General features: G+C 72.8%; 188 protein-coding genes and 2 pseudogenes (1 of these 190 only partly in view). 107 read left to right on the top strand and 83 right to left on the bottom strand.

Annotated elements, in window-relative coordinates; all coding sequences use genetic code 11:
- Positions 1-497 carry the end of an SMP-30/gluconolactonase/LRE family protein gene (locus tag ACF1A1_RS18430; RefSeq protein ID WP_392000983.1) on the top strand. 511 nt of this gene lie to the left of the window's left edge, so only the last 497 of its 1,008 coding nucleotides appear in the window; the start codon falls outside the window, past its left edge; its stop codon occupies positions 495-497.
- Between the two features lie 58 nt (positions 498-555).
- Complete coding sequence (locus ACF1A1_RS18425) at positions 556-1,005, top strand: nuclear transport factor 2 family protein (RefSeq protein ID WP_392000982.1); 450 nt, start codon at positions 556-558, stop codon at positions 1,003-1,005.
- A 195-nt stretch (positions 1,006-1,200) separates the two neighbouring features.
- On the opposite strand, the gene ACF1A1_RS18420 is transcribed toward ACF1A1_RS18425, so the two are convergent.
- Complete coding sequence (locus ACF1A1_RS18420; RefSeq protein ID WP_392000981.1) at positions 1,201-2,079, bottom strand: helix-turn-helix transcriptional regulator; 879 nt, start codon at positions 2,077-2,079, stop codon at positions 1,201-1,203.
- 375 nt (positions 2,080-2,454) lie between these two features.
- On the opposite strand from ACF1A1_RS18420, the gene ACF1A1_RS18415 reads away from it, so the two are divergent.
- From ACF1A1_RS18415 to ACF1A1_RS18400, 4 genes are read left to right on the top strand one after another with little or no spacing between them, the layout of a single operon-like run.
- Complete coding sequence (locus ACF1A1_RS18415; protein ID WP_392000979.1) at positions 2,455-2,808, top strand: transposase; 354 nt, start codon at positions 2,455-2,457, stop codon at positions 2,806-2,808.
- A gap of 32 nt (positions 2,809-2,840) precedes the next feature.
- Positions 2,841-4,142 carry a 4-carboxymuconolactone decarboxylase gene (pcaC, locus tag ACF1A1_RS18410; protein WP_392000977.1) on the top strand — a complete coding sequence of 434 codons (1,302 nt, stop codon included), beginning with the start codon at positions 2,841-2,843 and terminating at the stop codon, positions 4,140-4,142.
- Positions 4,143-4,182: 40 nt separating this feature from the next.
- The gene (locus tag ACF1A1_RS18405; RefSeq protein ID WP_392001143.1) at positions 4,183-4,818 is read left to right on the top strand and encodes an MBL fold metallo-hydrolase; all 636 of its coding nucleotides are present in this window, start codon (positions 4,183-4,185) and stop codon (positions 4,816-4,818) included.
- A gap of 38 nt (positions 4,819-4,856) precedes the next feature.
- On the top strand, positions 4,857-5,636 hold the full coding sequence (locus ACF1A1_RS18400) for an exodeoxyribonuclease III (RefSeq protein WP_392000975.1): 780 nt from the start codon (positions 4,857-4,859) through the stop codon (positions 5,634-5,636).
- Between the two features lie 360 nt (positions 5,637-5,996).
- On the opposite strand, the gene fdxA is transcribed toward ACF1A1_RS18400, so the two are convergent.
- From fdxA to ACF1A1_RS18385, 3 genes are read right to left on the bottom strand one after another with little or no spacing between them, the layout of a single operon-like run.
- Positions 5,997-6,320, bottom strand: coding sequence for a ferredoxin (gene fdxA / locus ACF1A1_RS18395; protein WP_392000974.1), 324 nt, complete (start codon positions 6,318-6,320; stop codon positions 5,997-5,999).
- Complete coding sequence (locus ACF1A1_RS18390; RefSeq protein WP_392000972.1) at positions 6,317-7,375, bottom strand: 2-oxoacid:ferredoxin oxidoreductase subunit beta; 1,059 nt, start codon at positions 7,373-7,375, stop codon at positions 6,317-6,319. The genes fdxA and ACF1A1_RS18390 overlap by 4 nt, the downstream gene beginning before the upstream one ends.
- Positions 7,365-9,224 carry a 2-oxoacid:acceptor oxidoreductase subunit alpha gene (locus ACF1A1_RS18385; protein ID WP_392000971.1) on the bottom strand — a complete coding sequence of 620 codons (1,860 nt, stop codon included), beginning with the start codon at positions 9,222-9,224 and terminating at the stop codon, positions 7,365-7,367. The genes ACF1A1_RS18390 and ACF1A1_RS18385 overlap by 11 nt, the downstream gene beginning before the upstream one ends.
- A 421-nt stretch (positions 9,225-9,645) precedes the next feature.
- On the opposite strand from ACF1A1_RS18385, the gene ACF1A1_RS18380 reads away from it, so the two are divergent.
- From ACF1A1_RS18380 to ACF1A1_RS18370, 3 genes are all read left to right on the top strand, one after another.
- Positions 9,646-10,194, top strand: coding sequence for a TetR/AcrR family transcriptional regulator (locus tag ACF1A1_RS18380; protein ID WP_392000969.1), 549 nt, complete (start codon positions 9,646-9,648; stop codon positions 10,192-10,194).
- 272 nt (positions 10,195-10,466) lie between these two features.
- Complete coding sequence (locus ACF1A1_RS18375) at positions 10,467-12,212, top strand: MFS transporter (protein ID WP_392000968.1); 1,746 nt, start codon at positions 10,467-10,469, stop codon at positions 12,210-12,212.
- A gap of 219 nt (positions 12,213-12,431) precedes the next feature.
- A complete protein-coding gene (locus ACF1A1_RS18370) occupies positions 12,432-13,679 on the top strand; it encodes a hypothetical protein (protein WP_392000967.1) in 1,248 nt (415 codons plus the stop codon).
- A gap of 240 nt (positions 13,680-13,919) precedes the next feature.
- On the opposite strand, the gene ACF1A1_RS18365 is transcribed toward ACF1A1_RS18370, so the two are convergent.
- The 7 genes from ACF1A1_RS18365 to ACF1A1_RS18335 all read right to left on the bottom strand — a co-directional run bounded on the left by ACF1A1_RS18365 (position 13,920) and on the right by ACF1A1_RS18335 (position 35,312).
- Positions 13,920-14,618: a TetR/AcrR family transcriptional regulator gene (locus ACF1A1_RS18365; RefSeq protein WP_392000965.1), complete on the bottom strand. Its 699-nt coding sequence runs from the start codon at positions 14,616-14,618 to the stop codon at positions 13,920-13,922.
- A 241-nt stretch (positions 14,619-14,859) separates the two neighbouring features.
- Entirely contained in the window at positions 14,860-16,956 is a 2,097-nt protein-coding gene (locus ACF1A1_RS18360; RefSeq protein ID WP_392000963.1) for an NAD(P)/FAD-dependent oxidoreductase, read from the bottom strand.
- Between the two features lie 486 nt (positions 16,957-17,442).
- A complete protein-coding gene (locus ACF1A1_RS18355; protein ID WP_392000962.1) occupies positions 17,443-19,110 on the bottom strand; it encodes an NAD(P)/FAD-dependent oxidoreductase in 1,668 nt (555 codons plus the stop codon).
- A 30-nt stretch (positions 19,111-19,140) separates the two neighbouring features.
- Positions 19,141-24,510, bottom strand: coding sequence for a type I polyketide synthase (locus tag ACF1A1_RS18350; protein ID WP_392000960.1), 5,370 nt, complete (start codon positions 24,508-24,510; stop codon positions 19,141-19,143).
- Positions 24,510-33,278 carry a beta-ketoacyl synthase N-terminal-like domain-containing protein gene (locus ACF1A1_RS18345; protein WP_392000959.1) on the bottom strand — a complete coding sequence of 2,923 codons (8,769 nt, stop codon included), beginning with the start codon at positions 33,276-33,278 and terminating at the stop codon, positions 24,510-24,512. The genes ACF1A1_RS18350 and ACF1A1_RS18345 overlap by 1 nt, the downstream gene beginning before the upstream one ends.
- 329 nt (positions 33,279-33,607) lie before the next feature.
- Positions 33,608-34,966, bottom strand: coding sequence for an NAD(P)/FAD-dependent oxidoreductase (locus ACF1A1_RS18340; protein ID WP_392000958.1), 1,359 nt, complete (start codon positions 34,964-34,966; stop codon positions 33,608-33,610).
- Positions 34,967-35,042: 76 nt separating this feature from the next.
- Complete coding sequence (locus ACF1A1_RS18335) at positions 35,043-35,312, bottom strand: acyl carrier protein (protein ID WP_392000956.1); 270 nt, start codon at positions 35,310-35,312, stop codon at positions 35,043-35,045.
- Between the two features lie 159 nt (positions 35,313-35,471).
- On the opposite strand from ACF1A1_RS18335, the gene ACF1A1_RS18330 reads away from it, so the two are divergent.
- Positions 35,472-36,254: a 4'-phosphopantetheinyl transferase family protein gene (locus ACF1A1_RS18330; protein WP_392000955.1), complete on the top strand. Its 783-nt coding sequence runs from the start codon at positions 35,472-35,474 to the stop codon at positions 36,252-36,254.
- A gap of 26 nt (positions 36,255-36,280) precedes the next feature.
- Positions 36,281-36,994, top strand: a complete 714-nt coding sequence (locus ACF1A1_RS18325) for a thioesterase II family protein (protein ID WP_392000953.1) — start codon at positions 36,281-36,283, stop codon at positions 36,992-36,994.
- Positions 36,995-37,080: 86 nt separating this feature from the next.
- Here ACF1A1_RS18325 and ACF1A1_RS18320 read toward each other — a convergent pair whose 3' ends face one another.
- The 5 genes from ACF1A1_RS18320 to ACF1A1_RS18300 form a co-directional block, all read right to left on the bottom strand.
- Complete coding sequence (locus ACF1A1_RS18320) at positions 37,081-37,611, bottom strand: flavin reductase family protein (protein WP_392000951.1); 531 nt, start codon at positions 37,609-37,611, stop codon at positions 37,081-37,083.
- A gap of 82 nt (positions 37,612-37,693) precedes the next feature.
- On the bottom strand, positions 37,694-39,166 hold the full coding sequence (locus ACF1A1_RS18315; protein ID WP_392000950.1) for an amino acid adenylation domain-containing protein: 1,473 nt from the start codon (positions 39,164-39,166) through the stop codon (positions 37,694-37,696).
- A complete protein-coding gene (locus ACF1A1_RS18310) occupies positions 39,163-40,302 on the bottom strand; it encodes an acyl-CoA dehydrogenase family protein (protein WP_392000949.1) in 1,140 nt (379 codons plus the stop codon). Before ACF1A1_RS18310 ends, ACF1A1_RS18315 begins: the two co-directional genes overlap by 4 nt.
- Positions 40,303-40,392: 90 nt before the next feature.
- Positions 40,393-41,796, bottom strand: a complete 1,404-nt coding sequence (locus tag ACF1A1_RS18305) for a citrate/2-methylcitrate synthase (RefSeq protein ID WP_392000947.1) — start codon at positions 41,794-41,796, stop codon at positions 40,393-40,395.
- A gap of 168 nt (positions 41,797-41,964) precedes the next feature.
- The gene (locus tag ACF1A1_RS18300) at positions 41,965-43,296 is read right to left on the bottom strand and encodes a cation:proton antiporter (RefSeq protein ID WP_392000946.1); all 1,332 of its coding nucleotides are present in this window, start codon (positions 43,294-43,296) and stop codon (positions 41,965-41,967) included.
- A gap of 273 nt (positions 43,297-43,569) precedes the next feature.
- On the opposite strand from ACF1A1_RS18300, the gene ccrA (ACF1A1_RS18295) reads away from it, so the two are divergent.
- The 5 genes from ccrA (ACF1A1_RS18295) to ACF1A1_RS18275 all read left to right on the top strand — a co-directional run bounded on the left by ccrA (ACF1A1_RS18295) (position 43,570) and on the right by ACF1A1_RS18275 (position 48,456).
- Positions 43,570-44,934: a crotonyl-CoA carboxylase/reductase gene (ccrA, locus tag ACF1A1_RS18295; protein ID WP_392000944.1), complete on the top strand. Its 1,365-nt coding sequence runs from the start codon at positions 43,570-43,572 to the stop codon at positions 44,932-44,934.
- Positions 44,931-46,652 (top strand): 3-hydroxyacyl-CoA dehydrogenase family protein, encoded by a 1,722-nt coding sequence (locus ACF1A1_RS18290; protein WP_392000943.1) that lies wholly within the window; start codon positions 44,931-44,933, stop codon positions 46,650-46,652. Before ccrA (ACF1A1_RS18295) ends, ACF1A1_RS18290 begins: the two co-directional genes overlap by 4 nt.
- Before the next feature lie 106 nt (positions 46,653-46,758).
- On the top strand, positions 46,759-46,968 hold the full coding sequence (locus ACF1A1_RS18285) for a hypothetical protein (protein ID WP_392000941.1): 210 nt from the start codon (positions 46,759-46,761) through the stop codon (positions 46,966-46,968).
- The gene (locus ACF1A1_RS18280; RefSeq protein ID WP_392000940.1) at positions 46,965-48,278 is read left to right on the top strand and encodes a glutamate-5-semialdehyde dehydrogenase; all 1,314 of its coding nucleotides are present in this window, start codon (positions 46,965-46,967) and stop codon (positions 48,276-48,278) included. The genes ACF1A1_RS18285 and ACF1A1_RS18280 overlap by 4 nt, the downstream gene beginning before the upstream one ends.
- Positions 48,279-48,294: 16 nt before the next feature.
- Positions 48,295-48,456: a hypothetical protein gene (locus tag ACF1A1_RS18275; protein WP_392000939.1), complete on the top strand. Its 162-nt coding sequence runs from the start codon at positions 48,295-48,297 to the stop codon at positions 48,454-48,456.
- Positions 48,457-48,591: 135 nt separating this feature from the next.
- On the opposite strand, the gene proB is transcribed toward ACF1A1_RS18275, so the two are convergent.
- The 3 genes from proB to ACF1A1_RS18260 are packed head-to-tail and all read right to left on the bottom strand — an operon-like array spanning position 48,592 to position 51,358.
- Entirely contained in the window at positions 48,592-49,809 is a 1,218-nt protein-coding gene (proB, locus tag ACF1A1_RS18270) for a glutamate 5-kinase (RefSeq protein WP_392000938.1), read from the bottom strand.
- Positions 49,806-50,804 carry an alpha/beta fold hydrolase gene (locus ACF1A1_RS18265; protein ID WP_392000936.1) on the bottom strand — a complete coding sequence of 333 codons (999 nt, stop codon included), beginning with the start codon at positions 50,802-50,804 and terminating at the stop codon, positions 49,806-49,808. The genes proB and ACF1A1_RS18265 overlap by 4 nt, the downstream gene beginning before the upstream one ends.
- Complete coding sequence (locus tag ACF1A1_RS18260) at positions 50,801-51,358, bottom strand: WhiB family transcriptional regulator (RefSeq protein WP_392000934.1); 558 nt, start codon at positions 51,356-51,358, stop codon at positions 50,801-50,803. Before ACF1A1_RS18260 ends, ACF1A1_RS18265 begins: the two co-directional genes overlap by 4 nt.
- Positions 51,359-51,919: 561 nt before the next feature.
- On the opposite strand from ACF1A1_RS18260, the gene ACF1A1_RS18255 reads away from it, so the two are divergent.
- The gene (locus ACF1A1_RS18255; RefSeq protein WP_392000933.1) at positions 51,920-52,981 is read left to right on the top strand and encodes a type III polyketide synthase; all 1,062 of its coding nucleotides are present in this window, start codon (positions 51,920-51,922) and stop codon (positions 52,979-52,981) included.
- Positions 52,982-53,345: 364 nt separating this feature from the next.
- Here the strand turns inward: ACF1A1_RS18255 and ACF1A1_RS18250 are convergent, their stop codons facing one another.
- Both ACF1A1_RS18250 and ACF1A1_RS18245 read right to left on the bottom strand, forming a co-directional pair.
- Complete coding sequence (locus ACF1A1_RS18250) at positions 53,346-54,068, bottom strand: TetR family transcriptional regulator (protein ID WP_392000932.1); 723 nt, start codon at positions 54,066-54,068, stop codon at positions 53,346-53,348.
- 237 nt (positions 54,069-54,305) lie between these two features.
- A complete protein-coding gene (locus tag ACF1A1_RS18245) occupies positions 54,306-54,914 on the bottom strand; it encodes a hypothetical protein (protein WP_392000930.1) in 609 nt (202 codons plus the stop codon).
- A 155-nt stretch (positions 54,915-55,069) separates the two neighbouring features.
- Here ACF1A1_RS18245 and ACF1A1_RS18240 point away from each other — a divergent pair, with 155 nt between their 5' ends.
- The 3 genes from ACF1A1_RS18240 to ACF1A1_RS18230 all read left to right on the top strand — a co-directional run bounded on the left by ACF1A1_RS18240 (position 55,070) and on the right by ACF1A1_RS18230 (position 58,292).
- Complete coding sequence (locus ACF1A1_RS18240; RefSeq protein ID WP_392000928.1) at positions 55,070-56,125, top strand: 3-oxoacyl-ACP synthase III family protein; 1,056 nt, start codon at positions 55,070-55,072, stop codon at positions 56,123-56,125.
- 326 nt (positions 56,126-56,451) lie between these two features.
- A complete protein-coding gene (locus ACF1A1_RS18235; protein WP_392000926.1) occupies positions 56,452-58,035 on the top strand; it encodes an acyl-CoA carboxylase subunit beta in 1,584 nt (527 codons plus the stop codon).
- 23 nt (positions 58,036-58,058) lie between these two features.
- Positions 58,059-58,292, top strand: coding sequence for an acyl-CoA carboxylase epsilon subunit (locus ACF1A1_RS18230; RefSeq protein ID WP_392000924.1), 234 nt, complete (start codon positions 58,059-58,061; stop codon positions 58,290-58,292).
- Positions 58,293-58,516: 224 nt separating this feature from the next.
- On the opposite strand, the gene ACF1A1_RS18225 is transcribed toward ACF1A1_RS18230, so the two are convergent.
- On the bottom strand, positions 58,517-60,166 hold the full coding sequence (locus ACF1A1_RS18225; protein WP_392000922.1) for an FAD-dependent oxidoreductase: 1,650 nt from the start codon (positions 60,164-60,166) through the stop codon (positions 58,517-58,519).
- A 1-nt stretch (position 60,167) separates the two neighbouring features.
- On the opposite strand from ACF1A1_RS18225, the gene ACF1A1_RS18220 reads away from it, so the two are divergent.
- Positions 60,168-60,641, top strand: coding sequence for a hypothetical protein (locus tag ACF1A1_RS18220; RefSeq protein ID WP_392000920.1), 474 nt, complete (start codon positions 60,168-60,170; stop codon positions 60,639-60,641).
- Here ACF1A1_RS18220 and ACF1A1_RS18215 read toward each other — a convergent pair.
- The 3 genes from ACF1A1_RS18215 to ACF1A1_RS18205 all read right to left on the bottom strand — a co-directional run bounded on the left by ACF1A1_RS18215 (position 60,618) and on the right by ACF1A1_RS18205 (position 61,880).
- A complete protein-coding gene (locus tag ACF1A1_RS18215; RefSeq protein WP_392000919.1) occupies positions 60,618-61,328 on the bottom strand; it encodes a hypothetical protein in 711 nt (236 codons plus the stop codon). The genes ACF1A1_RS18220 and ACF1A1_RS18215 overlap by 24 nt on opposite strands.
- Before the next feature lie 5 nt (positions 61,329-61,333).
- Positions 61,334-61,471, bottom strand: coding sequence for a hypothetical protein (locus tag ACF1A1_RS18210; RefSeq protein ID WP_392000918.1), 138 nt, complete (start codon positions 61,469-61,471; stop codon positions 61,334-61,336).
- Positions 61,472-61,721: 250 nt separating this feature from the next.
- Positions 61,722-61,880, bottom strand: a complete 159-nt coding sequence (locus ACF1A1_RS18205; RefSeq protein ID WP_392000916.1) for a hypothetical protein — start codon at positions 61,878-61,880, stop codon at positions 61,722-61,724.
- A gap of 465 nt (positions 61,881-62,345) precedes the next feature.
- Here ACF1A1_RS18205 and ACF1A1_RS18200 point away from each other — a divergent pair, with 465 nt between their 5' ends.
- On the top strand, positions 62,346-62,786 hold the full coding sequence (locus ACF1A1_RS18200) for a DUF6278 family protein (RefSeq protein ID WP_392000915.1): 441 nt from the start codon (positions 62,346-62,348) through the stop codon (positions 62,784-62,786).
- Positions 62,787-63,207: 421 nt separating this feature from the next.
- Here ACF1A1_RS18200 and ACF1A1_RS18195 read toward each other — a convergent pair whose 3' ends face one another.
- Positions 63,208-63,969, bottom strand: a complete 762-nt coding sequence (locus ACF1A1_RS18195; RefSeq protein WP_392000914.1) for a hypothetical protein — start codon at positions 63,967-63,969, stop codon at positions 63,208-63,210.
- Between the two features lie 153 nt (positions 63,970-64,122).
- Here ACF1A1_RS18195 and ggt point away from each other — a divergent pair, with 153 nt between their 5' ends.
- The gene (ggt, locus tag ACF1A1_RS18190; protein WP_392000913.1) at positions 64,123-65,922 is read left to right on the top strand and encodes a gamma-glutamyltransferase; all 1,800 of its coding nucleotides are present in this window, start codon (positions 64,123-64,125) and stop codon (positions 65,920-65,922) included.
- Here the strand turns inward: ggt and ACF1A1_RS18185 are convergent.
- Together ACF1A1_RS18185 and map are read right to left on the bottom strand one after the other, a co-directional pair.
- Positions 65,917-68,466, bottom strand: a complete 2,550-nt coding sequence (locus ACF1A1_RS18185; protein WP_392000912.1) for an ATP-dependent Clp protease ATP-binding subunit — start codon at positions 68,464-68,466, stop codon at positions 65,917-65,919. The genes ggt and ACF1A1_RS18185 overlap by 6 nt on opposite strands.
- 181 nt (positions 68,467-68,647) lie before the next feature.
- Complete coding sequence (map, locus tag ACF1A1_RS18180) at positions 68,648-69,442, bottom strand: type I methionyl aminopeptidase (RefSeq protein WP_392000911.1); 795 nt, start codon at positions 69,440-69,442, stop codon at positions 68,648-68,650.
- Between the two features lie 32 nt (positions 69,443-69,474).
- On the opposite strand from map, the gene ACF1A1_RS18175 reads away from it, so the two are divergent.
- The 9 genes from ACF1A1_RS18175 (at position 69,475) to ACF1A1_RS18135 (ending at position 80,650) form a co-directional block, all read left to right on the top strand.
- Complete coding sequence (locus tag ACF1A1_RS18175; protein WP_392000909.1) at positions 69,475-69,726, top strand: helix-turn-helix domain-containing protein; 252 nt, start codon at positions 69,475-69,477, stop codon at positions 69,724-69,726.
- Positions 69,727-69,895: 169 nt separating this feature from the next.
- On the top strand, positions 69,896-71,434 hold the full coding sequence (locus ACF1A1_RS18170) for a hypothetical protein (RefSeq protein ID WP_392000907.1): 1,539 nt from the start codon (positions 69,896-69,898) through the stop codon (positions 71,432-71,434).
- Between the two features lie 183 nt (positions 71,435-71,617).
- Entirely contained in the window at positions 71,618-72,460 is an 843-nt protein-coding gene (locus ACF1A1_RS18165) for a nitrilase-related carbon-nitrogen hydrolase (RefSeq protein WP_392000905.1), read from the top strand.
- Positions 72,457-73,743: an aspartate aminotransferase family protein gene (locus ACF1A1_RS18160; RefSeq protein ID WP_392000904.1), complete on the top strand. Its 1,287-nt coding sequence runs from the start codon at positions 72,457-72,459 to the stop codon at positions 73,741-73,743. The genes ACF1A1_RS18165 and ACF1A1_RS18160 overlap by 4 nt, the downstream gene beginning before the upstream one ends.
- Before the next feature lie 92 nt (positions 73,744-73,835).
- On the top strand, positions 73,836-75,419 hold the full coding sequence (locus tag ACF1A1_RS18155) for a PucR family transcriptional regulator (protein WP_392000903.1): 1,584 nt from the start codon (positions 73,836-73,838) through the stop codon (positions 75,417-75,419).
- A gap of 181 nt (positions 75,420-75,600) precedes the next feature.
- Positions 75,601-76,443 carry a nitrilase-related carbon-nitrogen hydrolase gene (locus ACF1A1_RS18150; protein WP_392000901.1) on the top strand — a complete coding sequence of 281 codons (843 nt, stop codon included), beginning with the start codon at positions 75,601-75,603 and terminating at the stop codon, positions 76,441-76,443.
- A gap of 124 nt (positions 76,444-76,567) precedes the next feature.
- Positions 76,568-77,971 (top strand): dihydropyrimidinase, encoded by a 1,404-nt coding sequence (gene hydA / locus ACF1A1_RS18145; RefSeq protein WP_392000900.1) that lies wholly within the window; start codon positions 76,568-76,570, stop codon positions 77,969-77,971.
- 10 nt (positions 77,972-77,981) lie between these two features.
- Positions 77,982-79,001, top strand: coding sequence for a TIGR03842 family LLM class F420-dependent oxidoreductase (locus ACF1A1_RS18140; RefSeq protein ID WP_392000898.1), 1,020 nt, complete (start codon positions 77,982-77,984; stop codon positions 78,999-79,001).
- A 122-nt stretch (positions 79,002-79,123) separates the two neighbouring features.
- The gene (locus tag ACF1A1_RS18135) at positions 79,124-80,650 is read left to right on the top strand and encodes an NCS1 family nucleobase:cation symporter-1 (protein ID WP_392000896.1); all 1,527 of its coding nucleotides are present in this window, start codon (positions 79,124-79,126) and stop codon (positions 80,648-80,650) included.
- 100 nt (positions 80,651-80,750) lie between these two features.
- Here the strand turns inward: ACF1A1_RS18135 and ACF1A1_RS18130 are convergent, their stop codons facing one another.
- Entirely contained in the window at positions 80,751-81,416 is a 666-nt protein-coding gene (locus ACF1A1_RS18130; RefSeq protein WP_392000895.1) for a hypothetical protein, read from the bottom strand.
- A gap of 161 nt (positions 81,417-81,577) precedes the next feature.
- A complete protein-coding gene (locus tag ACF1A1_RS18125) occupies positions 81,578-81,712 on the bottom strand; it encodes a hypothetical protein (RefSeq protein WP_392000893.1) in 135 nt (44 codons plus the stop codon).
- 457 nt (positions 81,713-82,169) lie between these two features.
- Between ACF1A1_RS18125 and ACF1A1_RS18120 the strand changes: the two genes are divergently transcribed.
- The 6 genes and pseudogenes from ACF1A1_RS18120 (at position 82,170) to ACF1A1_RS18095 (ending at position 88,462) form a co-directional block, all read left to right on the top strand.
- The gene (locus tag ACF1A1_RS18120; RefSeq protein WP_392000891.1) at positions 82,170-83,999 is read left to right on the top strand and encodes a gamma-glutamyltransferase family protein; all 1,830 of its coding nucleotides are present in this window, start codon (positions 82,170-82,172) and stop codon (positions 83,997-83,999) included.
- Between the two features lie 247 nt (positions 84,000-84,246).
- Complete coding sequence (locus ACF1A1_RS18115) at positions 84,247-85,095, top strand: inositol monophosphatase family protein (protein WP_392000889.1); 849 nt, start codon at positions 84,247-84,249, stop codon at positions 85,093-85,095.
- Between the two features lie 381 nt (positions 85,096-85,476).
- Positions 85,477-86,889, top strand: a complete 1,413-nt coding sequence (locus tag ACF1A1_RS18110; protein WP_392001142.1) for a phytoene desaturase family protein — start codon at positions 85,477-85,479, stop codon at positions 86,887-86,889.
- A gap of 57 nt (positions 86,890-86,946) precedes the next feature.
- The gene (locus ACF1A1_RS18105; RefSeq protein ID WP_392000887.1) at positions 86,947-87,456 is read left to right on the top strand and encodes an O-acetyl-ADP-ribose deacetylase; all 510 of its coding nucleotides are present in this window, start codon (positions 86,947-86,949) and stop codon (positions 87,454-87,456) included.
- Between the two features lie 276 nt (positions 87,457-87,732).
- Positions 87,733-88,014: pseudogene (locus ACF1A1_RS18100) on the top strand (ATP-dependent helicase); the annotation flags it as partial.
- A 46-nt stretch (positions 88,015-88,060) separates the two neighbouring features.
- Positions 88,061-88,462 carry a CBS domain-containing protein gene (locus ACF1A1_RS18095; RefSeq protein ID WP_392000885.1) on the top strand — a complete coding sequence of 134 codons (402 nt, stop codon included), beginning with the start codon at positions 88,061-88,063 and terminating at the stop codon, positions 88,460-88,462.
- A gap of 163 nt (positions 88,463-88,625) precedes the next feature.
- Here ACF1A1_RS18095 and ACF1A1_RS18090 read toward each other — a convergent pair whose 3' ends face one another.
- The gene (locus ACF1A1_RS18090) at positions 88,626-88,985 is read right to left on the bottom strand and encodes a hypothetical protein (RefSeq protein WP_392000884.1); all 360 of its coding nucleotides are present in this window, start codon (positions 88,983-88,985) and stop codon (positions 88,626-88,628) included.
- Between the two features lie 1,309 nt (positions 88,986-90,294).
- Here ACF1A1_RS18090 and ACF1A1_RS18085 point away from each other — a divergent pair.
- Positions 90,295-90,633: a MerR family transcriptional regulator gene (locus tag ACF1A1_RS18085; RefSeq protein ID WP_392000883.1), complete on the top strand. Its 339-nt coding sequence runs from the start codon at positions 90,295-90,297 to the stop codon at positions 90,631-90,633.
- A gap of 315 nt (positions 90,634-90,948) precedes the next feature.
- On the opposite strand, the gene ACF1A1_RS18080 is transcribed toward ACF1A1_RS18085, so the two are convergent.
- Entirely contained in the window at positions 90,949-91,731 is a 783-nt protein-coding gene (locus tag ACF1A1_RS18080) for a hemolysin III family protein (RefSeq protein WP_392000882.1), read from the bottom strand.
- A 475-nt stretch (positions 91,732-92,206) separates the two neighbouring features.
- On the opposite strand from ACF1A1_RS18080, the gene ACF1A1_RS18075 reads away from it, so the two are divergent.
- The 7 genes and pseudogenes from ACF1A1_RS18075 to chvE all read left to right on the top strand — a co-directional run bounded on the left by ACF1A1_RS18075 (position 92,207) and on the right by chvE (position 106,355).
- A complete protein-coding gene (locus ACF1A1_RS18075; RefSeq protein WP_392000880.1) occupies positions 92,207-93,892 on the top strand; it encodes a ribonuclease J in 1,686 nt (561 codons plus the stop codon).
- Between the two features lie 91 nt (positions 93,893-93,983).
- A pseudogene (locus tag ACF1A1_RS18070) lies at positions 93,984-94,115 on the top strand (O-acetyl-ADP-ribose deacetylase); the annotation flags it as partial.
- A 253-nt stretch (positions 94,116-94,368) separates the two neighbouring features.
- Positions 94,369-98,502: a molybdopterin-dependent oxidoreductase gene (locus ACF1A1_RS18065; RefSeq protein WP_392001141.1), complete on the top strand. Its 4,134-nt coding sequence runs from the start codon at positions 94,369-94,371 to the stop codon at positions 98,500-98,502.
- 171 nt (positions 98,503-98,673) lie between these two features.
- Entirely contained in the window at positions 98,674-102,636 is a 3,963-nt protein-coding gene (locus ACF1A1_RS18060) for a glycoside hydrolase family 2 TIM barrel-domain containing protein (protein ID WP_392000879.1), read from the top strand.
- Positions 102,637-102,768: 132 nt separating this feature from the next.
- Positions 102,769-104,181: a dihydrolipoyl dehydrogenase gene (gene lpdA / locus ACF1A1_RS18055; protein WP_392000878.1), complete on the top strand. Its 1,413-nt coding sequence runs from the start codon at positions 102,769-102,771 to the stop codon at positions 104,179-104,181.
- A gap of 101 nt (positions 104,182-104,282) precedes the next feature.
- On the top strand, positions 104,283-104,756 hold the full coding sequence (locus ACF1A1_RS18050; RefSeq protein ID WP_392000877.1) for a hypothetical protein: 474 nt from the start codon (positions 104,283-104,285) through the stop codon (positions 104,754-104,756).
- A gap of 510 nt (positions 104,757-105,266) precedes the next feature.
- Positions 105,267-106,355 carry a multiple monosaccharide ABC transporter substrate-binding protein gene (gene chvE, locus ACF1A1_RS18045; RefSeq protein WP_392000876.1) on the top strand — a complete coding sequence of 363 codons (1,089 nt, stop codon included), beginning with the start codon at positions 105,267-105,269 and terminating at the stop codon, positions 106,353-106,355.
- Between the two features lie 292 nt (positions 106,356-106,647).
- Here the strand turns inward: chvE and ACF1A1_RS18040 are convergent, their stop codons facing one another.
- Complete coding sequence (locus ACF1A1_RS18040) at positions 106,648-107,796, bottom strand: MFS transporter (RefSeq protein WP_392001139.1); 1,149 nt, start codon at positions 107,794-107,796, stop codon at positions 106,648-106,650.
- A gap of 25 nt (positions 107,797-107,821) precedes the next feature.
- Positions 107,822-108,181 carry an ArsR/SmtB family transcription factor gene (locus ACF1A1_RS18035; protein ID WP_392000874.1) on the bottom strand — a complete coding sequence of 120 codons (360 nt, stop codon included), beginning with the start codon at positions 108,179-108,181 and terminating at the stop codon, positions 107,822-107,824.
- Between the two features lie 35 nt (positions 108,182-108,216).
- Between ACF1A1_RS18035 and ACF1A1_RS18030 the strand changes: the two genes are divergently transcribed.
- The 3 genes from ACF1A1_RS18030 to ACF1A1_RS18020 all read left to right on the top strand — a co-directional run bounded on the left by ACF1A1_RS18030 (position 108,217) and on the right by ACF1A1_RS18020 (position 112,476).
- Positions 108,217-110,349 carry a heavy metal translocating P-type ATPase gene (locus ACF1A1_RS18030; RefSeq protein WP_392000873.1) on the top strand — a complete coding sequence of 711 codons (2,133 nt, stop codon included), beginning with the start codon at positions 108,217-108,219 and terminating at the stop codon, positions 110,347-110,349.
- Between the two features lie 79 nt (positions 110,350-110,428).
- Positions 110,429-111,955, top strand: coding sequence for an AlkA N-terminal domain-containing protein (locus tag ACF1A1_RS18025; RefSeq protein ID WP_392000872.1), 1,527 nt, complete (start codon positions 110,429-110,431; stop codon positions 111,953-111,955).
- Positions 111,956-111,963: 8 nt separating this feature from the next.
- A complete protein-coding gene (locus ACF1A1_RS18020) occupies positions 111,964-112,476 on the top strand; it encodes a methylated-DNA--[protein]-cysteine S-methyltransferase (RefSeq protein WP_392000870.1) in 513 nt (170 codons plus the stop codon).
- Positions 112,477-112,546: 70 nt separating this feature from the next.
- Here ACF1A1_RS18020 and ACF1A1_RS18015 read toward each other — a convergent pair whose 3' ends face one another.
- Entirely contained in the window at positions 112,547-113,287 is a 741-nt protein-coding gene (locus ACF1A1_RS18015; protein WP_392000868.1) for an NAD-dependent deacetylase, read from the bottom strand.
- Positions 113,288-113,365: 78 nt separating this feature from the next.
- On the opposite strand from ACF1A1_RS18015, the gene ACF1A1_RS18010 reads away from it, so the two are divergent.
- On the top strand, positions 113,366-113,566 hold the full coding sequence (locus ACF1A1_RS18010) for a type II toxin-antitoxin system VapB family antitoxin (protein ID WP_392000867.1): 201 nt from the start codon (positions 113,366-113,368) through the stop codon (positions 113,564-113,566).
- Between the two features lie 37 nt (positions 113,567-113,603).
- On the opposite strand, the gene ACF1A1_RS18005 is transcribed toward ACF1A1_RS18010, so the two are convergent.
- Positions 113,604-114,101, bottom strand: a complete 498-nt coding sequence (locus ACF1A1_RS18005) for an NUDIX domain-containing protein (protein ID WP_392000865.1) — start codon at positions 114,099-114,101, stop codon at positions 113,604-113,606.
- A 76-nt stretch (positions 114,102-114,177) separates the two neighbouring features.
- The gene (locus ACF1A1_RS18000) at positions 114,178-115,254 is read right to left on the bottom strand and encodes an ADP-ribosylglycohydrolase family protein (protein ID WP_392000864.1); all 1,077 of its coding nucleotides are present in this window, start codon (positions 115,252-115,254) and stop codon (positions 114,178-114,180) included.
- A gap of 211 nt (positions 115,255-115,465) precedes the next feature.
- Here ACF1A1_RS18000 and ACF1A1_RS17995 point away from each other — a divergent pair, with 211 nt between their 5' ends.
- Positions 115,466-116,584: a glycerate kinase gene (locus ACF1A1_RS17995; protein WP_392001137.1), complete on the top strand. Its 1,119-nt coding sequence runs from the start codon at positions 115,466-115,468 to the stop codon at positions 116,582-116,584.
- A gap of 343 nt (positions 116,585-116,927) precedes the next feature.
- On the opposite strand, the gene pssA is transcribed toward ACF1A1_RS17995, so the two are convergent.
- The 12 genes from pssA to ACF1A1_RS17935 form a co-directional block, all read right to left on the bottom strand.
- Positions 116,928-117,746, bottom strand: coding sequence for a CDP-diacylglycerol--serine O-phosphatidyltransferase (gene pssA / locus ACF1A1_RS17990; protein ID WP_392001135.1), 819 nt, complete (start codon positions 117,744-117,746; stop codon positions 116,928-116,930).
- Positions 117,747-117,768: 22 nt separating this feature from the next.
- Positions 117,769-118,425: a phosphatidylserine decarboxylase gene (locus ACF1A1_RS17985; RefSeq protein WP_392000862.1), complete on the bottom strand. Its 657-nt coding sequence runs from the start codon at positions 118,423-118,425 to the stop codon at positions 117,769-117,771.
- Positions 118,426-118,595: 170 nt separating this feature from the next.
- On the bottom strand, positions 118,596-119,801 hold the full coding sequence (locus ACF1A1_RS17980; RefSeq protein WP_392000861.1) for an acyl-CoA dehydrogenase family protein: 1,206 nt from the start codon (positions 119,799-119,801) through the stop codon (positions 118,596-118,598).
- A 2-nt stretch (positions 119,802-119,803) separates the two neighbouring features.
- Positions 119,804-120,316: a MaoC family dehydratase gene (locus tag ACF1A1_RS17975; RefSeq protein WP_392001133.1), complete on the bottom strand. Its 513-nt coding sequence runs from the start codon at positions 120,314-120,316 to the stop codon at positions 119,804-119,806.
- A gap of 5 nt (positions 120,317-120,321) precedes the next feature.
- The gene (locus tag ACF1A1_RS17970) at positions 120,322-121,284 is read right to left on the bottom strand and encodes an HpcH/HpaI aldolase/citrate lyase family protein (RefSeq protein ID WP_392000860.1); all 963 of its coding nucleotides are present in this window, start codon (positions 121,282-121,284) and stop codon (positions 120,322-120,324) included.
- Complete coding sequence (locus tag ACF1A1_RS17965; RefSeq protein WP_392000858.1) at positions 121,281-123,308, bottom strand: protein meaA; 2,028 nt, start codon at positions 123,306-123,308, stop codon at positions 121,281-121,283. Before ACF1A1_RS17965 ends, ACF1A1_RS17970 begins: the two co-directional genes overlap by 4 nt.
- Before the next feature lie 8 nt (positions 123,309-123,316).
- Entirely contained in the window at positions 123,317-124,654 is a 1,338-nt protein-coding gene (gene ccrA / locus ACF1A1_RS17960; RefSeq protein WP_392001131.1) for a crotonyl-CoA carboxylase/reductase, read from the bottom strand.
- A gap of 430 nt (positions 124,655-125,084) precedes the next feature.
- On the bottom strand, positions 125,085-125,900 hold the full coding sequence (locus ACF1A1_RS17955; RefSeq protein ID WP_392000856.1) for a TetR family transcriptional regulator: 816 nt from the start codon (positions 125,898-125,900) through the stop codon (positions 125,085-125,087).
- Between the two features lie 136 nt (positions 125,901-126,036).
- On the bottom strand, positions 126,037-127,842 hold the full coding sequence (locus tag ACF1A1_RS17950) for a 3-hydroxyacyl-CoA dehydrogenase family protein (protein WP_392000855.1): 1,806 nt from the start codon (positions 127,840-127,842) through the stop codon (positions 126,037-126,039).
- Between the two features lie 378 nt (positions 127,843-128,220).
- Entirely contained in the window at positions 128,221-128,535 is a 315-nt protein-coding gene (locus tag ACF1A1_RS17945) for a hypothetical protein (RefSeq protein ID WP_392000854.1), read from the bottom strand.
- 95 nt (positions 128,536-128,630) lie between these two features.
- On the bottom strand, positions 128,631-129,107 hold the full coding sequence (locus ACF1A1_RS17940) for a hypothetical protein (protein ID WP_392000852.1): 477 nt from the start codon (positions 129,105-129,107) through the stop codon (positions 128,631-128,633).
- Positions 129,104-129,673, bottom strand: coding sequence for a sigma factor-like helix-turn-helix DNA-binding protein (locus ACF1A1_RS17935; RefSeq protein ID WP_392000850.1), 570 nt, complete (start codon positions 129,671-129,673; stop codon positions 129,104-129,106). The genes ACF1A1_RS17940 and ACF1A1_RS17935 overlap by 4 nt, the downstream gene beginning before the upstream one ends.
- Positions 129,674-130,264: 591 nt before the next feature.
- Here ACF1A1_RS17935 and ACF1A1_RS17930 point away from each other — a divergent pair.
- Positions 130,265-130,840, top strand: a complete 576-nt coding sequence (locus ACF1A1_RS17930) for an adenylosuccinate lyase (protein ID WP_392000849.1) — start codon at positions 130,265-130,267, stop codon at positions 130,838-130,840.
- A 157-nt stretch (positions 130,841-130,997) separates the two neighbouring features.
- Here the strand turns inward: ACF1A1_RS17930 and ACF1A1_RS17925 are convergent, their stop codons facing one another.
- The 4 genes from ACF1A1_RS17925 to ACF1A1_RS17910 form a co-directional block, all read right to left on the bottom strand.
- On the bottom strand, positions 130,998-131,498 hold the full coding sequence (locus tag ACF1A1_RS17925) for a GNAT family N-acetyltransferase (RefSeq protein ID WP_392001129.1): 501 nt from the start codon (positions 131,496-131,498) through the stop codon (positions 130,998-131,000).
- A gap of 53 nt (positions 131,499-131,551) precedes the next feature.
- Positions 131,552-131,950 (bottom strand): RidA family protein, encoded by a 399-nt coding sequence (locus ACF1A1_RS17920; protein WP_392000848.1) that lies wholly within the window; start codon positions 131,948-131,950, stop codon positions 131,552-131,554.
- Between the two features lie 61 nt (positions 131,951-132,011).
- The gene (locus ACF1A1_RS17915; RefSeq protein ID WP_392000847.1) at positions 132,012-133,589 is read right to left on the bottom strand and encodes an alpha/beta hydrolase; all 1,578 of its coding nucleotides are present in this window, start codon (positions 133,587-133,589) and stop codon (positions 132,012-132,014) included.
- A gap of 133 nt (positions 133,590-133,722) precedes the next feature.
- Positions 133,723-134,766 (bottom strand): Rv2578c family radical SAM protein, encoded by a 1,044-nt coding sequence (locus ACF1A1_RS17910; RefSeq protein ID WP_392000846.1) that lies wholly within the window; start codon positions 134,764-134,766, stop codon positions 133,723-133,725.
- Positions 134,767-134,981: 215 nt separating this feature from the next.
- Here ACF1A1_RS17910 and ACF1A1_RS17905 point away from each other — a divergent pair, with 215 nt between their 5' ends.
- From ACF1A1_RS17905 to ACF1A1_RS17890, 4 genes are all read left to right on the top strand, one after another.
- Complete coding sequence (locus tag ACF1A1_RS17905; protein WP_392001128.1) at positions 134,982-135,425, top strand: SRPBCC family protein; 444 nt, start codon at positions 134,982-134,984, stop codon at positions 135,423-135,425.
- A gap of 287 nt (positions 135,426-135,712) precedes the next feature.
- Complete coding sequence (locus tag ACF1A1_RS17900; protein WP_392000844.1) at positions 135,713-136,246, top strand: hypothetical protein; 534 nt, start codon at positions 135,713-135,715, stop codon at positions 136,244-136,246.
- A 607-nt stretch (positions 136,247-136,853) separates the two neighbouring features.
- Positions 136,854-139,331 (top strand): SpoIIE family protein phosphatase, encoded by a 2,478-nt coding sequence (locus tag ACF1A1_RS17895; protein WP_392000842.1) that lies wholly within the window; start codon positions 136,854-136,856, stop codon positions 139,329-139,331.
- A gap of 139 nt (positions 139,332-139,470) precedes the next feature.
- Entirely contained in the window at positions 139,471-140,196 is a 726-nt protein-coding gene (locus tag ACF1A1_RS17890; protein ID WP_392000841.1) for a class I SAM-dependent methyltransferase, read from the top strand.
- A 95-nt stretch (positions 140,197-140,291) separates the two neighbouring features.
- Here ACF1A1_RS17890 and ACF1A1_RS17885 read toward each other — a convergent pair whose 3' ends face one another.
- On the bottom strand, positions 140,292-142,652 hold the full coding sequence (locus tag ACF1A1_RS17885; protein ID WP_392000840.1) for a hypothetical protein: 2,361 nt from the start codon (positions 142,650-142,652) through the stop codon (positions 140,292-140,294).
- A 3-nt stretch (positions 142,653-142,655) separates the two neighbouring features.
- Positions 142,656-143,588 carry a hypothetical protein gene (locus ACF1A1_RS17880; RefSeq protein WP_392000839.1) on the bottom strand — a complete coding sequence of 311 codons (933 nt, stop codon included), beginning with the start codon at positions 143,586-143,588 and terminating at the stop codon, positions 142,656-142,658.
- A 254-nt stretch (positions 143,589-143,842) separates the two neighbouring features.
- Between ACF1A1_RS17880 and ACF1A1_RS17875 the strand changes: the two genes are divergently transcribed.
- The 7 genes from ACF1A1_RS17875 (at position 143,843) to ACF1A1_RS17845 (ending at position 149,801) form a co-directional block, all read left to right on the top strand.
- Entirely contained in the window at positions 143,843-144,016 is a 174-nt protein-coding gene (locus tag ACF1A1_RS17875; RefSeq protein WP_392000838.1) for a hypothetical protein, read from the top strand.
- 441 nt (positions 144,017-144,457) lie between these two features.
- The gene (locus tag ACF1A1_RS17870; protein ID WP_392000836.1) at positions 144,458-145,291 is read left to right on the top strand and encodes a M55 family metallopeptidase; all 834 of its coding nucleotides are present in this window, start codon (positions 144,458-144,460) and stop codon (positions 145,289-145,291) included.
- Entirely contained in the window at positions 145,284-146,588 is a 1,305-nt protein-coding gene (locus ACF1A1_RS17865) for a M20/M25/M40 family metallo-hydrolase (protein WP_392000835.1), read from the top strand. Before ACF1A1_RS17870 ends, ACF1A1_RS17865 begins: the two co-directional genes overlap by 8 nt.
- Positions 146,589-146,631: 43 nt before the next feature.
- Positions 146,632-146,976: a hypothetical protein gene (locus tag ACF1A1_RS17860; protein ID WP_392001156.1), complete on the top strand. Its 345-nt coding sequence runs from the start codon at positions 146,632-146,634 to the stop codon at positions 146,974-146,976.
- Positions 146,973-147,896, top strand: a complete 924-nt coding sequence (locus ACF1A1_RS17855) for an LD-carboxypeptidase (RefSeq protein ID WP_392000833.1) — start codon at positions 146,973-146,975, stop codon at positions 147,894-147,896. The genes ACF1A1_RS17860 and ACF1A1_RS17855 overlap by 4 nt, the downstream gene beginning before the upstream one ends.
- A 330-nt stretch (positions 147,897-148,226) precedes the next feature.
- Positions 148,227-148,787 (top strand): GNAT family N-acetyltransferase, encoded by a 561-nt coding sequence (locus ACF1A1_RS17850; RefSeq protein WP_392000831.1) that lies wholly within the window; start codon positions 148,227-148,229, stop codon positions 148,785-148,787.
- A 114-nt stretch (positions 148,788-148,901) separates the two neighbouring features.
- Positions 148,902-149,801: an arginase family protein gene (locus ACF1A1_RS17845; RefSeq protein WP_392000830.1), complete on the top strand. Its 900-nt coding sequence runs from the start codon at positions 148,902-148,904 to the stop codon at positions 149,799-149,801.
- A 12-nt stretch (positions 149,802-149,813) separates the two neighbouring features.
- Here the strand turns inward: ACF1A1_RS17845 and ACF1A1_RS17840 are convergent, their stop codons facing one another.
- Both ACF1A1_RS17840 and ACF1A1_RS17835 read right to left on the bottom strand, forming a co-directional pair.
- On the bottom strand, positions 149,814-150,164 hold the full coding sequence (locus tag ACF1A1_RS17840; RefSeq protein ID WP_392000829.1) for a VOC family protein: 351 nt from the start codon (positions 150,162-150,164) through the stop codon (positions 149,814-149,816).
- A 177-nt stretch (positions 150,165-150,341) separates the two neighbouring features.
- On the bottom strand, positions 150,342-150,902 hold the full coding sequence (locus ACF1A1_RS17835; protein WP_392000828.1) for a hemerythrin domain-containing protein: 561 nt from the start codon (positions 150,900-150,902) through the stop codon (positions 150,342-150,344).
- A gap of 133 nt (positions 150,903-151,035) precedes the next feature.
- On the opposite strand from ACF1A1_RS17835, the gene ACF1A1_RS17830 reads away from it, so the two are divergent.
- Positions 151,036-151,530 carry a phage holin family protein gene (locus ACF1A1_RS17830; protein ID WP_392000827.1) on the top strand — a complete coding sequence of 165 codons (495 nt, stop codon included), beginning with the start codon at positions 151,036-151,038 and terminating at the stop codon, positions 151,528-151,530.
- Between the two features lie 54 nt (positions 151,531-151,584).
- The gene (locus ACF1A1_RS17825; RefSeq protein ID WP_392001126.1) at positions 151,585-152,589 is read left to right on the top strand and encodes an SDR family oxidoreductase; all 1,005 of its coding nucleotides are present in this window, start codon (positions 151,585-151,587) and stop codon (positions 152,587-152,589) included.
- A 226-nt stretch (positions 152,590-152,815) separates the two neighbouring features.
- Here ACF1A1_RS17825 and ACF1A1_RS17820 read toward each other — a convergent pair whose 3' ends face one another.
- A complete protein-coding gene (locus ACF1A1_RS17820; RefSeq protein ID WP_392000825.1) occupies positions 152,816-153,769 on the bottom strand; it encodes an LLM class F420-dependent oxidoreductase in 954 nt (317 codons plus the stop codon).
- 187 nt (positions 153,770-153,956) lie between these two features.
- Between ACF1A1_RS17820 and ACF1A1_RS17815 the strand changes: the two genes are divergently transcribed.
- The 13 genes from ACF1A1_RS17815 (at position 153,957) to ACF1A1_RS17755 (ending at position 163,948) form a co-directional block, all read left to right on the top strand.
- The gene (locus ACF1A1_RS17815; RefSeq protein WP_392000824.1) at positions 153,957-155,654 is read left to right on the top strand and encodes an FAD-dependent oxidoreductase; all 1,698 of its coding nucleotides are present in this window, start codon (positions 153,957-153,959) and stop codon (positions 155,652-155,654) included.
- A gap of 4 nt (positions 155,655-155,658) precedes the next feature.
- Positions 155,659-157,506: a transketolase gene (locus tag ACF1A1_RS17810; RefSeq protein WP_392000822.1), complete on the top strand. Its 1,848-nt coding sequence runs from the start codon at positions 155,659-155,661 to the stop codon at positions 157,504-157,506.
- Positions 157,503-158,444, top strand: a complete 942-nt coding sequence (gene ligD / locus ACF1A1_RS17805) for a non-homologous end-joining DNA ligase (RefSeq protein WP_392000821.1) — start codon at positions 157,503-157,505, stop codon at positions 158,442-158,444. The genes ACF1A1_RS17810 and ligD overlap by 4 nt, the downstream gene beginning before the upstream one ends.
- A gap of 104 nt (positions 158,445-158,548) precedes the next feature.
- Positions 158,549-158,899, top strand: coding sequence for a gas vesicle protein (locus ACF1A1_RS17800; protein WP_392000819.1), 351 nt, complete (start codon positions 158,549-158,551; stop codon positions 158,897-158,899).
- A gap of 63 nt (positions 158,900-158,962) precedes the next feature.
- The gene (locus ACF1A1_RS17795; RefSeq protein ID WP_392000817.1) at positions 158,963-159,385 is read left to right on the top strand and encodes a gas vesicle structural protein GvpA; all 423 of its coding nucleotides are present in this window, start codon (positions 158,963-158,965) and stop codon (positions 159,383-159,385) included.
- The gene (locus ACF1A1_RS17790; protein ID WP_392000816.1) at positions 159,382-160,137 is read left to right on the top strand and encodes a GvpL/GvpF family gas vesicle protein; all 756 of its coding nucleotides are present in this window, start codon (positions 159,382-159,384) and stop codon (positions 160,135-160,137) included. Before ACF1A1_RS17795 ends, ACF1A1_RS17790 begins: the two co-directional genes overlap by 4 nt.
- A gap of 31 nt (positions 160,138-160,168) precedes the next feature.
- The gene (locus ACF1A1_RS17785; protein ID WP_392000814.1) at positions 160,169-160,432 is read left to right on the top strand and encodes a gas vesicle protein GvpG; all 264 of its coding nucleotides are present in this window, start codon (positions 160,169-160,171) and stop codon (positions 160,430-160,432) included.
- Positions 160,429-161,100, top strand: a complete 672-nt coding sequence (locus ACF1A1_RS17780) for a DNA primase (RefSeq protein WP_392000813.1) — start codon at positions 160,429-160,431, stop codon at positions 161,098-161,100. Before ACF1A1_RS17785 ends, ACF1A1_RS17780 begins: the two co-directional genes overlap by 4 nt.
- Complete coding sequence (locus ACF1A1_RS17775) at positions 161,097-162,269, top strand: SRPBCC family protein (protein WP_392000812.1); 1,173 nt, start codon at positions 161,097-161,099, stop codon at positions 162,267-162,269. Before ACF1A1_RS17780 ends, ACF1A1_RS17775 begins: the two co-directional genes overlap by 4 nt.
- Positions 162,266-162,607: a gas vesicle protein gene (locus ACF1A1_RS17770; RefSeq protein WP_392000810.1), complete on the top strand. Its 342-nt coding sequence runs from the start codon at positions 162,266-162,268 to the stop codon at positions 162,605-162,607. Before ACF1A1_RS17775 ends, ACF1A1_RS17770 begins: the two co-directional genes overlap by 4 nt.
- Positions 162,604-163,473 (top strand): GvpL/GvpF family gas vesicle protein, encoded by an 870-nt coding sequence (locus ACF1A1_RS17765; RefSeq protein WP_392000808.1) that lies wholly within the window; start codon positions 162,604-162,606, stop codon positions 163,471-163,473. The genes ACF1A1_RS17770 and ACF1A1_RS17765 overlap by 4 nt, the downstream gene beginning before the upstream one ends.
- Positions 163,470-163,658, top strand: a complete 189-nt coding sequence (locus tag ACF1A1_RS17760; protein ID WP_365459446.1) for a gas vesicle protein — start codon at positions 163,470-163,472, stop codon at positions 163,656-163,658. The genes ACF1A1_RS17765 and ACF1A1_RS17760 overlap by 4 nt, the downstream gene beginning before the upstream one ends.
- Positions 163,655-163,948, top strand: a complete 294-nt coding sequence (locus tag ACF1A1_RS17755) for a gas vesicle protein K (protein WP_384659406.1) — start codon at positions 163,655-163,657, stop codon at positions 163,946-163,948. Before ACF1A1_RS17760 ends, ACF1A1_RS17755 begins: the two co-directional genes overlap by 4 nt.
- Positions 163,949-163,990: 42 nt before the next feature.
- On the opposite strand, the gene ACF1A1_RS17750 is transcribed toward ACF1A1_RS17755, so the two are convergent.
- The 4 genes from ACF1A1_RS17750 to ACF1A1_RS17735 all read right to left on the bottom strand — a co-directional run bounded on the left by ACF1A1_RS17750 (position 163,991) and on the right by ACF1A1_RS17735 (position 168,084).
- A complete protein-coding gene (locus ACF1A1_RS17750) occupies positions 163,991-164,161 on the bottom strand; it encodes a hydrophobic protein (protein WP_189932343.1) in 171 nt (56 codons plus the stop codon).
- Positions 164,162-164,203: 42 nt separating this feature from the next.
- Positions 164,204-165,025 (bottom strand): class I SAM-dependent methyltransferase, encoded by an 822-nt coding sequence (locus tag ACF1A1_RS17745; protein WP_392000807.1) that lies wholly within the window; start codon positions 165,023-165,025, stop codon positions 164,204-164,206.
- 562 nt (positions 165,026-165,587) lie between these two features.
- Complete coding sequence (locus tag ACF1A1_RS17740; protein ID WP_392000806.1) at positions 165,588-166,358, bottom strand: carbonic anhydrase; 771 nt, start codon at positions 166,356-166,358, stop codon at positions 165,588-165,590.
- A gap of 238 nt (positions 166,359-166,596) precedes the next feature.
- Entirely contained in the window at positions 166,597-168,084 is a 1,488-nt protein-coding gene (locus ACF1A1_RS17735) for a bifunctional phosphatase PAP2/diacylglycerol kinase family protein (RefSeq protein WP_392000804.1), read from the bottom strand.
- Positions 168,085-168,152: 68 nt separating this feature from the next.
- On the opposite strand from ACF1A1_RS17735, the gene ACF1A1_RS17730 reads away from it, so the two are divergent.
- On the top strand, positions 168,153-168,809 hold the full coding sequence (locus tag ACF1A1_RS17730) for a histidine phosphatase family protein (RefSeq protein WP_392000803.1): 657 nt from the start codon (positions 168,153-168,155) through the stop codon (positions 168,807-168,809).
- 550 nt (positions 168,810-169,359) lie between these two features.
- Positions 169,360-170,979, top strand: coding sequence for an ABC-F family ATP-binding cassette domain-containing protein (locus ACF1A1_RS17725; RefSeq protein WP_392000802.1), 1,620 nt, complete (start codon positions 169,360-169,362; stop codon positions 170,977-170,979).
- A 60-nt stretch (positions 170,980-171,039) separates the two neighbouring features.
- Here ACF1A1_RS17725 and ACF1A1_RS17720 read toward each other — a convergent pair whose 3' ends face one another.
- Positions 171,040-172,146, bottom strand: a complete 1,107-nt coding sequence (locus ACF1A1_RS17720; protein WP_392000800.1) for a Vms1/Ankzf1 family peptidyl-tRNA hydrolase — start codon at positions 172,144-172,146, stop codon at positions 171,040-171,042.
- A gap of 58 nt (positions 172,147-172,204) precedes the next feature.
- Here ACF1A1_RS17720 and ACF1A1_RS17715 point away from each other — a divergent pair, with 58 nt between their 5' ends.
- Positions 172,205-172,543 carry a DUF6158 family protein gene (locus ACF1A1_RS17715; protein ID WP_392000799.1) on the top strand — a complete coding sequence of 113 codons (339 nt, stop codon included), beginning with the start codon at positions 172,205-172,207 and terminating at the stop codon, positions 172,541-172,543.
- A 279-nt stretch (positions 172,544-172,822) separates the two neighbouring features.
- Here the strand turns inward: ACF1A1_RS17715 and ACF1A1_RS17710 are convergent, their stop codons facing one another.
- Complete coding sequence (locus ACF1A1_RS17710; protein WP_392000797.1) at positions 172,823-173,365, bottom strand: type 1 glutamine amidotransferase domain-containing protein; 543 nt, start codon at positions 173,363-173,365, stop codon at positions 172,823-172,825.
- A gap of 324 nt (positions 173,366-173,689) precedes the next feature.
- Here ACF1A1_RS17710 and ACF1A1_RS17705 point away from each other — a divergent pair, with 324 nt between their 5' ends.
- On the top strand, positions 173,690-174,049 hold the full coding sequence (locus ACF1A1_RS17705; RefSeq protein ID WP_392000795.1) for a hypothetical protein: 360 nt from the start codon (positions 173,690-173,692) through the stop codon (positions 174,047-174,049).
- On the opposite strand, the gene ACF1A1_RS17700 is transcribed toward ACF1A1_RS17705, so the two are convergent.
- Complete coding sequence (locus ACF1A1_RS17700; RefSeq protein ID WP_392000793.1) at positions 174,033-174,413, bottom strand: DUF2795 domain-containing protein; 381 nt, start codon at positions 174,411-174,413, stop codon at positions 174,033-174,035. The two genes, ACF1A1_RS17705 and ACF1A1_RS17700, sit on opposite strands and share 17 nt — an antisense overlap.
- A 98-nt stretch (positions 174,414-174,511) precedes the next feature.
- Positions 174,512-176,311 (bottom strand): thiamine pyrophosphate-requiring protein, encoded by a 1,800-nt coding sequence (locus tag ACF1A1_RS17695; RefSeq protein ID WP_392000792.1) that lies wholly within the window; start codon positions 176,309-176,311, stop codon positions 174,512-174,514.
- 269 nt (positions 176,312-176,580) lie between these two features.
- Here ACF1A1_RS17695 and ACF1A1_RS17690 point away from each other — a divergent pair, with 269 nt between their 5' ends.
- The 4 genes from ACF1A1_RS17690 to ACF1A1_RS17675 all read left to right on the top strand — a co-directional run bounded on the left by ACF1A1_RS17690 (position 176,581) and on the right by ACF1A1_RS17675 (position 181,232).
- A complete protein-coding gene (locus ACF1A1_RS17690) occupies positions 176,581-177,375 on the top strand; it encodes an RNA polymerase sigma factor SigF (RefSeq protein ID WP_392000790.1) in 795 nt (264 codons plus the stop codon).
- A 201-nt stretch (positions 177,376-177,576) separates the two neighbouring features.
- Positions 177,577-178,680 (top strand): hypothetical protein, encoded by a 1,104-nt coding sequence (locus tag ACF1A1_RS17685; protein WP_392000788.1) that lies wholly within the window; start codon positions 177,577-177,579, stop codon positions 178,678-178,680.
- Between the two features lie 246 nt (positions 178,681-178,926).
- A complete protein-coding gene (locus ACF1A1_RS17680) occupies positions 178,927-180,174 on the top strand; it encodes an aminotransferase class I/II-fold pyridoxal phosphate-dependent enzyme (protein WP_392000786.1) in 1,248 nt (415 codons plus the stop codon).
- Entirely contained in the window at positions 180,171-181,232 is a 1,062-nt protein-coding gene (locus ACF1A1_RS17675) for an MBL fold metallo-hydrolase (RefSeq protein ID WP_392000784.1), read from the top strand. Before ACF1A1_RS17680 ends, ACF1A1_RS17675 begins: the two co-directional genes overlap by 4 nt.
- Positions 181,233-181,246: 14 nt before the next feature.
- On the opposite strand, the gene ACF1A1_RS17670 is transcribed toward ACF1A1_RS17675, so the two are convergent.
- Positions 181,247-181,879: a DedA family protein gene (locus tag ACF1A1_RS17670; RefSeq protein ID WP_392000783.1), complete on the bottom strand. Its 633-nt coding sequence runs from the start codon at positions 181,877-181,879 to the stop codon at positions 181,247-181,249.
- Positions 181,876-182,649 carry an MBL fold metallo-hydrolase gene (locus ACF1A1_RS17665; RefSeq protein WP_392000781.1) on the bottom strand — a complete coding sequence of 258 codons (774 nt, stop codon included), beginning with the start codon at positions 182,647-182,649 and terminating at the stop codon, positions 181,876-181,878. The genes ACF1A1_RS17670 and ACF1A1_RS17665 overlap by 4 nt, the downstream gene beginning before the upstream one ends.
- Before the next feature lie 84 nt (positions 182,650-182,733).
- Between ACF1A1_RS17665 and ACF1A1_RS17660 the strand changes: the two genes are divergently transcribed.
- The 6 genes from ACF1A1_RS17660 (at position 182,734) to dnaK (ending at position 191,621) form a co-directional block, all read left to right on the top strand.
- Positions 182,734-183,135 carry a hypothetical protein gene (locus ACF1A1_RS17660; protein ID WP_392000780.1) on the top strand — a complete coding sequence of 134 codons (402 nt, stop codon included), beginning with the start codon at positions 182,734-182,736 and terminating at the stop codon, positions 183,133-183,135.
- Between the two features lie 222 nt (positions 183,136-183,357).
- Positions 183,358-185,457, top strand: coding sequence for a phage holin family protein (locus tag ACF1A1_RS17655; protein WP_392000779.1), 2,100 nt, complete (start codon positions 183,358-183,360; stop codon positions 185,455-185,457).
- A gap of 129 nt (positions 185,458-185,586) precedes the next feature.
- Positions 185,587-186,648, top strand: coding sequence for an ATP-binding protein (locus tag ACF1A1_RS17650; protein ID WP_392000778.1), 1,062 nt, complete (start codon positions 185,587-185,589; stop codon positions 186,646-186,648).
- A gap of 56 nt (positions 186,649-186,704) precedes the next feature.
- Positions 186,705-188,441, top strand: a complete 1,737-nt coding sequence (locus tag ACF1A1_RS17645) for a hypothetical protein (protein WP_392001125.1) — start codon at positions 186,705-186,707, stop codon at positions 188,439-188,441.
- A 155-nt stretch (positions 188,442-188,596) separates the two neighbouring features.
- Positions 188,597-189,025 carry an OsmC family protein gene (locus ACF1A1_RS17640; RefSeq protein ID WP_392000777.1) on the top strand — a complete coding sequence of 143 codons (429 nt, stop codon included), beginning with the start codon at positions 188,597-188,599 and terminating at the stop codon, positions 189,023-189,025.
- 688 nt (positions 189,026-189,713) lie between these two features.
- A complete protein-coding gene (gene dnaK / locus ACF1A1_RS17635) occupies positions 189,714-191,621 on the top strand; it encodes a molecular chaperone DnaK (protein WP_392000775.1) in 1,908 nt (635 codons plus the stop codon).
- 233 nt (positions 191,622-191,854) lie between these two features.
- Here dnaK and ACF1A1_RS17630 read toward each other — a convergent pair whose 3' ends face one another.
- Together ACF1A1_RS17630 and ACF1A1_RS17625 are read right to left on the bottom strand one after the other, a co-directional pair.
- Complete coding sequence (locus ACF1A1_RS17630; protein WP_392000773.1) at positions 191,855-192,673, bottom strand: SAM-dependent methyltransferase; 819 nt, start codon at positions 192,671-192,673, stop codon at positions 191,855-191,857.
- 173 nt (positions 192,674-192,846) lie between these two features.
- Positions 192,847-193,710: a helix-turn-helix domain-containing protein gene (locus ACF1A1_RS17625; protein ID WP_392000772.1), complete on the bottom strand. Its 864-nt coding sequence runs from the start codon at positions 193,708-193,710 to the stop codon at positions 192,847-192,849.
- 376 nt (positions 193,711-194,086) lie between these two features.
- On the opposite strand from ACF1A1_RS17625, the gene ACF1A1_RS17620 reads away from it, so the two are divergent.
- The gene (locus ACF1A1_RS17620) at positions 194,087-194,512 is read left to right on the top strand and encodes a hypothetical protein (RefSeq protein WP_392000771.1); all 426 of its coding nucleotides are present in this window, start codon (positions 194,087-194,089) and stop codon (positions 194,510-194,512) included.
- Positions 194,513-194,537: 25 nt separating this feature from the next.
- On the opposite strand, the gene ACF1A1_RS17615 is transcribed toward ACF1A1_RS17620, so the two are convergent.
- Complete coding sequence (locus ACF1A1_RS17615; protein ID WP_392000769.1) at positions 194,538-195,404, bottom strand: helix-turn-helix domain-containing protein; 867 nt, start codon at positions 195,402-195,404, stop codon at positions 194,538-194,540.
- Between the two features lie 167 nt (positions 195,405-195,571).
- On the opposite strand from ACF1A1_RS17615, the gene ACF1A1_RS17610 reads away from it, so the two are divergent.
- Both ACF1A1_RS17610 and ACF1A1_RS17605 read left to right on the top strand, forming a co-directional pair.
- Positions 195,572-195,877 (top strand): 4a-hydroxytetrahydrobiopterin dehydratase, encoded by a 306-nt coding sequence (locus ACF1A1_RS17610; protein WP_392000768.1) that lies wholly within the window; start codon positions 195,572-195,574, stop codon positions 195,875-195,877.
- Between the two features lie 45 nt (positions 195,878-195,922).
- The gene (locus ACF1A1_RS17605) at positions 195,923-196,684 is read left to right on the top strand and encodes a class I SAM-dependent methyltransferase (RefSeq protein ID WP_392000767.1); all 762 of its coding nucleotides are present in this window, start codon (positions 195,923-195,925) and stop codon (positions 196,682-196,684) included.
- Here ACF1A1_RS17605 and ACF1A1_RS17600 read toward each other — a convergent pair.
- Positions 196,635-197,132 carry a hypothetical protein gene (locus tag ACF1A1_RS17600; RefSeq protein WP_392000766.1) on the bottom strand — a complete coding sequence of 166 codons (498 nt, stop codon included), beginning with the start codon at positions 197,130-197,132 and terminating at the stop codon, positions 196,635-196,637. The genes ACF1A1_RS17605 and ACF1A1_RS17600 overlap by 50 nt on opposite strands.
- Entirely contained in the window at positions 197,129-197,608 is a 480-nt protein-coding gene (locus ACF1A1_RS17595) for a hypothetical protein (protein ID WP_392000764.1), read from the bottom strand. Before ACF1A1_RS17595 ends, ACF1A1_RS17600 begins: the two co-directional genes overlap by 4 nt.
- Before the next feature lie 39 nt (positions 197,609-197,647).
- On the opposite strand from ACF1A1_RS17595, the gene ACF1A1_RS17590 reads away from it, so the two are divergent.
- Positions 197,648-198,616 carry a helix-turn-helix transcriptional regulator gene (locus ACF1A1_RS17590; protein ID WP_392000763.1) on the top strand — a complete coding sequence of 323 codons (969 nt, stop codon included), beginning with the start codon at positions 197,648-197,650 and terminating at the stop codon, positions 198,614-198,616.
- Between the two features lie 39 nt (positions 198,617-198,655).
- The gene (locus tag ACF1A1_RS17585; protein WP_392000762.1) at positions 198,656-200,563 is read left to right on the top strand and encodes a rhamnogalacturonan lyase; all 1,908 of its coding nucleotides are present in this window, start codon (positions 198,656-198,658) and stop codon (positions 200,561-200,563) included.
- 77 nt (positions 200,564-200,640) lie between these two features.
- Here the strand turns inward: ACF1A1_RS17585 and ACF1A1_RS17580 are convergent, their stop codons facing one another.
- Together ACF1A1_RS17580 and ACF1A1_RS17575 are read right to left on the bottom strand one after the other, a co-directional pair.
- Positions 200,641-203,316: a cellulose binding domain-containing protein gene (locus ACF1A1_RS17580; protein WP_392000760.1), complete on the bottom strand. Its 2,676-nt coding sequence runs from the start codon at positions 203,314-203,316 to the stop codon at positions 200,641-200,643.
- A gap of 152 nt (positions 203,317-203,468) precedes the next feature.
- The gene (locus tag ACF1A1_RS17575) at positions 203,469-206,384 is read right to left on the bottom strand and encodes a glycoside hydrolase family 48 protein (RefSeq protein ID WP_392000758.1); all 2,916 of its coding nucleotides are present in this window, start codon (positions 206,382-206,384) and stop codon (positions 203,469-203,471) included.
- Between the two features lie 264 nt (positions 206,385-206,648).
- Here ACF1A1_RS17575 and ACF1A1_RS17570 point away from each other — a divergent pair, with 264 nt between their 5' ends.
- The 4 genes from ACF1A1_RS17570 (at position 206,649) to ACF1A1_RS17555 (ending at position 212,311) form a co-directional block, all read left to right on the top strand.
- The gene (locus ACF1A1_RS17570; RefSeq protein ID WP_392000757.1) at positions 206,649-208,145 is read left to right on the top strand and encodes a cellulase family glycosylhydrolase; all 1,497 of its coding nucleotides are present in this window, start codon (positions 206,649-206,651) and stop codon (positions 208,143-208,145) included.
- A 171-nt stretch (positions 208,146-208,316) separates the two neighbouring features.
- Complete coding sequence (locus ACF1A1_RS17565) at positions 208,317-210,035, top strand: glycoside hydrolase family 6 protein (RefSeq protein WP_392000756.1); 1,719 nt, start codon at positions 208,317-208,319, stop codon at positions 210,033-210,035.
- A 618-nt stretch (positions 210,036-210,653) separates the two neighbouring features.
- Positions 210,654-211,475, top strand: a complete 822-nt coding sequence (locus tag ACF1A1_RS17560) for a class I SAM-dependent methyltransferase (protein ID WP_392001123.1) — start codon at positions 210,654-210,656, stop codon at positions 211,473-211,475.
- A gap of 89 nt (positions 211,476-211,564) precedes the next feature.
- Entirely contained in the window at positions 211,565-212,311 is a 747-nt protein-coding gene (locus ACF1A1_RS17555) for an SDR family oxidoreductase (RefSeq protein WP_392000754.1), read from the top strand.
- A gap of 56 nt (positions 212,312-212,367) precedes the next feature.
- On the opposite strand, the gene ACF1A1_RS17550 is transcribed toward ACF1A1_RS17555, so the two are convergent.
- The 3 genes from ACF1A1_RS17550 to ACF1A1_RS17540 all read right to left on the bottom strand — a co-directional run bounded on the left by ACF1A1_RS17550 (position 212,368) and on the right by ACF1A1_RS17540 (position 216,751).
- Entirely contained in the window at positions 212,368-213,204 is an 837-nt protein-coding gene (locus tag ACF1A1_RS17550) for an aldo/keto reductase (protein ID WP_392000752.1), read from the bottom strand.
- A 174-nt stretch (positions 213,205-213,378) separates the two neighbouring features.
- Entirely contained in the window at positions 213,379-215,205 is a 1,827-nt protein-coding gene (locus ACF1A1_RS17545) for an AMP-dependent synthetase/ligase (RefSeq protein ID WP_392000751.1), read from the bottom strand.
- A 625-nt stretch (positions 215,206-215,830) separates the two neighbouring features.
- On the bottom strand, positions 215,831-216,751 hold the full coding sequence (locus ACF1A1_RS17540; protein WP_392000749.1) for a LysR substrate-binding domain-containing protein: 921 nt from the start codon (positions 216,749-216,751) through the stop codon (positions 215,831-215,833).
- Between the two features lie 201 nt (positions 216,752-216,952).
- Between ACF1A1_RS17540 and ACF1A1_RS17535 the strand changes: the two genes are divergently transcribed.
- Complete coding sequence (locus ACF1A1_RS17535; protein ID WP_392001122.1) at positions 216,953-217,969, top strand: bile acid:sodium symporter family protein; 1,017 nt, start codon at positions 216,953-216,955, stop codon at positions 217,967-217,969.
- A gap of 181 nt (positions 217,970-218,150) precedes the next feature.
- Positions 218,151-218,690 carry an isochorismatase family protein gene (locus tag ACF1A1_RS17530; protein WP_392000747.1) on the top strand — a complete coding sequence of 180 codons (540 nt, stop codon included), beginning with the start codon at positions 218,151-218,153 and terminating at the stop codon, positions 218,688-218,690.
- A 72-nt stretch (positions 218,691-218,762) separates the two neighbouring features.
- Here ACF1A1_RS17530 and fdhD read toward each other — a convergent pair whose 3' ends face one another.
- From fdhD to ACF1A1_RS17505, 5 genes are read right to left on the bottom strand one after another with little or no spacing between them, the layout of a single operon-like run.
- Complete coding sequence (fdhD, locus tag ACF1A1_RS17525; protein ID WP_392000746.1) at positions 218,763-219,611, bottom strand: formate dehydrogenase accessory sulfurtransferase FdhD; 849 nt, start codon at positions 219,609-219,611, stop codon at positions 218,763-218,765.
- A 7-nt stretch (positions 219,612-219,618) separates the two neighbouring features.
- On the bottom strand, positions 219,619-220,479 hold the full coding sequence (locus ACF1A1_RS17520) for a 2Fe-2S iron-sulfur cluster-binding protein (protein ID WP_392000745.1): 861 nt from the start codon (positions 220,477-220,479) through the stop codon (positions 219,619-219,621).
- Positions 220,476-222,293, bottom strand: coding sequence for an NADH-ubiquinone oxidoreductase-F iron-sulfur binding region domain-containing protein (locus tag ACF1A1_RS17515; RefSeq protein ID WP_392000744.1), 1,818 nt, complete (start codon positions 222,291-222,293; stop codon positions 220,476-220,478). The genes ACF1A1_RS17520 and ACF1A1_RS17515 overlap by 4 nt, the downstream gene beginning before the upstream one ends.
- Positions 222,294-222,297: 4 nt before the next feature.
- Positions 222,298-224,226, bottom strand: a complete 1,929-nt coding sequence (locus ACF1A1_RS17510; protein ID WP_392000742.1) for a molybdopterin oxidoreductase family protein — start codon at positions 224,224-224,226, stop codon at positions 222,298-222,300.
- On the bottom strand, positions 224,223-225,194 hold the full coding sequence (locus ACF1A1_RS17505) for a 2-dehydropantoate 2-reductase (protein ID WP_392000741.1): 972 nt from the start codon (positions 225,192-225,194) through the stop codon (positions 224,223-224,225). The genes ACF1A1_RS17510 and ACF1A1_RS17505 overlap by 4 nt, the downstream gene beginning before the upstream one ends.
- A 566-nt stretch (positions 225,195-225,760) precedes the next feature.
- On the opposite strand from ACF1A1_RS17505, the gene ACF1A1_RS17500 reads away from it, so the two are divergent.
- The 4 genes from ACF1A1_RS17500 (at position 225,761) to ACF1A1_RS17485 (ending at position 229,171) form a co-directional block, all read left to right on the top strand.
- Positions 225,761-227,107 carry an OFA family MFS transporter gene (locus ACF1A1_RS17500; protein ID WP_392000739.1) on the top strand — a complete coding sequence of 449 codons (1,347 nt, stop codon included), beginning with the start codon at positions 225,761-225,763 and terminating at the stop codon, positions 227,105-227,107.
- Positions 227,067-227,210, top strand: coding sequence for a hypothetical protein (locus ACF1A1_RS17495; RefSeq protein ID WP_392000738.1), 144 nt, complete (start codon positions 227,067-227,069; stop codon positions 227,208-227,210). Before ACF1A1_RS17500 ends, ACF1A1_RS17495 begins: the two co-directional genes overlap by 41 nt.
- A 183-nt stretch (positions 227,211-227,393) precedes the next feature.
- Positions 227,394-228,341, top strand: coding sequence for a beta-ketoacyl-ACP synthase III (locus tag ACF1A1_RS17490; protein WP_392000737.1), 948 nt, complete (start codon positions 227,394-227,396; stop codon positions 228,339-228,341).
- Between the two features lie 152 nt (positions 228,342-228,493).
- Positions 228,494-229,171 carry a GntR family transcriptional regulator gene (locus ACF1A1_RS17485; protein WP_392000736.1) on the top strand — a complete coding sequence of 226 codons (678 nt, stop codon included), beginning with the start codon at positions 228,494-228,496 and terminating at the stop codon, positions 229,169-229,171.
- Positions 229,172-229,311 lie beyond the last annotated feature (140 nt).

Here is a 229,311-nt window from a genome sequence, read left to right as displayed (position 1 = left end):
GGGCCGTGCCCGCCTCCGGGGGCCGGGCGACCGCCTGGCTGACCGACCCGGCCCTGGCCTTCGACCCGGATGCCACCCTCAAGCTGGGCGTGAACGGCCTGCGTTTCCACAACGGCGCCGTCTGGTTCACCATCTTCAACAAGGGGATGCTGTCGAAGATCCCGGTCACCGCCGGCGGCACCCCCGGCCGGATCCACACCGTGACCAGGGCCCTCGCCAACGTCGACGACTTCAGCTTCCTCAACGAGCACTCCGATGTGGTGTTCGCCGCACAGAACGACCCGGCAGACAAGATCACCGTGGTCTACCCCAACGGCACCACCAAGACCGCACTGACTACTGCGAACGGACTCGCCTCGCCCACCTCCACAGCGGTGAGCGGGAACCGGCTGTACATCACCAACGCCGGCCTCAACGCGCCCCACGACGCGAAACTCCAGCGCGCAACCATCAACCTCGGACGCCTGCTCACGCCCCAGACCCCCGGGCACTGCTGATCCGCAACCACCTGCATGCCAAGGCATCCCAACCCCTACGAATCAAGGAGCGAACGACATGATCTCCCGTGAAGACCGCCGCGAGGCCGAACACCAGATCGCCCGCCTGATCTACACCTACTGTCACCGGCTCGACGGCGCCGACCTCGAAGGCGCGGCGTCGCTGTTCGAGAACGCGAGGTGGCAGCTCTCCCCGGAAATCGTCTGTCACGGTAAGGCCGAGCATCTTGCCGCCCTGGAAGAGCCCATCATCGTGTATGGCGACAAACTGGGCACCCGCCACATGGTCGGCAACCTCATCACCGATGTCGCCGACGACGGTCTGACCGCGCGCAGCATGTCCTATGTGGTCAGCTTTCAGGTCGCAGAGGGCTTCCCCCTCCAGCCCATCTACCAGGGCCGCTACGAGGACACCTTCGCCCAGACCGACGGCGAATGGCACTTCGTCTCCAGGACAGTTCACAGCGACGGCATCGGAGATATGAGCCACCACCACAAGAGCGCCTGAAGCGATGCACCCACAGCCCACGGACTGATGCGGGTACGCGGGCGCCGTCATTTCCCAGGCTGAGAGCGCGATTCCCGGCGCCCGTTCCAGCGTGAAGGCCCAGGTCCAAGACCTGGGCCTTGGCGTGGTGTGCGGTGATCAGTCATCGCGTGCCGGATTGCCGACCGGCGCGCGTGGAGGTAGCCGGAGCCGGCCTCAGCGCTCGCCCTCGGTTGGCGCGGCGGCCTGGTCCTGGTCCTGGGTGGCTGCCCAGCTGGCCAGGAGCTGCAGGGCGTCCGCGGCCGGTGTGCCGGGATCGGCGCTGTAGACGGTGATGGACAACCCGTTCTCACCGGGCAGGTCCAGCATCTCGTGGACCAGCTCCAGTTCGCCCACCGCCGGATGCCGGAACCGCTTCGTTCCGTCGGTGTAGACGTGCACGTCGTGGGCGCCCCACATGGTGCGGAAGGCGTCACTGCGGGTGGACAGCTCACCGATCAGGTTCGACAGCTCACGGTCGTAGGGGTGCTTGGCGACCTCGACCCGCAGCACACCCACAGCCCCCCGGGCCACACGCTCCCAGTCGGCATAGAACCGGGTGGCCCGGGGGTCCAGGAAGGCGAACCGGCAGGTGTTGACCGGCTCCACCTCGAACACCTCGCAGTGCAGGGCGCGAGCAAGCGGATTGGCCGCCAGGATGTCCATGCGGTTGTTGCGCAGGTACGCCGGCTGGTCGTGCAGGCCCTCGATGAGGCGCAGCACGCTCGGCCGCACGACCGCCTTCTTCTGGCGGCGCCGGATGCCGGCCGGGCCAGTGTTGGCCGCGCGCGCCAGCGCGTACAGGTGATCGCGCTCGATGTCGTTGAGGCGCAGGGCCCGGGCGAGTGCGTCCAGGACGCTGTCGGAGACACCGCCGAGGTTGCCGCGCTCCAGGCGCGTGTAGTACTCGACGCTGACTCCGGCGAGCGTCGCGACCTCGCCGCGGCGCAGCCCGGGCACCCGGCGCTGCCCGTACACCGGCAGGCCCGCCCGCTCAGGCGTGATCTTGTCGCGGCGGGATCTGAGGAATGCGCTGACTTCGGCCCGGTTGTCCATGAATCCAGCGTAGGAAGACGAGGCGGCTGGTGGGGGTCCCTGTCAGTACCCCTCCCGGCAGGGACTCCCCCAACCGGGCCGACCGACGTCTTGTCGAGTGCCCCACTCTGCGGGTTCCGGCTGTCGCCGCACCGCAGTAATGGGCGAAGACACATCGCATCGTCCGGGAAGGATCACCATGCCGACGAAGCCGCGTGCAGCAGAAGGGGCCGTCCAGCGACAGGAGAGTCAGGGCAGGGCCGTCGTGGTCGGCGCCGCGCTCGCCGGCCTGATGACCGGCCTGGAAAACAGGTCACGACGCTGGAGCGCGCGGCCTCCTTCCACCGCACCGGAGCCGCGGTCGGAGGAGTCAGCGAACGGCTGCTGGAGGGAGTCGTGCCCACGCTGGCAGAAGAGGCTGGCAGAAGAGTTCGCCTGCCCGGTTTCGAAGGCCGCCTTGCTCTGTGCGAGTGGCGAGCTCGGGGGCCGCCGTGCGTCAGTCCCATCGAGTACTCCTCAGGCCGCCGGACCTCGCGTCGGCTCAACCACGGCGGCGACCGGCAGGCGAACGCCGCCCTGCACCGCATCGTGTTCACCCGGCTGCGCCACGACCCGCGCACCCAGGCGTACGACGAACGCCACACCCAGGAGGGCAAGACCCGACGTGAGATCATCCGATGCCTCGAGCGATATGCCGCCCGCGAGGTCTTCAACCTGGTCAGGACGGTGTCTACCAACCCCCTGTTATAGGGGCGTCCGTGATACGTGAGAGGGTCTGAGGCGTGAGTGAGACACCGTCGAACACCCTGCAATACCGCTTTGACGGGCCAGAAGAGGCTCCCGTCCTGATCCTGGGTCCCTCCCTGGGTACCACATGGCACATGTGGGACCGCCAGGTCCCCGAGCTCGCCCAGCAGTGGCGGATCTTCCGCTTCGACCTGCCCGGCCACGGCGGTGCACCCGCCCATCCGGCGGGCTCCGTCGCCGACCTCGCCACCCGGCTGCTCGCCACGCTCGACGCGCTCGGCGTGCAGCGCTTCGGCTACGCGGGCTGCGCGTTCGGCGGCGCGGTCGGTGTCGAACTGGCCCTGCGCCACCCCGAGCGCGTGGCCTCCCTCGCGCTGATCGCGGCCTCGCCGCGTTTCGGCACGGCGGACGAGTTCCGGCAGAGAGGCGTGATCGTCCGCACCAACGGCCTCGATCCCATCGCCCGCACCTCGCCCGACCGCTGGTTCACCAGCGGCTTCGCGGCGGCGCAGCCCGCGATCACCGACTGGGCCGTGCAGATGGTGCGCACCACCGACCCCGGCTGCTACATCGCGGCCTGCGAGGCGCTCGCCGCGTTCGACGTGCGCGCCGAACTCGGCCGCGTCGGCGTGCCGACCCTGGTCCTCGTCGGCTCGGACGACCAGGTGACCGGTCCCGCCGAGGCGCGGACACTGGTCGCCGGCATCCCGGACGCCCGCCTCGCCGTCGTCCCCGGGGCCTCCCACCTGGTCCCGGTGGAGCAGCCCGCCGCCGTCACCGACCTGCTGGTCCGGCACTTCTCCACCGCCTGGCAGCCCGCCTACGACCACAGCACGGGCCAGACCGCCGTCCCCGGCGTCGCCCTCAAGCCCGTCCTGGCGGCGCCCCCGCAGTCCGTGCCCATCGCCGAGATCGCGCCCGCCGCCCCGGTCGTCCCGCCGCAGGTCATGGGACGCCCCGACCCGTACGACGCCGGGCTGAAGGTGCGCCGCGAGGTGCTCGGCGACGCCCATGTGGACCGGGCCCTGGCGCAGGCCGACGACTTCTCGGGCGACTTCCAGGAGTTCATCACCCGTTACGCCTGGGGCGAGATCTGGGACCGCCCCGGCCTCGACCGGCGCTCGCGGTCCTGCGTGACGCTCACCGCGCTGGTCGCCGGCGGCCACCTGGAGGAGCTCGCCTTCCACACGCGCGCCGCCCTGCGCAACGGCCTCACCCCGGACGAGATCAAGGAGGTGCTGCTCCAGGCGGCGGTCTACTGCGGCGTACCGGCGGCGAACAGCGCCTTCCGGGTGGCGCAGCAGGTCATCCGCGAGGAGACGACTCCCACCGAATGAGCCCGGTTGGCGGCGGGGGCAGGATGGGGCCATGACGGTCATGAAGCTCACGAAGAAGTCGCACGCCTGTGTCCGCCTGGAGAAGGACGGGCGCACGCTCGTCCTCGACCCTGGCGGATTCACCGAGGAGGACGCCGCGCTCGGCGCGGACGCCCTCCTCGTCACGCACGAGCACCCCGACCACTTCGACGAGGCCCGGCTGCGGGCGGCCATGGAGGCCAACCCGGCCGCCGAGATCTGGACCCTCAAGTCCGTCGCCGAGAAGATCGCGGCCGCCTTCCCGGGCCGCGTCCACACCGTCGGCCACGGCGACACCTTCACCGCCGCCGGTTTCGACGTCCAGGTCCACGGCGAGCTGCACGCCGTGATCCACCCCGACCTCCCGCGCATCACCAACGTCGGCTACCTCATCGACGGCGGCCGCGTCTTCCACCCCGGCGACGCCCTCACCGTCCCCGACCACCCGGTGCAGACCCTGCTGGCCCCCGTCCAGGCCCCGTGGAGCAAGATCGCCGAGGTCATCGAGTACGTGCGCGAGGTCGAACCCCAGCGGGTCTACGACATCCACGACGCCCTCCTCACCGACCTCGCCCGCCCCATCTACGACACGCACCTCGGCAACCTGGGCGGGGCGCAGCACGGCCGGCTGGCGTCGGGAGCCTCCGCGGAGGTCTGACGGAAGCGTTGTCAGAGGGGCCGGGTAGGTTGTGAGGCATGCGCATCGCGACCTGGAACGTGAACTCGATCACCGCCCGCCTGCCGAGGCTTCTGGCCTGGCTGGAGAGCAGTGGCACCGACGTGCTCTGCCTCCAGGAGGCCAAGGTCGCCGAGGAGCAGTTCCCGTTCGACCAGCTGCGTGAGCTGGGCTACGAGGCGGCGGTCCACGCGACCGGCCGGTGGAACGGCGTGGCGGTGCTCTCCCGCGTCGGCATCGAGGACGTGGTCAAGGGCCTGCCCGGCGATCCCGGCTACGAGGGCGCCACCGAGCCGCGCGCGATCTCCGCGACCTGCGGCCCGGTCCGCGTCTGGTCGGTGTACGTGCCGAACGGCCGCGAGGTGGACCACCCGCACTACGCCTACAAGCTCCAGTGGTTCGAGGCCTTGCAGGCCGCCGTCGCCGGAGACGCGGCGGGCAGCCGCCCCTTCGCCGTGATGGGCGACTACAACGTGGCGCCGACGGACGACGACGTCTACGACGCGGCCGCCTTCGAGGGCTCCACCCACGTCACGCCCGCCGAGCGCGCCGCCCTCGCCTCCCTGCGCGGGGCCGGCCTGTCCGATGTGGTCCCGCGCCCCCTGAAGTACGAGCACCCCTTCACCTACTGGGACTACCGCCAGCTCTGCTTCCCCAAGAACCGCGGCATGCGCATCGACCTGGTCTACGGCAACGCGCCGTTCGCCAAGGCCGTGAAGGACTCCTACGTCGACCGCGAGGAGCGCAAGGGCAAGGGCGCCTCGGACCACGCCCCGGTCGTCGTCGACCTGGACGTGTAGCCCCGCCTCCCCGCCTGCGCACGTCCGGCAGCGGACTCTTGGTGTCCGGCTCCGGACCCGGACACCGGGCTCCCGCTCCCGGCCTTCTGGCCCCGGCCCCGGCCCCGGTTCTGGGTTTCCGCACCGGCTCGGGGCTTCCGGGTCCCGGCTCCCGCCCCCTGGGCTCCGGCTCGGTTCCGGGATGCCGGGTGGGGCGGGCCCGGGTGCCCGCCCCACGCTTCCGGCTGCGGGCTCCCGCCCCCGGGCTCCGGGCTGCCGGACCCAGGCGCCCCCGGCGCCCACCGCCGGGCGGGCGTCCTCCGACGCCCACTCCCGGCTCACCCGCCCCTGGGCTCCCACCCCCAGGCGCCCACCCCCACCTCAGGACGGCGCCGGCACCGGCAGGTCGGTGACGACCGGGTGGTCGTGGTCTACGGGGCCCACCCCGGCCGCGCCCCCGGGCGTGCCCAGGTCGGCGAAGAACTCCGTGTCCGCCCGGCCGAAGGCCGTCCAGTCCTCCGGCAGGTCGTCCTCGAAGAAGATCGCCTCGACGGGGCACACGGGCTCGCAGGCACCGCAGTCCACGCACTCGTCGGGGTTGATGTACATCTTGCGGGCGCCCTCGTAGATGCAGTCGACGGGGCATTCGTCGACACACGCCTTGTCCTTGAGGTCGACGCAGGGCTGTGCGATGACGTAGGTCATGACCGACCCTCCACGGTCCAGGTGTCCCCGCCGGTGAGCAGGGCGGCCAGGTCGCCCTTGCCGCGCTGTTCGATCGCGGTGTCCAGTTGCTCGGCCATCTGGGTGTCGTAGACGGGCCGTTCGACGGAGCGGAAGACGCCGATCGGGGTGTTGTGCAGGGTGTCGGGGTCGGCCAGCCGGGACAGGGCGAAGGCGGTGGTGGGGGACGGGGAGTGCGCGTCGTGGACGAGCACCTCGGCCTCGTTCTCCGCGGTCACGGTGACGACTTTCAGGTCGCCGGTGGTCGTGTCCCGTACGACGCCCTTGGACAGGTCGCTTCCGAAGCGGATGGGCCGTCCGTGTTCCAGCCGGATCACCGCTTCCTCGGCCGTCTGCTTGTCCTTGAGTGCCTCGAAGGCGCCGTCGTTGAAGATGTTGCAGTTCTGGTAGATCTCGATCAGTGCCGTGCCCGGGTGGGCGGCGGCCTGGCGCAGTACCTCCGTCAGGTGCTTGCGGTCGGAGTCGATCGTGCGCGCCACGAAGGACGCCTCGGCGCCGATGGCGAGGGAGACGGGGTTGAAGGGGGCGTCCAGTGAGCCCATGGGCGTGGACTTGGTGATCTTGCCGACCTCGGAGGTGGGGGAGTACTGGCCCTTGGTGAGGCCGTAGATGCGGTTGTTGAACAGCAGGATCTTCAGGTTCACGTTGCGGCGCAGGGCGTGGATGAGGTGGTTGCCGCCGATGGACAGCGCGTCGCCGTCCCCGGTCACCACCCACACGCTCAGGTCGCGCCGGGAGGCGGCCAGGCCCGTGGCGATGGCGGGTGCCCGGCCGTGGATGGAGTGCATGCCGTAGGTGTTCATGTAGTACGGGAAGCGCGAGGAGCAGCCGATGCCGGAGACGAAGACGATGTTCTCCCTGGCCAGGCCCAGCTCCGGCATGAATCCCTGGACGGCCGCCAGGATCGCGTAGTCACCGCAGCCGGGGCACCAGCGCACTTCCTGGTCGGACTTGAAGTCCTTCATGGACTGCCTGGCCTCGGCCTTGGGCACGAGGGTGAGTGCCTCAGTGGGCATGGAGGGCCTCCTTGAGAGCCTGCGCGAGCTGTTCCGCCTTGAACGGCATGCCGTTGACCTGGGTGTACGACTCCGCGGCGACCGCGTACTTCGCCCGGACGAGACCGGCCAGCTGGCCGAGGTTCATCTCGGGGACGACCACCCGGTCGAAACGTCCGAGGACCTCTCCGAGGTTGTGCGGGAAGGGGTTGAGGTGGCGCAGATGGGCCTGCGCGATCGACTCCCCGGCCGCGCGCAGCCGTCGTACGGCGGCGGTGACGGGTCCGTAGGTCGATCCCCAGCCCAGCACCAGCGTCCGCGCGCCGTCGGGGTCGTCGACCTCGACGTCCGCAACGTCGATGCCGTCGATCTTGGCCTGGCGGGTGCGCACCATGAACTCGTGGTTGGCGGGGTCGTAGGAGATGTCGCCGGTGCCGTCCTGCTTCTCGATGCCGCCGATGCGGTGCTCCAGGCCCGGTGTGCCCGGGACCGCCCAGGGCCGGGCCAGGGTCCGCGGGTCGCGCTGGTACGGCCGGAAGACCTCGGTGCCGTCGTCGAGCACGTGGTTCGGGCCCTGCGCGAACCGCACGCGCAGGTCCGGGAGTTCGTCGAGGTGCGGGATGCGCCAGGGCTCGGAGCCGTTGGCGAGGTAGCCGTCGGACAGCAGGAACACCGGGGTGCGGTAGGCGAGCGCGATGCGGGCGGCCTCCAGGGCGGCGTCGAAGCAGTCGGCCGGGGTCCTCGCCGCGATCACGGGGACCGGGGCCTCGCCGTTGCGGCCGTACATGACCTGCAACAGGTCGGCCTGCTCGGTCTTGGTCGGCAGCCCGGTCGACGGGCCGCCGCGCTGGATGTCGACCACCAGCAGGGGCAGTTCGAGCGATACCGCGAGGCCGATGGTCTCCTGTTTGATGGTGACGCCCGGTCCCGACGTCGTCGTCACGGCGAGCGACCCGCCGAACGCGGCACCGAGGGCCGCGCACACCGCGGCGATCTCGTCCTCGGCCTGGAAGGTCCGCACACCGAAGTTCTTGTGCCTGCTCAGCTCGTGCAGGATGTCCGAGGCCGGAGTGATCGGGTACGAGCCCAGGAACAGCGGCAGATCCGCCTGGTGGGCGGCGGTGACCAGGCCGTAGGCCAGGGCGAGGTTCCCGGAGATGTTCCGGTAGGTGCCGGCCGGGAAGGCCTGCGCCGCCGGGGCCACCTCGTAGGAAACGGCGAAGTCCTCGGTAGTCTCGCCGAAGTTCCAGCCGGCGCGGAAGGCGGCGATGTTGGCGGCCGCGATGTCCGGCCTCTTCGCGAACTTCGACGTCAGGAACCTCTCGGTGCCCTCCGTCGGCCGGTGGTACATCCAGCTCAACAGGCCCAGCGCGAACATGTTCTTGCTGCGCTCGGCCTCCCTGCGGCTGAGGTCGAAATCCTTCAGCGCCTCGACCGTGAGAGTGGTCAGCGGCACGGCGTGCACCCGGTAGCCGTCGAGCGAGCCGTCCTCCAGCGGTGAGCCGGTGTAGCCGGCCTTCCGTACGGCGCGGTCGGTGAACTCGTCGGTGTTGACGATGACCTCGCCACCGCGCGGCACGTCGGCGAGGTTGGCCCTCAGGGCCGCCGGGTTCATCGCGACGAGCACGTCCGGGGCGTCGCCCGGGGTGAGGATGTCGTGGTCGGCGAAGTGCAGCTGGAACGAGGAGACGCCGGGCAGGGTCCCGGCGGGGGCGCGGATCTCGGCGGGGAAGTTCGGCAGGGTCGCCACGTCGTTGCCGAACGACGCCGTCTCCGACGTGAACAGGTCTCCCGTCAACTGCATGCCGTCGCCGGAGTCGCCCGAGAAGCGAATGACGACCCGGCCGAGCTGCTCTGTCTGATACGTCATCGGCAAGTGCCTCTCCTGGGGGCGGGATGCGCGTGCGCGGTCGCGGCTGCGCGGTCGTCACTGGTACGGAGGTGGGGCGCCCGTGGTGAGCGTAGGGGGATCCCGAGATGATTTCAATGGGTGTTGAATTGTCTGGGCGGGGTCACCCGTCGGCTCGTTCGGCTCCCCGGTGCGGCGTGTCGCGCACCTTGCCTCAGCGGTAAAAAGCCTGCTGACGGCGGTGGTTCGGGGCCCCGGTGGTGCGTCAAAGCTTTGACCCGAGAAGTCACTGACCGTAGACTTCACGCCAAGGTGAATTTCTGTCGGAAGGGTCGCGGCGCACAGCTCCGCGCCGCGGATTCCCTGCCGATGCCGGGCGCGAGCGCGTCCTGCGGGGGACTCGGGAACGAGAGGAAGTTCCGCTGTGGCAGAAGCTAGAGGCATGTCCGACACCCGCCAGACCATCATGCGGTCCGCGGCGGGTCTCTTCGCCGAACTGGGCTACCGCAACACCTCCATTCGCGCCATCGCCGCCGACGCGGGCTGCGATCCGGCGCTCGTTCCGCACTACTTCGCCTCCAAGGAGGCCCTCTACGCCGCGGTCGTCGCGGACACCGTGCGCCCCGCCGAAGTGCTGCGGGAGGCGCTGCAGCGGCGTGACGCCGAGGCGGCCGAGTGGCTGCTGCGCCATGCCGTCGCGGACTGGGACGACCCCGTCCAGGGGCGGCGCATCCTCGGCGTGCTGCGCTCGGTGCTCGACCTGCCCGTCGCACGGGAGCGGATGAGCCGTGCCCTGCTGCCCGACGGCGTGGAAGGCGCCGGGGGCGACGAGATGCGGATCTGGCTGATCAGCAGCCTGTTCATCGGTGTCATGACCTCCCGTCACATGGGCCTGCTCGAACCCGAGCTGGCGAAGGACGGCGGTGACCGGATGATCGCCGCGCTCGTGCCGGCGGTGGCCGCGCTGCTGGGGGCGCGGACGGGCGACTGACCGGGTGACCCGCGGGCGTGGGCGCGTCTTCGTGCGCGTCCGTCGCCCGTTCGTCCGTTCGTCATCGCACCCGGCGGGGCCGGGCGCGGTGACCCTTCCGCCTGCCTTGCCGCAGGTCAACTTCCCGCTCTTCGTGTGCCCTTGGGTGGAGTGCCGCTGTCCGGAACCAGGGCACCGCGGCTTGCGGCAAAGAATTCAGTACTCGTAGACTTCATTGGAGAATGAAATAGCCGGAGGGTGCTGTCGCATGGCAGTCGACCCAAGGAGGAAACATGGATTCGATCGACGTGGGCGCGAAGGCGACTGCCCCGCCCGGCACTTCGGCCGGTCCGGCTGCGGCCCACACCGCTCGCTGGCTGGTCCTCGCGGTCACGCTGTCCGCGATCTTCATGCAGATGCTGGACACGACCATCACGATGGTGGCCCTGCCCTCGCTGCAGAGCGACCTCGGCGCCACGTTCGCCGAGATCCAACTGGTCGTCGCCGTCTACTCGCTGGCGTTCGCCTGCACCCTCGTGACCGGCGGCCGGCTCGGTGACATCTACGGCCGGCGCAGGATCTTCCTGATCGGCATGCTGGGCTTCACCATCGCCTCCGCGCTGTGCGGTGCGGCGCCCTCCTCGACCTTCCTGATCGTGTCGCGGGTGCTCCAGGGCATGTGCTCGGGCCTGATGTTCCCGCAGGTGCTGTCGATCATCCAGGTCACGTTCTCGACGAAGGAACGCCCCAAGGCGCTGGCCATGTACGGCGCTTCGATCGGCCTGGGCACCGTGCTCGGGCCGGTGCTGGGCGGCTGGCTCATCGAGCTGGACATCCTGGGCATGGACTGGCGGTCCATCTTCTACGTCAACCTGCCCGTCGGGTTCATCGCGCTGCTGCTCGGCGCGGCGAAGATCCCCGAGTCCTCCGCGCCCGGCGCGCGGCGGCTCGACGTCACCGGTGCGGCGATCCTCACCGTGGGCCTGTTCAGCCTGATCCTGCCGCTGGTGATCGGCCGCGAGCACGACTGGCCGGGCTGGAGCCTCGTCCTGCTGGTGCTCAGCCCGCTGGTGCTGGCCGAGTTCTTCGTCTACGAGAACAAACTGTCCAGGCTCGCCGACCGGTCGCCGCTGGTGCCGACCGGGCTGTTCCGGGAGCGGTCGTTCACCGTCGGACTCATCATCAGCGTGGTGTTCTTCGCGGGCATCCCGTCCTTCTTCATGACGTTCTTCATGAGCCTGCAGATCGGCTTCGGCTACACCCCGATCTCCGCCGGTGCCGTCAGCCTCGGCTTCGCCGTGCTCATCGCGATCGGGTCCGCGCGGTCGGCGGCGGTGGTGCGCAAACTCGGCACCAAGACGCTCGCGCTGGGTACGGGACTGCTGCTGGTCGGCATGGCGGGGGTGATCGGCACGCTGCACTGGGCGGGCTCCGACCTGCACGGCTACCAGCTCGTCCCGGCGCTGATGGTGGCGGGGCTCGGCGGCGGGTTCTTCCTCGCGCCGTGCACCGGGATCATCCTCGCCGGCATCCGCTCGCGCGAGGCCGGTTCGGCGTCCGGGATGCTCGCCACCGTCCAGCAGGTGGGCATCGCGATCGGCATCGCCGTCGCGGGCATCCTCTTCTACGGGCTGCTCGGCTCCAACGCCGACGGGGCCAGCGCGTCGGCGCTGCCCGCGCTGCGCTCCGACCTGGCGGCCGCCGGGCTGGCCGAGCAGCAGCAGGCGCAGATCACCAAGGGGTTCCAGACCTGCTTCCACGACAGGATGAACCAGAAGGACCTCACCGAGACGCCGGAGAGCTGTGCGCGCATCGAGAAGGAGCTCGCGGGCAGTCCGATGCCGGCCGAGGTGAAGGAGCAGGTGCGGACCGCGGTGCTCGACCGGGCGGTGCCCGAGGCGCGCAAGGCCAACTTCTCCGACAGCTTCGAGCAGGTCGTGTACTGGCAGATCGGCTGCTTCGGCCTGTCCTGCCTGCTGGTCCTGGCCCTGCCGAGGGTCCGCCCGGAGGACGTCCAGGACGTGCCGGGTGGGGCGTGATCACCGGCACGCATGCCGCCGGCGGCTGAGCCGGTGACCACTGCCGGGGTGCCTCGTCGGCGGGGCACTCCGGCACCGTTCGCTGCCGGAGGCGGGCAGTGTGGGCCGGTCCGCTGCGGTTCGTGGCGCGGCGGCCGTCCCCGCCTCCCGCCTTCTCCCGGTACCGGCCCGTCCCCGCCAACCGCCGTGCCCGGCACGGTGAAAGGACATCGCTGCCCCGTGTTTCCCGTTCTGGTGCTCGGCGCGGTCTCGGCGCTCGTGTACGCGGCCGCGGCTGTGGCGCAGCGCGGTGCGGCCGAACGCGCCGCCCTGCCCGGTGGCCCCGGGTACCGGCGTTCCGGCGTGTGGTGGGCCGCCGTACTGCTGAACGCGCTGGGTGCGCTGCTGCACACGGCGGCCCTGCGTGACGGTTCCCTGGTCGCCGTGCAGATGCTGGGTGTGCTGACGCTGGCCGCGGCGCCGCTGATGTCCGCGGCTGTGCTGCGACGGCCGATGAGTGGGGCGCAGTGGCGCGGGACCGCGCTGACCGTGGCCGGGGTGGCGGGGCTGCTGGTGCTGACCCGCTCGACCGGCTCGGGGCGCGCTCCGGAGCCGGTTCAGCTGCTGGGGGCGGTCCTGCTGACCGCGGGCACGCTGGGCGTCACGACGCTGGCGGCCATCGCGGCCCGGCGGACGACGGCCCGCAGCCTGTGGTACGCGGCGGCGGCCGGCGTCGCCTTCGCGGCCGCGTCGGCGCTGGCCCAGGCGGCCGTACGGGAACTCGCCGGCGACGGCGGGGGCACGCCCCTGTCTGCCCTCCTCACCCTGGCCGGCGTCGCCTGCCTCGCACCGACCGGCCTCGCCCTGTGCCAACTCGGCTACCGCGGCGGCCTGGAGGCCCCCCTCGCCACGGTCACCCTCGTCAACCCGCTGTTCGCCGCGGTCATCGGCGCGGTCCTCGGCGACCGCTACCCCGTGGACCCGGGCACCGCGCTCGCGGGCCTGGTCGCCGCACTGGCCGCCGGGCGCGGCGTACTCGACCTGGCGCGGGCCGAGGGGCGGGAGAGGGACAGGGAGGAGGAGCGGGAGCGGGACAGGGACAGGGAGAGGGAGAGGGAGGGACGAGGGGCCGAGGCGCGGACGGCGGGGAGCCGGGAGGCCGAGGCGCACGAAGACGAGGGGTGGGAGACGGCCGGGCGCGGAGCCGACGGGTGGGAGGCCGCGGGGCACGCAGCCGCGGGACAGGCAGACCAGCGGTGGGCGGAGGGCGGTGGGGGAGAGGCGGGTGCGAGGCGGTCCCACGGTGTGCTGCGGCGGGCGCGGGGCGGCGGACGACGGCGCGGGAACTCCGGGGCCGGCGGCGCCCTGCCACGTGCGGACTCCGGGGCGGCGGGTGCCGTGCCCCGGCAGTACGGGGGTCCGCGGGCCCGGGAGGCTCCCGGGGCGGAGGACGCCTCACGGCCGACGGGTGCTCCCCGGGGCGGGTGACGGCGTTCGTCGGTTCGGGGCGGCCCCGGGGCGAGGGGACGCTCGTGGTCGCCCCATCGGCGCGGGCGTTCCGGGGACCGGCGTGCGGAAACCGGGCGTTGCGGGGCGGGTTGCGCTCCGCAGTCGTGCGCGCTCCCGGGGCGGGCGAGACCTCCGGCGTTCCGGCGCCGTACCCTCCCGGTCTCCCTGTCTCCGTCCTTGTCCCTGGCCCTGTCGCTCTTCCTGCCCCTGCCTCTACACCTACCCCTGCCCCTGCGCCGCGCGCTCGAAGTGGACCTCGAGGGACGGTGTGAGCCAGTCCATGAGTTCTTCGAAGTCGAGGGAGGCCAGGGGTTCGACGACGAGGACGTAGCGGAGCATGACCAGGCCGGCGAGCTGGGCGGAGACCAGGGAGGCGAACGCCGGGGTGCGGTCGTGGTGTTCGGGGACGATGCGGCGCAGGCAGGCGGCGAAGGCGTCCTCGATGTCCCTGCGGAACGTCTGGGTGACCGCCTCGTCCGAGAGGCCCGTGCGGTAGACCGCGACCAGAGCCGGGCGGGTCGTGCCGTCCTCCCAGAAGGAGAGGAAGGTGCGGGCGACCCATGCGCCGGGGCTCTTCGCCACGCGGTCCGGGTCGTCCTCCTCCGCGAGGGAGTCGAAGAGGGCGGACACGTCGACGCGGGAGGAGACCGCGTCCCGGAACACCCCCTCCTTGTTGCTGAAGAAGTGATGGATGAGCGCGGGGTCCACCTGGGCCTCGCGGGCGATCGCGCGCATGGTCGTGCCCGAGTAGCCCCTGGCGGCGAAGAGTTCCAGCGCGGCGCTCAGGATCTGGTCCCTGGTGTCGCTCTGCCCCGGCCGCCGCCCGCCGCCGTGGGACTGCCGCCGCCCGCGCCCGCCGGCCCTCCGACTCCGGGTGCCGGCGTCCAGCGGGTCGGGGATCCCGCCTTCGGTACTCATGGGCCCCCTCCGACCTCGAATTCACGGTGCGTGGAAATCAACGCTATCAGCATCCCACATGCGACGACTGCCCGGTAGGGAGCATTCCGGTGCCGGCGCGCGGGTGTCCGGAAGCGTGCTGGGGCGGCTGGCCGGATCCCGCCCGCCGGTACGTGCGACGGGGCCGCCGCCCGCGCGCTCATGACTGAGCGTACGGACGGCGGCCCCCCGGCCCGTGGAACCCCTCAGCGGGTCACGGGCCTCACCGCTCCGTGCTCGGCAGCACCGTGGCCCCCGGCGTGAGCACCCGTCGCACCATGTGCGGCGCCCTGCGCTTCGCCCACAGCAGGACCTTGACGCGTTTCAGTGGCGTGAAGTTGTAGTACCGGTCGGTCGGGTCGCCGAAGCCGAACAGCGGGGGCACGAACGCGGCGCTCCGCAATTGGCCGAAGATCCGCTCCGCCGCGGCGCCCGGGGCCAGCCGCTGATCCGCGACCTGACGCAGCAGCCGGTCCGTGTCGTCGAAGAGGGCGACGAAACCGGCGTAGACGGGGAACCACATCCCGGCACCCCGGTTCCTGCCCAACTCCCTCCACCGGTCCGGCCGGTCACCGGTGGCCAGCGCGTCGTTGCGGGCCCGCTTGAGCGAGAGGGCGGCGAACATCGAGTGCAGCAGCCACACCCGGCAGAAGGCGTTCCACAGCCGGAAGTCGGTCGTCGCCGTCAGCGCGGTGCGCAGCAGCCGCTCCCCGTGCTCGATCAGGCCCGCCTGGAACGTCTCCAGCGGCCGGAACCGCGCCGCAGACCAGTCGCCGTCGCGTGCCGCCGCGATGATGTGCGCGGCGGCCTCGTGGACCAGCTCGGCGGTCAGGGTGACGTCCCGGGAGAGCGTGAAGTCGCAGCGTACGGCGGACCGGTCGAGGACGACGAACCCGTCGCCGACCGCCGCGTTGGCCGCGTACTGCCACGACTCCGCGCCGGTCCACGGCCGTACGGCGCTCGCCTTCTCGAACTGCCAGGCCAGGTCTGGGAACTGGCTCACCAACTGCTCGAAGTCCTCCTCCGGTGACGCCGAGCGCTGCGGCCACCGCTTGGCGTCCAGGCTCACCGCCACGCTGGTCAGCGCGGTGTCGGAGGTGCGGTCCTCGCCGAACGGGACCAGCTGGATCCACCCGCCCGGGAAGACCACCTGGGTGGTGCCGCCCGTCCACGGCGTGCCGCCCTCGCCGGGGTCCACGCGCTGCTCCAGGGGGCGTACGCCCCTCAGGTGCGCGGTGAGGACCCGGGTGGAGTGGCGCAGCGGGCGCAGCGCCGGGTCCGGGCCGAGGCGGTCCAGCAGGGGGGCGTCGGGGCCGGACATGTCGACCACGAACGCGGCGCCGACCGCGCCGCCGTCGGCCAACTCGACGGTGAAGTCGCCCGCCTCGCCGGTCACTTCGGTGACGGCGGGACGGCCGGGGGCCGTCTTCGCCCCGTAGCGGACGGCCAGGCCGTGCACCCAGGCGTCCACGTCCGGGCGGTACAGGTGCGACTCGCCGTGCTCGCTCGGCACGTTGAACTGCACGACCTGGTGCGGCCGGACGCGGGCGCCCGGGCGGGCGTACACGAAGCCGATGCTCCGCTTCACCCCGGACGTCGTGCGCACCTCCGCCGGCAGTTGCCCGAAGTGCCCGAGCGTGGACAGCTCCGGCACGCCGTAGCGGCGCGCGAGGAGTTCGAAGACCTCCGCGGTGTACGGGACCGTGGTCTCACCGGCGGGGACCTCGGCGTCGTGCGGCGAGTCCACGAGGACGGTGTCGACGCCGGCCCGGGCGAGCACCGCGGCGAGCATCCCGCCACCGAGGTGCGCACCGAGCACGGCGACGGTGTGGCGGGACACGTTCCGCGCGGGCCGGGACGCCGGGGCGGGCGCCTGCCGGGCCGTCCCTCCGGTCAGCGGTGCTGCCATCGAGCGTTCTCCTCCTGTGAGTTCGGCTACGGGGCCGGAAGCCGCCGGCTCGGTCTTCTCGGTCTGCTCGGTCTGCTCGGTCTGCTCGGCCGGTTCGGCCGGTTCGGCCGGTTCGGGTGGTTCGGGTGGCAAGGCGGACTCGGCGGCCCCGACGGCTTCGGCGCCGTCGAACCAGACCGGGCGCTGCACCGCGGCCCGCGCGGGGGACCGGGGGGCCGCCGGGACTGCCGCGGCCGCCGGGTCGTCGGGCGTGGTGCGTGCCGGCCTTCGGCCGGATGCGTCCGCGCCGCCCTCCCGCGCGGCCGCGGCCGGCGGAGCCGCCGAGGGCGTCGAGGGCGCCGAGACGCCCGCCGCGTCGGCTGCGACCGCGGCGGCGGGACCGTGCGTCGCCGGGGCTGCGGAGGCGGGCATCGCGTGGACCGTTGCGGTGGCCGCCGCCGGGGGCACAGAGGCGGCCCCGGCCGGCTGGGCTCCCGAGGGCGCCGAGACGCCCGCCGCGTCGGCTGCGACCGCGGCGGCGGGAGCATGCGTCGCCGGGGCCGTGGAGCGGTGCGTCGCCGAGGTCGCGGTGGCGGGCGCCGCCGGTGCCCCGGCGGTGGGGGCCGGGGCCGTTCTGCCTCCGGCCGGTGGCGTCCGGGCCGGGGCCGGGGCGGGCCCGTCCCCGGTCGGTGGCCGGGCCGGGGTTGTCGGGGTCGTGGTGGTCGGGTGCGTGACCCGGGGGGTGGCTTCCCGGGCCGTGGCGGGGTGTTGGAGTGGGGTGTCCCCGGGGCGGTCCGCTTCCGTCGCTCGCCGGTCCCGTACGTCTTTCGGGGTCGCCGCTCGTTTCGGGGGCGCCGGTCGGCGGGTGCGGGCGTTCGGTGTCGGTGGTGTGTCGTCCTTGGGCATCGGGGGCCCTCCTCACCCGTTGCGGTGCAGGCGGGAGCGGAGGAAGCCCGCGAGGGCGCCGGCGACCACGGGGCCGGTGTCGGGGGCGGCGGAGCCGTGGCGGGCCCAGTGCATGGTGCGGAGCATGCGGGGCGGGTTCGGGTTGTAGAAGCGGTTCGCCGGGTCGTGCAGCCCGAACGGCGGGGGCGCGTAACTGTCGTTCTGGAGCAGGTCGAACAGCTCGCCCGTGGCCCGGTCCGCGGTCACCAGCCCCGACTCGACGTCCCGGCACACCGCCCACGCGGACTCGGCGACCTTGTGGAAGCCGTCGCTCGCGGGGAAGAGGGCGCCCGGGTGCGGCTGGGCCTCCAGCTCCCGCCAGATCATGTGGTCCTTGGTGCGCTGGAAGCGGACCAGGGCGTCCTGGGCGTTGAGCGTGCCGAGCACCGTGCCCAGCGCCCACATGCGAAACGTCGCGTTCCACATGCCGTAGTCGCGGAAGGAGGTGAAGGAGGAGGCCACCACGTCGTCGTGGGCACGGACCAGGCCCTGCTGCAACGTCTCCACGTGCGCGAACCGCTCCGCCGAGAAGTCGTCGTCCTTCGCCGCCTCGATCAGCCGCCAGGCCAGCGAGTTCACCACGTCCGTGGTGTTGGTCAGGCCGCGCGAGTACAGCGCGTCCACGAAGCCCGCCGCGTGCGAGGTCAGGCAGTAGCGGTCGCCGACGACCCTGCTGGAGGAGTACTGGAGGCGGCCCGTGGAGACCCACGGCCGGGCCGCCTTCGCGTCCTTGAACTGCGGCGCGACCGCCGGGAACCGCTCCAGGAACTCGGCGAACTCCCGCTCCGGCGCGACGTCCGTCCTGGGGTGCTTGCGCGGGTCCAGCGTGAGACCCACGCTGCACAGCCGGTTGGTGGCGTTGCGGTGGTTGTCGAAGGGGATGACCCACACCCAGCCGCCGTCGAAGACGTGGTGCAGGGTCCCCTGGTGCCAGGGGCTGGGGTTGTCGTGCCTGCGGCCGGCCGGGCAGTCGTCGTACGGCCGCACCCCGATCATGTGGGTGAAGAGGGTCCGCGAGTGGGTGCGCTGCTGCGGCACCTCGTCGCGCAGCCCGAACTTCCGCGCCAGCGGCGAGTTGTGGCCGCCCGCGTCCACGACGTACCGGGCGCGGATGTCGGGCCCCTTCTCCACGGCCAGCGTCACCCCCGAGCCGTCGATGTCGACGTCCGTCACCCGGGTGTTCAGCCGCGGCGTCGCGCCGTAGCGCAGCGCCACGTTGAACATGTAGGCGTCGACGTCCTGGCGGAACATGTGGGACTCGGTGGACAGCGCCACCGGGATCACGAACTGGTTGATCTCCCGCGGGTCCTGGGCCTGGCCCTCGCGGTGGTAGACGAAGCCGAAGTTGCGCTTCTGCCCCGAGTTCGAGGACACCTTCGACCGCATCGTCGAGAAGTGGCTGAGGTGCGCGATCTCCGGCACGCCGTACCGCGCCGCCAGGACGCGCAGCATGACCGAGGTGTACGGGATCGTCGACTCGCCCACCGCGAAGCGCGGGTGGGTCCCCGCGTCGATCAGGACGGTCTTCACGCCGTTGCGGGCCAGGACGGCCGCCAGGAGGGAACCGGCGATGCCGGCGCCGAGGACGGCGACGTCGTGGTCCGCCGAACCGGGCGGGCCGGACACGGGCTTCTGCTGCATGATGCTCGTTCCTCCAGTGGTCGAGGCGGATCAGTGGTGCGCGGCGGGCGCCTGGGCGGACGGGTACTTCTCCTCGAACAGCTCCAGGAGGAAGGAGTCCCAGTGGATGCCCGGGCAGGCGAAGAAGTCCCGGCTGTTGATCTCCAGGCGCAGGTCGTCCCGGCAGCGGCTGATCAGCTCCATCACCATGAGGCTGTCCAGGCCCAGGTCGGCCAGCCGGGTGTCCTCGGTGAGGGGCTCCAGGTCCATCCGCAGGATCGCGGAGAGCTGCGCGCGCACGTACTCGCTCAGCTCGGCCAGCCGCTCCTCACGGCTCAGAGCCGTCAACTTGGCCGCCAGCACGCCGGGTTCGGTGTCGTCGGCCGCTCCGGGTGCCGGGGCGGGGCGGATCTCGCGCAGGACCGGGCGCTCCCGGCGGGCCTCCATCAGGTCCCGGAACAGCGTCCAGTCCGCCGAGCACACCGTGCGGTGCGCGGCGTCGTCGGCGATCGCCTCGCCGAGCAGTTCCAGCGCGTGCTCGGGGTTGAGCTGGTGCAGCCCGATGGAGCGCAGGAAGGCCATCACGTCGTCGTCCGCGAGGCCGGAGCGGGCACCCCACGGCCCCCAGCTCACCGTGGTCGCGGCCAGGCCGTGCAGGCGGCGCCAGTGCGCGAAGGAGTCCAGGAAGGCGTTGGCCGCCGCGTAGCCCGCCAGGTGCTGCGAGCCCCACACCGAGGCGATCGAGGAGAAGGACACGAACAGGTCCAGGTCCTCGCCGGCGGTGGCGCTGTGCAGGGCCCAGGTGCCCTCCGCCTTGGGGTGCAGGCAGCGGTCGTACGTCCGCGGATCGGCCTCCCGCAGGAACTGCGGCTCGGACAGGCCGGCCGCGTGCACCACCCCGCGCAACGGGCGCCCGGCGAGAGCGAGGTGCTCGGCCAGTGAGCGCACCGCCGCCTCGTCGGCCACGTCGAGCGCCACCACCCGTACGTCCGCGCCCTGTTCCTCGATGCGGCGGACGCCCGCGATCCGCGCCGCGGTCGGCTCGTCGTGGCCGGCGTCGTCCCAGTGGGCGCGGTCGGGCAGGCCCCGACGGCCCGCCAGCACCACCGTGCCCGCGCCGGACCGGGCGAGCCACTCGCCGACCAGCAGGCCGAGACTGCCCAGACCGCCGGTGACGAGATAGCTGCCGAGGTCGCTGAGCCGGGGCGCCGCACGCTCCTCGGCGGACGCCGGCACGGCCACCAGCCGGGGCACCAGGATCCGGCCGCCGCGCCGGGCGCTGAGGTCCTCCACGGTCTCGGTCGCGGGCAGCGCGGCGATCTGCGCCGCCTCGTCGGCCGACCCGGCCGGGTCCAGGTCGAGCAGACCGCCCCACAGCTCCGGGTGCTCCAGCGCGGCCACCTTGCCCAGACCCCACAGCGGGCCCGCCGCCAGGCAGAGTTCACGCTGCTCCGGGCCGGTCCACTGGGCGCCCCGGGTCACCGTCCACACCCGGGTCGCGGCCTCCTCGGCCGCCAACCGCCTCAGCAGCGCCAGGAAGACGTACTCCCCGTGCGTACGCGCCCGCCGTACCGCCTCGGCGTCGCAGGATTCCACGGGCAGGTCGAGACCGCTGAGCAGCAGCACGTGGTCGTGGGCGGCCGCGCCGGTCACCGCCTCCACCGACGCCGGGGCCGACGTCACCTGCGCGCCCCGCAGGGTGAGGTGCCGGGCGGTCTCCGCGGCGACGGACGCCCCGCCGATCAGCAGCACCCGCTGCCCGGACAGGTCGCGCTCCTGGAACCCGGCCGGGTCGACGGGCCGCCACGCCTCCTCCCAGACGGTCTCCTCGCGGAGCGTGCGCGGCACGTCCGCCGCCGGCTGGGCCGAGGCGCGCAGCCGTACGTCCCGCATCGCGATGAGGACACTGCCGTCGGCGCCCAGGATCTCCAGCCCGCCGCGCAGCCCGCCGTCCTCCCCGGCCGGGTCCAGCCAGCCGTGGATGTAGCGGCGGGTGCCCGCCGGGACCGGCGCGGGCGTGGGCCTGGCGCCCGGCTCCGGGGCGTGTTCGGCCTGGCGCAGCAGGCCCAGCGTCAGGTCGAGCAGGGCGCCGCGCGGCAGCCGCTCGGCGCCCTGGTTGACCTCCGCGAGGACCTCGCCGCGGCCCCGGTAGACCTCGTTGAGCACGGGCTCCGCCCAGTCGGGCACGGTGACGGCGGCGGGGTCGACCGGGGCGCAGCGGGCGCGCACGGCGTCCAGGTCGCCGCCGGCGTCCGACGGCGGCCGGCGCACCAGGACACCGCGGGCGTGCAGTCGCCAGCTGCCGCTCTCGGCGGACTCCACGCCCTGCCGGGAGAAGCACAGGAACAGCGAGCGGCCCTCGTCGTCCTGCGGCAGCACGTACACGCGGATCCGCGCCGGCCGGTGCTCCGGGTCGACCGGCAGCGGCTCGCCCACCACGAAGCGGTCGACGAGCCGCGGCTGCGCGCCGGGCAGCTTGGCCGCGCCGGCCAGCGCCCAGTTGCAGAAGCCGCCCGCCGACACCTGCCGCAGTCCGCCGGGCCCCCGCTGCACGAACACCTCCGGCAGATCGTCCAGCGAGGGCGAGAAGGTGGGTGGCCCGGACAGCAGGTGCCCCTCGAAGAGCGCGCCCGGGGCGTCGTCGGCCGGCAGCGAGGACGGGCCACCCGTCTGCCGGTCGTCGTTGAACCAGTACCGCTCGCGCTGCCACGGATAGCTCGGCAGCGCCGTCCGGCGCGGTTGTTCCGCCGCGTGCACGGCGTTCCAGTCGACCGGCACACCCCGGTGGTGCAGGGCGCCCAGGGCCTGCCCGACGACGTGCGCGTCGTCGTGGCCGCGGCGCAGCGACGGGATCCAGGCGACGCCGTCCTCGGGCAGGCAGCGGGCGCCCAGCCCGAGCAGCACCGGCGCCGGGCCCAGCTCCAGGAACGTACGGCAGCCCGTCTCGTACAGGGCGGTCACACCGGCGTGGAACCGCACCGGAGCGAGGACGTGCTCCGGCCAGTACGCCGGGCGCAGCTGCTCGGGGCCCCACTCGCGGCCCGTGACGTTGGAGATGACCGGGTACTTCGGCCGATGGAACGTCAGGGACTCGGTGACGGCGCGGAACTCGTCGACCATCGGGGCCATCAGCGGGGAGTGGAAGGCGTGCGAGACGGACAGCCGGCGGTGCTTGACGCCCCGCCCGGCGAGCAGCGCGACGACCTTGTCGACCTCCTGCCACGGGCCGGACAGCACCACGTCCGTCGGCCCGTTCACGGCGGCGATCGCGGTGCCCGGCAGCGGACCCGCCTCGGCGAGCGCCGCGCGGACGGACTCCTCGTCGCAGACGACGGTCTCCATCACACCGCCCTCGGGCAGCGCCTCCATCAGCCGGGCCCGGGCCGTGACGAGGCGGGCCGCGTCCCCGAGGGAGTGGACCCCGGCCACGCAGGCGGCGGTGATCTCGCCCAGGCTGTGTCCGATCAGCGCCGCGGGCCTGACGCCCCACGCCTCCCACATGCGGGCCAGCGCGTACTCCACGGCGAACAGCGCGGGCTGCGTGAACCCGGTGCGGTCGATCCGCCCGCCGTCCCCGGCGCCCGCGAGGACCGGGCCGAGCGGCTCGGCCAGATGGGCGTCGAGGGCGGCCACGCACTCGGCGAGCGCCTGCGCGAACACCGGCTCCGCCTCGGCGAGCCGCGCCGCCATCCCCGCGTACTGCGCGCCCTGCCCGGTGAACAGCCAGCCCACCCGGCGGGCCCGGGCGCCCGCCGGCGCGTGCGCGGTGACCTGCTCGGCCCGCTCACCCGCCGCGAACGCGGCCAGCCCGGTGGCCAGTCCAGGCCCGTCGCCGGTGACGGACAGCCCGTGCCGCATCCGGGCCCGGCCGATGTGCGTCGAGTAGCAGATGTCCGACAGGGTGCGCGGATCGGCGTCCCGTACGGCCTCCTCGTACGCCGTGGCCATGGCGCGCAGCGCCTGCGGGGTGTTGGCGCTCAGCGTCAGCAGGCCCACCTCGCGCGGTGTGCCCGCCCGGGGCGCGGGCTGCGGCGCCTCGGCGATCACGGTGTGCGCGTTGGTCCCGCTCGCGCCGAAGCTGCTCACCCCGGCGATCCGCGGCCCGGCCGGCCAGCCGCTCTCCTCCGTGGTCACCTTCAGGTTCAGGCTGTCCCAGGGAACCTGCGGATTGGGGTCGTCGAGATGCAGATGCCTCGGCAGGGAGCCCTTCTGCAGGGCCAGGACGACCTTCAGCATGCCCGCCGCGCCCGCGGCCGGCTCCAGATGGCCGATGTTGGTCTTCACGGAGCCCACCAGCAGCGGCCGGTTCTCCGGCCGGCCCGGGCTCGTCACGGCGTTCAGCGCGGTCAGCTCGATCGGGTCGCCCAGCTGGGTGCCCGTGCCGTGCGCCTCGACGTACGACAGCTCGGCGGGCGAGACCCCGGCGTCCTTCAGAGCGGAGCCGATGACGTTCTGCTGGGCCGTCGGGTTGGGCACGGTCAGGCCGCTGCTGCGCCCGTCGTGCTCGGTGGCCACCCCGCGCACCACCGCCAGGACGCGGTCCCCGGCGGCCTCCGCGTCGGCGAGCCGCTTCAGCACGAACACCGCGCCGCCCTCACCGCGGGCGTACCCGTCCGCCGACGCGTCGAAGGTCTTGCACCGCCCGTCCGGCGACAGCGCCCGCAACTTGCTGACCAGCACGAAGCCGTACGGGGACAGCATCAGGTTGACCCCGCCGACCAGTGCCATGTCGCAGGCCCGCGACCGCAGGGACAGCACCGCCTGCTCCAGCGCCACCAGCGACGACGAGCACGCCGTGTCGATCACCATGCTGGGGCCCTGGAAACCGAAGGTGTACGACACCCGTCCGGCCAGGAAGCTCGGCTCGCCGATCAGCTGGTAGGCGTCGACGTCCGCCATCGAGCCCTTCTGCTGCCGCATGCGCACGTAGTCGCTCGTACTGGCCCCGAGGAACACGCCGACCCGGCTGCCCTCCAGCTCGGTGGGCGGCAGGCAGGCGTTCTCCATGGCCTCCCAGGCGAGTTCGAGGACGAGGCGCTGCTGCGGGTCCATGCCCGCCGCCTCGCGCGGCGAGATGCCGAACACGGTCGGGTCGAAGGCGTCCACCGGGCCGTCGAGGAAGTGCCCCGCCAGTGTGTACGCGGTGCCCGGGTGGTCGGGGTCGGGGTGGTAGAAGCCCTCGACCGGGTGACGTTCCTCCGGGAACCGGCCGGTCGAGTCGTGGCCGTCGGCCAGGGACTGCCAGAACTCCTCGGGGTCGGCGCCGCCCGGCAGCCGGCAGGAGAGTCCGATCACCGCGAGCGGCTGTGGCCGCTGCAGTTCCTCGACCCGGGCCCGCAGGGTGCGGATGGCGCCGAGCGAGTCCTTCAGCCGGTCGCGCAGGACGTCCTGGCTCGGCTGCTCGACGTGGCTCTTGGTCATCAGCTCTCCTCAAAACCGAAGTTCTGCGCGTCGGAGATCTCCGCCTCCAACTGCCGCAGCAGTTCGTCGTCGTCCAGTTCGTCCAGTTCGTGCAGTGCGCCGAGCGCGTGGGCCGCCGGTCCGTCCGGGCCGGCCTGCGGCGCGGACTCCTCCGGCGCCTGCACCGGGAAGCCGAGGCGCTCCAGCAGATGCGTGGTCAGGGCCAGGGCCGTGGGGTGTTCGAAGGCGACCGTCGAGGACAGCTCCACGTCCAGCGCCCGCACCAGCCTCAGGCGCAGCGTCAGCGACATCACCGAGTCCAGGCCGAGGTCGAAGAAGCCCTGCTCGGCGCGGAGTTCGTCCTCCGGCAGCCCCAGCACGGCGGCGACCTGCGAGCACACCCAGTCCAGCGTCCGGTCGCGGCGGCGGCCCGGGTCGAGGTCCTCCAGCGAGGCCACGAACCCGGCCCCGTCGACCTGCCGCGCCGAGCCCAGTACGGCCGCGAACAGCCGCCGGTGCGGGGCGTCGCCGAGGGCCGTGCGGAACAGCCCCCAGTCGATGTCGGCGACCGCCGTGTGCACGCAGTCGTCCCAGGCCAGCCGGTCCAGCGCGGCCACCAGGTCCTGCTCGGTGAGCGGGGCGATACCGCTCGACTTCAGCAGTAAAATCGTCCGTTCGTCGAGCAGTTCGCCGCCCGCGAGCGGCATCAGCTCCAGATGGGCCACGGGCAGTCCGCCCGCCCGGCGCCGCGCCGCGAGCGCGCGCAGCGCCCAGTCCGACGGCGCGGTCGCCCCGGTGACGGCACCGCCCCAGGTGCCGGGCACCGAACCCAGCAGCACGAACAGCCCCAGCGGGTCCTTCGCGGTGAGCCGGTGCAGCAGCTCGGCGGTCCCGGCCCGGTGCAGCTCGGCGTGGGGCACCGCCTCGGTGGTCTCCTCCAGCGGGACGGCCGCACCCGGCGCGTCCGCGCACACCACCACCGCGATCCCGGCGTCACCGCGCAACTCCTCGACCAGGCGGGCGAGCGCGTCGCGGGAGCCGTGCGTGGAATCCGTCCGCACCTCGATCCCTTCGGCGCGCCAGGCCGGGAGCCGGTCGGAGGCCGTCGGCGACCCGCCGCGGGTGTCCACCAGGGCGATTCGCCGGGCGCCCGCGCCGGCCAGCCACTCCACCACCGCGGGTGCCAGCGGCCCGTCCGCGCCGGTCACCACATGCCACCGGTCGGCGGACAGCGTCCTTCGGGCGGGCCGCGCGGGCGCCTCGGCGCGCACCAGCGCACCGGTCCAGGCCGCCGCGTGCTCGATCCGCACGTGCTCGTCGCCGGGCGCGCCCAGCAGCCGCGCCACCAGGGTGCGCAGTTCCTCCGCGCTGCCGTGCGTGAGGTCGAGGTGGCCGCCCCAGGCGTCCGGGCGGGTCATGGCGAGCGTACGGCCCAGCCCGGCGTGGCCGCCCTGCGCGCCGTCCGGGTAGCCCGCGTGGCCGCTGGGCAGCAGGGCGTTCCGGGTGACCAGCCACAGCCTCGGCACGCTGCCCTCCGCGTCGGCCAGGGCCGCGGTCAGCGCCACCGTCGCGTGCCAGCCCTCCGGCCGCGAGTCCAGGTCCTCCAGCGGCCACAGGTCGCACAGCGCGCTGGTCGGCTCGTTGGCGTGGACGGCGAGCAGCGTGCTCCAGGCGTCGCGGTCGGCGGGGTCCACGACCAGGTCGTGCGGCCCGCCGGCGGCACCGGCCGCCGTCGACCGCACCCGGCGCACCTCGCAGCCCGCCGCGCGCAGCCCCTCGGCCACCGCGCCGGCCAGGTGCTCGGTGTCGCCGCACACCAGCCAGCGCCGCGCGGGCGGGACCGCACCGTCGCGTTCGGGCGCCCGGCCGCCGGCCGGCTGCCACACCATCCGGTACAGCAGGCCCTCCAGCCGGTCCGCCTCGGCGCGGGCCGCCTGCGGCGCCTCGACGGGGGCCGGCCGCAGCCCGGTCAGTTCCACGACGGGCCGCCCCGCCGGGTCCAGCACGACGACGTCCGCCTCCGGCAGTCCGTCGCCGCAGGAGCGCACCGGGCCGCGCCGGACGCGTACGGCGCCGTCGACCGCCGCCCTGACCCGGACCGCCCCGATCGCCGTGAGCCGGGCCGGCGCTCCCGCGAGGGCGCTCCCTTCGGCCGTCAGGCGCAGGGCCAGACGCAGGAGCTGGTCGGGCAGCCGGTGCCGGGACGCGGCGTCCGGCAGCCGGACGGTCGCCTCGACCATGCCCCGGCCACTGCCCGCCGACTCCACGGACAGGGAGGAGAACTCCTCGGCCAGGGCGGCGCGGAGGGGCTCGTCGTCGGCCAAGTGGTCCGCGGGAGGGGCCGTTCGAAGGCCGCGGGCCGTCGGTGACCGGTCGTACCCCTGCCGGGGCGCGGGCGCGAGACCGTCCGCCAGATCCGCCGTCAGCGCCGGTTCGGCCGGTGCCTCCTCGCCCGTCGCCCGCACCACAAGGGTGCCCTGCCGGGTGTCCACCAGCGCCTGGAGCTCCGCCCGGCCGTCGCCGTCCGTGCCGGGCGGTGTGCCGAGCCGTACGTCACGCAGGGCGGGCGCGGCCGAGCCCGTGGCGGCGGCAGCGGCCAGCGCGGCCTCCAGCAGCGCCGGCGCCGACACCGTCGTACGGGATCCGTCGCCCGTGGTCTGCCAGGGGCTGCGGGTGCCGTCCACCGACACCGGCAGCAGCGCCGTCCAGGGGGCGTTCGCCGGGCGTACCGGCGCGCCCACCAGGCCCGCCCGGCCGGCCGGACGGTCCGCCGGGGTCTGCGGCAGCCAGTGCTCCTTGCGCTGCCACGGGTACGGCGGCAGGTCCACCACCCGGCGGCCCGGGCCCGCAAACGCGGCCCAGTCGACCGGCACCCCGTGCGCGTGCAGCGCGCCGAGCGTGGCCAGCAGCGCGCCCACCTCGTCCTCGTCGCGGATCAGCGACGGCAGCACGGGCGGACGCCCGGCGCCGGCCGCCGCCAGGGACTCCTCGGTGCCCGAGACCAGCAGGGGGTGCGGGGACACCTCCACGAACACGCGGTCCCCGGCGTCCTCGACCGCGCCCACCGCGTCCTGGAAGAGGACGGTGTCCCGCAGGTTGCGACCCCAGTAGGCGGCCGTCAGCTCCGTGCCGGGCAGCTCGCCGCCCGCCACCGACGAGTAGAACGGGATACGGGTCCCGGACGGCACCAGGTGCCCGAGCCCGGCGACCAGCCGCTCCCGCAGCGGGTCCATCAGCGGCGAGTGCGGGGCGACCGGCACCTTCACCCGGCGCACGAACACGTTCGCCTCGTCGAGCTCCTCGGTCAGCTCCTCCAGGGCGTCCACGTCACCGGCGACCACCGTGGTGCGCGGGCCGTTGACCGTGGCGATGCCCAGCGTGTCCTCGTACAGCACCAGGTAGGGCGCCAGTTCCTCGCGGCAGAGTCCCACGACGACCGAGCCGCCGGTGCCGACCAGCGTGTCCAGCAGCCGGGAGCGCAGGCAGAGGATCTCCGTGGCCTGCGCCAGCGTCAGCGCACCGGCCGCCCAGGCCGCCGCCACCTCGCCCATGCTGTGCCCGACCACCGCGGCGGGCTCGACGCCCCAGCTGCGCCACAGCGCGACCAGGCCGACCTGCACCGCGAAGATCAGCTCCTGCGGGATGCCCTCGTCGAACGGGCGGCTGTCCGGCTCGCCGCGCAGCGACGCCAGCGGCGACCAGCCGATCCACTTGCGCATCTCGTCCTCGCAGGCGCGCACCGCGTCCCGGAAGACCGGCTCGGTCTCCAGCAGCGCGCGGCCCATGCCGGCCCACTGCGAGCCGAAGCCGGAGAAGACGAAGACGCAGCCGCGGACCGTGTCGGCGGTGCCGGTCAGCACACCCGGGTGCTCCTCGCCGCGCGCCAGGGCCCGCAGGGCCGAACGGACGGCCACCACGTCCCGGCCGACGGCCACGGCCCGGTGCTCCAGGTGACTGCGGCGCGCCCCGGCGGTACGGGCCAGGTCGGCGAGGTCCCGCGGGCCCGCCGTCTCCAGCAGGTCCAGGTACTGGCGGGCGGCGGCGGGCAGTGCCGAGTCGTGGGCGGCGGACAGGGGGAGGGCGAAACGCGCGGGGGGTTCCCCCGACGCCGGGGCGTCGTGGCCGGGCGGTTCGGCGACCAGGACGTGGGCGTTGGTGCCCGTGAAGCCGAAGGAGCTGACGCCCGCGATCCGGCGGCGGTCCGGCTCCGGCCAGCCGGCCGCGCCCGAGGCGATCTCCAACCCCAGCCGCTCCCAGGGAACCTGGGGGGTCGGCCGGGTGGTGACGCCGACGTGCGGGGCGATCCGCCCGTGGTACACCGACAGCACCGCCTTGATCAGCCCGGCCATGCCGGCGGACGCCTCCAGGTGCCCGATGTTCGGCTTCGCCGAACCGACCACCAGGGGCGCGCCGTCGGTGCCCGCCGGGCGGAACGCCGCGGCCAGCGCGCGCAGTTCGATCGGGTCGCCGAGCGGGGTGCCGGTGCCGTGCGCCTCGGCGTACCCGACCTCACGGCCCGTCAGGCCCGCCTGAGCGAGGGCCTGTTCGATCAGGGCCCGCTGGGCGGTGCCGTTGGGCACGGTCAGCCCGCTGCTGGCGCCGTCCTGGTTCACCGCGCTGCCCGGCAGCACGGCGTACACCCGGTCGCCGTCGGCCAGGGCGGCCGAGAGCCGCTTCAGTACGACGGCCCCCGAGCCCTCGCCGCGCAGATAGCCGTCGGCCGTCTCGTCGAAGGTGCGGCAGTGGCCCGAGGGGGAGAGGGCGCCGCCGGCCGACACCGAGACCGGGATCACCGGGGAGAGGATCACGTTGACACCACCGGCCACCGCCAGGTCGCTCTCGCCGGAGCGCAGGCTCTGGAGGGCGAGGTGCACGGCGGTCAGCGAGGAGGAGCAGGCGGTGTCCACGGCCATGCTGGGACCGGTCAGCCCCAGGAAGTACGACAGCCGCCCGGCCGCGCCCGCGAAGGAGTTGCCGGTCCCGTAGTACAGGTCGACCTCCTCCAGACGGGTGCCGACGTGCTGGGAGTGGTCGTTGCTGTTCATCCCGACGAACACGCCGGTGGCCGAGCCGCGCAGCTTCTCCCGGGTCGCGCCGGCGTCCTCCAGTGCCTCGTAGGCCACCTCGAGGAAGAGCCGGTGCTGCGGGTCGAGGCTGCGCGCCTCACGCGGGGAGACCCGGAAGAAGGCGGCGTCGAAGCCGCGTACGTCGTCGAGGTAGCCGCCGCGCAAAGAGGTCATGGTGCCGGGCGTCCACGCCCCGTCCGACAGGAAGGCCCTGCCGTCCCACCGGTCGGCCGGCACGTCCCGGATGACCTCACGGCCCTCCAGCAGCAGCTGCCAGTAGGCGCCGACGGAGGGGCCGCCGGGGAAGCGACAGCTCATGCCGACGACGGCGATCGGGTCGTCGGCGGGGCCGGGGGCGGGGGCGGGCACGACCGCGGTGGGCTCGACGGGCGCCGGTGCCGCTTCCGGCCGCTCCTCCCCGTCCCGGGCGGCGGCCTGCCGCTGCTGCGCCAACGGCAGCAGGTGGTCCACCAGTTCGTCCAGGCAGGGCCGCTCGAACGGCGTGGACAGGGGGATGTCCAGGCCGAGTTCGAGACCGAGCCGGTCCACGAACTCCACGATGGTCAGCGAGTCCAGGCCCAGGTCGGCGAACCCGCGCCGGGGCGGCACACGGCGGCCCGGGTCCTGGCCGAGGACCGAGGCGAGCACCTCGGAGGCGCGCCGCATCAGCGAGCGGCGCAGCCGGTCGGCGGAGCCCGGTGACGACGGGCCGTGCGCACCGCCGCCCACGGCACCGTCCGTCGGCCCGTCCCGCTCCGCGCCGCGGGCGTCCGCGTCCGCCGCCGCCCCGCTCCGCCTCCCGGCGGGGTCGGCGGCGGACGGGTCGGCCTGCCGGGCGGCCGTGTCGGGGGTCGGGGCCGAGCCCGGCAGGCCGCCGGCGGAGAAGGGGAGATCCGCCGGTGTCGTGAGGCCGCCCGGGAGCGGCCCGTCGGGGGAGTCGCCGGTGAGGTCCACCTGGCGTGCGGGACCCGCCGGGTTGCCGTCGGGGTCGAGCAGCTGGAAGGCGAGCCGGGCGGGCCGGACGGCGCTGTCCGGCACCGCGCCGGGCGCGTACTGGGTGCCCGGTGTGACCTCGGGCAGCCAGAACGACTCGTGCTGCCAGGGGTGCCGGGGCAGTTCGGTGAGCCGGCCCGGCAGCAGGTCGTCCCAGCGCACGTCGGCGCCCGCGCAGTGCAGTTCGGCGAGCGAGACGAGCAGCGTGGCGGGCCCGTCCGCGTCCCGGCGCAGGGAGCCGACCGCGACGCCCTGCCGGCGCAGCGAGGTCAGCCCGTCGTTCAGCGGCCGCACCAGCGTGGGGTGCGGGCCGATCTCGACGAAGTCCGCGCCCCGGTCGGTGAGCAGGCCCGCGACGGCCGGCCAGAACCGCACCGGCCGCAGCACGTTGGCCGCCCAGTAGCCGGCGTCCAGCACGGCGGGCGGGTCGTCCGGGAACACCGTGGAGACGAAGGCCGCCGGACGCGGACTCGGCGCCAGCCCGGCGAGCTCCGCGCGCAGCCGGTCGGCGTACGGCCGCATGGCGGGGCTGTGGAAGGCGTGGTCGCCGGGGACGAAGCGGGTCGGCACCGCGCGCTCGCGCAGCAGTTCGGCGAGGGCCGTGAGGTCCTCCTCGGACCCGGCGAGGACGGTGGCGGAGGGCCCGTTGACCGTGGCCACGGTGATCGCCCGGCCGGTGCCGGCCACCGTCCGGACCGCCTCCTCCTCGGGCAGCGTCACCGCCAGCATCCGCCCGGTCCCCGCCGAGGCGGCCATGATCCGCCCGCGCAGCACGGCCAGTCGCAGCGCGGTGGGCTGGTCCAGGGCGCCGGTGAAGCACGCGGCGGACAGCTCGCCGAGGCTGTGCCCGACCACGTCGGTCGGGGTCACCCCGCGGGCCCGCCAGACCTCGGCGAGCGCCAACTGCAATGCCACGACCGCGGGTTGCGCCAGTTCGGTGGCGGACAGGTCGCCCGAGCCCAGCAGGTCGCGCAGCGGGGGCAGCCCGGCCGCGCGCAGCACCTCGTCGCTGCGCTCCAGCGAGGCCGCGGCGACCGGATCGCGGTCCCACAGGTCCAGGCCCATGCCCGGCCACTGCGAGCCCTGCCCGGAGAAGACGAACACGGTCCGGTGCCGGCGGCGCGGCTCGGCGGTGCCGGTGACCGTGCGCCCGTCGGGCTCGCCCTCGGCGAGGGCGGCCAGCGAGGCGCGCAGTTCCCCGGCGCCGGCGCCGATGACCGTGGCACGCGCCTCGTGGTGGGTGCGCCGTACCGCCGCGGTGTGCAGGACGTCGGCCAGCGGGCGTTCGCCGTCGAGGCCGCCGCCGTCGAGGGTGCCGGCCAGGTCGCGGGCGCGCTCGCGCAGGGCGGTGTCGGTCGAGCCGGACAGCAGCAGCACCCGGGGGCCGTCCTGCGGCGGGGCCTCGTCGGCGGGGCCGGGCGGCGCCGCCGACAGCAGGACGTGCGCGTTGGTGCCGCTCAGGCCGAAGGCGCTGACCCCGAACAGGGTGTCCCGGTCCGCCTCGACGGGCACGGCCTCGTCGGAGATGCTCAGCGGGCCGTCCTGCCAGGCGATGGCGGGGTTGGGGGTGCCCAGGTGCAACTGCGGTGGAATCACGCCGTGTTGGGCGGTCAGTACGGTCTTGATGAGCGCGGCGACGCCGGCGGCGGCGTCGGTGTGGCCGAAGTTGGCCTTGTGGGAGCCGATGTGCAGCGGGCGCCCGTCCGGCCGTCCGGGGCCGAACACCTGCTGGAGGGCGTACGCCTCGATCGGGTCGCCCAGCGGGGTGCCGGTGCCGTGCGTCTCGACGAAGGCGACCTGCTCGGGGCCGGCGCCGGCCCGGTGGAGCGCGTCGCGCAGCAGGGCCTCCTGGGCGGAGGCGCTGGGCACGGTCAGCCCGGCGCTGCGGCCGTCGTGGTTGAAGGCGCTCGCGCGGATCACGGCGAGCACCCGGTCGCCGTCGGCGAGCGCGTCGTCCAGCCGCTTCAGGACGACGACGCCGCAGCCCTCGCCGCGCACGATGCCGTCGGCGGCCGCCGAGAACGGCTTGCAGCGGCCGGTCGGCGACAGCGCCTGCACCTTGCTCATGAAGATGGACAGTTCGGGGCTGGCCAGAACGTTGACGCCGCCGGCCAGCGCGGTGTCGGCCTCGCCGCCGGCCAGGCTGCGGCAGGCCAGGTGCACGGCGACCAGCGAGGAGGAGCACGCGGTGTTGACGCCGAGCGCGGGACCGTGCAGGCCCAGGGTGTAGGCGACGCGCCCGGCGGCGAAGCTGAACTCCTTGCCGCTCGCGTAGTACGGGTCGATCGCCTTCACGCCGCGGGTCTTGGAGTGCAGGACGGTGTAGTCCATGCCGAGCAGACCGAAGAAGACGCCGGTCCGCGATCCCGAGAGCCGCGGCCGGGTCTGGCCGGCGTGCTCCAGGGCCTCCCAGGAGACCTCCAGCAGCAGCCGCTGCTGCGGGTCCATCTCGCGGGCCTCGCGGAAGGAGATGCCGAAGAAGTCCGCGTCGAACCGGTCGAGGCCGGGCAGTACGCCGGCCCAGCGGCAGTAGCCGGTGCCGGGTGCCGAGCCGTCCTCGCTGATGTACTCGGGGCCCCAGCGTTCCGGTGGGATCTCGCCGATGACGTCGACGCCGTCGCGCAGGACGCGCCAGAACGACCCGGGGTCGACCACGCCACCGGGGTAACGGCACCCGATGCCGACGACGGCGATGGCCGGGTCGTTGCTGCTGGCGCTGCGGGCGGGCATGGATCCCCCTTGGTGAGTACGTGAGGAGCACGACGGGCGGGTGCGCGGGTGAACCGACCCGGGCGGCGCCGAGGGGCGTCCGCGCCGCCCGGGACGGGCGGCCGGGGACCCGGCAGGGACCCGGGGTCCCCGGCGCACGGGGTGGCGGTCCGGGCCTGGCGGTCCGGGACCTGGCCGCGGTGGGACGGGGCGGTGGGACGTGGCCGCGGTGGGTTGGAGCGGCCGACGCGAACCCGGCCGCTGTGGAACGGGGCGGCCGACGCGAACCCGGCCGCGGTGGGACGGAGCGGCCAGGCTGGAACCCGGCCGCGGTGGCATGGAGCGGCGGGCTAGAACTTGGCCGCCGCCGACGGGGCCTTGAGCGTGCCCAGGTACTTGTGCCAGAGGTGGTTCGGGTCGCTCTCCACCGCCTCGACGATCTCCCGCATCTTCGCCAGCGCCGCGGGCTCGCCGTCGTACACGTCGCCCTGGAGCATCTTCAGGACGTCCAGGCGGTAGCGCGGGTCCTGGACGAACGCCGTGAAGAGGATGTTCAGGCGGTAGTAGATCGAGATGAACTCGTACCAGTTGTTCACCGCGCCGCGCAGCGTCTTGACGTACGTCTCGAAGCGTTCCCTGCGGAAGTCGCCGGCCTCGTGGGCGGCGATGATGTCCGCGGACGCGATCCGGGCGCTGTTCAGGGCGACGCTGACGCCGCTGGAGAAGATCGGGTCGACGAACCGGGCGGCGTCGCCGATCATCACCAGCGAGTCGTCGGCGATCTTGGTGAGCGCGTAGCTGTAGTCGCCCTCCGCCTTGAAGGGCCGGACCCGGCGGGCGTTCTTCAGCGCGTCCTGGAGCGCCGGGCGGCTGCCGATGGTGTCCCAGAAGAAGGTCTCCAGGTCGTTCTTGGCGGCCTTGAAGCGGGTCTTCTGGGTCACCACGCCGATCGACGTGATCGTGTCGGTGATCGGGATCTGCCAGACCCAGGTGTCCTCGAGCGGCAGGAAGTGGATGAAGATGTAGTCGGCCTGCTCCTTGTTGACGGCGAGGGCCTTGCGGTCGAAGTCGTCGAACCAGGTGTGCACCGCGTACTGGTTGAAGACCGGGTCCGGCTCCTTGACCTTGAGCTGGCTGCCCATCATGGTGCGGCGGCCGCTGGCGTCGACGACCATGCGGACCGGGACGCCGATCTGCTGGTTGCCGACCTTCGCCTGGATGACGGGCCGGTCCCGGTCGGAGAAGTCGACGCGGTTGACCCGGATGCCGTGGTAGACCTTCGCGCCCAGGCTCTCGGCGTGCTGGAGCAGGATCTGGTCGAACTTGCCGCGGTCCACGTGGAAGGTGTGGTCGCGGTCGACGCCGGCCTGGTCGCGCTCGCTGAAGAGGACCTCGGCGGCGCGGAAGTCGTGGTCGAGGCCCGTGAAGCCCATGTGGTCGATGTCCCGGTCCTCCGCGGAGGTCCAGGCGGCGCCGTACTTCTTGGGGAAGCCCGCGGCCTCGACCTTCTCCATGGCGCCGGTCTCCAGCAGCACCGGGGTGGTGGCCGGCACGAGGGACTCGCCGACGTGCTCGCGCGGAAAGGTCTCCGACTCGAACACCGCCACGGACAGGCCCGCCTTGGCGAGGTAGGAGGCGGCCGTGGAACCGGCCGGGCCGCCGCCGATGATGCCGATGTCGTAGTCGTAGTTCTCGGATGCCTCAGACAACGTGGTCTCCTGTGTCGGGGTGTGGTGGTGGCGGTGCGCGGACCGCCCGGCGGTCGGCAGCCGGGCGCCGGCGCGGTCAGCTGACGGGGGCGCGCAGGCTCAGCAGCAGGTCGGTGATGCTGTTGAGGTTCTGGAAGTTGGTCCCGGTCAGCTCGGTCGGCGGGACGTTGGTGCCCAGCTCGTCCCGGATGTGGGTGAGCAGCTGGGCGGTGTTGATCGAGGTGAGGATCCCCCACTCGAGCAGGGGCGTGTCCGGCTCGATGCGCTGCGCGTCCGGGTCGGACAGCAGGCGTTCCTGGATGAACTCGGTGAGCTGGTCGAGCAGGTCTTCGCGGTCACTGGCCACGGCGTACCTCCGTGAGACGCGTTGAGGGAGGGAGCCGGCAGGAAGCCCGGCGCTCGTGTATTTCAACGCACGATGATGTCATTGCCCGATGAACTCTACTAGTGTTGAATTACTCGTCAAGGGGCCAACGCAAGGCAGTCGCCGAAGGGTTGGAAGACCATGAGCGAAGTGCGGCGCGGTCCGCCGCGTGGGGAAGTGCACGTCTGGGCGGTGCGCGAGCCGGAAACCGAGGCGGCCCTGGAGCGCTGCCTGGAGGTGCTGACACCGCGGGAACGGGACCGCTGGCGGCACCTCGTCCCCTCCGAGCGCGCGCTGTACGCCGCCGCGCACGCGGCCCTGCGGGCCGTGACCGCCGCCTGCCGCGGGCTCCCGCCCGGCGACGTCGCCTTCCGGCGCGGCACGTTCGGCAAGCCCTACGTCGCCGGCGACCCCGGCCTGCGGGTCAGCCTGTCCCACACGCGGGGCCTGGCCCTGGTCGCGGTGAGCCGGGACGGCCCGACCGGCGTCGACGTGGAACGCCTGGTCCCGCTCCGGGACCCGTCCGCGCTGCGCCGCCAGGTGCTGTCCGCCTGGGAGGCCGAACGCTGGCCTCCCGGACGCGAAGGCCCCCTGCACGAGGGCCTGTTCACCCACTGGACCTGCAAGGAGGCCGTCCTCAAGGCCCTGGGCACGGGCCTGGCCGGCGACCTGACGGCGGTACGGGTGACACCGGGCGCACGCCGCGACGGCCCCGTACCGGTCCACCACGCCCCGGGCTCCGCCCGCCGCCGCTGGCGGCTCCGGCTCGTCGACGTGGGCCCGGAGTTCCGCGCCGCCGTGGCGGTCGCGGGAGGCGGAGACGTCGTCCGGCTACGGCGCCTGGAGCCGGGGGAACGGCCCGGACCGGCCGGCGCGCGGGCCGGGCCGGGGGCGTGCCCCGTGAACCGTCCGCGGCCCACCTGACCCCTCACCCCAAGGAGAGTCCCGCCATGCAGACCGGCTCCGCGCCCCTCACCCTCCTCTGCGTCCCCCACGCCGCCGGCTCCGCGCGGGCCTTCACCGGCCTGGGCAGGGCGCTGACGCCCGGAACGCACACCGTCGCCCTGGAACTGCCGGGACACGGCACGCGGATGCGGGAGCCCGTGCGGGACGACTTCGCGGCGGTGCTGGCGGACCTCATCCGCAGCAGCGGAGCGCACACCGCGGGGCCGTACGTGCTCCTCGGGCACAGCATGGGCGCGGCCTTCGCCTACGAACTGGCCCGCTACTGGAGCGCGCTGGGACGGCCACCCGCCGCGGTGGTCGTCACCGGGCGCAACGGGCCCACCGCACGCGCCCTCCTGCCCGACATCCACGGGCTCGCGGACGAGGCCTTCCTGGCCGCCGTACGACGGCTCGGCGGCACCCCGCCGCAGCTCTTCGAGCACCCCGAGCTGGTCGCCCTGTTCACCCCGGTGCTGCGCGCCGACTTCACCCTCTCGGAGACGTACACCGCGCTGCCCGGAGCGCCGCTCGGCTGCCCGCTGTGGGTGAGCGCGGGCACCGACGACCCGATGGTGGACGACGCCGGCCTGCGCGACTGGGAGAACCACGCCGCCGGCGACGTCACCGTCGAGTGGCTGCCCGGCGGCCACTTCCTCCTCGACGACGCGGCGTTCCACGCGTACGTGACGGGCGTCCTCAAGAGCGTCACGGTGGTGTGAACGGGCGTACACCACCGCCGTACCGGACGACGCCGCAGGCCTTCCCCCCAACCGCTGGGGAAGGCCTGCGGCGTGTGCGGCGGCGCTCAGGCCGCCGGATGCTCGCGCACCTCCGAGAACCGGGCCCGCCAGTACGCCAGCGGCGTCCTGCTCGGGCTGACGTCGCCGTGGACCAGGCGGCCCACCAGGATCTGGTGGTCGCCCGCGAGATGGCTGCTGGTCAGGACGCACTCGGCGTGCGCGACGGTGGCCTCCAGGAGGGGCGAGCCGGTGCGCTTGCCGGGGCTCCAGAGGACGTCGGAGAAGCGTTCAGGGACCGGTGAGGCGAAGGTGCGGGCGGTCTCCGCCATGCCGGAGGACAGGAAGTTCACGGCGAAGGCGGCGCTCTCGTGGATGGCCTCCAGGGTGGCGCTGGGATGCTTGACGCAGACCAGCAGCAGCGGCGGCGACGCGGAGACGCTGCACACCGCGCTGCACGTGAGCCCGCGCGGCTCCCCGTCGGCCGTCACGCTGGTGACGACGCTCACCCCCGTGGGCAGCGAACCCATGACGGAGCGGAAGGTCGGCAGGTCCACCTGGTCCAGCAGGGCTTCGGCGTTCTGGTGTCGGTCGGACATCACGGGATCCTCGGGTGAGAGGCCGAGCAGGGCCAGGGAGTGTCGGACGAAGAGGGCGGCCGGGACCGCGGACACGGCGGCGTCACCGGGTGCCCGCGGCGATGCGCTCGACGAGCGCCTGACGGTCCGTCTTGCCGTTGGCGGTCAGGGGGAGTTCGGAGACGGTGTGCACCGCGTCGACCACCATGTACAGCGGCAGCCGGTCCGCGCAGTCCCGCTTCAGGTCCAGCAGCCCGGGGCCCTTGGGTCCCTCCGGCACCACCACCGCGTGGATCCTGGCGTCCAGACCGGCGCCCACCACCACGCAGGCGGCGGCCGAGACCTCGGGATGGGCGGACACCACGGCCTCGATGTCACCGAGTTCGATGCGGTGCCCGCGCACCTTGACCATGTGGTCGCGCCGGCCGACGTACTCCAGCATCCCGTCCGGCCCCGTCCGGCCGATGTCCCCGGTGAAGTACGCCCCCCGCTGCGGCTCGCGGCCCCAGTAGCCGAGCATCACCGTCGGCCCGCTCACCACGATCTCGCCCTCGCGTGCCCGCGGCGGGTGCAGCCGGATCCGGTCGCCGGAGGCGGGCGCGCCGATCGGCAGCGGACGGGTGCTGCCCAGATCACGGTCGGTGACCTCGTAACTCGTGCACACGTTGGTCTCGGTCGGCCCGTACCAGTTGAACATCCGCACGTCGGGCCAGGCCTTGCGCAGCTCGTGCACCTGCTGCACCGGGAACGGCTCCCCGGCGAAGACGCACACCCGCAGCGCCTTCGGCGGGTCGCCCGCCAGCAGGTCGCCGCGCTGCATCATCAGGACCAGCGCGGACGGCACCGAGTACCAGACGCTGATCCGCTCGCGGTGCATCAGCGCGGCCAGCTGCGGCGGGTCGTAGGCGAGCCCCTCGGGGATCAGGACCACGGACGCGCCGGCCAGGAAGGCGGCGTACAGGTCGAAGACGGACAGGTCGAAGTTGAACGGCGCGTGGTTGGACAGCCGGTCCCCGGCCGTCACCCCCACCTCGGCGGCGGCCCAGGTGACGAAGGACAGGGCGTTGCGGTGGCTGATGCAGACGCCCTTGGGCTCGCCGGTGGAGCCGGAGGTGTAGAGGATGTACGCCGGGTCGTCCGGAGCGTTCTCGTGCACCGGCGGCGCGTCGGACGCGGGCGCCTCCTCGCGTACGTCGGCGAAGGCGGCCAGCGGCACGTCCTCCTCCCAGCCGGACTGCCCGGCCCGCCGGATGCCGTCGGCGTCGGCCACCACCAGCGCCGGGGCGCAGCCGGCCGCGATGCGGCGGACGCGGGCGGCGGGGTTGTTGGCGCTGACCGGCACGTAGACGGCGCCGACGCGCAGGGCGCCCTGCATCAGGGCGACGGCGTCCGCGGTCTTGTGGGTCCACAGCACGACCCGGTCGCCCGGGCGCACGCCGCGCCGGTGCAGGGCGGCGGCATAGCGGTCGGCGAGTTCGTCCAGCTCCCGGTAGCTGAACACGCCCTGGACCGAGCGGACGGCCGGCGCGTCCGGGGCGCGCCGCGCGGAGTCGATGACGAGCCGGTGGAGCCTCACAGTCCCATCTCCTTCACTATCAGTTCACGCTGGATGTCCGAGGTCCCGGAGAAGATCGTGCTGGGCACGGCGTCGCGCAGGGCCGCCTCGATGCCGTCCTCGCGCAGATAGCCGCGCCCGCCGAAGACGCGTACGGCGTCGGTGGCCGAGGCCAGCACGCCCTCGGAGACGGCGAGCTTCGACAGGGCGATCTCGAGCACGGACGGCTCGCCCCGGTCCATCGACCAGCAGGCGCGGTACAGCAGCAGCCGGGCGCTCTCCAGGCGCAGTTTGATGTCGGCGATACGGTGCGAGACCGCCTGGAACTCGCTGATCCGCCGCCCGAACTGGCGCCGGGAGCGGGCGTGCCGCACGCACTGCTCCAGCAGCCGGTCGAGCAGGCCGACGTAGAGGGCGAACAGGCAGGCGCGCTCCCAGCCCATGGAGTGCTGGAAGATCGCGGCGCCGCCGCCGACGGCGCCCAGCACCTGCTCCTCGGGGACGAAGCAGTCCTCGAAGGTGACCGACCCGGCCGGGACGGAGAGCATGCCCATCTTCTCGTGGGGCGGGCCCACCACGACCCCCTCCGCGCCCCGGTCGACGACGAAGCCGGTGACGCCGAGGAAGCCCGCCCTGGGGTTGACGGTCGCGTACGTCACGAACACGTCGGAGACGGGGCCGTTGGTGACGAAGCTCTTCGTGCCGTCGAGCAGCCAGCCGCCGTCCACCCGGGTCGCCGTCGTCGTCAGCGCCGAGGAGTCGGAACCGGCCTCGGGCTCGGTCATCGCGTTGCCCGCGATCAGCCGGCCCGCGGCCAGGCCGGGCAGCAGCCGACGGCGGACGGCCGCCGAGCCGAACGCGGCGATCGGCATGGCGCAGGCGAAGGTGTGCGCCGCGGCGGCGAACACCAGCCCGGTGTCGGGGCAGCCGCGGCCCACCGCCTCCACCACGCGCGCCGTGTCCAGGGCGCCCAGACCCCCGCCGCCGTACTCCTCGGGCAGACAGGCGCCGAGCATGCCGAGGTCGCCGAGCGCCAGCCAGTCCTTGCGGCCGAAGAAGCCGTGGCCGGCACCGGGCGGGTCCGGGAAGGCCAGCTTCGTCGCGTCCAACACCTGGTCGTAGCGGGCAAGTTGCTTGTCGGTCCAGCCGAACTCCACGTGTGCTCCTGGGGTACGGGGAGGGGCGCCCTCCCGGGTCGGGCGGTGCGCGGGACGGACGGGGGCGCCCTCCCGCGTCACCTCAACTGGTCAGTGCTGCTCGGGCACATGGCGCAGGTTGCGCGGGCCGACGTAGCGCAGCCGGGGGTGGATGCGGCCCTGCTGGGCGCGCTGCTCCTCGACGTGGGCCAGCCAGCCCGCCACCCGGGCCGCCGCGAACATGGGGACGAACAGGTCGGAGGGCATGCCGAGCATGTGGTAGATCGCGGCCGCGTAGCAGTCCACGGTCAGATAGGGGCGCGGGCCCTTGGAGGGGTGCGCGGCGGCGCGCACGGCGTCCAGCACCTGGAGCACGTGGTCGCTGCCGGGTCCGCCCCGGAAGCGCCGGGCCGCCTCGCGCAGCGGCCGCACCCGCGGGTCCTCCTCGGCGTACGGCACCGGGCGGTGCGGTGCGGCGTCGGCGCGCCCGCGCAGGTAGGCGGCGGCGGTCTGCGGGTTGGTGTCGCCGCTGGCCAGGTCGATCACCTGGTGGGCGGCGCCGCCGTGCAGCGGGCCGGTGAAGGTGGCGAGGGCGACGGTGACGGTCGCGAAGGTGTCGGCGCCGGTGCCGGCCGCGACCCGGGCGGCGAACGCGGAGGCGTTGCAGCCGTGTTCGGCCTGGAGGATCAGGCACAGGTCGACCAGCCGGACCCGCTGCGGGTCGCGGGGCAGGTCGAGCATGTGGAGGATGTTCTCGGCGTGCGTGAGGTCCGGGCGCGGCTCGGGCAGCGGACGGCCGGCGCGGGCCGCCTGCTGGGTGGCGAAGATGGCCGGGACACGGGCGATCAGCCTCTCCCGCAGATCGAGGTGGGCCGCCGGGTCGGCGCCCGCCTCCGCGGCGACGGCGAGCGCAGAGACGGCGGTGCGCAGCACGGAGGACGGTGAACTGGCCGCGTTCGCCCTGAGGTTGGCGGTCACCATCGGGGGCAGGTCCCGGGCCGCGGCGAGCCGGGACCGGAACGCGGCCAGTTCCTCCGCGTCGGGCAGCCAGCCGCGCAGCAGCAGGTGGACGACCTCCTCGTAGGTCGTCCGGCCGATCAGCTCCTCGATGGGGTACCCCCGGTAGGAGAGCCGGCCGCGCGCATGGTCCACCTCGGAGATGCCCGTCTCGCCGACCACCACCTCGGAGACGTCGTCGGCCGCCCGAGCCGCGGCGACGACGGGCGCGGGCGGGGCGGGAACGAGCGCGGAGACGTCGTCGGGGGCCTGTGGCCCGGAGAGTTCGGCGAGGCGTTCGTCGAAGAACGCGCGCAGCTGGCCCACGGACTCGATGCGCTCGATGAGGCGGTCGTCGAGCGTGGTGCCCAGCTCGTGTTCGAGGTGGACCTGGAGTTCCACGGCTGTCAGGTCGTCCCAGCTGTCCACGGCGCGTAGCTGCAACTCGTCGCCGATGAACTCCGACGGCATGTCGAAGACTCGGGACAGTGTGCTGATGACGGGGTGCACCTGGGCCATCTCCTTGTCTGTACGTGGCGGCTCGCCGGCGTCCGGTGCGCTCCCGCGTCCCGGAAGGGGGGCGCGGGCGGTGCCCGGGACGCGGCTGCGCCGTGTGGGGGCGACCGGCCGCGGACGGGCCGCGGGCATTCGGACGGCGTTCCGTGCCCCGGCACGCCGTCCGGCAGGTCAGCCGGCCAGATCGGGTGTCTGGTCCGGGGCCTTCGCGGTGATGCGGATCACGGGCTTGTTCTGCCGGGCCGGTGCGACCAGGTCCATGCGCGCCCGGGGAAAGAGGGAGGGCAGCAGCGGCCCCGTCATCGCGGTGGTGATCAGTGCCATGAGCACCATCACGGTGAACAGGGTGTCGTCCAGCACGCCGAGACTCAGCCCGACGCCCAGGATGATCAGCTCGGTCAGACCGCGGGTGTTCATCAGCACCCCGACGCCGGTCGACTCCCGCCAGCTCAGCCCGAACGACCTGGCCGGCAGTCCGGCGCCGAACAGCTTGCCGACGATGGCGGCGGCGAGGACCAGCCCCAGCTCCGCCCAGCCCGTGGGGGAGACGGCGGCGATGTCCACCGAGAGCCCGGTGACGATGAAGTAGACCGGCAGCATCAGCTCCCCGGCGTGCTGGAGCGGGCGCAGCATCCGCTCCTCCAGCATCCGCGCCGGCTTGCGCGGCATCACCAGGCCGAAGGCGAAGGCGCCGAAGATCGGGTGGATGCCGATCTTCGAGGTGGTGTACGCGGAGAGCAGCAGGCCCGCGGTCACCAGGGCCGCCAGACAGGCGCCCGAACCCTTCTTCGCCACCCGGACGACGGCCCGGGCGAGCAGCGGGCGGACCACGCCGACCATCACGGCCCCGTACCCCGCGGACATCCACAGCGTGTCGGTGAAGCCCGACGGGCCGGACGCGGTGACGATCGCGACCACCCCGGCCAGCAGGCACCAGGCCAGCACGTCGCCGAACGCGGCACTGGTCAGCGCGAGTGCCCCGATCCTCGTCCGGCTGAGGTTGTTGTCCTTGAGGATGCGGGCGAGCACCGGGAACGCGGTGATCGACATGCTGACGCCGAGGTAGAGCACGAACGAGAACAGGGGGACCTTCTCCCCGTTCACCACCGAGTGGTTGTCGTACAGCAGCAGGGCCACGCCCATGCCCAGGGCCAGCGGGGCGAGGATGCTGCCCGCGGTCACCCCGACGACCGAGCGCTTGTTGCGTCCCATGCTGGCCCCGTCGAGCTCCCAGCCGACGGTGAACATGAAGAGCAGCAGGCCGATCTGGGCGACCATCGACAGCAACGGCCGCACCTCGTCCGGGAAGAGGCGTTGTGTCAGGTCCCCGGGCAGGAGGCCGAGCAGGCTGGGCCCGAGCAGGATGCCCGCGGTGATCTCGCCGATGACCGCGGGCTGCCGTACCCGGCGGGCGAGCCGGGCGAGGAGCGTGCCCGCGACGAGGATCACGGCGATCCCCGCGAAGGCGGTGGCCTGTAAGGACTCGAGCTGATGCGCTGTCACGGCATCTCCTTGAGCGTTGAGCGTTGAATAAATTCACCGAACAAAGAACTCAACCGGTGATGAGTTTTGCATGCGGATCGACGCGCGAACAAGGGGCGTCGGTCAAGAGGTCCGCGTGTCGGTGCGGGGCGGCGGAGTGGCCGGCGCGGGGCGGCGGGGCGCCGGTGGGGGGTTGTCGGGCGTCCGGGCGCATGGAAAACTCACTCATCGTTGAGTTCACTGAGTGTTGAGTTCTTCGCTCGGGACAGGACCCGCGGAAGGTGGTGCCCGACCATGCACGAACTGGTGGAGGCGATCGAGTCCCCGGACTCGGTGCCGGCCGATCTGGCGGCCCTGGGGGTGCCCGACTCCCACCGGGCCGCCGTCCTGCACAGGGCGGACGCCGCGATGTTCGACGGCGTACCGCTGCGCGAGCGGCGGCCCGCCGACTCGCTGCACGTCCAGCGCGTGCCCACGCCCGAACCCGGCCCCGGCGAGGTGCTGGTGGCGGTGATGGCGAGCGCGGTGAACTACAACACCGTCTGGAGCGCCCTGTTCGCGCCGGTGTCCACCTTCGCCCTGCTCGACCGCTACGCCCGGCTCGGCGGTCTCGCCGCCCGGCACGGCCTGCCCTATCACGTCATCGGCTCCGACCTCGCCGGCGTCGTCGTCCAGTGCGGCCCCGGGGTACGCCGTTGGCGGACCGGCGACCGTGTCGTCGCGCACTGCGTGTCGGTCGAGCTGGAGGACGCGGAGGGACACGGCGACCCCATGCTCGACCCCGAGCAGCGCATCTGGGGCTACGAGACCAACTTCGGCGGACTCGCCGAACTGGCCCTGGTCAAGGCCACCCAGCTGCTGCCCAAGGCGGCGCACCTCACCTGGGAGGAGGCCGCGGCGCCCGGCCTCGTCAACTCCACCGCCTACCGCCAGCTGGTCACCCGCAACGGCGCGGGGATGAAGCAGGGTGACAACGTCCTGATCTGGGGCGCCGTCGGCGGCCTCGGCTCGTACGCCACCCAGCTCGCCCTGGCCGGCGGCGCCACCCCGGTCTGCGTCGTCTCCTCACCCGAGAAGGCCGCACTCGCCCGCTCCCTGGGCGCCGAGCTGATCATCGACCGCGCCGAGGAGGACTACCGCTTCTGGCGGGACCCGCACACCCAGGACCCGGGGGAGTGGCGCCGGTTCGGCTCCCGCATCCGGGAGCTGACCGGCGGCGAGGACGTCGACATCGTCTTCGAGCACCCGGGCCGCGAGACCTTCGGCGCCTCGGTGTACGTGACGAGGAAGGGCGGCACGATCGTCACCTGCGCCTCCACCGCCGGATACGTCCACGAGTACGACAACCGCTACCTCTGGATGTCCCTGAAGCGCATCGTCGGCTCGCACTGCGCCAACTACCGCGAGGCCTGGGAGGCCAACCGGCTGGTCGCCAAGGGCCGCATCCACCCCACCCTGTCGCGCACCTACCCGCTCGACGAGGTGGCCGCGGCGGTGGACTCCCTCCACCGCAACGCGCACCACGGCAAGGTGGGGGTGCTGTGCCTGGCACCGACGGAGGGACTGGGGGTCACGGACCCGGAGCTGAGGGAACGCCACGAGCCTGCCATCAACCGCTTCCGCAGCGCGGCGGTCTCGCTGAGCGGGGTGGCGGCGTGAACGGGCAGCAGGCGCGTTCCCGGGCGGCCGGACCGGCGCCCGTCCTGGGCGTCGTCGGACTCGGCACCATCGGCGGCGTGCTCGCCCGGCGGGCCGCGCTCGCCGGGTACGACGTCGTCGTCCGCGACCCGCGGCCCGACGCCCGGGCCCGCCTGGACGCCCTGGGCGAAGGGACCGGACGGCTCCGACTGGCCCACGGCTGGGACGGGTTCGAGGCCGCCGGCGTCGTCGTGGAGGCCGTGCCCGAGCGGCGCCAGGCGAAGGCCGAGGTGCTGCGCGCCCTCGACCGGGTCTGCCCGCCCGCCACCGTGCTGGCCACCAGCGCCACCGCCCTCGCGCTCACCGACCTCGCGGCGGCCTCCGGACGCCCGGGCCGGGTCGTCGGCCTCCATCTGCCCCTGCCCACCGCCGAGATCGCGGAGATCGGCCGTACGGTCGTCGCCGACGCCCCGGCCGTCGACCGCGTCGGCGACCTCGCACGCGACCTCGGCCTCACCCCGGTCACCGTCGGCGACCGGGCCGGACTGATCTCCGCCTCCCTCCTCTTCGGCCTCCTCAACCAGGCCGTCGCCCTGTACGACCAGGGCGCCGTGGGCCGCGACGACCTCGACGCGGCCCTGCGCCACGGCTGCGGACTCCCCCTCGGCCCACTCGAACTCCTCGACCTGATCGGCACGGACACCGCCTGCGACATCCTCGACGCCCTCGCCGTACGCCTGGCCGACCCGACGCTCGAACCGGCCCGCCGCCTGCGCCACATGGCCCTCGCCGGCCTCCTCGGCCGCAAGAGCGGCCGCGGGTTCCACGACTACGGCGACCGGCCCGCCACGGCACCCGCCACGGCCGACACCACCACCGGCGCGGCACCAGGGGTGCGCCGGGCCGGCATCGTCGGCACCGGCACGATGGCCGCCGGCATCGCGGAGGTGCTCGCCCGCAACGGCATCCCCACCCTCCTCGTGGGCCGCGGCGACGAACGCGCCAAGGCCGCCTGGGAGGCGGTCGCCACCTCGACGGGACGCGCCGTGCGGCGCGGCAGGATGACCGAGGCCGAGCAGGCGGCGCTCCTGGACCGGCTGGAGCCGGCCGGCGACCTCGACCGGCTCGCCGGCCGCGACCTCGTCGTCGAGGCCGTCGCGGAGGATCTCGACGTCAAGAAGACGCTCTTCGCCCGGCTCGGCGCGGTCTGCGCACCCGGCGCGCTGCTCGCCACCACCACCTCCAGCCTGCCGGTCATCGAGTGCGGGCTGGCCTCCGGCCGGCCGGCCGACGTGATCGGCCTGCACTTCTTCAACCCCGCCCCGCGGATGCGGCTGGTCGAGGTGATCCCCTCACTGGAGACCGCACCCCACCATGTCGTCGCCGCACGGGAGTTGTGCCGGCGGATCGGCAAGCACCCGGTGCGCTGCCTGGACCGGCCGGGCTTCGTCGTCAACGCGCTGCTCTTCCCGTACCTCAACGGCGCGGTACGGCTCGCCGAGAGCCACTACGCGAGCACGGACACGATCGACGAGGTCATGAAGCGCGGCTGCGGTTTCCCGCTCGGCCCCTTCGAACTCCTCGACGTCATCGGCCTCGACGTCTCCCTCAGCATCCAGCGGGTCCTGCACACCGCCGACCACCGCCCCGCCATGGCACCGGCTCCGCTCCTGGACCACCTCGTGGCGGCGGGGCGCGTGGGACGCAAGGCGGGGGCGGGATTCCGGGTGTACGGCTGAGAGCGGGGCGTGGGCCGTCCACCTGCCCGACCACGGCCCACGCCCACCCCACCACCGATCCGGCCCGCCCTCTCACCGCCGGCCCCACCCAGGAAGGAAGACCCGCGTGAACCCCGACACCGCCAGAAGCTCCACCCCCACCACCCCCACCGCCCTCCCCGCATCCCCCTCCGCCTCCCGTGACAGGGCCGCCGAAGCCCTCGCGCGGTCGATGTTGAGGGAACTGGTCGGCGACGGCCTGTGCGCCGGGCCCCCGCGAGCCGCGGAACCCGACGCCGCCACCCGGCCCGCCGGGCGGGAGGCGAGTGGACGATGACGACCGTGCCGAGCGCGGCAGCGGCCGCCCTGCCCACCACCGAAGGCACCGTACGAGCCGCCGCCGAGGCCGCCCGCCGCGCCGCGCGCCGCCTCGCCGCGACGACCGGCGCCGAGCGCGACGCCGCCCTGCGCCTGATCGCCCGCCGCCTGACCGAGGACGCCACCGGCATCCTGGCCGCCAACGCCGAGGACCTGGCCGCCGCCCGCGCGGCCGGCAAGGACGACACGGTCCTGGACCGGCTCACCCTCACCCGCCCCCGCCTCGACGCCCTCGCGGCCACGGTGCACGCCCTGGCCGCCGAACCCGACCCGGTCGGCCGGATCGCAGACGGCTCGGTGATGCCCAACGGCCTGGAAGTACGGCGGCTCCGGGTCCCCCTCGGCGTGGTCGGCATGATCTACGAAGGACGCCCCAACGTCACCGTCGACGCCGCCGCGCTCTGCCTGAAGAGCGCCAACGCGGCCCTGCTGCGCGGCTCCTCGACCGCCCGCCACACCAACGCCGCCCTGGTCGCCACCCTCCGCGCGGCCCTCGCCGGCACCGCGCTCCCGGTGGACGCGGTGCGCCTGGTCCCCGGCACCACCCATGCCGCCGTACGCGAACTCATGTCCCTGCGCGGCCTGGTGGACGTCCTTGTCCCGCGCGGCGGCCACGACCTCATCCAGGCGACGGTCCGCGACTCCGCCGTCCCCGTCATCGAGACCGGCGTCGGCAACTGCCACGTCTACGTCGACGAGCACGCCGACCTCGACAAGGCCCTCGCCGTCCTCCTCGACGCCAAGACCCAGCGCCCGTCGGTGTGCAACGCCGCCGAGTCGCTGCTGGTCCACGCGGCCGTCGCCGCCGCCTTCCTGCCCCGCGCGCTGGCGGCCCTCGCCGACCGCGGTGTCCGGGTGCACGGCGACGAGCGGGTGCGGGCCCACCACCCGGCGGTCGAGCCGGCCACCGAGGAGGACTGGGGGCGCGAGTACCTCGCCCTGGAGCTGTCGGCGGCCGTCGTGGACTCCCTGGACGAGGCGGTCGACCACATCCGCCGCCACGGCACGGGCCACACCGAGGCCGTCGTCACCGACTCGCAGACCGCGGTACGCCGTTTCGTGGCGTCCCTGGACACTGCGGTCGTCGCCGTCAACGCGTCCACGCGGTTCGCGGACGGCGGCGAGATCGGCCTCGGCACCGAACTCGGCATCTCCACCCAGAAACTGCACGCGCGCGGCCCGATGGGACTGGCCGCGTTGACGACCACCACCCATGTGCTCGTGGGCGACGGTCACATCCGGGGCGCAGCCGCCGTCCCGGAGTCGTGAACAGGAGGGACAGGCCATGTACGTGCGCATCATCACCGAGACGCAGCCGACGGGTCTGCTGCTGTACGCGGACGACTCGCTCGAGCGCCGCCGGCAGCCCACCCCGCCACCCCGGCTGGGCCTCGCCGGCGTCGAGGACGACCCGGCCGAGCCCCACATCGTGCGCGGGATCGACTGAACGGCCGTACACAGCACGCCGTTCACCCACCACGGATCACGGCGCCGGGGCGGTGCCCACCCCTCGGGGGAGGCACCGCCCCGGCGCACTCACGCGACCTGACAGTGTGTCACCGTGACTGCCGGGTCCGCCCCTTCACCGAGGGCCCGCACTCCCCGCCCGTGCCGGGCCCGGCACCGCGTGCGCCGGGAGGATCCGGATCCGCACCCCGGAAGGCGACGGCGCCACCGGAGGTCCGGCGGGACGCGCCGGACCCTCCACCGCCACGACATCGTCCCGTCGGACGACTTCCCGCGGCGCCCGCCCCCGCAGCCCCGGCAGCTCCCGGGCGTCCACGACGGCCAGCCCGCGGGCGACCACGCGCCCGGTCTCGTCGAGCAGTTCGACGGGGTCTCCGGGCGCGAAGTGGCCCTCGACCCCGGTCACCTCGTGCGCCAGCAGCGGTCGGTTGTCCCGGACGACGGCCCGGACCGCGTCCGGGGTGAGCCGTACCGCCCCGCGCGGGGTGCTGGCGTGCTCCAGCCACAGCAGGTGCTCGGCGGCCCGCTCCCCGGTGCGGTGGAACAGGGTGCCGGTCGCACGGCCGGCCAGCGCGTCGGCGGCGTGCCGGGCGGCCGTCAGGACGACGGGGACACCGGCGTCGGTGGCGATCCGGGCCGCCTCCACCTTGGTCACCATGCCGCCGGTGCCGACCCCCGCGGCGCCCGCGCTGCCGAGCCGGACGTCCCGCAGGTCGTGCGGGCCGCGCACCTCGGCCAGCCGGCGCGCGCCGGGGCGCCGGGGGTCGCCGTCGTACAGGCCGTCCACGTCCGACAGCAGAACCAGCAGGTCGGCGTGGACCAGGTGGGCGACGAGCGCGGCGAGGCGGTCGTTGTCGCCGAAGCGGATCTCCGCGGTGGCGACGGCGTCGTTCTCGTTGACGACCGGCACCGCGCCCATGGCCAGCACCTGGGTGAGCGCCCGGTGGGCGTTGCGGTACTGGGTGCGGCGGCCGACGTCGTCGGCGGTGAGCAGCACCTGGCCGACCCGCAGCCCGTACCGGGCGAACGAGGCGGTGTAGCGGGCCACCAGCAGTCCCTGCCCGACGCAGGCGGCGGCCTGCTGACGGGCCAGGTCGTGCGGCCGCCCGGCGAGGCCCAGGGGGGCCAGGCCCGCGGCGATGGCGCCCGAGGAGACCAGGACGATCTCGGTGCCGGCCGCACGGGAGCGCGCGACCACGTCCACCAGGGCGTCGACCCGGTCGGAGTCCAGCCCGCCGACGGCCGTGGTGAGGGAGGAGGACCCCACCTTCACCACGATCCGGCGCGCCGTCAGCACGTCCTCGCGCAGGGAGCCTGCGGGCCGCCCGGTCACCGCAGTGCCGCCAGCGGACGGCCACGGTCCGGGCGCGGACCGGCGGACGCCGGGCCCATCTCGCGCAGCAGCGCGTGCACGGTCTCCACGACCAGGACGGGCCGCTCGTACGGCAGGTCGTGACCCTGGTCCGGCACCAGGTGCAGGGCGGCGCCCGGGATGTCGAGGGCGAGCCGCCGCGCCTGGTCGGGCGGGGTCCAGCGGTCCCGGGTGCCGACCAGGATCCGGGTGGGCACCCGGGCCAGCGCGCCCAGGCGTCCGGCGCAGTCGTGGGTGGTCAGGGCGGCGAGGAACTCGGCGATGGTCAGGGCGGGGATGTCCCGCAGCGCCCGCGTGTCGGCGCGGACGGTCTCGGCCTGCCCGTGGCCGCCGAGGAGCGCCCGCCACAGGGGAGCCGTGGTCGGATGGGTCAGGGGGCCGGTGAGCAGCCGGTGCACGGCGCGCGCGGACCACGGCGAGCGCAGCAGCGCGCCGGCCGTCCGCCGTCCGGCCCACACCCGCCGGCGGCCGCCGGCGTCGGGCACGGCCGGGGCCATGCCGACGTCGTCCAGACAGGTCGACAGGAGTGCCACGGCCGTCACCCGGGGGCCGAACAGCTCCGGGTGACCGGCCGCCAGCTGCTGGATCGCCATGCCGCCCATGGAGTGCCCGACCAGCACGACCGGTCCGTCGTACGCCGCTGTCGTCTCGTCGAGGACGCGGGCGAGGTCGTCGCCCAGCAGCGCGGTGTCGAGGCGGGCCGTGCCGCGCGTGGAGCGGCCGTGGCCGCGCTGGTCGTAGGCGACCGTGCGCAGCGGCGGGAAGCCGGGGCGCGGCCGGGTCAGCGCGTCGATGTGCGGCCGCCAGTCCCGCGCGCTCACGGTCCAGCCGTGCGACAGCAGCACGGTCGCCCCGGCGTCGAGCGGGCCCTGGACGCGTACGGCGAGTTCGGCGCCGTCGGCGGTGCGGACGGTGTGGGGCGCGCGAGGGGCTCGGGTCGGCAGCGGGGCGGTCATGACGGCCGGCCGGACTGGACGGCGGCGCTCCGCGCGCGGCGCCCCCGCGGACGCGGTGGCCGTTCCGTGCGGGGCAGCCGTTCCCGGGTGCAGATGAAGGCGGACTCGGCCGCCAGCCAGGCCTGTTGGACCTGGTCGAAGGTGAGGCCGAGCGCTCCGGCGATGCGCCGCGGCTCCCAGCCGTGCCGGCGCAGGAACCAGACGTAGGCCGGGCGTTCCCGCGGGTGCGGGCGGATGTGCCGGCCGTCGCCCGCCAGGAAGGCGGCCAGGTCGTCGTCGACGGTGTGCAGCGTGGCGGCGACGCGGAGCAGCTCGCGCCGCTCCCGGACGTTCAGGCCGCCCCAGATGCCGGTGCTCTCCTCGAGTCGCAGCGCCTCGCGCAGGCAGTCGTGGGCGACCGGACAGCGGGCGCACACCCGCTTGGCGGCGGCCTCCGGGTCGCGGTCGCCCGCCTTGCCGGCGGTCGGGAAGAAGGTCTCGGGGTCGGTGTTCCGGCAGGCCGCGCGTTCCACCCAGGGGTCGGTGCCCGGGCGCTGTGGTGCCGTTGCGTACATGGCGGTCGGCCCTTTCTCGACGGGAGGCGGCCGGTCCAGAGGCACCACAGTAAAGTCAACGTCGGATGATTTCAATGAGTGTTGAGTTTTTGGTGGGCGAGGGCGCGGGCGGGGCGATTGTGGCCCTCACGTGTCCGTTTACTGTTCAAACAGTGGATTCCACAAGCGTTGAGTTCACCCTTGATGGAGCCAACTCCGATGTCGTACCGTCGCTTTCGTGAGCAACCGCCGGGCCCCGCAGGGCACCCGGAGGGCCGACACGCCTGCACCGGTCGGTATGGCCGGTGGCCTGCGGAGTGCACCGGACGGCGGGTGGTAGCGCGTCCATTGCTCTTGATCTTCCCGCACCACCGAGCTCGACGTTCGTCGCAGTGCGCCGCCATGGCGCTCCCACGGGGGGAGCACGACCGCACACGGGGGTGTTCGGTGTGCATCGACTTCCAAGGAGAGAGCCGCACGTGGCCCCGGCATGCCCGCACACCGGGGCCGGGCGACGGCCGCCGCCCCCTCGGGCGCGGGTCCATGACAGTCCGTCAGCGTCGTAGAGTCCTTGGAGGCATCATGCCCGTCGTCAGCGCACCCGTGGTCGCTCTGCCACGGCACCAGGTCACCACCGACGAACTGCTCGAGCGGATCGCCGAGTTGTATCCCGACCACCCGCGACTGGTGCACCTGAGGCGCTTCATCCGGGCCACCACCGTGCGTACGCGGTGGTACACGCGGCCGTTGGCCGAGCAGTTCCGCACGGACCGCTCCCTGGCCGAGCGGACGCGCGAACATCTGCGGGACTCGCTCGAACTGGCCGAGAGGGCCGCGCGAGGGGCGCTTCTGGAGGCCGGGCTCGGTCCCGGCCGGATCGACGCCGTCGTGGTGGTCAGCGCCACCGGGCACAGCATGCCGGGGCTGGACGTCCTGCTCATGGAGAGGCTGGGGCTGCGTCCCTCGGTACGGCGCATACCCGTGACCCAACTCGGATGCTGCGGAGGGGTGTTCGGCCTGTCCACGGCCGCGGAGCTGGTCGCCGCGCGCCCCGGGTCCACCGTGCTCGTGGTGTGCGCGGACGTCTTCAGCCACTACCTGCACCGCGACGACACCGGCCTGGACGGAATGATCTTCAAGGGGATCATCGGGGACGCGGCGGGCGCGTGCGTGGTCCGCACCCGGGCGCGGGGCCCGCATCTGGAACTCGTGGACTCCTGGGAGTGCGTGCACCCCGGCAGCAGGGACATCGTGGGATCGATCACCGACAGCGACGGGTTCCACGGATTCAACTCCCTGCGGCTGCTGGGGGCGATCGGCGAGGTCATGCCCGAGCTGAAGGACTGGCTGCACCGCACCAGGTCCGCCGGCGCGGACGCCGCGCCGGACTTCATCGTCTCCCACACCGGGAGCCCCAAGGTGCTCGACGCCATCGTCGAGGGCCTCGGCACCGACCCCGAGCTGTTCGGCCTGGCCCGCGACTCGCTGCGCGAGGTGGGAAACCTCGGCTCGGTCTCGGTGCTGGAGGTGCTGGAGCGGACGTTCATGAAGCCGCCCCGCGACGGCGCGCGGGGCCTCACGGTCGCCGTCGGCCCGGGCGTCTCCGCGATGGCGCTGAAGGGGGTGTGGCACAGCGGCGACTGACGCGGGGCGGGGTGAGGCGCCGCGCGGTGCGGGGGTCGCCCGCGGTGCGGGGTCGCCCGCGGTGCGAGGTCGCCCGCGGTGCGGGCGGAGGGCGTGCGGGGTGCCCGGCGTGCGGGCGCCCGGTGTGCGGAGGGAGGGTGGCGCGCTGGGGTGATGAGGGGTGCCCGGCGCGCGGCGTGGGGCGCCGGGTGTGCGGGACGACGCCGGGCGTGCAGGGTCGGGGGCGCTGAGGCCCTCCGATCCCTCGCCGGCTGCGGCTTCCTCCCCGACCGCCGATTACCCCGCAGACCGTCGATTGCCCGCCGATCGCCGATTGCCCGCAGACCGCCGATTGCCCGTCGGCTGCCGGTCCGCTCGGCCGGTGTCAGTCCGACGGGTTGCCGCGCCCGCGCGGTTCGAGTGAGGGGGACAGGCGCATCTCCAGCGCCGGTACCACCCAGGCGATGAACTCGTCGAAAGGCATCGACGCCAGCGGCTGGATCTGGAGGACGTAGCGCATGAGTGCCAGTCCGGCGAGGTGTCCCGAGGCCAGGGCGGCGCGCGTCCCCGCGTCGGGGCGGTCCTTGTAACCGGACGCGTGTGCCCAGGCTTTGGTGCTCGCCTCGATGCGTTCCCTGAGGATGTCCGAGGTGGCGCTGTCGGCGAGGCCCGCCCGGTAGATGGCGGTCATCGCGTAGCGCGTTCCCTCGTTCTCCCAGAAGGAGAAGTACGTCTGGGCGATCCAGGTCGCCTCCGTCGCCTCGGCCTCGACGTCCGGCATGTTGTCGAAGCTCGCCGAGACGCTGAACGAGGAGTTGACGGCGGCGTCGAAGACGCCCTCCTTGTTGCCGAAGAAATGGTGGACGAGGGCGGGGTCCACCCCCGCGTCCTCGGCGATCGCCCGGATGGTGGTCCGGGCGTATCCGCGGTCGGCGAACAGGTGGAGCGCCGATTCGAGGATCTGCTCCCGGGTGCCGCTGTCCCCGGGCCGCCTGCCGCTGCGCGCGCGTTTGGGGCGGGTGCCCTTGGTCGTGGTCGAGGCGGTCCGCCCGGTGGAACCGGACTTTCGGGGCGCACTCGTCGAGTTGTCTGTGTGCCTGGAGGTCATGAGATCACTGCACTTCGCGGGGGGTACGAGCGATTAATTCACCGCATAGTGAAAACATCCTACCAGGCACCCCGGAGGGCGTCCATCCACAGGTGACACCCCGAAATCACCTCTGCGTGTCCGACCGTTGGCCGGTACGCAGGGTTCCCGGAGCCGGAGCCGGAGCCGGAGCCGGAGTCCCGGACCGGTGGCGGTGTGGTCGTGTGGTCGTGCGGCCGCATGCCCCCCGCGTCGAGGTCACTCGGTGGTGTCCGGACTCAGCAGAGTCTGCCGCAGTCCCGGGGTGATCCGCTCGATCAGGGTCTCGAGGTCCAGTGCGCTCACCGCCCTGACTCCCAGCAGGTGGCGGACGATGGCGACGCCGACGAGCTGTCCGCCGAACAGCGCGGTGTGCGCGTCGGTGTCCTCGACGGCCGGCTCGTGGTCGACCGTCGCGTTGAGGGTTTCGGTGATGCGGGCACGCAGGACCTCGGAGGCCTCCTTGTCGGACAGGCCGATCCGGTAGAGCTCGACCAGGGGTGACTCCTCCTCCTCGCCGGGCTCCCACAGCGGCAGGTAGACGCGTGCCAGCCGGGCGGGGAGGTCCTCGTCGGTGCCCTCGGCGAGCGCCGGGCGCAGCAGTCCGGCCACCTTGACGGTCCGTTCGACGAGGGCACCGAAGACCGCGGCCTTGTCGGGCAGCAGTTCGCGGGCGTACGCGAAGTCCAGGCCGGACTCCCCGACGATGTCCGCGAAGCCGGTCTGCCGGTAGCCGTACCGGGTGAACAGGGTGCGTCCCGCGGAGACGAGTGTCTGGGTGTCCTCGAGCCGTGCTTCCGCCGCGTCCGCTGCGCTGGTGACGGTCATGGTGGGCAACTCCCGTGGGTGTGCGGCGTTCGGTGCCGCGCCGCGCCAGTAGTTCGCCGTCAAGTGAAGTCTCTCGCTGTTGAATTAGTCAAGCGGCTCTGGAATGATTTCAACATACGATGAGTTATTCGACGCGCGGCGCCCCAGGAGGAATCGTGCAGTCCATCGGCATCACGGGAGTGGGCTCGTACCTGCCCGAGGCCATCATCAGCAACGCGGAGATCGGGCACGGAGCCGGCGTGACCGACGAGTGGATCGTCCGCAAGACCGGCATACGCGAACGACGCCGGGCGGCGCTCCACGAGGCCACCTCGGACCTGGCCGCCGTCGCCGCCGAGCGCGCCCTGCGGCGGGCCGGCCTGACGGCGGACCAACTGGCCTACGTCGTCGTGGCCACGTCCACCCCCGACCACCCGCAGCCCGCCACGGCGGCCCTCGTGCAGGACCGCATCGGCGCCCGCGGGGCCGCCGCCTTCGACGTCAACGCGGTCTGCAGCGGCTTCGTGTACGCGCTGAAGACCGTGGAGAAGCTCCTGCTCTCCGCCGCGCCCGGCGAACCCCGGCACGGCCTGGTCATCGGCGCCGACCTGTACTCCCGCATCCTCGACTACTCGGACCGGCGCACTGCGGCGCTCTTCGGGGACGGCGCCGGAGCGGTGGTGCTCGGACCGGTCGCCCCCGGGCGCGGGCTGCGCCGCGTCTCGCTGGTCTCGCACGGCGACGCGCACCGCCTGATCCGGGTGGAGGCGGGCGGCAGCCGCCGACCGGCCTCGGCGAGCACGGTGACCGAGGGCGGGCACTTCTTCCGGATGGACGGGCGGGGCGTGCGCGCCTTCGTCCAGCGGACCCTGCCGGTCGAGATCGAACGCCTGCTGACCCGGGCCGCCGTACCCCACGATGCCGTACGGCACTTCGTCCCGCACCAGGCCAACGGCGCGATGCTCGCCGAACTCTGGCCCGACCTCGGCCTGCCCCGCGCGGCCCTCCACCTCACCCTGGAGCGCTACGCCAACACCGGTGCCGCCTCGGTCCCCGTCACGCTCGCCGACATGGACCGCACCGGCGCGGTGGCCCCTGGCGACCTGGTCGTCCTGGCCGCGTTCGGCGGCGGCATGAGCCTCGGCACGGCCCTCCTCGACTGGACCCTGACCCCGGTCACCGCCGACACCCCCACTCCGGCCGGCGAGCTGCTCTCGCCCCTGACATGGTGACCGCGAGCCACCGGACCGGGGACCGGGAGCCCCCGGCGACTGGTGCGGACCGGGGGAGGGCCGGTGCGGACCGGGGGAGGGCTCCGGGGCTGCGCGCGACGTCCGCTCCGACGCCGGGCGGGGACGGCGACCCGGCAGCGGGCGGGAATGCCGCTCCGCCTTGGCCTGAGGGTGGAGCTCCGCCCCTGCCCGGGGATGGAGCTCCGCCCCTGCCCGGGGATGCCGCTCCACCCTCGCCTGAGGATGCTGTTCCGCCCCTGCCCGGGAACGCGGCTCCGCCCCCGCCCGGGAACGCGGCTCCGCCCCCGCCCGGCGATGTCCCTCCCGTGACACGCGGCCCCGCGCCCCGTGAGGAGCCCGTGCCCGACGTTCGTGGTCGGGTCCTCGCCTTGCGGGCGCTGCGGGCGCGGATCGAGGAGGGGGACGCGCGGGCCACCGCCGCTCAGCGGAGCAAGGGGAAGCTGACGGCGCGGGAGCGGATCGCGTTGCTGCTGGACGAGGGGTCGTTCCAGGAGGCGGAGGCGCTGCGGCGGCACCGGGCGGCCGGGTTCGGGCTGGAGGACCGGCGGCCGTACACCGACGGGGTGATCACCGGGTGGGGCACGGTCCACGGCCGCACCGTGTTCGTCTACGCCCACGACTTCCGCGTCTTCGGCGGCGCCCTCGGCGAGGCCCACGCGGAGAAGATCCACCGCGTCATGGACCGCGCCCTCAGCGCCGGCGCGCCCCTCGTCTCGCTCAACGACGGCGCCGGCGCCCGTATCCAGGAGGGCGTCACCGCCCTCGCCGGCTACGGCGGCATCTTCACCCGCAACTCCCGCTCCTCCGGAGTCGTCCCGCAGATCAGCGTGATGCTCGGCCCGTGCGCGGGTGGCGCCGCCTACAGTCCGGCCCTGACGGACTTCGTCTTCATGGTCCGCGAGACCTCGCAGATGTTCATCACCGGCCCCGACGTCGTCCACGCCGTCACCGGCGAGCGGGTCTCCCTCGGCGCCCTCGGCGGAGCCGACGTGCACGCCGAGGTGTCCGGCGTCGCGCACTTCGCCTACGACGACGAGGAGACCTGCCTGGAGGAGGTCCGCTACCTGCTGTCGCTGCTCCCGCAGAACAACCGGGAGCCGGCGCCCGCCGTACTGCCGGAGGACCCGGTGGACCGGCGCTGCGAGGCCCTGCTGAACCTGGTCCCCGCCGACGGCAACCGCCCGTACGACATGCGCCGCGTGGTCGAGGAGATCGTGGACGACGGGGAGGTCCTCGAGGTCCACGAGCGCTGGGCGGCCAACGTGATCTGCGCGCTCGCCCGGATCGGCGGGCAGGTGGTGGGCCTCGTGGCCAACCAGCCGCTCGTGCAGGCGGGCGTACTCGACATCGACGCCAGCGAGAAGGCGGCGCGCTTCGTGCAGATGTGCGACGCGTTCAACATCCCGCTGGTCACCCTCGTCGACGTGCCCGGCTTCCTGCCCGGCGTCGGCCAGGAGCACAACGGCATCATCCGGCGCGGCGCGAAGCTGCTGTACGCGTACTGCAACGCGACCGTCCCGCGCATCTCCGTCATCCTGCGCAAGGCCTACGGCGGCGCCTACATCGTCATGGACTCCCGTTCCGTGGGCGCCGACCTCACCTACGCCTGGCCCACCAACGAGATCGCGGTGATGGGCGCGGAGGGCGCCGCGAACGTGATCTTCCGGCGGCGCATCCGGGACGCGGACGATCCCGACGCCATGCGCCGGCAACTGGTCAAGGAGTACAGGGCCGAGCTGATGCACCCGTACCACGCGGCCGAACGCGGCCTGGTCGACGACGTGATCGACCCGGCCGACACCCGTCGGGTCCTCGCGGAGTCCCTGCGCGTGCTGCGCACCAAGCACGCCGACATCGCCGCGCGCAAGCACGGCAACCCACCCCAGTGACATCGAAGATGAGGGAGCGTCATATGTCCGCCCGTGCAGCCGTCGAGGAGCGTCCGCTGGTCCGGGTCGTCCGGGGCGGAGAACTCCCCGCGGAGCAACTCGCCGCCCTGACCGCCGTGCTGCTGTCCCGGGCCGCTGCGGCCACGGCGACGCAGGGGGAGCAGCAGCCGCAGCCGCGGCCGGTGACGGTCGTACCGCTGTGGGAGCGCCCCGGTGCCCGCACCGCGTACCGCTCGCCGCTCAGCTGGCGCGACTGAGCGGCCCGGTCCCCGGGGCCGCGGCGGTCTCGGCGCGCGTTCGGCCAGGAGGCCGGGGATCCCGCGAGACGCGGCCTCGGCCTCCTGCTCGTCGAGGACCGTGCCGCCGTACGGACGCCACCCCGCCCCGAACCCGCGAACGGACGGAGACGAACCGTTCCACGACCAGGGGGCCCGCCATTCGGACGGGCCCCCGGCAGACCGTTCCGCAACCCCTGTCCCCTTCAGGGGCGTTCGGCCTCCGCCGACGTCACCTCGCCGGCTTCGGCGCCCCCGGCCTCCTCGGCTCGCATCGTCTCCCCGGCCCGCCCGGCCGTGTCGCCGGGCACCCCGTCCCCGCCGGGCGCCGCGCTCTCCTCGCGCCGTGGCGCCGGCCCCTCCACCCCGCACCACTGGTGCAGCGCCTGCCGTACGCGGTTCTCGTGGCCCTCGGGATTCTCCGCGCCGTCCGTCCACGCCGCGTAACCGTCCGGGCGGATCAGCAGAGCAGTCAGACCCGTCAGACGGGGCGGTACGGCGTCCACGCGGACCGGGCTGACCCGGGAGCCCCAGGCCTCGGTCAGCTGGGCGGCCCGGCCGTCCGCGGAGAGGTCCAGCAGCAGGAAGCGTCCGTCGCGCATCAGTTCGTACAGGCGCACCGGGGCCGCCCCCGGCCGCTGCACCGTCAGGTCCGGCACCCGCTGCCCCACCCTGAGGGCACGCCCCCCGCCGCGGCGCGCGTAGTCGGAACGCAGCCCCGAGAGCGCCTCGCTCGCGAAGCGGCGGATCCGGCGTCGGCCGAGCAGCCCCGCCAGGGCCACACGGCGTACGGCGGTGAGCGCGGGGGACGGGGTCGTCGCGAGCCGGGTGGCGCGATCCGTCGCGCGCAGGACGCGTTCGGCCTGGGGGCGTCGCTCGGCCTGGTACGAGTCGAGCAGCCCCGGCGGTGCCCAGCCCTGCACCTCCGCCGCGAGCTTCCAGCCCAGGTTGACGGCGTCCTGGATGCCGAGGTTCAGCCCCTGACCGCCGAGCGGCGAGTGCAGATGCGCCGCGTCGCCGGCCAGCAGCACCCGCCCGGCGCGGTAGTGGTCGGCGAGCCGCTGGTGGATCTTGAACCGGGCCAGCCAGCCGGGATCGTACGGCTCGGGGTCGAAGCCCAGCGACAGCGTCATCAGCTCGCTCAGTTCCTCCAGGGTCACCGGGTCCCGCGTCCACGGCCGGTCCCGGCGCGCCACCGCGACCCGGTACAGGCCGCCCCCGTACGGCACGGTGACCACGACCCCGCCGTTCCCGGACCGCACCAGCACGTCGTCGACGGGCGGTGTCCTGCGCAGCCGTACGTCGGCGAGGACCGGCGCGATGTCGTATGTACGGCCGCGGAAGGAGATCCCGGCGAGTTCGCGCACCGTGCTGTGCGCGCCGTCGCAGCCGACGACGTAGTCGGCGCTCTCCTCCCACTCCCCGGCGCCGGTGCGGACGTGGAGGGTGACGCCGGAGCCGTCCTGTTCCAGGCCGACCACCTCGGCGTCCCGCTCGATGGTCACCCCGAGGTCCAGGGCGTGCCGCTGGAGGACCTCCTCGGTGCGGCTCTGCGGGATGACGTGCAGGGCGGGGAAGCGGGTGTCGAGCTCGGTGAAGTCGACGACCGCGCCGGGCGCGGGCCGCAGCCGGCCGACCGGGCGGCCCCGCGCCGCCAGCGCGTCGGCGTGGCCGCGCAGGTCGAGGACCTCCATCGTCCTGCTGTACAGCCCCATCGCGCGGGACTGCGCGGAGGCGGTCGGCCGGCGTTCGAGCACCGTGCACGAGACTCCGGCGGCGGCCAGCTCGCAGGCCAGGGCGAGGCCGGTGGGGCCGGCCCCGACGACGATGACGGAATGGTCGGGGGCGGTGGTCACGGTGTTCCTCCTTGGACGTCGGGCAGGGCAGGGACGGGCGCGGGCGGTCCGGCGGGCCGAACAGGGCGGGGCCGAGCAGGAGCGGGCCGAGCAGGAGTGGGCCGAGCAGGAGTGGGCCGTGCACGAGGCCGTCGAGGTCGAGCGGGCCCAGCAGGGCTGGGCTGAGCAGGGCTGGGCCGAGCAGGGCCGGGCCGAGGAGGAATGGGCCGAGGAGGAATGGGCCCCGCACGAGCGGGCGGAAGTCGAGCGGGCCGAACAGGAGTGGGCCGAAAAGGAGTCGGCCCCGCACCAGCGGGCCGAAGACGAGTGGGTCCGCACGAGCCCGCCGGGCGGCAGCCGCCCCGCCGCGCCCCGCCGGACCACGACGAACGTGACGACCGGCGGACCGGAGGCGTCGCGGGCGGCGTGCCCGGGATGGAAAGGGCCTTCGTCGACGTCGCCGGGCGGCAGGTCATCGGCCGGCGCCGGCCAGTGAGGCGAGGGCCGTGAGCGGGTCCCGGGCCGGCCCGGGACCGCAGGGGTGCAGGGTGTGTCCGAGTCCTTCGAGCACATGGACGCGGACCGTGAGCGGGCGCGGCCCGACGAGGTGGCGGGCCGACCAGTCGGCGTACACGCCCGGGTCGAGGACGGCGGGCGGCGCGCTCACCTCGGTGACGTAGCCGAGCAGGTCGCCCGCGCCGTAGACCAGGTCGACGGAGCCCACCCGGGAGGCGATGAACGTGTCCTCCTCGACGACGGTGCCCACGAGCAGCACCACCCGCTCGGCCCGGACGGGCGTCCCGGCGGCGAGCAGCCGCAGCAGGGCCTGTCCGCCGAGCGAGAAGCCGATCAGGGTGAGCGGGACCGTCATGAGATGCCCGTTCCCTTCGAGGAGTTGGACGAGCCGGTCGGCCCGCGCCCGCTGGTCCTCCTCGGTCATCGGGCGGTTGGCGTCCCGGGCCGGCATGTCGCACTCCAGGACCTGCGCACCGGTGCCGACCAGACGGTGGGTCAGCTCGCGGAGCAGCCGGTCGTCGCGGCCGTCACCGCCGAGTACGGAGACGGTTTCGGGCCCCGCGAGCAGCACGGTGGCGTTCGCGGGGCCCGCCGGAAAGGAGCGCCGGGCGCGGTACGCCGTACCGCCCGGGTCGGTGCGCCACTTGAGGCGCTGGTGCACGGTCACGCGGTTCACCTGCGGCGGACGGCCCCGGCGAAGTCGCCGACGCGCCGGTGGAAGAGCGCGATCCGTGGCGCGGGCTTCTCCCGGAGCAGTCGCGCGAGTCCGGTGCCGGGGCGCACGGCGGTGGTGGTGCCGCTGATGCTCATGGCGACCTCGTCTCCTTGCGGGATCTCTCCTCGATCGCGCCCTCCCGGTCCGCCGTGGGGCGGACCGGGAGGGAGGCGGCCGTACGCGGACGGGGGACGGTCGCGTACGGCGGCCCCTTCACGGCCCGTCCCTCAGCGGACCGCGAAGCTCGTGCACGGCGGGAGCCGGGTGCGGGGCGGGCGGGTCCGCGGGCGGCAACGGCACACCCGCGGGTCACGCGCCGGCCTCCCGGCGGGGCTCCCGCGTGCCTCAGACCTCGACCTCGATGACCGTGGCCTCGGTGATCCTGGTGGTTTCCACCAGGGTCTCCACGGGGGCGGTGGCCGAGGCGGCGCCGACCGCACTCAGGGTCACGCCGTCCTGGCCCGGCTCCAGATGGATACGGATGACCTTCTTCTCCTCGGGCATGGTGTGTTCCCTTTCGTCTCATCGCGGGGCGGCGCCTTGCACACCGCCTGGGCGGGGGCCCACTCACGTCGTCGGGAGCGGAGCCGGTGGGCGCCCGCCCGTGGTCACCGGACGGGCCGCGCCGTGCGCGACGCGCGCGGGGTGAGCGTCAGGCGTACGGTGCGCCGCCGGCGCTCGCGTCAGCAGCGGCCGGCGCGCTGCTTGGTGCCGGCCGACGTCGGCCGCCTGCCGGGTACGGGAGCACACGACCTCCCGTCAGGAGGAGGCCCGGCACGCCCCCGTCGGCGACTCCCGGCACACACCGGCCTCCTGGCCACTGAAGTCAACGTGCGTTGAACTCACTGCGTGATGAACTCTACGGGCCGTGAATAACCTTGGCAAGGCTCCGGCGCGCCCGGGCCGGCGATCGGTACGCGGCCCGCGCGCCTGTGGTGCGCACGGCGGTACGAATGTCAGGCTGGACCCATGGAGATCCCCTTCCTGGACAAGTGGCGCAAGAGGCGTGGCTCCGCCGACGGTGTCGCGGTGTTCCCCGAGGGAGGCGACGGCCCGGCGGGCTACGCCGAACTCCTCGCGGAATGCGAGCTGCTGCGCTCCCTGGCGCAGCGGGAGGGGGTCCCGCTCGACGACACCGCCGCCTCGCTGGAGGCGCTCGACCAACTGGTGCCGCGCTGGCGCGACGACGAGGAACTGCTGCCCTGGCTGGGCAACGACGCGGGTCTGTATCTCGGCACCGTCGTCGTGCGCACCGTGCCCGGCGCCGCCTGGCGCATCCTGTCCGACGGCCGCCCGGTGGTCCGGCTGGCCTCGGGCCGCGAGATCGACGTCGTCTCCGACGGCCAGGCCTGGGCCGCCAGCGGAGTCCCCGAGCTGTCGCAGGTGTACGCCGAGGTCGCGGAGTTCTGAAGCCCCGGTTCGGCCCGCGTCCCCACCCGTGTCCGGCTCGCTGTCCCGACCAACTGTTCCGACCAGCTGTTCCGACCTGCGTTCCGACCGGTGCCCCGGCCCGCGGCTCAGGTACGGCTCATGCCCGAGGAGCGCTGCCCGGCCGCTGTGTTGGCAGGGGACCGCGGCCCCGGCGGGAACCCGCCCACGATGACCCCCGAGCGGACGTCGACTACGATGTGCCGTTCGTCCGGGTCGTGGAGACGGCAGTTCGCAGAGCCCCACCCGCCCGGCCGCGGCCGGAGATCACTGCTCGCGCGGCGGAATGGACCTGTACCACGGGTCGTTCGCCGGTGAGGAGAAGGTCAGCCGTGCGCCGGACGGGTTGTGCTCGCGGCGGAGCGCGTCGCCCGTGCCGGCGGCCGGTCCGGCCGCGGTGGCCTCAGGACGCGCGGTGCGAGGTCCGGGAGGCGGGCGCCTGCGCCGGCGGCGGCGCCTGGGCCGCCCGCGTCACGTCGGCGACCAGCTCCACCACGTCGGGGCCGTACGCCTGCGAGTTGACGACCTTCAGCAGCAGCACGAAGGAGTTGCTTCCGTACTTGCGGGAGAGCCGCTCGTGGTGGCGGGCGAGATAGCGGGTGGCGGCCTGGTTGGTGATCGCGCGCTGTCCGCAGAACAGGAACACGGGCCGGCTCTGCCGGGGCTCGCCCACCGTGAGCCGGGCCAGCAGGACGTACTCGGTGACGCCCGCGTCCATGCGGTAGCGCTCGCCACCGACCTGGAACGCGCCCCGGTCGGGTCCCGGTTCGGGATCGACGTTGACGCGCACTCCGGGCAGCATCGCCGCCATGTGGGCCGTCATACGCCGGTTGGAGCCCGGGCCGCCCACGCAGAACTCGGTGCGCTCACCGAAGCCCTGGTGGACCGCGTCCTGCGTGACCACCTGGATACGGGCGCCGCACTCCTTGATGAGCGCGGACAACTCCAGCAGCGCGAACACGTCGAAGCGGTGAACCGCCGGTTCCGCGGTGGCCGGGTCGCGGTTGACGACGAGGAGGGACTCCGAGTTCTCCGGCAGGCCGAAGAAGGCCTGCTTGCGCCGCAGCCTGCGCTTCCACAGATAGGTGCGGGTCACCCAGCCGAGCGCGGCACTGATACCGGCCGCGACCACGCCCAGGACGATGTTGCGCACGTCGTCGTTCATGGGCGCGCATGCTAGCGGTCGAACACGGCCGGGACGTACCCGTGTTCGACGTGTGGCAGTCGTATGACAGTGCACGACAGTGCCCGTAAGGGGGCTGTCGGGGCCCTCGCGATGTGGTTACGCTGCGCGGACGGTCCCGGACTGGAGGTATGGATGCGTCGCCCTGTCGCGCGGAAACTGTCGGTCCTGGCGGTATCGGCCGCCGTGGTCTCGGTGGGGGCCGCGGCGCCACCCGCCCCCGCGAGCACGGCCGTCGAGAAGGTCCCCGTCGCCGTCGGTCACGGCGGTGCCGTCGCCAGCGTCGACGCGGACGCCTCCGCGGCCGGCATCGAGGTACTGAGGAAGGGCGGCAACGCGGTCGACGCGGCCGTCGCCACCGCCGCCGCCCTCGGCGTCACCGAGCCCTACTCCTCCGGCATCGGCGGCGGCGGCTACTTCGTCTACTACGACGCCAAGTCCCGTACGGTGCGGACGATCGACGGCCGCGAGACCGCCCCGCTGACCGCCGACACCGACCTCTTCCTCGAGAACGGCAAGCCCCTCGCCTTCGCCGACGCCGTCAGCAGCGGCCTCGGCGTCGGCACCCCTGGCACGCCCGCCACCTGGGCGACGGCGCTCGACAAGTGGGGCAGCAGGAAGCTCGGCACGGTCCTCAAGCCCGCCGAGCGCCTCGCCCGCGACGGCTTCACCGTCGACGCCACCTTCCGCAGCCAGACCGCCGCGAACGAGACCCGCTTCCGCTACTTCCCGGACACCGCCGAGCTGTTCCTGCCCGGCGGCCGGCTCCCCGTGGTCGGCTCCACCTTCAAGAACCCGGATCTCGCCCGCACCTACGCGGAGCTGGGGAAGAAGGGCGTCGGCGCGCTCTACCGCGGGGCCATCGGCGACGACGTCGTCGACACGGTCAACGACCCGCCCGTGGACCCGGCCTCGGGCTGGAACGCCCGCCCCGGCAAGCTGTCGGAGAAGGACCTCGCGGCCTACCGCGCCAAGCTCCAGGCGCCCACCAGGACGTCGTACCGCGGCCTCGGCGTCTACTCCATCGCGCCCTCCTCCTCCGGCGGCACCACCGTCGGTGAGGCGCTCAACATCCTGGAGCGCACGGACCTTTCGAAGGCGAGCGAGGTGCAGTACCTGCACCGCTTCATCGAGGCCAGCCGCATCGCGTTCGCCGACCGCGGGCGCTGGGTCGGCGACCCCGCCTTCGAGGACGTACCGACGAAGGAACTGCTGTCGCAGAAGTACGCCGACTCGCGGGCCTGCCTGATCAAGGACGACGCGGTGCTCACCAGCCCGGTGGCACCCGGCGACCCGCGCGACCCGGCGGCCTGCGACCCGGGCGGCACGGCGGCGCCCACGACGTACGAGGGCGAGAACACCACGCATCTGACGGTGGCCGACAAGTGGGGGAACGTCGTCTCCTACACGCTCACCATCGAGCAGACCGGCGGCAGCGGCATCACCGTCCCCGGGCGCGGCTTCCTGCTCAACAACGAGCTGACGGACTTCTCCTTCGCCCCCGCCAACCCGGCCGTCCACGACCCGAACCTGCCGGGCCCCGGCAAGCGGCCCCGGTCGTCGATCTCGCCGACGATCGTCCTCGACCGGCACGACAAGCCGGTGGTGGCGCTCGGTTCGCCCGGCGGTGCGACCATCATCACCACCGTGCTCCAGACCCTCACCGAGTTCCTCGACCGGGGCCTGCCGCTCGTCGACGCCATCGCCGCGCCGCGCGCCAGCCAGCGCAACGCCGCACAGACCGAACTCGAACCGGGCCTGTACGGCAGCGAGGTGGCGCGGCGGCTCGAGGCCATCGGGCACTCGTTCAGGCTGAACCCCGAGATCGGCGCGGCCACCGGCGTGCAGCGGCTGCCGGACGGCAGGTGGCTCGCGGCCGCCGAGACCGTACGGCGGGGCGGCGGATCGGCGCAGGTGGTGTACCCGGCCTCATAGCTCGGGGGCGGGGACGGGCGGCCGCGTGCGGAACGCGAGCCGCCCGTCCTCCACGTCCACCGTCACCCGGTCGCCCTCCTTCACCCGGCCGTCGAGCAGGAGCCGCGACATCCGGTTGTCGACCTCGCGCTGGATGGTGCGGCGCAGCGGACGGGCGCCGTACTCGGGCTCGTAGCCGCGCTCGGCGAGCCAGTCGACGGCCGCGCCGGTGAACTCGACCGCGATGCCCTGGGAGTGCACCAGGCGGCGGGTCTTCTCCAGCAACAGGTCGGTGATCTGCCGCAGTTGCTCACCGGTGAGCTGGCGGAAGACGACGATCTCGTCGATGCGGTTGAGGAACTCCGGCCGGAAGTGCTCGCGCAGCGGCCGCAGGATCTGCTCGCGCCGCGCCTCCTCGTCGGCCTCGGCCCCGCCCGGACCGAAGCCGATGCCGGCACCGCGCCGGGTGATCGCCTCCGAGCCCAGGTTGCTGGTCATCACGATGACCGTGTTGGTGAAGTCGACCGTGCGGCCCTGCGCGTCGGTCAGCCGCCCGTCGTCGAGCACCTGGAGCAGGATGTTGAAGACGTCCGGGTGCGCCTTCTCCACCTCGTCGAGCAGGAGCAGCGAGTACGGGTGCCGGCGCACCACCTCGGTGAGCTGGCCGGCCTCCTCGTGGCCGACGTAACCGGGCGGGGCGCCGATCAGGCGGCTGACGGTGTGCCGCTCCTGGTACTCGCTCATGTCGAGGCGGACCATCCGCTCCTCGCTGCCGAACAGCGCCTCGGCGAGCGCCCGGGCCAGTTCCGTCTTGCCGACGCCGGTCGGGCCGAGGAAGAGGAAGCTGCCGATCGGCCGGTCGGGGCTCGCCAGTCCGGCGCGGGAGCGCAGCACCGCGTCCGCGACGACCCGCACGGCCTCGTCCTGGCCGACGACCCGCTCGTGCAGATGCTCCTCCAGGCCGAGCAGCCGGTCCTTCTCCTCCTGGGTGAGGCTCGCGACGGGGATGCCGGTCTGCCGGGACACCACCTCCGCGATGGCCTCGGCGGTGACCTCCAGATGCTGTCCCTCGTCGGCCTCGTCGCCGCCCGCCGCGGCCGCGATCCGTTCCCTCAGCTCGACGATGCGGTCCCGCAGCTGGGTGGCCTGCTCGTACTGCTCGTCCGCGACCGCCTGGTCCTTGTCGCGGGCGAGCTGCTCGACCTCGCGCTCCATGGCCCGTACGTCCGTGCCCTTGGTGCGGGCGCCGAGGCGCACCCGGGCGCCGGCCTGGTCGATCAGGTCGATGGCCTTGTCCGGCAGCCGCCGGTCGGTGAGATACCGGTCGGACAGCTCCACGGCCGCCACCAGCGCCTCGTCGGTGTAGCGGACCTGGTGGTGGGCCTCGTAGCGGTCGCGCAGCCCGCGCAGGATCTCGAGCGCGTCCGCGACGGACGGCTCGGGCACCAGGATCGGCTGGAACCGGCGCGCCAGCGCCGCGTCCTTCTCGATCCGCCGGAACTCCTCCAGCGTCGTCGCGCCCACGATGTGCAGCTCGCCGCGGGCCAGTGGCGGCTTGAGGATGTTGCCCGCGTCCATCGACCCGCCCTCGCCGCCTCCGCCGGCGCCGACGACGGTGTGCAGCTCGTCGATGAAGACGATCAGCCGGTCGGAGTTCGTGCGGATCTCGTCGACGATGTTGTTCAGGCGTTCCTCGAAGTCGCCCCGGTAGCGGGTGCCGGCCACCACGCCGGTCAGGTCCAGCGCGACGACCCGCCGCCCGGAGAGGATGTCCGGGACGTCGCCGTCCGCGATGCGCTGCGCGAGCCCCTCCACGATGGCGGTCTTGCCGACGCCCGCGTCACCGATCAGTACCGGGTTGTTCTTGCCGCGCCGGGAGAGCACCTCGATGGTCTGCTCGATCTCGTCGTCGCGGCCGATCACCGGGTCGATCCGGCCCTGGCCGGCCAGGGCGGTCAGATCGCGGCCGTACTTGTCCAGCGTGGGCGTGGCGGCGGGCCAGGGCCGCTCCGGGCGCGCCTGCGTGTGCGTGGCGTCCGGGGCTTCGGCCGGGCCGCCCGCGGGCGCGAAACGGGCCGCGTTGAGGATGTGGCCCGCCGCGGAGTCCGGGTTCGCCGCGAGGGCGCTCAGCACGTGCTCCGGGCCGATGTAGCCGGCGCCCCGCGAACGGGCCAGCTCGTGGGCGTCCAGCAGGGCCCGCTTGGCGGCCGGCGTGAGGGACAGCGAGGTGGGCGGCGGCGCCTCGCCCGGCGGGTGCTGGGCCGGGCCCGAGCGCTCGTCGATCTCCGTCGCGAGGGAGTCGGGGTCCGCGCCGGCCCGGCTGAGCAGACTGCGGGTCGGCTCCGCCGCGAGGGCCGCGCGCAGCAGGTGCTCGGTGTCCAGGTCACGGCTGCCGTGCTCGGCGGCGTACTGGGCCGCGCCGCGCACCAGGTCCCGGGCCGGCTGGCTGAGGAGCTGGCCGATGTTGATCTGGCGGGGGCCGGGGCGGGGCCCGCCGAAGAAGCGGGCCAGGAATTCACCGAAGGGGTCGTTGTAACCCTCCGGGCTGGTGAAGCCGCTGGTCATGGCGTTCCGTTCCATCGACTGCACTGCCGGTGCGGACGGGTGCCCATGCCGTGCGGCGCTACACCTGGGAGGTGGGTGCGGGCACCGTGACCACCTTGTCACGTTCGTGGGGGAGCGGCATGTTGTGGTGGTTTTGTGTTCATTCGGGGGTGCGGGTGGTGGGTGGTTGCTCGCGCGGTCCTCAGCGTCCCCGAGACCCGTCGCCCCCACGCCTCTCCGTCAGGATCCGCGGTCCGCTGTCCGTGATCGCCACCGTGTGTTCCGCGTGGGCCGCCCGGGAGCCGTCGTTCGTCCTGAGGGTCCAGCCGTCGGGGGCGGCGTGGTAGTCGTCCCCGCCGCCGGCGATCAGCATCGGCTCGATCGCCAGGACCATGCCGTGGCGCAGGGGGAGACCCCGGCCGGGGCGGCCCTCGTTGGGGACCCCGGGGTCCTCGTGCATGCGGCGGCCCACGCCGTGGCCGCCGAAGCCCTCCGGGATGCCGTAGCCGGCCGCCCGGCAGACCGTGCCGACGGCGTGGGCGATGTCGCCGACGCGGTTGCCCACGACGGCCGCCTCGATACCGGCCGCGAGGGCGCGCTCGGCGGTCTCGATCAGGCGGAGGTCCGCCGGGCGCGGCCTGCCCACGGTGAAGCTGATCGCGGAGTCGCCGACCCAGCCGTCCAGCTGCGCGCCGCAGTCGATCGAGACCAGGTCGCCGTCGCGCAGCCGGTAGCGGGTGGGGATGCCGTGCACGATCGCGTCGTTCACGGACGCGCAGATCACCGCCGGGAAGGCGGTCGGGGCGAAGGAGGGGCGGTAGCCGAGGAAGGGCGAGGTCGCGCCCGCCGCGCGCAGGACGCCGTGCGCCAGCTCGTCCAGCTCCAGCAGGGAAACCCCCACGTCGGCGGCGTCCCGGACGGCCGTGAGGGCCCGGGCGACCACCTGGCCGGCCTCGTACATGGCGTCGATCGATGTGTCCGTCTTCAGTTCCACCATGCCAATTACTATACCGGTATTAGAATGACGGCATGGTGCGCACCCCGTTGACCCCCGAAGAACGCGAACGCGGCGAGCGGCTCGGCAGACTGCTCCGCGAGGCCCGTGGCGGCCGGAGCATGACCGAGGTCGCGGCGAGCGCGGGCATCTCCGCCGAGACCCTCCGCAAGATCGAGACCGGCCGGGCCCCGACCCCCGCCTTCTTCACGGTCGCCGCCCTCGCCCGGGCCCTCGAGCTGTCCATGGATGAACTGGCGGGGCGGTGCGCGCCGGCCGGTGTGTAGGTGCGGGGTGCGGGGCGCCGGGGGTGGCGGAGCCGGGGGCCCGGCGCTCAGTGCGGAAGATCGCGTGATGAGCCCGTCGCGTCCCCTTTGAAAAGTCCCCGTAGCCCCGCTGTAACACGACTGGTGTTTTCTACGAACCGGAGTGTTCCGGTCGGGCGGGAGTTGGGCGATGACTCTGGATCAACTCCCGGCCCAGGTGCGGGAGTTCGCGAACTACCTGGACGGTCTTCTGGCGCGCCTCGACCAGGGCTCCGGCTGGTGCGCGGTGTTCTGGCAGCGCGACCCGGACGGTATGCAGGCCTGCCTCGACGGGCGTGAGGTGCCGCCCTGGGACGTGGTGGAGGCACTGCTCCAGGACTTCGCCGCCGAGTACGGCACCCCGGTCGCCGCCCGGGAGGCGGAACGGGTCCGGCCCCTGCACCTCGCCGCCCTCGTCGCCCACGACGACCGGCCCGGTGGCCGCGACGCCCTCGGGGACCGCCTCGACGTGATGCTCCGCGAACAGCGCTACGCCCTCGAGCGCCAGGCCGAACTGGGCCGGCTGCTCGCCGCCGCGACCTCCCGGGAGGAGGCCGACGCCCTCCGCGTCGACCTCGCCTGGGCCCACGACGACCACGAGCGGGCCACCGCCCGGTGCGCCGAACTCCGCTACCGCATAGCGGAGTCGGACCGGCGGGCGGGAAGCGGACAGGTGCGGGAGACCCAGGCGATCCGGCGGGCCGACGGCGCCCACGCGAGCGCCACGGCGTCCGTGTACGACGACGTCCCGACGGCCCCGTACGACGACGTCGCCGCCCCCGCCGACACCGGCCCCCGGTCCCCGTACGCGCCGCGACGCCCCCGACCCGCGTACACCCCGGAACCCGGCCCCCGAGGCGGGTACTCCCCGGAGCCGGACACCCCCACCGGACCCGCCGCCGCACCGCACACCGGCCCCGCACCCGAGCCGGCCCCCGGCGCCCCCGCCCCCAAACAGCGCAAACGCCGTCGGGGCGGCGCCCGCTTCGCCGGCATGACCGAGGAGGAGACCGCCGCCCCCGTCGTCGTACCGCCCGCCGCCCAGCCCGTGCCGCCCGCGGCCGCGCCCACCACGCGCCGCACCCTGCGCGGTGCCCGCTTCGCGGGGGTCGCCGACGCCGTGGAGGCACGGCCGCAGCAGCGGGCCGAACCGTCGGACGGGGCCGCGCGGCAGGAGACCGCCGAGGCGGTGGCGCGACTGGTGCGGCTGCGCGGCGAGGGGCGCAGCGGCGAGGCGCACGCGCTGCTCGCGGAACTCGCGTACCTGCCCGCCGCCCGCCTCCCGCTGCTCGCCGCCGAACTCCAGCGCGCGGGGCTCACCGCCGACTGGACCACCCTGCTCTGGGAGGCCGCCTCGCTGCCCGCCGACCGGCTCGTCCCCACCGCGGACGCGCTGGCCGAGGCGGGGCGCACGGCCGACGGGGAGCAGATCCTGCGACAGGGCGTCGTGCGGCCGGCCGACGAGATCGGGGAGGCCGTCCGCGCGCTGGTGGCGCAGGGCCGCCACCGCGAGGTCCGGGCGCTGCTCGACGCCTACGTACGGGCCCGCGCCCCCGAGGAGGCGGCCCGCAGCGCCGCGACTGACCCGCGGACCCTCGCCCCGCTGCTGCTGGAGGCCGCCCGGGGAGTGTCGGACGAGCGCCACCGGGACCTGGCGCACGCCCTGCGGGTCGCCGGCCTCACCGGCTGAGCCGTACGCCGCCGGGTACGCCCGTACGCCCGCGACTCACCCACTGGAGTGTGAAACGCGATCGACTCCGCGGGTTGACGACGATGGTCTTGGCAAGCCCGTCCCGGAGGCTTACGTTCGTCCCTCTACGGCCGTCGTCTACAGGCGTAGAGGCTCTGACGTTTCCCGTCGAAGGAGCAGCTCATGGCCAACGTCGTACGTGCCGCTCTGGTCCAGGCCACCTGGACCGGCGACACCGAGTCCATGGTGGCGAAACACGAGGAGCACGCCCGTGCGGCCGCCCGGCAGGGCGCGAAGATCATCGGGTTCCAGGAGGTCTTCAACGCCCCCTACTTCTGCCAGGTCCAGGAGCCGGAGCACTACCGCTGGGCCGAGCCGGTCCCCGACGGGCCGACCGTGCGCCGTATGCGGGAGCTCGCGCGCGAGACGGGCATGGTGGTCGTCGTCCCGGTCTTCGAGATCGAGCAGTCCGGCTTCTACTACAACACCGCGGCCGTGATCGACGCCGACGGCACCTACCTCGGCAAGTACCGCAAGCACCACATCCCGCAGGTCAAGGGCTTCTGGGAGAAGTACTACTTCAAGCCCGGCAACCTCGGCTGGCCGGTCTTCGACACGGCCGTCGGCAAGGTCGGCGTCTACATCTGCTACGACCGCCACTTCCCCGAGGGCTGGCGGCAGCTCGGCCTGAACGGGGCCCAGCTCGTCTACAACCCCTCCGCCACCCACCGCGGCCTCTCCTCCCACCTGTGGCAGCTGGAGCAGCCGGCCGCCGCCGTCGCCAACGAGTACTTCGTCGCCGCGATCAACCGGGTCGGCGTCGAGGAGTACGGGGACAACGACTTCTACGGGACGTCGTACTTCGTCGACCCGCGCGGACAGTTCGTCGGCGGGGTCGCCAGCGACAAGGACGAGGAACTCCTCGTCCGCGACCTCGACTTCGACCTGGTCGAACAGGTACGGCAGACGTGGGCCTTCTACCGCGACCGCCGGCCCGACGCCTACGAAGGGCTGGTGCAGCCGTGAGCAGCGAACTCCACGCCCGCCACCGGAACGTCCTGCCGGACTGGCTCGCCCTCTACTACGACAACCCGCTGGAGATCACCCACGGCGAGGGCCGCCACGTCTGGGACGCCGAGGGCAACAAGTACCTCGACTTCTTCGGCGGCATCCTCACCACGATGACCGCGCACGCGCTGCCCGAGGTGACCAAGGCGGTGAGCGAGCAGGCCGGACGCATCCTCCACTCCTCCACGCTCTACCTCAACCGGCCCATGGTCGAACTCGCCGAGCGGGTCGCCCACGTCAGCGGCATCCCCGACGCCCGCGTCTTCTTCACCACCTCCGGCACCGAGGCCAACGACACGGCTCTGCTGCTCGCGACCGCCCACCGGCGCAGCAACACCGTCCTGGCGATGCGCAACAGCTACCACGGCCGCTCCTTCAGCGCCGTCGGCATCACCGGCAACCGCGGCTGGTCCCCGACCTCCCTGTCCCCGCTGCAGACCCTGTACGTCCACGGCGGCGTGCGCACCCGCGGCCCGTACGCCTCGCTCGGCGACGCCGAGTTCATCGCGGCCTGCGTCGAGGACCTCAAGGACCTCCTCGGCCACACCAGGCCGCCCGCGGCGCTCATCGCCGAGCCGATCCAGGGCGTCGGCGGCTTCACCTCCCCGCCCGACGGACTGTATGCGGCATTCCGTGAGGTGCTGAACGCCTACGGGATCCTGTGGATCGCCGACGAGGTGCAGACCGGCTGGGGCCGCACCGGCGACCACTTCTGGGGCTGGCAGGCGCACGGCGACAACGGCCCGCCGGACATCGTCACCTTCGCCAAGGGCATCGGCAACGGCATGTCCATCGGCGGTGTCATCGCCCGCGCCGAGATCATGAACTGCCTGGACGCCAACAGCATCTCGACCTTCGGCGGCACCCAGATCACCATGGCGGCCGGCCTCGCCAACCTCGCCTACCTGCTGGAACACGACCTCCAGGGCAACGCCCGGCGGGTCGGCGGACTGCTCATCGAGCGGCTGCGGGCCGTCGCCGCCCAGGACCCCGGCGTACGCGAGGTGCGCGGGCGCGGACTGATGATCGGCCTCGAACTCACCCGGCCCGGCACCGACGAGGCCGACCCGGACCGGGCCGCCGCCGTCCTGGAGGCCGCCCGCGCGGACGGCCTGCTGATCGGCAAGGGCGGCGGCCACAGCACCAGCGCCCTGCGCATCGCACCGCCGCTGTCCCTCACCGTCGCGGAGGCCGAGGAGGGCGCCGCGATCCTCGAGAGCGCACTGAGGAGCACCCAGTAGCGACCGGCGGCCGGGCGGGGCGAGCGAGCCGGAGCTCACCGGCCGGCGGCGCCCCGGAGGAGAACCGGGCCACGAAAAAAGGGAACGACGCCATGACCACCACCTGGGAGTACCGGGGGCCCGCGGAGCCCCTCGAACCCGCCCTGTCGGTCCGCCAGGTCCTGTCGCTGGAACGCGTCCTGGCCGGGGAGCCCGAGGTGGTGGCCGGCGCGGCCCAGCTCGACCGGCCCGTCCGCTGGGTGCACGTCGCCGAGGCCGCCGACGTCGGGGTGATGCTCAGCGGCGGCGAGATGGTGCTCACCACCGGCGTACTGCTCGCCGGCGACGAGGGCAAGCAGGCCGAGTACATCCAGTCCCTGTACCGCGCGGAGGCCGCCGCCGTCGTCCTGGGCCTCGGCCGGGCCTTCCCCGCGCCGCCGGACGTGATGCGGCGGGCGGCCGAGCGGTGCGGGCTGCCCATGGTGGTCCTGCACCGGCCGTTCCCCTTCGCCGAACTGACCGAGGAGGTCCAGTCCCGGCTCGTCCGGCGGAAGTTCGCCGCCGTCAGCCTCTCGGAGGCGGTACGGACCGCGCTCACCGGGCTCATCACCGCCGGCGCCCCCCTGCAGCGGCTGCTCGACGAGGTCGCCCACCACACCGGCTGCCCGGTCGTCGTCACCAACCTCGCCCACCGGGTGCTGGCGACGGCGGGGGAGCGGTCGGCGGTCGACGACGTGCTGCGCGACTGGGAACGCATCGCCCGCCAGGCCGGCGGCAGCGAGGGCGACGGCTGGATCCGCGCCGAGCTGGGCGGACGCGGCGAACGCTGGGGGCAGATCATGCTGTGCGGCTACCGCGGCGACACCGCGGGCGGGCGACTGCTCGCCGACCGGGCCGCCGAGGCCCTCGTCCTGCACCGCATGCTCGGCGGCACCGCCGCCCACTCCTGGGAGGAGCAGTCCGCGCAGGGCCTGCTCACCGACCTGGTCTCCGGGGTCGTACCGGCCCGGCAGCTGCTGCCCCGCGCACGGGCCGCCGGACTGCCGGTCAACCGGCGCACCTTCGTCCCGCTCGTCGTCCGCGACACCGAGGCCGCCCCACTCGACCGTCTGCTCCGCCTGCTGGGTCTGCCCGGCCTGGTCGCCGAACTCGCCGACGGGGCCACCGCCGTCCTGCTCAGCCTCGCCCGCGACCAGAACGCCGAGGCGCTCACCGCGCACTTCGCGGCCCGGCTGCGCACCGAGTCCGGCCAGACCCCCACCGTGGTCGCCGCGGCCGGCCCACGGACCGCCTGGGACGACGTGCCCGCCGGACTGCGCGAGGCGCAGCACGTCGCCGACGCCGTCGCCGACTCCTCGGCCGCCCTCGACCTCCCGGCCGTCGTCCGCCTCAAGGACGTCCACCTGCGCGGCCTGATCCGGCTGCTGAGGGACGACCCGCACGTGCAGTCCTTCGCCGAACGGGAGCTGGACGGACTGCTGTGCGCGGCCGGCGACGACCTGCTCGCCGTCCTGCGCACCTACCTCGCCACCGGCCGCAACAAGTCCCGCACCGCCCAGCTCCACCACGTCTCCCGGCCCGCGCTCTACCGCCGGCTGGAGGCGATACAGACACGGCTCGGGGTGGACCTCGACGACTTCGAACAGGCTGCCTCGGTCCACATCGCGCTCCTCGCGCACGACGCGCAACAAGGCTGACCCCGCACACGGTGCAACAGCGGTGAAACAAGGGACGACCTGCGAAAACGGTGGTGAAACATGGGCCCACGACCACGTGACAGCGTGGCACGCCACACGCCCCCGGACGTGACACCGTGCCACTCAAACCGGCCCGGCGGGCTTCCTAGGCTCCTCGCACACCGAGCGACCGGAGGTCCCGATGAGCAGAGTGATCCGTGCCGCCGTCTTCCAGACCGCGTGGACCGGCGACAAGGAGTCGATGATCCAGGTACACGAGCGGGCGGTGCGCGACGCGGCCGCCCAGGGCGCAAACGTCATGTGCTTCCAGGAACTGTTCTACGGACCGTACTTCTGCCAGGTCCAGGACCCGGCCTTCTACGAGTACGCCGAGCAGATCCCCGACGGGCCCATCGTCCAGCGCTTCCAGGCGCTCGCCCGGGAGCTGGGCATCGTCCTCGTCCTGCCGATGTACGAGGAGGAGCAGCCCGGCGTCCTCTACAACACCGCGGCCGTGATCGACGCCGACGGCTCGTACCTCGGCAAGTACCGCAAGCACCACATCCCGCAGGTCAAGGGCTTCTGGGAGAAGTTCTACTTCCGCCCCGGCAACCTCGGCTGGCCCGTCTTCGACACCGCCGTCGGCAGGATCGGCGTCTACATCTGCTACGACCGCCACTTCCCCGAGGGCTGGCGTGCCCTGGGCCTGGCGGGCGCCGAGATCGTCTTCAACCCGTCGGCGACCTCACGCGGCCTGTCCGCCTACCTCTGGCAGCTGGAGCAGCCGGCGGCGGCCGTCGCCAACGAGTACTTCGTCGGCGCGATCAACCGGGTCGGCGTCGAGGAACTGGGCGACAACGACTTCTACGGCACCTCGTACTTCGTGGACCCGGAGGCCCAGTTCGTCGGCGAGGTGGCCGGCGACAAGGAGACCGAACTCGTCGTCCGCGACCTCGACATGGCCAAGCTGCGCGAGGTCCGCGACCGCTGGCAGTTCTACCGCGACCGCCGTCCGGACGCGTACGAACCGCTGACGGCTCCGTAGCCCGGACGGTGCCCGCGCCCCGCGAGGGGCGCGGGGCAGTGCCCCCACGCGGCTGCGCCGCGGGGCGCGACCAACCTCAGACAACCCGCACCTGTTCACCTACGACCCAGCGGAGTGTCCACGCATGAGCAGCCGTACCGTCATCCGCGGTGGCCTCGTCATCACCGCGTCCGACGAGATCCACGCCGACGTCCTGGTCGAGGACGGCCGGATCGCCGCCCTCGCCGCCTCCGGCACCCCGGCCGCCGCGGCCTTCACGGCCGAGCGGACCATCGACGCGACCGGGAAGTACGTGATCCCGGGCGGCGTCGACGCCCACACCCACATGGAGCTGCCGTTCGGCGGCACCTTCGCCTCCGACACCTTCGAGACCGGCACCCGGGCCGCCGCCTGGGGCGGTACGACCACCATCGTCGACTTCGCCGTGCAGAGCGTCGGGCACACCCTGCGCGAGGGCCTGGACGCCTGGCACGCCAAGGCCGAGGGCAACTGCGCCGTCGACTACGCCTTCCACATGATCGTCTCCGATGTGAACCAGGAGACGCTCAAGGAGATGGACCTGCTGGTCGAGGAGGGCGTCACCTCCTTCAAGCAGTTCATGGCCTACCCCGGCGTGTTCTACAGCGACGACGGCCAGATCCTGCGCGCCATGCAGCGCTCCGCCGAGAACGGCGGCCTGATCATGATGCACGCCGAGAACGGCATCGCGATCGACGTGCTGGTGGAGCAGGCGCTGGCCCGCGGGGAGACGGATCCCCGGTACCACGGCGAGGTCCGCAAGGCGCTGCTGGAGGCCGAGGCCACCCACCGCGCCATCAGGCTGGCGCAGGTCGCCGGCGCGCCCCTGTACGTCGTGCACGTCTCGGCGACGGAGGCGGTCGCCGAGCTGGCCAGGGCCCGCGACGAGGGGCTGAACGTCTTCGGCGAGACCTGCCCGCAGTACCTGTTCCTGTCCACCGACAACCTCGCCGAGCCCGACTTCGAGGGCGCCAAGTACGTGTGCTCGACGCCGCTGCGGCCGAAGGAGCACCAGGCCAAGCTGTGGCAGGGCCTGCGCACGAACGACCTCCAGGTCGTCTCCACCGACCACTGCCCCTTCTGCTTCGTCGGCCAGAAGGAACTCGGCCGCGGCGACTTCTCCAAGATCCCCAACGGTCTGCCGGGCGTCGAGAACCGCATGGACCTGCTCCACCAGGCCGTCGTCGACGGGCACATCTCGCGCCGCCGCTGGATCGAGATCGCCTGCGCCACCCCGGCCCGCATGTTCGGCATGTACCCGAAGAAGGGCACCATCGCCCCAGGTGCCGACGCGGACGTCGTCATCTACGACCCGCACGCCCAGCAGACCCTCTCCGCCGAGACCCACCACATGAACGTCGACTACTCGGCGTACGAGGGCAGACGGATCACCGGCCGCGTCGAGACGGTCCTGTCCCGCGGCGAACCCGTCATCACCGAGCGGGAGTACACCGGTCGCGCCGGCCACGGCGCCTACACCCCGCGCTCCACCTGTCAGTACCTCACCTAGGGAGTGCGCCATGGACTTCGGACTCGTCCTGCAGACCGACCCGCCGGCCTCGCGGGTCATCAGCCTCATGAAGCGCGCCGAGCGCAACGGCTTCACCCACGGCTGGACCTTCGACTCCGCCGTGCTCTGGCAGGAGCCGTTCGTGATCTACAGCCAGATCCTGGCCAACACGCAGAAGCTCACAGTGGGCCCGATGGTGACGAACCCGGGCACCCGCACCTGGGAGGTCACCGCCTCCACCTTCGCCACCCTCAACGACATGTTCGGCAACCGCACGGTGTGCGGCATCGGCCGCGGCGACTCCGCGATGCGCGTCGCGGGCCGCAAACCCAACACCCTCGCCCGCATCAGCGAGGCCATGAAGGTCATCCGCGCCCTCGGCCGCGGCGACGAGGCCGACCTCGGCGGGACGGTGATCAGGTTCCCGTGGATCCGGCCGGGCGCCGAACTCCCCGTCTGGATGGCCGCCTACGGGCCGAAGGCGCTGAAGATGACCGGCGAGGAGGCCGACGGCTTCATCCTCCAGCTCGCCGACCTCTACCTCACCGAGTACATGGTCAAGGCCGTGAAGGAGGCCGCGGTCGCCGCCGGCCGTGACCCGTCCGAGGTGAAGGTCTGCGTGGCCGCCCCCGCCTACGTCACCGACGACGACTCGCCCGAGGCCCTGGCCCACGCGCGGGAGCAGTGCCGCTGGTTCGGCGGGATGGTCGGCAACCACGTCGCCGACCTCGTCTCCAAGTACGGCGAGCACTCCGCCGCCGTACCCGACGAACTCACCGACTACATCAAGGCGCGCGAGGGCTACGACTACTCCCACCACGGGCGCAGCGGCAACCCGGACACGCAGTTCGTGCCCGACGAGATCGTCGACCGGTTCTGCGTCATCGGGCCGGCCGACAAGCACGTCGAGAAGCTGAACGCCCTGCGTGAGCTGGGCGTCGACCAGTTCGCCGTCTACGACATGCACGACGCGCAGGAGAAGGTCATCGACGCGTACGGCGCGCAGGTGATCCCGGCCGTCAACGGCTGACCCGCGACCCCGCTTCACCTCCCCACCCCCCACTCCTGTTCTCCCCTCCCCGCAGTCCCCGGGGAGGGGGCCGGAGCCCGCACGGCCTTTCCGGATCCGCCCCTCGTTTGATTGGCCTGCCCATGACCGACACCGCTCCCACGGCCATACCGCCGACGTCCCAAGTCACCCTCGCCGACGGCCGGGTGGAGATCGCTCCTGGTTCGCCGCAGCCCAGCGGCCCCTACGCCAACGAGGACCTGCTGCCGGTCCCCGTCGAGAAGCGCACCTGGACCACGTACAACTTCTCCGCGCTGTGGGTCGGCATGGCCCACAACACGGCGTCGTGGACGCTGGCCTCCGGTCTGATCGCCGTCGGCATGGACTGGAAGCAGGCGGTGCTCACCATCGCGCTGGCCAATGTGATCGTGCTGGTCCCGATGCTCCTCACCGGCCACGCGGGACCGAAGTACGGCATCCCCTTCCCGGTCTTCGCCCGCGCCTCCTTCGGGATCCGGGGCGCCAACCTGCCCGCCGTCGTACGGGCGTTGGTGGCGTGCGGCTGGTTCGGCATCCAGACCTGGATCGGCGGCGAGGCGATCTACTTCCTCGCCGGGAAGCTGATCGGCGACGGCTGGACCGACGCCGGCAAGGTCGGCGGGTACGCCTGGACGATGTGGCTGTCGTTCGCGATCTTCTGGGCGATCCAGGTCGCGATCATCTACCGGGGCATGGAGACGATCCGCCGCTTCGAGAACTGGGCGGCGCCCTTCGTGCTCGTCGGCGCGTTCGTGATGCTGTGGTGGATGAGCGGCAAGGCGGGCGGCTTCGGCCCGCTGTTCGACCAGCCGTCCAAGCTCGGCTGGGGCGCGGACTTCTGGAAGCTGTTCGCCCCCGCCCTCATGGGCATGATCGGTTTCTGGTCCACGCTGTCCCTGAACATCCCGGACTTCACCCGGTACGGCAGGAGCCAGAAGGCGCAGACCTGGGGCCAGGCGCTCGGCCTGCCCACGACCATGACGCTGTTCGCGTTCCTCTCCGTCATGGTCACCTCGGGCTCGCAGGCGGTGTACGGGGAGGCGATCTGGGACCCGGTGCAGCTGGCCGCCAGGACGGACAACGTAGCGGGCCTTCTCTTCGCGCTGGTCACGGTCCTGGTGGCGACGCTCTCCGTCAACGTCGCGGCCAACCTGGTCTCCCCGGCCTTCGACTTCTCCAACATCGCGCCCCGGAGGATCAGTTTCCGCGCCGGCGCGCTCGCCACCTGCGTCCTCGGCGTGCTCATCTTCCCGTGGAAGCTGTACTCCGACCCGCAGGGCTACATCTTCACCTGGCTCGGTCTGGTCGGCGGTCTGCTCGGCACGGTCGCCGGCATCCTCATCGCCGACTACTGGATCCTGCGCCGCGCCACGCTCGACCTGACCGACCTGTACCGCACCGGCGGCCGCTACTGGTACGACGCCGGCTGGAACTGGCGGGCCGTCGTCGCCTTCGTCGCCGGCGGTGTCCTGGCCGTCGGCGGCGCGAGCTTCAAGCCGCTGATCGACGGCCGGGCCATCCCGGCGCTGGCGCCGCTGGCCGACTACGGCTGGGCGGTGGGCCTCGGCACCTCAATGGTGCTCTATCTGACGCTGATGCGGCTCAGGGGGCGCGACAAGGCCACTGTGTGACCTGGAAGGACGGCGGGGCGGCCGGAGGGACAACCCTCCGGCCGCCCCGCCGTCGGCTTCGCCCTTCGCTGTCTCCTCGTCAGGAAGGCTCCCTCCGCGCTCAGTTCGCCGAGGCCTTCAGCGCGGCGACCGCTTCCTTCGCCGCCTTGATCGCGCCCTTGTTGATCTCGTCCGTGCTGGGCGCCTTCTTCGTCTCGAAGTCGCTGCCGTTGTAGGTGATGACCACCAGCGCGTTGGAGACCCGGGCGATCACCACGCCCTCACGGGTCTGCTGCTTGTCCTCGGTGGTGAGGTTGACCACGGAGTAGCCCTCGTCCCCGAGTCCCGGGACCGCCCCGCCGCCGCTTCTCTCCCCGGTCCGCGCCTTGTACGAACTCCGCGCCGCGTCGTCCGAGTCCGTGAGTTCGAAGGAGACGTCGAGCCAGCGGTACTCGTAGCCCTTGAGCGCGTTCCAGGAGCAGGTGCGGCGCAGCGTGGGGTCCGTCGACGGGATCTCCTTGCCCGCCGTCCTGGCGCCCGGCACCAGCGAGGAGACCGTCTTCGTGGCCACGCTCGTGCAGGGTGCGGGGGCGGCGGCGAACGTCTTCGGCGCGGCGGTGGTGGAGGGGGCGGTCGACGACCGGGACTGGGTCTTCGGCGTGTCCTTGGCCGCGGCGTCCTGCGAGGAGGTGAGCGGCCCGGACGTCAGCGCCCAGCCCGCGCAGGCGAGTACGGCCACCGGGGACAGACGCGCGGTGAGGGTGAGCGGCAGTGGGAGAGAGCGCACGGCGCACTTTCGTGGGGACGGTGCGGACGGGGTCCACGATGCGGACGGGGACGCCAGTTTCACACGACTGCCTGTGGGGCCGAAAGGGTGAACTCGCTCCGTGGCGGCGCGGTGACAGGGGCGGAGGTGGGAGCAGGTCCCTTTCCGTGCTTTTCGCGGGTTTACCGGGCGCAGGGCCGTCCGTCCACGGCCTCGCCGACGCCGACGCCGACGCCGACGCCGACGCCGACGCCGACGCCGCCGACGCCGAGGCCGGAGCCGTACCTCCCCGCGGTCGTGCCCGTCCTCCGGATCACCGACCCGGACGGCGGCCGGTCATCCGCCCGCCCGCCGCCTCGCCACCATGCGGGCCGCCGCGTCGTGGACCAGTCGCGCGTCGAGTTCGAACATCGCCACCAGGGCGACGGTGTCGCCGTGGATCTCACGGGAAGGTCTCCTCCGGCTGCGGCGCGGGATCGCCGGCCGCCGGGAACAGGGCACCACTGAACGGCCCGTCGGTGACGAGCGGGATGTGCCGGGGACCGGCCGGTTCGCGCCCCGACGTCATCGCCTGCGGCGCCGGGGCGGACTGCCTCCCGGGATGGATAGCCTGCTGGTGACCGGCCGAACCGGAGCCATGGCCCGAACTCCCCGGCTTCTCCCGGCTTCTCCCGGCTTCTCCCGGCTTCTCCCCGGGGTCGACCCCGGGCGGGATCCCGGGTGCCGGCCGGCCGGACGACCCGGCACGAACAGTTGCGAACAGTGAGGTGAGAGGTGCAGTTCACCACCCGACCCACCCTCCAGGGCACCTTCGGCATGGTGTCCTCCACCCACTGGCTGGCCTCCCAGTCGGCCATGGCCGTCCTCGAGGACGGCGGCAACGCCTACGACGCCGCCGTCGCCGGCGCGTTCGTGCTGCACGTGGTCGAACCCCACCTCAACGGACCCGCCGGTGAGGTCCCGATCCTGCTCGCCCCGGCGGGCGACGAGGTGCGCGTCCTGTGCGGGCAGGGCGTCGCCCCGGCCGGGGCGACCGTCGCCCACTACCGGGGGCTCGGCCTGGACCTCGTACCCGGCACCGGTCCGCTCGCCGCCGCCGTCCCCGGCGCCTTCGACGCCTGGATGCTCCTGCTGCGCGACCACGGCACCAAACCCCTCGCCGACGTCCTCAAGTACGCCATCGGCTACGCCGAGCACGGCCACGCGCCCGTGGAGAACGTCGGCGCGACCGTCGAGACGGTACGGGAGCTGTTCGAGACGGAGTGGACCTCGTCGGCGCAGGTCTACCTGCCGGACGGCACGGCGCCCCGCCCCGGCCGGCTGCTGCGCAACCCCGCCCTCGCCGCCACCTGGAAGCGGCTGCTCGCGGAGACCGCGGGCGCGGGGGACCGGGAGGCGCGGATCGAGGCCGCGCGGGAGGTGTGGCGGGCCGGGTTCATCGCCGAGGCACTCGTCCGGCAGGCCCGCCGTCCCACCCTGGACAGCAGCGGCGCACACCACACCGGCACCCTCACCGCCGCCGACCTCGCCGGCTGGTCCGCGACCTACGAGACGCCGGCGACGTACGACTGGAACGGCTGGACCCTGTGCAAGGCCGGCCCCTGGAGCCAGGGCCCGGTCCTCCTCCAGCAGCTCGCCCTGCTCCCGCCCGAGCTGCCCGCCCACGGCTCCGCCGACTACGTCCACCTGCTGATCGAGGGCTGCAAGCTCGCCATGGCCGACCGGGAGGCCTGGTACGGGGACGCGGCCGAGGTCCCCCTCGGGGACCTGCTGTCGGCCGAGTACAACGCCGGCCGGCGTCGGCTGATCGGGGACAAGGCGTCGTACGAACTGCGGCCGGGCAGCCCCGGCGGGCGCGTTCCCCGGCTGGCCGCGCACGCGCGCGTGGTGGCCACGGACGAGCCCGGCTTCAGCCCGATGGGCGTCGGCGAGCCGACGGTCGCCAAGGCGCCGACCTCACCGGTGCCGGGGGAGCCCGACACCACCGCCGACGGGGTCACACGCGGCGACACCTGCCACCTCGACGTCGTCGACCGCTGGGGCAACATGGTCGCGGCCACGCCCAGCGGCGGCTGGCTCCAGTCCAACCCGGTCGTGCCCGAGCTGGGTTTCCCGCTCGGCACCCGGCTCCAGATGACCTGGCTGGAGGAGGGCCTGCCCAACGCGCTGACGCCCGGCCGCCGCCCCCGCACCACCCTCACACCGTCGATCGCCCTGCGCGACGGCGTCCCGGTGCTGGCGTTCGGTACGCCCGGCGGCGACCAGCAGGACCAGTGGCAACTGCACTTCTTCCTGGCCGTCGCCCTCCGCGCGCGCGTGCGCGGCGGACTCGACCTCCAGGGCGCCGTCGACGCCCCGAACTGGCACAACGACGCCTTCCCCGGGTCCTTCTACCCGCGCGGCATGCGACCGGGCAGCGTGACCGTCGAGTCCCGCATGCCCGCCGACGTCGTCGACGACCTGCGCCACCGCGGCCACGACGTGACCGTCGGCGCCCCCTGGTCCGAGGGACGACTGTGCGCGGTCGCCCGCGACCCGGGGACCGGCATCCTGTCGGCGGCGGCGAACCCGCGGGGCATGCAGGGGTATGCGGTGGGGCGGTGAGGCGGTCGGAGGCGGTGGTGAGGCGGAGGCAGAGGCGGGGTGACCGTGGGTGACTCGGGTGGGGCGAGGTGAGTGGTGCGGGGTGGGACGAGGTGAGTGGGGTGGTGGGGCGGGGTGAGTCGTCGGGTCCGAGGCGGGTGTGAGGGAACCAGGGCCCGCGGTCCGCCGCCCCCGCTGTTCATCCCGATTCCACCCCCGATGCACCGGTGGGGCAGGGATTGTCAGTGGGGCGTGCTCTCATGGAGGCATGATCGAAGACATGGAAACCATCGACGAGTTTCTCGCCCGTCACTCGGCCGACGTGGAGGAGGCGGTCCGCAAGGCCGCCGCGGCCGAGATCATGCCCCGCTTCCGCCAGCTCGCCGCGCACGAGGTCGACCAGAAGAGCGGACCCCACGACCTGGTGACGGACGCCGACCGCAATGCCGAGCTGTACCTCACCGGCGCCCTCGGCGCCCTGCTGCCCGGCTCGGTCGTCGTCGGCGAGGAGGCGGTGCACGCCAATCCGGTGACGTACGAGGCGATAAAGGGGGACACCCCGGTCTGGATCGTCGACCCGGTCGACGGAACACGGCAGTTCGTGCACGGCGACGACGGCTTCTGCACCCTGGTCGCGCTCGCCCGGCACGGCGCCGTGCTCGCCTCCTGGACGTATGCGCCGGCCCGTGACCAGCTCGCCACGGCCGTGCGCGGCGCAGGCGCCTTCCTGGACGGCGAGCGGTTGTTCGCCGGGGCCCCGACACCCGGCCGCGACCTGACGGTGGCCACCTCCCACCCCGACTACACCACCGACGAACAGAAGCAGGCCCTGCTCGGCCTGTGGACGGACGGCGTCGCACCGCGCGCCTGCGGATCGGCAGGCCTGGAGTACCTGGCCGTCGCCCGGGGCGAGCTGGACGCCACGGCCTTCTCCTGGGAAGCCGCCTGGGACCACGCGGCCGGCCTGCTGCTGGTCGAGGAGGCCGGCGGCGCCCACCTCACCCTCACCGGCGAACCGTTCCGGCTCACCGGCGGCAACAGCCTGCCGTTCACGGCGGCCCGGGACGCGGCGACGGCCCGGCGGGTGGCGGGCCTGCTGTCGGGGACACGACCCTGACGGCACCGGCCACTGCGACTCCCGGCCCGGCCGGCACCGACGTCACCGGCACCGCAGTCTCCGGTGCTGACGGCCTTGCCGACACCGGCACCGCAGTCTTCGGCCCTGTCGGCCCTGTCGGCCCTGTCGGCACCGGCAGTGCCAGCCCGGCCCTCACGGCCCTACCGGCACCGGCACGGACAAGTCCCCGGCTCCGGTGGCTCCGGCGGCCCCGACACCCCCGCCACTGCGAGCCGCTCGGCCTGAAGTGACCGATGTTCCGGGCGCGTTGTGGTTTTCGGCCCCTCCCCGGGCCTTGGCCCCCGCGCCGCAGGCGCTGTCGGACCCCCGGCATATCCTGATCCCGGAGGCCACCGGCTGACGAAGGGGTCCGAAGTGCCGATGCTTGACGTGGTCGTGGTGGGAGCGGGGCCGAACGGCCTGACCGCTGCCGTGGAGCTGGCCCGGCGCGGCTTCTCCGTGGCCCTCTTCGAGGCGCGGGACACCGTGGGCGGGGGAGCCCGCACCGAGGAACTCACCCTCCCCGGCTTCCGCCACGACCCCTGTTCCGCCGCGCACCCCCTGGGCATCAACTCGCCCGCGTTCCGCGCCCTCCCCCTGGAGCGCTACGGACTGGAGTGGCTGCACTCCGACCTGGCCATGGCACACCCCTTCCTCGACGGCAGCGCCGCCGTGCTGTCCCGCTCGGTCGCCGAGACGGCCGCCTCGTTCGGACCGCGCGACGCGGGCGCCTACCGCAGGCTCGTCGAGCCGTTCCTGCCCAGGTGGGACACCCTGGCCCGGGACTTCATGTCCCTGCCGCTGACCTCGCTGCCCCGCGACCCGGTGACCCTGGCCCGCTTCGGCCTCGCCGGCCTGCCCCCGTCCACCTGGCTCACCCGCCGCTTCCACGACGAACCCGCCAAGACCCTCTTCGCCGGACTCGTCGCCCACGTCATGGCCCCCCTGGGCGGCTTCGCCACCGGCGCCATCGGCCTGGTCTTCGCCCTCGCCGCGCACGCCCGCGGCTGGCCGGTGGCCCGCGGCGGCTCCCAGGCCATCTCCGACGCCCTCGCCGCCTACCTGAAGGACCTCGGCGGCGCCATCCACACCGACTACGAGGTCAAGCGCCTCGACGACCTGCCCCCGGCGCGCGCCTACGTCTTCGACACCTCGCCCACCGCCCTCGCCCGCATCGCCGGCCTCGGCCGTTTCTACGAGCGCTACCGGTACGGCGCCGGCGTCTTCAAGATCGACTACGCGCTCGACGGGCCTGTCCCCTGGACCGCGGAGGAGGCGCGCATCGCCACCACGGTCCAGATCGGCGCGGACAGCGCGGAGATCGGCGCCGCCCTGCGCGCCGCCTCCCGGGAGGGCCGCGCACCCGAGCGACCCTTCATGATCACGGTGCAGCCGGGCGTCGTCGACGCCACCCGCGCCCCGGCCGGCCGGCACGTCTTCTGGGCGTACGGTCACGTCCCCAACGGCTGGACCGGCGACCTCACGGACGTCATGGAACGCCAGCTGGAGCGCTTCGCCCCGGGCTTCCGCGACCGCGTCCTCGCCCGCGCGATCGCCGGCCCCGCCGAACTCGCCGCCCGCAACGCCAACTACGTCGGCGGTGACATCGGCTCCGGCGCGGCCTCCGGCCTCCAGCTGATGCTGCGCCCCCGGCTCTCCCTGTTCCCGTACTCGACCCCGCACCCGGCCGTCTTCATCTGCTCCTCGGCCACCCCGCCGGGCCCGGGTGTCCACGGCATGTCCGGCCACAACGCGGCCAAGGCAGTCTGGCGCCGACTGCGACAGCAGACGTAACCCCCGGCCACCCGGCCCACGGCTACGCGGTCGCGCCCGACAGAGAGGCAGTCCGACTTGACCACCATCACCCTCGTCCGGGGCGACATCACCGACCAGTCCGTGGACGCCGTCGTCAACGCAGCCAACTCCTCGCTGCTCGGCGGCGGAGGCGTCGACGGAGCCATCCACCGCCGCGGCGGCCCCGCCATCCTCGCGGAGTGCCGCAAGCTCCGCGCCTCCCACTACGGCCGGGGCCTGCCCGCCGGCCGGGCGGTCGCCACCACCGCCGGCGCCCTGGACGCGCGCTGGGTGATCCACACTGTCGGTCCGCGCTTCAGCCACGAGGAGGACCGGTCGGAGCAGCTCGCGTCCTGCTACCGGGAGTCGCTGCGGGTCGCGGACGAGCTGGGCGCTCGAACGGTCGCCTTTCCGGCGGTCTCCGCGGGCATCTACGGATGGCCGATGGAGGACGCGGCGCGGATCGCTGTGGAGACGGTGCGGGCGGCGAAGACGTCGGTCGGGGAGGTCAGGTTCGTGCTCTTTGACGAACGGGCATACGAGGCGTTCGCCCGGCAGGTCCGTTGAGCAACGGTCGTGGCCCGTCCACCCAGCTCGCCTGGGGTCCCCTTGCAGCTGTGCCGACGTGCCGGCGCCGAGCGGGAGGTGCCGGCACGTCGGTCCAATCTTCTTGACGTTCTCTACCAGCAGTCGATCCCACCACGCGCTCCCCAGAGCCTTCCTTACTCCCCGGGCTCCCTGAGACGAGCCCCAGGGAAGGGCGCGGGGCGCCCCGGCGTCCGCGCTTGTGAAGGGGTGCAGCAGACCGGCGGTTCCTTCCGAGCCTTCTCCACGAGTCGGCAGGGCGGCGTCGTCACCCTGGTCACCCCGAACCAGCGCCGCGGTATGACCCGCCTCCTGGCAGCGGCCGGCATTGTCCCGCAGACCACCCAGGTCCGCACGGGCGAAGAGGCCCTGCACCGCATCACCGGCGCCCAGGCCCCGACCGGCATCCCGGTCGTCATCACCGCACCGGTGGTCGAACGCCCCAAGAAGCGCAGCGCCACCTCACGCGGCCGACGCCGCCCCGCCTCGGCGACCCGCCGCGCGCCCGTACGGCAGTCCACCGCCGGTGCGGCGGCATAGAACCTTCGTGATCAGGAAGCAGAACCGTCTCCGCGGAAGGCACCCTTTGACGCTGGTCCAGATGCAGTTCCGCCCGGCGAGCGCCCACCCCGTGCACGGCACGGTGGCCGACACCATGGACGCGGCCGGACCGCAGGTCTGGGAGGACATGACCGTGGAGGTGGCACTGTGCATCATGGCCGCCGCCCGTACGGAGCATCTGGTCGTCTGCGACGAGGACGGCCTGTGCGTCGGCCTGGTCACCCGAGCCCGGCTCACCTCCGTCCGGGACAGTTCCGGATACACAGACAGGATCCGCCTGCGTGACATCACCGACGGCAGCGGGCCCTTCGCCTTGCCGCTGACCACGAGGGACGAAGCCGAGCGTGCGCTGCGCTGCCGCCGGATCGGGGCCCTGCCCGTGGCCGACGAACACGGCAACGCTCCGGGCGTCCTCGCCTCCCGCTGAACCGCTTCACGGCGGTCGGCCCCGTCTCTCCTTCTCCTGACCGACGCGACAGGCGCCAGCTGACACCAGAACAGCAGTGAGGGCCCTACCGGCGCGCGCCGGTAGGGCCCTCACTGCGTGCCGTGCCGCTCTCGGCGCGGCGGTGGGTCAGTGGGTCAGTGGGTCAGTGGTCGAAGTAGCTGAAGTCGCCCACGGTCCAGGCACTGACGTCCTCGATCGCAACGCGGTACATCCCGCCCGTCTCCGGGATCCCCACGGTGCCCTGCAGGATCCGCGCGACATGGAAGTGCAGATGCGTGGGCGGCCCGTCCTCCCTCGCGGGGGTGTCGAAGACGGCGGAGAACTCGCTCAGGTCGGCGGAGTCCGTCAGCACCTCCGACACCCTCTGCCTCCACATGGCTTCTGGAGCCAGCCGCCCGGTGATGACAGCACCACCGGTGACCACGGTCAGGGACATCTGATTGCTCTGCCCGGACTCCACAAGGGCGGCTATGTCAACGATCAGCTCGTCAGGCTTCGGCATGAGATCGGATTCTATGCACCGGCCCGTCCGGGCGGCCCGGGTGGTAGCACTACCGGGTAAGACGGGGGCACACGGCTTCCCCGGTGCCGCAATACAGGTCAGGGGTGCGCATGCGCGGCGCCTGCGAGCCAGGGGCGTGGACGGCGACCTCGATGGTGGACCGGTGGGCCGTCAGTTCCAGTGTCCGGGTACCCCCGCCGTGGCGCTCCGCCGGGCTGTGGTCGGCTGCCGCGGTTCCTCAAGGAAGGCTCGTGCGGTATCGCGTGTGTCGGCAACGGCCATGAGGGCAGGGACAGTTGTGGCGTAGACGGACATCGTGTTCATCAGGCTCACCCTGGTCTCTGGAACGCCCATGCCCGGCCCCCGCCTGCCCGGCCCCTGTGCCCCGCCCGCCACCCCGACAACCCGCCGTAGCCACGGTGCCTGCCGGAGGAGACCGAGGGCCACAGTCGCCGCGCCGCGCCGGCCGGCGGCGTCACGGGAAGCTCAGCGGGCGGCTCTGGGTCTCACCCGTGCGCCGGACCTGCGCTGCGGACGGTCCCGCGCCTTCGCAGACCGGCCCAGGGGGATACCTCATCGCCGAGTGCACCAAATCTGTGTCCGCTGAAGTAGACATTCGTTGCTCTCGCAGTTATGGTTTCTCATGTAGTCGAGATCGAGCGAGGCCCGGCAGACACGAACTGCCGGGTAGTTGTACCCGTATGACGGTCCGGTGGTGGAGTGTCGAAGCCAGGTTTGTTGCACGACGGCGACGGGACTGACGACCGGACCGGGTGGCTCGCAGTGATGAGGGGCCGCCGTGAGGAGGACCGCGGTTGACGCGGTTGTGCAGTACCAGCAGTGCTGTATCGAGCGGTTCCCTCGGTGAAGGCGTCGGGCTGCGGACGCGCGTGCCGGGGAGTTCGGCAGAGGGGTTCCTCGCCAGAGCAGGCGCAGAACGGGCGACGGGACCGGCTGCCGGAGAGTGGCGCTGTGTGAGGCCACCAGCAGTTCGCGGTGTCAGCAGTACAAGCAGTTACGCAGTTCCCGTTTGGCAAGTGATTGGTTCAGAGGGAAGAACGGAGGAGTCGAGCGCCATCAGGATCGCCCGGGCGGAAGACGCGAAGTCCCGGGTGCCGCAGGACATCGATAGGTAGGTGGTCTCCGGTCACGCATCCGCGATCCCCGCACCCCCGTCGGAGTATGGGGCGGCTGTGCGGAAACAGAAGGCCGGCGCAGCACTAGGGCCGGCAGATGGTGTTGCAGTTCCTTCGGGGCCTTGGTGCCGTACGGCACCAAGGCCCCTCCACGCGTTCCACAGAGAGGTGAGATGACAGCAGACGAGTCGCTGGGCCGTCTCGACGACGACGACTACCCCGCCTACACGATGGGCCGGGCCGCCGAGTTGCTCGGTACCACTCCCGGCTTTCTCCGCGCCATCGGCGAAGCGCGACTGATCACACCACTGCGCTCCGAGGGCGGACACCGCCGCTATTCCCGCTACCAACTGCGCATCGCGGCCCGCGCGCGTGAGCTCGTCGACCAGGGCACCCCGATTGAGGCCGCATGCCGGATCATCATCCTCGAAGACCAGCTCGAAGAAGCCCAGCGCATCAACGCCGAATACCGCCGCGCCGGCGGATCGTCCAGTCCATCGGCCGCGGCCTGAGGTGAGCGTGCCCGCCGGTACCGGCGGGCCCTCACACCCGCGCACGGCCGGGCTGTGGCGCGCAGGGATGGTCCTCGTGTCCGATGGCTCCACTGGCGTTCGGCTCGCCTCCGGCCCCGGTCGCGGGGCCGCCACAGTGAGGAGGCCGGCACTCTCCACACCCGAAGTCCCAGTACGTCTCCCTCTTCACCAGAGGGAAAACGGCTGTTTGCCGCCTCCCTCCAGAAATCCCCCCTATGGCCGCAGTCGCTGATCGGGCCGCGAGCGCGGCGGCAGCAGCGTGCCGCAGGAGTGCACGCGCCTGCTGTTTTGTGGTCAGTAGGCTGCGAGGGAGATGGCGATGTAGTGCGCGGTGAAGGCCGCCACGGTCAGAGCGTGGAACACCTCGTGGAAGCCGAACCAGCGGGGCGAGGGGTCGGGGCGCTGGACGGCGTAGACCACCGCGCCCGCGCTGTAGAGGAGACCACCGGTCACCATCAGGGTGACTACGGCCGCTCCGCCGGTGTGCAGGAAGTCGGGCAGGTAACGCACCGGCGCCCACCCCAGGGCCAGGTAGCAGGGGGTGTACAGCCAGCGGGGAGCTTTGACCCACACGACGCGGAAGGCGATGCCGGCCAGCGCGCCCGTCCATACGATCCACAGCAGCAGGGTTCGCTGGTCAGGGGGGAGGAGGAGCACGGCCAGAGGGGTGCAGGTGCCGGCAATGATCAGGAAGATGTTGGCGTGGTCGAGGCGGCGCAGAACGGCCTCGCCCAGCGGCCCCCAGGTGCCCAGGTGGTAGACGGCGCTCGTCCCGAACAGCAGCCAGGCGGTAACGGAGTACACAGTGCAGGCCAGGACCGCCTGCTCGGTCCGCGCCAGGCAGATCAGCACGATGCCGGCGCTCAACGAGGCGGGGACCATCGCGGCGTGGAGCCAGCCACGCAGCTTCGGTTTGATCGGCTCGACCAGGTCGGCCGCCCACTCGACCAGGTCGGCAACAGGATGAGCATTCTCTCCGGCACTGCCCTGGTGTGATCCGCCGGGGAGACCGGCTACGCCGCCCCCGGACACGGCTTCCCGTCCTGTCTCGGACTTCTCGGCATCATCGGCAACCATCCGATCATGCTAAGAGCCTGCCCGTAACAGCGTCCCCGGAGGCCGGTCTCGTAAGGCCGGCATGGCCGGACGGGCCCGCTCGGCCATCAGGAGAGCACAGACGCCGGCTGCCACCGCGCACGTCCTCGGACTGCTGGCCGCGCTCCCCGCCCCCAGCGACGCAGGAGAACGCTTCCGGTCGGACCCGTGGCGATCCTCGGGCACTGCCTACCTGTACACCGAGTGGACCAGCGCCGAGGCGCACCAGGTGGCCGCGGAGGCCGCCACCACGACAAGGGGCACGAGATCTTCGCCGGCACCACCGGGCCCACGGCTCACCCACGGAAGGCGGTACCGCCTTCGCCAGTCCCTGTCCCGGCCGCCGGCGTAATCCGATCGTTTTCGGGGCACCCGTTGTGGTGCCCCGGCCCTGTCGGGAGGAAGAGATCGAACAGGTAATGGATCACCACGCCCCACTCTCCGGTAGCGTCAAGGTATGAGTCATCCACACCCCGAGCTGAAAGCCGCCCGTCCCCTTCCCGAAGGAGGGCTGCGGGTCATCGCCCTGGGCGGCCTGGGTGAGATCGGCCGCAACATGACCGTGTTCGAGTACGCCGGCAAGCTGCTCATCGTCGACTGCGGCGTGCTCTTCCCCGAGGAGACCCAGCCCGGCGTGGACGTGATCCTGCCGGACTTCACCTCGATCCGGGACCGGCTGGACGACATCGTGGCCGTGCTGCTCACCCACGGGCACGAGGACCACATCGGCGGCGTGCCGTATCTGTTGCGCGAGCGGGCGGACATTCCCGTTGTCGGCTCGAAGCTGACGCTGGCATTTCTGGAGGCCAAGCTCAAGGAACACGGCATCCGGCCGCGCACGGTGCGGGTGCGGGAGGGCGACCGGCGCGGCTTCGGGCCCTTCGACTGCGAGTTCGTGGCGGTCAACCACTCCATCCCGGACAGCCTCGCGGTCGCGATCCGCACCGGCGCCGGGATGGTGCTGCACACCGGCGACTTCAAGATGGACCAGTTCCCCCTCGACGACCGCATCACCGATCTGCGCGCCTTCGCCCGCCTCGGCGAGGAGGGCGTGGACCTGTTCCTCACCGACTCCACCAACGCCGAAGTACCCGGCTTCACCACCTCCGAGCGTGAGCTGAACCCGGCGATCGAGCAGGTGATGCGCACCGCGCCGCGCCGGGTCATCGTCTCCAGCTTCGCCAGCCATGTGCACCGCATCCAGCAGGTCCTGGACGCCGCCCACCAGCACGGCCGCAAGGTCGCCTTCGTCGGCCGGTCGATGGTCCGCAACATGGGCATCGCCCGTGACCTGGGCTATCTGAAGGTCCCGTCCGGTCTGGTCGTGAGCACGAAGGAGCTGGAGAAGCTCCCGGACCACAAGATCACTCTGGTGTGCACCGGCTCCCAGGGCGAACCGATGGCCGCGCTGTCACGGATGGCCAACCGCGACCACATGATCCGCATCGGCAAGGGCGACACCGTCCTGCTCGCCAGCTCCCTCATCCCCGGCAACGAGAACGCCATCTACCGGGTGATCAACGGACTCACCCGGTGGGGCGCCCACGTGGTCCACAAGGGCAACGCCAAGGTGCACGTCTCCGGGCACGCCAGCGCCGGCGAACTCGTCTACTGCTACAACATCGTCAAGCCCCGCAACGTCATGCCCGTGCACGGCGAATGGCGCCACCTGCGGGCCAACGGCGACCTCGCCATCCGCACCGGCGTCGATCCCGACCGGGTCGTGATCGCCGAGGACGGCGTCGTCGTCGACCTCGTCGACGGGCGGGCGTCCATCACCGGAAAGGTCCCCGCCGGCAACGTCTACGTGGACGGCATGGAAGTCGGCGGTGCCACCGAAGCGTCCCTCAAGGACCGCCTCACCCTCGCCGCCGAAGGCGTGGTCACGGTGGTGGCGATCGTCGACGCGGACACCGGCGCCCTCGCCGAGGCCCCCGACTTCCTGGCCCGCGGCTTCGTCCACGACGACACCACCTTCGAGCCGGTCATCCCCGTCATCGAGAAGACCCTGGCCACCGCGGCCGAGGAAGGCGTCGGGGACGCGCGCCAACTCGAACAGCTCCTCGCCCGCGCCGTGGCGAACTGGGCGTTCCGCACCCACCGCCGCAAGCCCCTCATCATCCCCGTCATCATCGACGCCTGACCCACGGCCCGACAGCGTCCGGGGTCGGACGCCGATGTGTACGAGGTGAAACTCGGCGAGGAGTTCCTGATGGTCGCGTTCCCCGCCGTTTATCTACGGCTGGCCGATGGACGACGCGGCCCGCATCGCGATCGAGACGGTGCGCACGACGCCGACGACGGGCGAGGAAGCCAGGATCGTCCTCTTCGACGAGCGGGCGTACGCGGCGTTCGCGACGCGACTGGACTCCAGAACCTCACCCCGCCTCACCCCGCCGCCCCCCGCTCACATCCCCCCACCCCCCACTGTGCGCCGGGCTTAACCCCCGGTGACCGGTTCGGGAGACACCTGCGTAATGCACACTTCATACCGTCACAGAGGCTCTCACCAGGCCGATCGTCAGAACGAAGGGGGCGCCCGTGGCCGTGCCGGACCCGCGGACCGACAGCGCGACGAAGGTGCGCACGGTCTGCTCGTACTGCGGTGTCGGCTGCGGCATGGTGCTCGACATCGGCCGCGGCCCGGACGGACGCCGTACGGTCCTGAAGGCCTCCGGCGACAAGGAGCACCCCGCGAACTTCGGCCGGCTGTGCACCAAGGGCGCGACCACGGCCGACATGCTCGCCGCGCCGGGCCGGCTGACCACCGCCCTCGTCCGCTCCGACCGCGGGGAGGAGCCTGAGCCGGCCCCCGTGGACGCGGCGGTCGCCGAGACGGCCCGGCGACTACGGGAGATCGTCGACGAGCACGGGCCCGACGCGGTCGCCCTCTACGTCTCCGGCCAGATGAGCCTCGAAGCGCAGTACCTGGCGAACAAGCTGGTCAAGGGCTACCTGCGCACCAACCAGATCGAGTCGAACTCCCGGCTGTGCATGGCCAGCGCCGGCACCGGCTACAAGCTCTCCCTCGGCGCGGACGGGCCGCCCGGCTCGTACGAGGACCTCGACACGGCGGACGTCTTCCTCGTCATCGGCTCCAACATGGCCGACTGCCACCCGATCCTCTTCCTGCGGCTGATGGACCGGGTGAAGGCGGGCGCCAAGCTGATCGTCGTCGACCCGCGCCGCACCGCCACCGCCGAGAAGGCCGACCTGTTCCTCCAGGTCAGGCCGGGCACCGACCTCGCCCTCCTCAACGGGCTGCTGCACCTGCTGTACGAGAACGGGCACACCGACCCCGACTTCATCGCCGCGCACACCGAGGGCTGGGAGGCGATGCCCGCCTTCCTCGCCGACTACCCGCCCGCCACCGTCGCCGAGATCACCGGCATCCCGGAGGCCGACCTGCGCGAGGCGGCCCGGCTGATCGGTGAGGCGGGGGAGTGGACGAGCTGCTGGACGATGGGCCTCAACCAGTCCACGCACGGCACCTGGAACACCAACGCCCTGGTCAACCTGCACCTCGCCACCGGCAGGATCTGCCGCCCGGGCAGCGGCCCGTTCTCCCTCACCGGCCAGCCCAACGCCATGGGCGGACGCGAGATGGGCTACATGGGGCCCGGACTGCCCGGTCAGCGGTCCGTGCTCGTCGACGCCGACCGCGCCTTCACCGAGGACCTGTGGGGGCTGGAGCCCGGCACGATCCGGGCCGACGGCGTCGGCAAGGGCACCGTCGAGATGTTCCGGAAGATGGCCGACGGCGACATCAAAGCCTGCTGGATCATCTGCACCAACCCGGTCGCCTCCGTCGCCCACCGCAAGACCGTCATCGAGGGCCTGGAGGCCGCCGAGTTCGTCGTGGCCCAGGACGTCTTCGCCGACACGGAGACCAACGCGTACGCCGACGTCGTCCTGCCGGCCGCCCTGTGGACCGAGACCGAGGGCGTCCTCATCAACAGCGAGCGCAACCTCACCCTCGCCCGCCCCGCCGCCGACCCGCCCGGCGAGGCCACCGCCGACTGGCGCCTCATCGCCGCCGTGGCCCGCGCGATGGGCTACGAGGACGGCTTCTCCTACGACAGCGCCGAGCAGATATTCGAGGAGATCAAGCGCGCCCACAACCCGCAGACCGGCTACGACCTGCGCGGAGTGACGTACGACCGGCTGCGCGCCACCCCCGTGCAGTGGCCGGCCGCCACCGCCGACGGCCCCGCCCGCAACCCCATCCGGTACGTCGGCGCCGACGGCTCGCTCACCTTCCCCACCCCGAGCGGCCGTGCCGTCTTCCACGCCCGCCCGCACGTCCCGCCCGCCGAGATGCCCGACGACGACTACCCGTTCGTCCTGAACACCGGCCGGCTCCAGCACCAGTGGCACACGCTGACCAAGACCGCCAGGGTGGCCAAGCTCAACAAGCTCAACCCCGGCCCCTTCGTGGAACTGCATCCCGAGGACGCCGCCGGGCTCGGCGTCGCCGACGGCGACTCGGTGGAGGTCGCCTCACGGCGCGGCCGGGCCGTGCTGCCCGCCGTCGTCACCGACCGCGTCCTGCCCGGCTCCTGCTTCGCGCCGTTCCACTGGAACGACCTGTTCGGCGAGTACCTCAGCGTCAACGCGGTGACCAGCGACGCCGTCGACCCGCTGTCCTTCCAGCCCGAGCTGAAGGTGTGCGCGGTGTCACTGACGAAGGTGTCGACGCCGGTGAGCGTGCAGGTCCCGGCCGCCGGGGCCCCGGCCACCGAAACCCCGGCCGTCGAGAACGCCGCCGCCCCGGCACCCGGCGCGGTGATCGCGCCCACCGCCGTCCACCCCTCCGCCGCCTCCGTCTTCGGCCTGGAACCCGCCCCGCCGCCCGTCCTGACCGAACGCGAACGGCACTACCTGGTCGGCTTCCTCGCCGGCATCCCGGCCGGCGCGTCCGGCGTCCCGGTCCTGCCGCCGGACGCGCCCTTCAGCCCCGAGCACGCCCTGTGGGTCAACGGCACCCTCGCCGGCATGTACTCCCGCACCACCACCGCCCCCCAGCGGCCCCAGGGCCGCCAGGTGGTGATCCTGTGGGCCTCGCAGACCGGCAACGCCGAGGACTTCGCCGCCGCCACCGCCGCACGGCTCAGCGCGGGCGGTCACACCGCCTCCCTCGTCGCCATGGACGAGGCCGACCCCGCCACCCTGCCCTCCGACGCCGACCTGCTCCTCATCACCAGCACCTTCGGCGACGGCGACGCCCCCGACAACGGCGCCGGATTCTGGGCCGGCCTGGCCGCGCCCGACGCCGACCGCCTGGAGGGCCGGCGCTACGCCGTCCTCGCCCTCGGGGACTCCTCCTACGACGACTTCTGCGGCCACGGGAGACGGCTGGACCACCGTATGGACGAGCTGGGCGCCGTACGGCTGGCGCCGCGCACGGACTGCGAGCCGGACTACGAGCCGCAGGCGGAGGCCTGGCTCGAACAGGTGCTCATCGCGCTCAAGGAGGCCGAGGAGAAGGCCCACGAGACGACGCGGACCGCCACGCGGGCGACCACCGGGGAGGTCACCCAGGAGGCCGTCCGGGAGACCGCGCGGACCGGCACCGGCGCCGTGCCGACGGCGGCCGCGACCGTGGCGCCCGCCGCCCCGGCCCGCTCCAGGCGCCCCGCCCCCGTCACCGCCCGCCTCACCGGCAACCGGCTGCTGAGCCTGCCGGGGTCCGGCAAGGAGGTGCGCCGCTTCACCTTCGACACCCGCGACAGCGAGACCCCGCTCGTCTACGAGGCCGGCGACGCCCTCGGCGTCCGCCCCCTCAACTCCCCGGAGCTCGTCGACGAGTGGCTGGCCGTCACCGGACTCGACGCACGCGCGCGGGTGCACGTGAACGGCGTCGGCGAGGTCCCCCTCGACGAGGCCCTGCTGCGCCACCTCGACATCACCCGGATCACCCCCGCCCTGCTGCGGTTCACCGCCGACCGCATCCGCGACCCGCGCGAGCTGCGCAAACTGCTGCGCCCGGACAACAAGGGCGAGCTCGCCAAGTGGTCCTGGGGCCGCCAGGCAGTCGACGTGGCCGCCGAGTTCGGTGTCCGGGCCGACGCGCAGGAGTGGGCCGAGGTGCTGGGGCGCCTCCAGCCGCGCCTCTACTCGATCTCGTCCAGCCCGCTGACCGACCCCCACCTCGTCTCGCTCACCGTCTCCGTGGTGCGCTACGAGAACCTGGCCGGCCGGCCCCGCCAGGGCGTCTGCTCGCCGTTCCTCGCCGACGCCGGGCCGGGCACCGCGGTGCCGGTGCACGTACAGCGCTCACCGCACTTCCGGCCGCCCGCCGACCCGGCCACCCCGATGGTGATGGTGGGCCCCGGCACCGGCGTGGCGCCGTTCGTCGGCTTCCTGGAGGAACGGCGGGCGCGCGGGCACCGGGCCCAGAACTGGCTGTTCTTCGGCGAGCAGCACCGGGCGACCGACTTCTACTACGAGGAGGAGCTGACCGCGCTCCTGGCCGACGGCACCCTCGCCCGCCTGGACACCGCCTTCTCCCGCGACCAGCGCGCCAAGGTGTACGTGCAGGACCGGATGCGCGAGCACGGCTCCCAGCTGTGGTCCTGGCTCCAGGGCGGCGCCCACTTCTACGTCTGCGGCGACGCCTCCCGCATGGCCAAGGACGTCGACCGGGCCCTGCACGACATCGCCGTCGTCCACGGCGGCCTGGGCGAGGAGGAGGCCGCGGCCTACGTCAAGCAGCTCGCCTCCGAGAAGCGGTACGTACGGGACGTGTACTGACGGTGGGGCCGCCGCCTTCGGTGACCGGCGCCAAGTGGCGTTGCGCCGAAGTGAGTTGATATTCAGCCATCACCGGCGCGCCCCTGTTCGGTTTCCCAACAGCAGTGGACAAGATCTGACACACCTCCGTCCCGTGCAGCCGCACGGTTCGCCCCGAGGAAGGTCATGGTCATGTCGCATCCGCACGTGTCGCCCATGGACCGGCCGGACCACCCCCAGCGGGTGTTCGTCAGCCGTCGTCGTCTCCTCGAAGGATCGGCCGCCGTTCTGGGCGCGCTCGCTCTCTCCACCCCGTCCACCAGCCACCGGGCCGCCGCGGCGGACGCGACCGACGTCACCCCGGAGTGGAACGGCCGCATCGACGTCTTCCGGCTCGGCACCGAACCGCCGCACACCACCCTCATGCCGTACGGCGACCTCGCCCAGGCCCTGGCCGCCGACCGTACCCGCTCCCCGTACCGGCTCAGCCTCGACGGGACCTGGAGATTCGCCTACGCCGAGCGTCCCGACGACCGGGACGTCGACTTCCACCGCACCGACCTCGACGACTCCTCCTGGGAGACGATCCCCGTCCCGTCCGTCTGGCAGCTGCACGGCCACGACTTCCCGATCTACGTCAACATCACCTACCCCTACTGGGGCCCCAACGGCCTCGGCGAGGAGCCGCAACCGCCCGCCGCCCCCACCCGCTACAACCCGGTCGGCCAGTACCGGCGCACCTTCACCGTGCCCAAGGGCTGGGCCGGCCGGCGCACCTTCCTGCACTTCGAGGGCGTCAAGTCCGCGCACTACGTCTGGATCAACGGCGAGCTGGTCGGCTACCACGAGGACTCCTTCACCCCCGCCGAGTACGACATCACCGAGCACCTCAAGCCCGGCACCAACCAGATCGCCGTCGAGGTCTACCGCTACTCCGACGGCGACTGGCTGGAGGACCAGGACATGATCCGGCTGAGCGGCATCTTCCGCTCGGTCTACCTGTACTCCACGCCCGCCGTGCACCTGCGCGACTTCAAGCTGGACACCCCGCTGGGCGACGACTACACCACCGCGCAGCTGTCGGTCACGGCGAGCGTGCGGGACTACGGGAACGGGGGAGACCGGCGGGACGGGGGCACGGGGGCGGCGACGGGATCCGGTGGACTGCATACAGTCGACGCGCGGTACACGGTCGACACCCTCCTGTACGACGCCGACGGCCACCCCGTCTGGCCCCGCCCCCTCCAGCAGACCGTCCACCTCACCCCCGGCGGCGAAACGACCGTACAGGCGGCGAAGGCCGTCCCCGCCCCCCGCCTCTGGTCGGCCGAGCACCCCTACCTCTACACCGCCGTGCTGCGGCTGCGCGACCCCGCCGGCAAGGTCATCGAGACCCTCTCCCACCGGATCGGCCTGCGCGAGTTCGCCCTCAAGGACGGGCTGATGCGCATCAACGGCAGGCCCGTGTCCCTCCGCGGCACCAACCGGCACGAGATGCACCCGGCCCGCGGCACCGCCCTCACCCGCGCGGACCTCGTCCAGGACATCAAGATCATCAAGCGGATGAACATGAACTCCGTCCGCACCTCCCACTACCCCAACAACCCGCAGTGGTACGAACTCGCCGACGAGTACGGCCTCTACCTCGTCGACGAGACCAACCTCGAGACCCACGGCATCCGCTCCCAGTACCCAGGCGACCACCCCGAGTGGACCACCGCCTGCGTCGCCCGCGCCCAGAACATGGTCCACCGCGACAAGAACCACGCCTCGGTCGTCATCTGGTCCCTCGGCAACGAGGCCGGCGCCGGCAGCACCTTCTCCGCCATGCACGACTGGATCCGCTCCTACGACCCCACCCGCGTCATCCAGTACGAGGGCGACGACCGCCCCGGCGTCAGCGACATCCGCTCGCAGATGTACGAGACGCCGGCCCGCGTCGAACAGCGTGCCAAGGACACCGCGGACACCCGGCCGTACGTCATGATCGAGTACTCCCACGCGATGGGGAACTCCAACGGCAACTTCAAGAAGTACTGGGACCTCGTCCGCCGTTACGACGTCCTCCAGGGCGGCTGGATCTGGGACTTCGCCGACCAGTCCCTGAACTGGCCCACCCCCGCCCGCACCCTGCTCACCGAGACCGGACCCGGCCGGCTGCGCGGCGCACTGCTGGCCTCCAGCGGCACCTTCGACCGCGCCGCGGGCGTTTCCGGCGCCACCGTCTTCCCCCGCGACCCGCGCCTGGACCTCACCGGCTCCCTCACCCTGGAAGCCTGGGTCACCCCGCGCGTCACCGGCTTCCACCAGCCGATCATCGCCAAGGGCGACACCCAGTACGCCCTGAAGCAGACCAACCGGACCGTGGAGTTCTTCATCCACGGCGGCGGCCAGTGGGTCACCGCGTCCTGGGCCGTGCCCGACGACTGGACCGGCCGTGAGCACCACATCGCGGGCGTCTTCGACGCCGACGCCGGCACGCTCACCCTCCACGTCGACGGCGAGGTCCGGGCCACCCGCACCACCACCCGCCGCCCCGCCAACAACACCGCGCCCCTCGCGCTCGGCAACGACACCGACAACCACACCCGCGAGTTCAGCGGCACCATCCGCCGGGCCCGCGTCTACGCCCGGGCCCTCACCGCGGCCGAACTCGCCGACGGCCGGCGCGGCCCCGGCGACGACGGCGTGCGGTTCTGGTTCGACGCGGCGACGGTCGCCGTGGAGGAGAAGCGGCCCCGCGAGAAGACGTTCCCGGCCTACGGCGGCGACTGGGGCGACATCCCCAACGACGGAGCCTTCGTCGCGGACGGCATCATCACCGCCGACCGCGGCCACACCGGCAAGGCCGCCGAGGTCAAACGGGTCTACCAGGCGATCAACGCCGCACCGGTGCCGGGGCGCGCGGCGGGCACGGTCACGTTGACCAACGAGCACCTCTTCACCAACCTCCGCGAATACAACGGTCACTGGACCCTCGTGGCCGACGGCAAACCGGTCCGCCGCGGACAGCTGACGCGCAGTCAGCTCGATCTGGCTCCGCTGTCCGCGAAGGACATCACCGTCCCCGTGAAACTTCCGGCCGCCCCGGCGCCCGGCACCGAGTACTTCCTCGAACTGTCCTTCACCCTCAAGGAGTCCACCCCCTGGGCCGGGGCCGGCTTCGAAGTGGCCCGGCAGCAGATCCCCCTCGACGCGGGCAGTCCGGCCGTGACCCCCGTCCCCCTGGCGAGGGTGCCCGCCCTCACCCACGAGGACGGCGACACGGACGTCACCGTCACCGGCGAGGACTTCTCCGTCACCGTCGACAAGCGCACCGGCGTCATCACCTCCTACGAGGCCGCCGGCACCCGCCTGATCACCTCCGGGCCCGCACCCAACTTCTGGCGGGCGCCCACCGACAACGACCGCGGCAACGGCCAGCACACCCGCAACCAGACCTGGCGCGACGCCGGCGCCCAGCGCACCGTGACCGGCGTGAGCGTGCGCGCCCTGCGCGACCGGGCCGTCGAGATCAAGGTCACCGGCACACTCCCCACGACCGTGCAGTCGACGTACACCACCACCTACACCGTGTTCGGCAACGCCGAGATCAAGGTCGACCACACCCTCCACCCGGGCGCCGCGAGCCTGCCGTACATCCCGGAGGTCGGCAGCCTGCTCTTCCTGCCCGCACGGCTGGAACACCTGCACTACTACGGGCGCGGCCCCGAGGAGAACCACTGGGACCGCAACAACGGCACCGACGTCGGCCTGTACTCGGGAACCGTCTCCGGGCAGTGGACCCCGTACATCCGCCCCCAGGAGAACGGCAACAGGACCGACGTCCGCTGGGTCGCCCTCACCGGCCGGGACGGCGTCGGCCTGCTCGCCACCGGCGAACCCCTGCTGGAGGTCAACGCCTCCCACTTCACGCCCGAGGACCTGTCGGCCGGCGCCCGCCACGACTACCAGCTCACCCCGCGCCGCGAGGTCGTCCTGCGCCTGAACCACCGCCAGATGGGCGTCGGCGGCGACAACAGCTGGGGCGCGCACACCCACGACGAGTACAAGCTGTTCGCCGACCGCGACTACGCCTACACCTACCGGCTGCGGCCCCTCACCGACGTCGGACGGGCCACGGCCGCCTCACGCCGGCCGACGGCGGGGGAGTAGACAGGGACGGGGGCCCGCCGGCCACTCGGCGGGCCCCGTTCCCGGCGCGGTGGAACAATCCTCACCGAACCGGCACTGAAGAAGACGAGAGAACCACCAGCAGCGCACCAGCCGAAGGAAGAGGAACGTTCCATGGTCGAGCAGGACGAGCGATTCGACGTCGTCGTACTCGGCGCGGGCCCCGGCGGTTACGTCGCCGCCGTACGCGCCGCCCAACTGGGCAAACGCGTCGCCGTCGTCGAGGAGAAGTACTGGGGCGGCGTCTGCCTCAACGTGGGCTGCATCCCCACCAAGGCCCTCCTGCGCAACGCCGAACTCGCGCACATCGTCACCCGCGAGGCGAAGACCTTCGGCATCAAGGTCGACGGACAGATCTCCTTCGACTACGGCGAGGCGTTCCGCCGCAGCCGCAAGGTCGCGGACGGCCGCGTCAAGGGCGTCCACTACCTGATGAAGAAGAACAAGATCACCGAATACGACGGCCGCGGCACCTTCCTGGACCCGCACACCCTCCAGGTGACCGACTACGAGGGCAACACCCGCACCATCGGCTTCGACCACTGCGTCATCGCGACCGGCGCCACCCCCAAACTGCTGCCCGGCACCCGCCGCACCTCCCGCGTCGTCACCTACGAGGAGCAGATCCTCGCCGAGGACCTCCCGCAGTCGCTCGTCATCGCGGGCGCCGGCGCCATCGGCATCGAGTTCGCCTACGTCCTGCACAACTACGGCGTGAAGGTCACCATCGTCGAGTTCCTGGACCGCGTCGCCCCCCTGGAGGACGCCGAGGTCTCCGCCGAACTCGCCCGCCAGTACCGCAAGCTCGGCATCGACGTCCTCACCTCCACCCGCGTCGAGTCCATCGACGAGTCCGGCCCGCAGGTCCGCGTCACCGTCACCGCCAAGGACGGCGGCCGGCAGGTCCTGGAGGCCGACAAGGTCCTCCAGGCCATCGGCTTCGCCCCGAACGTCACCGGCTACGGCCTGGAGAACACCGGCGTCACGGTCACCGAGCGCGGCGCCATCGACGTCGACGGCCGCTGCCGGACCTCCGTCCCGCACATCTACGCCATCGGCGACGTCACCGCGAAACTCATGCTCGCGCACGCCGCCGAGGCGATGGGCGTGATCGCCGCCGAGACCATCGCCGACGCGGAGACCATGGAACTGGACTACGCGATGATCCCGCGCGCCACCTTCTGCCAGCCCCAGATCGCCAGCTTCGGCTACACCGAGGCCCAGGCCCGCGAACTCGGCCACGACGTGAAGGTCGCGAAGTTCCCGTTCACCGCGAACGGCAAGTCGCACGGCCTCGGCGACACCACCGGCTTCGTCAAGCTGATCAGCGACGCGAAGCACGGCGAGCTGATCGGCGGCCACCTCATCGGCCCCGACGTCACCGAACTGCTGCCCGAGCTGACCCTGGCCCAGCAGTGGGACCTCACCGTCCACGAGGTCGCCCGCAACGTCCACGCCCACCCGACGCTGAGCGAGGCCGTCAAGGAGGCCGTCCACGGCCTCGCCGGCCACATGATCAACATGTGAGACCCGTGGCGGGGCCGCTCACCCGAACGGCCCCGCCACGCTCGCCCCCGCCGGACACCCGGGATGTCCTGCAACGGAGCCCCACAGAAGGGACCCCGTCCATGACCTCCCCCTCCAACCCCTCCGCCGGCAGCCCGCAGGGCGAGATCGGCACCGCCTGGTCCACCCCGCCCGGCGGCCCCCGCAGACCCTCCCCCCGCGACTCCCGGGTCACCGGCGGCGTCGCCTTCGCCGGCGTGCTGATGCTGTGCGGCGGCGTCCTCGCCGTCCTCCAGGGCATCGCCGCCCTCGCCGGGGACGACGTCTACGCCCGCGTCGGCTCGTACGTCTACGAACTCAGCCTCACCGGCTGGGGCTGCGTCCACCTCGTCCTCGGCCTCCTCGCCGCCGTCACCGGCGCGGGCCTGCTCAAGGACGCCGCCTGGGCCCGCCTCACCGGCATCCTCCTCGCCTCGCTCAGCCTGGTCGCCCAGTTCCTGTTCCTGCCCTACCAACCGCTCTGGTCGGTCGTGGTGATGGCGATCGACGTGTTCGTGATCTGGGCCCTGGCGTCGCGCCAGGAGGGCCTGGGCTGAGCGCCTTCCGCTTCTGTGCGGGACTCCCGGACCGGCCCGCGCCAACGCCTTTATGTAACCGTTCCTGTTCACCCCGTTGACACTCCGCACACCCCCCTCTTAGCTTCACGCCAACATTCCGACCATGTGACGGTATTTCGAACGGTGAAAGGCGGTGCCCTGCGCATCACCGGTATCAGCACCCACGTGGCCCGGACGCCGTGGCGCAGCCTGACCTGCGGACAGGTGCGCACCGGCCATCGGCGGCTGCGCGCGGACCTACGAGGTCGCCGAGCTGATCCGCTGCGGCACACCGCTCTGCCGGAAGCTCGGTCTGTCCAGGGCACCCGGGACCTACCCGCGCGGCACCCCTCCGCGGGACCCGCTCCCGGACACCGCCCGAAAGCGGGTACGGCGCGTCCGACTCGCTCCCGGCCTGCTCGCCGCCCGTCCGGCCCGCTCCACCGCTTCCCCACCGGCATCCGACATGCCGTCACCCCTCACCGACGAGAAGTACGAGGAACGAACACCATGCGCAACCGAAGAGCCGCGCTCGCCACCATCGCCGGAGCCGTTTCCCTGGCCCTCACCTTGTCCGCCTGCGGCCAGGACAGCGGGGGCAGCTCCGAGAGCGGCGGCACCATCGGTATCGCCCTTCCGACCCAGGCCTCCGAGCGCTGGGTCACCGAGGGCAAGAGTGTCGTCCAGGACCTGAAGGCCAAGGGGTACCAGGCGAAGCTGGTCTACGGCGAGGACAAGCCGGCCACCCAGGTCTCACAGATCGACAACCTGATCAAGCAGGGCGTCGACGCACTGATCATCGCGGCCATCGACAACAAGTCGCTGAACGACGTGCTCCAGCAGGCCGCCGACGCGGGCATCCCGGTGATCTCCTACGACCGGCTCATCCTCGGCACCAAGAACGTCGACTACTACGTCTCCTTCGACAACGAGCAGGTCGGCCGGCTCCAGGCCCGCTACATCATCGACAAGCTCGGCCTGGAGGACGGCAAGGGCCCGTTCAACATCGAACTGTTCGCCGGGTCCCCCGACGACAACAACACCAAGTACTTCTTCGACGGTGCGCTGACCCTCCTGCAGCCGTACCTGGACAGCAAGCAGCTGATCGTCCGGTCCGGCCAGACCGAGCTCAGCGAGGTCACCACCCTGCGCTGGGACGGGCCCACCGCACAGAAGCGCATGAGCGCGATCCTCGCCGAGTCGTACGGGAGCAAGACGGTCGACGCGGTCCTGTCGCCGTACGACGGCATCTCCCTCGGCATCCTGTCCGCGCTGAAGGCGGACGGCTACGGCTCCGGCAGCAAGCCCCTCCCGGTCATCACCGGCCAGGACGCCGAGCTGGCCTCCGTGAAGTCGATCATCGCGGGTGAGCAGTCGCAGACCATCTACAAGGACGTCCGCCAGCTCGCCGAGGTCGCCGCGGACATGGCCGACAACATACTCAACGACAAGACGCCGAGGCTGAACAGCAGAAGGGCCTACAACAACGGCGTCAAGCCCGTGCCCGCCTACTTGTTGCAGCCGACGAGCGTCGACAAGAGCAACTACGACCTGGTGCTGGTCGCGAGCGGCTACTACACCGCCGCCGAACTCAAGTAGCCGCACCACACGCGGACGTCGGCCCGTGGGTACGCCACGGTTCTCGTCAGCGGCTGAACCGCGCCGTCCGGCTTCAACCGCCCGGGAACCACGCCCGCGTCGGGCAGGGCCAGCAGGCCCGCGGGCCGTCCGCACACCTGCCACCGCTCTCCGGCCTCGCCGTCGCCCGTACGGCACCGCCCGCCCGCCTGACGGCCGAGGCCGGACCTGGAGAAGGACCGACGGTGGTCGGGGCGGCGCCCGCGGGGCCCGGGAGACCGGTGGCCCTGGCCGGCCCCACGGCAGCGCTGACCTACGGCCGCGCTGAGACCGTGGGCCGCCCCGCGACCACCACCGCCAGCACCGGCCCGCACACCAGCAGCACCGCCAGCACCCCGTACCCGTACGTCAACGAGGCCGCCACCGCTACCCCCGCCACGATCAACGGGCCACCCGCGTCCCCCAGTTCACGCCCCAGCTCGGCCGCGCCCATCGTCTGCCCCAACCGCTCCCGCGGGGTCGACGCGGCGAGGGCCGCGAACCCGAGCGGAGTGATCAGCCCCGTACCGACACCGATCAGGGCCGCGGCGAGCAGCACGCCCACCACCCCCGGCAGCATCGCGCACGCCAACCCGGCCGCCGCGACGACCGTCCCGCAGACCAGCCCGGCCCGCGTGGAGAGCCGCCCCGCGTCCAACGCCCGCCCCGCACGCGGCTGTACGACCGCCGCGCAGGCGGCCAGCACCGACACCGCGGCCCCCGTCGCCACCGGCCCCAGGCCCGCCTGCGCACCGGACACCGGCAGGAACCCCACGCCGACCGACAGCGCCGCGGTCGCCCCCGCGAGCGCCGCCGTCGGCACCAGGAACACCGGATCGGCCAGCCGCCGCGCCAGGTCCACGACCGTCTGCCGGGCCCGCGGCAACGGCGGTACGACGGGCACGGCGACCGCCGCCCAGACCGCGACGCCCGCACCCAGCACCGCCAGCACCCCGAACAGCAGCCGCAGCCCACCCGCCCACACCAGCACCCCGCCCAGCAACGGACCCAGGGTGTAGCCGACGGACTTGTGGAAGCCGTAACTCCCGAACGCCCGCCCGTGCCTGGCCGCCGGACTGAGCCGCGCCACCAGCGCCGACGCCGCCGGGGAGAACGCCGAGGCCGCCGCGCCCTGCCCCAGCCGGGCCGCCCACAGCCAGCCGGTGCTGCCGACGGCGACGTACAGCGCGGAGGCGACCGCGAACGCGATCAGACCGCCGAGCAGGACGGGGCGCGCCCCGACGCGGTCGGCGAGCGTCCCGAACACCGGCTTCAGCAGCACCTCGGCGCCGTCGTAGAGCGCGAGCAGCCCGCCGAGGACCAGCAGGGAGGTGACGGCGTCGTCGGCGTCACCACCGAGGTTCGCGGCGATGCCGTGCGCGCCGAACGCGGTGGTGAAACCGGCCGCGTACAGCGGCCACAGCTGCCGGCGCGGAGCACTGGGCTCCTCACTCCTCGGCGGCGTCACTGATGCCCAGCCGCAGATGCTCCACGTGGTAGACGGCCTGGTCGAGGAGTTCGGCGACGTGGTGGTCGTGCAGCGCGTAGACGACCGACCGGCCGCGCCGCTCGCCGACCACCAGCCCCAGGTTGCGCAGCAGCCGCAACTGGTGCGAACAGGCCGACTGCTCCATACCCACCTCGGCGGCCAACTCCGTCGCCGGCAGCGGCCCTTCGCGCAGCCGCGCGAGGATCAGCAGCCGGGACGGGGTGGACAGGGCCTGGAGGGTGGTGGCCACCTTGGCCACGTTGCCCGCGTCCAGGCGTACCCGCTCGGTGGCTGTTGTGGTGACGGCTCCATGACCCATGCGGGTCATCTTACCCACCGCACATGAACGGATGAATGAGTCTTCATGTGTTCCTGTATGGTGGCCGCGTGTCGACCACTCTCGCTTCCCACACGACCGCCGCACCCGCCCCGACGGCCCCCCGCCGCCGCACCCGCATCCTGGCCCTGCCCGAGGCCCGCTGGGCCCTGGCCGCCACCGTCGCCTTCCTGCTGGGCCTGGGACTGGATCTCGGCGGCGCACCGTCGTGGACGTACGGAATCCTGTATGCAGTCGCCTACGTCACCGGCGGCTGGGAACCCGCCCTCGAAGGACTGCGGGCACTGCGCGAGAAGACCCTCGACGTCGACCTGCTGATGATCGTGGCCGCACTCGGCGCCGCCGCGATCGGCCAGGTCCTCGACGGCGCGCTCCTCATCGTCATCTTCGCCACCTCCGGCGCCCTGGAAGCCCTGGCCACCGCCCGCACCGCCGACTCCGTGCGCGGCCTGCTCGACCTCGCCCCCGACACCGCCACCCGCCTCACCGACGACGGCGAGGAGACCGTCCCCGCCACCGAACTGGCCGTCGGCGACCTGCTGTTGATCCGCCCCGGCGAACGCATCGGCGCCGACGGCCGCGTCGTCGACGGCGTCAGCGAGGCCGACCAGGCCACCATCACCGGCGAACCCCTGCCCGTCGTCAAACGCCCCGGCGACGAGGTCTTCGCCGGCACCCTCAACGGCACCGGCGCCCTGCGCGTCCGCGTCGAACGCGACCCCGCCGACTCGGTCATCGCCCGCATCGTCACCCTCGTCGAAGAGGCCTCCCGCACCAAGGCGCCCACCCAGCTGTTCATCGAGAAGATCGAACAGCGCTACGCCGTCGCCATCGTGGCCGCCACCCTCGCCGTCTTCGCCGTACCGCTCGCCTTCGGCGCCGATCTCACCGACGCCCTGCTGCGCGCCATGACCTTCATGATCGTCGCCTCCCCGTGCGCGGTCGTCCTGGCCACCATGCCGCCCCTGCTGTCCGCCATCGCCACCGCCGGCCGCCACGGCGTGCTGGTCAAGTCGGCGGTCGCCATGGAACGCCTCGGCGAGATCGACACCGTGGCCCTCGACAAGACCGGCACCCTCACCGAGGGCACCCCGGAGGTCACGGACGTCACCCCCCTGCCCGGCTCCGGCCTCGACGAGAACGCCCTCCTCGCCCTGGCCGCGGCAGCCGAACACCCCAGCGAGCACCCACTGGCCCGCGCGATCGTCAGGGCGGCGCGGGAGCGCGAGCTGCGGATCGCCCCGGCCGAGGACTTCACGGCGACCCCGGGACGCGGGGTCACCGCTGTGGTCGGGGGGCGTGTGGTGAGTGTCGGGCGCGTGGAGGACGCGGCCGACCGTATGCGCGGGGTCGACGGTGTACAGGATTCCGCCTACCGCGAGCGCGCGGTCGACGGTGTACGGAATTCCGCCGACGTTGAGCGCGGCGTCGACGGTATGCGGGATTCCGCCTACCGTGAGCACCTGGTCGACGGTGTACAGGATGCCGCCGACCGTCGCCCCGGCGCCGACGGTATGCAGGATCCCGCATCCACCCCCCACCCCGGCACCACCATCCTCATCACCCGCGACAGCACCCCCGTGGGCACCCTCACCCTCACCGACCGCCTCCGCCCCGCCGCCCCCAAGGCCACAGCCGCCCTGACCGCTCTCACCGGCACCACCGCCGTCCTCCTCACCGGCGACAACGGGCGGGCCGCCGCCCGCGTCGCCGACGCCACCGGCATCACGGACGTCCGCGCGGACCTGCTCCCGCAGGGCAAGGTGGACGCCGTTCGCGAGCTTCAACACGCCGGACGCAAGGTGCTGTTCGTGGGTGACGGCGTCAATGACGCCCCGGCGCTCGCCGCCGCCCACTCCGGTCTGGCGATGGGCAGGGCGGGCTCGGACCTGGCCCTGGAGACGGCGGACGCCGTCGTGGTCCGCGACGACCTGACCACGATCCCCGCGGTCGTACGACTCTCGCGGACCGCCCGCCGGCTGGTGCTGCAGAACCTGGTGATCGCGGGGACGTTCATCACCGTGCTCGTCCTGTGGGACCTCATCGGGCACCTGCCCCTCCCGCTCGGCGTGGCCGGGCACGAAGGGTCGACCGTGCTGGTCGGGCTCAACGGGCTGCGACTGCTGCGGGAGCGGGCCTGGAAGGGGTGATCCGCGGCGGTGCTGGACAAGCGAGGTTGATGTCGGATTCTCGCCAGCGCCCCGCGGGGCGCTGGTCGATGCTGGACGCATGCAGAACGGGATGTACGCCGACCGGGAGCGCTGTCTGCGTGCCGTGCAGTCCAAGGACGCGCGGTTCGACGGCTGGTTCTTCACGGCGGTTCTGACCACCGGCATCTACTGCCGGCCCAGCTGTCCGGTCGTGGCGCCCAAGCCGGACAACATGATCTTCCAGCCGAGCGCCGCCGCCTGCCAGCAGGCCGGTTTCCGGGCCTGCAAGCGGTGCCGGCCCGACACCAGTCCGGGCTCCCCGGAGTGGAACCAGCGCGCCGACCTCGTCGCCCGCGCCATGCGGCTCATCGCCGACGGTGTCGTCGACCGCGAGGGGGTGCCCGGCCTCGCCGCCCGCCTCGGCTACAGCACCCGCCAGGTCGAGCGCCAACTCCTCGCCGAACTCGGCGCGGGCCCTCTGGCACTGGCCCGCGCCCAGCGTGCCCAGACCGCCCGCCTTCTCATCGAGACCAGCGAACTGCCCATGGCGGACGTGGCGTTCGCCGCCGGCTTCGCCTCCGTCCGCACCTTCAACGACACCGTGCGCGAGGTCTTCGCGCTCTCCCCGAGCGAACTGCGCGCCCGCGTCCCGAAGAGGAACGGCGCCCCTCCGGCGACGAACACCGGCACGGCGGCCACCCCGGCCGGCCCGGCCTGGCCGGGCACCCTCCACCTCCGGCTGCCGTTCCGGGCCCCGCTCAACCCGGACAACCTCTTCGGCCACCTCGCCGCGACCGGCGTGCCCGGTGTGGAGGAGTGGCGGGACGGTGCCTTCCGGCGCACGCTGCGACTGCCGTACGGGCACGGCATCGTGGCGCTCACCCCGCGCCCCGACCACATCGGCTGCCGCCTCACCCTCAGTGACCTGCGGGATCTCACCGTCGCCATCAGCCGCTGCCGGCGCATGCTCGACCTGGACGCCGACCCGGTCGCCATCGACGACCAACTGCGCACGGACCCGCGGCTCGCGCCGCTGGTGGACAAGGCCCCGGGCCGTCGTGTCCCGCGCACGGTGGACGAGGCCGAGTTCGCCGTCCGAGCGGTCCTCGGCCAGCAGGTCTCCACGGCGGCCGCCCGCACCCACGCGGCCCGCCTGGTCACCGCGTACGGCGACCCGGTCGACGACCCGGAAGGCGGCCTCACCCACCTCTTCCCCACCCCCGAGGCCCTCGCCGCGCTCGACCCCGGGTCCCTGGCGATGCCCCGCACCCGCCGCACCACCTTCACCACCCTCGTCACCCAGCTCGCCGACGGCACACTGCACCTGGGCGTGGAGAGCGACTGGGCGCAAGCACGGGCCCGTCTGCTCGCCCTCCCCGGCTTCGGCCCGTGGACGGTCGACGTCATCGCGATGCGCGCCCTCGGCGACCCCGACGCCTTCCTCCCCACCGACCTCGGAATCCGGCGCGCCGCCCAGGAGTTGGGCCTGCCGTCCACCCCGGCGGCGCTCACCGCCCGCGCGGCGGCCTGGCGCCCCTGGCGGGCGTACGCGGTCCAGTACCTGTGGGCGACCGACAGCCACCCGATCAACTTCCTGCCCGTGTGAGGAACCCCATGACGATCACCACGAAGAACACCACGAAGCGGCACACCGTCATCGACAGCCCCTACGGCCCGCTCACCCTCGTCGCCGACGAAGGCGTCCTGTGCGGCCTCTACATGACCGACCAGCGCCACCGCCCACCGGAGGAGACCTTCGGCCCCCGGGACGACGCCCTCTTCGCCGCACCCGAGGAACAGCTGGAGGCCTACTTCGCGGGCGAGTTGAAGGACTTCACCGTCGAACTCCGCCTGCACGGCACCCCGTTCCAGCGCACCGTCTGGGCCGAGCTGCGCCAGATCCCCTACGGCGACACCCGCACCTACGGCGAACTCGCCGAAGCCCTCGGCAACCCGACCGCCTCCCGCGCGGTGGGCCTCGCCAACGGCAGGAACCCCGTCGGCATCATCGTCCCCTGCCACCGCGTCGTCGGCGCCAACGGCAGCCTCACCGGTTACGGCGGCGGCCTGCACCGCAAGCAGCGCCTGCTGGACTTCGAGAGCGGCGCGTCCCTGTTCCAGCCCTGAGTTCCCACGGCGCCGGGCAGCTCGCCGCGCCGCGTCCGCGACGGCCGGCGCGGCGTCGGCGACAGCCGGCTCAGCCGCCCACGCCGTCGCTGCTCAGCCGGCGCAGCAGCTCGGGCAGAGCGGTGCCGATGGGCCGCCGGATGACGTCGTCGGCACGGTCGTCGTACGGCGTCGGCTCGGCGTTGACGATGATCAGGCGGGCGCCGTGGTCGGCGGCGACGCCGGCGAGTCCCGCCGCCGGCTGGACGTGCAGGCTGGTCCCGACCGCGATGAAGACCTGGCAGGCCTTGGTGATGGCGACGGCCTCGCCGAGGACGACCGGGTCGAGGCGCTCGCCGAACATCACGGTCGCGGACTTCAGGATGCCGCCGCACTCCAGGCACGGCGGGTCGTCCTCACCGGCCTCGACCCGGGCGAGGGCGTCCTCCATCGGGCCGCGCGCATGGCACTTCGTGCACACGAACTTCCGTGCGGTGCCGTGCAGCTCGAGCACCTTGCGGGCGGGCAGTCCCGCGAGCTGGTGGAGCCCGTCCACGTTCTGTGTGATCACCCGTACCGGCACCCCGGACCGCTCCAGGTCGACGACGGCCCGGTGCGCCGCGTTCGGTTCCGCCTGCAGGGTGCGGTTCTTGCGCCGCATCTGCCAGGACCGCCGCCGGATCTCCGGATCACCCATGTAGTACTCGTACGTCACGAGCTTCTCCGCCTCGGGATCCCGCCGCCACAGCCCGTTCGGCCCGCGGTAGTCGGGGATGCCGGAGTCGGTGGAGATGCCGGCGCCGCTGAGGACGGCGACGAGAGGCTTGGTCATGTCACCGAGGGTAGGACGCGTGATCGGGGACCGGCGAACGGATATCGCCCGCCCACGGACCAGTGCTACCGTCCGGCCATGGCCAAGGTCACTGTCTCCCTCGACGCCGAGCTCGCGGTCGAGGTCATGGTGCTCACCGGTGTGGGCAGCCCTCAGGACGCCGTCGAACTCGTCGTCCGCGACTACATCGAGCGCGGTCACCGCACCGAGGCCCGGATCGCCGCGCGCGACGAGGCGTTGCGCGTGGTGGACGCCAAGCCGCGGGACGTGGAGGGCTGACGTCCCGGAGCCGACGGGCGTCCCGTGCCCCGAGGCTTCAGGCGATCCGTCGGCCGTTCTCCAGCTCGGCCGTACCCGAGCCCTCCGCCAGCGCGTCCATCGCGGCCAGCACCCGGTGGCCCAGCGAGCCGAGCAGGTGGTCGGTGATCTCCTCGCGCGCGACCAGCCGCCAGGACAGCAGCTCCTCCTCCTGCAGCCGGATCGCCTTGAGGTCCTCCTCGGCGAGGACCCCGCCGTCGTAGACGTACGCCACCAGCGGCGGCCGGTTCGTGCCGTGCACCCAGTCCACCGCGAGCATCCGGCCCAGCTCGCGGTCGAGGCCGATCTCCTCGAGCGTCTCGCGGCGGGCGGCCTGGCGCGGGGTCTCACCGTCGTCGGACTCGATCGTGCCGCCGGGGAGCGCCCACCCGTCACGGTAGTTGGGCTCGACCAGCAGCACCCGTCCCTCGGCGTCGCGGAACAGCGCGGCGGCGCCGGCCAGGACGCGGGGAAGGGAGGCGATGTACGCGGCGAAGTCAGTCTCAGCAGTGGTCACCCCGGAAGGGTAACCAGGTACCGCACCCCCTCACCCGGCTCACCGCACGGCGCGAAGAAGCGGGAGAGCGGGCCCGTCACGGCGCGTCCGCCCCCACCAGCCGCAGTGTCCGCTCCGCCAGGTCACTGATCCGCACCCCGTCGAAACCGAACACCGCGCTGCGCACGGTGTCCTCCAGGGGCTCCGTCCACTGGCCGGGGATCGCCGCCGCGCCGGACAGGACGCCGGCGACCGAACCGGCCGTCGCGCCGTTGGAGTCGGTGTCCAGGCCGCCCCGGACGGTGAGGGCGATGGTGCGGGTGAAGTCGCCGTCGCCGTACAGGAGCCCGGCGGTGAGGACGGCGGCGTTCGGGACCGTGTGGATCCAGCCCAGGCCCGCCGTCTCGTCCGCCACCGTCGTCAGTGTGTCCTCCCAGCCCATGCGGGCGTCGTGGAGGGAGACGACCCGGCGTACGGTGCGGGCGAGGCGGCTGCTCGCCGGGATCACGGTCAGCGCCTCGTCGACGGCGTGCCGTACGGTCGGCGCGGTGAACGCGGCCGAGATCAGCGCCGCCGCCCACATCGCGCCGTACACGCCGTTGCCGGTGTGCGACAGCACCGCGTCCCGGCGGGCCAGCGAGGCGGCCCGGCGCGGGTCGCCGGGACAGGTCCAGCCGTAGATGTCGGCGCGGATCAGCGCGCCGATCCACTCCTGGTAGGGGTTCTCGTACGTCGCCGTCAGCGGCGGTTTCAGTCCGTTGGCGAGGTTGCGGTACGCCACCCGCTCCGCCGTGAACGTCTGGAGGTACGGCAGCCGCAGCAGCCACAGGTCGCCGACCTGCTCGGTGCTGAAGCCGAAGCCGTGGGTCTCGAGCAGGTCCAGGCCGAGGATGGCGTAGTCGACGTCGTCGTCGCGGCAGCTGCCGTGGATGCGGCCGCGCACGCACTGGCGCCACTCGGGGCGCAGTGGCGGGTCGTCGTGCCCGGCGGCGGGTTCGGGCAGGTAGTCGGTGAGCGGCAGGGCGGAGGCCTGCCGCAGGTAGCGGTCGATGCGTTCGCGCGTCCACAGGTCGCCCTGCTCGACCGGTTTGCCGAGCATGTTGCCGGCGATCCGGCCCAGCCAGCCCCCGTGGACGCGGTCGGCGAGCTCGGGATCGGTGCCCACAGGGGTCATGGCTCCGGTTTACCCGATTCCGGGGACGACCGCGCCGGTGCCTCGCCGCTGTCTCGCGGCTTCGTCGCTGTTCGAGGGCCGGGCAGGGCATGGCGGCGGGGCCGTCCGCCGGTTAAGGTCGCTGCGGCGCGACTGGCCCTGACGTGCGTGGGGGCCCGGAGAGCAAGGGGATGGCAAGGTGGCGGACGCTGCAGCGCAGGGCACCCGACGAGTGCTCGTGGCCGCGGACAAGTTCAAGGGCTCGCTGACGGCCGTGCAGGTCGCCGAGCGGGTGACGGCGGGGCTGCGCCGGATCGTGCCGGACGTCGGGGTCGAGGCCCTGCCCGTCGCCGACGGCGGCGACGGCACGGTCGACGCGGCGGTCGCGGCCGGGTTCGAACGCCGGGAGGTACGGGTCGCCGGGCCCCTCGGTCACGAGATCACCGCCGCGTTCGCGCTGCGCGGCGACACCGCGGTCGTGGAGATGGCCGAGGCGAGCGGCCTGCAGCGCCTCCCAGCCGGCGTGTTCGCACCGCTCACGGCCTCGACGTACGGCTCCGGGGAACTGCTGCGGGCCGCGCTGGACGCGGGCGTGCGCACGATCGTGTTCGGGGTCGGCGGCAGCGCCACCACGGACGGCGGCGCCGGCATGCTGTCCGCGCTGGGCGCCCGGTTCCTGGACGAGGACGGCGAGCCGGTCGCGCCGGGCGGCGGCGGTCTCGCTCGGCTGGCGCGCGCGGACCTGTCGGGGCTGGACCCGCGGCTGGCGTCGGTGGAACTCGTGCTCGCGAGCGATGTGGACAACCCGCTGACCGGTCCGAAGGGCGCGCCGGCGGTGTACGGGCCGCAGAAGGGTGCCTCCCCGGACGACGTGGAGACGCTGGACGCGGCGCTCGCGCACTACGCCAAGGTGCTGGAGGCGGAGGTCGGGCCGAAGGCCGCGGAGTACGCCGTCTCGCCGGGCGCGGGTGCCGCGGGCGGCATCGGGTACGGCGCCCTGCTGGTCGGCGCCCGCTTCCGCGCCGGCATCGAGGTCATGCTCGACGTGCTGGGCTTCGCGCCCGCCCTGGAGCGGGCGGAGCTGGTGATCACCGGCGAGGGGTCGCTCGACGAGCAGACGCTGCACGGCAAGGCGCCCGCGGGGGTCGCCGCGGCCGCTCGCGCGGCCGGTAAGGAGGTCGTCGCGGTGTGCGGGCGGCTCGCGCTGCCGCCGGAGGCGCTGGGGCGCGCCGGGATCCGGCGGGCCTACCCCCTGACGGACGTCGAGCCCGACGTCGCGACGTGCATCGCGGAGGCCGGGCCGATCCTGGAGCGGGTCGCGGAGCGCATCGGCCGGGACTTCCTGAACTGAGGCGGGGGTTTCCTCGCCCCCGCCGCCCCTACCCGCCCCGTCCCAGGGGGCTGCGCCCCTGCACCCCTGCCGGGCCCGCCGGGCTGTACCCCCGCCGGGCTGTACCCCCGCCGGGCTGTACCCCCGCGGGGCTGCACCCCCGCCGGGCTGCCGCCCCGCACCCCGCTTCGGCCCTGAACGGGCCTCGTCCTCAAACGCCGGACGGGCTGGTTTGCCGAGCCTTGCTCAGAAGGTGCCGCACGAGCCACGCAAGGCCCGCCTCCCGGCCGACGAGTACATGCGACCCCACGCGAAAGGGCCCCGGACCAGGAAAACCCGGTCCGGGGCCCCACCCAGCGGAGCGCTACGGCAGTTGCGCCGCCCGCGCCTCCCGCCGGTTGTCGCGGAAGTTGTTCACCCGGCGGGCCGTGGCGAACAGGGGGATGACCGCTCCCATGACCAGTTGCAGCGCGCAGCCGGTCTGGAGGAGCAGCTGGCCGCTCGGGGCGTCGAAGGCCCAGGCGGCGAGGAGACCCATCGACAGGACGATCCACGACAGCATCGCGCCGGCGAGGCGGCCCCGCGGCTTCGGGTACTCCACCCGGCTGACCATCAGCCAGGCCGTGCCCAGGATCGCCAGCAGCGTCGCCACGAAGGGCAGCTCCAGCAGCACGATCGAGACGACCGTCAGCGCACCGAACGGCGAGGGCATGCCCTGGAAGGTGCCGTCCTTCACCGTCACGCACGAGAAGCGCGCGAGTCTCAGCACCACCGCCAGCAGGACGACGATCGCGCCGACCGCCGCCACCCGCTGGTGGGCGTCGTCGGCGACCATGCCGTAGACCAGGACGAAGTACGCCGGGGCGAGGCCGAAGCTGATCAGGTCGGAGAGGTTGTCCAGCTCCGCGCCCATGGGGGAGGAGCGCAGCTTCCTCGCGACCAGGCCGTCGAAGAGGTCGAAGACCGCCGCGCACAGCATCAGGATGACCGCCGTGGCCGCGCTGTGGCGGGCCATGCCGGACTCCTGGCTGCCGGTGAGGTGCGGGATCAGGATGCCGGTGGTGGTGAAGTACACCGCCATGAAGCCGCACGTGGCGTTGCCGAGGGTGAGGGTGTCCGCTATCGACAGGCGGAGGGAGAGGGGCATCTCCTCCTCTTCGTCCACCTCGTCGGCCTCGGGCACCCAGCCCGTCTGGGTCTCCGGGTCAATCACGGTCAATGCGAGTCACCCCTGCCACGGTCTTCTGCCCGACCTCGACCGCGACCTCCACACCCTCGGGCAGATAGATGTCGACGCGCGAGCCGAAGCGGATCAGACCGATCCGGTCGCCCTGCTCGACCTTCGTGCCCTCCGGGATGTAGGGGACGATACGGCGGGCGACGGCGCCGGCGATCTGGATCATCTCGATGTCGCCGAGCTCGGTGTCGAAGTGCCAGACGACGCGCTCGTTGTTCTCGCTCTCCTTGTTGAACGCCGGTACGAACCCGCCGGGGATGTGCTCGACCGACGTCACGGTGCCGGAGAGCGGCGCGCGGTTGACGTGGACGTTGAGGGGGCTCATGAAGATCGCGACGCGGGTGCGCCCGTCCTTCCACGGCATGATGCTCTGCACCACTCCGTCGGCGGGCGAGATGACCCGGCCCTGGGCGATCTCGCGCTCGGGGTCGCGGAAGAACCACAGCATGCCCGCCGCGAGAGCGGTGGCGGGAACGGCGACGGCCTTGGCGACACCCGAGCGGCGGGCGCGGACCAGGCTGACGGCTGCGGTGGCGACGGTCGGCAGGAGCCACGGCGATGCTCCGCGCGCGAGGCGTACGCCGACCAGGCGGTCGCGAGGTGCAGAGGTTTGGCTGTGGGGCATGGATGACCTTCGTAGCGGATGATGCCGCGCTTCGACGGGGGGACGGCGGCTTTCCGCGATGGTAGCGGTTCGGGGCCACAACTGGGTAAGTCAGGAAGCCGAGTCGGCGGATGAACAGGGTTGACGGGGTGTGATCTTCTTCTCGAAGAAAACACCCCCAACCTGGACATCTAGCCCTGGAACCGATACTCCTCGAGCAGCCTGCGCCCGATGATCATTTTCTGGATCTCGGCGGTACCTTCACCGATCAGCAGCATCGGGGCCTCACGGTAGAGGCGCTCGATCTCGTACTCCTTGGAGAAGCCGTAGCCGCCGTGGATCCGGAAGGCGTCCTCCACGACCTCTTTGCAGTACTCGGAGGCGAGGTACTTCGCCATCCCCGCCTCAAGGTCGTTTCGTTCCCCGGAGTCCTTTTTGCGTGCCGCGTTCACCATCATGGCATGAGCGGCCTCGACCTTGGTAGCCATCTCCGCCAGCTTGAACTGGATCGCCTGGTGCTGCGCGATCGGCTTGCCGAACGTGTGACGCTGCTGGGCGTAGCTGACCCCCAGTTCGAACGCGCGCTGCGCGACGCCGCAGCCACGCGCCGCGACGTTGACGCGGCCGACCTCCACGCCGTCCATCATTTGGTAAAAACCTCGGCCCGTCACCCCTCCGAGCACGCGGTTCTCCGGAATCCGCAGGCCGTCCATGATCAGCTCGGTGGTGTCGACACCCTTGTAGCCCATCTTGTCGATCTTGCCCGGGATGGTCAGGCCGGGGCGGACCTCGCCGAAGCCGGGCTCCTTCTCGACCAGGAAGGTCGTCATCGACTTGTGCGGCGCGGTGCCCTCGGGGTGTCCTTCGTCACTCCGGACGAGGACGGCCACCAGGGAGGACGTTCCGCCGTTCGTCAGCCACATCTTCTGGCCGTTGAGGACGTACTCGTCGCCGTCCCGGACCGCCTTCGACGTGATGGCGGACACGTCGGAGCCCAGGCCCGGCTCCGACATCGAGAAGGCGCCGCGGATGTCGCCGGCCGCCATTCTCGGCAGGAAGTGATCCTTCTGCTCCTGCGTGCCGTGCTGCTTGAGCATGTACGCCACAATGAAGTGCGTGTTGATGATGCCGGAGACGGACATCCAGCCGCGGGCGATCTCCTCCACGCACAGCGCGTACGTCAGGAGCGACTCGCCCAGACCCCCGTACTCCTCGGGGATCATCAGGCCGAACAGGCCCAGCTCCTTCAGACCGTCGACGATCTGCTGGGGGTACTCGTCGCGGTGCTCCAGCCCGGTGGCGACCGGGATGATCTCCTTGTCCACGAAGTCGCGGACGGTGGAGAGGATCTCCTGCTGGACGTCGGTCAGACCGGCGGTCTGGGCGAGACGGGCCATCGTTACTTCTCCTGCGACTTCGGCTCCGGGCGGCCGGGCTGCTCGCCGCCGCGCTCCTTGATGTACGTCTCGGTCGGCACCATCACCTTGCGGCGGAACACGCACACGAGCGTGCCGTCCTGCTTGTAGCCCCTGGTCTCCACGTGCACGATGCCGCGGTCGTTCTTCGACTTCGACGGCCACTTGTCGAGCACGGTCGTCTCGCCGTAGATCGTGTCGCCGTGGAAGGTCGGCGCCACGTGCCGGAGGGACTCGATCTCCAGGTTGGCGATCGCCTTGCCGGAGACGTCAGGGACGGACATGCCGAGCAGGAGGGAGTAGACGTAGTTCCCGACGACGACGTTCTTGCCGAAGTCCGTCGTCCGCTCCGCGTAGTGCGCGTCCATGTGGAGCGGGTGGTGGTTCATGGTGAGGAGACAGAAGAGGTGGTCGTCGTACTCCGTGACCGTCTTCCCGGGCCAGTGCTTGTAGACGGCCCCGACCTCGAACTCCTCGTAGGTGCGCCCGAACTGCATCGCGCTCACGCCTCCGGAATCTCGAACGTGCTGGTGCGCCGCATGCCGGCGGCGCGTCCCTTGCCGGCGATGACCAGGGCCATCTTGCGGCTGGCCTCGTCGATCATCTCGTCGCCGAGCATCGCGGAGCCCTTCTTGCCGCCCGCCTCGGACGTGTAGTAGTCGTACGCGTCCAGGATCAGCTCGGCGTGGTCGTAGTCCTCCTGGGAGGGCGAGAAGATCTCGTTGGAGGCCTCCACCTGGCCCGGGTGCAGCACCCACTTGCCGTCGAAGCCGAGCGCCGCGGCGCGCTGCGCGACCGCGCGGTAGCCGTCCACGTTGCGGATCTGCAGGTAGGGGCCGTCGATCGCCTGGAGGTCGTTGGCGCGGGCGGCCATCAGGATCTTCATCAGGATGTAGTGGTAGGCGTCCGCCGGGTAGCCGGGCGGCTGCTCGCCCACGACCAGCGACTTCATGTTGATGGAGGCCATGAAGTCGGCCGGGCCGAAGATGATCGTCTCGAGGCGCGGGGAGGCCTGCGCGATCTCGTTGACGTTGTTGAGGCCCTGCGCGTTCTCGATCTGCGCCTCGATGCCGATCCGGCCGACCTCGAAGCCCATGGTCTTCTCGATCTGCGTCAGCAGGAGGTCCAGTGCCACGACCTGCTGGGCGTTCTGCACCTTCGGCAGCATGATGCAGTCCAGGTTCGGGCCCGCGCCCTCGACGACCGTGACGACATCGCGGTACGTCCACTCGGTCGTCCAGTCGTTGACGCGCACGACCCGGGTCTTGCCCGTCCAGTCGCCCTCGTTGAGGAACTTGACGATGGTGTGCCGCGCCTCGGGCTTGGCGAGCGGCGCGCACGCGTCCTCCAGGTCCAGGAAGACCTGGTCCGCCGGGAGGCCCTGCGCCTTCTCCAGGAAGCGGGGGTTCGACCCCGGAACGGCCAGGCAGGAACGCCGGGGGCGCAGGCGGTTGACGGTCGTCATGCGGAGACCTCCAGGGGGTCGAGCTTGTTCGCTTTCCGGATCTCGTCGACGATGCGGCCGATGATTCCGGTGATGTCGAAGTCCTTCGGGGTGAAGACGGCGGCCACTCCGGCGGCCCTGAGCTGCTCGGCGTCACCATTCGGGATGATGCCACCGGCGATCACCGGTATATCTGTGGCACCGGCCACACGCAGCCGCTCCAGCACGTCCGGCACCAGCTGGGCGTGCGAGCCGGAGAGGATGGACAGGCCGACCGCGTGCACGTCCTCGGCCAGGGCCGCGTCCACGATCTGCTCGGGGGTGAGCCGGATGCCCTGGTAGACCACCTCGAAGCCGGCGTCGCGCGCCCGCACGGCGATCTGCTCGGCGCCGTTGGAGTGCCCGTCCAGGCCGGGCTTGCCGACCAGGAAGCGCAGCTTGCCGACGCCGAGGTCCCGGGCGGTGACGTCCACCTTGCGGCGGACCTCGGAGAGCGCCGAGCCCTCCTCGGCCGGGATCGCCACCGGCGCCGACGAGACACCGGTCGGTGCCCGGAACTCGCCGAACACCTCACGCAGCGCCCCGGCCCACTCGCCGGTCGTGACGCCGGCGCGGGCGCACTCCAGGGTGGCCTCCATGAGGTTGCCGGTGCCCTTGGCGGCCTCCTTCAGCCTCTCCAGCGCCTTGCAGGGGCGCGGGTGGTTGAAGGGCGGCTGGTAGCGGGTGTCGCGCCAGTGCCGGAGGGAGGCGATGACGCGGGCCTCGACGGCCGGGTCGACCGTCTGGATCGCGGTGTCGAGGTCGGCGGTCAGCGGATTGGGCTCGGTCGTCTCGAAGATGTTGACGCCGACGATCTTCTCCTCGCCGGACTCGATACGGGCCCGGCGCTCGGCGTGCGAGGCGACCAGCTGCGACTTGAGGTAGCCGGACTCGACGGCGGCCATCGCGCCGCCCATCTCCTGGATCCGCTCGATCTCCGCGAGGGACTCCTCGACCAGCTCGCCCACCTTCGCCTCGATCACCTTCGAGCCCTCGAAGATGTCGTCGTACTCCAGCAGGTCGCTCTCGTGGGCGAGGACCTGCTGGATGCGCAGCGACCACTGCTGGTCCCAGGGGCGGGGCAGGCCGAGGGCCTCGTTCCAGGCGGGCAGCTGCACGGCACGCGCGCGTGCGTCCTTGGAGAGGGTGACGGCCAGCATCTCCAGGACGATCCGCTGGACGTTGTTCTCCGGCTGCGCCTCGGTCAGACCGAGCGAGTTGACCTGGACGCCGTAGCGGAAGCGGCGGTGCTTGGGGTCCTCGATGCCGTACCGCTCACGGGTGACCTTGTCCCAGATGCGGCCGAAGGCGCGCATCTTGCACATCTCCTCGACGAAGCGGACGCCCGCGTTCACGAAGAAGGAGATACGGCCGACGACGTCACCCATGCGTTCCTGCGGCACCTGGCCGCTGTCGCGCACGGCGTCGAGGACGGCGATCGCGGTGGACATCGCGTACGCGATCTCCTGGACCGGCGTGGCCCCGGCCTCCTGCAGGTGGTAGCTGCAGATGTTGATCGGGTTCCACTTCGGCATGTGGGAGACCGTGTACGCGATCATGTCCGTCGTCAGGCGGAGCGACGGCCCCGGCGGGAACACGTGGGTGCCCCGGGACAGGTACTCCTTGACGATGTCGTTCTGGGTCGTGCCCTGGAGCTTGGTGATGTCCGCGCCCTGCTCCTCCGCGACGACCTGGTAGAGCGCCAGCAGCCACATGGCGGTGGCGTTGATCGTCATCGAGGTGTTCATCTGCTCCAGGGGGATGTCCTGGAACAGCCGGCGCATGTCACCGAGGTGCGCGACCGGCACGCCGACCCGGCCGACCTCGCCGCGGGCGAGGACGTGGTCGGAGTCGTAGCCGGTCTGGGTCGGCAGGTCGAACGCGACCGACAGACCCGTCTGGCCCTTGGCGAGGTTGCGCCGGTACAGCTCGTTGGACGCCTCGGCCGTGGAGTGACCGGCGTAGGTCCGCATCAGCCACGGCCGGTCCTTCTGACGCTCAGTCATCTATGACCTCAGATGTTCCGGAAGCGGTTGATGGCGTCGATGTGCCGCGCGCGCTTCTCCTCGTCGCGCACGCCCAGGCCCTCCTCGGGCGCCATGCACAGCACGCCGACCTTGCCCTGGTGGAGGTTGCGGTGCACGTCGTAGGCGGCCTGGCCGGTGTCCTCCAGGGAGTAGACCTTCGACAGGGTCGGGTGGATCTTCCCCTTGGCGATGAGGCGGTTGGCCTCCCAGGCCTCGCGGTAGTTCGCGAAGTGCGAGCCGATGATCCGCTTCAGCGACATCCACAGGTAGCGGTTGTCGTACTCGTGCATGTAGCCCGAGGTCGAGGCGCAGGTGGTGATCGTGCCGCCCTTGCGGGTGACGTAGACGCTCGCGCCGAAGGTCTCGCGGCCGGGGTGCTCGAAGACGATGTCGATGTCCTCGCCGCCGGTGAGCTCGCGGATGCGCTTGCCGAAGCGCTTCCACTCCTTCGGGTCCTGGGTCTGCTCGTCCTTCCAGAACTTGTAGCCCTCGGCGTTGCGGTCGATGATCGCCTCGGCGCCCATCGAGCGGCAGATCTCCGCCTTCTGCGGCGAGGACACGACGCAGATCGGGTTGGCGCCGCCGGCCAGCGCGAACTGCGTGGCGTAGGAGCCGAGTCCGCCGCTCGCGCCCCAGATGAGCACGTTGTCGCCCTGCTTCATGCCGGCGCCGTTGCGGGAGACCAACTGCCGGTAGGCGGTGGAGTTGACCAGGCCCGGGGCGGCGGCCTCCTCCCAGCTGAGGTGGTCGGGCTTCGGCATCAGCTGGTTGGACTTCACCAGCGCGACCTCGGCGAGGCCGCCGAAGTTGGTCTCGAAGCCCCAGATGCGCTGCTCGGGGTCGAGCATCGTGTCGTTGTGGCCGTCGGACGACTCCAGTTCGACGGACAGGCAGTGCGCGACGACCTCGTCGCCCGGCTTCCAGGCGTTGACGCCGGGGCCGGTGCGCAGGACGACGCCCGCGAGGTCGGAGCCGATGATGTGGTAGGGCAGGTCGTGCCGCTTGGTGAGCTCGCTGAGCCTGCCGTAGCGCTCCAGGAACCCGAAGGTCGACAGCGGCTCGAAGATCGAGGTCCACACGGAGTTGTAGTTGACGGAGGAGGCCATGACGGCCACCAGGGCCTCGCCGGGGCCGAGTTCCGGCAGCGGAACCTCGTCCAGGTGGATCGACTTGCGGGGGTCCTTGTCGCGGGTCGCGAGGCCCGCGAACATCTCCGTCTCGTCCTTGTGCACGGTGATCGCGCGGTACGACTCGGGGAGCGGGAGGGCGGCGAAGTCCTCCGACGTGGAGTCGGGCGACTGGATCGCGGCCAGGATGTCCTTCATGGTCACGGTGTTGCCTCCGGCGGTGAGCGCCCTGAGGGAGGGGCGCTGAGGGTTACGTCGGTGCTGCTGAGGGGTTTTGGGAAGGTGCCGTCGGTTCGGCGGGTGGTGCTGTTCGGCAGCGCTTTGTGGCGCGGGAGGTTGCCTGTGACGCAGGCGTCCGGGCGCGCGAGCCATGAGCTTGCGGGGACAGCCGGCGTACGAGAGGTCTCTGCACGCCGGCCGCCCGGACACCTTCAACGTATGACACCGCGTGTCACCCCGCAAGGCACTGAGTGCCAGAAATTCCCCTCAGCTGAAATCTTTACGTAACACATGAGCGATGATCGATCGAACGGGCTTGGAAATCCGCGTGAAAAGGGCCCCTGACATGCCAAAACGGCCACCCGGGCGGGTGGCCGTCGTCACAGGGGCGCGGCGGTGCGGAGCGGGCTCAGCGCTCCTTCAGGGCCTGCTCGATGGTCCGCATCACCTCGTGCAGTGGGGCGTCGGTGCGGGCGACCGTCACCAGCACCTCGCCCTGCGCGGAGACCGCGGCCGGCGCCGGCCGCGGGGACGCGGATCCGCCCCGCCCGGCCCCGATGCCCGTCCCGAACGTCTTCCGTACGATCGCGAAGGCGTGGTCGAGCTGCGCCTCGACGTCGCCCTGGCCGCCGGCCCTGAGCCAGCGCCGCAGGACGTGGTTGTGGGCGCTGACCACGGCGGAGGCGGCGACCTCGGCGAGCAGCGGGTCGTCGTTGGCGTCGTCGTCGTGGGCGTGCTCGTCGAAGTGGCCGAGCAGGTAGCGGGTGAAGAGGCGCTCGTAGCGGGCCACCGACGCGATCTCCGCCTCGCGCAGGGTGGGCACCTCGCGCGTGAGCTTGTAGCGGGCGACCGAGATCTCCGGCCGGGCCGCGTACATCTTCATGACTTCCTTGATGCCGCGGCACACGGTGTCGAGCGGGTGCTCGTGCGCGGGAGCCGCGTTCAGCACCGCCTCGGCACGGATCAGCGTGTCGTCGTGGTCGGGGAAGATCGCCTCTTCCTTGGAGCGGAAGTGGCGGAAGAAGGTGCGCCGGGCGACCCCGGCCGCGGCCGCGATCTCGTCGACGGTGGTCGCCTCGTACCCCTTGGTCGCGAACAACTCCATCGCCGCGGCCGCCAGTTCCCGGCGCATCTTGAGCCGTTGGGCCGCCGCGCGGGAGCCTGCGGCACTTTCCGGCGCGTCGGGCGTGGCTGGTGTACGTGAGGACTTGGCGGGCTGGGACATGCCCTGAACGTACTGCATGTGCGCAGCTCGGTGCGCATGTCCGGCCCCTGCCCCGCCCCACGCGGGCGGGGCAGGGGCGGCCGGTTCCAGCAGCCCGCCCCAGTCCTCACCGGCCCGGAACCAGTCGCCGACGCCGTCAGCGGCGGGCATGCTCGCGGAAGCCGCGGCCCGTCTTGCGGCCGAGGCAGCCCGCGGCCACCAGGTGCTCCAGGAGCGGCGCCGGGGCCAGGCCCGGGTCGCGGAACTCGCGGTGCAGGACCTTCTCGATGGCGAGCGAGACGTCGAGCCCGACGACGTCGAGCAGCTCGAAGGGGCCCATGGGGTAGCCGCCGCCCAGCTTCATCGCCGCGTCGATCTCGTCGAGGGAGGCGTAGTGCTCCTGCACCATCTTGATCGCGTTGTTGAGGTACGGGAACAGCAGCGCGTTCACGATGAAGCCCGCGCGGTCACCGCAGTCGACGGCGTGCTTCCTGATCCTGCCGCACACCTCGTGGACCGTCGCGTGGACGTCCTCGCCGGTCAGGACCGTACGGACGACCTCGACCAGCTTCATCGCCGGCGCCGGGTTGAAGAAGTGCATGCCGATCACGTCCTGCGGACGCGAGGTCGCGCGGGCCAGCGCGACCACCGACAGGGAGGAGGTGGTGGTGGCCAGCACCGCGCCCGGCCTGCACACCTTGTCCAGCGCCGCGAACAGCTGCCGCTTGACGTCCAGGTCCTCCGCGACCGCCTCGACCGCGAGGTCGACGTCGGCGAAGGCGTCGTAGGAGCCGGCCGGGGTGATCCGGTCCAGGGTCCGCGCGGCGGACTCCGCGGTCAGCCGCCCCTTGTCGACGGAACGCGCCAGCGACTTGCCGATCCGGGCCTTCGCCGCCTGCGCCTTCTCCTCGCTGCGGGCGGCCAGGACGACGTCGAAGCCCGCCTTGGCGAACACCTCGGCGATGCCCGAGGCCATCGTGCCGGAGCCGGCGACGCCGACCGAGCTCACCGGACGGCCGGGGATCCCGGCGCCCCCGGAAGCAGGCGTCAGGGCGTCGGGCACGACCGTCGCGCTGCCCGGCGCCTCGTAGGTGTAGAAGCCGCGGCCCGTCTTGCGGCCGGTCAGACCGGCCTCGCTGAGCTGCCTGAGGATGGGCGCGGGGGCGTGCAGCCGGTCGTGGGAAGCGGCGTACATGGCCTCCAGGACCGTGCGCGCCGTGTCGATGCCGATCAGGTCGAGCAGGGCGAGCGGGCCCATCGGCAGGCCGCAGCCCAGCCGCATCGCCGCGTCGATGTCCTCGCGGGAGGCGTACCGCGCCTCGTACATCGCGGCCGCCTGGTTGAGGTAGCCGAACAGCAGCCCGTCCGCGACGAAGCCGGGCCGGTCGCCGACCGCGACCGGCTCCTTGCCCAGGTCGAGGGCGAGGTCGGTGACGGCGGTGACGGCGGCGGGCGCGGTCAGCACCGAGGAGACGATCTCGACGAGCTTCATCGCCGGCGCCGGGTTGAAGAAGTGGAGCCCGAGCACCCGCTCGGGCCGCGCCGAGTCGGCGGCGAGCCGGGTGACGGACAGCGCGTTGGTCCCGGTCGCGAGGATCGCCCCGGGACCCACGATCCCGTCCAGCTCGCGGAAGATCTGCTGCTTGATCTCGTACGACTCCGGCGCCACCTCGATGACGAGGTCGGCGTCGGCCGCCGCCCGCAGGTCGGTGGAGGTGCGGACCCGGGCGAGGGCGTCCGCGCGCTCCTGCTCGGTCAGCCGGCCGCGTTCCACGGCACGGGCGGTGGAGGCCTCCAGGGCGGCGACGGACCGCGCGGCCTGGGCCTCGCTGATGTCGATGCCGATCACGTCGCGGCCGGCCTTGGCGAGGACCTCGGTGATACCGGTGCCCATCGTGCCGAGGCCGACGACGGCGATCGTCCGCAGCGGGGACGGGGAGGCGGGGGACAGGGGAGTGGCCATCGCGGGACTCCAGAAATGAGGGTGACGACTGGGAATGCGCCCGGGTGCGCCGAGGGACCTCCGGGGAGGCCTGGGCGCACCGGGTGCGGAAGGGAGTGCGGGTGTTGCCGGGCTACTGGCGCACACGCCCGGGGCCGTCGCTGCGGACGTGCACACGTCCGAGGAACGGTGGGACCGACCGGCCCTGTCCCGAGGCCGGGTCGTACGGGAGGTACTTGGTGTACCGAACCGACTGCTGCTGGACGGCTGCGTCACCAGGCCGTCGCGAGCAGGGGTGCGAGTGGGTAACTCGCTCGTATGAGCTTAACCGGTGGGTAACGAGCGCGCCAGCCCTCGTGTTTGTGACGTAGCTCCCCCGGCGTCGCGCGCGGTCCGGTCTCAGGTGCCGTCGTCGGAGCCGTCCTTGCGGCGGATGTGCAGGTAGACGGTGACGCAGACACCGATGCCGGCCACCCCCACCGACGCCAGGCCGACGTACACGCCGGCGAGGACGGGCCGGCCGGCCACCTGCCCGATGGCGAGGCCGATGGCGCAGAGGCAGCCGGCGACCAGTGTGTAGATGGTGGCCTTGAGGGTGCGGAGGCGGCGGCGCAGTCGTCGGGCGGCGGTGGTGTTCCGTACGGCGGTGGCCCCGCCCGGGGGCGGGGGCTGCCGTTCGGTCTTCTCTTCCGGTGGGATGCCGTGGGTCGCCATCGTCGTGCGCTTTCTGCTCGGGGGGTGGGGGTGTGGCGCCGGATGCCGCCGCTCCGGAACGTGACGGCCGGAGGAGCGGCGGCTCGTGCGGGGCGTCAGCCGGCTAGCGCCTCGGCGCTGTCCAGTGGCGCGACGATGGTCCGGCCGCCACGGGCGGGTGGGCTGGCCGTGGCCTCCTTTCGGCGTGTTCGGGCGGGCGGACGGGCGTCCTGGGCGGGATGCTCACCCGCGGCCGCGACGTCCTCGTGCGCCCCCGGGCCGCTTTTGGGGCGGCCGCACTTCCCGCGGAGCACCTCGGACAGGAAGCACAGGCGGGCGACCGCCTCGCGGGGCAGGTGGCGCAGGGAGAGCAGGGCGCGTCGCGTGAGGGACCCGTCATGGGCGGCCGCGTCGAAGTACAGCGGTGACGCCCACGGAGCCTCCTCGGGCTCGCCCCCCTCGGCCCTGCGCTGGATCTCGGCCTCGATGTCCGCGAAGTACCGGGCATCGTTCTCCAGCCACTCCCCGGGAGTGGGCGGAGCGGCATGGTCGACCAGACGCGCCGTGCGGCGATCCGACGTCGGACGGATCATTCCTTCTCCTTCCTTCTTTCGATCTCTACGTCGAAGAAGCCCGTCTGGAGCTCCTCCACGGAGACGCCGGCGGTCGCCAGGGTGCCGCGGGCCCGGCTCATGAGCTTGCTGGTCCATCCCTCCGAGAGGCCCAGTACCTCGGCGGTTCTGGCGTTGCTCCAGCCCAGGGAGGCGATGAGCCGGTAGACCGCCCGCTCCGACCGCGGCAGGGCGTCGACCTGGACCAGCCACGGCTGGAACTCGTCGTCGACCTGCGGGAGCCGGAAGCCGTACAGGGACACGAGCGGCACGATGTGCACCTCGGACAGGCCCGTGCGGCTCTCGAACTCCTTCCGGTCCCGGGCCGCGAGCCGCAGGGTCTCGTCCATCAGCCGCTCGTAGGCCTCCTCCTCGCGGACGTCGGCCGGCAGCAGGGGCAGGGTCGTGGTGAAGGACTCCAGGGTGAAGGCCGTGACGTTGCAGCGGGGGTCGTCGTAGGCCTCGAACGTGTCGAACCGCACCTTGTGGAACAGACCGCGCATCAGTTCCCCCCGGCGGGACGGATCGAGGGGTCGGGTAGGACTCATAGCTCAGGGCCCTTCGGACAAACGGTGGCGCGCGCCGGCGCCTCGGTGCAGGAGCGCATCCGCTCCGCATCGACGGGTCACATCATCGGGGGAGTGGTCGGAGACCCTTTCCTGTCGCTTCCAGGGCCCGTCTGACGGCTCATTACTTATCAGTAGCAACGCTCTTTGATCGTTCTCGGACAGGCCGCCGCCCACAGCCGCGGACATCGAGGACGCGTCAACGGCAGCCGCTCCGCAGGGCGTTGCGGCGCCGTCGCCGCTGTTGAGGGCGACATAGTACTGACGCCCGAGGCGGTCCCTTTCCGCCTCGGAGATTCGCTCTTGCGAATGATCTGAGTTCGAAAAGACGCCGAACGTGTCCGTCCGTGACCGCAGTTGTGTCCCGCGACGCCGTGTCGTGTTTGTGCCGCACGCCATTGCTGCACGTCACTGCTGCGGACGGGAGCGATTGGGAGGCCTCCCACGGCGGCCGGACGGGGCGGTCGTGCGCAAACCGCCGGCGCCCACCGGAGGAGGTCCGGTGCGCCGTCCGTGCATCCGTGCGCCCGCGCGTGCCCTGTGGCCCCACCGGCCTGCCCTACGCTCGGCACCATGGACGAAGAGTTGCGAGCGCTCACCGAGCGCTTACGGCGGGAGTCGGGCGGCACGGCGGCGTACGAGCGGCTGGCGGACACCACCGACCACGACGAACTGGCGGGCGTGCTCACCGAGCCGGGGCGGCCGCTGTGGGCCCGGGAGCTGGCCGCGTTCCGGCTGGGACTCGCGGGGGACCGGCGCGCCTTCGAGTCGCTCGTCCTGCTGCTCAACCATCGCGACCCACCGCGCTGCGCGTCCGCCGCCCACGCCCTGGCCCGCCTCGGCGACCCGCGCACCGCCCGCGCCGCGGCCGCCCTCGCCACCAACGAACTGCGCGTCGCCTACGCCCTGCACCCGGTACGGCTCCTGGTGGAGCTGCGCGCACCCGAGTCCGTGCCCGCGCTGATCACGACCTTGCAGCGTCGGCTGCGCCCGCACGACCCCTACCGGCGGGTGGCCCTCGCCTGCGTCGACGGCCTCGGCACCCTCGGCGACGGCCGCGCCCGCCCCGTCCTGAACGAGGCCCTCGCCCACCCGGCCCTGGCGGAGGCGGCCGTACGGGCGTTGGCGCGGATCCCCCGGCAGCGGTGAGGCGGGCTGTCGGGTGCGAGGGGGCGACGGCAGGCGGTGGGCCGGTCTCGCCCGGGCGGCGGAGCAGCACCTCGGCACACGTCCCGCGCGCCCCTGACGGAGTCACCCGGCCGACGGACCGACAGGCGCGGGTCCGCCTCCGTGGGCGCGGAAATCGTCAGGCCGTCAAGTCCCGCACGTACCGCACCTCCGGCACGGCGGCCCCCGCCACATCGAAAGGCTCCCGCGCGCCGTCGGCGTGGAAGCCCGCCCGCTCGTAGAAGCGGCGTGCGCGGACGTTCTCCTCGAGGACCCAGAGGTACATGCGCCGGTGGCCGCGGGCCGCGGTACGCCGTACCGCCTCCGCGAGGAGCGCCCGTCCGACGCCGGTGCCGACGCGGGCGGGGTCGACGTAGAGCGCGTACAACTCCGCGTCCCGGGTGCGGTGTGCGCCCTCGCGGTACGGGCCGTGGGCCGCCCAGCCGACCACCTCGCCGGCCTGCTCCGCGACCAGGTCCACCACGCCGCCGTCGCCCTGGGACAGGCGGCCGCGGTGCCGCTCGGCGTCCTCGGTCACGCTGAGCGCGTCGAGGTGGGACTGCGGCATCAGGCCCCGGTAGGCGGTCCGCCAGCCCCGGACACGGATCCCGGAGACGCGGTCGCAGTCGGCGAGCGTCATCTCCCGGACGAGCGGAGCCGTGGGGGAGGCGGCCGGGGGGACCGGGGAGGCCGTCACTCGGCCACCACCGCGAACGCCTCGATCTCCATCAGGAACTCCGGGCGCACCAGCGCGGCGACCTGCACGGCCGAGGCGGCGGGGAGGCGGTCGTCGGGTATGTGCGCGGCACGGGCCGCGCGGATCGCCGGCATGTGGGCCATGTCCGTGACGAAGTAGGTGAGTTTGACGACGTCGTCGAAGGACGCCCCGGCGGCGGCCAGGCAGCGCCGCAGGTTCTCGAAGACCTGGCGGGCCTGGGCCCCGGGGTCGCCCGCGCCGGCCAGCCTGCCGTCCTCGTCGAGGGGGAGCTGGCCGGAGACGGCCACGAAACGGCCGGTGCCCAGGACGACATGGGTGTACTGGGCGGCCGCGGCGACGCCGTCGGGGGCGGGAATCCTGGTCAGCTCACTCATGTGTCCATGGTGGACCACGGGTCGGACACCGCCCCCGGCGGGTGGCCGGGCGGGAGGGGGTTCAGTCGCGGAAGCCGAGCAGCCCGTGCAGGGTCGAGCCGTCGGCCTTGTCCGAGGCGGCCTTCGTGGTCTGCGGCCCGGGGTCGGGCAGCGGGGCGCACACCGCGTCGACCGCGCCGGTGCCGCGCGGCACCGTGCCGTCGGTCAGGTACGCCGCCAGATGCTTGTCCAGGCAGGTGTTCCCGCTCAGTGTGATGCCGTGGTTCCCGCCGCCCTCCTCGACGACGAGGCTCGACCCGCGCAGCAGGGCATGGACCGTCGCACCGCCCTCGTACGGGGTGGCCGCGTCGCCCGTCGCCTGGAACAGCAGGACCGGCGGCAGCTTGCCGTTGGTGACGTTCACCCGATCCAGCGGGCGGGTCGGCCAGAACGCGCACGGCGCGTTGTACCAGGCGTTGTTCCAGGTCATGAACGGCGCCTTCTCGTGCACCGCCCGGTTGTCCGACCGCCACTCGTCCCAGTCGCGCGGCCAGGAGGCGTCACGGCACTGCACCGACGTGTAGACGCTGTAGCCGTTGTCCCCCGGGGCGTCGACCGCGGCGAAGTTCTCGTACGCCTCGACCAGCGGGCCGGCGTCGGCGTCGTTGACGTACGCGGCGAACGCCTCGGCGAGGTAGGGCCAGTAGCCGTTGTAGTAGCCGCCCGGCAGGAAGGTGTCCTCCAGCTCCGCGGCGCCCACCTTGCCGCCCGCCGGCTTCTTCGCCAGTGCCGCCCGCATCGCGTACCACTCGGCCTCGATCTTCCCGGGGTCGGTGCCCAGCCGGTACGTGGCGTCGTGCTTCGCGATCCACGCCATCAGGGCGCGGTGGCGGTCGTTGAAGGCGTAGTCCTGCGCGAGGTTGTCCTCGTACCACACGCCGGTGGGGTCGACGACCGAGTCGAGGACCAGGCGCCGCACCCGCTGCGGGTGGAGCTTGGCGTAGACCGCGCCCAGGTAGGTGCCGTAGGAGTAGCCGAAGTAGTTCAGCTGCTGCGCGCCGACGGCCCGGCGGATCGCGTCCATGTCCCGTACGGCGCTGAGGGTGTTGATGTGCGGCAGTACGCTCGCGTACTTCTTGCCGCAGGCCGCGGCGAAGGACCGGGCGCGCTGGACGTTGGCCCGTTCGATCGCCGCGGTGGCCGGCACCGAGTCGGGGCGCACCGGGGCGAAGTGGCCGGGCCGGCAGTCCAGCGCGGGCGTGCTCTTGCCCACCCCGCGCGGGTCGAAGCCGATGACGTCGTACTGGGCCGCCACCGCCTTCGGCAGCGCCGAGGCGACGTACCCGGCGAGCGTCAGCCCGCTGCCGCCGGGCCCGCCGGGGTTGACCAGCAGCGGCCCCTGGTACGTCTTCGCGGTGTGCGGGACACGGGACAGCGCGAGCGTGATCTGCTCGCCGCCCGGGTCGTCGTGGTCGAGCGGCACCTTCAGGGACGCGCACTGCAACGTCGGGTAGTCGGTGGTGGCGCACGTCTTCCAGGTGAGCTTCGCCGCTCGGGCGGCCTCCGCGGTGTGCGACGGGCTCGCGTCGGCGGGCACGGCGGTGATCGTCCCGGCCACGACGACGGCGGCACCGCACAGCACGGCTGCGCGTTTTCTCATGAGGTCCTCCCAGGACGGAGGTCGATGGACCGCGTGGGTCACGGCCCTCGGCGCATCGTCCCGGAAAGAGAGCTGAGAAGAACGTGTTCTCGCGATAGTTGACCCGATTGGGTCGAGGGATGCCCTCGAACGCTCAGATCAGCGTGAGTTGGGTCGGCCCGGACTCGGCGGGCTCGTCCGCCGGCGCGGGCGGCCGGACCCTGCGGGGCATCTCCGCGCGCGTGGGGCCGATCCCGTACTCCTCGGCCAGGTCGTGGACCTGACGGGTGATCCGGCGCTGGTACCACTTCGGCGCGTAGGCCCCGTCCGCGTACAGCCGCTCGTAGCGGCGCACCAGGTGCGGGTGGTGCTGTCCGAGCCAGGCCATGAACCACTCGCGGGCACCGGGCCGCAGATGGAGCACCAGCGGGGTGACGGAGGTGGCCCCGGCCGCCGCGATCGCCCGTACGGTGTCCCGCAGTTGGGCCGGCCGGTCGCCGAGGAAGGGGACCACCGGCGCCATCAGCACACCGCAGCCGATGCCGTGCTCGCCGAGGGTCCGTACGACGTCCAGACGGCGCTCGGGGGCCGGCGTGCCCGGCTCGACGGTGCGCCACAGCTCCGTGTCGGTGAAGCCGACCGACACGGAGATGCCGACGTCCGTCACCTCGGCGGACTGCTTCAGCAGGTCGAGGTCGCGCAGGATCAGGGTGCCCTTCGTCAGGATCGAGAAGGGGTTCGCGTGGTCGCGCAGGGCGGCCAGGATGCCCGGCATCAGCCGGTAGCGGCCCTCCGCGCGCTGGTAGCAGTCGACGTTGGTGCCCATCGCGACGTGCTCGCCGTGCCAGCGGGGCGAGGCCAGCTGGCGGCGCAGCAGCTCCGGCGCGTTCACCTTGACGACGATCTGGGTGTCGAAGCCGATCCCGGTGTCCAGGTCCAGGTAGCTGTGCGTCCGGCGGGCGAAGCAGTACACGCACGCGTGCGTGCAGCCCCGGTAGGGGTTGACCGTCCACTCGAACGGCATGCGGGAGGCGCCCGGCACCCGGTTGAGGACCGAGCGGGCCCGCACCTCGTGGAAGGTGATCCCGCGGAACTCCGGCGTGTCGAAGGTGCGGGTGGTCACCGCGTCCGCGCCGAACAGGGCCGGGTCCGCCGCCCGGTCGTGACGGGACTCCACCGAGAGGTTCTCCCAGCGCATGACGCCTCCTGTGCCGTGCCGCCGCCGCCCGGCGGGGTAGCGTGGGGCCCACAATAGAACATCTGTTCCCATGATCGTGCGAGGGTCGTGCGAGGGTTCTTTTCGATCGGGCGGCGACCGCTTGCGCAACCCCGATTTGGGCGGCCGGGGACCGGGGTGGTTGGCTTGCCCCCCAACCCGAGGAACCCTTGAGCAACACGGACCTGGAGGAACCCATGGCGCAGGTCGAAGCCACCACCGAGCGGGTCGTCGCGGCGGACCCGGAAGAGGTGTTCGACACGCTCGCCGACTACAGCGGCACGCGCGCGAGGCTGCTGCCCGAGCACTTCAGCGAGTACGAGGTGCGCGAGGGCGGCGACGGCGAGGGCACCCTCGTCCACTGGAAGCTCCAGGCCACCAGCAAGCGCGTCCGCGACTGCCTCCTGGAAGTCACCGAGCCCACCGACGGCGAGCTCGTCGAGAAGGACCGCAACTCCTCCATGGTCACCGTCTGGCGCGTCACCCCGGCCGGCGAGGGCAGGTCCCGGGTCGTCGTGACCACCACCTGGACCGGCGCCGGCGGCATCGGCGGCTTCTTCGAGAAGACCTTCGCCCCCAAGGGCCTCGGCCGTATCTACGACGCGATCCTCGCCAACCTCGCCACCGAGGTCGAGAAGTAACCCACCCGGGTCAACGGGCCGGCGTGCCCCGGCCGTTGCCGCGCCGCACCGGTCCGAGGGGTTGTCACTCCGGGCCGGGGCGGCACCGTGACGCGTCGCGCCTGCGCGGAACCGCCGCTTCACGCGGCCGAAGTGCGGCGGGTGCGGCAGGTGCGACGAGGGAAGCGGCAGGTGGCCGGGACCACTCCGGTGCACCGCGCACCGCACGGCGAACCGCGGAGCACCCCGGCGGCCCCGCCCCGGCGAAGCCCCGCCCCGGAGTTGCCCTGCGTCGGCGAAGCCCCGACTTGGCGAAGCGCCGCGCCGGAGTCGTCCCGCCGTCGAACTCGGCCCGCCCCGGAGTCGTCCCGGCCGCCGAACTCTGCCGGCGCCGGAGTCGTCCCGGCTGCCGAACTCTGCCGGCGCCGGACGCGGTTGGCTTCTTCCGGGGCCTCCTGCTCGCGCTGCCGCCGGCGGCGCTGGAGGGGATGACCGACGCCACCGCCCTGCCGAAGCGCTCGGGACGGCTCATCACCCACACCGGTCGCTACCGGACCCACCCCGTCCCCGGCCGCGCCCTTTGCGGTGCCCGGCATGTGGCCGGGCGCGCCCTTGCCGTGCCCGGCATGCGGCCGGCTGCGTCCTCGGTGGGCCGGACACGTCGGGGGCGGCAGCTCACCGCGGACGGCACCCGGTTGCGGGAGGCACCCGGTGCGGGACGTCAGCACCCCGGTGCGGGCGCCACCGTCACCCTCATCGACGTCCACGGTGAGGCCGTCACCGGCATCCGCAGCGGACGCGAGGGCGGTTACGCCATCACCGTGCCGATGCTCGACGGGTAGACCGCGCCGCCAGTGCGACCGGCTTCTGCCCGGTGCTGTCCCCCCCGTCACCGTGCCGGGCCTCCCGGAGGACCCGACAGGACGTCGGGCTCGCCGGCGAGTGAGGCCGCCGCGATGCCGCGTGGCACGGTCCGCGTCCCCGGGCGGGCGGCTCGTCGGGGACGCGCGTGAGGCTCCTCGGAGCCGCGGGCCGCGTCGTCGACACCCCCACCACGGGCCCCGGCGGGACGTTCGGTTTCGGCGGCCCGGCTTCCGGGGAAACGGCCCGGCCGTGCCCGTCCTCAGGGACGCCGCGGCCGCCCGGGGCGTCGAGCTGACGCTGCTGCCCTTCCAGCCCTACGAGCGGCTGCCCGAGGTGCTGGGCGGTCGCCGTCGCCGCCGGCGGCCACCCGTCGGCCGCCACCGTGCCGCACGTCGCGGGGACGGCCGCACCGGGCCTGACCTGCGACTCCGTCATCAGGTCCGACCGGACACCGGGGCGGGCGCCACCCGGCATCGCCCCGGTGAAACCAATTCCGGAATTGCCGCACATCACGAGCGACGTGCGCCGTACGGTGGTGGCTGCGGGACAGATCTTGCTGAGCTCTGGGGAGAGAGGGCCTGGGCCATGGACCGTGGCACCGAGAGGGACGCACTCCCCGCCCGCGGAGCCGGCGACGACACGGCGGCCGGGCCCGCCGACGCCGGGCGCATACCGCTCGCGGTGGTCGTGGTGGACCGCGAAGGCCTCGTCTCGCACTGGAGCACCGGCGCCCGCCGGCTCTTCGGCGTCCCCAAGGACGCGGCGATCGGCCAGGCCGCGATCGACCTCCTCCCCGTCTCCGGTGCCCTCCCCGAGGTGGACGAGGACCTCCCGTACGACGACTACGGCTACGACGGCCTCGGGCCCGGCCTGGGCAACTCCCTCGACCGCGGACTCGGCTACCCGGCCGCCGGGCGGGCCCGGCTGACCGTCCCGGAGCGGAACCGGGTCGACGTGCTGTGGTGGGCGTACCCGCTCGTCGGGCCCGGCCGTGAGCGGCTGCTCGTGCTGGCCGCCGACGCGGAGGCCCTGCACCGGCCGGAGGAGGGTGACGGTCTGCCGATCGAGCGCATCGCGCCCGGCTTCGCGCTGCACACCGACTTCCCCGGCGCCGAGGAACTCGCCCGCAGGCTGCCCGAGATCCTGCCCAGCATGAGCGTCGGCGAGAGCACCCGCATCGTCTCCCAGGTCCTCGAACTCGGCTACCCCGTCCTGGAGTTCAGCCAGAACGACCGGATGCCCGTCACCCCCGACTGGGGCGTGGCCCGGCGCGCCGAGCGCAGGGCCCGCCGTGAACGGGCCGCCCGCGCCGCCGCCGAGGGCCGGGCGCCCGCCGAGGACCCCGACGACGAGGGCGAGGACCTCGAACACGTGGCCGTCCGCGAGCGCCTCGAGTTCCTCAACGAGGTCAGCGGGAAGATCGGCACCTCCCTCGACCTCTCCCGCACCATCGTCGAGGTCAGCAAGGCCGTCGTCCCCCGCTTCACCGACGTCGCCGGCACCTACCTGCGCGAACAGGTCGTCGCCGGCGAGGGCTTCCCCGAGGGCGTGCCCGACACGACGACCATGTGGCACCGGGTCGCCGTCGAGCACACCGACGAACCCGGCCGCTGGGACGACGTCGTCCCCGTCGGCGAGGCCATGCCCTTCCCGGCGCACACCCCGTTCTTCCAGTGCATGACCACGGGCGAACCCGTCCTCGTGCCGCGCATCAGCGACCAGCTGGGCCACGCCATCGCCTCGCAGTTCGAGAAGCGCGACATCCGGCCCCTGATCACGGGCCGCTCCATGCTCGTCGTCCCGCTCAAGGCCCGCAACGTCGTCCTCGGCTTCATGATCCTGCTGCGCCACCCCGAGCGCGCCGAGTTCAACGACATGGACCGGGTCACCGGCGCCGAACTCGCCGCCCGCGCGGGCCTCGTGCTCGACAACGCGCGCATGTACACCTACCAGGAGAGCGTCGCCGAAACCCTCCAGGACAGCATGCTGCCGCACATCCCGCCGCGCATGGCGGGCTGCGACATCGCCACCCGCTATCTGCCGGGCACCCTGCTCGGACGCGTCGGCGGCGACTGGTTCGACTCCGTCAAACTGCCCGGCGCCCGCACCGCCCTCGTCGTCGGCGACGTCATGGGCCACGGCCTCAACTCGGCGGCGATGATGGGGCAGTTGCGCACCGCCGTACAGACCATGGCCGCCCTCGACCTGCCGCCCGCGCAGCTCCTGCGCAACCTCGACGACCTCGCCCAGCGCCTCGGCGACACCTACCTCGCGACCTGCCTGTACGCCGTCTACGACCCCATCGCGAGCGAACTCCTCCTCGCCAACGCGGGGCACATCCCACCGGTGCTGGTCCGCGCCGACGACGGCCGCAGCGAACTGCTCGACCTGCCCACGGGCGCGCCGATCGGCGTCGGCGGGGTGCCCTTCGAGGCGGTACGCGTGCGCGTGGAGCCCGGCGACCGGCTCGTGATGTGCACCGACGGTCTCGTCGAGGTGCGCGGCGAGGACATCGGCGCGGGCCTCGCCACACTGTGCGAGTCCGCCGCCCACCCGGCCGCCTCCATGGACGACGCCTGCGACACCATCATCCGCGCCCTCGCCGCGACCTTCTCGGAAGCCGGCCGCGGGGGCCGCAAGGACGACGTGGCCCTGCTCATGGCCCGCCTCAACGGCATCGCACCCGACGACGTCGCCGAGTGGACCTTCCCCCTCGACCCGCTCCAGGCCGGCCGGGCCCGCGCGGTGGTCCGCGAACAGCTCCACCACTGGGGGCTGCCCCGGCTCGCGTACTCCGCCGAGCTGATGGCCGGCGAACTGGTCACCAACGCCGTACGGCACTCCCACAGCCGGCCCGTCACCCTGCGGCTCGTCCGCGGGGAGACCCTGCTGTGCGAGGTGGACGACGACGACCACGAACTGCCGACCCTGCTGAACGCCGGTCCCGGCGACGAGTTCGGACGCGGGCTGCGCGTGGTGAGCACGCTGGCCCGCGCGTGGGGCACCAGCCGAACCGGCGACGGCAAGTCCGTCTGGTTCGAACTGACGCTGCCGAGGCGCTGAGCAGGGCCCGCCACGGCGTACGCCTCTCGAACGGGGCGTGAAGGAACGCGCGCCGCGCTTGTCCGTACCATCGGGGAGCGATACACCGTACTGGCCCGTCACTCACGACGGATCGGCGTCGCACCCTGGGGAGTTGGGCATGAGCGTGACGAGTCGGTACCGGGAGGCCTGGGAGGGTTTCTGGCGGGAGGCCCCCGAGGAGGCCGGCGCGGTGTTCTGGGACGCGGACCCCGCGGTGACCGCCGCCCGCCACCTCGCCTTCTTCGAGCCCCGCCTCGTCGACCCCGGGCTGCCGCTGATCGACCTCGGCTGCGGCAACGGCACCCAGACCCGCTTCCTCGCCGACCGCTTCCCGCACGTCCTCGGCACCGACCTGGCCGCCGCCGCCCTCGACCGCGCCCGTCGCGCCGACCCCGCCGGGCAGGCGACGTACCGGCAGCTGGACGCGGCCGGGAAGGGCGAGACCGAGGCGCTGCACGCCGAACTCGGCGACACCAACGTCTACATGAGGGGCGTCCTGCACCAGTGCGAGCCCCACGACCGGCAGCCGCTGGTGGACGGGATCGCCGCGCTCCTCGGCGACCGGGGCCGGGCCTTCCTCGTCGAACTGTCGGAGGCCGCCCGCCCCGTCCTGAGCGGTCTCGTCCGCAACCCCGACGGGCCGCCCCCGAAGCTCGCGCCGGTCTTCCGGCACGGCATCGCCCCCGGCGAGGTCGCCGACGACGCGGTGCCCGTGTACCTGGGCGCCGCCGGACTCACCGTCCTCGCCTCCGGTGACCTCCCGCTCACCACCACCGAGTTCCTGCCCGGCGGCACCCGGATCGAGCTGCCGTCGAAGTGGTTCCTGGCCGGCCGGGAGGTATGAGCACGGTCACGTCGCGAAGCGGCTCCTTCACCGCCACACGCGGGGCGGCCCGCCGGGTCAGGGGGTGAACCGGTCCCCGTTCGGGTCGCGCCCGATCAATCGGCTCCCTCGGCTTCCAGGCACCCCCACACGGCACGCCACTCCCGGAACGCGCCCGTCCTGTCGAGGGCGTTGAAGACCCGGCCCTGGCCGCGGGTGCCGCCGCGCGGCGGCGGGACGGGGATCCTGCCGAGCAGGCCGGCGTCCCACTTCCGCGAGCGCAGGTACCGGGTGGCCGCGAAGGTGTCGAGTTCCATCCGGCGGAAGCCGTCCAGGACCGGGAGCGTCGCGTAGACGTCGGGGCTGGGCACGAGATGGCCGAGACCGGACAGCGCCGCCGCCGCGTTGTCGTCGCTCACCTCGACGGCCGGAATGCCCCCGCCGCCGAGGAAGGCGATCCACAGGGCCAGCTGGGTGGTCTCCGGACCGTCGGCCTGCGCGGTGACCTCCGTCAGCCGCAGCAACTCGTGGTAGCTGCCGAGCACGGCCCCCAGGCTCAACCGCTCCTCGGGGATGGGCGGGCCCGCCCGGTCCGCACGGCTCCCGGTGAGGTCGTCGACGGTGGCGAGCCGGGCCAGGAGGGCGGTGTACGCGCCCAGTTGGACGCGCAGGTACAGGCGGGTCGTCTGCACCAGCCAGCGGCGCGTGCTGATGCCCGGCCGGTCGGCCTCGTCCTCCGTCCACCAGGTCTTCGTCCGGGGCAGGGGGCGGGCCGCGGCGAGCCTCTCCAACTGGTGCCGGGTCTTCGCGGCCCAGTGGTGGGCGTGGCGGGCGTGGACCCAGGCGGGCGTGGCGAACCGGTCGCCGTGGGTGAGCGCGTCCTCCAGCCATTTCACCCAGATGCCGGTGATGCAGAGCGAGTGCTGGTGTCCCGCCTCCAGCAGTTCCAGCTCGTCGCCGACGAGGGCGGCCCGACGCACGTTCTGGAGGTCGAAGTGGCCGAGCATGGCCCAGTGCAGGGCCGTGTGCCGCTGCCCGTTCTTGTTGGCCGCGACGGCTTTCCCCCGGTGGCGGTGGGTGGCGTAGCCCGGGTGGGAACCGGTGGGGAAGCGGGCGACCACCTGCTGGAGCCGGTCGAGCAGGCCCGCCTGTCCGGTGGCCCTGCCGGAGTAGTGGACGGCGTCCCACTCGACGCTCTGGTCGGCGCGCGCCAGCGCCCGCCGTTCGTGCTCGGAGAGCACCCCGTCGACCGGGCCCAGCACACGGCGGTGGGCGATGTACTGCTTGATGGCCACGGACCGGATGCCGGGCTGGTCGCGGGAGAGCGTGGCGTCCTCGCACAGGGTGCGGACGGTGACCGGGCCGTCCAGCTCGTCCCAGTCGGCGGAGAGGTCGCCGGCCCGGTCGGGGGTCGTCCGGGGCGGGGCGACCATGGCGTGCAGGGCCTTCATCTCGGCCGGCGAGAGCGCCGTTCGCAGACCGTGCCCGGTACCTGTGCGGGCGGTGCGGCCGAGGATCGTCGTGGCGACGTGCGAGGCGACCTCGCCCACCAGCAGGCCGGGGGAGGCGGTGAGCCGGTGGAAGGCCAGCGCGAGCGCGGCGGCCGCCGCCTCCCGGAACAGGTCGGCGCCCTTGAAGGCGGACGGACGGGCCAGGAGGGCGGGCGAGCCGGTGGCTCCCAGGAACAGGGTGGACGGCCGCCACGCGGCGACGACGTCGTGCTGGAGGAAGCTGCGCGCCCGGACCCCGTTCTTCAGCCCCGGCACGACGACCGTCCCGCCCGCCTGCCGTACGAACCGGGTCAGATCCAGGTACCGGTCCGCCTCCCGCAGCGCCCACGCGCGGCCGATCAGCGTCAGCGTTTCGGGGGTGACGGCCGCGCGGCCCTGCGCGGACAGCCGGTCCATGACGCGTTCCGCCGCGTCCGCCAGGACGCGCAGATCCCACGGCGGCGGCCAGCCGGCCGGCTCGTCCGACCAGTACGGGTAGTCCTCCGCGGGCAGGGCCAGACGGTCGCGGCCCGCCCCGGCCCACTCCCGGTCGCACCAGTGCTGTACGGCCGCCAGGGCGACGGACGCGATCTTGCCGCGCCAGGCGGCGACGTTGCCGCTGTCCGTACGCCGCTCGCCGCCCTCCGCCAGACGGTCCGGCACGGGATAGTGGGCGAGGCCGGCGGCCGCCCGCACCGACGCGGCGACGGCCTGCGCCGTGTGCCCCTTGCGCAGGCCCGCCGTGTCACCCCGGCGCACGAAGTCGCTCACCGCGTGGTCCAGGCACTGCCGCACCCGGTGGAGGCCGTCCGCGCGCCAGCCGCGCCGGTCGAGCAGCCCGATCGCGCACGGCCCCAGCCCGGCCAGATCCGCCGCCGCGAGCCCCTTGCCCGCCATCAGGTCCTCGAAGACCCGCATCAGCCGCACCGTGTGATCGGGCGTCACCCGCCCCGCGGCCGGTAAGAGGTCCCGGTGTTCCCCCGCCATGTGCTACTCCTCCGCCTCGCACGCGACGACCAGGGCGTGGGCGGCGCGGATCGTGGAACGCAGTTCCTGCAGGTACCAGGGGGCGTCGAAGACGCGGCGCGACAGCTGCGGCGGCGTGCCGATGGTCTCGACCTCGCTGTGGAACGGCAGGCCCAGGACCCGGACGGCGTCCATGTGCTGGTACGGCGCGTAGATGTGGGTGGTGACCAGCAGCACCCGCGCGGCGTCCAGGCGGACGTCCCGGGCGAACTGGCGGTAGGTGTCCGCCGTGTTCGCGTTGCGGGCCGGGTCGCTGCTGCGTGCCGCGTACAGGCGGACCCCCGGCTTGCCCGGTCGCTCGCCGCGCAGCTCGGCCAGGCGCGGGGCCGTCCCGGGATCGCCGTCCACCGTGATGCTCCACGGGTCCGCCGAGGGGAACTCCACGTCGGCGAGGGCCCGCAGCATGCCCACCTCGGTGGTGGCGTCCGGGGCGAACTCCCGGGCGTCGGCGTGCTCGCCCTCCAGCAGGGTCCGGAAGGAGCCCATGAAGCACACCTCGTCGGCCGAGAAGGCCCCCCGGCCCAGCAGACCCGCCGCGTACTCGGCCCGGCTGCGGCAGCCGGTGGACAGCCCGCCCAGGATCAGGACCCGGTCGAAGTGGCCGCCGGTGACCGGGGCCGGCTCCACCATCCCCAACTCCTCGGCGAGCGCCAGGATCCGGTCCCCGGGCAGCGTCCCGTCGTCCTCGGCGATCGCCAGCCGGCTGCCTCCCCTGCGGCGGTCCCAGACGTCCGAGAACGCCTCCAGGCTCGCCAGCCGCTCGCGCAGGCTGCCCCGGGCCGGCCACTCGCCGTCGAACATCTCGACCAGCTCACGCAGGGCCGGCGCGGCCGCCCAGTCGCGTACCCAGGTGAGCGGATCCCGGTCGGTGCGGTGCACCAGTGCGGTCGTCGTCACGTCTCTCCCTCTCGCTGTGCGCGTGTGCCGTCCACGCGTCGCCGCGGCCGGACCGGCCGCCGACGCACAGTGTGGGCGCGTGGCCGGTGCCGGTGGGACCAACTCCCGAACAGGGGGCTGTTTTTCGGAGTAACGGCCCCCTGGTCCGCAGAACACGACGGATGATCTCGGACGGCGTGAAAGGCGCCGCCGCGCGCGGGACGGTCTCCTTCCCGCCGGCCACGAGGCCGGCCCCAGTGGAGGGAAGGACCCCCATGGACGCCCACCGCCCCGACGGCGAGCCGGCCGTGGTCTCGCTGTTCCTGATGACGCTGATGGCTGCCGTCCTGCACCGGCAGGGCTGGACCTGGGAGGAGATCTGCGCGGTGTTCGAGGCGCTCGCCACCGCCCTGACGCTGTGGCCCACCGACCGCGACGGCGGAAAGTGAGCGCCCCGAGGTTTCCGGGTGCCTCCGCCGAGCGGAGGCACCCGGACCCACGGGCCCTCGGCCCCCACGGTCGCCCCACGCCAACCCCTGCCGGCCGCCCACCGGGCGCCGGCCGTCGGCCGCGGTGAACAGGGCGATGAGGCTTTCTCTGTCTTGCGCGGCGCCGTCACGGCGCGTTCGACTGCCTGAGCCACCGGTGTCCCCCATGTGCCCCCACTCCGGGCCGATCACGGCTGCGGAGTGGCGAGAGTAGCGCCGACGGCGGGCACCGCTCCCCTCCTCGCTTCCGATGGCATATGCCGAAAAGGGAGACTTCGTCCCCCTGGTGTGCGCCGGCATCGTGCGTCACTCCCGCCGTGCAACGGGCGGCCCGTGACCGGCGAGGCGCCGGCCCCTCGGGTTCGTGGCCGGGCGCGTCGACGGGGCGTAACGTGACGGCCCATGAAGATCCTCATCAGCGCCGACATGGAGGGTGCCACCGGCGTCACCTGGCCGGCCGACGTACTGCCGGGGACACCCGAGTGGGAGCGGTGCCGCACCCTGTTCACCTCCGACGTCAACGCGGCCGTCCTCGGCTTCTTCGACGGCGGCGCCGACGAGGTCCTCGTCAACGAGGCCCACTGGACCATGCGCAACCTGCTCCTCGAACGGCTCGACGAGCGGGCGCAGATGCTCACCGGGCGGCACAAGGCGCTGTCCATGGTGGAGGGCGTCCAGCACGGCGACGTCGACGGCGTCGCGTTCGTCGGCTACCACGCCGGCGCGGGCATGGAGGGCGTCCTCGCCCACACCTACCTCGCCAACTCCGTCACCGGGGTCTGGCTGAACGACGTACGGGCGAGCGAGGGGCTGCTCAACGCGCGGGTCGTCGCCGAGTACGGGGTGCCGGTGGTGCTGGTCACCGGGGACGACGTGGCCTGCGAGGACGCGCTCGGGTACGCGCCGCAGGCGCGGAGGGTGGCGGTCAAGGACCATGTGTCGCGGTACGCGGCGGTCTGCCGGACGCCGGCCCGGACCGCCGCCGACATCCGGGCCGCGGCGACGAAGGCCGTGCCGCTGGCGGTCCGTCGGGAACCGGTGGCCGCCGGGCCGTTCACCGTCGTCGTGGAGTTCGACGCCGAGCACCTGGCCATGGCCGCGACCGTCGTCCCCGGCGTGGCGCGGACCGGGGAGCGCAGGGTCGCCTACACCAGCGGCACCATGTACGAGGGCATCCGCACGTTCAAGGCGGTCACGACGATCGTGTCGGCCGCGGTGGAGGAGCAGTATGGCTGACGCGCAGGCGAGGGACGAGGTCGTGCGGTTCACCTCCGACCTCATCCGGATCGACACCACCAACCGGGGCGGCGGGGACTGCCGGGAGCGGCCCGCCGCCGAGTACGCGGCCGAACTGCTCGCGGAGGCGGGTGTCGAGCCGACGCTCCTCGAGCGCACCCCGGGCCGTACCAACGTCGTCGCCCGCGTCGAGGGCACCGACCCGGCCGCGGACGCGCTGCTCGTCCACGGCCATCTCGACGTCGTGCCCGCCGAGGCCGCCGACTGGAGCGTGCACCCCTTCTCCGGGGAGGTGCGCGACGGCGTCGTGTGGGGGCGCGGCGCGGTCGACATGAAGAACATGGACGCGATGATCCTCGCCGTCGTCCGGGCCTGGGCCCGCCACGGCATCCGGCCCCGGCGCGACCTCGTCCTCGCCTTCACCGCCGACGAGGAGGCCAGCGCCGAGGACGGCTCCGGTTTCCTCGCCGACCGGCACGCCGCGCTGTTCGAGGGGTGCACCGAAGCCGTCGGCGAGTCCGGTGCGTACACCTTCCACGACGGCGGCGGACGCCGGATCTATCCCATCGCGGCGGGGGAGCGCGGCACCGCCTGGATCAGGCTCACCGCGCGGGGGCGGGCCGGGCACGGCTCCAAGGTCAACCGGGAGAACGCGGTGACCCGTCTCGCCGCCGCGATCGCGCGGATCGGCGAGCACGCGTGGCCGCTGCGGCTGACGCCGACCGTGCGGGCCGCGCTCACCGAACTCGCCGCGCTCCACGGCATCGACAGCGGCCTCGACGACGTCGACGCCCTGCTGGAGAAGCTCGGTCCGGCGGCGAAGCTGGTCGAGGCGACCGTCCGCAACAGCGCCAACCCGACCATGCTGGACGCCGGTTACAAGATCAACGTGATTCCGGGGGAGGCCGTCGCGTACGTCGACGGGCGGTATCTGCCGGGCTGCGAGGACGAGTTCCGCGCCACCCTCGACGAACTCACCGGACCCGACGTGGACTGGGAGTACCAGCACCGCGAAGTCGCCCTCCAGGCACCGGTGGACTCGCCCACGTTCGCCCGGATGCGGGCCGCCGTCGAGGAGTTCGCGCCCGAGGGGCACGTGGTGCCGTACTGCATGTCCGGCGGCACGGACGCCAAGCAGTTCTCGCGGCTCGGCATCACCGGCTACGGCTTCGCTCCGCTGCGGCTGCCCGAGGGCTTCGACTACCAGGCCCTCTTCCACGGCGTGGACGAACGGGTCCCCGTCGACGCCCTCCACTTCGGTGTCCACGTCCTCGACCGCTTCCTGCGGACGGCCTAGCGGGCGGCCCGGCGGACGGACGGCCCAGCGGACGGGGGAGAACGTGCGAGTCCTGCGTTACGGTTTCCGGCGCTCGGCCCTCGACGCGTGCCTCGCCGCCGCGCGTGACGGGCGGCCCGGGTACGTCGGCTGCGTCGGCGCCGGGGTCGGGTGGATCGCGCCCCGGCCCATCGGGGGCGGCCGGCGCACCCCCGTACGGCGGCGCGAGGACGGCCGGTCCGCCTCGCGCGGCGCCGGGTGCCGCCCGTCCGCCTGGCCTGCGAAGGGGAGGGGCACGGCTTCCGGCGGGCGGGGGCCCGGTGCCTGTCTGGAGGCCCGGCTCTCCCTGTACGCTCAGGCGTTCGGGCTGCGCCCGTCCGGCATCCCGACCCTGGAGCTCGTGAAGTGAAGGACCTCAGGCGCCCCGCCCGGCTCGCCCCCGGAGCCCGCGTCGCGGTCGTCGCGCCCAGCGGACCCGTCGTGGAGGAACGGCTGCAAGCCGGCCTCGACGTCCTGCGCGGCTGGGACCTCGACCCGGTGGTCGCGCCCCATGTGCTGGACCGCCACGGCGAGTTGGGTCATCTCGCGGGCACCGACGCGGACCGGGCCGCCGACCTCCAGCGGGCCTGGTGCGACCCGGCCGTCGACGCGGTGCTGTGCGCGCGGGGCGGCTACGGTGCCCAGCGCATGGTCGACCTGCTCGACTGGGAGGAGATGCGGGCGGCCGGCCCGAAGGTGTTCGTCGGCTTCAGCGACAGCACCACGCTCCACGAGGCGTTCGCCGTCCGCCTGGGCCTGGTCACGCTGTACGGGCCGGTCGCCGCCGGCGTCGACCTCAGCAAGAACGCCCGCGCCCAGGACCACTTGAGGGCCACCCTGTTCGCCCCGGAGACCGTCCGCACCCTCACCTCCTCCGGCGCCGCCCTCGCCCCGGGCCGGGCGCGGGGCGTCACCCTCGGCGGCTGCCTCACCCTGCTCGCCACCGGCCAGGGCACCCCGCACACCCGCACCGACGCCCGCGGCGGACCGCTCCTGCTGGAGGACGTGGGGGAGCAGCCGTACCGCGTCGACCGTGCGCTCACCCAGCTGCTGCGCGCCGGCCGGCTCGACGGCGTCGCGGGTGTCGCGCTCGGCTCCTGGGACCGGTGCGGACCCTACGAGGAGCTGCGCCCGGTCCTCGCCGACCGGCTCGGCGGGCTCGGTGTGCCCGTCGTCGAGGAGCTCGGCTTCGGGCACTGCGACGGTGCGCTGACCGTGCCCTTCGGGGTGAGCGCGGAACTCGACGCCGACGCGGGCACCCTCACCCTCGACGCGCCCGCCCTCAGGTGACCGCGAGGACCGCTCCGCCGGGGGAGCAGGCCCCGCCGTACGGCCGGACGGCTCCCGGGCCGCCCCGGCCGCACGGGCCGCACGGGCCCGAAGACGTCCGGGAGCGCCGGGACGGCCCGCGGCCGGGAGCCGGCGTCCGTTCGGATGGCCGTGCCGGCGCCCACCCGGATCACCGGGCCGGCGTCCGTCCCGATCACCGTGCCGGCGTCCGCCGTCCTCGTCCCGGTCCCTCGTCGTCCAGCACGCCACGGCCGTCGTCGGCGCACCGTACGGCGCCCACGTCGGGTGCTCCAGGACACGGCGCCGCCGGCCGGGTCGTACGCTGAACTGGTGCCGCACACCGCATCCCGCTACCTCGCCGAGGGCCCCCGCGTGGGCATACGCCACTTCACCTACGCGGACGGCGCCGAGTTCACCGCGCGGGTCCGCGAGAGCAAGGACCTGCACCACCCGTGGCTGTTCCCGCCGGCCACCGCCCAGGCGTACACCGCGTACGCGGGCCGGCTCATCGAGGACCCCACGAAGGCCGGGTTCCTCGTGTGCACCCTCGACGACGGGGCCATCGCCGGGTTCATCAACATCAACAACATCGTCGAGGGCGGCTTCCAGTGCGGTGCGCTGGGCTACGGCGCCTTCGCGCACGCGGCCGGGCGCGGGCTGATGCGGGAGGGGCTCGACCTGGTGGTGGGGCACGCGTTCGGGCCGATGCGGCTGCACCGGCTGGAGATCAACGTGCAGCCCGGCAACGCCGCCTCCATCGCCCTGGCCCGCGCCTGCGGGTTCCGCCTGGAGGGCTTCTCCCCGAAGATGATCCACATCGACGGGGACTGGCGGGACCACGAGCGCTGGGCGCTCACCGTGGAGATGCGGACACCCCGCCCGTCCGGCTGATCACCGTCGTGCCGAGGTCCGCGACGCCGTGGTGCGCCGCAGGCGCCCGCCCGCGCGTCGCTCCTCGGCGCAACTCGTTGGACGGCCGGCCGTACGTCGGCGAGGATGCGACGCATGCGGAGTCCCGTCGTGCTCGACGCCCCCTCCAACCTGGGCCTGCGCCCGCCCGCCCCGGGCACCGTGCCCGGCTGCCACAAGCTCGCCGGCGCCCTGCGCGAGCAGCGGATCGTGCAGCGGCTGGGCGCGGCCGAGGGCGGGGTCGTCGTACCGCCGCGTTACGACCGGGGGGACTGGCAGGAGGGCGACGGCGTCTTCAACGCGGCCGCCCTCGCCTCCTACACCCGCAAGCTGGCCGACCGGATCGAGCGGCACGTCCGCGCCGGCGACTTCCCCGTCGTCCTCGGCGGGGACTGCTCGATCGGGCTCGGCGCCTCGCTCGCCCTGCGCCGCATCGGCCGGTACGGGCTGGCCGCCGTCGACGCCTCGCCCGACTTCCGGCACCCGGGCAACTCCGACCGGATCGGCGCGGCGGGCGGCGAGGAGGTCGCGCTCGCCACCGGGCGCGGACAGGAGGACCTCACCGACCTGGAGGGGCTGCGGCCCTACCTGCGCGACGAGGACGTGCGGTTCTTCGGCATCCGCGACTGCTTCGCGGACGACCGCGCGGAACTCGTCGCCCTGAAGATGCCCGTCGTCACCGTCGGCGAGCTGCGCGAACGGGGACCGCGGGCGCTCGGCCACGCCGCCGCCCAGGCCTTCGACACCCCCGGACTCGACGGCTTCTGGGTGCACTTGGACGCCGACGTGCTCGACCCCACCGTCATGCCCGCCGTCGACAGCCCCGACCCCGACGGCCTGTTCCCCGACGAACTCGTCGCGCTGCTGGGGCCGTTGCTCTCCTCCCCGCGCTGCGCCGGCCTCAACGTCACCATCTACGACCCCGATCTGGACCCGGACGGCACGGCGGGCGCCCTCCTCGCCGACGTCGTCGTCGCCGCCCTCGGCCGCCCCTGACCGGCGCCCGCGTCACTCCTGACGGCGGTCGGCGTACTCGTACACCGAACCGTCCGGATGGCGGGCGATCAGGTTGCGGCCCACCGGCGTCGGCACCGGGCCCGCGATCACGTCCGCGCCCATTTCGGTGAGCGTCCTGTGCGCTTCGTCGACGTCCGTGACGGCGATCGTCGCCGCGACCTTGCGCAGCACCTCCAGCTCGCTCTGCGGCCCGCTCATCAGCAGGAAGCAGCCGACCGCCGCCACCTGCACACCACCGCGGCCGAACCGCAGCGCCGGGGCGCCGGCGAGCCGCTCGTAGAAGGGGACGGCGGCCTCGAGATCGTCGACACAGACACGCAGCGTGGCTCCCAGAATGTCCATGGGAGGAGCCTAGTTGGGGCGGCCGGAGAGGGAAGATCCTTCACCCGATCCCCCCGCCGCCCGGCCGCCCCGCGCACGGCGGCCCGTCGCCCACCCGGGCGTGGCGGCACGCCCACCCGCGCACGGCGGCCCGTCACCCACCCGCGCACGGCGGCGCGTGGGCTCACGCGTGACGGTCTAGCCCACGGTCCAGCCCATGGCCTTGCGGACGGCGTCGCGCGTGCGGTCGATCACGGCCGCGACGGGAGCCGCCGCCACCTCCTTGGCGGCGGTGTCCGCGCCGGGGTGCGGCCCGGTGGGCGCGAGGGCCTCGGCCGCCCGCACGGCCCGGGCCAGCGTCTCCAGCCTGCCCCGGTCCGCGACCCGGTCGAAGTGCGCGAACTCGTACCGCTCCTCGCTGTCGGCGTGCGCCAGCACGTCCTGGCGCAGCGCCGCGACCAGGTCGAGGAACTCGGGCGCGTCCGGATCCATGCCGTCGAGGCGGTCCAGCGCCCGCCTGGCCCGCCGCTCCTCCAGGATCCGGTCCTCGACGACGCGCTCGCCGTCCTCGACGGCGCCGCGCGCGAAGGGGTGGACGACCTCCTCCTCGGCGGTCTCGTGCACCGCGAGAAGACGGACCAGGTCGTGGAAGGCGCGCCTGCGCTCCTCGCCGCCGGTCCGCGCCACCTCGTCGAACAGTTCCCGGATCCGCGTGTGCTGCGCCGTGAGCAGCTCCACCACGTCGGTTCGCCGGTCCATTGACTTCTCTTCCTCGTGGGTCGGTGCGCTCGAGTGCCGGTGCGCCCGCGCGCCGGTGAACGGGCTCGACGGGTACCCCCGGGCCACCGGCCCACCCGCGTTACGCGCCCGTCACGCCGGGTACCCGGGCGCCATGGAGCGCATGGATCACCTGGAGCATCTGGACAGGCATCTGGTCGACGAGCTGGCGCAGGTGGCCCGCGAGACGATCCGTGAGGAACTGCGCGAGCAGACCCGCAAGCAGCGCCGTACGGCCATGCTGTACGCCGCGTCCGGCGCCCTCGCCCTCTACGCGGGCGCCGCCGTCGCGCTCGCCGCGGGGCTGGCGCTCGGCATCGGGCTGCCGGACTGGGCCGCCGCGCTGATCATGGCGGCGGTCCTCGGCGGGCTGGCGTACGTGCTGCGCGGCGCCGCCCGGCCGCACCGGCATCCGGCCCACCACGAGGCCGGCATGTCCGCCCGGCACGGACGGGTCGACGGCGGAACGCCGCCCGCCGGGCCGCCCGCCGGCCTCGGCATGCCGTACCCGCCGATGCCGTCCACCGCGCCCGGCGCGGGCATGACGAGGCCGGGCGAGGCGCCGCGGCCCGGCGACATCGACCCCGAGTCCCCGCACCACCGGGCGTGATGCCGGGTGGTGCGGGCGCCTTGGGGACCGGCGGCCGGCAGGGGCCGGGCCGTGGTGGTGACCGGGGCCAGCGGTGGCGTCGGCCGGGCCACGGCCCGTGCCTTCGCCGCGCGCGGCGACCGGGTCGCCCTGCTGGCCCGTGGACGTGAGGGCCTCGCCGCGGCGGCGGACGACGTGCAGCGCGCCGGCGGTGAGGCGCTCGTCGTGAGCGTCGACATGGCCGACGCCAAGGCGGTCGAGGACGCGGCGCAGAAGGTCGCCGACGCCTTCGGCCGCATCGACGTGTGGGTCAACAACGCCTTCACCGGCGTCTTCGGTCCCTTCACGGAGATCACCCCGGACGAGTTCCGCCGGGTGACCGAAGTGACGTACCTGGGCTACGTGTTCGGCACGCGCGCCGCCCTGCGGCACATGCTGCCGCGCGATCGGGGCACGATCGTGCAGGCCGGATCCGCGCTCGCCTACCGCGGGGTGCCGTTGCAGGCGGCGTACTGCGGGGCCAAGCACGCCATCCAGGGGTTCAACGAGTCGCTGCGGTGCGAACTGCTGCACTCGGGCAGCCGGGTGCGCACGACGATGGTGCAGCTGCCCGCCGTCAACACCCCTCAGTTCGACTGGGTGCTGAACCGGATGCCGGGGCGGCCCCGGCCGGTGGCACCCGTGTACCAGCCGGAAGTGGCCGCGCGGGCGATCGTGCACGCCGCCGGGCACCCGCGACGGCGGGAGTACTGGGTGGGAGCCTCGACGGCGGCGACGCTGATCGCCAACGCCGTGGCGCCCGGGTTCCTGGACCGCTACCTGGCGCGGACCGCGTTCGACTCGCAGCAGGAAGTAGGGCCCGAGGGTGCCGGGAACGGTGGTCCGGGCAATCTGTGGAGCCCCGCCGACGGCCCCCACGGGCACGACTTCGGGGCGCACGGGCGGTTCGACGAGGAGTCCCTCGCCCACGACCCGCAGGAGTGGGTCTCGCGCAACCGGGGACGGGTGGGCGCCGGGCTGCTCGCCGCGGGCGTCGGCGCGGCGGTGACCGCGGGGCTGCGCCGCCGGACCCACGGCTGAGGAACCGTCACCCGATCATCTGTCATCTGATCACCTGACGGCCGTGCGGCCGTCCTCGCGCACCGCCGCACTGCCGCCGTCCTCGCCGCGCACGGCACGGCCCGGGGCCGGCCCGCGTGCACCGCCGGACCGCCCCGCCGTGGTCGCCGCCGTGGTCGTCGAGCGCAGGGCGGGGCGGTTCCGGCGCGTCCATGCCGGTCTCACGGCAGCCGTGTCCATGCCGGTCTCACGGCAGCTGCGGCAGGACCTTCGTCCGGTAGAAGTCGAAGAAGCCCCGCTGGTCGGGGCCGATCTGGTTGACGTAGACCCGGTCGAAGCCCGCGTCGGCGAACGCCTTCAGCGCCGCCACGTGCTGGTCGACGTCGTCGCCGCACACCGTGTTCTCGCTCACCATCTCCTCGGTGACCAGCGGCTGAAGCTGCTCGAAGTGGCTCGGCGTGGGCAGGATCTGGCCCATCTCGCCGGGCAGCAGCTGGTTCGACCACAGCCGGCGGACCGTACGCACCGCCTCGTCGCGGTCGAGGCCGTAACAGACCTTCGTGCCGCCGCTGACGAGCTTCGCGCCGCCCCCGCCCTTGCGGAACTGCTCCACCATCGGCTCCTCCGGCATCATCGTGATGTAGCCGTCGCCGACGCGGGAGGCGAGCGCTGTCGCCTTGGGGCCGAAGCCGGAGATGTCGATCGGCACCGGCTCGTCGGGGACCGTGTAGAGGCGGGCGTTCTCCACCGTGTAGTGGGTGCCGTGGTGGCTGACCTCCTCGCCGGTGAACAGCCGGCGCATGACCTGGATCGCCTCCTCCAGCATCTCCAGGCGTACGCTCGCGGGCGGCCAGGCGTCACCGAGGATGTGCTCGTTGAGGGCCTCGCCCGAGCCGACGCCGAGACGGAAGCGGCCGTTCGTCATCACCGCGCTCGTCGCGGCGGCCTGTGCCACCACCGCCGGGTGCATCCGGACGGTCGGGCAGGTCACCGCCGTCTCGATGGGCAGGGACACCGCCTCGGACAGTGCGCCGATCACCGACCAGACGAACGGGCTCTGGCCCTGCGCGTCGTTCCACGGGTGGTAGTGGTCGGAGATCCACAGCGCCTGGAATCCCGCCTGTTCGGCCATCCGTGCCTGCTCGATCAGGTCCGCGGGGCCGAACTCCTCGCAGGACAGGAAGTAGCCGTACTCGGCCATGGGGTACCTCCGCTGGTGTGCCGCGGGTGGGGGTCGGTCGCGGTCCGGGTACCCGGGGCCGGGGCGGGAAACCGGCGGCCGGGTGCCCCCGCCCGCGCCCCCGCGGACGTTTGGCGGCCCTGGCCAGGGGGACGCGGAAACCCTCGTACGGCACACCCCGTACGGCACATACCGCCGGAGGCGAACCGTGAGTCGACCCCGCATCGTGATCGTCGGAGCCGGTTTCGCCGGGTACCGGACGGCCCGCACCCTGGCGCGGGCGGCCCGGGGCCGGGCCGACATCACCCTGCTGAACCCGACCGACTACTTCCTGTACCTGCCCCTGCTGCCCCAGGTGGCCGCCGGGATCCTGGAACCCCGCCGGGTGACCGTGTCCCTCTCCGGCACCCTGCCGGGGGTGCGGCTGGTGCTCGGCGAGGCCGGCCGTATCGACCTCGACGCACGCACCGTGCACTACACCGACCCGGAGGACGGACCGGGCACCCTGACCTACGACCGGCTGGTCCTCGCCGCCGGCAGCGTCAACAAGCTGCTGCCCATCCCCGGCGTCGCCGAGCACGCGCACGGCTTCCGCGGCCTGCCCGAGGCGCTCTACCTGCGCGACCACGTCACCCGCCAGGTGGAGCTCGCCGCCACCGCCGGCGACGCCGAGGAGTGCGCCGCGCGCTGTACGTTCGTGGTGGTCGGCGCCGGCTACACCGGCACCGAAGTCGCCGCGCACGGGCAGCTGTTCACCGACGCGCTGGTGCGTTCGCACCCGCTGCGCGAGGGCCTGCGGCCGCGCTGGCTGCTCCTCGACGTCGCCGAGCGCGTCCTGCCCGAACTCGACGAGCGGCTTTCGCGCACCGCCGACCAGGTGCTGCGCGAGCGGGGCGTCGACGTCCGCATGGGGACCTCCGTGAAGGAGGCCACCCGCGACGGAGTCCTGCTGACCGACGGCGAGTTCGTCGACACCCGCACCCTGGTGTGGTGCGTGGGCGTCCGGCCCGATCCGCTCGCCGAGTCCCTCGGACTGCCCATGGAACGCGGCCGGCTCGTCGTCGAGCCCACGCTCCACGTACCGGGCCGTCCCGAGGTGTTCGCCTGCGGTGACGCGGCCGCCGTGCCCGACCTGGACAAGCCCGGGCAGTACACGCCGATGACCGCGCAGCACGCCTGGCGGCAGGGCAAGGTCGCCGGGCACAACATCGCGGCCTCGCTGACCGGTGGCACGCCGCGGCCCTACCGGCACACGGACCTGGGTTTCGTCGTGGACCTCGGCGGCGTGAAGGCGGCCGCCAACCCGCTCGGCGTGCCGCTCTCCGGGCTGCCGGCCGGCGTGGTCACCCGCGGCTACCACCTCGCCGCCATGCCCGGCAACCGCGTCCGGGTCGCCGCCGACTGGCTGCTGGACGCCGTACTGCCCCGCCAGGCCGTGCAGTTGGGCCTCGTCCGATCGTGGTCGGTGCCGCTGGACACGGCGTCGCCGGAACTGGCGCGGGTCCCGGGCGGCCGGGAGCGCGGTGCCGCGGCGGGTTCCGGGCCCGGGACCGCCCTCGCGCGGGACGTGCCGGGCGGCGAGGCCGGTGAACGGGACGACGACGACACGGCGGCGGTCGTGGCGCCGACGCCCGAGGTCGCCAAGAACCCGCCGGGCTCCGAGCCCGCGAAGAAGCAGCCCGGCTCCGAGCCGGCCAAGAACCAGCGGGGTCCGGAAGCCGCGAAGAACCAGCCGGGTCCCGAGCCTGCGAAGAACCAGCCGGGTCCCGAGCCTGCGAAGAACCAGCCGGGTCCCGAGCCTGCGAAGAACCAGCCGGGTCCCGAGCCCGCGAAGAACCAGCCGGGCGCGGAGCCCGCCCCCGGCCCCGTACAGCGTTCCGACACCCTCGTGGAAGGAGACCACTGACCCGATGGACACCGCCGAACTCACCGAACTCGGCAGGCAGTTGCGCGTCGACAGCGTCCGCGCCTCCGCCGCCGCCGGCTCCGGGCACCCGACGTCCTCCATGTCCGCCGCGGACCTGATGGCCGTGCTGCTGGCGAACCACCTCCGCTACGACTTCGACCGCCCCGCCCACCCGGGCAACGACCGCTTCGTGCTGTCCAAGGGCCACGCCTCCCCCCTGCTGTACGCGGCCTACAAGGCGGCCGGCGCCATCGACGACGAGGAACTGCTCACCTTCCGCAAGCTCGGCAGCCGGCTCGAGGGGCACCCCACCCCGCAGCGGCTGCCCTGGGTGGAGACCGCCACCGGATCGCTCGGTCAGGGGCTGCCGGTGGGTGTCGGCATCGCGCTGGCCGGGAAGCGGCTGGACCGCTCCGCGGCGCGCGTCTGGGTGCTGTGCGGGGACAGCGAGCTGGCCGAGGGCTCGGTGTGGGAGGCCGCCGAACACGCGGGCCACGAGCACCTGGACAACCTCGTCGTGATCGTCGACGTCAACCGGCTCGGGCAGCGCGGCCCGACCCGGCACGGCCACGACCTCGACGCCTACGCCCGTCGCTTCCAGGCCTTCGGCTGGCACACCGTGGAGATCGACGGCCACGACGTGGACGCCGTCGACCGTGCCTACGGGGAGGCCCTGTCGACCAGGGGCCAGCCCACCGCGATCCTCGCCCGCACCCTCAAGGGCAAGGGCGTCGAAGCCGTCCAGGACCGCGAGGGCCTGCACGGCAAGCCGCTGCCGGACGCCGACGAGGCGATCGAGGAACTCGGCGGGATCAGCGACCTGCGCGTGGAGGTGCACGAGCCGCCCGCGACCCGCATGCTGCACTCCGTCCCCACCGGGCACCTCGACCTGCCCCGCTGGGACGAGGGCGACGAGATCGCCACCCGGGACGCGTTCGGCCAGGCGCTCGCCGCCCTCGGCACGGCCCGCGGCGACATCGTGGCCCTCGACGGCGAGGTCGGCGACTCCACCCGCACCGAGTTCTTCGCCAAGGAACACCCCGACCGGTTCTTCGAGTGCTACATCGCCGAGCAGCAGCTCGTCGCCGCCGCCGTGGGCCTCGCGACGCGCGGCTGGGTGCCGTACGCCTCCACGTTCGCCGCGTTCTTCACCCGCGCGTACGACTTCGTGCGGATGGCGTCGATCAGCGGGACCGGGATCAACCTGGTCGGCTCGCACGCCGGAGTGGCCATCGGACAGGACGGGCCCTCCCAGATGGGCCTGGAGGACCTCGCGATGTTCCGGGCCGTGCACGGCTCCACCGTGCTGTACCCGTGCGACGCGAACCAGACCGCACGCCTGGTCGCCGCCATGGCCGGCCTCGACGGCGTCCGCTATCTGCGCACCTCGCGCGGCGACAGCCCGGTGATCTACGGGCCCGACGAGGAGTTCCCGGTGGGCGGCAGCAAGGTGCTGCGCTCCTCCGACGGGGACCGGCTGACACTCGTCGCGGCCGGCGTCACCGTGCACGAGGCGCTGAAGGCCGCCGACGCCCTCGCCGGCGAGGGCATCCCGGTCCGGGTGATCGACCTGTACTCGGTCAAGCCCGTCGACCGGGCCACCCTGCGGCGGGCCGCCGAGGAGACCGGCTGTCTGGTGACCGTGGAGGACCACCACGAGGAGGGCGGCCTCGGCGACGCCGTCCTGGACGCCTTCGCCGACGGGCGGCCGGTGCCCCGGCTGGCGCGCCTGGCCGTACGGACGATGCCGGGCTCGGCGAGTCCGGCCGAGCAACTGCACGCGGCCGGGATCGACGCCGAGTCGATCGCCGCCGCCGCCCGGCTGCTGGTGGAGACGGCGGTGGTGCCGTGAGCGACGACGACGTCCGCACCGTGCGTGCCGGACGCCGCAGCGTCGCCGTCCACCGGCCGGACAAGGTGCTCTTCCCCGGCGGCGGCGACGGCGGCGGCGGGGGCGGCAAGGAGTACACGAAGGGCGACCTGGTCGCGTACTACCGGTCGGTGGCCGCGTTCATGCTGCCGCACCTGCGCGGCCGGCCCCTGATGCTGGAGCGGCACCCCGACGGCGTCGACGGTCCCCGGTTCATGCAGAAGAACACCCCGGAGCACTATCCGGAGTGGATCACCCGGGTCGAGGTGCCGAAGGAGGACGGCACCGTCCGCCACACCGTGTGCGAGGACTCCGCCACCCTCGCCTACCTCGCCGACCAGGCCTGCCTCACCCTGCACCGCTGGCTGTCGCGGGCCGGCCGGATCGACCGCCCGGACGTGATGATCTTCGACCTCGACCCGGCCGGCGACGACTTCGGCGCCGTCCGCCGGGCCGCCCGGTGGCTGGGCGAACTGCTCGACGAGGTCCGGCTGCCGTCGGCGCTGATGACGACCGGCTCGCGCGGCCTGCACGTCGTCGTCCCCCTCAACGGGCAGCACGACTTCGACGAGGTCCGCGCCTTCGCCCGGGACGCCGCCGAGCTGCTCGCCGCCGAGCACCCCGACCGGCTCACCACGGCCGCCCGCAAGAAGGACCGCGGCGACCGCCTCTACCTCGACGTGCAGCGCAACGCCTACGCCCAGACCGCCGTCGCGCCCTACACGGTGCGCGCCCGCCCCGGCGCGCCCGTCGCGACGCCCATCACCTGGGAACAGCTCGACGACCCCGGCCTCGGCCCCCGCCGCTGGACGATCGCCGACGCCGCCGAGCAGGCCCGCACCCGGCCGTGGTCCGGCCTGAGCGGTCGCGGCCGCGCCCTCGGGCCCGCCCGACGCCGCCTCGACGGGCTGCGTGGCTAATACACATACCGCCGGTACGCAGCCCGTCCGCCCGGCGGCGCAGACCCGTGCCCCCGTGAAGGTTTGGCCAAGGACCTTCCGGCCACCCGAAAGGAGAGGTGGCCATGGCGAACACAAACGACACATCACATTCGCAGACTTCACAGAACCCGAACGACAGGGACGAGGACGTGGCGGACGACCGGCCGACCCCCATGGAGGTGCTGCGCCAGGCGCGCAGTCAGCTCGCGGAACTGACCGGCATGGCCGCCGAGAGCGTCTCGTCCTTCGAGCAGACGGAGGACGGCTGGTCGCTGGAGATCGAGGTCATGGAGCTGGCCCGGGTGCCCGACACCATGAGCCTCATGGCGAGCTACCAGGTCGAACTCGACCCGCGGGGCCAGCTCACCGGCTACCGGCGCGTTCGCCGCTACGAACGCGGGAGGGCCGACGCACACCGGTCCGGCGGCCGTTAGGCCGCGCTCCCTCCCCTTCACCCACACCCAACACCACCACCAAGCAAAGGAGGCGCGGTCGGCATGACCGTTGTCCCGGCACAACAGACCGGCGGCGGAGGCGGCAGCAGCGGCCTCTACGACGTGCTGGAGCTCGTCCTGGACAGGGGGCTCGTCATCGACGCGTTCGTGCGGGTCTCCCTCGTCGGCATCGAGATTTTGAAGATCGACGTCCGGGTCGTCGTCGCCAGCGTCGACACCTATCTGCGCTTCGCCGAGGCGTGCAACCGCCTCGACCTGGAGGCCGGCCCGCGCAAGAGCCCGGGTCTGCCCGACATGGTCGGCGAGATCACCGAGTCCGGCGCGCGCGGCAAGTCCAAGGGCGCCCTCTCCGGCGCCGCGGAGACCATCTCCGGCGCCTTCAAGCAGGCTCGCGAGGAGAGCGAGACCGAGCGGCCGCGCACCCGTAAGGCGACCTCCTCCCGCAGGAAGGAGGAGCAGGAGTGAGCACGTACGTCTACGGCATCACCGCGCGTTCGCACGCGGCCCTCCCCGAGGGCCTCACCGGCGTCGGCGAGCCGCCCATGCCGGTGCGCGTGCTGACGGAGGGCGACCTCGCGGCGATCGTCAGCGACGCGCCCGAGAACCTGCGGCCCAAGCGCAAGGACCTGCTCGCGCACCAGAACGTCCTCAGTGAGGCCGGCGCCGACGGCTGCGTGCTGCCCATGCGGTTCGGCAGCGTCGCCCCCGACGACAAGGCCGTCACGGGGGTGCTCGCCGAGCGCGCCGAGCACTACCAGGAGCGCCTGCAAGCCCTCGACGGCAAGGTCGAGTACAACGTCAAGGCCACGCACGTAGAGGAAGCCGTGCTGCACCAGGTGATGGCCGAGAGCCCCGAGCTGCGGGCCCTCGCCGAGGCCAACCGGCAGGCCGGCGGCGGCACCTACGAGCAGCGCCTGCAACTGGGCGAGATGGTGGCCGCCGCGGTCAAGGCCCGCGAGGCCCAGGACGCGACCGAGGTCCAGCAGGCACTGGAGCCACTGGCGGCCGCCGTCAGCGTGGGCCCGGAGTCCACGGGCTGGCTGGCCAACGTGTCGTTCCTGGTGGCCCGGGACTCGGCCGCGGAGTTCGCGAACGCGGTGGAGGAGCTGCGCAAGGACCGGCCGCACCTCGACCTGCGTCTCAACGGGCCGCTGCCGCCGTACAGCTTCGTCGAGCCCGGTCCGGCACAGCCGGCGGGCACGGCGGCCGGGGAGTAGCACAGAGAACACAAGTGACGGGAGCGGGGAGATGGGCCTGATCTCGGAGGTGCTGCTGCTGCCGTTCGCACCGGTGCGCGGCAGCGGATGGGTGATCGGACAGGTGTTGCGCGAGGCGGAACGGATCTACTACGACCCCTCCACGGTCCGGGCCGAACTCTCCCGCCTCGAAGAACGACTGGAAGCCGGCGAGATCACGGAGGAGGAGTTCGACCGGCTGGAGGACGAACTCCTCGACCGGCTGGAGATCGCCACGCGCCGCAGCATGGGGACGGACGACGGGACGGCACGATGAACCGAATGGGACTGGGCCTCGCGGTGGGGGCCGGGTACGTCCTCGGGCGTACGAAGAAGATGAAGCTGGCGTTCGCCGTCGGCTCGCTGGTGGCCGGTAAGCGGCTGAACCTGACGCCGCGGGGCCTGGCCGACATGGTGTCCCAGCAGATGCGGGACAACCCGCAGTTCAAGGAGATCGGCGACCAGCTCCGCGAGGACCTGCGGGGTGTCGGCAAGGCGGCGTCCGGGGCCGTGGTCGAACGGCAGATGAACACGCTCGCCGACCGGCTGCACGGCCGTACCGCCCAGGTCCGCGACCAGCTCGCGGGCGTCGTCCCCGGCGTGTCGGACACGCGGTCGGAGACGGACGACGAGGAGGCGGACGAGCGGCCCGAGGAGCCGGAGTCCGCACGGGACGAGGACCGGGACGACGACCGGGATGCCCGGGATGACCAGGGCGACGACGGCGACGAGGGAGACGAGCCGCCGCGGAAGAGGGCGGCGGACCAGAAGGCGCCCGCGAGGAAGGCACCGGGGACGAAGGCCGCCAAGAAGGCACCCGGCCAGAAGGCCCCGGCCGGGACGGCGGCGCGCAAGGCAGCCGCGCAGAAGACCACCGCGGCCAGGAAGACGGCGACCGGGACGGCGTCCCGGCCCCGGCGATCGAAGGGAGGCGGTGAGCGATGACCGAAACCCTCGGATCCGCGACGTCCGCCGCGGGCAAGGCGACCGGCGGCGGCAACCCGCTCGCCGGGGTCGCGCAGAGCGAGGCCGCCGACCGGCTGAAGGCGGAGGTGCAGGAGTACCTCGCCGCCCAGGCCCAGCGTGTGCTGGCCGGCGTCGGCCGCAAGCTCGGCGAGACCACCGTCAGACTGAACGACATCGCCGAGGGCAACAGCCCCGGCTTCGCCAAGCTGGCCCTGGACGGCGGCCGCAAGCTGGCCGACGGCAAGGGCCCGCTGCGCACCGCGCTGGAACTCGGCGCCTCGCGCGCCAAGGACAGTGTGACCGGCGCGCTGAAGAACCTCGGCGGCGGCAAGGGCAACCGCAAGGGCGGCGCGGGCAAGAAGCCCACCGTCATCATCGAGCAGGTCGACATCGGCGTACCGCTGCGTGCGGCCTACGACCAGTGGACCCAGTACCAGGAGTTCAGCACCTTCGCCAAGGGCGTCAAGAGCGCGAACCGCGCCGACGACACGACCAGCGACTGGCAGATGAAGGTCTTCTGGTCCAACCGCAGCTGGAAGGCGAAGACCACCGAGCAGGTGCCGGACGACCGGATCTCCTGGACCTCGGAGGGCGCCAAGGGCACCACCAAGGGCGTCGTCTCCTTCCACCGGCTCGCCGACAACCTCACCCGCGTCCTGCTGGTCATCGAGTACTACCCCACGGGGCTGTTCGAGAAGACCGGCAACATCTGGCGCGCCCAGGGCCGCCGGGCCCGCCTCGACCTGAAGAACTTCGCCCGCTTCGTCACCCTCAAGGGGGAGGTGGACGAGGGCTGGCGCGGCGAGATCCGCGACGGCGACGTCGTCCGCTCCCACGATGACGCGCTCGCGCAGGAGCAGCAGGAACAGGGCGAAGAGGAGGAGGCCCCCAACGGCGAGGAGAGCGAGGACGAGGGGAACGGGGCCCGGGACGACGTGACCGCCCAGGACGAGGACGAAGAGGACGAGGAAGAGGACGAAGAGGACGAGGAGTACGACGAGGACGAGCCCGAGGCGGAGTACGAGGAGGAGCCCAAGGGCGAGGAGGAGGAAGAGGAAGAGGAAGAGGACGAAGAGGACGAGGACGAGGTGGAGGGCGAGGAGGCGTACGAGGACGAGAGCGCCTACGACGACGGGAGCCGGCGATGAGCCTGCCGAGCCGGATGCCGGAGCCGTACGGCCAGGGAGGCGGCGCCAACCTCGCCGACATCCTGGAACGCGTCCTCGACAAGGGCGTCGTCATCGCCGGCGACATCCGGATCAACCTGCTCGACATCGAACTGCTCACGATCAAGCTGCGCCTCATCGTCGCCTCGGTCGACAAGGCAAAGGAGATGGGCATCGACTGGTGGGAGGACGACCCGGAGCTGTCCACCCGCGCCCGCCGCGACGAACTCGCCCGTGAGAACGCCGAGTTGCGTGAGCGGCTGGCGCGGCTGGAGCAGCTGGAGCCGGGCCGTGTCCGCACCCGGGAGGAGTCGCCATGACGGGACTGCGGTACGTGTACGCCGTCTGCCGGCCCTTCGGCGCGCCGCTGCAGGCCGAGCTGACCGGCGTCGCCGGGGCGCCCGCGAAGCTGCTGCACCACCACGGCCTGGTCGCCGTCGTCAGTGACGTACCGGCGCGGGACTTCGCCGAGGAGCCGCTGCGGGCCCACCTGGAGGATCTGGACTGGCTCAGCGCCACCGCGCGCGGTCATCAGCAGGTGATCGACGCGCTCACGGTGGTCACCACGCCGCTTCCGCTCAGGATGGCCACCGTCTTCCGGGACGACAGCGGCGTCCGCGTGATGATCGAGGAGCGGGAGGAGGACTTCCGGCGCACCCTGGACCGGCTCCAGGGGCGCGTGGAGTGGGGCGTGAAGGTGTACGTCGAGGCGGAGACCGCCGAACCCGCCCCGCCCGCGGCGGCGGCCAAACCCGCCTCCGGGCGGGACTATCTGCGGCAGCGCCGTATGCAGGCCAGGGCGCACGAGGACACCTGGCAGCGGGCCGAACGGTTCGCCGGCCGGCTGGACTCCCTGCTGTCCGCGCACGCCGACGCCGCCCGGCTCCACCCGCCGCAGAACTCCGCCCTTTCCCGGGCCTCCGGACAGAACGTGCTGAACGCCGCCTATCTGGTACCGCGCGCGGAATCGGAGGAATTCGTGGAAATAGTGGACCGCACGAAGGGCGAGGAGCCCGGAATGCGCGTCGAACTCACCGGGCCGTGGGCGGCCTATTCCTTCGTGGACCTCGACTTCGCCGGGACTTCGGGGGAGATTGCGGAGGAAAGCGCGGAGGAGCTCACCGGGGAGAACGAGCAGCAGATCCGGGAGCGGACCGATGCACAGGCCGCGGAGGAGGGCTCATGACCGTCGTGGAACGCCGTGAGGTCGCCCTCGTCGACCTGCTGGACCGGCTGCTGGCCGGCGGAGTCGTCATCACCGGCGACCTCACGCTGCGGATCGCGGACGTCGATCTCGTCCGCATCGACCTGAACGCCCTGATCAGCTCAGTGAACGAGAACGTTCCGGCACCCTGGGGGGAGCGGGCGTGACCACACCACGCACACCACGCAACCGTCTCGACCTCGAGCCCGACACCGTCGAGCGCGACCTGGTCAAACTCGTCCTCACGGTCGTGGAACTGCTGCGCCAGCTCATGGAACGGCAGGCGCTGCGCCGCTTCGACCAGGGCGACCTCAGCGAGGAGCAGGAGGAGCGCATCGGGCTCACCCTGATGCTGCTCGACGACCGCATGACCGAGCTGCGCGAGCGCTACGGACTGCGGCCCGAGGACCTCAATCTGGACCTCGGGCCGCTCGGACCGCTGCTCCCCCGGGAATGAACACCCCGGCGTTGCGGGGGCTGTGCGTTCCCGGGGGCTAATTCACCACCTGTACCAACGGCCCCTGCCTCCCGCCGCGGTCGTTCCGCGCATCAGGAATCCCAGCAGCCAGAGAACGAGAACCGCGATCGCGATCCACCAAAGCACCTTAACTGCGAATCCGGCACCGAAGAGAATCAATACCAGAAGCAGTACCAGCAGGATGGGAACCATAGTGTGAACCTCCTGCTTTCCGGGTTTCCACAATTGCGGGAATCAGACGTCCTTTCGGCACAGAATCTCTCCGTGCAGGACACTGAACCACCCGTCCTCCCGCTTTCCCCATTCCCGCCAGGCCCGCGCCACGGCCCGCAGCTCGTCCTCGGTGGCGTGCCCGCCCCCGGTGGCGCGCCCGGCGTACGCGGAGGTCACCGTCCGGTCGGCCCACAGACCGCTCCACCACGCCCGCTCCCCGGGGGTGCTGAAGGTCCAGGTGTCCGAGGTCGCCGTGATGTCGGTGAAGCCCGCCGCCAGTGCCCAGGACTTCAGCCGGCGTCCGGCGTCCGGCTCACCGCCGTTGGCGCGGGCCACCCTCCGGTACAGGTCCAGCCAGTCGTCCATGCCGGCCGACTCCGGATACCAGGTCATGGCCGCGTAGTCGGAGTCCCGTACGGCGACGAACCCGCCGGGCCGGGTGACCCGCCGCATCTCGCGCAGCGCCCGCACCGGGTCGCCGACGTGCTGGAGGACCTGGTGGGCGTGGACCACGCAGAACGTGTCGTCGGGAAAGTCCAGGGCGTGGACGTCGGCGACCGCGAAGTCCATGTTGGTCAGGCCGCGCTCGGCCGCGGTGGCCCGCGCCCGGTCCAGGATGCCCGGCGCGTGGTCGACGGCGGTGACGTGCCCGTCGGGGACCAGGGCCGCCAGGTCGGCGGAGATGGTGCCCGGCCCGCAGCCGACGTCCAGGATCCTCATGTGGGGCTTCAGTGAACCGAGCAGGTAGGCCGCGGAGTTGGCGGCGGTCCGCCAGGTGTGCGAGCGCAGCACCGACTCGTGGTGCCCGTGCGTGTAGACGGCGGTCTCCCGTGCTTCCGGCATGGCTCTGCCCCTTCTCGACGGACCGGCCCCCGGGCTCCGGGGAGTCCGGGGCGATACACGTCACCGTACGCGCGCAGCCGAATGGTGAGACAGTTCGTTCTGCCATGTGGACTGACTGGGCGTCAGTTGGCGGTCGGCGGTCGCCGGTCGGCGGTCGCCATTCACCGGTCGTCAGTCGTCGGGCGTCAGTCATCGGTCGACAGTCGTCCGTGCCCGGTAGTCCGCGGACAGCTCCCGGTGGACAGGGGCTGTCGGGCCGAGGGGGTGTCCTCCTCGCGAGGGGGTGTCCTCCTCGGAGGGGCGGTGCGGCGGCGTGGCCCTCCTGTGGACCTTCTGCGGGCCTTCGCAACCTGGTCGATTCCCTTGACTTTCCGCTCCTTCCGTCGCTGAAGACGTTCGAAGCCCAGGCGCTGCAGTGGGACGACAACGGCACCGCCGGCCATCTGGGGAGCCTCGTCGCCCAGGACGGTTCCACACCGTTCACTCCGTAGGACGACTGTCGGGCCGGGGCCCGAACCCGGCACTCTCCACCACCCCCGCCCGACCCTCCTGCCCCGGTCCGTCAGGCCGAAGGCGCCCCGGTGAGGACCTCCACGCGGCCCGTGTCGAGCGAGTAGTAGGCGCTCACGACGGCCAGGGCGCCCTTCTTCACAAGGGGAGCGAGGGCCCTGTTGGCCCGCAGGTCCTCGGCGGTCTGCTCGGCGTGTATGCGGATCATCGCGTCGACGGGGTCGTCGGCCGTCTCCTTCAGCGTCGCCCGGTACGCCGGCCGCAGCGCCTGGGCTATGGACGGCAGGGTGCCGGGCAGTTCCTTGCCGTCGCGCATCGCCTCGTACGCCGCCTTGACGGCGCCGCAGCGCTGGTGCCCGAGGACGACCACCAGCGGGGTCCCCGACGTCAGCGGCCCGTACTCGACGGAACCGGTGACCACGGGGGACACCACCTGCCCGCCGGTGCGCAGCACGAACAGGTCACCGAGTCCGGTGTCGAAGACCAGCTCCGGCGGCACCCGGGAGTCGATGCACGACAGGATCACCCCGTAGGGGTTCTGCTTCTCGGCGACGAACGTCCGCCGGCTCGCATCCTGGTCGGGGTGCTGCGGCTTCCCGTCGACCCAGCGCTCGTTGCCCGCCATGAGTCTCGCGAACGCCGCCGACGGCGAGTCCGGCCGTACGCTCGCGGACGGTGAGGCGGCCTCCGGCGCCGCCCCCGCGACCGCCGTCTTCTGCGCCGTGCCGTCCGACGTGGAAGAACAGCCCGTGATCAGTGCCGCGGTGGCCACCAGCCCCCCGGTCAGAAGCGCCCTGCGCTGCGGGTGCCCAGCAATACCCATGGATCCGTCCCCTCTTTCCCGTGCGTCCTGCTCGGGCACCTGAGCGGAGCCCGTGACTCCACTGTGGTGAGGGGCCGTTTAACGCCCGTACAGCCTTGATCAAGCGGACGAGAAGCGTCGGTCCAAGTCACGCACGGTACGGGGCCCTCGCGCTGAGTCACCATCGTCGAGGGGCTGTGATGACGGCGGCGCGGCGGCTGCCGACTCCGCGCCGGCGGACGGGTACGGGGCCACCCTTCTAGTCCAGCGGTCGGTACACCGTCAGGGCCTCGGGCAGCTTCTCCAGCGTCACCTCCCCCTCGACCTCGGTGACTTCGCCGTCGAGGGCGAGGAGCGTGCCGGGGGTGACACCCTTCAGGTGGAGCCGGCCGACCTGGACGGCCGCGTGGGCCGGCGAGCGGGTGAGGGGACCCGCGACCGCCGCGGCGAGCAGCCGCAGGGCGGGCCTGCGGCCCCCGTGCACCACCCGGACGTCCAGGCGGCCGTCGGCCAGGTCGACGCGGCGGCCCGGGGAGAGGCCCATGCGGTGGTAGGTGCCGTTTCCGGCGAACAGCAGCCACAACGGGCGGGCCGTGCCCGCGACCTCGGCCTGAAGCGGATGCCGGTCCGCGCGCAGCACGCGCCAGGCCGCGAGCACCCCGGCGGGCCAGCCGCCGATCCGGCGCGACCAGCGGTCCCGCTCGCGCACCAGCTCCGGATACACCCCCAGGCTGCACGTGTTGAGGAACACGCCCTGCCGCTCCCCGCAGACGAACCGGCCCACGTCCACCCGCACCGCCTCGCCGTCCCGGACGGCCCCGCCCAGCGCCCGCACGTCCTCCACGCCCAGGTCGTACGCGAAGTGGTTGAGGGTGCCGCCGGGCACGACGGCCAGCGGCAGCCCGTGCCGCAGGGCGACCTCGGCGGCCGTGTTCACCGTGCCGTCGCCGCCGCACACCCCGAGGACCCGGGCGTGGGCCGCCGCCTTCTCCAACTCGGCCGCCACGTCGGAGGGATCGCACTCGACGACCTCCGCGAGCGGCAGCGCGTCGTGCAGCGCCCGGACCCGGTCGGCACTCCCGGCGGCGGAGTTGGCCACGACCACCAGGCCCTCCCCGTCGGGCAGCGCGGGTGCCTCGGCCCGCGGCCGGGCCGGCGGGACGGCCTGGGCACGGGTCGGCACCAGACCCCGTACGGCCAACGCGGCGCCCGCGCCCAGGGCCGCGCCCGCAAGGACGTCGCTCGGGAAGTGGACGCCCGTGTAGACACGGGACATCGCCACCGAGAACGCCACCGGCGCCACCGCCGCGCCCCAGGCCGGCGACTCCAGGGCCACCCCGGTCGCGAAGGCCGCCGCCGACGCGGAGTGCCCGGACGGGAAGGACGTGGTGATGGGCTGCCGCTTGAGCTGCCGGACCAGCGGCACCGGGTCGAGCACGGGCCGCGGGCGGCGCACCGAACGCTTGCCGAGGGTGTTGATCGTCAGGGAGGCCAGGCTCAGCGAGGCGAGCCCGCGGGCGGCGGCCCGGCGGGCCCGGGGGGTGCGGCTCGCCGCCATCGCGGCCGCCGTCGCGAACCACAGCACACCGTGGTTCGCGCCGCGGCTCAGCCGCGGCAGGACCGGTTCGGCGCCCGGCCAGCGTCGCTCGGCGGCGAACTCGAACAGCCGGCAGTCCAGGGCGAGCAGCCGGTCGCGCAGCGCGTGCCGCCCGGGTCGCGGGACGGTCAGATCGACATCTGGGCTCATGACCTGCGGGTACCCTGAGGTCGCCGTTTCCTGCGCGGGACGGCGTGTCGACACCGGAGGGTGACCGCATGCGTCTGATCCTCGTCCGCCACGGCGAGACTCCCACCAATGTGGACTACCTGCTGGACACCGCCGCTCCCGGGCCGGGACTGACCGCGCTCGGCGAACGGCAGGCGGCCGCGCTCCCCGGGGTCCTCGCCGGCGAGGACATCGAGGCCGTCTACGCCTCCACCCTCGTGCGCACCCAGCTGACGGCCGCCCCGCTGGCCGCCGCCCGCGGCCTCGACGTGCACGTCCGCGACGGCATCCGGGAGATCTCGGCGGGCGACCTGGAACTGCTGCCCGGCGACTCCGAGCACGGCGCGCTCTACATGCGCACCGTCTTCGCCTGGGCGGCCGGGGACACGCGGCTGCGCATGCCGGGCGGCGAGAGCGGCACCGAGTTCCTCGCCCGCTACGACGCCGTGGTCGCCGAGGCCGCCGACAGCGGCGCCGCCACCGCCGCCCTGGTCAGCCACGGCGCCGCCATCCGCACCTGGTCCGCCGCCCGCGCCCACAACGTCGACGTCCCCTTCGCCGCCGCCCACCGCCTCGCCAACACCGGCGTCGTCGTCCTGGAGGGCTCCCCGGCCGACGGCTGGAAGGCCCTGTCATGGGCGGGCGCGACCGTCACCCCCACAGGAGAGGGCGGCCCCACGGGAGAACCGCTGACCGGGGCCGGGTGACCTCGCGGTCCACGGGCCTGGGTGGCCTCCCGTCCGTCGGCCTGGGTGGCCTACGGACGGGTGCCGGGTGGTACTGGCCCGTGGTCCGGAGTGACCCCCGGCTCTGCGGGCGCGGGTGATCGGCCCGGTCCGTGGGCGTGGGTGATGACTGGCCCGTGGGCCCGCTGACGTCCGGTTCATGGGCCGGGTGACCTCTGTGACCTTCGGTCCGTGGGCCTGGGTGAGGTCCGGTCCGTGGTCCCGGGTGACCTGCGGTCCGCAGGACTGGTGGTCGTGGGCCCGCAGGCCCGAGTGGCATGAGTGGCCTTCGGGCCGTGGGCCCTGGGCGGCGTCTGGACCCGGGGTCAGGCGACCCGGTCTGCGGGCCCGGGGATCCCCGGCCGGTGGCCTGGGTCAGCCCTGGTCCGTGGGGGAGGTGGCCGTCCGGCTGTGGGCCGGGCGATGCCCGGTCTCCGGGTCGGGTGATCCCCGGCCTGCGGGCCGGTTGATCCCCAGGTCCGCGGGATAAGGGTTTGCCGTCGTGCGCGGGCGGCCCGCAGAATGCCTGCCCATGGGACATCTGGAAGCCGCGCACCTCGAGTACTTCCTCCCCGACGGGAGGGCGTTGCTCGGCGACGTGTCCTTCCGGGTGGGTGAAGGGGCCGCCGTGGCCCTGGTCGGGCCCAACGGCGCCGGCAAGACCACCTTGCTGCGGCTGATCTCCGGCGAGCTGAAGCCGCACGGCGGCACCGTCACCGTCAGCGGCGGGCTCGGCGTGATGCGGCAGTTCGTGGGCTCCGTTCGGGACGAGACGACCGTACGGGACCTGCTCGTGTCCGTCTCCTCGCCCCGGATCCAGGAGATCGCGAGGGCCGTCGACGCGGCGGAGCACGCGATCATGACCGTCGACGACGAGGCCGCGCAGCTCGCGTACGCGCAGGCCCTCTCCGACTGGGCCGAGGCGCGCGGGTACGAGGCGGAGACGCTGTGGGACATGTGCACGACGGCCGCGCTCGGCGTGCCGTACGACAAGGCGCAGTTCCGGCTCGTGCGCACCCTCTCCGGCGGTGAGCAGAAGCGGCTCGTGCTGGAGGCGCTGCTGCGCGGCACCGACGAGGTGCTGCTGCTCGACGAGCCCGACAACTACCTCGACGTGCCCGGCAAGCGATGGCTGGAGGAGCGGCTGAAGGAGACCCGCAAGACGGTCCTCTTCGTCTCCCACGACCGGGAACTCCTCTCCCGCGCCGCCGAGAAGATCATCTCCGTCGAGCCCGGCCCGGCCGGCGCCGACGCCTGGGTGCACGGCGGCGGCTTCGCCACCTACCACGAGGCGCGCCGCGAACGCTTCGCCCGCTTCGAGGAGTTGCGCCGCCGCTGGGACGAGAAGCACGCCCAGCTGAAGAAGCTGGTGCTGAACCTGCGTCAGGCCGCCTCCATCAGCCACGAACTGGCCTCCCGCTACCAGGCCGCACAGACCCGCCTGCGCAAGTTCGAGGAGGCCGGCCCGCCCCCCGAGCCGCCGCGCGAGCAGGACATCACCATGCGCCTGAAGGGCGGCCGTACCGGCGTGCGGGCCGTCACCTGCAAGGGACTCGAGCTGACCGGCTTGATGAAACCCTTCGACCTGGAGGTCTTCTACGGCGAACGCGTCGCCGTCCTCGGCTCCAACGGCTCCGGCAAGTCGCACTTCCTGCGCCTGCTCGCCGGCGACGACGTGGCGCACACGGGGGAGTGGAAGCTCGGCGCGCGGGTGGTCCCCGGGCACTTCGCCCAGACCCATGCCCACCCCGAACTCCAGGGCCGCACGCTCCTGGACATCCTGTGGCAGGAACACTCCCAGGACCGGGGCGCCGCCATGTCCCGGCTGCGCCGCTACGAGCTGACCCAGCAGGCCGAGCAGACCTTCGACCGGCTCTCCGGCGGCCAGCAGGCCCGCTTCCAGATCCTCCTGCTGGAGCTGGAGGGCGCCACGGCCCTGCTGCTCGACGAGCCGACCGACAACCTCGACCTGGAGTCCGCTGAAGCCCTCCAGGAGGGCCTGGAGGCCTTCGACGGCACGGTCCTCGCGGTCACCCACGACCGCTGGTTCGCCCGCTCCTTCGACCGCCACCTGGTCTTCGGCAGCGACGGCCGCGTCCGCGAGACCCCGGAACCGGTGTGGGACGAGCGCCGTGTGGAGCGGGCCCGGTAACCACGAGGGCCGGCAGCCCTCGGTGTGGCCGCCCGGCGCGGCCGCCCGCCGGGAGAGACGTCACTTCCAGCGCAGCAGCGCGCCCAGGCCGCCCACCGGGGCCTCCTCGTCGGCCGCGGGGACCACGAGGACGGGTGCGTCCGTGGCGACCGCCGAGCGGATCAGCGCGTCGTCCGCCCGGGCCGCCCACGAATGCTGCTCGCCGAGCGTCTTCAGCTCCGTACGGCGCACGGCCAGCTGGTCCGGGTCCTCCCCGATCCACACCTCACGGTGCGTGTCCGGGCCGTCGGCGCGGACCAGCAGCTCGTCGATCCGGTGCTCCCGGGCCGCCTCGACCAGCGCGGGCACGCCCTCCACGGCCCCGGCGCGCCCCTCGGCGTCGGGTGCGCGGGCGGCCAGGAAGCGTTCCAGTTCGGCCTCCGCCTGCCGGCGGGCGTGCTCGGCGCGGGCCGCCTCCACGTCCTCGTCCAGCAGCCGGCTGCCCGCCCCGTGCGACGCCTCGACCACGCGGTCCTGCAGCCGCTGCGGCAACCGCTCGTGCACGGCCCGCCGCTCCCGGTCGTCACCGACCAGGACCAGCAGGTCGGCCTGGGTCTCCTCCTGGCAGGCGGCGAGCGCGTCGGCGATCTCCGCCGCGTTGTGCTCCCAGGTGTTCTCCACCTTCAGCTGGAAGTGCCGCTCGGACCAGTCGACGGTCGACGTGCGGTGGACGGGATACTGCCGACCGGTGACGGAGCCCGCGTCCTCCCGGCCCAGCCGCCCGCTGCGCAGCTCGAAGTCCGCGCCCTTGCGGTCGACGTACGCCACCACGCACACCGGGTCCTGGTCGGCCAGCTCCAGCAGCGGGGTGACCCGCGGCAGGGGCGCCCACTCGGCGGTGTCGCCCTGCGGGGGCCGGGCCAGCGGCGGGTCGAGCACGACCTCGCCGGCGCGGGCGAACAGGGCCCGCCCGTGCGGTTCGGAGGAGCGGCGCAACTCCTCGATCGCGTTCTCCACGGCCCGGCAGGTGGCTTCGTCCGCGCCCTGGTCCGCCAGCCGGCGCGCCATCGCCGACGCCGTCAGGTGCCGTTCGTGGGCGGTGCTCTCCGTGTGCCGGGAGGTGTCGACGTAGACGGAGGCCCAAGGGCCGGAATGTTCGTACAGTGGATGAAGGAAAGCGAGATCCATGGCTCCCTCCCGGATGCCGCTCGAGGGTCGGTGCTTCTCACGCGGGTACCCGAACCCCATGGACGAACACGACGAGTGGGGCACGACGATGACCGGAGTCGACCCGGACCGGCTGGACGACCAGCAGCTCATGAAGGAGCTGGAGACGATCCACCGCACGCGCCACGACACCCTGCTGTACGGGTCGAACGACGCGCTGCGCGCCCACAACGACCGCATGGCGCAGCTGGAGGGCGAGTACCTGCGGCGCAACCCGCGCCGTTCCGTCGCCCCGGGCCGCACCCGTGAGGGTGCCCGGGACCGTGACGCCGCGGAGGGCACCGGCGGCAAGACCTCCGGCGGTACCCCGGTCGGCAAGTGGGGCCCCGGCAGGACGGGCGGCCCGGGCGGGGCCTGAGCCCGCCGCGACCGCCCGTGGGACCCCCGCGGGACGCGGAACGGGCAGGACGGGACGCGGAACGGGCAGGACCGGTCCGGACGGTCCGCGGAGTACGTTCATCCGTGCCGGTCCGCGGAGTACGTCACCGGGCGCCCCGGTGACGTACTCCGCGGATCAGTGACGTGCCGGCCTGCCGGTGACGTGCTACCGGTGACGTGACACCAGTGACGTACGGGCCGGATCAGTGACGGCGGAAGGCCTCCTGCCGCTCCTGCCTGCGGTCGGGCGGGCCGTGCATCAGCCGGCCTCCTCGGCGAACACGTCGAGGAACGTCTCGCAGAACGCCTTCAGATCGTCCGGCTTGCGGCTGGTCACCAGCTTGTTGGGTCCGTGGTCGCAGACCTTGACCTGCTCGTCCACCCAGGTGCCGCCCGCGTTGCGGACATCGGTCCGCAGGCTCGGCCACGACGTCAGCACCCGTCCGCGTACGACGTCCGCCTCGACCAGTGTCCACGGGGCGTGGCAGATCGCGGCGACCGGACGGCCCTGCTCGAAGAAGTCCCGGACGAAGGCCACCGCCTTGTCGTCGGTGCGCAGGAAGTCGGGGTTGGCGACGCCGCCCGGCAGGACCAGCCCGCCGAACGACTCCGCGGGCACCTCGCCGACGACCTCGTCCACCACGAACGTGTCGCCCTTGTCGAGGTGGTTGAAGGCCTGGATCTCACCCGACTTCGTCGACACCAGCACGGGCTCGTGGCCCGCGTCCACCACCGCCTGCCAGGGATCCGTCAGCTCCACCTGCTCGACGCCCTCGGGTGCCGTCAGAAACGCGATGCGCATGATCGTTCAACGTCCTTTCCTGGCATGCCAGTGGGCCTCGTCGCCCCCGACACGCTGCTTCTTCCTTGCCTTGGCCCGCCCGTCGGCAGCGCGGCGGCTCCTCGCCGTGGGGCAGGAGCACACACGTGCCGATCACGGCGGCGATGCCCGCGAGGCAGGTGGGCGACAGCGGGCGCCGGTGCGGCACCAGCCGCCACGCGTCCGGGTCGCCGCGCCCGCCGCGCGCCAGGGACCTCACCTGGTCGGCGTGCAGGCACATCAGCGACGCCGGCGTCCCGAACGGCGGCGACTCCAGGAAGCCGTGGATGTGCCGGCTCGACCGGCTTGACCTCGCGCTCGCTGCGGACGGCCGTACGGACGTCCCGCAGCGCGGTCGTCTCGTGCACCGCGGCACCCGCCGGCTGCGCGGTCAGCAGCAGCGGGTCGACCTCGTGGCGCGGGGTGAACGCGACGGGGACGCCGATCTCGGCCCTCATCGGGGAGGGGATCAGGGACTCCCTCGTGCCCGCGGTGTCCTCGATCCGGGTGCGCCGGCGCATGGCCCGGCCGGCGACCCCGGGCACGAACCAGCTGGGCAGCGGCCCGTACGGCGGACAGCGGGTCGTCGCCTCGCCGGCGTCGACGCCGGCGCCGGTCGCGGCGATCCCGGTGGCCCGGTCGCGACCTGTCATCCGCCGCCCCTGACCAGCGTCTGCGCCAGTTCCTGCACATTGGCGTAGCGCGCCTTGTGCGGCAGCTGCCGCACCGCGTCCACCAGGGCGTCCGGGGCGTTCTTGCGGCGCAGGGTCCGGGCGAGCTGCTCCGCGTCCGCGGGGAAGGAACCGCGGCCCAGGATCCGGGCCAGTTCCAGCCGCACGGTCTCCAGCGACGCCCGGGAGGTGCCCGGCACCACGGGGCCGCCCCAGACCTCCGGGTCGTCCTCGGCGGACGGCTCGGGATCGTGCCACTCCTCGGACCGCGTGGGGTGCCCGGACCTGAGCAGGCCCTGCAGTTCGTGCTTCATCTCGTCGTCCCGGTGGACACTCAGCCGGTCACTGCCTCGCTGCATGTCTCCCTCCAGATCTTCGGGGTCGGCCCACCGCGTACCCGTGGGGCGGGAGCCGACACGGGATCCCTCCCGCCGATGTCCCGCACCGACAGCGGGGGCTACCTCCTGTCCCGGCCCGGCAGGAACTCCTGCATCTTCGCCTTGAATCCCTGCTTGATCACGGAGCCCCGGTCCGCGTCGCCCTTGAGGATCGACGCCGCGGTCGCCTCCATCTGCTCCCAGGTCGCGTGCGGCGGGATCGGCGGGACGGCCGGGTCGGTGAGGAACTCCACGACCGCGGGCCCGTCCGCCTCCAGCGCCGTACGCCAGCCCGCCTCGACGTCCTCCGGCTTCTCCACGCGCACCCCGGTCAGGCCCAGGGAGCGGGCGAACGCCGCGTACTGCACGTCCGGCAGCTCCTGCGAGGGCAGGAACGACGGGGCGCCGCCCATGGCCCGCATCTCCCACGTGACCTGGTTGAGGTCGTGGTTGTTCCACACGGCGACCACCAGCCGCGGATCCAGCCAGCGGTCCTTGTACTTCGCCGCCGTGATCAGCTCCGCGAGCCCGTTCATCTGCATCGCCCCGTCCCCGACCAGCGCGATCACCGGCCGGCCCGGGTGGGCGAACTTCGCGCCGATCGCGTACGGCACCCCGCAGCCCATCGTCGCCAGCGTCCCCGACAGCGAACCGCGCATACCGGGCCGCATGGTCAGGTGCCGCGCGTACCAGTTCGCCACCGAACCCGAGTCGGAGGTGAGGATCGCGTCCTCGGGCAGCAGCGGGTCCAGGGCCCGCGCGACGTACTCCGGGTTGATCGGGTCGGCGGACAGCTCCGCCCGCCGCTCCATCACCTCGCGCCAGTGCCGTACGTTGTCGCACACCGTCTCGAACCACTCGCGGCCGCGCTCCTCGCCCGACGTCAGCATCGGGATCAGCCGGCGCAGCGTCTCGCGCGCGTCACCGACCAGGTTCACCTCGTACGGGTAGCGCATCCCGACCATGTGCGGATCGATGTCGATCTGGACACCCCGCGCCGCGCCGAACTCCGGCAGGAACTGCGTGTACGGGAACGAGGAGCCGATCGTCAGCAGGGTGTCGCAGTCCCGCATCAGCTCGTACGACGGGCGGGTGCCCAGCAGGCCGATCGAGCCGGTGACGTAGGGGAGTTCGTCGCTGAGGACGTCCTTGCCGAGCAGCGCCTTGGCCACGCCCGCACCGAGCAGTTCGGCGAGCCGCTCCACCTCGGCACGCGCCCCCGCCGCGCCCTGGCCGACCAGGATCGCCACCTTGTCGCCGGAGTCGAGGATCTCCGCGGCCCGCCGCAGCGACTCCTCGGACGGCACGGTCGTCCAGGCGCTCCGGTCGAGGCTGGAGGGCACCATCTTGAACTCGTGCGTGGGCGGCGAGTAGTCCAGTTCCTGCACATCGCCCGGGATGATGACCGCGGTGGGGCAGCGACGCGCGTACGCGGTGCGGATCGCCCGGTCCAGCACGTTCGGCAGCTGCTCGGGAACCGTCACCGTCTCCACGAACTCCGAGGCGACGTCCTTGAACAGGGTGTGCAGGTCCACCTCCTGCTGGTAGGAGCCGCCCATCGCGGTGCGGTGCGTCTGGCCGACGATCGCCAGCACCGGCACATGGTCCAGCTTGGCGTCGTACAGGCCGTTCAGGAGGTGGATCGCGCCCGGTCCGGACGTCGCCGCGCACACCCCGAGACGGCCGCTGAACTTGGCGTAGCCGACCGCCTGGAACGCCGACATCTCCTCGTGCCGGGACTGCACGAACCGTGGCTGGTCCTTCGCCCGCCCCCAGGCGGCGAGCAGCCCGTTGATGCCGTCGCCGGGATAACCGAAGACCTGCTCCACACCCCACTCGCGCAGCCGTTGCAGAACGTGGTCGGAGACCTTGGTGCTCATGAAGGGGACCTCCCCGGCTTCGGGAAACGAGGGCATGGGGTTGGGGTGTGTGTCGTGTCCCCTCCCGAGTCACCCCCCGGACCGCCCGAAAACCTGGGCGGTGTTTGCGGGCGGGGGCGGGGGGCAGGCGCAGTCACAGTGCTTCGGACCGGAGGCACGTCCGTGGGACAGCGCTTGCCGCGGCCCCGGCAGGACCGTCCGGCTGCTGCCGCGCGCTCCCCACGCTGACCGGCCAACACAGAGCACTTCCAAGGGAGTTGCTACGCACCATGCAAAACCGAGCGAGCGCGAAGCACCACCCGCACGACGACGCCCCCGACACCGCACAGGCCTTCCGCAGCCTCGCCACCCTGCCGCCGGGCCCCCGGCGTGACACGCTCCGCGCCCAGATCGTCGAAGCCTGGCTGCCCATGGCCGACCGCCTCGCCGGCCGCTTCCGCAGCCGCGGCGAAAGTTACGAGGACCTCCGCCAGGTCGCCGCCCTCGGCCTGGTCAAGGCCGTCGACCGCTACGACCCCGCACGCGGCCACGCCTTCGAGAGCTACGCCGTCCCCACCGTCACCGGCGAGATCAAGCGGCACTTCCGCGACCACATGTGGACGCTGCACGTGCCGCGCCGTGTCCAGGACCTGCGCAACCGGGTCCGCTTCGCCTGCCAGGACCTGTCCCAGACCGTCTCCGGACGCCGCCCCACCGTCGCCGAGATCGCCGAGTGCGCGCAGCTGAGCGAGGAGGAGGTGCGGGAAGGTCTGGAGGCGCTGGAGAGTTTCACCGCGCTGTCCCTGGACGCGGAGATGCCGGGCAGCGAGGACGGATACTCGCTCAGCGACGCGCTGGGCGCGCCCGATCCCGCCCTCGACACGGTGGTCGACCGGGAGGCCGTGAGGCCGCGGCTCGCCGCTCTGCCGGAACGGGAGCGGGCGATCCTGTACATGCGGTTCTTCGGGGACATGACGCAGAGTCGGATCGCCGAGCAGCTGGGGATCTCGCAGATGCACGTGTCCCGGCTGATCAGCCGGTGCTGTGACCGGCTGCGGGAACAGGTGCTGAAGGACGCCGCATAGCCGTCACGCGAGTGCGGCGCGCGGGTGCGGGCGTGAGTGCGGGCATGGTTTTCTCCCGCCCCTCGTGACGAAGTCACCCGGTTGGCGGGCGCCTTTCCCGCCAATGGCGGGTGGCCACGCGCGGTCCGGGACGACGCGGGCTGTCATGGCAGTGGGACACGGACGTCGTGCCCCGCAGCCGTCGGCCGAAGGAGCCGCCCCATGCGCCGCACCGCCCGTGTCCTGTCCGCCGCCGCCCTGGCCGGTGCCGTGCTGGCCGGTGCCGCCCCGGCCGCGTTCGCGGACCCGGCGGCGGAGATCGGCCCGGCCACGGCCGCCCCGGACGCCGACGTCACCGTCTCCGTCACGTGCGACCCCCTGGGCGCCCCCGCCCCCAAGACGATGGACGCCACCTCACCGGCGTTCGCCGACCGCACCGTCCGGCTGAGCCTGGAGCCGGGCAACGACGAACTGTCCGCCCCCGCCTACCGGGGCACCGCCCGTGTCGCCCCCGCCGGGAACCTCGACGTGCCGCGGGAGGCGAAGGGCACGGACTCCGCCTGGACCGTCGACGGCACCTGCCCGGCACCGCCGGGCGCGAAGGGCGCGCCGTGGACCGCGAACTTCGACGTCGCCGACGCGGAAGGGGACGGCGACGGCAACGTCGGGGGTGACGGCAATGCCGGTGGTGACGGCAGTGTCGGTGGCGTCGACGGCATCGGTGGTGTCGGTGACGGCGGCGTCGGCGGTGACGGCGGCGTCGGTGGCATCGGTGGCATCGGTGGTGAAGGCGACGTCGGTGGTGAAGGCATTGGTGGTGGTGACGGCGGCATCGGTGGTGACGGCAATGTCGACAGCGACAGCAGCGGCAACGTCCACGGCGACAGCGACGTCCACGGCAACGGTGACGGCACCGGCGAGGCGGCGTGCATGCCGTCGGACGGCGGGGGCTGTGAGACGGAGGGGGCGTGCACCCCGTCGCACGGCGCCGGCTGTGACACCGAGCCGGCGTGCACGCCCCCTCACGGCGCCGGCTGCGACGGCGGCAAGACGTGCGTGGAGGGCCATGAGGAGTCCTGTGCCACCGACAAGCCCTGCCCGCCGGGCCACGGCGGCGCGTCCTGCGCCACGGAGAAGCCCTGCCCGCAGGGCCACAGCGACCGTTCCTGCACCACCGCCCCCGTCCAGCACGGCGTCCGCGCCGGTGACGGCGGCGCGTTCGGCGACTCCGTGCCCGCCCTCGTCGCCGGCGCCCTGCTGATCGCGGGCGCGCTCGGCGCCGCCGTGCACCGGCTGTGCCGCCGCGACCCCGCGGGGAACGCCTGACCGGCTCGCGCGCCGGCGCCGCCCGCGCTGTGATCGGCGCAACCCGGCCCGACGCCCATGGGAGGACGCCACGCGGGGTACTCAGAGCCCGAGAGCACACCCGGCCCCGTACGGCCCCGTACGACCCTGTACGAGTCGTCAGGCACCACCCGGCACGCGGGGGAGCGGACAGCCCCGGCGCACCGGGGCGGCGCACCCACCGGCCGGCGGCACAGGGCACCAGGGACGGACTGCGCGGAGGACCTCATGCGGCGGACGGAACCGGAAGGGCACGGGCCCGTCCGCTACGGGCCGCCGCTCCCCCCGGACGGACTGCCCGTACTGCCCGGCCTCGCCGAGGTGCTCGCCGCGGCGGCCACCCGCGCCGACGGCGAACCGGTCGGCGGCGGCCCCGCCCTCCGGGAGGCCGCCTGCGGCTACTGGGAGCGGCGCGGCACGCCCAGCGGGCCCGAGCGGGTCGTGGCCGGCCCCGGCGCCCCCGCCCTGCTGCTCGCGCTGACCGCCGCCCTCGGCGGCGACGTCCTGGTGCCGAGGCCCTGCGCGGCCTGGTGGGCGCCGTACGCACGCCTGTTGGGAAAACCCGTCTTCCACGTGGCGACGCCCGCCGAGTGCGGCGGCGTCCCCGACCCGTACGCCCTGCTGGAGACCGTGCGCCGGGTCCGCGCCGAGGGCGGGGACCCGCGGCTGCTGGTGCTGTCCGTCGCCGACGACCCCACCGCCACCGTCGCCCCGCCGGAGGCGCTGCACGAGGCCGTGGAGGCCGCCGCCGACGAGGGCCTGCACCTGGTGAGCGACGAGACGTGGCGCGACACCCTGCACGACCCGCACGACACCGTGCTGGTCAGCCCCGCCGAGATGCTGCCCGAGCGGGTCACCGTCGTCAGCGACCTCGCGGGCGCGCTGCTGCCCGCGGGCTGGCCGGCCGCCGTCGCCCGCTTCCCCGCCTCGGCGGCCGGGGACGACCTCCACGCGCGCGTGCTCGACGTCCTCACCGCCCTCGACGCCCGCGTCGCCGCGCCGGTCGCCACGGCCGCCGCCCACGCCCTGACCGAACCCGGGCACGTCACCGCACGCGTGCGGGCCGCCGTACACCTGCACGCGCGCGTGGCCGCCGCCGCGCACGCCGCCGTGGAGGCCGCGGGCGCCCTCGCCCGGCCGCCGCGGGCCGGCCGCCACCTGTACGTGGACCTCGCACCGCTGCGCACCGAGCTGTCCGCGCAGGGCGTCGGCGACGCGCAGGACCTGGAGGACCTCCTCACCGCCCGGCTCGGCATGCCCGCGCCGGGCGGCCACCGCTTCGGCGACGACCTCGGGGCGCTGCGCGTCCGCCTGTCCACCGGCACCCTGCTGGGCGGCACGGACGCACAGCGCACGGAATGCCTCACGTCACCCACTCCGTTGGAACTGCCACACGTGCAACGCGCGTTGATCCTTCTGAGGTCGGTCCTCGACGATCTCCGTGACGACGCTCAGCGATGGGAGCCTCCTCGATGACGCAGCAGTCCGAGTCGACCACCACCACCAGTGCGCCCGTGCGGGAGAGCGGCGCCGCGGCGGCCGTGTCCCCCCTGGCGTCCCCCGTACCGCCGCTCGCCGCGCCCCGCCCGCTGGGGGAGCGGCGGGTGTGGCCGCGCACCTTCCACGACCGGTTGACCGCTCCGCTGCCCGGCCTGAAGTCCATGGCCCGCTTCGCCCGCGAGGGCTCCGTACGGCCCGGCAAGGAGGGCCTCGCCGACATCGCGCGGCTGCCCGTCGAACCCGGCCCGCTGCCCGCGGTGGACGCCCGCACCGTCGCCGTCACCTGGGCCGGACACGCCAGTTGGGTGGTGCGCGTCGGCGGCCTGACCGTCCTGACCGACCCGGTCTGGTCCCGCCGCATCCTCGGCACCCCGGCCCGCATCACCCCCGTCGGCGTCCCCTGGGAGGCGCTGCCGCCCGTCGACGCGGTCGTCATCAGCCACAACCACTACGACCACCTGGACGCCCCCACACTGCGCAGGCTCCCGCGCGACACGCCCGTGTTCGTGCCGGCCGGGCTCGGCCGCTGGTTCCAGCGCCGCCGCTTCACCCGCGTCACCGAACTCGACTGGTGGGAGGCGGCCGAACTCTCCGGCGTGCGCTTCGACTTCGTGCCCGCCCACCACTGGTCCAAGCGCAGCCTCACCGACACCTGCCGCACCCTGTGGGGCGGCTGGGTGCTCACCGACCCCGACGGGCAGCGCGTGTACTTCGCGGGCGACACGGGCTACGGCCACTGGTTCGCCCGCATCGGACAGCGCTACCCGGGGATCGACCTGGCCCTGCTGCCCATCGGCGCCTACGACCCCCGCTGGTGGCTCAGCGACGTCCACTGCGACCCGGAGGAGGCGGTGCGGGCGGCCCAGGACCTGGGGGCGCGCCGCATGGCGCCCATGCACTGGGGCACCTTCGTCCTGTCCGCCGAGCCCGTCCTCGAACCGCTCACCCGGGTACGGGCCGCCTGGGAGCAGGCGGGACGCGACCGCGAGGACCTGTGGGACCTGCCGGTGGGAGGCTCACGGATCCTGGAGTAGACGACGCACCCGGGTCAGGCGGCCCCGGCCCCGCGCACCCGACGCCACACGCTCGGGGCCGCGCTGATCACCAAGGTCAGCGCGACCGCGGCGACCACGCCCTCCCACGGCTCGGGGAACAGCGAGCCGCCCAGGATCCCGATCAGCTGGTAGGTCACCGCCCAGGCCAGACAGGCCGGCAGGTTGCCCCGCGCGAAGCGGCGCATCGGCCACTTCGCCATCAGGCACGCCAGCATCACCGGTATCCGGCCCGCCGGCACCAGCCGGGACAGCACCAGCACCGCCGTGCCGTGACCGGCGAGCTTCGCCTGCGCCTGCGCCAGCCGCTCCTCCGGCGCCCGCGACCGGATCGCCTCCAGCCAGCGCGAGCCGTTCCTCGACCGCATGCCGCGCCGCCCCAGCCAGTACAGCGCCACATCCCCGAGGAACGCCGCCAGCGACGCCGTCACGAACACCAGCACCAGCGCGAACGGCGCCGTCTGGTGGAAGGCGACCACCGCCGCCGAACTCACCAGCGCCCCGGTCGGCACCACCGGCACCAGCGCCCCGATCAGCACCAGCAGGAACAGCGACGGATAGCCGATCGCCTGCTGCGTGGACTCCGTCGGCAGCAGCACCGTCGTGACCGTCGCGGACAGCGGCGTCACCGCGCGGCCCCCAGGAGCACGCTCTCCCCGTGCCCCAGCCGGTGCACCGCCACCTCCGGCGCCCGCTCGGCCGCCAGGCGCACGAACTCCTCGCCCGGCGCGTGGAATTCATGGGGGCGCACGGCGTCCATCCCGATCGGCCAGTACGTGCCGTAGTGCACCGGCACCGCGCTGCGCGGCGCCAGCCGGACCAGCGCCTCCACCGCCCGCCCCGCGTCCAGGTGCCCCTCACCGAGGTACGGCCCCCAGCCGCCCACCGGCAGCAACGCCACGTCGACCGGCCCGACCTCCTTGGCCATGTCCTCGAACAGGCCGGTGTCCCCGGCGAAGTACGTCCGCGCCTCGCCCTCGACGACGTACCCGAGCGCGGGGGAGCGCTGCGGCCCGAACGGCAGCCGCCGCCCGTCGTGCCGCGCGGGCACGGCCCGTATCCGCACGCCGCCGACGCCGGTCTCGTCGCCGGGCTCCATCTCGGTCAGCCGCAGGTGGGTGAGGCGGCGCAGCCCCGGCACGGCGCGCGGCGCGCTGCGGGGCACCAGCAGGCGCGTGCCCGGCGCGAGGCGCGCCAGCGAGGGCAGGTGCAGATGATCGGCGTGCAGGTGCGACACGAGCGCCACGTCCGCGCGCCGGGCGCCGGGCGGGGGCAGCGCGCCCCGGCGGCGGCGCAGATGCGCGAGCCTGCGGGCGAACAGGGGATCGGTGAGGACACGGACGTCCGAATCCTCGACCGTGCAGGTGGCGTGACCCCACCAGGTGACCTCCACCGGCACCTCTTTGCCTCCTTCGCGCGACTCCCCCGAAGCCTACGGGCAGGAGTAGGGTCGGCGGCGAAACCCGGAGGTGAGGGGGACGCCATGGGACCGGTGAGGGTCACGGCGATCGCGAGTCTGACGCCGCTGGAAGAACTGGACGCCGATCCCTTCCTGGTGGACTCCCGCAGCCAGCACGCGATGTGCGCGCGCTGGGCCGCGGAACGCGGCTACGTCGTCAGCCGCGAACTGCTCGTGCGCGGACTGCGCGCCGACCACGACGTGCTGTGGGACGGCGTCAGACCCGGCGTCGACCTGTTCGTCGCGCCCAGCCGGCGGGTGCTGGAGAGCGCGCTGTCCTGCGTCGAGGAGTTCACGGCGGAGTGCGCGCGGCGCGGGGTGCGCGTCGAGACGGTGGGCTTCGCCGAACCCGCCTACGACGCGCAGATGAAGGCCCGCGTACACCGACGCCTGTCGATGCCGACGGCCGGCTACGACGGCAGATGAACACCGGCCCCGGTGGCGACGGCAGGCGGACACCGGCCCCGGTGACGTCGGAAGGCGGACACCGGCCCTGGTGACGTCGGCAGACGAACACCGGCCCCGGTGGCGACGCCAGATGACGGCGGATGCCCCGGTCCGGGAAGGCGGAAGACCCCGGAGTGACCGTCGGCGCGGTATGACAGGGTGGAGGCGGCCCCCACGGGCGACGGGGCCGGATCGTGAGGTGTGCGGGGCGTGCGTGCAGGGCGTTGGCGGCGGGCCGTCAGTCAGACCGGGCGGAGCGTCGCGGTGTGGGGCGTGTCCACGGTCACGATGCTCGTACTGGCGGGCCTGCTGCCCGACTTCCGGCTCCAGTCGCCCGACGGCGACAGCGCCACCACCATCGCCGTCACCGCGGCCGTCGGCGCCGGCGTGTTCGGCCTGCTGTCCGCCCTCGTCTGGCCCCTCCTGGTCCGCCTGCTGCTGCTCGTACCGGCGCTCGTCCTCGGCCTGCTGGTGTTCTTCCTCAACGGCTCGCTGTTCCTGCTCGCCCTGCGGCTGAACCCCTCCGGGCAGAGCGAGGCGGCCCCCGAGACCGCCGTCATCGTCGCCGCCGTGATGTCCGCGGTCGCCTCCGCGACGGGCGCCGCCCTCGTCGTGCGCGACGACGACGCCTACCGGCGCCGCCTGTACCGCCTCGCCGACCGCCGCCGCCGGGCCGGGCCCGCCTGCCCCGCCACCCCCGGCACCGTCTTCCTCCAGTTCGACGGCGTCGGCCACGACGTCCTCGTCGCCGCCGTCGGCAAGGGACTCATGCCGACGATCGCCCGCTGGCTGGGCCACGGCCCCGCACCGGACCGGCGGCACCCCCACCCCACCCACCGCCTCACCCCCTGGCGCACCGACTGGTCCAGCCAGACCGGCGCCAGCCAGCTCGGCATCCTGCACGGCAGCAACTACGACGTCCCCGCCTTCCGCTGGTACGAGAAGGACAGCCGGGAGGTGATGGTCTGCAACCGCCCCACCAGCGCCGCCGAACTCCAGCGCCGCGCCGTCGAACGCACCGGAGACGGCGGACTGCTCCGCGCCGACGGCGCCAGCCGCGGCAACCTCTTCGGCGGCGGCGCCGACGAACAGGCCCTCGTGCTGTCCATCGCCACCCGGCGGCGCGGCCCCGAAACCCGCTCCCGCGCCGGCTACTTCGCATACTTCTCCGACCCGGCCAACGCCGTCCGCACCGCCCTGTCGTTCGTCGCGGAGGTCGCCCGCGAGATCGGCCAGTCCACCCGCGCCCGCCTGCGCAAGCAGCGCCCGCGCGTCGCCCGGGGCGGCCTCTACCCCTTCATCCGCGCCTTCGCCACCGTCGTCGAACGCGACGTCGTCGTCGCCGCGGTGATGGGCGACATGCTCGCCGGCCGCACCGCCGTCTACGCCGACCTCGTCGCCTACGACGAGGTCGCCCACCACTCCGGTCCGCTCAGCCACGACGCCGAGCAGGTCCTCGCCCGCCTCGACCGGGCCCTCGCGCTCATCGAGAACGTCGCCGAGCACGCCCCCCGGCCGTACCGGGTCGTCGTCCTGTCCGACCACGGCCAGAGCCCCGGCGAAACCTTCCGCGCCCGTTACGGGCTCACCCTCGGCGACCTGGTACGAGCCGGCTGCGGGCTGCCCGTGCCACGCCGCGCCGAGCGCACCCACAGCGGCGCCGAGGCCCGCGCGGCCGTCCGGGCGGCACTGCGCCGCCCCGTCGAGGAGGGCGGCGAGCAGCACCGACCCTCCCGCCGCTCCGAGCCGATCGTGCTCGCCTCCGGCAACCTCGGCCTGATCTCCTTCCCCGACGTGCCGCACCGGATGAGCAAGGAGGAGATCGACGCCCGCCACCCCGCCCTGCTGTCCACCCTCGCCAACCATCCCGGCATCGGCTTCCTCCTCGTCCGCAGCGAGGAACACGGCGGGGTGGTGCTCGGCCCGTACGGCACCCAGATCCCCGTCGACCGGCTCGACGAGGAGCCGGGACCGCTCGCCGGACTCGGCCCGGCAGCGGCCGAGGTGGTCCGCCGCACCCACTCCTTCCCGCACACCGCCGACATCATGGTCAACTCCTTCCACGACCCCGCCGACGGAGAGGTCCTCGCCTTCGAGGAGCAGATCGGCTCCCACGGCGGCCTCGGCGGCGCCCAGGCCGAACCGTTCCTGCTGTCCCCGCTCGCCCTGTCCGCGCCCGTCGCCGACGGCGAGGACCTGACCGGCGCCGAACACGTCCACCGCGTCCTGCGCCGCTGGCTGCGCGAGTCCCGCGGACCCCAGGTGCCGCTGGAGACGGCACAGGAGGAGCGCGCCGCCTGAAATTCGGCTGCGCCCACGGATCCGTACGCCCACACTGTCCGTACCGGTGCCGCGCCCCGACCGCGGCGTCCCGGCGCCGCGGCGACCGCGTGCGCCCCTCCCACCGAACACCCGCAAGGAGCCGCTGCGTTGCAGGCAGCCGTCATGGTCACCCCCGCCCGCATTCCCGAACTGCTGCTCGGCCTCGCCACCGTGCGGCCGGTGTTCCTCTGGGGCGCCCCCGGCATCGGAAAGTCCTCCCTGGTACGGGACTTCGCCGCATCCCTGGGCCTGGAGTGCGTGAGCCTGCTCGGAACCCAGCTCGCCCCCGAGGACCTCATCGGCGTGCCGCAGATCCGCGACGGACGGTCGGTGTTCTGCCCGCCGGAGGCGATCGCCCGCGACGAGCCGTACTGCCTGTTCCTGGACGAACTCAACGCGGCCACCCCGGACGTGCAGAAGGCCTTCTACTCCCTCATCCTCGACCGCCGGATCGGCACCTACGAACTCCCCGAGGGCTCCATCGTCATCGGCGCCGGCAACCGGGCCACCGACAACGCCCTCGCCCGCCCCATCGCCTCCGCGCTCGTCAACCGCCTCACCCACGTCCACCTGGAGGCCTCCGCCAGGGACTGGCTGACCTGGGCGGCGAACAACGGCATCCACCCCTGGATCCTGGACCACCTCACCGACCGCCCCGACCACCTGTGGTCCAAGCCGCCCAAGACCGAGGAACCGTTCTCCACGCCCCGCTCCTGGCACATGCTCTCCGACGCCCTGCACTCCTTCGGCCGCGACCTCGACGAGGACACCCTGAAGGTCCTCGCACACGGCACGCTCACCCCCGCGCACGCCACCGCCTTCTGCGGCTACGTCAAGATCGTGCGCAGCCGGTACGGCATCGAGGCCGTCCTCAAGGGCGACGCCCCCTGGCCGCACCGCGTCGAGGACCGCGACCTGCTCTACTACCTCGCCGAGTCCTTCCGCGGGCGCCTCGTCAAGGAACTGCCCGCCGTCAAGGAGCACATGTCGGCGAACGGCCGGCAGACCGCGTACCGCGCCAAGTCGCTGCTCGTGCAGCTCGCCGAGATCTCCGTCGAGGTCGCCCAGACCGTCATCGCCTCCGACGCCGACGGCAACCCCGTCCTGCCCGCCTGGTTCCTGGTCGAGGCGGCCCGCGACATGCCCCGCCTGGTGGAGGCGCGCCGGTGAGCCGCGGCCGCGGCAGGAAGAAGCGGGACCTGGCCGGGGAGGCGTTCGCCGAAGGCATGCGGCTGGTACGCGCCAACCCGGCGCTGGCCGCCGTCGACTTCGACGTCTGCCGGCACGAGGACTGCACCCTCGCGCCCCGCGACGGCCTCCTCACCGTCCACTCCGACGGCATGGTGCACGCGCATCCGGCCCGGCTAGCCGACCCCGCCCGCTGGGCCTGGTCGCTCGCCCACGCCGCCCTCCACCTCGGGTTCGGCCACGTCCCCGCCGCCAAGGGCGTCCGGACCCAGCCCGACCGGTACGAGCTCGCCGCGCGCTGCGCGGTCGTCAACCGCTTCCTGCTGACCTTCCCCGTCGGCAGCGCCCCGGACCGGCTGCCGCCGACCTATCCCGACGGCGACGAGGAGCAGCTCGCCGACCGCTGGCGGCGCACCGGCCTGCCGGCCGCCTACGAGCACTGCGGCACGGCGGGCCGGGAACCCGACCAGCTGCTCGTGCCGTGGGAGAGCTGGTTCGGCGGGCAACTCCCCGACTGGCAGCTGGCCTTCGCCACCGCCCTCACCCGCACCGTGTCCGCCGCGATGGACATGGCGGGCGGCCGCCGCGACACCCTCGACGGCGAGACGCCCGGCCGGCGCCCCTGGGAGAAGGCGCTGAGCTGGTTCATCTCCTCGTACCCGCTGCTGGGCGGCATCGCGGCAGGCATCAAGCTCGTCGCCGACGCCGAGATCGCCCGCGCGCACGCCATCCAGATCGCCGCCGTGAACCCGGAGGCGGGCGAGATCTACCTCAACCCGCTGCGCCAGCTGGACGACGAGGAATGGCGGTTCGTCCTCGCCCACGAGATGCTGCACGCCGCCCTGCGCCACGGCGACCGCTGCGGCACCCGCGACCCCTACCTCTTCAACGTCGCCTGCGACTACGTCATCAACGGCTGGCTGCGCGAGATGCAGGTCGGCACCATGCCCGAGGGCCTGCTGTACGACCGGGAGCTCGCGGGCCTGTCCGCCGAGGAGGTCTACGACCGCATCGCCGGCGACCTGCGCCGGATGCGCCGCCTGTCCACCCTGCGCGGCAAGGGCACCGGCGACGTCCTCGGCGCCCCGCTCGGCCCGCCCGGCGACCACGTCGACCTCGACGGCTTCTACCGGCGCGGCCTCGCCCAGGGCCTGGACCTGCACCAGCGGCAGGAACGCGGCTTCCTGCCCGGCGGCCTCGTCGAGGAGATCCGCGCCCTCGACCACCCGCCCCTGCCGTGGGACGCCCGACTGGCCCGCTGGTTCGACGAGTTCGTCCCCCGCCCCGAACCGCTGCGCTCCTACGCCCGCCCCTCCCGCCGCCAGGCGTCCACCCCCGACATCCCGCGCGCGGGCCGCGGCTTCCCGCCCGAGGAGATCGCCCGCTGCACCTTCGGCGTCGTCCTGGACACCTCCGGCTCCATGGACCGCACCCTCCTCGGCAAGGCGCTCGGCGCGATCGCCTCCTACGCCGAGGCCCGCGACGTACCGGCCGCCCGGGTCGTCTTCTGCGACGCGGCCCCGCACGACGCGGGCTACCTCCCTCCCACCGAGATCGCCGGCCGGGTCCGCGTCCACGGCCGCGGCGGCACGGTCCTGCAGCCCGGCATCGACCTCCTGCACCGCGCCGACGACTTCCCGCCCGGCGCGCCGGTCCTCGTCATCACCGACGGCTGGTGCGACACCCTGCGGATACGGCGGGAGCACGCGTACCTGGTCCCCCAGGGCCGTCAGCTGCCGTTCACGCCGCGGGGGCCGGTCTTCCGGGTGCGGTGAGAACGGCCGGGCGCAGCCAGGACGTCGCCGACGCGTTCCCCGTCGTTGCCCCGTCCGCTGGGTGCGGGGGGTCCAGGTGTGATCGGATGGGGAGCAGGCACCCGGCAACGGGACCGCCCCCCGCCGTATCAGTCAGTACTCGGAAAGGAATCGTCGTGGCCACCACGCGCTCCGCACACACCGTCTGGGAAGGCAGCCTGCTCGAGGGCAACGGCGTCGTCACCTTCGACACCTCCGGTGCCATCGACCAGCAGCCCGTGACGTGGGCCGCCCGCACCCAGGAGGCGAACGGCAGGACCAGCCCCGAGGAGCTGATCGCGGCCGCCCACTCCAGCTGCTTCTCGATGGCCTTCTCGCACGCCCTCGCCGGTGCCGGCACCCCGCCCACCAAGCTCGTCACCTCGGCCGACGTCACCTTCCAGCCGGGTGAGGGCATCACCGGCATCCACCTGACCGTGGAGGGCACCGTACCCGGCCTCGACCACGACGCGTTCGTCGCCGCCGCCGAGGAGGCCAAGGTCAACTGCCCCGTCAGCCAGGCCCTGAAGGCCGTACCGATCACGCTGTCGGCGAAGCTCGCCTGACCCGGCACGAGATCCGCCCGGAGGTGCGGGCCGTCCACCACGGACGGCCCGCACCTCCTTTTTCGGTGCGAGACGGCCGGGCCTGGTACGACGGGCCGCGGCCCACGCGACCGGACCGGCCCGGGACGACGGAGGGGCGACGGAGGGGCGACGGAGGGGCGACGGAGGACTGGGAGGGACTGGGAGGGACTGGGAGGGACTCGGAGGGATGACGGCGGTGTGCCGGGAGCAGCCGGACACGGAACGGGTTGGTGAGCCGACATCCCCGGGATGCCGACCGACCTGTCGCCGCTCCGGGATCGCGGCGGGCCGGCTGCGGAGGGCGCCCCGGCGCGGCCTCCGGCCGACCGGCGCGTGGACGTGGTGATCACCGACAGGCCCCCGCGGGCGGTGGAACCGCGCGGGGAACCGCATCGCAGGCTTTCGACGGGGCACCGGTCCTCCCGACCGGCGGAACCCGTGCGCCGGGCGCCCGGCGGGGCGCACCGCCGCCACGGAGGAGCGTGGCGCGCGACCCTGGAGTGAGTGGGGGCGCGTACGCCCTCGACCGAGTCGGGCGCACGGCTTTCGACCGAGTGGGGCGCACGCGCTTCGACCGAGTGGGGCCGCGGCCCCATTGACAGGAGCCCGCTCAAGTTTTGTGCTGGAAGTCCGGAAGCGCGGGGCTCCCTGGCGGAAGGGGACAGCGATGGGACGTTCGGTCGGCATCGATCTCGGCACCACGAACTCGGTGGTGGCCGTCCTGGAGGGCGGCGAACCCACGGTCATCGCCAACGCGGAGGGGGCGAGGACCACCCCCTCGGTCGTGGCCTTCGCCAAGAACGGCGAGGTGCTCGTCGGCGAGGTCGCCAAACGGCAGGCCGTGACCAACGTCGACCGCACCGCCCGCTCGGTCAAGCGCCACATGGGCGACGCGCAGTGGCGCTTCCCCGAGCAGGGCGACGTGGACGGCACCCGCTACCGCGCCCAGGAGCTGTCCGCCCGGGTACTGCAGAAGCTGAAGCGGGACGCCGAGTCCTACCTCGGCGAGGACGTCACTGACGCGGTGATCACCGTGCCCGCCTACTTCGACGACGCCCAGCGGCAGGCCACCAAGGAGGCCGGGGAGATCGCCGGCCTGAAGGTGCTGCGGATCATCAACGAGCCCACCGCCGCCGCCCTCGCCTACGGCCTCGACCGCGGCGAGGAGCAGACCGTCCTCGTCTTCGACCTCGGCGGCGGCACCTTCGACGTGTCGCTGCTGGAGATCGGCGACGGCGTCATCGAGGTCAAGGCCACCAACGGCGACACCCACCTCGGCGGCGACGACTGGGACCAGCGGATCGTCGAACACCTGGTGAAGACGTTCAAGGGCCAGTACGGCATCGACCTGAGCAACGACAGGATGGCGCTGCAACGGCTGCGCGAAGGCGCCGAGAGGGCGAAGATCGAACTGTCCAGCTCCTCCGAGACCACGATCAACCTCCCCTACATCACCGCCTCCGCCGAAGGCCCCCTGCACCTCGACGAGAAACTGACGCGCGCCCAGTTCCAGGAGCTGACCGCCGACCTGCTCGACCGCTGCCGGACGCCCTTCCACCAGGCCGTCAAGGACGCCAACATCAAACTCTCCGCGATCGACCACGTCATCCTCGTCGGCGGCTCGACCCGGATGCCCGCGGTGACGGACCTGGTACGGGAGCTGACCGGCAAGGACCCGCACAAGGGCGTCAACCCCGACGAGGTGGTGGCCGTCGGCGCCGTCCTGCAGGCGGGCGTCATCCGCGGCGACGTCAAGGACGTCCTGCTCCTCGACGTCACCCCGCTGTCCCTGGGCATCGAGACCAAGGGCGGCATCATGACGAAGCTCATCGAACGCAACACCACGATCCCCACCCGCCGTTCGGAGATCTTCACCACCGCCACCGACAACCAGCCGTCGGTCGGCATCCAGGTCTACCAGGGCGAACGCGAGATCGCTGCCTACAACAAGAAGCTCGGCGTCTTCGACCTCACGGGCCTTCCGCCGGCGCCGCGCGGGGTCCCGCAGATCGAGGTGGCCTTCGACATCGACGCCAACGGCATCATGCACGTCTCCGCCAAGGACCTGGCGACCGGCCGCGAACAGAAGATGACGGTGACCGGCGGCTCCGCCCTCCCCAAGGAGGACATCGACCGCATGATGCGGGAGGCCGAGCAGTACGCGGAGGAGGACCGCAAGCGCCGGGAGACCGCCGAGACCCGCAACCAGGCCGAACAGCTCGTCTACCAGACCGAGAAGTTCCTCCGCGACGAAGCGGGCGGGGACTCGCGCGTCCCGGCCGACACCAAGGCGGAGGTCGAGTCGGCGATCGCGGAACTGAAGACGCTCCTGGAGCAGAACGCCGACACCGGCGCCCTGCGGGCCGGCGTCGACCGACTCGCCACCGTCAGCCAGCGGATGGGCCAGGCGATGTACGCACAGGCCCAGCAGCAGACCCCGCCGACGGACGACACGGCGGGCGGCGACGCGGGTGGCGGCGGCGCGGGTGGCGGTTCGGCCCGGCAGCAGGACGACGACACGGTCGTCGACGCCGAGATCGTCGACGACGACCACGACCAGGCCAAGGGCGCCTAGCGGAAGCCCGCGGGAACGTCGTCGTGGGCACACGTCGTTGCATGCGGTCTGCGGTCTGCGGTCTGCGGTCTGCGGTCGCCGGTCGGCGGTAAGAGGTGTGGCGCATACCGTGTTCCGGGCGACGCATACGGTGTACCGCAGCCGGTGAGCCGTGCACGGGCGCGGGAACGCACCCGTGCACCGCGCCCGTACGGGTCACCCCGCACCGGCACCCGCACCGGGCGGGCGCCGCGTCAGGGTTTGCGCGCGACCCCCGCGTACACCGGCACGATGCCCTCCGCCTGGAGCGCCACGTCCTGCGGATCCGGTCGCCAGCCGGAGACCGGGATCACGCCCGGGCCCAGCAGCTCCAGCCCCGCGAAGAACCGGGCGAACTCGGCCAGCGTGCGCGGATGGAACGGGGTGCCGCTCCGCCGGAAGTGGTTCGCCGCCTGCTCGATGGCCTCGGGGTTCAGGTCGGGGGTGACCTGGGACAGGATCAGGTAGCTGCCCGGCGCGAGCGCGGACACGTACCGCCGCAGCAGCCCGTACACGTCGTCGCCGGCCGGGTTCTCGCCCAGGTAGTGGGTGAGCGCCACCAGCGACAGGGCGACCGGCCGGCCGAGGTCCAGGGAGCCGGCCGCCCGGCTCAGCAGGCCGTCGACGTCGCGGACGTCGGCGTGCACGTACTGCGTGGAGCCCTCGGGTGAGCCGTGCAGCAGGGCCTCCGCGTGCCGCAGCACGATCGGGTCGTTGTCCGCGTACACGACCCTCGACTCCGGGGCGACGGCCTGCGCGACCTGGTGCAGGTTGGGCTCGGTGGGGATACCGGTGCCGATGTCCAGGAACTGGCGTACCCCGGCCTCGGCGACGGTCCGCACGGCCCGCTGCATGAACCGGCGGTTGGCGCGCGCCCCGCGCAGCACCGTGCCGTCCACGGCGAGGATCCTGCGGGCCAGTTCCTCGTCCACGGGGTAGTTGTCCTTGCCGCCCAGCCACCAGTCGTACACGCGCGCCGGGTGCGGCCTGCTGGTGTCGATGCGGACGGGCGTTTCGGACTCGGATCCGGTCATGCGGGTCTTCTCCCGGGTTGGTGACGGACGGGGCTTGCGGTCACGTGGGCCCTGCGGTGACGGCCGGTGCGGTGCGGTGCGGTGCGGTCTGGTGTGGTCTGGTGCAGTGCTGCTGCGCGGAGCGTCGTGGCGGTGGAGCCGTGGGGGTGCCGGGTTCAGGTGACGGGCTGTGCTCAGAAGGCCGCGCGGATGTCCCGCAGGAGCTTCCTGGTGCGCTGCGCCGACGCGGCGTGCGTCGTCAGATGGTCGAGGACCTCCAGATGCGCGGAGACCTCCTTGCGCGAGTCGAGGTACAGGGCGCCGGACAGGTACTCGGTGACGACCATGTCGGGCAACTCGGGCTCGGCGAACCGGAACAGCGAGAACGGCGCGTACGTCCCCGGATGCGGACCGGACGCGAACTCGGCGACCTGCAAGGTGATCCGGTCCCGTTCGGCGAACTCCAGGAGCCTGTCGAGCTGGTCGTACATCACCGTGGCGTCGACGCTGACCGGGCGGCGCAGCACCGTCTCGTCCATCACCACCCACAGATGGGGCGGGTTCGGCCCGTCCAGCAGCCGCTGTCGGGCCATGCGCAGCGACACATGCCCCTCGATCGTCTCCGGGCTCGACTGCCCGACCGTCCCGGCCTCCAGTACGGCCCGCGCGTACGCCTCGGTCTGCAACAGCCCCGGCACGAAGTGCGGTTCGTAGGAGCGGATCATCCGCGCCGCGCCCTCCAGGCTCACGTACAGGCTGAACCACTCCGGCAGCACGTCGTGGAACCGCTGCCACCAGCCCGGCCGGTTCGCGTCCTCGGCGAGCGTGACGAACGCCGAGGTCTCCTCCTCGGACACCCCGTACGTCTCCAACAGCACCTGTACGTAGGGAATCTTCAGCGCGACCTCGGCCGTCTCCATGCGCCGTACGGTCGCCGGGGCCACGCGCAGCGCGCGGGCCGCCTCCTCGCGGCCGAGGCCGGCCGCCTCGCGCAGCTCCTGAAGCCGCCTGCCGAGTACCACCTGGCCCACCGTGGGCGCGGGCCGCCGCTCACTCACGCCACGTCTCCCCTACGTGTCGAGGCACGCGGGCCAGTGTGTCATGTTCCGGCCGCCGTCTCACAGGGGCGACGGCGAGGTGATCACCACGCAGGAGCCGTGGAGGGTGGGCGGGGGCGCGGCGGAAGCGTGGCGGCGCCACGCCGGGCAGGAGCCGGGCACGAGCCGGCAGGAGCCGGACACGAGCCGGGCAGGCAGGATCCGGGCGCGAGCAGGGCAGGCAGGAGCCGGGCGCGAGCCGGGCATTACCTCATGGGTAATCGACCCGATCCGCCGTGGACGCGATCGTGGAGGCAGCGGGTTCCGGGCCGGCGCACTCCGGCCCGGAACCCGCCGTCCCAGGCCGCATCCCGACCCCGACGGAGGGTGATTCGTCATGTCCGCCACCCAGCCCACCCCGCTCACCGCCCTCGCCCGCACCGCCGAGCCGCACACCGCGCTGCGCCGTTTCCTCGCCCTGGACGCCGTGGTCACCGGCGCCAACGGTCTCGCCTACCTCGCCGCCTCCGGCCCGCTCGGCCGCCTCCTCGGCGTCGACCCGGGCCTGCTGCTCGGACTGGGCGCCTTCCTCGCGGTGTTCGCGGCCGGCGTGGGCCTGCTCTCCTCCCGAGCCCGTCCTGCCGCGCTGCCCGTGCGGGCGGTGGTGGAGGCCAATCTCACCTGGGCGGTGGTCAGTTGCGTCGCCCTCGCCCTGTGGCTGTCGCCGACCGCGGTGGGCGCGGTGTGGACGGTCCTGCAGGCCGTGACGGTGGCCGGGTTCGCGGCGCTCCAGCACCTGGCGCTGAAGGCCTGCCGGGACTGACCGGGCCGTCGGTACGAGCGGGAGGTCAGTCGCTCGGCGAGTGCAGGTACTTGGCCGTCGCGGGGTCGGCCGGGAGCAGCGTCTCGATGGCCAGCTCGGCGACGGTCACGTCCATCGGCGTGTTGAACGTGGCGATCGACGAGATGAACGACAGCGTCCGCCCCTCGTGCTCGATCTGCATCGGCAGCGCGAAGTACGGCACCGGCTCCGCCGGTTCGGCCTCGGACGCGGTCTCCGGCACCGGATAGGCGGCGACCTCGTCGTACAGCTCCCGCAGCGCAGTGGAGCGGTACAGGGCGATCTGCCGTTCCATCTGGGCGAGCAGATGCCCGCGCCACTCCGGCAGGTTGCGGATGCGCGGCGCGAGGCCCTGCGGGTGGAGCGTCAGCCGCATCGCGTTCACCGGCGGACCCAGCAGGAACTCCGGGACGCCGTCCAGCAGCATCATGATCCCGCGGTTCGCCGCCATGACGTCGTACATCGCGTCCACCACCAGCGCCGGGTACGGCTCGTACCCCTGGATCAGGCGCTCCATGCCCGCGCGCAGCGCGTCCAGCGCCGGGTCGTCCAGCGGGGTCTCGCGGTAGTGGGGAGCGTAACCGGCCGCCAGCAGCAGGGCGTTGCGCTCGCGCACCGGGACCTCGAGGTGTTCGGCCAGCCGCAGCACCATCTCCTCGCTGGGCCGGGAGCGGCCGGTCTCGATGAAGCTGATGTGCCGTGCCGAGGAGTCCGCACGCATCGCCAGCTCCAGCTGGCTCACCCGACGCCGCTCCCGCCAGGCCCGCAGCAACGGGCCGACGCCCTGGCCGGAGACGGCGGCGGAGGAGGCGGGGGCGGAAGCGGGCGTGGAGACGGGGGCGGAGGCGGGGGTGCCGGTCGCGACAGTCGTCATGCCCTCGACCGTAGTCGAGGAGCGGGGCCCACCACGAGGCCATTCCCTGGGGCGGCGGCCCGGCAGGCGTGGCCCGCCGGCCGTCCGGGAACGCTCTGACCAGGGCTGCCGAGCCTCTGCTGTGGCAGGCTGGACGGGTACGCGAGACCCAGGAAGGGAGTCGGCCCATGGCCGTCGCACCGCTGTCGCAGAAGGAGATCGAGGACCGGCTCGCGGAGCTGCCCGGCTGGTCCCTCGACGCCGACCGCCTCACCCGCTCCTACCGGCTCGCCTCCCATTTCGCCGCGACCGCCCTGGTCATCCATGTCGCGCAGGTCCAGGAGGAGCTGAACCACCACTCTGAGCTCACCCTCGGCTACACCACGGTGTCCCTCGCCGTGAACACCCACAGCGTGGGCGGCGCCGTCACCGAGCTCGACTTCGAGCTGGCCCGCCGCGTGGAGGAGCTGGCCCCGGGCCACGGGGCACACTGACCCACGCGACGGGGGCACCGGACCGACGGAAACGGGGGGACGCGCGTGCTGGACTACGACAAGGAAGCCGAACGCTACGACGCCTCACGCGGCGGCGAACCGCGTGCCGCCGCCGCCGCGGAGGCCGTCCTGGGGCTGTTGCCGGGCCGGGCGCGCAGCCTGCTCGACGTGGCCTGCGGCACGGGCATCGTCACCCGCAGGCTCGCGGCCGGACGCGACGGCCTCCGGGTGACCGGCGTCGACCTGGCGTCCGCCATGGTCCGCCAGGCCGCCCTGCGCCTGCCCGGCGCCATCGTCCGGGCCGACAGCCGCCGACTTCCCTTCCCGGCGGGGCGGTTCGACGCCGTCAGCAGCGTGTGGCTGCTGCACCTCGCGGACAGCGACGCGGACGTGCGGGCGATCGTCGCCGAGTGCGCCCGCGTCCTGCGGCCCGGCGGCGTCTACGTCACCACGGTCGACAAGGCCGCCGCGCACAACGTCGGCAGCGACATCGACGCCGTGCTCGCCTCCCGGCCACGCCGCGCCGCCCGCGACAAGGCGGCGCTCGTCGCGTCGTACGCCGCCGCGTGCGGCCTCGTCCCCGCCGGACAGTCCGGCTTCCCCGGCCGGGGACAGGGCCGCAGCCCGCGCCGCACCGTCGCCGACCTGCGGCGCGGCTGGTTCGTCACCCTGCCGCCCGGCGAGCCGCTCGCGGAGCGGTTCGCCGAACGGCTGGCCCGGCTGCCCGACCAGGACCGGCCCCGGCCCGACCCCTGGTTCACGCTCCGGGCGTTCCGGAAACCGGAAGCGCCGTCGGGGGTCGCGTGAACTCCATGATCCAGTTGGTCACCCAGGTGTCCCCGCCGTCCACCGAGAACGCCTGCTCCCAGCGGGCCGACGCCTCCGACACCCCCGACCACACGAACCGCACGCGCACCTTTTCGCCCTCGTACGTGTCGTCGCCGTGGAACTCGCCCCGGCCCCCCACGAACGCGCCGACCACGGGCGGGAACAGCCGTCCCGTCGTGCTGGACGACCAGTGCAGCGACCACAACCGCGTCGACGGGTCGAACAGCCGCAGCGTCAGCCCCTTCGAGCCCAGGTGCGGCATGTCGATCTCGTCGATGTTCGCCGCGCCGTCGAACAGCGGCCGGCAGTGGCTCGTACTCGTGAACTCCGGCCCCCAGGGGCTGTCCGGGTCGAGGAAGCCGGCGCGGCGGCGGTGCGCGCCGTGCCAGTCACCGTGCAGGAAGTCGAAGTCGTGCGGTGTGCTCATGAGCGGTCTCCGGTGGTTCCTTCGGGCATCGAATCGGTCAAGTAGGCCTCCAGATCGGGCACTCGCGGTGCCAGCAGGTGCCGCACCCACGCGTCCCGCTCGTGCAGGATCGGCGGCAGCTCCCACACGCAGCCGATCCACGGCTTGTCGGGCGTGATGAAGTGCGCCGGGTCGCGGTCCGGGCAGCCCAGCGCCGGCTGGCCCGCCGCCGCGCCCCGGAAGTGCAGCACGTTGTCCCACACCCAGCTGTACGCGTTCAGGTAGGCGCCGTCGTCACCGCCGCGGTGGAGCACCACGAAGGTGGCCGGCGGCGTCCCGTCCGGCTCGGGCAGCAGCTCCGGCAGGATCGCGTACGCCGCCTTCTCCACCTCGGGCGCGATGCCCGCCGGGTCGGCGGTGACGTGGTAGCGCTTGATCCGCCGCCCGGCCACCTCGATCGGCGGCGGCACGGTCAGCAGTTTCTCCGTGAAGACCATGACGCGACGCTAGGGCCGCTCCACTGACATCCTGTGTCAGTGAAGTCCAGCCGACTCGTCTCGATCCTGCTGCTGCTCCAGACCCGGGGCCGCATGACCGCCGCCCAGCTCGCCGGGGAACTGGAGGTGTCGGTGCGCACGGTCTACCGGGACGTCGAGGCGCTCGGCGCGGCGGGCGTCCCCCTGTACGGCGACGCGGGGCACGCGGGCGGCTACCGGCTCCTGGACGGCTACCGCACCCGGCTCACCGGCCTCACCGCCGACGAGGCCGAGGCCCTCTTCCTGGCGGGCGTCCCCGGCCCCGCCGCCCAGCTGGGACTCGGGCCGGTGCTGGCCGCCGCCCAGCTGAAGGTGCGGGCCGCACTGCCGGCCGAGCTGCGCGCGCACGCCGACCGGATCAGCGGACGCTTCCACCTGGACGCACCGGGCTGGTACACGGAGGTGGCGCAGGCGCCGTATCTGCCGGCGGTCGCCGACGCGGTGTGGAACAACCGTGTACTGGATGTCGTATACCGTCGTTGGCGTACACCTACCGACGTGGAACGCCGGCTGGAGCCGTACGGCCTCGTCCTCAAGGCCGGCCGCTGGTACGTCGTCGCCGGACCCGGCCCGCGCACCTACCGCGTCGACCAGATCCTCCACCTCACCCCCACCAGCGAGGCGTTCGACCGCCCGGACGACTTCGACCTGGCCGCCCACTGGACGGCGTACCAGCGCGACTTCCACGCGCGGCTGTACCGGACGGAGGCGCTGGTACGGCTGGCGCCCGGCGTGACCCTCCCCAGGCCGACCACGATCGAGGGACCTGCGGACGAGCACGGCTGGACGGTGGCCAGGGTCCCCGTCGAGTCGATCGAGCACGCCCACGACGAGTTCCTGCGGCTCGGCGCGGACATCGAGGTGCTCGGACCGCCGGAACTGCGGGACCGCATCGCACGGACCGTGGCCGAACTGGCGGAACGGTACGGCCGCCCACCCGGCAACCCCCCGCGCCCGGGCGGCAACTGACCGGGTGGAACCCGTCCGTCCTCCCGGGAGGTACGTCTCGTGCAGCACCCGTACGCGCACCCGTACGCGCACCCGCATCCGCCCACGCACCGCAGACGCCGCAGGAGCGCCGTGCTCGCCGCGGCGACCGCCGCGGCCGCGCTGGCCGGAGCCGGCCTCACCACGCTCTCCACCGACACCGCCGAGGCGGCCACGGCCCGCCAGGTCGAGAAACTCGACCGGGGCGTCGTCAGCGTGCACACCGACAGCGGCAACCTGGTCAGCTGGCGCTGGCTCGGCACCGACCCGGGCGACGTCTCCTTCAACGTCTACCGGGCCGGCACCAAGGTCAACTCGGCCCCGATCACCGGCTCCACGAACTTCTTCCACTCCGGCGCCCCCGCCCAGGCCGACTACACGGTCCGCGCGATCGTCGGCGGCGTCGAGCAGGCCGACTCCGTCCACGCGGTCCAGTTCCGCACCGGGTACAAGGACGTACCCATCAGTGCGCCGGCGGGCGGTACGACCCCGGACGGGGTGGCGTACACCTACGAGGCGAACGACGCCTCCGTCGGTGACCTGGACGGTGACGGCGCTCTCGACTTCGTCCTGAAGTGGCAGCCCACCAACGCCAAGGACAACTCGCAGTCCGGTTACACCGGGAACACGGTCGTCGACGGGATCAGGCTCGACGGCACCCGCCTGTGGCGGATCGATCTCGGGCGCAACATCCGTTCCGGCGCGCACTACACGCAGTTCCAGGTGTACGACTACGACGGTGACGGCAGGGCCGAGGTCGCCATGAAGACGGCCGACGGCACGCGGGACGGCACCGGCGCGGTGATCGGCAGCTCGTCGGCCGACCACCGCAACTCCAGCGGTTACGTCCTGTCGGGCCCCGAGTACCTGACGATGTTCAACGGGCAGACGGGCAAGGCGATGCAGAGCGTCGACTACGTCCCGGCCCGCGGCACGGTCTCCTCGTGGGGCGACTCCTACGGCAACCGCGTCGACCGCTTCCTCGCGGGCACGGCCTATCTGGACGGCGCCCGGCCCTCGCTGGTCATGGCGCGCGGCTACTACACCCGCACGGTGATCGCGGCCTGGGACTGGCGCAACGGTGCCTTCACCCGCCGCTGGACCTTCGACACCACCTCCTCCACCAACGCGGGCAAGGGCTACGACGGGCAGGGCAACCACAGCCTGTCCATCGCCGACGTCGACGCCGACGGCAAGGACGAGATCGTCTACGGGGCGATGACCGTCGACGACAACGGCTCCGGCCTGTGGACGACCAGACTCGGCCACGGCGACGCCGGACACGTCGGCGACCTCAACCCCTCGCGGGCGGGACTGGAGTACTTCAAGGTCTCCGAGGACTCCGGCAAGCCCGGCTCGTGGATGGCCGACGCGCGCACCGGCCAGATCCTGTGGCAGACGGCCTCCGGCGCCGACAACGGCCGTGGTGTCGCCGCCGACGTCTACGCCGGCAGCGCGGGCGCCGAGGCCTGGTCCGCCTCCGACACCACCCTGCGCTCCGCGACCGGCGCCTCCCTCGGCCGCGAACCGTCCAGCATCAACTTCCTGTCCTGGTGGGACGGCGACCTGGTCCGCGAACTCCTCGACGGCACCCGCATCGACAAGTACGGCACCTCGTCCGACACCCGCCTGCTCACCGCCTCCGGCGTCCACTCCAACAACGGCACCAAGGCCACGCCCGCACTGTCCGGGGACATCCTCGGCGACTGGCGCGAAGAAGTCGTCTGGCCGACAACCAACAACACCGCCCTGCGCATCTACTCCACCCCGACCGCGACCAACACGAAGATCACCACCCTGCTGCACGACACGATGTACCGCACCGCCCTCGCCTGGCAGAACACCGCCTACAACCAGCCCCCGCACCCCGGCTTCTTCATCGGCAACGGCATGCCGACGGCCCCTCGGCCCATGGTGTACACGCCGTGACCCGCGAGAACCCCGGACCGGCCTGACACAAGGAGGCGGCCTCCCCGTCCACGGGGAGGCCGCCTCGACGGTGCTCGTCAGGTCACCGTGCAGTTCTGCGCACCCAGCTTGAACGCCGCCGGTTTGGTGTTCGTCCCCGACCAGTTCCCCGTGAAGCCGAAGCCGACGGAGGAGCCGGCCGCCACGTTGGCGTTCCAGCCGACGTTCTTCGCCGTCACCGTCGTACCCGACTGGGTGTGCTCGGCGTTCCACAGCTGGGAGACCGTCTGGCCGTTCGGGAAGGCCCAGACGAGGCTCCAGCCGGACCAGGCGCTCGTCCCCGTGTTGGCCAGTCTCACGTCCGCCTGGAAGCCGCCCGACCACTGGTTGGTGATCGTGTACGTCACCGCGCAGGCACCCGTCGGGGCCGGAGTCGGATCCGTACCGCCACCTCCGCCGCCCCCGCCGTCACCCCCGCCGGTGTCGGAGGTGTCGCCGTAGATGACGCCCCGGCCGTTGGTCGCGACGTAGACGCGGCCGTAGACCCTCGGATCGCCCGTGATCGCCGCACCCGTCCAACCCCACTGGTGGGCGTCGTCATTGATCCGGGTCCAGGTCGCGCCCTTGTCCGTGGAACGGAAGATGCCACGGACACCGCCGATCTTCGCACTGGTGTAGAGCGTCTGGTACGAGGCGCCCGCCGCCGCCTTGCCGAAGCCGATCGTGTCGGCCTCCTCGACGTTCGACAGCTTGGTGAACGTCGCGCCTGCGTCCGTCGAGTGCCACAGACCGTACGCCCCGTCGCTCGCCCCGCCGGCCAGCCACACGTCACCCCTGACGCCCGGCAACGCCTTGAAACGCACGCTGTCACCGCTGGGCAGCCCCGTCGCCGACGACGCGGTGAACGTCGCGCCACCGTCCGTACTGACGTAGAACTTCCCCGACTTGAAGCCGTAGAAGGTCCTGGGGTCGACCCGGTCGGACTCCACGACCGCGCCCGCCGGGATACCGCTGGACGCCGACCACGACGAGCCGAAACCGGTGGCATGGTGCACCCCCGTGCCCGCCGGACTCCATACGAAGCGGCTGCCGTCCGCGGCCGCGGCCACCGTCCCGCCACCGCTCACGCCCGAAGGGTCGCTCCCCGCAAACCAGTTGGCGCCGTTGTCCGTCGAGAACGCCACATGCGGACCGGAGTCCAGGTCGCCGACCCGGACCACCGTGTTCGGGTTGCTCTCGGCGTAGTCCAGGCTGGTCGTCGACGTGAAGTTCGGCGAGGTGAACATCATCGACGGGACCTTCGTCAGATCCGTGTGCCGGAAGCCGCCGATGTCACCGAGCGCGCTCAGCAACGGGGCACCCGACGGGGGAGACGCGAGGTCGTTGACCGCCGTCTCCTCCAGGCCCTGCACCATCGGCCTGATCGTGAACTGGGTGTTGCTGTCCCAGTTCGTGAGGTTCTCCGTGCCGTAGATCGTCGCGCCCGTCCCGTACATCATCCGGTTGGAGTCGAACGGGTCGATCTCCAGCGCCTCCGTCATCCACCCCAGCTTCGGCGTCTGCTCGGGCGGTGACGGGTTCGCGCCCCAGGTCAGCCACGGCGACGACGACACGTCCATCGTGTAACGGTTCGCCCGGTTGGGATACGACGTGTAGTCCCACGCCTTCGTCCACGTGCCGCCGCTGTCCGTGGAACGGAAGATCTGGGTGTCCGGCCACCAGGAACTGTACGCGGTGGCCATGACGGTGCCCGGCCTCTGCCGGTCGACCGTCAGCCCGCTGAAGCCGTAGTACGTGTCGGCCTCCGCCACCGGGCTGATGTCCGTCCACGTGCCGGTCGCCGTCGCGTACCGCCACAGCCGGCCCTTCCCGCCGTCGTACGGGCCGCCCTTGTCGCTGTATGCGATGTACAGATGGCCGTTGACGGTATCCAGTACACCCTTGTGCGCCAGGTAACCCGTCGGCTGCCCGGCCAGCCGCGACCAGGTCGCCCCCGCGTCCGTCGAGCGGTACACCGCGTTGTCCTGGTCCGCCACCCCGACGTAGATCGTCCTCGTCGCGCTGCCCGACGTGCCCGTCGACTCGTCGAAGGTGACCCAGACGATGCCCTGGTTGTCGGAGGCGTAGCCGCTCGTGTCGCTCCGATCCTGCACGTAGTTGCCGACGTTGGGGAAGTTCGTCACCTGCGACCAGGTCACCCCGGAGTCCGTCGACCGCCACAGCCCCTTGCCGCTGGGCGCGCCCAGGTACAGCACGCTGTTGCGGTTCGGGTCCACCGCCAGCCGCTCGCCCATGCCCCGGCCCGGCATGTTGCCGCCCAGCTTGAACGGCAGGTCCGTCTTCTGCCAGCTCGCCCCCCGGTCCGAGGAACGCAGCACGGCACCGTTGCCCGGATCCCAGCTGTTGGTGTACGTGCCGACGGCCGCGAACACCTTGTTCGGATCGACCGGGTCGGAGGCCAGGCTCACCACACCGGTGTGCCCCCAGTTCGCCCAGCCCACCGAGTCCAGCAGCGGCGTCCAGGTCTTGCTGGTCTGCTGCCAGCGGTAGGCGCCACCGATGTCGGTGCGCGCGTAGGCGAGGTTCTTCTCCTTGCGGTTGAAGACGATCCCGGGAACGAAACCGCCGCCGTCGATCCGGGCGTTCTTCCAGGTGTACGACTCTGCCGCCAGGGTCGCTTTCGGGCCGGCGTCGGCCGCCAGCGCGGGCGGGCTGCCCGCGAGCAGGCCGGCGGCCAGCGCCAGGACGGCCGTGAGGATGCGGGTTCTTCGCACGGTGGGGGTCCTTCCTCCGAAGCCATGTGAAGGAATGTGCGGGGGGACGCGCACGGGGTACGCACGGGGCGCGCGACGGGTGCGCGACGACCGGGCGGTCCCCTGTGCGGGTGGGGACCGCCCGGCGCGGTACGCGAAGCCTTAGCGGGGGCTTATTCGAGGAGCTCCGCGTACGAGCCCATGGCCAGGGCGATGTCCGCCTGGGCCCAGAACCGGTGGTACGTGAAGGACGGCGCGGCCCCGCCCGCCAGGTAGGCCTCGATCTTCGACCAGGCCGGGTCGTCCTCGTAGAAGGAACGGATCGAGTCGAACGTCGACGACGAGTTGATCGCGTCACCGTTCGGCATGGTGCCGGTCCAGCCGCTCGGGACGTAGAGCGCGTCGTCGAAGCGGTTGTAGTCGGCGCGGGTCTCCGGGACGGCGATGCCCAGGCTGTCCTGGTGCTTGGTCCACATGCCGTCGAGGAGCGCCTTGGCCGTGGTCGCGGCCGCGGTGTCACCGGAGCGGTCGGCGTAGTACGTCAGGGTCTTGGCGTACGCGGCCGCCACACCGACGTCGTTGGTGTAGTCGGCGACGGTGACGTGCAGTCCGTTGTTCGCGCCCGGACTCGACGGGTTCCAGGTGTCGGGCTGGCCCGACCACTGGAGCGTCGAGGGGAACCGGAAGGTGCCGTCCGGGTTGATCGTGGTCTCGGACAGCGCCCAGTCGACCCACTTGTCGAGGACGGCCTTCGCGGCCGCGTTCCCCGTCTGCTGGTAGTACTCGGCCACCCGCTCCATCGACCACGCCTGGAAGCCGAACCACTGGTTGGACGGCGGGTCGTGGTAGACGGGCTGCTGGTCGTAGTACATGCCGTAGAACGTCGACTTCCCGGCCGGCGGCGTCGCGTAGCGGCCCGCCCAGCTGTTGGTCGCACCGCCCGCGATGCCACCCTCGCTGGACTGCAGCCAGCGGTAGAACTCCACCTGCCGCTCGAGGGACTTGGCCCAGTCCGCCTGCCCCGTCGCCGACTTCGGCTTCAGCGGGGCGTAACTGCTCAGCGCGTACGCGGCCAGGGGGTTCTGGTAGCCGCCGTGCGCGTGGCTGGAGCCGATGCGCCAGGCCCAGCCGGCGCTGGTGTCGGTGGCCCCGCCCCAGGCGTAGTACCAGGAGAGCAGGTAGTGCGAGGCGTCCTTGCCGGTGCCCGCCGGGCAGGTGGAGGCTCCGACGCAGTTGCCGACCTTCTTGAAGTACTTGTCGAACATCGCGTAGCGCAGGTAGTCGCCCATCTTCGCGGCCTTGCCGACCGTGGTGGAGACGTCACCGCCCTTGCCCTGCTGCTTGGCCCAGATGTCCGCCCAGTACGCGGCCTGCACGGCCCGCGCGTCGGCGTCCGGCGCGTTGGTGAACTTCCACTGCTTGGCGTAGGAGGCGTCACCCGTGAACAGGTCCAGATACCCGTTCTTGCCGCCGTACTTGAACGCGTCACAGGTCGGCTGCGGCACCGTCTCCCACACCGACTCCTGCGCGCCGCGCTGGAAGGTGTTGATGTACGACGGGCCGGTGTCCGACGGGCCGGCCTCGCACTTGCCGGGCGAGTTGCCGTAGCCGTAGATGTTGTCGACGTCCTGGAGCCAGTGCATACCGTAGACGTCGTCCGTACCGTATGCGGTCTTCAGTTCACCGGCGATCGGATCCGGTCCCACCGACACCGCGGCATCCAGCTTCGCCGGGTACTCGTTCGGCGTGTCCAGCTCCGGCGCGTACGTCGCCGGCTTCGACGCGTTGTAGAAGGAGTTCGTCGGCTGGTCGGCGCGGGTCGGGATCATGTACTTCTCCATGATCTCCCAGGCGCCGTTGAACCGGGTCCAGTCACCCGTGACCTTGCCGTACATCGCCTGCAGCCAAAGAAGGTAGCTGTAGGCCTCCGACGTGGTCTCGTGGCCGTGGTCCGGGGCCTCGACGATCAGCGTCTCCACCGAGTGGTAGGGGATGCTCTCGGGGGAGAAGTAGCCGTTCGCCGGGTTGGTGATCTTGCCGTAGAGCTCCAGGAAGCGCGCGTCGTACTCCTTCGACGCGGCGATCTGGGTGACGGTGACCGCGGCCTTCGCGTGGCCGGTGGCCGTCGACTCGAAGGTGGCCGCGCCCGTGCCCGTGGCGTTGCCCGTGATGGTCACCTTCTGGGCGGTGCTCCAGTTCGACGGGGTGAAGGTGAGGGACGCGCCGCCGGTCACCGTCAGCCCCGGGTTCCCGCTGGTGCGGGCGGTGGTGACGGTCACGTTGGCGGACGGCCGGGTGGACAGCTTCACCTCGTACGTACCCGTCTTGCCCTGCTGCACGGCGAGCTGGTTGGTGGAGACCGCCACGGCCGGTCCCGAGGCGACCGTGACGCCCACCGGGGTGGACGAGGCGGACGCGCCCAGGCTGTCGTACGCCTTCGCCACCAGGGAATGACTGCCCGCGGCCAGCCCGGAGGCCGACAGCGAGTACGGCGCGCTGGTGTCCGTGCCGAGCAGGGTCGTGTCGTCGTAGAACTCGACCTTGGTGATGGTCGCGCCGTCGGCGGCCGCGGCGGTCGCCGCGAGCGGCACCGCGTCCCCCTGCGTGTAGACGGCGCCCGGCGCGGGGCTGGTCAGCACGGTGACGGGGGGCTGATGGGCGCCGGTGCACGGGGTGCCGTTGACGGAGAAGCTCGTGGGGGCGGCGTTGGCGCCGCTGTAGGTGAACTGCGCGCCCGTGCCGACCGACGCGCCGGCGGCGATCGTCCCGTTGTAGGAGGCGTTGTTCACGGTGATCTGCTGACCGGACTGCGACCAGCTGCCGTTCCAGCCGTTCGTCAGCTTCTGGTTGCCGGCGTAGGAGTACGTCAGGGTCCAGCCGCTGATCGGGTCCGTGCCGCGGTTGGTGAGGGTGAGGTCCGCGGTGAAGCCGGAACCCCAGTCGTTGGTCTTGTAGTCGACGCTGCACTGAAGTGCCGCCGCCTGGGCGGCGGTCGTGCTCGTACTCAGCATGGCCATGGGGAGGGCGAGGGCCGCCAAGACGGCGGTCCACAGCCGCCGCGCCGCGCGGCGTCTGCGTGAGGGATCCATGGTGCTGGTTCCTCCTTGCGGCTCGGAGATGTGGGGAGGAGCAACAAGCCTTGAACCAGTGGGAGCGCTCCCATAGTGAGGATGGGGGTGGGAACGGTCAAGGTGCTTGAAGAGTCGAAAAGATTCGACGGCAGATGTTGAGGGAAAGTCAGTGGCTCCCCTGTTCTTTGCCGACACTTGGCGCTAGCTTCGTTGACACCAGTGGGAGCGATTCCATCAGTCGGCGCGTCCGTCACGACGTGCCCGAGCTGCAAGGAGTCGCTCATGCGACACCCCCCGCGTTCAGTACTTTTAGCCGTCGCCGGCACGGTCGCCCTCGTGGCGGGCGCGACCCTGCCGGTCGTGACGGCGCAGGGAGCCACGCCCGCCTGCACGGTGGAGTACTCCGTCACCGGACAGTGGGACGCCGGCTTCCAGGGGGCCGTGAAAGTCACCAACAACGCGGCCGCCGTGAGCGGCTGGAGCCTGAGCTTCGACTTCGCGAACGGCCAGAAGGTCACGCAGGGCTGGAACGCCAAGTGGACCCAGTCCGGCACGACCGTCACCGCGGTGAACGAGAGCTACAACGGCGCCCTCGGCGCCGGCGCGAGCACCACCGCCGGGTTCCTCGCCACCAGGTCGGGGACCAACGCCGTACCGACGACGTTCAAGCTCAACGGCACGACCTGCAACGTCGACACCGAACCCACCCCCACCCCCACCTCCACGACCACCCCCACCCCCACCGACCCACCGGGCACCGGTGACGAGCCGCCCGCGCTGCGCGTCTCCGGGAACAGACTCGTCGACGCCGACGGCACCACCCGTCGTCTGCTCGGCGTCAACCGCTCCGGCGGCGAGTTCATGTGCGTGCAGGGCCGCGGCATCTTCGACGGCCCGGTCGACGACGCCGCCATCAAGGCGATCGCCGACTGGAACGCCAACACCGTCCGCATCCCCCTGAACGAGGAGTGCTGGCTGGGCCTGTCCAACATCCAGCCCCAGTACGGCGGTTCCCCCTACGTGAACGCCGTCAAGGACCTGGTGGCACGCGTCGAGGCGCACGGCATGACCCCCATGCTCGAACTCCACTGGTCCTGGGGCCAGTACACCGGCAACTCGGCCGGCTGTGCCGACGTGCACGCCAGCTGCCAGAAGCCGATGCCGAACACGCGGTACACGCCGGCGTTCTGGACCTCGGTGGCCACCACCTTCAAGAACGACCCGGCGGTCGTGTTCGACCTGTTCAACGAGCCCTACCCGGACCGCGCGACCTCCACGGCAACCCAGGCGTGGCAGTGCTGGCGGGACGGCGGCACCTGCCCCGGCATCGGGTACGAGGTCGCCGGTGTGCAGGATCTCGTCGACGCCATACGGTCCACCGGCGCCACGAACGTGATCCTCGCAGGCGGGCTCGCCTACTCCAACGACCTCAGCCAGTGGCTGACGCACAAACCCACCGACCCGGCGGGCCGGCTCGCCGCCGCCTGGCACGTGTACAACTTCAACTCCTGCGTCAACGAGAGCTGCTGGAACGCCACACTCGCCCCGGTCGCCGCCCAGGTCCCCCTGGTGGCGGGCGAGATCGGTGAGAACACCTGCTCGCACGGTTTCGTCGACCAGGTCATGCGGTGGTTCGACGAACGCCGGCTGTCGTACCTCGGCTGGACCTGGAACACCTGGGACTGCTCCTCCGGTCCGTCCCTCATCTCCGACTACACGGGGACGCCCACGGCGTACGGCATCGGGCTGCGCGACCACCTGCGCGCCCTGAACGGATGACCCGCACCGCCCCTGACACCCGTACCGCCCCCGACACCCGTACCGCGGAAGGCATCCCGCACCGCCCCCGACCCCCGCACCGCGGAAGGAATCCGCACCGACCGACACCCGCACACCAGAGGGAAACGCACCAACCGACACCCGCAGATGAGAAGAAGGAAACCCGCACTCATGAGCCGTAGCAGAACAGCGATACTCGCCGCGCTGGCGCTGGTCGCCGGTGCCTCCGGGACGGCGCTCGCGGTCGTCCCCGGCGACGCCGGCATCGCCGCCGTGCCCTGCACCGTCGACTACAAGGTGCAGAACGACTGGGGCACCGGCTACACCGCCAACGTCACCGTCACCAACAACTCGGCGGCCAAGTCGAGTTGGGCGGTGAAGTGGACGTACGCCGGGAACCAGAAGGTCACCAGCGGCTGGAACGCGAAGATCACCCAGTCCGGTACGGCCGTCACCGCCGCCAACGAGGGCTACAACGGCACCCTGGCGACCGGCGGTTCGGTCAGCTTCGGGTTCCAGGGCACCTACAGCGGCACCAACGCCGTCCCGACCACGTTCACCCTCGACGGTGTGACCTGCAACGTCGACAGCGGCGGCCCCACCGGCCCGGGCCCGAGCGACCCCGGCACCCCCGCCAACAGGGTCGACAACCCGTACTCCGGCGCCAAGGTGTACGTGAACCCCGAGTGGTCGGCGAAGGCCGCCGCCGAACCGGGCGGCAGCCGCATCTCCAACCAGCCCACCGGCGTCTGGCTGGACCGCATCGCCGCGATCAACGGCGTCAACGGCGGCATGGGCCTGCGCGCCCACCTCGACGAGGCGCTGCGGCAGAAGGGCTCCGGCCAACTCGTCGTCCAGCTGGTGATCTACAACCTGCCCGGACGCGACTGCGCGGCCCTCGCCTCCAACGGCGAACTCGGCCCGACGGAGATCGACAAGTACAAGACGCAGTACATCGACCCGATCGCCGCGATCCTCGCCGACTCCAAGTACGCCGGGCTGCGGATCGTCACCACGATCGAGATCGACTCGCTGCCCAACCTCGTCACCAACACCGGCAGCCGGCCCACGGCCACCCCGCAGTGCGACGTGATGAAGGCCAACGGCAACTACCAGAAGGGCGTCGGCTACGCCCTGAACAAGCTCGGTGACGTGCCCAACGTCTACAACTACGTCGACGCGGGCCACCACGGCTGGATCGGCTGGGACGACAACTTCGCCGCCACCGCCACCCTGATGAAGGAGGCGGCCACCACCGAGGGCGCCACGGTCAACGACGTCCACGGCTTCATCACCAACACGGCCAACTACAGCGCCCTGAAGGAGAACAACTTCACCATCAACGACTCGGTGGCCGGCAAGTCGGTCCGCGAGTCGAAGTGGGTCGACTGGAACCGCTACGTCGACGAGCTCTCCTTCGCCCAGGCCTTCCGCAACCAGCTGGTGACGACGGGCTTCAACTCCGGCATCGGCATGCTGATCGACACCTCCCGCAACGGCTGGGGCGGCACCGCCCGGCCCGCCGGCCCGGGCGCCACGACCAGCGTCGACACCTACGTCGACGGCGGCCGCTACGACCGCCGTATCCACATCGGCAACTGGTGCAACCAGTCCGGCGCCGGCCTCGGCGAGCGCCCGCAGGCGGCCCCGGCGGCCGGGATCGACGCCTACGTGTGGATGAAGCCGCCGGGCGAGTCCGACGGCGCCAGCAAGGAGATCGCGAACGACGAGGGCAAGGGCTTCGACCGGATGTGCGACCCGACGTACACCGGCAACCCGCGCAACGGCCACAACATGTCGGGTGCCCTCCCCGACGCCCCGGTGTCCGGGCACTGGTTCTCCGCGCAGTTCCGGCAGCTGATGCAGAACGCCTACCCGCCGCTGTCCTGACCGGGTGAGACGCGGGCGGAGTGCTCGCCGGAACGTCCCGGCGAGCACTCCGCCGGCACCGCTCCTCAGCACCTCTCGGCGGGGGGGGGCCCGCGGGCCCCCCCCCCGCCCCCCCCCCCCCCCCCCCCCACCCCCCCCCCCCCCCGCGCCCCGCCCCGCCCCCCGCCCGCCCCCCCCCCCCCCCCCCCCCCCCCCCCGCCGTCCCGTCACCGCCCTCGACGTACGAGGCCGTGCTCGACCGGCTTGTCGTCCACCGGCCGTCGTCGGGGATCCGGCTTGCGTTCCCGCCCCCGGTTTTTGCCGCCTCGGCAACAGTGGTGGCCTCGGCGCGGTGCGTCGGCGCACGCTGTCGGCATCCCGGACGAGAGGCTGACCACCATGGCGCACCAGCAGCACGCACACCACGGCCACCACCGCCACCATGGAGACCAGAACGTTCACGGCGATCAGGGCGGCCAGGGCAACGCCCACGGCCGGCACGGCCACGGCAACGGTCAGGGCCAGGGCAACGGACAGGGCCAGGGCCAGGGCAACGGACGGGGCCAGGGCCACGGCCACGGCCACGGCCACGGGCATGGGCATGGGCACGGCCACGGCACCGACATCGACTGGGCCGAGATGGCCCCGCACCTGGAGGCCCAGGCCGAGCTGTTCACCCCCCTGTACGAGCGGGCCCTGTCCTGGCTGGGCACGGAGGTGACCGAGCCGGGCCTGATCGTGGACGCGGGCAGCGGCCCCGGCGTCGTCTCCTGTCTGTTCGCCGAGGCGTTCCCCGGCGCACGGGTCCTGGCCGTCGACGGCACCGAACCGCTCCTGGAACGGGCCCGGGAGCGGGCCGCCCGCCTCGGGTACGGCGACCGCTTCGGCACGCTCGCCGGTGAACTCCCCGGAGTCCTCGACGAGTTGGACTATCCGGCCGACCTCTTGTGGGCCGGCCGCAGCCTGCACCACCTCGGCGACCAGCGTGCCGCCCTCACCGCGTTCGCCGAGCGGCTGTCACCCGGCGGCACGCTGGCGATCATGGAGGGCGGTCTGCCCTCCCGTTTCCTTCCCCGCGACACGGGACTCGGCCGCCCCGGCCTCGAGGCACGGCTCGACGCGCTGGAGGCGGAGTGGTTCGCCCGGATGCGGGCCGACCTGCCCGGCTCCGTCGAGGAGACCGAGGACTGGCCGGCGCTGCTGAACGCGGCCGGCCTGCGGCACGCCCGCACCCGCAGCTTCCTGCTCGACCTGCCCGCACCCGCCTCCGACCGGGCCCGCGCGTACATCGCCGCCTCCCTCGCCCGGCTGCGTGACGCCTTCGGCGAGACCCTCGACGCCGACGACCGCGCCGCGCTGGACCGGCTGCTCGACCCGCAGGACCCGGCGGGCGTACACCGCAGGCCGGACGTGTTCGTCCTGGCGGCCCACACCGTGCACACGGCCGTCAAGCCGACCTGACCCGCCGACCGGGCCTGCCCGGGCTTGACTTCGAGAGCGCTCCAAGTGGTGGACTCCGTGCCGTTCACGCAACGCGATGGGGGTACACCATGATCAACTCTTCGGCCGCACCCGGCGCACCCGGTGCGTCCGCCGCATCGGAGGCACCGGTCGCACTGATCACCGGCGGCGGCAGCGGCATCGGCGCCGCCGTCGCACGGCGGCTGCTGGACGCCGGGTACCGGGTCACCGTCACCGGGCGCGGCGAGGAGCGGTTGCGCGCCTTCGCCGCGGAACTCGGCGAGCCCGAGGGGCTGTTGACGGTTGTCGGCAGTACGGCGGAGTACGACCGCATACAGTCGGCGGTCGACCGTACGCTCCGTGTATACGGTCGACTGGACACCGTCGTCGCCAACGCCGGCACCGCCACCCACGACTCCGTCGCCGAGGGCGACCCGGCCGGCTGGACCGACATGGTCCTGACCAACGTGCTGGGTCCCGCCTTCCTGATCCGCGCCTCCATCGACGCCCTCAAGGAGACCCGGGGACGGATCGTGCTCGTCGGCAGCGTCGCCGGCTTCGTGCCCACGCCGGGCAACCTCTACGGGGCGACGAAGTGGGCGGTGACCGGGCTCGCGGAGAACACCCGCCGCCAGGTCACCGAGTGGGGCGTCGGGGTGACCCTGGTCGCGCCCGGCCGGGTGGAGACCCCGTTCTGGGACGGCTACGGCAGCCTGCCGCCCGGGCATCTGCTGACCGCCGACCAGATCGCCGACTCGGTGGTGTGGGCGATCCGGCAGCCCGAGGGCGTCGACGTCAACACCGTCGTCGTACGGCCGATCGGACAGCCCAACTGACGCGTCGGGGGCGCCCCTCGGAGTGAGGGGCGCCCCCGACGGGGCGGTGGACGGGGTCAGCCCAGGTCGAACGTGGCCGGGTCCGGGCCGATGCGCCGGTCCTCGTTCAGCGCGCTGATCGCGGCCAGGTCCTCGGTGTCCAGGCTGAAGTCGAACACCTCGATGTTCTCCTTGATCCGGGACGGCGTCACGGACTTGGGGATGACGACGTTGCCGAGCTGGAGGTGCCAGCGCAGCACGACCTGGGCGGGCGTGCGGTCGTGCTTGCGGGCGATGGCGACGATCGCCGGAACCTCCAGCAGGCCCTTGCCCTGGCCCAGCGGGGACCAGGCCTCGGTGGCGATGCCCTGCTCCGCGTGGAACTCCCGCGCGGCGTGCTGCTGCAGATGCGGGTGCAGTTCGATCTGGTTGACCGCCGGGATGACCGACGTCTCGCCGATCAGCCGCTCCAGGTGCTCCGGCAGGAAGTTGGAGACACCGATGGCCCGCACACGGCCGTCCGCGAGGAGCTTCTCGAACGCCTTGTAGGTGTCGACGTACGTGTCCCGGGACGGCAGCGGCCAGTGGATGAGGTACAGGTCGACGTAGTCCAGGCCCAGCTTGTTCAGCGAGGTGTCGAACGCGCGCAGTGTCGTGTCGTATCCCTGGTCGCTGTTCCAGAGCTTGGTGGTGACGAAGATGTCCTCGCGGGGCACGCCGGCGGAGGCGATGGCCTTGCCGGTGCCCGCTTCGTTGCCGTAGATCGCCGCTGTGTCGATGCTGCGGTACCCGGCCTCCAGCGCGGTGGTGACCGCCTGCTCCGCCTCGTCGTCCGGCACCTGCCAGACGCCGAAGCCCAGCTGGGGCATCTCGACGCCGTTGTTGAGGATGATCGGGGGAACCTTGCTGCTCACGAGCTCTTGATCCTTCGGTTGTCCGTCAGGTGTTCCTCCCATCGTCAACGATCACGAGGCGTCATGCATTCCTGACCCCGGAATTCGCAGCTTCCGCATTCGCCGTCCCGAGGGTGCGGGACCGGATGCCTCACCCCGGGTGCGGCGCGGCGCCCGCCCGCGTGGCCCGTGGCCTCACGTGCGGTACAGCGCGTCGACCTCGTCGGCGTAGGCGTTCTCGATCGCCTTGCGTTTCAGCTTCAGCGACGGGGTGAGCAGGCCGTGTTCCTCGGTGAAGGGCTGGGCGAGGATACGGAAGGTGCGGATCGACTCCGCCTGCGAGACGAGCGTGTTCGCGGCGACCACGGCCCGGCGCACCTCCGTCTCAAGATCGGGGTCGCGCACCAGTTCGGCCGGGGTCATCCGCTGTTTTCCACGCATCTGCAGCCAGTGCTCGACGGCCTCCTGGTCGAGGGTGACCAGCGCGGCGACGAACGGCCGGTCGTTACCGACGACGACGCACTGGTTCACCAGTGGGTGGTCCCGGACGCGTTCCTCCAGCAGGCCGGGCGAAACGCTTTTGCCGCTGGAGGTGACGAGGATCTCCTTCTTGCGGCCGGTGATGGTGAGGTAGCCGTCCTCGTCGAGGGAACCGAGGTCGCCGGTGGCGAGCCAGCCGTCGTGCAGCGTCTCGTCGGTGGCCTTGGGGTTGTTGAGGTAGCCCTGGAAGACGTTGTCGCCGCGCAGCCAGATCTCGCCGTCGTCCGCGATGTGCACGGTCGTGCCCGGGATGGGCAGGCCGACGGTGCCGTAGCGGGTGCGGCCGGGCGGGTTCGCGGTCGCGGCCGCCGTCGACTCCGTCAGCCCGTAGCCCTCGTAGATCTGCACCCCGGCGCCGGCGAAGAACAGGCCGAGCCTGCGGTCCATCGCCGAGCCGCCGGACATGGCGTGCCGCACCCGGCCGCCCATCGCGGCGCGCACCTTGGAGTAGACGAGCTTGTCGAACAGCTGGTGCTGCACGCGCAGCCCCGCCGAGGGGCCCGGCCCGGTGCCCCAGGCCTTCGCCTCCACCGCCTCCGCGTAGTTCACGGCCACCTCGACGGCCTTCTCGAACGGCCCCGCCCTGCCCTCCCGCTCGGCCTTGCGGCGGGCGGCGTTGAAGACCTTCTCGAAGATGTACGGCACGGCCAGGAAGAACGTCGGCCGGAACGCGGCCAGGTCGGGCAGCAGGGCGGCCGCCTGCAACTGGGGCTGGTGACCGAAGCGGACCTTGCCGCGGATCGCGGCGATCTGCACCATCCGCCCGAAGACGTGCGCGAGCGGCAGGAACAGCAGCGTCGCCGCCTCGTCGCCCTTCCTGGAGTGGAACACCGGCTCCCAGCGCTCGATGACGGTGTCCGCCTCGAACATGAAGTTGCCGTGCGAGATGAGGCAGCCCTTGGGCCGGCCGGTCGTCCCGGAGGTGTAGATGATCGTGGCGACCGAGTCGGGGGTGACCGCCTCCCGGTGCCGGTGCACCACGTCGTCCTCGAGGGAGGCGCCCGCGTCGTACAGCTCCTGCACGCAGCCCGCGTCCAGCTGCCACAGGCGCCGCAACTGGGGGAGGCGGTCGATGACGGTGGCGATCGTCATCGCGTGGTCCTCGTGCTCCACGACGGCGGCCGTGACCTCCGCGTCGTACAGCATCCAGAAGCACTGTTCGGCCGAGGAGGTCGGGTAGACGGGGACCACCTGGGCGCCGATGGTCCACAGGGCGAAGTCGAAGAGGGTCCACTCGTAGCGGGTGCGGGACATGACCGCGACGCGGTCCCCGAAGCGGACGCCCTGGGCGAGCAGGCCCTTGGCGAGGGCGAGGACCTCGTCGCGGAACTCGGCGGAGGTCACGTCCCGCCACTCGCCCCCCTCGTCCTTGCGGCCGAGCGCGACGTACCGGGGGTCGTCCTGGGCGTACTGGAAGACGACGTCGGCCAGTCCGCCCACCGGCGGTGCCAACGCCAACGGAGGGTTGGTGAACTCGCGCAAACCCCGCACCCCGCTTCTCAAGGCCCCACAGCGCCGTGAAAGCTACCCCACGCCCGGGCGGGGCGGGAGGGGGCCGGAAAGCGAGCGATGCTCTCGTCTGGGCTGGTCAGGGTCGGAAAATGGGCGCACATGCGGAAGGGTCGGACAGAAAACTGACGATTGAGTAAGTTTCGGTGCCGTAATCTCCACCGAATCCGCCCCACCCACTCACGCGGCCGGGTCCCCCGGGCACGCGGCCCACTGCCGGCGGGCGGGCCGGCCGCGCGTTCTCGGCCTCTCCACGGACAGCGCCACAGCCGCGGAATCCGTTACGGCAACGCGGACGTACCCGGCGTACGTGCCCGGCAGCGCCCCGGCGCCACCGCAGGCCGGCGCGGGCGGGGAGGCCCGGACAGCCGCGTGGTCAGGACTGTACCGAAGATCGCGAAGACCGCGGTACCGCCCTGGCGCCGGCCGGCGGGAGCAACCGGGAGCCGACACCCACCGCCACCGCACCGGCCAGCCGCACCGGCCAGCCGTGCCGGCCAGCCGCGCCGGCCACCCGTGCCGGCCAGCCGCGCCGGCCACCCGTGCCGTCCGGTCCCAGCCTGCGTCCGGCGCCGCCCGGCGGCGCCGAGCCGGCGGCTCACCCACCCGGGCCCGGACCACCGGCCCCGGCCGGCGCGGTGGGGCGCGGGCGCGTCCCCCGCCGGTGCAGCCGGTCGCCGCCCGCCAGGATCGCCGCCGCCAGCGCGTCCGCCGCGCCCTGCGCGGACGTACGGCGCCGCCCGTGCACCAGGACGAAGTCCACCCGGCCCGGTTCCGGCAGACCCCACCGGTCGGGGACACGGACCAGACCGGGCGGGATCAGCCCGCGCGAGTGCGCCATCACGCCCAGGCCCGCGCGGGCCGCCGCGACGAGCCCGCTCAGGCTGCCGCTCGTGCACACGATCCGCCACGCCCGCCCCTGCCGCTCCAGCGCCTCCAGGGCGAGCGCCCGGGTGATGCCGGGCGGCGGGTAGACGATGAGGGGGACCGGACGGTCGGGGTCGGGGCGCAGCCGTTCCGCGCCGATCCACACCAGCTCGTCGTGCCAGACCAGCTCACCGCGCGGATCCTCCGGGCGCCGCTTGGCCAGCACCAGGTCCAGTTTCCCGGCCGCCAGCTGTTCGTGCAGCGTCCCGGACAGCTCCACCGTCAGCTCCAGATCGACCTCGGGATGGTCGTGCCGGAAACCCTCCAGGATCTCCGGCAGCCGGGTCAGCACGAAGTCCTCCGAGGCGCCGAACCGCAGCCGGCCGCGCAGCCGGGTGCCCGTGAAGAACGCCGTGGCCTGCTCGTGCACCTCCAGGATCCGGCGCGCGAAACCGAGCATCGCCTCGCCGTCCTCGGTCAGCTCCACCGAGTGCGTGTCCCGCGAGAACAGCGTCCGCCCGGCCGCGTCCTCCAGACGCCGTACGTGCTGACTGACCGTGGACTGCCGCAGCCCGAGCCGCCGGGCGGCCTGGGTGAAGCTGAGCGTCTGGGCCACCGCCAGGAAGGTCCGCAGGTGGGAAGGGTCGTACATACCGGCCACCGTACCCGGCTATCGCCGCTCGTGATGACAGTCAGAGCGGTATGACGGATTCCCGATCACGGGGGTGAGGAGGACGATGGAGGGGGCCCTGCGGGGCCCGCGCACCGTGAACGACGCACGAGGCGCACAGAGCGAAAGACGCACCCGAAGAGCAAGTGGAGCACCGTGAAACGCCTGCGTTGGCCCGGCTGGATGCCGATCGACCCCTACATCCTGCTGCTGCTCGGGACGGTGGGCGTCGCCGCCCTCCTGCCGGCGCGCGGCGACGCCGCCGACGTGGCCTCCGGCACCTCCACCGCCGCGATCGCCTTCCTCTTCTTCCTCTACGGCGCCCGCCTGTCCACCCGTGAGGCGCTGGACGGACTGAAGCACTGGCGCCTGCACGTCACCGTCCTCGCCTCCACCTTCGTGATCTTCCCCCTGCTGGGGCTGGCCGCCCGCGGCCTCGTCCCGGTGTTCCTCACCGACCCGCTCTACCAGGGACTGCTGTTCCTCACCCTCGTCCCCTCCACCATCCAGTCGTCGATCGCCTTCACCTCGATAGCCCGTGGCAACGTGCCCGCCGCGATCTGCGCCGGCTCCTTCTCCTCCCTCGTCGGCATCGTCGTCACCCCGCTGCTCGCGGCCACCCTCCTCGGCAGCACCGGCGGCGGCTTCTCCGCGGACTCCCTCGTCGAGATCGTGCTGCAACTCCTCGTGCCGTTCGTCGCCGGACAGGTGCTGCGCCGCTGGATCGGCGGCTTCGTCACCCGCCACAAGAAGACCCTCGGTCACGTCGACCGCGGCTCCATCCTCCTCGTCGTCTACACCGCGTTCAGCGAAGGCATGGTCCAGGGCATCTGGCACCAGGTCAGCCCCGTCCGGCTCGCCGGACTACTGGTCGTGGAGGCGGTGCTGCTCGCCGTGATGCTGGCGCTGACCTGGTACGGAGCCAAGGCGCTGCGCTTCGGCCGCGAGGACCGGATCGCGATCCAGTTCGCCGGCTCCAAGAAGTCCCTCGCCGCCGGACTGCCCATGGCGAGCGTCCTGTTCGGCGCGCACGCCTCCCTGGCGGTGCTGCCGCTGATGCTCTTCCACCAGATGCAGCTCATGGTGTGCGCGGTCATCGCCAAACGCCGCTCGCGCGACCCGCGACCGGAACCCGTCACCGCGCCGGCGCCCACCGCATCATCACGGACCGCGGTCGACACGGGACCTCCCTCGCGCTGAGCCCGGCCGCCGCGGTCACCGGATCCGGGCCGGCCGCCCGGAGGCCGTCGGGGACGCCCGCCGGGCGCCGGGCCCGACGACGCGCCGCTCACCCCGCACTCCGCCGCCGGACGCGACCGGTTCACGGATCTGTCGATCCGGATTTCCGGTACGGACGGCTCACGGGGGATAACGTTCCGTCATGACCGCATCCCTCGCGCTCGACCCCGCGCGCACCGCACTCGTCCTCGTCGATCTGATGGACCGGATCGTCGCGCTGCCCCTGGAACCCCGCAAGGGCACCGACGTGCTGGCCGTCGCCGAGGAACTGGCGAACGCGTTCCGCGCGGCCGGCGCCCTCGTCGTCCTCGTCCGCGTCGAACGCCCCGGCGTCGCCGAGCAGCCGCCCGGCAGCGATCTGGCCCCCGGGCTGCCGCACGACGGCGACGTGGAGATCGTCAAGCGGACCATCGGCGGCTTCCAGGGCACCGGCCTGGACGACCGCCTGCGCCGGCACGGCGTCACCACCCTGGTCTTCGGCGGCATCGCCACCAACCTCGGCGTCGAGTCCACCGCCCGCGCCGCCGGCGACCTCGGCTACGACCTCGTCTTCGTCGAGGACGCGATGGCCGCGCTCACCGGCGCCGAGCACGAGGCGTCGGTGCGGCTCGACTTCCCCCGGCTGGGCACGGTCGTACGGGCCGGCGAGGTCCGGTTCGCGGCCGGGGGAGCGGAAGGCTGAGACGGGGCCCCTGCGGCGCAGGGGGCGCTCCCCGCCGGTCGGGGCCCCGCCGCCGTGCCGCGGGCAGCCGCCTCAGCCCCGGGCGGCCGCGGTCCGCAGGGCGATGCGGTCCTCACCCGCGTACACGTTCATGGAACTGCCCCGCAGGAAGCCCACCAGCGTCAGCCCGGTCTCCGCGGCCAGGTCCACCGCCAGCGACGACGGCGCCGAGACGGCCGCGAGCACCGGAATGCCCGCCATCACGGCCTTCTGCGCCAGTTCGAACGAGGCCCGCCCCGACACCAGCAGAATCGTGCGGGACAGGGGCAGCTCCCCGTTCTGCAGGGCACGTCCGACCAGCTTGTCGACCGCGTTGTGCCGGCCGACGTCCTCCCGGACGTCCAGCAGTTCGCCGCCCTCGGAGAACAGCGCCGCCGCGTGCAGCCCGCCGGTCCGGTCGAAGACCCGCTGGGCCGCGCGCAACCGGTCGGGAAGGCCCGCGAGCAGCTGCGGTTCCACCCGGAGGCGGGGAGAGTCGGCGATGGGCCAGCGGGCCGTCGTACGGACCGCGTCCAGGCTCGCCTTGCCGCACAGCCCGCAGGAGGACGTGGTGTAGACGTTCCGCTCGAGGGTGATGTCGGGGACCTGGACGCCGGGGGCGGTCTTCACGTCGACGACGTTGTAGGTGTTCGAGCCGTCGACGGTCGCCCCGGCGCAGTAGACGATATTCAGCAGATCGGATGCGGTGGCCAGAACACCCTCGCTGACCAGGAATCCCGCGGCCAGCGCGAAGTCGTCACCGGGCGTGCGCATGGTGATGGCGAGCGGCTTGCCGTTGAGCCGGATCTCCAGCGGCTCCTCGGCCACGAGCGTGTCCGGCCGGCTGGAGACGGCCCCGTCGCGTATGCGGAGCACCTTGCGTCGTTCGGTGACTCGTCCCATGTCGTGATCAGCCCCGGTTCTGTACGTGCTGGTAGCCGAAGCGGCCCTTGATGCAGAGGTTGCCGTGGGTCACCGGGTTGTCGTGCGGCGAGGTGACCTTCACGATCTCATTGTCCTGCACGTGGAGCGTGAGATTGCAGCCCACTCCGCAGTACGCGCACACCGTCGTCGTCCGCGTCTGCGCCGACTCGTCCCAGGTGCCCGCCGCCCGCCGGTCGAACTCCGACCGGAACGACAGCGCGCCCGTCGGACACACCTCGATGCAGTTCCCGCAGTACACGCACGCCGAGTCGGTCAGCGGCGCGTCGTGCTCGACGGCGATCCGGGCGTCGAAACCCCGCCCCACCACGGAGATCGCGAAGGTGTTCTGCCACTGGTCCCCACAGGCGTCGACGCACTTGTAGCACAGGATGCACTTGTCGTAGTCACGGACGTACAGGTCGTTGTCGATCCTGGGTTCCTCGTTCAGACGGGCCGCGTCGGGGCCGAAGCGGTCCGGCTTCGCCTCGTACTCCTTGATCCATTCCGCGGCCAGCGGTGTCGTGGACAGATCGACCGAGGACGCCAGCAGCTCGAGGACGATCCTGCGGCTGTGCCGGACGCGTTCGGTGCCGGTCCGGACCTCCATGCCGGATTCCGCCCTGCGCGAGCAGGCCGGCACGAGAGTGCGCGCCCCCTCGACCTCGACCACGCAGACACGGCAGGCGTTCTTGGGGGTGAGCGTGTCCCCCTGGCAGAGGACCGGCACGTCCTTCCCGGCCGCCCGGCACGCGTCGAGGAGGGTCGAACCCTCGGGCGCGCGGACCGGCTCCCCGTCGATGGTGAACTCCAGCAGCCTGCGGGGGATCCCCAGCGGTGTCACGGTCATTCGTACGCCCCCAAGCGGTCGATGGCGGATTCCACGGCGTTCCACGCGGTCTGCCCCAGGCCGCAGATCGAGGCGTCCCGCATCGCCCGCCCCACCTCCCTGAGCAGGGCGATGTCGTCGGCGGCCGCCGCGCCCGTGCGCTCGGCGATCCGGCGCAACGCCTCCTCCTGGCGGACGGTCCCGACCCGGCACGGCACGCACTGCCCGCACGACTCGTCACGGAAGAACTCGGCGATGCGCAGCAGGAGCCGAGGCAGCGCGACCGTGTCGTCGAAGGCCATCACGACCCCCGAGCCGAGCGTCGTGCCGGCCTCCCGCGTGCCCTCGAAGGTGAGGGGGATGTCCCTCTCGTCGGGCCGTACGAAGCCACCGGCGGCCCCGCCGAGCAGCACCGCGCGCAGCCGGTCCCGGACCCCGGCGAGGGCGAGCAGCTCGCCCAGCGTCGCCCCGAACGGCAGCTCGTACACACCGGGCCGCTCCACGCTGCCCGACACACAGAACAGCTTCGGGCCGGTGGACCTCCCGGTGCCGATCGCCGCGTATGCCGCAGACCCCATGGTCAGGATCGGCAGGACGTTGACCAGCGTCTCCACGTTGTTCTCGACCGTCGGCCTGCCGAACAGGCCCTTCTCCACCGGGAACGGCGGCTTCGAGCGGGGTTCGCCCCGGTAGCCCTCGATCGAGTTGAACAGGGCGGTCTCCTCGCCGCAGATGTAGGCGCCCGCGCCGCGGCGTATCTCGATGTCGAAGGCGTAGCCCTGACCGAGGATGTCGTCGCCGAGCAGACCGCGGGCACGCGCCTGGTCGACGGCATATTGCATACGATGTGTGGCCCGTGGATACTCGCCGCGCAGATACAGGTAGCCCTGACGCGCACCGATCGCGTACGCGGCGATCGTCATCGCCTCGACCAGCGCGTAGGGGTCGCCCTCCATCAGCACCCGGTCCTTGAAGGTGCCCGGCTCGGACTCGTCGGCGTTGCACACCAGATAGTGCGGATGGTCGGGCTGCGACGCGGTGGCCTGCCACTTGCGTCCGGTGGGGAAGGCGGCACCGCCGCGCCCCACCAGCCCGGAGTCGGTGACCTCGCGCAGGACACCGGCGGGACCGAGCGCGAACGCGCGGCGCAGAGCGGTGTAGCCGCCGTGGGCGCGGTAGTCGTCCAGGGACGAGGGGTCCACGACACCGACGCGGCGCAGCAGGACGAGGTCGTCGCCGCCGGCCTGCGGGACCGCCGTCACCGCGGGCGGTTCCTCCGGCGCCGAGTCCGGCGCGGTCGCGGCGAGCACGGCCCCGCGTACCGTCGCCGGCGCCGACACCGCCGTACGCACCGGGTCGCCCGCCCTGATCGCGAGGGCGGCCGGAGCCCGTTCGCACAGACCGAGGCAGGGGCTGCGTTCGACGTGGACGCCGGGGCCCAGGCCGGACTCGATGCCGGCGCACAACTCCTGCGCGCCGGCCGCCGCGCACGCGAGGTCCGTGCACACGTGCAGCACGGTCGACGGGCGGGGCCCGACCGAGAACATCGCGTAGAAGGTGGCGACCCCGTACGCCTCCGCCGGCGGTACGATCAGGCGGCGGCACAGGTAGTCGAGGGCGCCCTCACTGATCCAGCCCACCCGGTCGTTGATCGCGTGCAGCCCCGGCAGCAGCAGGTCGCGGCGGTCGCGGGCCGCGCGTCCGCCGCGCGCCCACCGCAGGTCCGCGTCGGTGCGGTCGGCGCCCTCCCAGGCGGACTGCGGGGGGCCGAGCAGGGCGTCGACGGCCGCCCGTTCGTCGTCCGTCGGCTTGCTGTCGCCGAAGTGCAGGTCCACGACGTCACCTCACGTAGGTCGGGGCCGGGAGCTTCTCGATCCGGATCGCCGACGCCTTGAACTCCGCCGTCCCCGCGATCGGGCAGTTCGCCTCGATCGTCAGCCGGTTGGTGTCCACCTCGTCGGGAAAGTGCATCGTCATGAAGGCGAGCCCGGGCCGCAGCGCGGTGTCGATCCACACCGGCGCCAGCACGGATCCGCGCCGGGACGTCACCCGCACCTCCTCGCCGACCACCACGCCGAAGCGTTCGGCGTCCTCCGGGCACAGCTCGACGTACTCGCCACGCCGCAACGGGGAGGCGTAACCACCGCTCTGCACACCGGTGTTGTAGGAGTCCAGCCGCCTGCCCGTGGTCAGCCGGACCGGGTACTCCTCGTCCGTCAGGTCGACCGGCGGATCGTGCCGCACGATCCCGAACGGCGCCCGCCTGCCCCGCCGTCCCGGATCCTTCTCCCACAACCGGCCGTGCAGATAGGTGGGTTCGAGCCGCTCGGTGCTCGGACACGGCCACTGGATGCCCTGGTGCTCCTCCAGGCGCTCGTACGTCATCCCGTAGTGGTCCGGCGACACCGACCGCAGCTCGTTCCAGACGGTCTCGGCGTCGGCGTACTTCCAGTCGTGGCCGAGGCGAGCCGCCAGGTCGCACAGGATGCCGATGTCCTCGCGGGCCTCCCCGGGAGGCGTCACCGCGCGGCGCACGCGCTGAACCCGCCGCTCACTGTTGGTGGTGGTGCCCTCGGTCTCCGCCCAGCCGGCGGTCGCGGGCAGCACGACGTCCGCCAGCTCGGCCGTCTTCGTCAGGAAGATGTCCTGGACGACGAGGAAGTCCAGGGCCTTCAGGCGCCGTACGGCCTGCTCGCTGTCGGCCTCGGACTGCGCCGGGTTCTCCCCGATGCAGTAGACGGCCTTCAGCGTGCCGTCCTCCATCGCCTCGAACATCTCCGTCAGGGTCAGCCCGTAGTGCGGCTGGATGACGGTGTCCCAGGCCGACTCGAACCTCAGCCGCGCGTCCGGGTCGAGGATGTCGTGGAAGCCGGGCAGGCGGTTGGGGATGGCGCCCATGTCGCCGCCGCCCTGGACGTTGTTCTGGCCGCGCAGGGGCTGGAGCCCCGAGCCGTAGCGGCCGACGTGGCCGGTGAGCAGGGAGAGGTTGATCAGCGCGCGGACGTTGTCGGTGCCGTTGTGGTGTTCGGTGATGCCGAGGGTCCAGCACAGCTGGGCGCGCTCGGCGCGGGCGTAGGCGTGCGCCAATTCCCGTATGGCCGGGGCCGGTACGCCGGTCACCTTCTCGGCGAGCGACAGCGTCCACGGCTCGACCAGTGCCCGGTACTCCTCGAAGCCGGTGGTCGCCCGCTCGATGAACGCCTGGTTGGCGAGGCCGGCCTGGATGATCTCGCGGCCGATCGCGTGCGCCATCGGGATGTCGGTGCCGACGTTGAGGCCGAGCCAGCTCTCCGCCCACTCGGCGGTGGACGTCCGCCGCGGGTCGACTGCATACAGTCGACTGCCGTTCCTGATGCCCTTCAACACATGCTGGAAGAAGATCGGATGCGCGAAGCGGGCGTTGGAGCCCCACATCACGATGACGTCCGTGTGCTCGATCTCCTCGTACGACGACGTCCCCCCGCCGGAGCCGAAGGCGGCCGACAGGCCCGCGACGCTGGGCGCGTGACAGGTGCGGTTGCAGGAGTCGACGTTGTTGGTGCCCATGACGACCCGGGCGAACTTCTGCGCCACATAGTTCATCTCGTTCGTGGCGCGGGCGCACGAGAACATGCCGAACGCGCCGCGCGCGGCGGCCAGTCCGCGCGCCGCGCGGTCCAGCGCCTCGTCCCAGCCCGCCTGCCTGAACGGTTCGTCGCGGGAGTCGCGGACGAGCGGGTGGGTGAGCCGTGTGTAGGTCTTCGGTCCGCGTTTCCTCGTGCTTGTCATGCGGCGCTCCTCAGCGCGAGCAGGTCCGAGATGGCGTGCACGGTGCGCAGGGTGGGCACTTCCACGCCGGTGATCTCCGCCAACTCGACGACCGCCGCGAGGAGGACGTCGAGTTCGAGCGGTTTGCCGCGCTCCAGGTCCTGGAGCGTGGAGGTGCGGTGGTCGCCGACGCGCTCGGCGCCCGCGAGCCGGCGTTCGATGGAGACGCCCACCTCGCAGCCGAGGGCCTCGGCGACGGCGAGCGTCTCGCGCATCATCGTCTCGATGACCTGGCGGGTGCCGCCGTGCAGGCACATCTGCCGCATGGTGGCGCGGGCCAGCGCGCTGATCGGGTTGAAGGAGATGTTGCCGAGCAGCTTGAGCCAGATGTCGTTGCGCAGGTCGGGCTCCACCGGGCACTTCAGCCCGCCCGCCCTCATGGCCTCGCCGAACGCCAGACAGCGCGCCGACACACTGCGGTCGGGCTCGCCGATCGAGAACCGGGTGCCTTCCAAATGACGTACGAGGCCCGGTCCTTCGAGTTCGGTGGCGGCGTAGACGACACAGCCGACGGCCCGTTCGGGCGCGAGTACCGCGCTGACCGCGCCACCGGGGTCCACACTCTCGACGCGGTGGCCGTCGTGGGGGCCGCCGTGCCGGTGGAAATACCACCAGGGGATGCCGTTCTGGGCGGCGATCACCGCCGTGGTCTCGTGCAGAAGGGGCTCGATCAGCGGCCCGCACGCCGCGTACGAGTGGGCCTTCAGGCCGAGGAAGACGTAGTCGACCGGGCCGATCTCGGCCGGGTCGTCCGTGGCGTGTGCGCGGGCGGTGAAGTCGCCGCGCGGACTGATCACCCGCACCCCGTGCCGCCTCATGGCCGCGAGATGCGGTCCACGGGCGACGAGATGCACATCGGCGCCGGCGCGGTGGAGCGCGGCACCGACGTAGGCGCCGATCGCACCGGCGCCGAGGACTGCGACTTTCATGGTGAGGGAGCTCCGTTCGGTCGAGGGTACCGAGGAACTGCCGAACACTGTCGACCGGATATTGTCTACAGTATGGAGGTTGGGGCGACAAGGGTTCGCGCACGACCACCGTTGCCGGTGACTCCCGGCGACGGACGTCCACTTGACGTCGTACACGGAATCCCGCGCCCTCCGCGTGCGGCCGGCCGGCCCTCGCACGCCGCATCATGGGCGCCGCACAGGCGTCCGCGGGGAAGCCGCTGTGTCGCGCACCGCGTGAGGACCGCCCCGCCGGGGCCGCGTACTGCGCAGGCGGCGCGATCGCCCGGGTGTCCGCTCCCTCGCCCGCCCACAGTCCGATCAGCCGTCCCGGGCGGGCGTCCACCTCAGAGGATGCCCATCTCCCCTGCGCACGCGGCACGTTCTCGGTGTGGTGCGGGAAGCACGTCGGGGTGGCGGGCGTGCGCGCGGCCCGGACAGCGGCGCGGAGGCGTCCGACCGTTCGCCGCAGCCTGCATACCGCTCACCGCATACCGGCGGCCCGCCGCCTTCTCAACCCCCGTGATCCTTCCTACCGTTCCGGATTCATGAGTCCCCCTGTCGCACCCCCCGGCTGGAGCCGCTGGCTCGTCCCCCCGGCCGCCCTCTCGGTCCATCTCTCCATCGGGCAGGCCTACGCCTGGTCCGTCTTCAAACCACCGCTCGAGTCCGCCCTCGACCTCAGCGGCACCCAGAGCGCGCTGCCCTTCCAGCTCGCCATCGTCATGCTGGGTCTGTCCGCCGCGTTCGGCGGCACCCTCGTCGAGCGCAACGGGCCGCGCTGGGCGATGACCGTCGCCCTGGTCTGCTTCTCGTCCGGCTTCCTGATCTCCGCGCTCGGCGCCGCCACCGAACAGTACTGGCTGATCGTTTTCGGCTACGGCTTCGTCGGCGGCATCGGCCTCGGCATCGGATACATCTCGCCCGTGTCCACCCTGATCAAATGGTTCCCGGACCGGCCTGGCATGGCCACCGGCATCGCCATCATGGGCTTCGGCGGCGGCGCGCTCATCGCCTCGCCCTGGTCGGCGCAGATGCTGGAGTCGTTCGGCGCCGACCACTCCGGGATCGCACTCGCGTTCCTCGTCCACGGCATATCGTATGCAGTCTTCATGACGCTGGGCGTCCTCCTGGTGCGGGTGCCACGGACCGCCGAGACGGTCGCGGGCGGCGGGCCGGGCGCCGTGTCCGGTGTGCAGGTCTCGGCCCGCAGCGCGGTGCGCACCCCGCAGTTCTGGTGCCTGTGGGTCGTGCTCTGCATGAACGTCACCGCCGGCATCGGCATCCTGGAGAAGGCCGCCCCGATGATCACGGACTTCTTCGCCGACACCTCGACCCCGGTGTCCGTGACGGCCGCGGCGGGTTTCGTCGCCCTGCTGTCGGCGGCCAACATGGCGGGCCGCATCGGCTGGTCGTCGACCTCCGACCTGATCGGGCGCAAGAACATCTACCGCCTGTACCTGGGCGTCGGCGCCCTGATGTACGCGCTGATCGCCCTGGCCGGGGACTCCTCCAAACCCCTGTTCATCCTGTGCGCCCTGGTGATCCTCTCCTTCTACGGCGGCGGCTTCGCCACCATCCCCGCCTACCTCAAGGACCTGTTCGGGACCTACCAGGTCGGCGCGATCCACGGGCGGCTGCTCACCGCCTGGTCCACCGCGGGCGTCCTCGGACCGCTGATCGTGAACTGGATCGCCGACCGGCAGGAGGAGGCCGGCAAACACGGCTCGTCCCTCTACATCCTCTCCCTCTTCATCATGATCGGACTGCTCGCCGTCGGCTTCGTCGCCAACGAACTCGTCCGCCCCGTCCACACCCGCCACCACCACGTCCCCGCCCCGGAAGAGGCCGCCGATGTCGCACGACCCCAACCTCAGCAACCCGAGTCCGCCTGACCGGCGACCGCTCATCGCCTTCGCCTGGCTGTGGGTGGGGGCGCCCCTCGCCTACGGCCTCTACGAACTCGTACGGAAGGCGACGCAACTGTTCACCGGGTAGCCGGACGGCGGATGCCCGGCCCTCTGTCACACCTGCGGGGGATGGACGGATCGGGTGTCCGAGAGTTAGAGGGAAGCCGACAACCCCGGCGCCCCATTCCTGTCGCTTCACGCGCCCTCGTACCCGTGAGTCACTGATCAGACTGGTGAATCCCGCAACCCACGGCACCGAGGGGACCACCCAATGAACGGCTCGCGCATCGTCGCCGTCGGCCACTACCAGCCCGCCAAGGTACTCACCAACGAGGACCTGGCGGGCGTGGTCGACACCAGTGACGAGTGGATCAGGAGCCGGGTGGGCATCCGCACGCGCCACATCGCCGGCCCCGACGAGCCCGTGGACGAACTGGCCGCACACGCCGCCGCCAAGGCGCTCGCGACGGCCGGACTCGCCCCCGCCGACATCGACCTGGTGCTGGTCGCGACCTCCACGGCCGTCGACCGCTCACCCAACATGGCCGCCCGGGTCGCCGCCCGCCTCGGCATTCCGCGGCCCGCCGCGATGGACGTCAACGTCGTGTGCGCCGGGTTCACCCACGCGCTGGCCACCGCCGACCACACCGTGCGGGCGGGCGCCGCGAGCCGGGCACTGGTCATCGGGGCCGACAAGATGTCCGAGGTGACCGACTGGAGCGACCGCACCACCTGCGTCCTCGTCGGCGACGGAGCCGGCGCCGCCGTGGTCGAGGCCTGCCCGGCCGGCGCCGAGCCCGGCATCGCGCCCGTCCTGTGGGGATCCGTGCCCGAGATGGGGCACGCGGTGCGCATCGAGGGACAGCCGGCCCGCTTCGCACAGGAGGGGCAGAGCGTCTACCGCTGGGCCACCACCCAACTCCCGCCGCTCGCACGGCAGGCCTGCGAACGCGCCGGACTCACCCCCGCCGACCTCGCCGCCGTCGTGCTGCACCAGGCGAACCTGCGCATCATCGAACCCCTCGCGGAGAAGATCGGCGCCGTCAACGCGGTCGTCGCACGCGATGTCACCGAATCGGGGAACACCTCCGCGGCCAGCATCCCGCTCGCCTTCTCCAAGCTGGTGGAGCAGGGCGCGATCACCACCGGCGATCCGGTGCTGCTGTTCGGCTTCGGCGGCAACCTCTCGTACGCGGGCCAGGTCGTACGCTGCCCGTGAGGGGGCGGAGTGCGGTGGCCGGCCGGGCGATGTGACGCGGTCAACTGCGCCCAGGCCTGGCTACAGTGAGCCGTAGACTGTAGACGAAAGACAATCGATACTGGCTTTCCGGCTGCACGCGCCCGGCCGCTGCCCAGGAGGGGGACCGACCGATGTTGTCGACAGGACTGCCGCAGGGTGCAGTACCCAAGCTCGAACGCCCCGGCCCGCTGCGCGAGCGCGTCTACGAGGCACTGCTGGAACTCATCACCACCCGCGCCCTCCAGCCCGGCCAGCACCTCGTCGAGAGCGAACTCGCCGGCCACCTCGGCGTCTCCCGCCAGCCCGTACGCGAGGCACTGCAGCGACTGAACACCGAGGGATGGGTCGACCTGCGGCCCGCCCAGGGCGCGTTCGTGCACGAGCCCACCGAGGAGGAGGCCGACCAACTCCTCACCGTGCGCACCCTCTTGGAGGCCGAAGCGGCCCGGCTCGCCGCCGCGCACGCGGACCAGGCCGGCATCAAGGCCCTGGACGAACTGCTGGCACAGGGCATGCTCGCCGTCGCCGCAGACGACGTCGACGCGGCCGTCACCCTCAACGCCCGCTTCCACGCCAAGATCATCGAACTCGCCGGCAACGCGGTCCTCGCCGAACTGGCCGCACAGGTCGACCGCCGGGTGCGCTGGTACTACACGCCGGTCGCGCGGCAGCGTGGACAGCAGTCCTGGATCGAACACCGGGACCTCATCGCCGCCATCGCGGAAGGCGACGAGCAGCGCGCCACGCAGCTCATGCGCGAGCACACGGAGCACACGCGCCGTTCGTACCACGCGCGTCAGGGGGCGTAGCGCCGCTGGGGCGTTCCGCTGCCAAGCGCGAGCGGTGCCGTCGGCTAGGCCGTGTGTCGAAAGTGGATCTTGGGCTGTGAATGATCGCGGTCCATGGGTCGGGGAGATCTCACGGACGAGCAGTGGGCTGTGCTGGAGCC

This window comes from Streptomyces sp. NPDC014995 (assembly GCF_043080745.1).
Classification (GTDB): Bacteria; Actinomycetota; Actinomycetes; order Streptomycetales; family Streptomycetaceae; genus Streptomyces.
This window is presented reverse-complemented; position numbering and strand designations above follow the sequence as displayed.

Coding starts and splice junctions, on each gene's coding strand:
- ACF1A1_RS18000 (WP_392000864.1), bottom strand. CDS start 115,254: ATGACCCCTGTGGGCACCGATCCCGAGCTCGCCGACCGCGTCCACGGG.
- ACF1A1_RS17490 (WP_392000737.1), top strand. CDS start 227,394: ATGAACGGCTCGCGCATCGTCGCCGTCGGCCACTACCAGCCCGCCAAG.
- ACF1A1_RS18165 (WP_392000905.1), top strand. CDS start 71,618: ATGGCCAACGTCGTACGTGCCGCTCTGGTCCAGGCCACCTGGACCGGC.
- ACF1A1_RS18015 (WP_392000868.1), bottom strand. CDS start 113,287: ATGACCAAGCCTCTCGTCGCCGTCCTCAGCGGCGCCGGCATCTCCACC.
- ACF1A1_RS17955 (WP_392000856.1), bottom strand. CDS start 125,900: ATGTCCCAGCCCGCCAAGTCCTCACGTACACCAGCCACGCCCGACGCG.
- ACF1A1_RS17520 (WP_392000745.1), bottom strand. CDS start 220,479: ATGACCGTGACACCGCTGGGGATCCCCCGCAGGCTGCTGGAGTTCACC.
- ACF1A1_RS18030 (WP_392000873.1), top strand. CDS start 108,217: ATGAGTCTTCATGTGTTCCTGTATGGTGGCCGCGTGTCGACCACTCTC.
- ccrA (WP_392000944.1), top strand. CDS start 43,570: ATGCACGAACTGGTGGAGGCGATCGAGTCCCCGGACTCGGTGCCGGCC.
- ACF1A1_RS18170 (WP_392000907.1), top strand. CDS start 69,896: ATGACTCTGGATCAACTCCCGGCCCAGGTGCGGGAGTTCGCGAACTAC.
- ACF1A1_RS18255 (WP_392000933.1), top strand. CDS start 51,920: ATGCCCGTCGTCAGCGCACCCGTGGTCGCTCTGCCACGGCACCAGGTC.
- ACF1A1_RS18260 (WP_392000934.1), bottom strand. CDS start 51,358: ATGTACGCAACGGCACCACAGCGCCCGGGCACCGACCCCTGGGTGGAA.
- ACF1A1_RS18425 (WP_392000982.1), top strand. CDS start 556: ATGATCTCCCGTGAAGACCGCCGCGAGGCCGAACACCAGATCGCCCGC.
- ACF1A1_RS18115 (WP_392000889.1), top strand. CDS start 84,247: ATGATCGAAGACATGGAAACCATCGACGAGTTTCTCGCCCGTCACTCG.
- ACF1A1_RS17615 (WP_392000769.1), bottom strand. CDS start 195,404: ATGACGACTGTCGCGACCGGCACCCCCGCCTCCGCCCCCGTCTCCACG.
- hydA (WP_392000900.1), top strand. CDS start 76,568: ATGAGCAGCCGTACCGTCATCCGCGGTGGCCTCGTCATCACCGCGTCC.
- ACF1A1_RS17745 (WP_392000807.1), bottom strand. CDS start 165,025: ATGCCGGAAGCACGGGAGACCGCCGTCTACACGCACGGGCACCACGAG.
- ACF1A1_RS17485 (WP_392000736.1), top strand. CDS start 228,494: ATGTTGTCGACAGGACTGCCGCAGGGTGCAGTACCCAAGCTCGAACGC.
- ACF1A1_RS17505 (WP_392000741.1), bottom strand. CDS start 225,194: ATGAAAGTCGCAGTCCTCGGCGCCGGTGCGATCGGCGCCTACGTCGGT.
- ACF1A1_RS18280 (WP_392000940.1), top strand. CDS start 46,965: ATGACGACCGTGCCGAGCGCGGCAGCGGCCGCCCTGCCCACCACCGAA.
- ACF1A1_RS17865 (WP_392000835.1), top strand. CDS start 145,284: ATGGCTGACGCGCAGGCGAGGGACGAGGTCGTGCGGTTCACCTCCGAC.
- ACF1A1_RS17685 (WP_392000788.1), top strand. CDS start 177,577: ATGCGCCGCACCGCCCGTGTCCTGTCCGCCGCCGCCCTGGCCGGTGCC.
- ACF1A1_RS17760 (WP_365459446.1), top strand. CDS start 163,470: ATGACCGTCGTGGAACGCCGTGAGGTCGCCCTCGTCGACCTGCTGGAC.
- ACF1A1_RS18355 (WP_392000962.1), bottom strand. CDS start 19,110: ATGCAGCAGAAGCCCGTGTCCGGCCCGCCCGGTTCGGCGGACCACGAC.
- ACF1A1_RS17835 (WP_392000828.1), bottom strand. CDS start 150,902: ATGGACCGGCGAACCGACGTGGTGGAGCTGCTCACGGCGCAGCACACG.
- ACF1A1_RS18080 (WP_392000882.1), bottom strand. CDS start 91,731: ATGGTTGCCGATGATGCCGAGAAGTCCGAGACAGGACGGGAAGCCGTG.
- ACF1A1_RS18065 (WP_392001141.1), top strand. CDS start 94,369: ATGGTGCTCGACATCGGCCGCGGCCCGGACGGACGCCGTACGGTCCTG.
- ACF1A1_RS17965 (WP_392000858.1), bottom strand. CDS start 123,308: ATGACTGAGCGTCAGAAGGACCGGCCGTGGCTGATGCGGACCTACGCC.
- ACF1A1_RS17645 (WP_392001125.1), top strand. CDS start 186,705: ATGCGGCTGGTACGCGCCAACCCGGCGCTGGCCGCCGTCGACTTCGAC.
- ACF1A1_RS17765 (WP_392000808.1), top strand. CDS start 162,604: ATGACGGGACTGCGGTACGTGTACGCCGTCTGCCGGCCCTTCGGCGCG.
- ACF1A1_RS17500 (WP_392000739.1), top strand. CDS start 225,761: ATGAGTCCCCCTGTCGCACCCCCCGGCTGGAGCCGCTGGCTCGTCCCC.
- ACF1A1_RS18155 (WP_392000903.1), top strand. CDS start 73,836: ATGACCACCACCTGGGAGTACCGGGGGCCCGCGGAGCCCCTCGAACCC.
- ACF1A1_RS18110 (WP_392001142.1), top strand. CDS start 85,477: ATGCTTGACGTGGTCGTGGTGGGAGCGGGGCCGAACGGCCTGACCGCT.
- ACF1A1_RS18390 (WP_392000972.1), bottom strand. CDS start 7,375: ATGCCCACTGAGGCACTCACCCTCGTGCCCAAGGCCGAGGCCAGGCAG.
- ACF1A1_RS17775 (WP_392000812.1), top strand. CDS start 161,097: ATGACCGAAACCCTCGGATCCGCGACGTCCGCCGCGGGCAAGGCGACC.
- ACF1A1_RS17530 (WP_392000747.1), top strand. CDS start 218,151: ATGACCGCATCCCTCGCGCTCGACCCCGCGCGCACCGCACTCGTCCTC.
- ACF1A1_RS17980 (WP_392000861.1), bottom strand. CDS start 119,801: ATGGCCCGTCTCGCCCAGACCGCCGGTCTGACCGACGTCCAGCAGGAG.
- ACF1A1_RS18185 (WP_392000912.1), bottom strand. CDS start 68,466: ATGACCAGCGGCTTCACCAGCCCGGAGGGTTACAACGACCCCTTCGGT.
- ACF1A1_RS18205 (WP_392000916.1), bottom strand. CDS start 61,880: ATGCCCGAGGAGAAGAAGGTCATCCGTATCCATCTGGAGCCGGGCCAG.
- ACF1A1_RS18085 (WP_392000883.1), top strand. CDS start 90,295: ATGACAGCAGACGAGTCGCTGGGCCGTCTCGACGACGACGACTACCCC.
- ACF1A1_RS18350 (WP_392000960.1), bottom strand. CDS start 24,510: ATGACCAAGAGCCACGTCGAGCAGCCGAGCCAGGACGTCCTGCGCGAC.
- ACF1A1_RS17845 (WP_392000830.1), top strand. CDS start 148,902: ATGCGGAGTCCCGTCGTGCTCGACGCCCCCTCCAACCTGGGCCTGCGC.
- ACF1A1_RS17740 (WP_392000806.1), bottom strand. CDS start 166,358: ATGGGTATTGCTGGGCACCCGCAGCGCAGGGCGCTTCTGACCGGGGGG.
- ACF1A1_RS18230 (WP_392000924.1), top strand. CDS start 58,059: ATGTCCGCCCGTGCAGCCGTCGAGGAGCGTCCGCTGGTCCGGGTCGTC.
- fdxA (WP_392000974.1), bottom strand. CDS start 6,320: ATGACCTACGTCATCGCACAGCCCTGCGTCGACCTCAAGGACAAGGCG.
- ACF1A1_RS18275 (WP_392000939.1), top strand. CDS start 48,295: ATGTACGTGCGCATCATCACCGAGACGCAGCCGACGGGTCTGCTGCTG.
- ACF1A1_RS18420 (WP_392000981.1), bottom strand. CDS start 2,079: ATGGACAACCGGGCCGAAGTCAGCGCATTCCTCAGATCCCGCCGCGAC.
- ACF1A1_RS18365 (WP_392000965.1), bottom strand. CDS start 14,618: ATGAGTACCGAAGGCGGGATCCCCGACCCGCTGGACGCCGGCACCCGG.
- ACF1A1_RS17700 (WP_392000793.1), bottom strand. CDS start 174,413: ATGCAGCGAGGCAGTGACCGGCTGAGTGTCCACCGGGACGACGAGATG.
- ACF1A1_RS17715 (WP_392000799.1), top strand. CDS start 172,205: ATGGACGAACACGACGAGTGGGGCACGACGATGACCGGAGTCGACCCG.
- ACF1A1_RS18150 (WP_392000901.1), top strand. CDS start 75,601: ATGAGCAGAGTGATCCGTGCCGCCGTCTTCCAGACCGCGTGGACCGGC.
- ACF1A1_RS18345 (WP_392000959.1), bottom strand. CDS start 33,278: ATGCCCGCCCGCAGCGCCAGCAGCAACGACCCGGCCATCGCCGTCGTC.
- ACF1A1_RS17510 (WP_392000742.1), bottom strand. CDS start 224,226: ATGACAAGCACGAGGAAACGCGGACCGAAGACCTACACACGGCTCACC.
- ACF1A1_RS17930 (WP_392000849.1), top strand. CDS start 130,265: ATGGACGAAGAGTTGCGAGCGCTCACCGAGCGCTTACGGCGGGAGTCG.
- ACF1A1_RS17920 (WP_392000848.1), bottom strand. CDS start 131,950: ATGAGTGAGCTGACCAGGATTCCCGCCCCCGACGGCGTCGCCGCGGCC.
- ACF1A1_RS17950 (WP_392000855.1), bottom strand. CDS start 127,842: ATGGCCACTCCCCTGTCCCCCGCCTCCCCGTCCCCGCTGCGGACGATC.
- ACF1A1_RS17630 (WP_392000773.1), bottom strand. CDS start 192,673: ATGACCGGATCCGAGTCCGAAACGCCCGTCCGCATCGACACCAGCAGG.
- ggt (WP_392000913.1), top strand. CDS start 64,123: ATGCGTCGCCCTGTCGCGCGGAAACTGTCGGTCCTGGCGGTATCGGCC.
- chvE (WP_392000876.1), top strand. CDS start 105,267: ATGCGCAACCGAAGAGCCGCGCTCGCCACCATCGCCGGAGCCGTTTCC.
- ACF1A1_RS17970 (WP_392000860.1), bottom strand. CDS start 121,284: ATGACGACCGTCAACCGCCTGCGCCCCCGGCGTTCCTGCCTGGCCGTT.
- ACF1A1_RS17780 (WP_392000813.1), top strand. CDS start 160,429: ATGAACCGAATGGGACTGGGCCTCGCGGTGGGGGCCGGGTACGTCCTC.
- ACF1A1_RS17770 (WP_392000810.1), top strand. CDS start 162,266: ATGAGCCTGCCGAGCCGGATGCCGGAGCCGTACGGCCAGGGAGGCGGC.
- ACF1A1_RS18210 (WP_392000918.1), bottom strand. CDS start 61,471: ATGAGCATCAGCGGCACCACCACCGCCGTGCGCCCCGGCACCGGACTC.
- ACF1A1_RS18405 (WP_392001143.1), top strand. CDS start 4,183: ATGAAGCTCACGAAGAAGTCGCACGCCTGTGTCCGCCTGGAGAAGGAC.
- ACF1A1_RS17600 (WP_392000766.1), bottom strand. CDS start 197,132: ATGAGCACACCGCACGACTTCGACTTCCTGCACGGTGACTGGCACGGC.
- ACF1A1_RS17895 (WP_392000842.1), top strand. CDS start 136,854: ATGGACCGTGGCACCGAGAGGGACGCACTCCCCGCCCGCGGAGCCGGC.
- ACF1A1_RS18075 (WP_392000880.1), top strand. CDS start 92,207: ATGAGTCATCCACACCCCGAGCTGAAAGCCGCCCGTCCCCTTCCCGAA.
- ACF1A1_RS18305 (WP_392000947.1), bottom strand. CDS start 41,796: ATGGCCCAGGTGCACCCCGTCATCAGCACACTGTCCCGAGTCTTCGAC.
- ACF1A1_RS18200 (WP_392000915.1), top strand. CDS start 62,346: ATGGAGATCCCCTTCCTGGACAAGTGGCGCAAGAGGCGTGGCTCCGCC.
- ACF1A1_RS18135 (WP_392000896.1), top strand. CDS start 79,124: ATGACCGACACCGCTCCCACGGCCATACCGCCGACGTCCCAAGTCACC.
- ACF1A1_RS17675 (WP_392000784.1), top strand. CDS start 180,171: ATGACGCAGCAGTCCGAGTCGACCACCACCACCAGTGCGCCCGTGCGG.
- ACF1A1_RS18195 (WP_392000914.1), bottom strand. CDS start 63,969: ATGAACGACGACGTGCGCAACATCGTCCTGGGCGTGGTCGCGGCCGGT.
- ACF1A1_RS18245 (WP_392000930.1), bottom strand. CDS start 54,914: ATGACCGTCACCAGCGCAGCGGACGCGGCGGAAGCACGGCTCGAGGAC.
- ACF1A1_RS18020 (WP_392000870.1), top strand. CDS start 111,964: ATGACGATCACCACGAAGAACACCACGAAGCGGCACACCGTCATCGAC.
- ACF1A1_RS17795 (WP_392000817.1), top strand. CDS start 158,963: ATGACCGTTGTCCCGGCACAACAGACCGGCGGCGGAGGCGGCAGCAGC.
- ACF1A1_RS17720 (WP_392000800.1), bottom strand. CDS start 172,146: ATGGATCTCGCTTTCCTTCATCCACTGTACGAACATTCCGGCCCTTGG.
- ACF1A1_RS18090 (WP_392000884.1), bottom strand. CDS start 88,985: ATGCCGAAGCCTGACGAGCTGATCGTTGACATAGCCGCCCTTGTGGAG.
- ACF1A1_RS17800 (WP_392000819.1), top strand. CDS start 158,549: ATGGCGAACACAAACGACACATCACATTCGCAGACTTCACAGAACCCG.
- ACF1A1_RS17690 (WP_392000790.1), top strand. CDS start 176,581: ATGCAAAACCGAGCGAGCGCGAAGCACCACCCGCACGACGACGCCCCC.
- ACF1A1_RS17915 (WP_392000847.1), bottom strand. CDS start 133,589: ATGAGAAAACGCGCAGCCGTGCTGTGCGGTGCCGCCGTCGTCGTGGCC.
- ACF1A1_RS17935 (WP_392000850.1), bottom strand. CDS start 129,673: ATGAGTCCTACCCGACCCCTCGATCCGTCCCGCCGGGGGGAACTGATG.
- ACF1A1_RS17905 (WP_392001128.1), top strand. CDS start 134,982: ATGGCGCAGGTCGAAGCCACCACCGAGCGGGTCGTCGCGGCGGACCCG.
- ACF1A1_RS18385 (WP_392000971.1), bottom strand. CDS start 9,224: ATGACGTATCAGACAGAGCAGCTCGGCCGGGTCGTCATTCGCTTCTCG.
- ACF1A1_RS18025 (WP_392000872.1), top strand. CDS start 110,429: ATGCAGAACGGGATGTACGCCGACCGGGAGCGCTGTCTGCGTGCCGTG.
- ACF1A1_RS17730 (WP_392000803.1), top strand. CDS start 168,153: ATGCGTCTGATCCTCGTCCGCCACGGCGAGACTCCCACCAATGTGGAC.
- ACF1A1_RS18380 (WP_392000969.1), top strand. CDS start 9,646: ATGTCCGACACCCGCCAGACCATCATGCGGTCCGCGGCGGGTCTCTTC.
- ACF1A1_RS17695 (WP_392000792.1), bottom strand. CDS start 176,311: ATGAGCACCAAGGTCTCCGACCACGTTCTGCAACGGCTGCGCGAGTGG.
- ACF1A1_RS17610 (WP_392000768.1), top strand. CDS start 195,572: ATGGCCGTCGCACCGCTGTCGCAGAAGGAGATCGAGGACCGGCTCGCG.
- ACF1A1_RS17870 (WP_392000836.1), top strand. CDS start 144,458: ATGAAGATCCTCATCAGCGCCGACATGGAGGGTGCCACCGGCGTCACC.
- ACF1A1_RS17810 (WP_392000822.1), top strand. CDS start 155,659: ATGGACACCGCCGAACTCACCGAACTCGGCAGGCAGTTGCGCGTCGAC.
- ACF1A1_RS17710 (WP_392000797.1), bottom strand. CDS start 173,365: ATGCGCATCGCGTTTCTGACGGCACCCGAGGGCGTCGAGCAGGTGGAG.
- ACF1A1_RS18010 (WP_392000867.1), top strand. CDS start 113,366: ATGGCCAAGGTCACTGTCTCCCTCGACGCCGAGCTCGCGGTCGAGGTC.
- ACF1A1_RS17595 (WP_392000764.1), bottom strand. CDS start 197,608: ATGGTCTTCACGGAGAAACTGCTGACCGTGCCGCCGCCGATCGAGGTG.
- ACF1A1_RS18060 (WP_392000879.1), top strand. CDS start 98,674: ATGTCGCATCCGCACGTGTCGCCCATGGACCGGCCGGACCACCCCCAG.
- ACF1A1_RS17560 (WP_392001123.1), top strand. CDS start 210,654: ATGGCCCCGCACCTGGAGGCCCAGGCCGAGCTGTTCACCCCCCTGTAC.
- ACF1A1_RS17940 (WP_392000852.1), bottom strand. CDS start 129,107: ATGATCCGTCCGACGTCGGATCGCCGCACGGCGCGTCTGGTCGACCAT.
- ACF1A1_RS18330 (WP_392000955.1), top strand. CDS start 35,472: ATGAGCGAAGTGCGGCGCGGTCCGCCGCGTGGGGAAGTGCACGTCTGG.
- ACF1A1_RS17975 (WP_392001133.1), bottom strand. CDS start 120,316: ATGCAGTTCGGGCGCACCTACGAGGAGTTCGAGGTCGGGGCCGTCTAC.
- ACF1A1_RS17925 (WP_392001129.1), bottom strand. CDS start 131,498: ATGACGCTCGCCGACTGCGACCGCGTCTCCGGGATCCGTGTCCGGGGC.
- ccrA (WP_392001131.1), bottom strand. CDS start 124,654: ATGAAGGACATCCTGGCCGCGATCCAGTCGCCCGACTCCACGTCGGAG.
- ACF1A1_RS17555 (WP_392000754.1), top strand. CDS start 211,565: ATGATCAACTCTTCGGCCGCACCCGGCGCACCCGGTGCGTCCGCCGCA.
- ACF1A1_RS18325 (WP_392000953.1), top strand. CDS start 36,281: ATGCAGACCGGCTCCGCGCCCCTCACCCTCCTCTGCGTCCCCCACGCC.
- map (WP_392000911.1), bottom strand. CDS start 69,442: ATGGTGGAACTGAAGACGGACACATCGATCGACGCCATGTACGAGGCC.
- ACF1A1_RS18375 (WP_392000968.1), top strand. CDS start 10,467: ATGGATTCGATCGACGTGGGCGCGAAGGCGACTGCCCCGCCCGGCACT.
- fdhD (WP_392000746.1), bottom strand. CDS start 219,611: ATGGGACGAGTCACCGAACGACGCAAGGTGCTCCGCATACGCGACGGG.
- ACF1A1_RS17875 (WP_392000838.1), top strand. CDS start 143,843: ATGGACGCCCACCGCCCCGACGGCGAGCCGGCCGTGGTCTCGCTGTTC.
- ACF1A1_RS18400 (WP_392000975.1), top strand. CDS start 4,857: ATGCGCATCGCGACCTGGAACGTGAACTCGATCACCGCCCGCCTGCCG.
- ACF1A1_RS17735 (WP_392000804.1), bottom strand. CDS start 168,084: ATGAGCCCAGATGTCGATCTGACCGTCCCGCGACCCGGGCGGCACGCG.
- ACF1A1_RS17985 (WP_392000862.1), bottom strand. CDS start 118,425: ATGCCCCACAGCCAAACCTCTGCACCTCGCGACCGCCTGGTCGGCGTA.
- ACF1A1_RS17620 (WP_392000771.1), top strand. CDS start 194,087: ATGTCCGCCACCCAGCCCACCCCGCTCACCGCCCTCGCCCGCACCGCC.
- ACF1A1_RS17820 (WP_392000825.1), bottom strand. CDS start 153,769: ATGGCCGAGTACGGCTACTTCCTGTCCTGCGAGGAGTTCGGCCCCGCG.
- ACF1A1_RS17540 (WP_392000749.1), bottom strand. CDS start 216,751: ATGTACGACCCTTCCCACCTGCGGACCTTCCTGGCGGTGGCCCAGACG.
- ACF1A1_RS18140 (WP_392000898.1), top strand. CDS start 77,982: ATGGACTTCGGACTCGTCCTGCAGACCGACCCGCCGGCCTCGCGGGTC.
- ACF1A1_RS17830 (WP_392000827.1), top strand. CDS start 151,036: ATGGAGCGCATGGATCACCTGGAGCATCTGGACAGGCATCTGGTCGAC.
- ACF1A1_RS17890 (WP_392000841.1), top strand. CDS start 139,471: ATGAGCGTGACGAGTCGGTACCGGGAGGCCTGGGAGGGTTTCTGGCGG.
- ACF1A1_RS17565 (WP_392000756.1), top strand. CDS start 208,317: ATGAGCCGTAGCAGAACAGCGATACTCGCCGCGCTGGCGCTGGTCGCC.
- ACF1A1_RS18175 (WP_392000909.1), top strand. CDS start 69,475: ATGGTGCGCACCCCGTTGACCCCCGAAGAACGCGAACGCGGCGAGCGG.
- ACF1A1_RS17660 (WP_392000780.1), top strand. CDS start 182,734: ATGGGACCGGTGAGGGTCACGGCGATCGCGAGTCTGACGCCGCTGGAA.
- ACF1A1_RS17750 (WP_189932343.1), bottom strand. CDS start 164,161: ATGGTTCCCATCCTGCTGGTACTGCTTCTGGTATTGATTCTCTTCGGT.
- ACF1A1_RS18050 (WP_392000877.1), top strand. CDS start 104,283: ATGACCTCCCCCTCCAACCCCTCCGCCGGCAGCCCGCAGGGCGAGATC.
- ACF1A1_RS17535 (WP_392001122.1), top strand. CDS start 216,953: ATGCCGATCGACCCCTACATCCTGCTGCTGCTCGGGACGGTGGGCGTC.
- lpdA (WP_392000878.1), top strand. CDS start 102,769: ATGGTCGAGCAGGACGAGCGATTCGACGTCGTCGTACTCGGCGCGGGC.
- ACF1A1_RS17885 (WP_392000840.1), bottom strand. CDS start 142,652: ATGGCGGGGGAACACCGGGACCTCTTACCGGCCGCGGGGCGGGTGACG.
- ACF1A1_RS18265 (WP_392000936.1), bottom strand. CDS start 50,804: ATGACCGCCCCGCTGCCGACCCGAGCCCCTCGCGCGCCCCACACCGTC.
- ACF1A1_RS17725 (WP_392000802.1), top strand. CDS start 169,360: ATGGGACATCTGGAAGCCGCGCACCTCGAGTACTTCCTCCCCGACGGG.
- ACF1A1_RS17680 (WP_392000786.1), top strand. CDS start 178,927: ATGCGGCGGACGGAACCGGAAGGGCACGGGCCCGTCCGCTACGGGCCG.
- ACF1A1_RS18250 (WP_392000932.1), bottom strand. CDS start 54,068: ATGACCTCCAGGCACACAGACAACTCGACGAGTGCGCCCCGAAAGTCC.
- ACF1A1_RS18035 (WP_392000874.1), bottom strand. CDS start 108,181: ATGGGTCATGGAGCCGTCACCACAACAGCCACCGAGCGGGTACGCCTG.
- dnaK (WP_392000775.1), top strand. CDS start 189,714: ATGGGACGTTCGGTCGGCATCGATCTCGGCACCACGAACTCGGTGGTG.
- ACF1A1_RS17785 (WP_392000814.1), top strand. CDS start 160,169: ATGGGCCTGATCTCGGAGGTGCTGCTGCTGCCGTTCGCACCGGTGCGC.
- ACF1A1_RS18360 (WP_392000963.1), bottom strand. CDS start 16,956: ATGCCCGCCTCCGCAGCCCCGGCGACGCACGGTCCCGCCGCCGCGGTC.
- ACF1A1_RS17575 (WP_392000758.1), bottom strand. CDS start 206,384: ATGGATCCCTCACGCAGACGCCGCGCGGCGCGGCGGCTGTGGACCGCC.
- ACF1A1_RS17495 (WP_392000738.1), top strand. CDS start 227,067: ATGTCGCACGACCCCAACCTCAGCAACCCGAGTCCGCCTGACCGGCGA.
- ACF1A1_RS17840 (WP_392000829.1), bottom strand. CDS start 150,164: ATGGACATTCTGGGAGCCACGCTGCGTGTCTGTGTCGACGATCTCGAG.
- ACF1A1_RS18320 (WP_392000951.1), bottom strand. CDS start 37,611: ATGTCCGACCGACACCAGAACGCCGAAGCCCTGCTGGACCAGGTGGAC.
- ACF1A1_RS17945 (WP_392000854.1), bottom strand. CDS start 128,535: ATGGCGACCCACGGCATCCCACCGGAAGAGAAGACCGAACGGCAGCCC.
- ACF1A1_RS17570 (WP_392000757.1), top strand. CDS start 206,649: ATGCGACACCCCCCGCGTTCAGTACTTTTAGCCGTCGCCGGCACGGTC.
- ACF1A1_RS17910 (WP_392000846.1), bottom strand. CDS start 134,766: ATGCGCTGGGAGAACCTCTCGGTGGAGTCCCGTCACGACCGGGCGGCG.